Annotated in this window: 211 protein-coding genes and 2 tRNA genes (2 of these 213 only partly in view); 78 read left to right on the top strand and 135 right to left on the bottom strand. The window is 35.6% G+C overall.

Annotated elements, in window-relative coordinates:
• Both P177_RS04635 and P177_RS04630 read right to left on the bottom strand, forming a co-directional pair.
• Positions 1-846: the 5' portion of a SusD/RagB family nutrient-binding outer membrane lipoprotein gene (locus P177_RS04635; protein ID WP_036152312.1), read on the bottom strand. It extends 708 nt beyond the left edge of the window; 846 of the gene's 1,554 nt are visible here — the first part of the coding sequence; it begins with the start codon at positions 844-846; its stop codon lies off the left edge, out of view.
• A 30-nt stretch (positions 847-876) separates the two neighbouring features.
• On the bottom strand, positions 877-4,056 hold the full coding sequence (locus P177_RS04630) for a SusC/RagA family TonB-linked outer membrane protein (RefSeq protein ID WP_036152308.1): 3,180 nt from the start codon (positions 4,054-4,056) through the stop codon (positions 877-879).
• Positions 4,057-4,314: 258 nt separating this feature from the next.
• Here P177_RS04630 and P177_RS04625 point away from each other — a divergent pair, with 258 nt between their 5' ends.
• On the top strand, positions 4,315-4,881 hold the full coding sequence (locus P177_RS04625) for a helix-turn-helix domain-containing protein (protein WP_051941936.1): 567 nt from the start codon (positions 4,315-4,317) through the stop codon (positions 4,879-4,881).
• A gap of 64 nt (positions 4,882-4,945) precedes the next feature.
• On the opposite strand, the gene P177_RS04620 is transcribed toward P177_RS04625, so the two are convergent.
• The 9 genes from P177_RS04620 to P177_RS04580 form a co-directional block, all read right to left on the bottom strand.
• Positions 4,946-5,629 carry a phosphonatase-like hydrolase gene (locus P177_RS04620; protein ID WP_036152305.1) on the bottom strand — a complete coding sequence of 228 codons (684 nt, stop codon included), beginning with the start codon at positions 5,627-5,629 and terminating at the stop codon, positions 4,946-4,948.
• A 1-nt stretch (position 5,630) separates the two neighbouring features.
• Positions 5,631-6,788, bottom strand: coding sequence for a TIGR03364 family FAD-dependent oxidoreductase (locus tag P177_RS04615; protein WP_036152302.1), 1,158 nt, complete (start codon positions 6,786-6,788; stop codon positions 5,631-5,633).
• Complete coding sequence (locus tag P177_RS04610; RefSeq protein WP_051941713.1) at positions 6,775-8,049, bottom strand: DUF5690 family protein; 1,275 nt, start codon at positions 8,047-8,049, stop codon at positions 6,775-6,777. The genes P177_RS04615 and P177_RS04610 overlap by 14 nt, the downstream gene beginning before the upstream one ends.
• A gap of 175 nt (positions 8,050-8,224) precedes the next feature.
• Entirely contained in the window at positions 8,225-10,027 is a 1,803-nt protein-coding gene (locus P177_RS04605) for a metallophosphoesterase (protein WP_051941712.1), read from the bottom strand.
• Positions 10,028-10,119: 92 nt separating this feature from the next.
• Complete coding sequence (locus tag P177_RS04600) at positions 10,120-11,877, bottom strand: RagB/SusD family nutrient uptake outer membrane protein (RefSeq protein WP_036152296.1); 1,758 nt, start codon at positions 11,875-11,877, stop codon at positions 10,120-10,122.
• Between the two features lie 18 nt (positions 11,878-11,895).
• Complete coding sequence (locus P177_RS04595) at positions 11,896-15,117, bottom strand: SusC/RagA family TonB-linked outer membrane protein (RefSeq protein WP_245233002.1); 3,222 nt, start codon at positions 15,115-15,117, stop codon at positions 11,896-11,898.
• Positions 15,118-15,318: 201 nt separating this feature from the next.
• A complete protein-coding gene (locus P177_RS04590; RefSeq protein WP_167333094.1) occupies positions 15,319-16,257 on the bottom strand; it encodes a FecR family protein in 939 nt (312 codons plus the stop codon).
• A gap of 147 nt (positions 16,258-16,404) precedes the next feature.
• Positions 16,405-16,974, bottom strand: a complete 570-nt coding sequence (locus P177_RS04585; protein WP_036152289.1) for an RNA polymerase sigma factor — start codon at positions 16,972-16,974, stop codon at positions 16,405-16,407.
• Between the two features lie 101 nt (positions 16,975-17,075).
• Positions 17,076-18,869, bottom strand: coding sequence for an alkaline phosphatase (locus tag P177_RS04580; protein WP_051941711.1), 1,794 nt, complete (start codon positions 18,867-18,869; stop codon positions 17,076-17,078).
• Between the two features lie 220 nt (positions 18,870-19,089).
• Here P177_RS04580 and P177_RS04575 point away from each other — a divergent pair, with 220 nt between their 5' ends.
• Entirely contained in the window at positions 19,090-19,320 is a 231-nt protein-coding gene (locus P177_RS04575; protein ID WP_036152282.1) for a hypothetical protein, read from the top strand.
• A gap of 3 nt (positions 19,321-19,323) precedes the next feature.
• Here P177_RS04575 and eutC read toward each other — a convergent pair whose 3' ends face one another.
• From eutC to P177_RS04560, 3 genes are read right to left on the bottom strand one after another with little or no spacing between them, the layout of a single operon-like run.
• On the bottom strand, positions 19,324-20,064 hold the full coding sequence (gene eutC / locus P177_RS04570) for an ethanolamine ammonia-lyase subunit EutC (RefSeq protein WP_036152278.1): 741 nt from the start codon (positions 20,062-20,064) through the stop codon (positions 19,324-19,326).
• Positions 20,061-21,431, bottom strand: a complete 1,371-nt coding sequence (locus P177_RS04565) for an ethanolamine ammonia-lyase subunit EutB (RefSeq protein WP_036152275.1) — start codon at positions 21,429-21,431, stop codon at positions 20,061-20,063. The genes eutC and P177_RS04565 overlap by 4 nt, the downstream gene beginning before the upstream one ends.
• A gap of 1 nt (position 21,432) precedes the next feature.
• Positions 21,433-22,752 carry an amino acid permease gene (locus P177_RS04560; protein WP_036152273.1) on the bottom strand — a complete coding sequence of 440 codons (1,320 nt, stop codon included), beginning with the start codon at positions 22,750-22,752 and terminating at the stop codon, positions 21,433-21,435.
• 550 nt (positions 22,753-23,302) lie between these two features.
• Here P177_RS04560 and P177_RS04555 point away from each other — a divergent pair.
• The 3 genes from P177_RS04555 to P177_RS04545 all read left to right on the top strand — a co-directional run bounded on the left by P177_RS04555 (position 23,303) and on the right by P177_RS04545 (position 25,627).
• Entirely contained in the window at positions 23,303-23,479 is a 177-nt protein-coding gene (locus P177_RS04555; protein ID WP_157486449.1) for a hypothetical protein, read from the top strand.
• Positions 23,480-23,763: 284 nt separating this feature from the next.
• Positions 23,764-23,970 (top strand): hypothetical protein, encoded by a 207-nt coding sequence (locus P177_RS04550; protein ID WP_036152268.1) that lies wholly within the window; start codon positions 23,764-23,766, stop codon positions 23,968-23,970.
• A gap of 292 nt (positions 23,971-24,262) precedes the next feature.
• Complete coding sequence (locus P177_RS04545) at positions 24,263-25,627, top strand: exonuclease domain-containing protein (protein WP_036152264.1); 1,365 nt, start codon at positions 24,263-24,265, stop codon at positions 25,625-25,627.
• 10 nt (positions 25,628-25,637) lie between these two features.
• Here P177_RS04545 and P177_RS04540 read toward each other — a convergent pair whose 3' ends face one another.
• From P177_RS04540 to P177_RS04510, 7 genes are all read right to left on the bottom strand, one after another.
• Positions 25,638-27,047 carry an MBL fold metallo-hydrolase gene (locus P177_RS04540; RefSeq protein WP_036152262.1) on the bottom strand — a complete coding sequence of 470 codons (1,410 nt, stop codon included), beginning with the start codon at positions 27,045-27,047 and terminating at the stop codon, positions 25,638-25,640.
• 54 nt (positions 27,048-27,101) lie between these two features.
• Entirely contained in the window at positions 27,102-28,850 is a 1,749-nt protein-coding gene (locus P177_RS04535; RefSeq protein WP_036152258.1) for a SulP family inorganic anion transporter, read from the bottom strand.
• Positions 28,851-28,899: 49 nt separating this feature from the next.
• Entirely contained in the window at positions 28,900-29,244 is a 345-nt protein-coding gene (locus P177_RS04530; protein ID WP_036152256.1) for a TfoX/Sxy family protein, read from the bottom strand.
• Between the two features lie 3 nt (positions 29,245-29,247).
• Positions 29,248-30,021: an SOS response-associated peptidase gene (locus tag P177_RS04525; protein ID WP_036152254.1), complete on the bottom strand. Its 774-nt coding sequence runs from the start codon at positions 30,019-30,021 to the stop codon at positions 29,248-29,250.
• A 27-nt stretch (positions 30,022-30,048) separates the two neighbouring features.
• Positions 30,049-30,834 (bottom strand): aldose epimerase family protein, encoded by a 786-nt coding sequence (locus P177_RS04520; RefSeq protein ID WP_036152251.1) that lies wholly within the window; start codon positions 30,832-30,834, stop codon positions 30,049-30,051.
• Complete coding sequence (locus tag P177_RS04515; RefSeq protein ID WP_036152248.1) at positions 30,827-32,122, bottom strand: M20/M25/M40 family metallo-hydrolase; 1,296 nt, start codon at positions 32,120-32,122, stop codon at positions 30,827-30,829. The genes P177_RS04520 and P177_RS04515 overlap by 8 nt, the downstream gene beginning before the upstream one ends.
• Positions 32,123-32,197: 75 nt before the next feature.
• On the bottom strand, positions 32,198-33,439 hold the full coding sequence (locus P177_RS04510) for an ABC transporter permease (protein WP_036152247.1): 1,242 nt from the start codon (positions 33,437-33,439) through the stop codon (positions 32,198-32,200).
• 3 nt (positions 33,440-33,442) lie between these two features.
• Here P177_RS04510 and P177_RS04505 point away from each other — a divergent pair, with 3 nt between their 5' ends.
• A complete protein-coding gene (locus P177_RS04505) occupies positions 33,443-34,678 on the top strand; it encodes an exo-beta-N-acetylmuramidase NamZ family protein (protein WP_036157794.1) in 1,236 nt (411 codons plus the stop codon).
• Here P177_RS04505 and P177_RS04500 read toward each other — a convergent pair.
• The 7 genes from P177_RS04500 to P177_RS04470 form a co-directional block, all read right to left on the bottom strand.
• Positions 34,667-35,539 (bottom strand): sterol desaturase family protein, encoded by an 873-nt coding sequence (locus tag P177_RS04500; RefSeq protein ID WP_036152244.1) that lies wholly within the window; start codon positions 35,537-35,539, stop codon positions 34,667-34,669. The genes P177_RS04505 and P177_RS04500 overlap by 12 nt on opposite strands.
• A 195-nt stretch (positions 35,540-35,734) precedes the next feature.
• Positions 35,735-36,439 carry an endonuclease/exonuclease/phosphatase family protein gene (locus P177_RS04495; protein ID WP_036152242.1) on the bottom strand — a complete coding sequence of 235 codons (705 nt, stop codon included), beginning with the start codon at positions 36,437-36,439 and terminating at the stop codon, positions 35,735-35,737.
• Between the two features lie 156 nt (positions 36,440-36,595).
• A complete protein-coding gene (locus P177_RS04490; RefSeq protein WP_036152240.1) occupies positions 36,596-37,162 on the bottom strand; it encodes a hypothetical protein in 567 nt (188 codons plus the stop codon).
• Positions 37,163-37,361: 199 nt separating this feature from the next.
• Positions 37,362-38,081 carry a tRNA-uridine aminocarboxypropyltransferase gene (locus P177_RS04485; RefSeq protein ID WP_262493305.1) on the bottom strand — a complete coding sequence of 240 codons (720 nt, stop codon included), beginning with the start codon at positions 38,079-38,081 and terminating at the stop codon, positions 37,362-37,364.
• 85 nt (positions 38,082-38,166) lie between these two features.
• On the bottom strand, positions 38,167-38,580 hold the full coding sequence (locus P177_RS04480; RefSeq protein ID WP_036152237.1) for a type II toxin-antitoxin system VapC family toxin: 414 nt from the start codon (positions 38,578-38,580) through the stop codon (positions 38,167-38,169).
• Positions 38,577-38,822 carry a DUF6364 family protein gene (locus P177_RS04475; protein WP_036152235.1) on the bottom strand — a complete coding sequence of 82 codons (246 nt, stop codon included), beginning with the start codon at positions 38,820-38,822 and terminating at the stop codon, positions 38,577-38,579. The genes P177_RS04480 and P177_RS04475 overlap by 4 nt, the downstream gene beginning before the upstream one ends.
• Positions 38,823-38,951: 129 nt before the next feature.
• Positions 38,952-39,443, bottom strand: a complete 492-nt coding sequence (locus tag P177_RS04470; RefSeq protein WP_036152233.1) for a YkgJ family cysteine cluster protein — start codon at positions 39,441-39,443, stop codon at positions 38,952-38,954.
• 75 nt (positions 39,444-39,518) lie between these two features.
• Here P177_RS04470 and P177_RS04465 point away from each other — a divergent pair, with 75 nt between their 5' ends.
• Positions 39,519-40,232, top strand: a complete 714-nt coding sequence (locus tag P177_RS04465) for a class I SAM-dependent methyltransferase (protein ID WP_036152232.1) — start codon at positions 39,519-39,521, stop codon at positions 40,230-40,232.
• A gap of 45 nt (positions 40,233-40,277) precedes the next feature.
• Complete coding sequence (locus P177_RS04460; RefSeq protein WP_036152229.1) at positions 40,278-41,189, top strand: hypothetical protein; 912 nt, start codon at positions 40,278-40,280, stop codon at positions 41,187-41,189.
• Between the two features lie 5 nt (positions 41,190-41,194).
• Here the strand turns inward: P177_RS04460 and P177_RS04455 are convergent, their stop codons facing one another.
• Positions 41,195-41,827 (bottom strand): 7-carboxy-7-deazaguanine synthase QueE, encoded by a 633-nt coding sequence (locus tag P177_RS04455; protein ID WP_036152228.1) that lies wholly within the window; start codon positions 41,825-41,827, stop codon positions 41,195-41,197.
• Positions 41,828-41,998: 171 nt separating this feature from the next.
• Here P177_RS04455 and P177_RS04450 point away from each other — a divergent pair, with 171 nt between their 5' ends.
• The 5 genes from P177_RS04450 to P177_RS04430 all read left to right on the top strand — a co-directional run bounded on the left by P177_RS04450 (position 41,999) and on the right by P177_RS04430 (position 45,710).
• Complete coding sequence (locus tag P177_RS04450; protein WP_036152226.1) at positions 41,999-43,504, top strand: helicase HerA-like domain-containing protein; 1,506 nt, start codon at positions 41,999-42,001, stop codon at positions 43,502-43,504.
• 3 nt (positions 43,505-43,507) lie between these two features.
• Positions 43,508-44,065 carry a hypothetical protein gene (locus tag P177_RS04445; protein WP_036152225.1) on the top strand — a complete coding sequence of 186 codons (558 nt, stop codon included), beginning with the start codon at positions 43,508-43,510 and terminating at the stop codon, positions 44,063-44,065.
• Positions 44,066-44,133: 68 nt separating this feature from the next.
• Complete coding sequence (locus P177_RS04440; RefSeq protein ID WP_051941709.1) at positions 44,134-44,973, top strand: alpha/beta fold hydrolase; 840 nt, start codon at positions 44,134-44,136, stop codon at positions 44,971-44,973.
• 57 nt (positions 44,974-45,030) lie between these two features.
• Positions 45,031-45,282 carry a DUF7218 family protein gene (locus P177_RS04435; protein WP_036152224.1) on the top strand — a complete coding sequence of 84 codons (252 nt, stop codon included), beginning with the start codon at positions 45,031-45,033 and terminating at the stop codon, positions 45,280-45,282.
• Positions 45,283-45,284: 2 nt separating this feature from the next.
• Entirely contained in the window at positions 45,285-45,710 is a 426-nt protein-coding gene (locus P177_RS04430; RefSeq protein ID WP_036152222.1) for a VOC family protein, read from the top strand.
• An 87-nt stretch (positions 45,711-45,797) separates the two neighbouring features.
• Here P177_RS04430 and P177_RS04425 read toward each other — a convergent pair whose 3' ends face one another.
• Both P177_RS04425 and P177_RS04420 read right to left on the bottom strand, forming a co-directional pair.
• Positions 45,798-46,769, bottom strand: coding sequence for an aldo/keto reductase (locus P177_RS04425; RefSeq protein ID WP_036152220.1), 972 nt, complete (start codon positions 46,767-46,769; stop codon positions 45,798-45,800).
• Between the two features lie 140 nt (positions 46,770-46,909).
• Positions 46,910-48,643 carry an alpha/beta hydrolase-fold protein gene (locus tag P177_RS04420; protein WP_036152218.1) on the bottom strand — a complete coding sequence of 578 codons (1,734 nt, stop codon included), beginning with the start codon at positions 48,641-48,643 and terminating at the stop codon, positions 46,910-46,912.
• A 115-nt stretch (positions 48,644-48,758) separates the two neighbouring features.
• On the opposite strand from P177_RS04420, the gene P177_RS20005 reads away from it, so the two are divergent.
• Positions 48,759-48,905, top strand: coding sequence for a hypothetical protein (locus tag P177_RS20005; protein ID WP_157486446.1), 147 nt, complete (start codon positions 48,759-48,761; stop codon positions 48,903-48,905).
• 51 nt (positions 48,906-48,956) lie between these two features.
• Here the strand turns inward: P177_RS20005 and P177_RS04415 are convergent, their stop codons facing one another.
• The 3 genes from P177_RS04415 to argS all read right to left on the bottom strand — a co-directional run bounded on the left by P177_RS04415 (position 48,957) and on the right by argS (position 53,824).
• A complete protein-coding gene (locus P177_RS04415; protein WP_036152216.1) occupies positions 48,957-49,841 on the bottom strand; it encodes a bifunctional 5,10-methylenetetrahydrofolate dehydrogenase/5,10-methenyltetrahydrofolate cyclohydrolase in 885 nt (294 codons plus the stop codon).
• A gap of 46 nt (positions 49,842-49,887) precedes the next feature.
• The gene (ffh, locus tag P177_RS04410; protein WP_036152213.1) at positions 49,888-51,225 is read right to left on the bottom strand and encodes a signal recognition particle protein; all 1,338 of its coding nucleotides are present in this window, start codon (positions 51,223-51,225) and stop codon (positions 49,888-49,890) included.
• Between the two features lie 487 nt (positions 51,226-51,712).
• Positions 51,713-53,824 (bottom strand): arginine--tRNA ligase, encoded by a 2,112-nt coding sequence (argS, locus tag P177_RS04405; RefSeq protein ID WP_036152211.1) that lies wholly within the window; start codon positions 53,822-53,824, stop codon positions 51,713-51,715.
• 116 nt (positions 53,825-53,940) lie between these two features.
• Between argS and P177_RS04400 the strand changes: the two genes are divergently transcribed.
• From P177_RS04400 to P177_RS04385, 4 genes are all read left to right on the top strand, one after another.
• A complete protein-coding gene (locus P177_RS04400) occupies positions 53,941-54,366 on the top strand; it encodes a hypothetical protein (protein ID WP_036152209.1) in 426 nt (141 codons plus the stop codon).
• Position 54,367: 1 nt separating this feature from the next.
• A complete protein-coding gene (locus P177_RS04395; protein ID WP_036152206.1) occupies positions 54,368-54,880 on the top strand; it encodes a DUF1648 domain-containing protein in 513 nt (170 codons plus the stop codon).
• A complete protein-coding gene (locus tag P177_RS04390) occupies positions 54,880-56,313 on the top strand; it encodes an SDR family oxidoreductase (protein ID WP_036152205.1) in 1,434 nt (477 codons plus the stop codon). The genes P177_RS04395 and P177_RS04390 overlap by 1 nt, the downstream gene beginning before the upstream one ends.
• A 113-nt stretch (positions 56,314-56,426) precedes the next feature.
• The gene (locus P177_RS04385) at positions 56,427-57,293 is read left to right on the top strand and encodes a lysophospholipid acyltransferase family protein (protein ID WP_036152204.1); all 867 of its coding nucleotides are present in this window, start codon (positions 56,427-56,429) and stop codon (positions 57,291-57,293) included.
• Positions 57,294-57,301: 8 nt separating this feature from the next.
• Here the strand turns inward: P177_RS04385 and P177_RS04380 are convergent, their stop codons facing one another.
• The 41 genes from P177_RS04380 to rpsL all read right to left on the bottom strand — a co-directional run bounded on the left by P177_RS04380 (position 57,302) and on the right by rpsL (position 85,424).
• Positions 57,302-59,470 carry a xanthine dehydrogenase family protein molybdopterin-binding subunit gene (locus P177_RS04380; RefSeq protein ID WP_036152195.1) on the bottom strand — a complete coding sequence of 723 codons (2,169 nt, stop codon included), beginning with the start codon at positions 59,468-59,470 and terminating at the stop codon, positions 57,302-57,304.
• Between the two features lie 3 nt (positions 59,471-59,473).
• Complete coding sequence (locus tag P177_RS04375; protein ID WP_036152193.1) at positions 59,474-59,965, bottom strand: (2Fe-2S)-binding protein; 492 nt, start codon at positions 59,963-59,965, stop codon at positions 59,474-59,476.
• A gap of 9 nt (positions 59,966-59,974) precedes the next feature.
• Complete coding sequence (locus tag P177_RS04370; protein ID WP_051941708.1) at positions 59,975-60,577, bottom strand: hypothetical protein; 603 nt, start codon at positions 60,575-60,577, stop codon at positions 59,975-59,977.
• Positions 60,578-60,685: 108 nt separating this feature from the next.
• A complete protein-coding gene (gene ctlX, locus P177_RS04365; RefSeq protein WP_036152192.1) occupies positions 60,686-61,615 on the bottom strand; it encodes a citrulline utilization hydrolase CtlX in 930 nt (309 codons plus the stop codon).
• Positions 61,616-61,653: 38 nt separating this feature from the next.
• On the bottom strand, positions 61,654-62,568 hold the full coding sequence (locus P177_RS04360) for a dimethylarginine dimethylaminohydrolase family protein (protein WP_036152189.1): 915 nt from the start codon (positions 62,566-62,568) through the stop codon (positions 61,654-61,656).
• A 94-nt stretch (positions 62,569-62,662) separates the two neighbouring features.
• Entirely contained in the window at positions 62,663-63,949 is a 1,287-nt protein-coding gene (locus P177_RS04355; protein WP_036152187.1) for a citrate synthase, read from the bottom strand.
• 114 nt (positions 63,950-64,063) lie between these two features.
• Positions 64,064-65,599 carry a glycogen synthase gene (locus P177_RS04350; protein WP_036152185.1) on the bottom strand — a complete coding sequence of 512 codons (1,536 nt, stop codon included), beginning with the start codon at positions 65,597-65,599 and terminating at the stop codon, positions 64,064-64,066.
• Positions 65,600-65,718: 119 nt separating this feature from the next.
• Complete coding sequence (gene eno / locus P177_RS04345; RefSeq protein ID WP_036157781.1) at positions 65,719-67,011, bottom strand: phosphopyruvate hydratase; 1,293 nt, start codon at positions 67,009-67,011, stop codon at positions 65,719-65,721.
• Between the two features lie 100 nt (positions 67,012-67,111).
• The gene (gene carA / locus P177_RS04340) at positions 67,112-68,239 is read right to left on the bottom strand and encodes a glutamine-hydrolyzing carbamoyl-phosphate synthase small subunit (RefSeq protein WP_036152183.1); all 1,128 of its coding nucleotides are present in this window, start codon (positions 68,237-68,239) and stop codon (positions 67,112-67,114) included.
• A gap of 94 nt (positions 68,240-68,333) precedes the next feature.
• Positions 68,334-68,867: a 50S ribosomal protein L17 gene (gene rplQ, locus P177_RS04335; protein ID WP_036152175.1), complete on the bottom strand. Its 534-nt coding sequence runs from the start codon at positions 68,865-68,867 to the stop codon at positions 68,334-68,336.
• A gap of 59 nt (positions 68,868-68,926) precedes the next feature.
• Entirely contained in the window at positions 68,927-69,919 is a 993-nt protein-coding gene (locus tag P177_RS04330) for a DNA-directed RNA polymerase subunit alpha (protein WP_036152173.1), read from the bottom strand.
• Between the two features lie 17 nt (positions 69,920-69,936).
• Entirely contained in the window at positions 69,937-70,542 is a 606-nt protein-coding gene (gene rpsD / locus P177_RS04325) for a 30S ribosomal protein S4 (RefSeq protein ID WP_036152171.1), read from the bottom strand.
• An 89-nt stretch (positions 70,543-70,631) separates the two neighbouring features.
• Positions 70,632-71,024: a 30S ribosomal protein S11 gene (rpsK, locus tag P177_RS04320; protein WP_036152169.1), complete on the bottom strand. Its 393-nt coding sequence runs from the start codon at positions 71,022-71,024 to the stop codon at positions 70,632-70,634.
• Positions 71,025-71,033: 9 nt separating this feature from the next.
• Complete coding sequence (gene rpsM / locus P177_RS04315) at positions 71,034-71,408, bottom strand: 30S ribosomal protein S13 (RefSeq protein WP_036152167.1); 375 nt, start codon at positions 71,406-71,408, stop codon at positions 71,034-71,036.
• Between the two features lie 2 nt (positions 71,409-71,410).
• The gene (gene ykgO, locus P177_RS19620; RefSeq protein ID WP_013305171.1) at positions 71,411-71,527 is read right to left on the bottom strand and encodes a type B 50S ribosomal protein L36; all 117 of its coding nucleotides are present in this window, start codon (positions 71,525-71,527) and stop codon (positions 71,411-71,413) included.
• Between the two features lie 8 nt (positions 71,528-71,535).
• The gene (gene infA, locus P177_RS04310; protein WP_013305172.1) at positions 71,536-71,751 is read right to left on the bottom strand and encodes a translation initiation factor IF-1; all 216 of its coding nucleotides are present in this window, start codon (positions 71,749-71,751) and stop codon (positions 71,536-71,538) included.
• A gap of 3 nt (positions 71,752-71,754) precedes the next feature.
• Positions 71,755-73,098, bottom strand: a complete 1,344-nt coding sequence (secY, locus tag P177_RS04305) for a preprotein translocase subunit SecY (RefSeq protein WP_036152165.1) — start codon at positions 73,096-73,098, stop codon at positions 71,755-71,757.
• Between the two features lie 14 nt (positions 73,099-73,112).
• Positions 73,113-73,565 carry a 50S ribosomal protein L15 gene (gene rplO / locus P177_RS04300; RefSeq protein ID WP_036152163.1) on the bottom strand — a complete coding sequence of 151 codons (453 nt, stop codon included), beginning with the start codon at positions 73,563-73,565 and terminating at the stop codon, positions 73,113-73,115.
• Positions 73,566-73,577: 12 nt separating this feature from the next.
• On the bottom strand, positions 73,578-73,757 hold the full coding sequence (rpmD, locus tag P177_RS04295) for a 50S ribosomal protein L30 (RefSeq protein ID WP_036152161.1): 180 nt from the start codon (positions 73,755-73,757) through the stop codon (positions 73,578-73,580).
• A gap of 10 nt (positions 73,758-73,767) precedes the next feature.
• Positions 73,768-74,292, bottom strand: a complete 525-nt coding sequence (gene rpsE / locus P177_RS04290; protein ID WP_036152159.1) for a 30S ribosomal protein S5 — start codon at positions 74,290-74,292, stop codon at positions 73,768-73,770.
• A gap of 9 nt (positions 74,293-74,301) precedes the next feature.
• A complete protein-coding gene (gene rplR, locus P177_RS04285) occupies positions 74,302-74,658 on the bottom strand; it encodes a 50S ribosomal protein L18 (RefSeq protein ID WP_036152157.1) in 357 nt (118 codons plus the stop codon).
• Between the two features lie 11 nt (positions 74,659-74,669).
• The gene (gene rplF, locus P177_RS04280) at positions 74,670-75,212 is read right to left on the bottom strand and encodes a 50S ribosomal protein L6 (RefSeq protein ID WP_036152156.1); all 543 of its coding nucleotides are present in this window, start codon (positions 75,210-75,212) and stop codon (positions 74,670-74,672) included.
• Positions 75,213-75,231: 19 nt separating this feature from the next.
• Entirely contained in the window at positions 75,232-75,630 is a 399-nt protein-coding gene (gene rpsH / locus P177_RS04275) for a 30S ribosomal protein S8 (protein ID WP_036152154.1), read from the bottom strand.
• A gap of 66 nt (positions 75,631-75,696) precedes the next feature.
• The gene (gene rpsN, locus P177_RS04270) at positions 75,697-75,966 is read right to left on the bottom strand and encodes a 30S ribosomal protein S14 (RefSeq protein ID WP_036152152.1); all 270 of its coding nucleotides are present in this window, start codon (positions 75,964-75,966) and stop codon (positions 75,697-75,699) included.
• Between the two features lies 1 nt (position 75,967).
• Positions 75,968-76,519: a 50S ribosomal protein L5 gene (gene rplE / locus P177_RS04265; RefSeq protein WP_036152150.1), complete on the bottom strand. Its 552-nt coding sequence runs from the start codon at positions 76,517-76,519 to the stop codon at positions 75,968-75,970.
• Between the two features lie 2 nt (positions 76,520-76,521).
• Positions 76,522-76,836: a 50S ribosomal protein L24 gene (rplX, locus tag P177_RS04260; RefSeq protein ID WP_036152148.1), complete on the bottom strand. Its 315-nt coding sequence runs from the start codon at positions 76,834-76,836 to the stop codon at positions 76,522-76,524.
• A gap of 13 nt (positions 76,837-76,849) precedes the next feature.
• Positions 76,850-77,218 carry a 50S ribosomal protein L14 gene (gene rplN / locus P177_RS04255; protein ID WP_027064819.1) on the bottom strand — a complete coding sequence of 123 codons (369 nt, stop codon included), beginning with the start codon at positions 77,216-77,218 and terminating at the stop codon, positions 76,850-76,852.
• A 3-nt stretch (positions 77,219-77,221) separates the two neighbouring features.
• The gene (gene rpsQ / locus P177_RS04250) at positions 77,222-77,479 is read right to left on the bottom strand and encodes a 30S ribosomal protein S17 (protein WP_027064820.1); all 258 of its coding nucleotides are present in this window, start codon (positions 77,477-77,479) and stop codon (positions 77,222-77,224) included.
• 12 nt (positions 77,480-77,491) lie between these two features.
• Positions 77,492-77,683, bottom strand: a complete 192-nt coding sequence (gene rpmC, locus P177_RS04245; RefSeq protein ID WP_036152146.1) for a 50S ribosomal protein L29 — start codon at positions 77,681-77,683, stop codon at positions 77,492-77,494.
• 12 nt (positions 77,684-77,695) lie between these two features.
• On the bottom strand, positions 77,696-78,124 hold the full coding sequence (rplP, locus tag P177_RS04240; protein WP_036152144.1) for a 50S ribosomal protein L16: 429 nt from the start codon (positions 78,122-78,124) through the stop codon (positions 77,696-77,698).
• 20 nt (positions 78,125-78,144) lie between these two features.
• Positions 78,145-78,861, bottom strand: coding sequence for a 30S ribosomal protein S3 (gene rpsC, locus P177_RS04235; protein ID WP_036152143.1), 717 nt, complete (start codon positions 78,859-78,861; stop codon positions 78,145-78,147).
• A gap of 1 nt (position 78,862) precedes the next feature.
• Complete coding sequence (rplV, locus tag P177_RS04230; RefSeq protein WP_036152141.1) at positions 78,863-79,270, bottom strand: 50S ribosomal protein L22; 408 nt, start codon at positions 79,268-79,270, stop codon at positions 78,863-78,865.
• Positions 79,271-79,273: 3 nt separating this feature from the next.
• Entirely contained in the window at positions 79,274-79,552 is a 279-nt protein-coding gene (gene rpsS, locus P177_RS04225; protein ID WP_036152139.1) for a 30S ribosomal protein S19, read from the bottom strand.
• A 14-nt stretch (positions 79,553-79,566) separates the two neighbouring features.
• The gene (gene rplB / locus P177_RS04220; protein ID WP_036152138.1) at positions 79,567-80,391 is read right to left on the bottom strand and encodes a 50S ribosomal protein L2; all 825 of its coding nucleotides are present in this window, start codon (positions 80,389-80,391) and stop codon (positions 79,567-79,569) included.
• A gap of 9 nt (positions 80,392-80,400) precedes the next feature.
• Positions 80,401-80,691, bottom strand: a complete 291-nt coding sequence (gene rplW, locus P177_RS04215; RefSeq protein ID WP_036152136.1) for a 50S ribosomal protein L23 — start codon at positions 80,689-80,691, stop codon at positions 80,401-80,403.
• 4 nt (positions 80,692-80,695) lie between these two features.
• Complete coding sequence (rplD, locus tag P177_RS04210; protein WP_036152134.1) at positions 80,696-81,328, bottom strand: 50S ribosomal protein L4; 633 nt, start codon at positions 81,326-81,328, stop codon at positions 80,696-80,698.
• 4 nt (positions 81,329-81,332) lie between these two features.
• Positions 81,333-81,950, bottom strand: coding sequence for a 50S ribosomal protein L3 (gene rplC, locus P177_RS04205; protein ID WP_036152131.1), 618 nt, complete (start codon positions 81,948-81,950; stop codon positions 81,333-81,335).
• Positions 81,951-82,095: 145 nt separating this feature from the next.
• The gene (gene rpsJ, locus P177_RS04200; RefSeq protein WP_007094989.1) at positions 82,096-82,401 is read right to left on the bottom strand and encodes a 30S ribosomal protein S10; all 306 of its coding nucleotides are present in this window, start codon (positions 82,399-82,401) and stop codon (positions 82,096-82,098) included.
• Between the two features lie 9 nt (positions 82,402-82,410).
• Entirely contained in the window at positions 82,411-84,543 is a 2,133-nt protein-coding gene (fusA, locus tag P177_RS04195; RefSeq protein ID WP_036152129.1) for an elongation factor G, read from the bottom strand.
• 6 nt (positions 84,544-84,549) lie between these two features.
• A complete protein-coding gene (rpsG, locus tag P177_RS04190; RefSeq protein ID WP_027064831.1) occupies positions 84,550-85,026 on the bottom strand; it encodes a 30S ribosomal protein S7 in 477 nt (158 codons plus the stop codon).
• Between the two features lie 23 nt (positions 85,027-85,049).
• Positions 85,050-85,424: a 30S ribosomal protein S12 gene (gene rpsL, locus P177_RS04185; RefSeq protein ID WP_036152127.1), complete on the bottom strand. Its 375-nt coding sequence runs from the start codon at positions 85,422-85,424 to the stop codon at positions 85,050-85,052.
• 402 nt (positions 85,425-85,826) lie between these two features.
• Between rpsL and P177_RS04180 the strand changes: the two genes are divergently transcribed.
• The 6 genes from P177_RS04180 to rlmB all read left to right on the top strand — a co-directional run bounded on the left by P177_RS04180 (position 85,827) and on the right by rlmB (position 96,719).
• Positions 85,827-89,069, top strand: coding sequence for a SusC/RagA family TonB-linked outer membrane protein (locus P177_RS04180; protein ID WP_036152125.1), 3,243 nt, complete (start codon positions 85,827-85,829; stop codon positions 89,067-89,069).
• 30 nt (positions 89,070-89,099) lie between these two features.
• Complete coding sequence (locus P177_RS04175; RefSeq protein WP_036152123.1) at positions 89,100-90,776, top strand: SusD/RagB family nutrient-binding outer membrane lipoprotein; 1,677 nt, start codon at positions 89,100-89,102, stop codon at positions 90,774-90,776.
• Between the two features lie 11 nt (positions 90,777-90,787).
• Positions 90,788-91,654 carry a hypothetical protein gene (locus P177_RS04170; protein WP_051941707.1) on the top strand — a complete coding sequence of 289 codons (867 nt, stop codon included), beginning with the start codon at positions 90,788-90,790 and terminating at the stop codon, positions 91,652-91,654.
• Positions 91,655-91,737: 83 nt separating this feature from the next.
• Complete coding sequence (locus tag P177_RS04165; protein WP_051941706.1) at positions 91,738-95,109, top strand: VCBS repeat-containing protein; 3,372 nt, start codon at positions 91,738-91,740, stop codon at positions 95,107-95,109.
• A 62-nt stretch (positions 95,110-95,171) separates the two neighbouring features.
• Positions 95,172-95,918 (top strand): hypothetical protein, encoded by a 747-nt coding sequence (locus P177_RS04160; RefSeq protein WP_157486444.1) that lies wholly within the window; start codon positions 95,172-95,174, stop codon positions 95,916-95,918.
• A 66-nt stretch (positions 95,919-95,984) separates the two neighbouring features.
• Positions 95,985-96,719 (top strand): 23S rRNA (guanosine(2251)-2'-O)-methyltransferase RlmB, encoded by a 735-nt coding sequence (gene rlmB / locus P177_RS04155; protein WP_036152120.1) that lies wholly within the window; start codon positions 95,985-95,987, stop codon positions 96,717-96,719.
• Between the two features lie 7 nt (positions 96,720-96,726).
• On the opposite strand, the gene P177_RS04150 is transcribed toward rlmB, so the two are convergent.
• Complete coding sequence (locus P177_RS04150; protein WP_036152118.1) at positions 96,727-97,473, bottom strand: rhomboid family intramembrane serine protease; 747 nt, start codon at positions 97,471-97,473, stop codon at positions 96,727-96,729.
• 138 nt (positions 97,474-97,611) lie between these two features.
• On the opposite strand from P177_RS04150, the gene P177_RS04145 reads away from it, so the two are divergent.
• Positions 97,612-98,889, top strand: a complete 1,278-nt coding sequence (locus P177_RS04145; protein WP_036152116.1) for a replication-associated recombination protein A — start codon at positions 97,612-97,614, stop codon at positions 98,887-98,889.
• Here the strand turns inward: P177_RS04145 and P177_RS19325 are convergent.
• The 6 genes from P177_RS19325 to radC all read right to left on the bottom strand — a co-directional run bounded on the left by P177_RS19325 (position 98,886) and on the right by radC (position 104,574).
• Entirely contained in the window at positions 98,886-99,788 is a 903-nt protein-coding gene (locus P177_RS19325) for a hypothetical protein (RefSeq protein WP_051941705.1), read from the bottom strand. The genes P177_RS04145 and P177_RS19325 overlap by 4 nt on opposite strands.
• A 78-nt stretch (positions 99,789-99,866) precedes the next feature.
• A complete protein-coding gene (locus tag P177_RS04135) occupies positions 99,867-101,303 on the bottom strand; it encodes a DUF5723 family protein (protein WP_036152115.1) in 1,437 nt (478 codons plus the stop codon).
• Entirely contained in the window at positions 101,300-101,845 is a 546-nt protein-coding gene (locus tag P177_RS04130; RefSeq protein WP_036152105.1) for a hypothetical protein, read from the bottom strand. Before P177_RS04130 ends, P177_RS04135 begins: the two co-directional genes overlap by 4 nt.
• 52 nt (positions 101,846-101,897) lie before the next feature.
• Entirely contained in the window at positions 101,898-102,587 is a 690-nt protein-coding gene (locus tag P177_RS04125; protein ID WP_036152103.1) for a YjjG family noncanonical pyrimidine nucleotidase, read from the bottom strand.
• Positions 102,580-103,827 (bottom strand): polysaccharide deacetylase family protein, encoded by a 1,248-nt coding sequence (locus tag P177_RS04120; protein WP_245233001.1) that lies wholly within the window; start codon positions 103,825-103,827, stop codon positions 102,580-102,582. Before P177_RS04120 ends, P177_RS04125 begins: the two co-directional genes overlap by 8 nt.
• 48 nt (positions 103,828-103,875) lie before the next feature.
• Positions 103,876-104,574 carry a RadC family protein gene (gene radC / locus P177_RS04115; RefSeq protein ID WP_036152098.1) on the bottom strand — a complete coding sequence of 233 codons (699 nt, stop codon included), beginning with the start codon at positions 104,572-104,574 and terminating at the stop codon, positions 103,876-103,878.
• A 62-nt stretch (positions 104,575-104,636) separates the two neighbouring features.
• Here radC and P177_RS04110 point away from each other — a divergent pair, with 62 nt between their 5' ends.
• Positions 104,637-105,080, top strand: a complete 444-nt coding sequence (locus P177_RS04110) for a DUF1569 domain-containing protein (RefSeq protein WP_036152096.1) — start codon at positions 104,637-104,639, stop codon at positions 105,078-105,080.
• Positions 105,081-105,333: 253 nt separating this feature from the next.
• Here the strand turns inward: P177_RS04110 and P177_RS04105 are convergent, their stop codons facing one another.
• Positions 105,334-106,689, bottom strand: coding sequence for a UDP-N-acetylmuramate--L-alanine ligase (locus P177_RS04105; RefSeq protein ID WP_036152094.1), 1,356 nt, complete (start codon positions 106,687-106,689; stop codon positions 105,334-105,336).
• Between the two features lie 251 nt (positions 106,690-106,940).
• Between P177_RS04105 and P177_RS04100 the strand changes: the two genes are divergently transcribed.
• From P177_RS04100 to P177_RS04075, 6 genes are all read left to right on the top strand, one after another.
• Positions 106,941-109,793, top strand: coding sequence for a gliding motility-associated C-terminal domain-containing protein (locus P177_RS04100; RefSeq protein ID WP_036152093.1), 2,853 nt, complete (start codon positions 106,941-106,943; stop codon positions 109,791-109,793).
• Between the two features lie 3 nt (positions 109,794-109,796).
• A complete protein-coding gene (locus P177_RS04095; protein ID WP_245233000.1) occupies positions 109,797-110,750 on the top strand; it encodes a PorP/SprF family type IX secretion system membrane protein in 954 nt (317 codons plus the stop codon).
• A 1-nt stretch (position 110,751) separates the two neighbouring features.
• Entirely contained in the window at positions 110,752-112,926 is a 2,175-nt protein-coding gene (locus P177_RS04090; protein WP_167333093.1) for an OmpA family protein, read from the top strand.
• Between the two features lie 97 nt (positions 112,927-113,023).
• Positions 113,024-113,341, top strand: coding sequence for a cupin domain-containing protein (locus P177_RS04085; protein WP_036152089.1), 318 nt, complete (start codon positions 113,024-113,026; stop codon positions 113,339-113,341).
• 54 nt (positions 113,342-113,395) lie between these two features.
• Complete coding sequence (locus tag P177_RS04080) at positions 113,396-114,181, top strand: SDR family oxidoreductase (RefSeq protein ID WP_036152088.1); 786 nt, start codon at positions 113,396-113,398, stop codon at positions 114,179-114,181.
• A gap of 187 nt (positions 114,182-114,368) precedes the next feature.
• Positions 114,369-114,977 carry a DUF7151 family protein gene (locus tag P177_RS04075; RefSeq protein WP_036152086.1) on the top strand — a complete coding sequence of 203 codons (609 nt, stop codon included), beginning with the start codon at positions 114,369-114,371 and terminating at the stop codon, positions 114,975-114,977.
• A 226-nt stretch (positions 114,978-115,203) separates the two neighbouring features.
• On the opposite strand, the gene P177_RS04070 is transcribed toward P177_RS04075, so the two are convergent.
• A complete protein-coding gene (locus P177_RS04070; RefSeq protein WP_036152083.1) occupies positions 115,204-116,277 on the bottom strand; it encodes an IS110 family RNA-guided transposase in 1,074 nt (357 codons plus the stop codon).
• 1,139 nt (positions 116,278-117,416) lie between these two features.
• Here P177_RS04070 and P177_RS04065 point away from each other — a divergent pair.
• Positions 117,417-117,872: a hypothetical protein gene (locus P177_RS04065; RefSeq protein WP_036152082.1), complete on the top strand. Its 456-nt coding sequence runs from the start codon at positions 117,417-117,419 to the stop codon at positions 117,870-117,872.
• A 30-nt stretch (positions 117,873-117,902) separates the two neighbouring features.
• Here the strand turns inward: P177_RS04065 and P177_RS04060 are convergent, their stop codons facing one another.
• Positions 117,903-118,868, bottom strand: coding sequence for an IS110 family RNA-guided transposase (locus P177_RS04060; protein WP_036152070.1), 966 nt, complete (start codon positions 118,866-118,868; stop codon positions 117,903-117,905).
• Between the two features lie 455 nt (positions 118,869-119,323).
• Here P177_RS04060 and P177_RS04055 point away from each other — a divergent pair, with 455 nt between their 5' ends.
• The 5 genes from P177_RS04055 to P177_RS04035 all read left to right on the top strand — a co-directional run bounded on the left by P177_RS04055 (position 119,324) and on the right by P177_RS04035 (position 122,835).
• On the top strand, positions 119,324-120,160 hold the full coding sequence (locus P177_RS04055) for a LytR/AlgR family response regulator transcription factor (RefSeq protein ID WP_036152080.1): 837 nt from the start codon (positions 119,324-119,326) through the stop codon (positions 120,158-120,160).
• A 120-nt stretch (positions 120,161-120,280) separates the two neighbouring features.
• Positions 120,281-120,943, top strand: a complete 663-nt coding sequence (locus P177_RS04050) for a CPBP family intramembrane glutamic endopeptidase (RefSeq protein ID WP_036152078.1) — start codon at positions 120,281-120,283, stop codon at positions 120,941-120,943.
• A 333-nt stretch (positions 120,944-121,276) separates the two neighbouring features.
• Positions 121,277-121,516 (top strand): ribbon-helix-helix domain-containing protein, encoded by a 240-nt coding sequence (locus tag P177_RS04045; RefSeq protein WP_036152076.1) that lies wholly within the window; start codon positions 121,277-121,279, stop codon positions 121,514-121,516.
• The gene (locus tag P177_RS04040; RefSeq protein WP_036152074.1) at positions 121,509-121,796 is read left to right on the top strand and encodes a type II toxin-antitoxin system RelE/ParE family toxin; all 288 of its coding nucleotides are present in this window, start codon (positions 121,509-121,511) and stop codon (positions 121,794-121,796) included. The genes P177_RS04045 and P177_RS04040 overlap by 8 nt, the downstream gene beginning before the upstream one ends.
• Positions 121,797-122,016: 220 nt before the next feature.
• On the top strand, positions 122,017-122,835 hold the full coding sequence (locus tag P177_RS04035; protein ID WP_157486442.1) for a hypothetical protein: 819 nt from the start codon (positions 122,017-122,019) through the stop codon (positions 122,833-122,835).
• Positions 122,836-122,890: 55 nt separating this feature from the next.
• Here P177_RS04035 and P177_RS04030 read toward each other — a convergent pair whose 3' ends face one another.
• Positions 122,891-123,856, bottom strand: coding sequence for an IS110 family RNA-guided transposase (locus P177_RS04030; protein WP_036152070.1), 966 nt, complete (start codon positions 123,854-123,856; stop codon positions 122,891-122,893).
• A gap of 329 nt (positions 123,857-124,185) precedes the next feature.
• On the opposite strand from P177_RS04030, the gene P177_RS04025 reads away from it, so the two are divergent.
• From P177_RS04025 to P177_RS04000, 6 genes are all read left to right on the top strand, one after another.
• Complete coding sequence (locus P177_RS04025; protein WP_036152069.1) at positions 124,186-124,692, top strand: hypothetical protein; 507 nt, start codon at positions 124,186-124,188, stop codon at positions 124,690-124,692.
• Between the two features lie 103 nt (positions 124,693-124,795).
• Positions 124,796-125,359: a TetR/AcrR family transcriptional regulator gene (locus P177_RS04020; RefSeq protein WP_036152068.1), complete on the top strand. Its 564-nt coding sequence runs from the start codon at positions 124,796-124,798 to the stop codon at positions 125,357-125,359.
• 51 nt (positions 125,360-125,410) lie between these two features.
• Positions 125,411-125,818 (top strand): nuclear transport factor 2 family protein, encoded by a 408-nt coding sequence (locus tag P177_RS04015; RefSeq protein WP_036152067.1) that lies wholly within the window; start codon positions 125,411-125,413, stop codon positions 125,816-125,818.
• A 115-nt stretch (positions 125,819-125,933) separates the two neighbouring features.
• Entirely contained in the window at positions 125,934-126,797 is an 864-nt protein-coding gene (locus tag P177_RS04010) for an alpha/beta fold hydrolase (protein ID WP_036157766.1), read from the top strand.
• Positions 126,798-127,019: 222 nt separating this feature from the next.
• Positions 127,020-128,216 (top strand): hypothetical protein, encoded by a 1,197-nt coding sequence (locus P177_RS04005; protein WP_036152065.1) that lies wholly within the window; start codon positions 127,020-127,022, stop codon positions 128,214-128,216.
• Positions 128,217-128,263: 47 nt separating this feature from the next.
• Positions 128,264-128,764: a hypothetical protein gene (locus tag P177_RS04000; RefSeq protein WP_036152063.1), complete on the top strand. Its 501-nt coding sequence runs from the start codon at positions 128,264-128,266 to the stop codon at positions 128,762-128,764.
• A gap of 154 nt (positions 128,765-128,918) precedes the next feature.
• Here the strand turns inward: P177_RS04000 and P177_RS03995 are convergent, their stop codons facing one another.
• Positions 128,919-130,523, bottom strand: a complete 1,605-nt coding sequence (locus tag P177_RS03995) for a choice-of-anchor I family protein (protein ID WP_036152061.1) — start codon at positions 130,521-130,523, stop codon at positions 128,919-128,921.
• Between the two features lie 286 nt (positions 130,524-130,809).
• Here P177_RS03995 and P177_RS03990 point away from each other — a divergent pair, with 286 nt between their 5' ends.
• Positions 130,810-136,899: an alpha-2-macroglobulin family protein gene (locus tag P177_RS03990; protein WP_036152059.1), complete on the top strand. Its 6,090-nt coding sequence runs from the start codon at positions 130,810-130,812 to the stop codon at positions 136,897-136,899.
• Between the two features lie 295 nt (positions 136,900-137,194).
• Here the strand turns inward: P177_RS03990 and P177_RS03985 are convergent, their stop codons facing one another.
• Positions 137,195-139,243 (bottom strand): M13 family metallopeptidase, encoded by a 2,049-nt coding sequence (locus tag P177_RS03985; RefSeq protein WP_036152057.1) that lies wholly within the window; start codon positions 139,241-139,243, stop codon positions 137,195-137,197.
• 271 nt (positions 139,244-139,514) lie between these two features.
• Between P177_RS03985 and P177_RS20325 the strand changes: the two genes are divergently transcribed.
• Together P177_RS20325 and P177_RS03975 are read left to right on the top strand one after the other, a co-directional pair.
• Entirely contained in the window at positions 139,515-140,246 is a 732-nt protein-coding gene (locus P177_RS20325) for a carboxypeptidase-like regulatory domain-containing protein (protein WP_036152055.1), read from the top strand.
• Positions 140,246-141,253 (top strand): transglutaminase domain-containing protein, encoded by a 1,008-nt coding sequence (locus tag P177_RS03975; RefSeq protein ID WP_036152053.1) that lies wholly within the window; start codon positions 140,246-140,248, stop codon positions 141,251-141,253. Before P177_RS20325 ends, P177_RS03975 begins: the two co-directional genes overlap by 1 nt.
• Positions 141,254-141,255: 2 nt before the next feature.
• On the opposite strand, the gene P177_RS03970 is transcribed toward P177_RS03975, so the two are convergent.
• The 4 genes from P177_RS03970 to P177_RS19610 form a co-directional block, all read right to left on the bottom strand.
• Entirely contained in the window at positions 141,256-141,774 is a 519-nt protein-coding gene (locus P177_RS03970) for a DUF4136 domain-containing protein (RefSeq protein ID WP_036152051.1), read from the bottom strand.
• 96 nt (positions 141,775-141,870) lie between these two features.
• Positions 141,871-142,575 carry an ion transporter gene (locus P177_RS03965; RefSeq protein WP_036152049.1) on the bottom strand — a complete coding sequence of 235 codons (705 nt, stop codon included), beginning with the start codon at positions 142,573-142,575 and terminating at the stop codon, positions 141,871-141,873.
• An 8-nt stretch (positions 142,576-142,583) separates the two neighbouring features.
• Positions 142,584-143,585, bottom strand: a complete 1,002-nt coding sequence (obgE, locus tag P177_RS03960; protein WP_036152048.1) for a GTPase ObgE — start codon at positions 143,583-143,585, stop codon at positions 142,584-142,586.
• A gap of 57 nt (positions 143,586-143,642) precedes the next feature.
• Positions 143,643-144,752: an adenylate kinase gene (locus tag P177_RS19610; protein WP_084684626.1), complete on the bottom strand. Its 1,110-nt coding sequence runs from the start codon at positions 144,750-144,752 to the stop codon at positions 143,643-143,645.
• A 136-nt stretch (positions 144,753-144,888) separates the two neighbouring features.
• Between P177_RS19610 and P177_RS03950 the strand changes: the two genes are divergently transcribed.
• The 8 genes from P177_RS03950 (at position 144,889) to P177_RS03915 (ending at position 156,144) form a co-directional block, all read left to right on the top strand.
• Positions 144,889-146,043 carry a 5-(carboxyamino)imidazole ribonucleotide synthase gene (locus P177_RS03950; RefSeq protein WP_036152046.1) on the top strand — a complete coding sequence of 385 codons (1,155 nt, stop codon included), beginning with the start codon at positions 144,889-144,891 and terminating at the stop codon, positions 146,041-146,043.
• A gap of 5 nt (positions 146,044-146,048) precedes the next feature.
• Positions 146,049-146,537: a 5-(carboxyamino)imidazole ribonucleotide mutase gene (gene purE / locus P177_RS03945; protein ID WP_036152044.1), complete on the top strand. Its 489-nt coding sequence runs from the start codon at positions 146,049-146,051 to the stop codon at positions 146,535-146,537.
• Between the two features lie 160 nt (positions 146,538-146,697).
• Positions 146,698-148,722, top strand: coding sequence for a M3 family metallopeptidase (locus tag P177_RS03940; protein WP_036152043.1), 2,025 nt, complete (start codon positions 146,698-146,700; stop codon positions 148,720-148,722).
• Between the two features lie 122 nt (positions 148,723-148,844).
• Positions 148,845-149,855, top strand: a complete 1,011-nt coding sequence (locus P177_RS03935) for a cadherin domain-containing protein (RefSeq protein WP_036152042.1) — start codon at positions 148,845-148,847, stop codon at positions 149,853-149,855.
• 114 nt (positions 149,856-149,969) lie between these two features.
• A complete protein-coding gene (locus tag P177_RS03930) occupies positions 149,970-154,517 on the top strand; it encodes a sensor histidine kinase (protein WP_036152041.1) in 4,548 nt (1,515 codons plus the stop codon).
• Positions 154,518-154,524: 7 nt separating this feature from the next.
• Positions 154,525-154,923 carry a response regulator gene (locus tag P177_RS03925; protein ID WP_036152040.1) on the top strand — a complete coding sequence of 133 codons (399 nt, stop codon included), beginning with the start codon at positions 154,525-154,527 and terminating at the stop codon, positions 154,921-154,923.
• A gap of 433 nt (positions 154,924-155,356) precedes the next feature.
• A complete protein-coding gene (locus P177_RS03920; protein WP_036152039.1) occupies positions 155,357-155,911 on the top strand; it encodes a sigma-70 family RNA polymerase sigma factor in 555 nt (184 codons plus the stop codon).
• 2 nt (positions 155,912-155,913) lie between these two features.
• On the top strand, positions 155,914-156,144 hold the full coding sequence (locus P177_RS03915) for a hypothetical protein (RefSeq protein WP_316930775.1): 231 nt from the start codon (positions 155,914-155,916) through the stop codon (positions 156,142-156,144).
• Here P177_RS03915 and P177_RS03910 read toward each other — a convergent pair.
• On the bottom strand, positions 156,137-156,964 hold the full coding sequence (locus tag P177_RS03910) for a UbiA prenyltransferase family protein (RefSeq protein WP_036152030.1): 828 nt from the start codon (positions 156,962-156,964) through the stop codon (positions 156,137-156,139). The two genes, P177_RS03915 and P177_RS03910, sit on opposite strands and share 8 nt — an antisense overlap.
• Positions 156,965-157,093: 129 nt before the next feature.
• Between P177_RS03910 and gcvP the strand changes: the two genes are divergently transcribed.
• The 4 genes from gcvP to P177_RS03890 all read left to right on the top strand — a co-directional run bounded on the left by gcvP (position 157,094) and on the right by P177_RS03890 (position 162,561).
• Positions 157,094-159,946 carry an aminomethyl-transferring glycine dehydrogenase gene (gene gcvP, locus P177_RS03905; protein ID WP_036157754.1) on the top strand — a complete coding sequence of 951 codons (2,853 nt, stop codon included), beginning with the start codon at positions 157,094-157,096 and terminating at the stop codon, positions 159,944-159,946.
• Between the two features lie 162 nt (positions 159,947-160,108).
• Positions 160,109-161,167: a 3-oxoacyl-ACP synthase III family protein gene (locus P177_RS03900; protein ID WP_036152023.1), complete on the top strand. Its 1,059-nt coding sequence runs from the start codon at positions 160,109-160,111 to the stop codon at positions 161,165-161,167.
• 2 nt (positions 161,168-161,169) lie between these two features.
• Positions 161,170-161,691, top strand: coding sequence for a methyltransferase (locus P177_RS03895; protein ID WP_036152021.1), 522 nt, complete (start codon positions 161,170-161,172; stop codon positions 161,689-161,691).
• Between the two features lie 15 nt (positions 161,692-161,706).
• Positions 161,707-162,561 carry a glycosyltransferase family 2 protein gene (locus P177_RS03890; RefSeq protein ID WP_036152019.1) on the top strand — a complete coding sequence of 285 codons (855 nt, stop codon included), beginning with the start codon at positions 161,707-161,709 and terminating at the stop codon, positions 162,559-162,561.
• Positions 162,562-162,609: 48 nt separating this feature from the next.
• On the opposite strand, the gene P177_RS03885 is transcribed toward P177_RS03890, so the two are convergent.
• The 7 genes from P177_RS03885 to P177_RS03855 form a co-directional block, all read right to left on the bottom strand.
• Positions 162,610-163,119 carry an OmpH family outer membrane protein gene (locus P177_RS03885; protein WP_036152017.1) on the bottom strand — a complete coding sequence of 170 codons (510 nt, stop codon included), beginning with the start codon at positions 163,117-163,119 and terminating at the stop codon, positions 162,610-162,612.
• A gap of 52 nt (positions 163,120-163,171) precedes the next feature.
• Entirely contained in the window at positions 163,172-164,023 is an 852-nt protein-coding gene (locus tag P177_RS03880; protein WP_036152016.1) for an OmpH family outer membrane protein, read from the bottom strand.
• Between the two features lie 103 nt (positions 164,024-164,126).
• Entirely contained in the window at positions 164,127-166,724 is a 2,598-nt protein-coding gene (locus P177_RS03875; protein ID WP_036152014.1) for a BamA/OMP85 family outer membrane protein, read from the bottom strand.
• Positions 166,725-166,728: 4 nt separating this feature from the next.
• Complete coding sequence (locus tag P177_RS03870) at positions 166,729-167,469, bottom strand: isoprenyl transferase (protein WP_036152012.1); 741 nt, start codon at positions 167,467-167,469, stop codon at positions 166,729-166,731.
• 8 nt (positions 167,470-167,477) lie between these two features.
• Positions 167,478-168,164, bottom strand: coding sequence for a type IX secretion system protein PorG (gene porG, locus P177_RS03865; protein WP_036152010.1), 687 nt, complete (start codon positions 168,162-168,164; stop codon positions 167,478-167,480).
• A gap of 113 nt (positions 168,165-168,277) precedes the next feature.
• Positions 168,278-169,159, bottom strand: coding sequence for an NAD kinase (locus tag P177_RS03860; protein ID WP_036157752.1), 882 nt, complete (start codon positions 169,157-169,159; stop codon positions 168,278-168,280).
• A 1-nt stretch (position 169,160) separates the two neighbouring features.
• Positions 169,161-169,817: a CBS domain-containing protein gene (locus P177_RS03855; protein ID WP_036152008.1), complete on the bottom strand. Its 657-nt coding sequence runs from the start codon at positions 169,815-169,817 to the stop codon at positions 169,161-169,163.
• A gap of 92 nt (positions 169,818-169,909) precedes the next feature.
• Between P177_RS03855 and P177_RS03850 the strand changes: the two genes are divergently transcribed.
• From P177_RS03850 to clpX, 6 genes are all read left to right on the top strand, one after another.
• Positions 169,910-170,623 (top strand): pyridoxine 5'-phosphate synthase, encoded by a 714-nt coding sequence (locus P177_RS03850; protein ID WP_036152006.1) that lies wholly within the window; start codon positions 169,910-169,912, stop codon positions 170,621-170,623.
• Complete coding sequence (locus P177_RS03845; protein ID WP_036152004.1) at positions 170,620-171,396, top strand: alpha/beta fold hydrolase; 777 nt, start codon at positions 170,620-170,622, stop codon at positions 171,394-171,396. Before P177_RS03850 ends, P177_RS03845 begins: the two co-directional genes overlap by 4 nt.
• A gap of 26 nt (positions 171,397-171,422) precedes the next feature.
• Positions 171,423-171,770: a phage holin family protein gene (locus P177_RS19605; RefSeq protein WP_084684625.1), complete on the top strand. Its 348-nt coding sequence runs from the start codon at positions 171,423-171,425 to the stop codon at positions 171,768-171,770.
• A gap of 100 nt (positions 171,771-171,870) precedes the next feature.
• Positions 171,871-173,193: a trigger factor gene (gene tig, locus P177_RS03835; RefSeq protein ID WP_036152000.1), complete on the top strand. Its 1,323-nt coding sequence runs from the start codon at positions 171,871-171,873 to the stop codon at positions 173,191-173,193.
• A gap of 88 nt (positions 173,194-173,281) precedes the next feature.
• Positions 173,282-173,962 (top strand): ATP-dependent Clp endopeptidase proteolytic subunit ClpP, encoded by a 681-nt coding sequence (gene clpP / locus P177_RS03830; RefSeq protein WP_036151998.1) that lies wholly within the window; start codon positions 173,282-173,284, stop codon positions 173,960-173,962.
• A gap of 87 nt (positions 173,963-174,049) precedes the next feature.
• Positions 174,050-175,285, top strand: a complete 1,236-nt coding sequence (clpX, locus tag P177_RS03825) for an ATP-dependent Clp protease ATP-binding subunit ClpX (RefSeq protein WP_036151996.1) — start codon at positions 174,050-174,052, stop codon at positions 175,283-175,285.
• Positions 175,286-175,364: 79 nt separating this feature from the next.
• Here the strand turns inward: clpX and P177_RS03820 are convergent, their stop codons facing one another.
• Positions 175,365-175,922 (bottom strand): dienelactone hydrolase family protein, encoded by a 558-nt coding sequence (locus tag P177_RS03820; RefSeq protein ID WP_036151994.1) that lies wholly within the window; start codon positions 175,920-175,922, stop codon positions 175,365-175,367.
• A 255-nt stretch (positions 175,923-176,177) separates the two neighbouring features.
• On the bottom strand, positions 176,178-177,692 hold the full coding sequence (locus P177_RS03815; RefSeq protein ID WP_036151993.1) for a GH3 auxin-responsive promoter family protein: 1,515 nt from the start codon (positions 177,690-177,692) through the stop codon (positions 176,178-176,180).
• 79 nt (positions 177,693-177,771) lie between these two features.
• Between P177_RS03815 and P177_RS03810 the strand changes: the two genes are divergently transcribed.
• Positions 177,772-178,566 (top strand): DUF2797 domain-containing protein, encoded by a 795-nt coding sequence (locus tag P177_RS03810; RefSeq protein WP_036151991.1) that lies wholly within the window; start codon positions 177,772-177,774, stop codon positions 178,564-178,566.
• On the opposite strand, the gene P177_RS03805 is transcribed toward P177_RS03810, so the two are convergent.
• From P177_RS03805 to sppA, 3 genes are read right to left on the bottom strand one after another with little or no spacing between them, the layout of a single operon-like run.
• The gene (locus tag P177_RS03805) at positions 178,559-181,300 is read right to left on the bottom strand and encodes an AsmA-like C-terminal region-containing protein (protein ID WP_036151989.1); all 2,742 of its coding nucleotides are present in this window, start codon (positions 181,298-181,300) and stop codon (positions 178,559-178,561) included. The two genes, P177_RS03810 and P177_RS03805, sit on opposite strands and share 8 nt — an antisense overlap.
• Before the next feature lie 38 nt (positions 181,301-181,338).
• Positions 181,339-182,049 (bottom strand): queuosine precursor transporter, encoded by a 711-nt coding sequence (locus P177_RS03800; protein WP_036151987.1) that lies wholly within the window; start codon positions 182,047-182,049, stop codon positions 181,339-181,341.
• Between the two features lie 3 nt (positions 182,050-182,052).
• Positions 182,053-183,813 carry a signal peptide peptidase SppA gene (gene sppA, locus P177_RS03795; RefSeq protein WP_036151985.1) on the bottom strand — a complete coding sequence of 587 codons (1,761 nt, stop codon included), beginning with the start codon at positions 183,811-183,813 and terminating at the stop codon, positions 182,053-182,055.
• Positions 183,814-183,884: 71 nt separating this feature from the next.
• Here sppA and folK point away from each other — a divergent pair, with 71 nt between their 5' ends.
• Complete coding sequence (folK, locus tag P177_RS03790) at positions 183,885-185,027, top strand: 2-amino-4-hydroxy-6-hydroxymethyldihydropteridine diphosphokinase (protein ID WP_036151984.1); 1,143 nt, start codon at positions 183,885-183,887, stop codon at positions 185,025-185,027.
• Between the two features lie 118 nt (positions 185,028-185,145).
• Here the strand turns inward: folK and P177_RS03785 are convergent, their stop codons facing one another.
• Complete coding sequence (locus P177_RS03785) at positions 185,146-185,676, bottom strand: RNA methyltransferase (protein WP_036151981.1); 531 nt, start codon at positions 185,674-185,676, stop codon at positions 185,146-185,148.
• A gap of 167 nt (positions 185,677-185,843) precedes the next feature.
• Between P177_RS03785 and mutS the strand changes: the two genes are divergently transcribed.
• The 5 genes from mutS (at position 185,844) to P177_RS03760 (ending at position 190,761) form a co-directional block, all read left to right on the top strand.
• A complete protein-coding gene (gene mutS / locus P177_RS03780) occupies positions 185,844-188,426 on the top strand; it encodes a DNA mismatch repair protein MutS (protein ID WP_036157750.1) in 2,583 nt (860 codons plus the stop codon).
• Positions 188,427-188,523: 97 nt separating this feature from the next.
• Positions 188,524-188,595, top strand: a tRNA-Gly gene (locus P177_RS03775).
• A gap of 42 nt (positions 188,596-188,637) precedes the next feature.
• Positions 188,638-188,724: transfer RNA gene (locus tag P177_RS03770), tRNA-Leu, on the top strand.
• 101 nt (positions 188,725-188,825) lie between these two features.
• A complete protein-coding gene (locus tag P177_RS03765; protein ID WP_036151979.1) occupies positions 188,826-189,461 on the top strand; it encodes a SanA/YdcF family protein in 636 nt (211 codons plus the stop codon).
• 49 nt (positions 189,462-189,510) lie between these two features.
• Positions 189,511-190,761 (top strand): NRAMP family divalent metal transporter, encoded by a 1,251-nt coding sequence (locus P177_RS03760; RefSeq protein ID WP_036151977.1) that lies wholly within the window; start codon positions 189,511-189,513, stop codon positions 190,759-190,761.
• Between the two features lie 22 nt (positions 190,762-190,783).
• Here the strand turns inward: P177_RS03760 and P177_RS03755 are convergent, their stop codons facing one another.
• The 7 genes from P177_RS03755 to P177_RS03725 form a co-directional block, all read right to left on the bottom strand.
• Positions 190,784-192,694, bottom strand: coding sequence for an OmpA family protein (locus P177_RS03755; RefSeq protein ID WP_036151975.1), 1,911 nt, complete (start codon positions 192,692-192,694; stop codon positions 190,784-190,786).
• Positions 192,695-192,705: 11 nt separating this feature from the next.
• Positions 192,706-193,686 (bottom strand): PorP/SprF family type IX secretion system membrane protein, encoded by a 981-nt coding sequence (locus P177_RS03750; RefSeq protein WP_036151973.1) that lies wholly within the window; start codon positions 193,684-193,686, stop codon positions 192,706-192,708.
• 8 nt (positions 193,687-193,694) lie between these two features.
• Positions 193,695-198,035 carry a Calx-beta domain-containing protein gene (locus P177_RS19320; RefSeq protein WP_051941703.1) on the bottom strand — a complete coding sequence of 1,447 codons (4,341 nt, stop codon included), beginning with the start codon at positions 198,033-198,035 and terminating at the stop codon, positions 193,695-193,697.
• Between the two features lie 246 nt (positions 198,036-198,281).
• On the bottom strand, positions 198,282-199,169 hold the full coding sequence (gene fabD, locus P177_RS03740) for an ACP S-malonyltransferase (RefSeq protein ID WP_036151971.1): 888 nt from the start codon (positions 199,167-199,169) through the stop codon (positions 198,282-198,284).
• A 77-nt stretch (positions 199,170-199,246) separates the two neighbouring features.
• Complete coding sequence (locus P177_RS03735) at positions 199,247-199,756, bottom strand: gamma carbonic anhydrase family protein (RefSeq protein WP_036151969.1); 510 nt, start codon at positions 199,754-199,756, stop codon at positions 199,247-199,249.
• A gap of 10 nt (positions 199,757-199,766) precedes the next feature.
• Positions 199,767-200,498, bottom strand: a complete 732-nt coding sequence (locus tag P177_RS03730; RefSeq protein WP_036151967.1) for a LytR/AlgR family response regulator transcription factor — start codon at positions 200,496-200,498, stop codon at positions 199,767-199,769.
• Positions 200,495-202,660, bottom strand: a complete 2,166-nt coding sequence (locus P177_RS03725) for a histidine kinase (RefSeq protein WP_245232998.1) — start codon at positions 202,658-202,660, stop codon at positions 200,495-200,497. Before P177_RS03725 ends, P177_RS03730 begins: the two co-directional genes overlap by 4 nt.
• A 242-nt stretch (positions 202,661-202,902) precedes the next feature.
• Here P177_RS03725 and P177_RS03720 point away from each other — a divergent pair, with 242 nt between their 5' ends.
• Positions 202,903-204,081, top strand: coding sequence for a vWA domain-containing protein (locus P177_RS03720; protein ID WP_036151963.1), 1,179 nt, complete (start codon positions 202,903-202,905; stop codon positions 204,079-204,081).
• A gap of 34 nt (positions 204,082-204,115) precedes the next feature.
• On the opposite strand, the gene P177_RS03715 is transcribed toward P177_RS03720, so the two are convergent.
• Positions 204,116-205,138: a PorP/SprF family type IX secretion system membrane protein gene (locus P177_RS03715; protein WP_036151962.1), complete on the bottom strand. Its 1,023-nt coding sequence runs from the start codon at positions 205,136-205,138 to the stop codon at positions 204,116-204,118.
• Positions 205,139-205,261: 123 nt separating this feature from the next.
• On the opposite strand from P177_RS03715, the gene P177_RS03710 reads away from it, so the two are divergent.
• From P177_RS03710 to P177_RS03695, 4 genes are all read left to right on the top strand, one after another.
• Positions 205,262-206,173, top strand: a complete 912-nt coding sequence (locus tag P177_RS03710; protein WP_036151960.1) for a NifU family protein — start codon at positions 205,262-205,264, stop codon at positions 206,171-206,173.
• A 71-nt stretch (positions 206,174-206,244) separates the two neighbouring features.
• Complete coding sequence (locus tag P177_RS03705; protein WP_036151958.1) at positions 206,245-206,445, top strand: dodecin family protein; 201 nt, start codon at positions 206,245-206,247, stop codon at positions 206,443-206,445.
• A 68-nt stretch (positions 206,446-206,513) separates the two neighbouring features.
• Positions 206,514-208,565 carry a thioredoxin domain-containing protein gene (locus P177_RS03700; protein ID WP_036151957.1) on the top strand — a complete coding sequence of 684 codons (2,052 nt, stop codon included), beginning with the start codon at positions 206,514-206,516 and terminating at the stop codon, positions 208,563-208,565.
• A gap of 80 nt (positions 208,566-208,645) precedes the next feature.
• Positions 208,646-209,473 carry a mechanosensitive ion channel family protein gene (locus P177_RS03695; RefSeq protein ID WP_036151955.1) on the top strand — a complete coding sequence of 276 codons (828 nt, stop codon included), beginning with the start codon at positions 208,646-208,648 and terminating at the stop codon, positions 209,471-209,473.
• Positions 209,474-209,533: 60 nt separating this feature from the next.
• Here P177_RS03695 and tsaB read toward each other — a convergent pair whose 3' ends face one another.
• From tsaB to cyoE, 17 genes are all read right to left on the bottom strand, one after another.
• The gene (tsaB, locus tag P177_RS03690; RefSeq protein ID WP_036151953.1) at positions 209,534-210,214 is read right to left on the bottom strand and encodes a tRNA (adenosine(37)-N6)-threonylcarbamoyltransferase complex dimerization subunit type 1 TsaB; all 681 of its coding nucleotides are present in this window, start codon (positions 210,212-210,214) and stop codon (positions 209,534-209,536) included.
• Between the two features lie 85 nt (positions 210,215-210,299).
• The gene (locus tag P177_RS03685) at positions 210,300-211,640 is read right to left on the bottom strand and encodes a TolC family protein (RefSeq protein WP_036151951.1); all 1,341 of its coding nucleotides are present in this window, start codon (positions 211,638-211,640) and stop codon (positions 210,300-210,302) included.
• 67 nt (positions 211,641-211,707) lie between these two features.
• Positions 211,708-212,832, bottom strand: coding sequence for an efflux RND transporter periplasmic adaptor subunit (locus P177_RS03680; RefSeq protein ID WP_036151949.1), 1,125 nt, complete (start codon positions 212,830-212,832; stop codon positions 211,708-211,710).
• 44 nt (positions 212,833-212,876) lie between these two features.
• A complete protein-coding gene (locus tag P177_RS03675; RefSeq protein WP_036151946.1) occupies positions 212,877-214,133 on the bottom strand; it encodes an ABC transporter permease in 1,257 nt (418 codons plus the stop codon).
• A 1-nt stretch (position 214,134) separates the two neighbouring features.
• On the bottom strand, positions 214,135-215,364 hold the full coding sequence (locus tag P177_RS03670; RefSeq protein WP_036151944.1) for an ABC transporter permease: 1,230 nt from the start codon (positions 215,362-215,364) through the stop codon (positions 214,135-214,137).
• Complete coding sequence (locus P177_RS03665) at positions 215,357-216,058, bottom strand: ABC transporter ATP-binding protein (protein WP_027064946.1); 702 nt, start codon at positions 216,056-216,058, stop codon at positions 215,357-215,359. The genes P177_RS03670 and P177_RS03665 overlap by 8 nt, the downstream gene beginning before the upstream one ends.
• A gap of 93 nt (positions 216,059-216,151) precedes the next feature.
• On the bottom strand, positions 216,152-217,267 hold the full coding sequence (locus tag P177_RS03660) for an efflux RND transporter periplasmic adaptor subunit (RefSeq protein ID WP_036151942.1): 1,116 nt from the start codon (positions 217,265-217,267) through the stop codon (positions 216,152-216,154).
• A 30-nt stretch (positions 217,268-217,297) separates the two neighbouring features.
• Entirely contained in the window at positions 217,298-218,554 is a 1,257-nt protein-coding gene (locus P177_RS03655) for an ABC transporter permease (protein ID WP_036151940.1), read from the bottom strand.
• A gap of 37 nt (positions 218,555-218,591) precedes the next feature.
• Positions 218,592-219,839: an ABC transporter permease gene (locus tag P177_RS03650; protein ID WP_036151938.1), complete on the bottom strand. Its 1,248-nt coding sequence runs from the start codon at positions 219,837-219,839 to the stop codon at positions 218,592-218,594.
• Between the two features lie 115 nt (positions 219,840-219,954).
• On the bottom strand, positions 219,955-220,173 hold the full coding sequence (locus P177_RS03645; RefSeq protein WP_036151935.1) for a hypothetical protein: 219 nt from the start codon (positions 220,171-220,173) through the stop codon (positions 219,955-219,957).
• Positions 220,163-220,696, bottom strand: coding sequence for a DUF420 domain-containing protein (locus tag P177_RS03640; protein WP_036151933.1), 534 nt, complete (start codon positions 220,694-220,696; stop codon positions 220,163-220,165). The genes P177_RS03645 and P177_RS03640 overlap by 11 nt, the downstream gene beginning before the upstream one ends.
• A 4-nt stretch (positions 220,697-220,700) precedes the next feature.
• The gene (locus P177_RS03635; protein WP_036151931.1) at positions 220,701-221,435 is read right to left on the bottom strand and encodes an SCO family protein; all 735 of its coding nucleotides are present in this window, start codon (positions 221,433-221,435) and stop codon (positions 220,701-220,703) included.
• Between the two features lie 9 nt (positions 221,436-221,444).
• Complete coding sequence (locus P177_RS03630; RefSeq protein WP_036151929.1) at positions 221,445-222,068, bottom strand: hypothetical protein; 624 nt, start codon at positions 222,066-222,068, stop codon at positions 221,445-221,447.
• Positions 222,069-222,193: 125 nt separating this feature from the next.
• Complete coding sequence (locus P177_RS03625) at positions 222,194-222,577, bottom strand: cytochrome C oxidase subunit IV family protein (protein ID WP_036151927.1); 384 nt, start codon at positions 222,575-222,577, stop codon at positions 222,194-222,196.
• A gap of 53 nt (positions 222,578-222,630) precedes the next feature.
• Positions 222,631-223,605: a cytochrome c oxidase subunit 3 gene (locus P177_RS03620; RefSeq protein ID WP_036151924.1), complete on the bottom strand. Its 975-nt coding sequence runs from the start codon at positions 223,603-223,605 to the stop codon at positions 222,631-222,633.
• 96 nt (positions 223,606-223,701) lie between these two features.
• Entirely contained in the window at positions 223,702-224,283 is a 582-nt protein-coding gene (locus tag P177_RS03615) for a cytochrome c oxidase subunit 3 (protein WP_036151921.1), read from the bottom strand.
• Positions 224,284-224,285: 2 nt separating this feature from the next.
• Positions 224,286-225,188: a heme o synthase gene (cyoE, locus tag P177_RS03610; protein ID WP_036151919.1), complete on the bottom strand. Its 903-nt coding sequence runs from the start codon at positions 225,186-225,188 to the stop codon at positions 224,286-224,288.
• A gap of 109 nt (positions 225,189-225,297) precedes the next feature.
• Here cyoE and P177_RS03605 point away from each other — a divergent pair, with 109 nt between their 5' ends.
• The gene (locus tag P177_RS03605; protein WP_036151917.1) at positions 225,298-226,167 is read left to right on the top strand and encodes an MBL fold metallo-hydrolase; all 870 of its coding nucleotides are present in this window, start codon (positions 225,298-225,300) and stop codon (positions 226,165-226,167) included.
• 84 nt (positions 226,168-226,251) lie between these two features.
• Here the strand turns inward: P177_RS03605 and P177_RS03600 are convergent, their stop codons facing one another.
• From P177_RS03600 to sov, 4 genes are all read right to left on the bottom strand, one after another.
• On the bottom strand, positions 226,252-226,956 hold the full coding sequence (locus P177_RS03600; RefSeq protein ID WP_036151915.1) for an energy transducer TonB: 705 nt from the start codon (positions 226,954-226,956) through the stop codon (positions 226,252-226,254).
• Positions 226,957-227,018: 62 nt separating this feature from the next.
• Positions 227,019-227,366 (bottom strand): VanZ family protein, encoded by a 348-nt coding sequence (locus tag P177_RS03595; protein WP_051941702.1) that lies wholly within the window; start codon positions 227,364-227,366, stop codon positions 227,019-227,021.
• Between the two features lie 37 nt (positions 227,367-227,403).
• Positions 227,404-227,784 carry a glycine cleavage system protein GcvH gene (gcvH, locus tag P177_RS03590; protein ID WP_036151913.1) on the bottom strand — a complete coding sequence of 127 codons (381 nt, stop codon included), beginning with the start codon at positions 227,782-227,784 and terminating at the stop codon, positions 227,404-227,406.
• A 133-nt stretch (positions 227,785-227,917) separates the two neighbouring features.
• Positions 227,918-230,686: the 3' portion of a T9SS outer membrane translocon Sov/SprA gene (gene sov / locus P177_RS03585; RefSeq protein WP_036151911.1), read on the bottom strand. It continues 4,416 nt past the right edge of the window; 2,769 of the gene's 7,185 nt are visible here — the last part of the coding sequence; its start codon lies beyond the right edge, outside the window; its stop codon occupies positions 227,918-227,920.

Here is a 230,686-nt window from a genome sequence, read left to right as displayed (position 1 = left end):
AACATACAATCTGTTATCGTTCAAATCTTTTAAGCGAGTTTCTAAGGTTTGGCTTAAACGAACCTCATCAAAACTACCACTACGTGTGTCATATTTTGGCTGAGGATTATCTGAATTCCATGCCACGAAAGTCATGTCCTCATTACTCTCAAAAATAGGGTATGCAGTTGGGTTACTCGTAATTTGAGTCATACCAGCAACTGCGGTTGCATTATCCACATCACTGATTCTCATTAACAAACGCAATCTTAACGAATTGGCAAATTTTCTCCATTTTTCAATATCGCCATCGTAAAAAATATCTCCAGAGATATTATCGGCATCTGTTAAAACCGTATTCGCTGTTTCCAAATCTTCCAAAATACCGGCATATATAGCACTTTGAGCATCAAAAGCAGGAGTAACATTACCATTCTCAATACCCATGGTAGCTTCTGAGTAAGGCACATCTCCGTAAGCATCGGTAACATAAGAATAGATCCAAGATTTCATCACCAAGGCAACACCGTAATAATTCTGGGCATCTTCGTTAGCTTCGGTATCCCTAATAATATTTTCCACATCCCTTAAAGATGCATAAGCGTTATCATAAGGATCACCGGAAGGAGACCAGTTATAGGTATCACCACTGGTAAACTGCAGTCTTGCGCCATATTGTACTACGGTAAAACCTTCTTCCCAACCTTGACCACCCCAGTTATAGGCCATCTCTCTTTGTACACCTGGCAATAATAGACCTGGCTCTGCAGAAGCAGGGTAATTAGGATTAATATTAATCGTTTCAAAATCTTCGGTACAGCTAATTGCCAGTACCAGAGAACATATAAATAATAGTGTTTTTTTCATGATTTCTTTATTTAATAGTTTCTTCTACTCTTAGAAATTAACCTGTAAATTGAAGGTAAACGAACGTGAGCTTGGGTAAGACATATTCTCAATACCCGGTTGTAGCGTACCACCCGACACCCCAACTGTTTCAGGATCGAAATGAGGGTTATCTGTCCATAAAATCAAGTTTCTACCTGTTACAGAAATTCTTGCATTGGTAATTGGCAATTGGTTGATCATTTTCTGTGGGAAAGAATACCCTAAAGAAACCTCACGTAGTTTAGTGTAAGAAGCATCATACTTTGCCGCTTCAACATTATCCCTTTCATAGTATCTATTGTTATATGTTCTAGCATCTACATTTACGGTATTTGGCACATAATTAGGACTCTCGGCTGTACCAGTATTTACTACCCCTTCTGCAACGATTCCTGTTTCTCTACCTTCCAATGTTTCTTGCAATTGACCAGAAGTACTACCAATGGTTTTTGTTCTAGAAACTACGATACCACCTTGTCTGGTATCGATCAAAAATCCTAGGTCAACATTCTTATACTTGAATGTATTCTGCATTCCCAGTGTGAAATCTGGCGCATAATCACCCTGGTATACCAAATCATCGGTACGCTCAGGAATACCTTGATTATTGATGATCATTTGACCAAAGTACTCACTGTTCTCATCTTCTACCCTTTGAAAACCTCTACCGTATATCGCACTGATAGAACCACCTTCACGAGCTTGAATAAATGCCCCGTTCGCTTCGGTCAACGTAAATTGAATATCATCACCTAAATCGGTCACTTCACTTTTATTGCTCGCAAAATTGAAAGTAGAGCTCCATTTAAAGTTATCTGTAAGTACCGGAACAAAGTTCGCAATAGCTTCAAAACCGTAGTTACGAACCTCACCTGCATTGATCAATTGACTACTGTAACCACTAGCGATATCAGTACTAATATTGATAATTTGGTTTTTAGTAGAACTGTCATAATACGTAAGGTCTAAGTTAATTCTGCTTTGTAAAAAGCGTAGATCTAAACCAAATTCATAAGAACCCGTAATCTCAGGTTTCAAATCAGCATTCGGTATCAACGATGATTCCGTCAATATAGGTGTAGAACTATCAAAAGCAGTCTCATTTTGATAGAAGCTACGTAATCTATATGCATCGGTATCATTACCCACTTCAGCATAAGCAGCCCTTACTTTCGCAAACGTTACCCAATCTGGCATATTAAACATATCACTGGCAATACCACTTAATGTTACCGATGGGTAGAAATAAGAGTTGTTCCCCTCTGGCAATGTACTAGACCAGTCATTTCTACCGGTAACATCCATAAACAATACATTGTCATAACTAAAACGTGCATACCCATATAAACTGTTGATGCGCTTTTCGCTATTGTTAGAACTTACCTGTACCGCCTGTCTACTATTGTTAAAAGAATACACCCCAGGATTAATTAATTGTGGTGCAACACTTTTAGTGAAATCTTGCTTTTGGCGCAATTGGTTTCCACCTGCAGAAACATTTAAATTGAATTTTTCACCAAAATCCTTATCATAACTCAATAAGAAATCTGAGTTACTTTCTTCGAAGAAAATATTATCCTCTTGGTATGTACCAAATGGAAAACGCTGTGTGCTAAACGCTCTTTTACGAACTCTAAAATCTCTATAGAAATCGCGACCACTACGTAATAATAATTTCCAGTTTTCGCTGATGTCATAGGTAAGGCTCACATTACCGAACATACGATCCTTGTCTTGCGCATTTGTATTCTCATACATGGTAAAGTAAGGGTTATCGTGGTAGTTGTAGTTATAGTTGAACTGCTGCGTACCCTCTAAACCAGGCTGCCAATAATCTCTCAAATTGTTAGTATTCAATTGACGACCGTACCAGATAAACAAGTACATAATACTTTCTGTACCATAACCAACCGCAGGTCTGTTGTCACTGTCAGTTTTAACATAGTTCATATTGGCATTTACCTTAACCTTATCCGATACGTTCATGGTACCAGAAAAGCTTAAAGTATTTCTCTTTAAATCCGTATTCGGTAATGTACCTTCCTGATCTAAATTCTGAAAAGACAAACGCATGTTCCCCATTTCGCCACTTTTAGAGATAGCGATGCTGTTGGTCTTTGTGATTCCCGTTTCAAAGAAATCTCTAGTATTATCCGGTTGAGAAACCCATGGCGTTGTAATTATATCGGCATCACTAACAAAAGTATCGCCACCACGAGTACCGTCTGTTCTAGGCGAATCAAATTGTGCGATCATGAGTCCGGTATCTAAACGAGGTCCCCAACTTTCATCAACACCATCTGCAATACCAGAACCGCTACCGTCAACAAAAGAGAACTGTTGATTGTTACCTTGGCCATATTCATTTTGCCAATCTGGTAACATCAATACATTTTCAATGGTAATACCGGTATTAAAGGATACCCCCAATTTACTGCTTTGAGATGTTCCTTTCTTGGTCGTAATAATAATTGCACCATTCGCAGCTCTTGACCCGTAAAGTGCGGCAGCAGCCGGACCTTTTAATACGTTGATCGATTCAATATCCTGCGGATTGATTTCTGCAGCACCATTACCATAATCTACACTTTGCGTACCCGATCCGCTAGAACCTACAATTTCATTACTAATAGGTGTACCATCTACAATAAATAATGGCGAGTTACCATTAATGTTCAAAGAAGCATCGCCACGTATAGAAACTCGGGCAGAACCACCCAAACCTGTAGGGCTGTTGGTAATTTGCAAACCGGCAACTTTACCTGACATACTGTTCAAAAGGTTCGGTTCTCTTGCCTGAACAACTTCATCGTTATCCAGTTCTTGTGAAGCATACCCTAAAGACTTCTTTTCCCTTTCAATACCTAATGCCGTTACCACAACCTCATCTAATTGCTGTGAATCTGGCTGTAGGGATATAGTACCCGTAAGCTTGTTCGCAGTTTCAAACTCCTGCTTAATGTACCCGATATAAGATACCACTAAAATGTCATCTGAACTGTTTAGTTCAATACTGAAGTTACCATCAAAATCTGTAGCAACTCCGTTCGTTGTTCCTTTCACTACCACGGTTGCACCAGGTAAAGGAACTTGGTTTTCATCTAACACAGTACCCGTAAATACAGTTTGGGCATGTGCTACAAAACTTGCTAAGAAAACAAGCATTGTAATTAATAATGTTTTTTTCATTTTGTTCGTATTTGTAAACTTTGGTTTGTTAGTTCAGCAAATATCTAAATGAAAATTCAATGTATTGCGTTATACATATTAAGCAATTGCAACCATTGCGAGGCTAAGATTACCTTAAGGTTAGTTAAACATTATTTACAAATATGCAAAATGTAAGATTTATGTTAAGCCCCTTTATCATGGGTGATAACAGCCATACTACCCACCAAAAACCAATACATTTTATTTTTCATTATGTTTGTAGGAGAACACTTATCAATGGATGATTACCTTATTGGAATAGGAAAACGAATAAAGGAAATTCGCAAAAATGGAAATTTGACTATTAGTGAAATTGCCATGCGTGCAGGGGTCACTGCCGGACTCATTTCTAGAATTGAAAACGGAAGAACCATACCATCTTTACCCGTGCTTTTAAAAATTATAAACTCTTTGGATATAGAGGTGACCGATTTTTTTAGCGGGCTACCACAATCTAACGGTGCCAATTTTATTGTTTCCCGAAAAGAGGACAATACTTTTATTGAAAAAGAAGACGATGCCGTAGGATTTTCGTATTCCTTTATTTTCGGAAAACAACTGAATAGCCTGGGGTTTGAAGCCGTATTGCTACACGTGCATCCAAATTCCAAAAGAGATAAGGTGAAAACCGATGCCTACGAATTCAAATACATGCTCTCGGGAGAATGTTATTACATAATAGACGAAGAAGAAGTACTTATAAAAGAAGGGGATTCTATTTTTTTTGATGGCAGAATTGCCCATGTACCCGAGAATAGAAGTAATAGCACGGCAACTATGTTAGTGCTCTATTTTTTTATATAGCTAACCACAGAATTCAAATAAAAAAAGCCACAATCAGTGGCTTTTTTTATTTTCATTTTATTCTTTATGATGGCAATAACAACTGTTTTAATTCGGTCAAACTATCTAAAACATAGGTAGGCTTTGCGCTCAACAATTGTTCACGCGTATGAGCACCTGTCGTTACACCAATAGTTACACCGCAATTGGCATTTTTACCTTCTTCTATATCAATAATGGAATCACCTGCTTTTAACACTAACTCTTCTTGTTGCACGTTAAGTTTCATCATGGCCTCAACAATCATATCTGGATTAGGCCTACCAAGAACTACGTCATCTGCAGTTACTAAAACATCGTATTCTTTTCCAATAGTCCAGTTCATTTTATTTAATAATAACTGTGCGGTATTGGTATCATAACCTGTATTTAGGGCGACTTTAATTCCGTTAGCTTTTAAAGCATACAACATTTCCTCAACTCCCTCATAACTAGTTACGTTCAGGTTGTTATACGCATCAACCAACAGCTTTTTAAAATCTTCAAATATAGATGCGGGCATAGTGGCATCTACATTACCTATATCTGCAGTAATAATATCTTTTATAGCTTGGTGTTTTTCTTTACCGGCACCATGTTCCAAAACAAAATCCAAAGTCACTTGAAATCCTCTTTCATTAATAGCTTTTTGTAATGTTTTGTACACTACATTGTCTTCATTGACAACGGTACCTGCCATATCAAATACGGCCAATTTAATTGTATGCATGCTAAATATTAAAAATTTGTTGAATGTTATGTTTTGAAAAACCGGCACTGCCCGTCATTCCCTTACCGCCAATACCGGTTATGATATGTATATTTCTATCAATGGTACGCTCATAAATATCGGCGTTTTTACATTGAGAATACATACCAAACCAGCGTTGTTCTATTTCATAAGTAGGTAAGCTGAAAATTTCTTTAGCTTTTGACAGCATTAGATTATCAATCTCCATATTAAGGTCAAAACCAAGGTTATCCATATCATCCGCATCGGCATATTCGTGAGAATCCCCCAGAATTACACCGCCATCCATAGCTTGTTTAAACAAAATGTGTATACCCCATTTTTTTTCTAAGCTATCCAATGGTTCTTTGGATTTGATTTTTAAATATGACGGACATTCTGCAAAAGCCTCATATCTTCTAATGGACAGTCCCGTTAAAATAGAACCACTAATTTTATAATCACCCTGTGATTTCGTCTTCATCATTTGCAACTTAGAAATTTCTAAATCGCTGGTAGCGAACATCTCTGGATACAAAGTTTTAAAATCACTGCCATTACAGACAATCACCTTAGAAGACAACAGCATTCTACCATTGGCCAATTGTGTACTTACCTCGTTATTTAGAGTGTTGCATTCAATGACTTTGGCTTTGTAAAAAATACTGACACCCTTTTTCTTTAAATATTTATGTACACGACCGATCATGGTACGGGGTTCTACGGTAATTTCCTCCGGAAAAAATAAGCCCGCTTTTACATATTGTTCGTTTAGTCCGGGATATTTTCTAAGACATTCCGTCTTTGTAAATAGTATAGAGGTGTAATCATTGGCACGATTAATTTCCTTTAACTCTTCTATAAGCTGAACTTCCTCCTCGTTGGAAGCCAAATAAATAGAACCTTCTTGACGTACCGAAATATCGAATTTGGCGTGAATCTTCTTATAAATCTTTAAACTTTTACGCCCGTACTGCTGCCATTTGGTATTCATCCCAGATGGTACTACCTGCCCAAAATTTCGAACGGTTGCCCCTTTGGGCATGGCATCTTTTTCGAGCAAAGCCACTTTTAATCCTTTTTTCATAGCGTGATAGGCATGAAAAGTACCTAATACACCACCACCAACTACAACTAAATCATACTCAATATCTGCCATTAACCATAGGTATTTTAAAATGGAAACTAGAATTATCTTGCTTGTATTTTTTTTGAAAATAGAACATTGACACTACGGAAACACCAACGCCCAAAAATGCAATACAGTAGGTAGCATTTACAAAAAACTGAAGCCATGAACTGTTGGGTTGTCCAAAGTTTTTATAGAGCAACACAGCCATACTACCCAAATAGCCAAAAGAATCAGCAATATAAATAAGGTAGCCAGCGTTTCCTTTAATCTTAAATGTTGCTATCATTCTATCGAAAAATATACAGTTGAAAGGGACATAGCAGGCATACAGCCCAAAACCTATGAGTACCATCCAATATACGGGAGACATAGCTCCGTGCTGAAATAAAAAGGTAGAAACACCCACAAGTATACTTGCCAATATCAACAAGAAATGGAAGCCCATAAATGCCTTAAAATTATTTTTCACCAAACCAAACAACCCCAGTACCAGCAAGACTAAAAATGCAATGGGAAGTTCTGCCAACGTATAGATAGAAGCATCACCGGCATAGCCTACACTGTCCCATAATTCCCTAGAAAAATTATCCCTAAAATCTCGCAATGCCGTAAGCGCGGTATAAAAGACCACCAAAATTATAATTGGAAAAGAAAATCTTTTGAACACTTGCTTGCGGTCTGCCGAACACATTGGTTTTCTCTTTTTCCTAAGACTAATATCTTCGGTAGTTGGCGGTGGTAATTTCTTTAAAAAATACAGGCATATAAAAAACGGAAGTAAAAAGATTGCACCGGTTACAGCCGGCATCCAAAACTCTGAAATGCTGTATGTGGTCATTAACCATAACCCGACGGATTTCACTGCCCCGCTAGAAACAATAAAACTTGAGCATAGAATAATACTTAAAATTTCGGTCATTTTTCTACCTTCTAAATAAGAAAAGGTAATTCCCCAAATCATCCCTAAAGAGAGTCCGTTGAAGAAAAAAAGGATAAAATTATAAGGTTTTGGCAATAGTCCGAATAAAACAAGTGTCAGCTCTGCAAATAATATCATACCCGTAAGGTAGGCTACTCTATGCTGTGCCTTTAAACTTGAAACTACCCGAATACCAATAAATTTTGAAAGCATATACCCCACTACCTGAGCCAGAATGAGAAGTATCTTATAATCGATACCGAATAAAAGTTGACCATCGAATGTTGCTACCGAGAAAGGCTTTCTAAAAGCGTACATACAAAAGTAGAGTCCGAATGAAGCAAAAGCTCCGTTCAGAAGTACGTTCATATTTATTTTAGAAATTTTAAACACGCAACATTTGTTTACTAATAGTAAATATTTACTTCAAAATTCAATATTTATTTACTATTAGTAACTTTTTTAATGTTATTAGATGGTTATAAAAAGTGGTAGAATAAGTTAAACCTCTGATTTATTGAGGAGATTGTTGAAATGTATTCAACTAGTTTAAATCGATTTTGAAGTTCTCAGACTCTTCCCCATTCATCTGTTTTTGAAAAATTCGTGCAAATTGTTGCAGAGGAACTACTGTTTCATGGTTGGGTTGTGAAAGCAATGCATTAAACAAGAAGTGATATGCTTTCAATCTTGTAGCGTCAATATCTTTCAAAGCTATTTTATCGGCGTTTCTAAAACGATAAAAATCTAGGATCAAATCTTCCCCAGTCCAATTTTCAAAATCAGTTATAGCAAGATCCTTATCATTCAGTTTTATTACTATTTCCCTTTCAGATAGTTGCTCAGTATATACTTGCTTTACTAATTGCCATCCTGTTTTGCCAACTAATAACTCTCTAATATGTTCTGGCCAATCTGTGGGTAATAATCGCCAACTTACTAATTCTTGCAAATGTGTATTGGTAAATTCTCTGTAATTGGTAGATGATAAAATGGTATCATCCCATAATCTATCAGGAAAATTATCCGCTAAAAAATTATACTCCACTTTATAGTTCTTAAAAAAAGAATTAAAAGAAGTCACCGAATCCAACACAATCGTTTCCACTTCTAAACTATCTGAATTCCCTACTGTAATAATTTTATAGCCAGGCGCATAAGCAGCCAATGAAGGCGTCTGAATATTCGTTAACGTATTGCCTTTTGGGGTAGTTATGACACCTGTATCGTTTAAATGCATATGCCCACCCACGTGCACTTTTAATCCCATATCGGCAAAAATTTCACCTACCACCTGATCAGGTACACGATGTGCTTGAAAACTTTTGGCACCGAATAACTGTTTCATTTCATCGGTTGCCCCGTCATTGAAATCTACCATAGGGTAATGACTAAATGCAATTAAGGTCTTACCTAAACGATTCGCATTTTCAACTACTTTTTCCGTCCATTTCAGTAAATATCTTTTATATTTCAATACCTCATTATATCCTATTCCAGAACCGTTAAATCCGTCACCGTTTGATTTTGGTGTATACACATTTGCATCTATTGCCAAAAGCCAAATACCTTCGACCGGCTCTACTAAATAGCTTACGTCTGGTATTGTATTTAAGGGCTCATTCTTCATTACAATTCTCTGACCCAATTTAGATGCCATTACTGCTTTTTCATACGTATATTGTTCATAGGTGTACGCAGAAAAAGGTGTTTCCCAATACGTGTAATGTTTTTGTGGAAAAAAGCCATCGTCTTCCAACTCTTCTAAAATCTCTTTATAGCCCCATTCTGAAATTTCTTTAGAAATAACTGTAGGCTTTACCCCATTAGAGCTTGACGTATATAACCCATCGGTACTCATAATAGGCTGTAGTCGACCATCGTTAGCTAGAAAATCGCGCTCACCGCCTTGTTTACCATAGGGTCTTGTAGGGTCATGATTACCATTTACCATAAAGAAAGACACGTTGTACTTGTCAACATAATGGTTCATTATTTTTTTTAACCCCTTAATATGCATTGGCTGACCGTCATCACTAAAATCACCAGGCATTGCAATGATTTTAATTCCTCTTTCAACAGCATCATCTAATGCAGCTTGAAAAGCGAAATAATTTTCATTGAACAATCGGGTAGAATGCAATTGCGATTCCATGGAACGTATGAGTACATTTTTACCATTCACGGTATCGGTATATACATCAGAACTTAAATCTTTCAATTCAGGATATACATCTGCGAAATGAACATCGGCCATGAAGGCAATTTGAACTTCACTCTTTATAGTTTGAGAACTGCATACCAAATGCATCATTAGAACAAATAAAAAGGATATAAAACGCTTCATACTTTGAAATTTAATTATGAGAACAATTATATAGGAAAAGAAAACGGCAAGAACATGAGTTCTTGCCGTATCTAAATAATCATGTTTTCTTTTTAGTACCCTTGGTTCTGATCCAAGAAACCATCTATACCAGAAGCACCATCAACGGCACTTTGTGGTATAGGGAATAATCTATGATTTACATCTGTATCCGTTTTTTCTGTCCAGCTATCTTCATACTTTCCAAAACGTATTTGATCTCCTCGCCTAAACCCTTCCCAATACAGTTCAAAACCACGCTCACGAAATAAGTCATCCGTATCTATAGAAGATAATGGAGCGGGTGTTTGTTCTGGGCGTGCCGTTCTAGATGTCCTTACTATATTCACATCTGCCAAAGCACCAGCGGTATCGCCATTTCTTAATTTAGCTTCCGCTCTCATTAAGTATACCTCAGCTAATCTCATCAACACCAAATCAACACTACTATTACCATTACCGTTTGGTGAGGTGCGGCTAAATTGATATTTAGAAACTCTATATCCTGTATTATGCAATGACCCCTCATTAGTGAAATCAATTTCTAAAGTGTGATCTACATACCCTATATCTCGTGAAGGACCATTTCCTTTTACTTGTCTTACAGGTAATATTTTAACTGTACCGTCTTCACAGGTTAGAAACTGACCATCATCACCTTTTCTTGGTCCCCACTGTATACCGCGAAGAATACCTCTGTCCATTTCAAATGCAACATCTTGCACACAGTAAAAACTATCTTCGTTCTCTGTCTCCAACAGTTTTTCACGACCTTCCAAGTCTGCCAATTGTACCTCTGGCACCAAGGTGTTTTTTTGATAGAAACGAGCATCTGCTTCTGCAGGATCTACATCGCCATAGGCATCTGCCCATGTTTGATAAAAATCTGAAGTAATGGCAGGTCCGTCAGTACCATCGGCACTAGGCCACTCCGGTCTTGGAAACATTGATCCTGCAATAGACCAATATGCCCAACGGCTATGCTCTCTTGTCAATACCCCACGTTGATCTAAGGCAAATATCAACTCAGGATTTGAATGATTTTCATCATTGAACAGTTCAAAATACTCCGGAGATAAAGAGAAACTTCCAGAGTCTATGATATTGCTGGTATATGTTATTACTGCATCCATATCGGCTTGCGTAAAATCAGGTGTGCCATAAGGATCACGGTATACAGCAGCGTTAAGATTTAATCTAGCCAAAAAACCGTAAACGGCAGAACGTGTCATTCTACCAGGTCCTTTGTCATCATTGATTACATCAACAACAGACAACAATTCACTTTCTATATAATCAATGGCATCTTGGGTTCTCAATACCTCAGAAAGTTCTTCAGATGATTCCTTTTTAAGAACGATACCCCAGCTGTCTAACAACAACATGTTCAAATAAGCCCTTAACGCTTTCATTTCATACAAAGCCCCTGCAGCTTCTGCATCTCCTTCATCCGCTAACGGAGTTAGTACTTCAATTGCTGCCAAGGTTCTGGAAATATTGGTAGTAAGCTCATTCCAACCACTGGCAACCAAATCATTTGTAGGGGTAAAATTATGGCTATGTGCCGCCAAGAACTTACCACCATCAAACCAATCTGTTCCTCCTCTATATGGTAGTATTGCCTCATCTGAGGGTATAAGCTGCAGACCATAATAATTGACATGCCTCCAAGTCCAAGAAATATAACCGTAAGCAGGCGCAATAGCTCCGCTGATAACTTCTGCCTGGGCACCGGTCAATGATTCATCTAATAATTCTTCTTCTAGATCCGTACAGCTCCATGTCAACAATGCGACAAAAAACAATGACGATATAATTAGTTTATTTTTCATTTTGATAGTTTTTTTATGTTAAAAGGATACATTTAAACCGAACAAGATGGTTCTTGAGTTAGGGTAAGTATACCGGTCAATACCAAAAGTTTGAATACCATCTATTGCATTACCTGTATTTACCTCTGGGCTGTAGCCCGTATAATCTGTAATGATGAATAAATTCTGACCTGTAAGTGTAAAACGTATATTGTTCACATAATCGCCCAAGCCTATTTTACTTGCCAAAAGGTTGTACCCCAACGTAGCATTATTCAATTTTAGGTAAGCACCGTCTTCCAAATATCTCGTTGAAACCTCATTGGAATTGCTAACATCTTCGTTTGGAAATTGAATAGCAAAATCTGTTGTATTCAAGTTTCTGCTCAATTGCCCTTTTGAGAAAGAGGACATTGCGGTATGGTTATAAATTTTATTACCGGAAACACCATTGAAGTTAAAACCAAGATCAAAATTCTTATAATCGAAATTCAAATAGAACGCATAGGTGAAATCTGGCAAAGCACTACCCGAGGCAATACGGTCATCATCTAAAATTTCACCATCGCCATTAACATCTCTAAATTGATTTAAACCATCATCACCAATACCAATAAACTCTTTCATGTAAAAAGTACCGATAGCTTCATTATTTAAATAACCATTGATCGTAGCACCCGTTTGACCGCCACCTTGCGCAGCACCAGTGGTAATAATGGCAAAAGGAGAATCTGTTACCTCATTGTTTATGAAAGTAGCATTACCACCAACATTTAATGAGAAATCTTCACCGATCATTGTTCTAAAATCCAATGCAAATTCAAGACCTGAGTTATGTATTTCCAAATCTTCAAGATTGGTCCATATTTTCTCGGTTGGCTGAATTGGATCTACTCTATTGGCGAACAAAACTACATCTGTAGTTACCTTATTAAAGTAATCTATTGTACCTGTAATCTTATTGTTCAAGAAACCATAATCAAGACCTATATTGGTTTGTGTAGCTACCTCCCATTTTAAATTGGGATTGGCAGTTCTCGCTGGTACCGTACCAAAAGGGTAACCATCTAAAGTAGTAGCACTATCATCTAAAGGGTAGGTATCATTATCACTTTTACTATCAATATAACTCGCCAAGGAAACTTTATTATCTATACCTTCTTGACTACCCGTTTGCCCCCAGCTAGCTCGTAACTTTAAGTTATTAACAACTGTACTTTCTGCCAAGAAATTCTCTTTGCTAATATTCCAACCTAAGGCAACAGAAGGAAAATATCCATACTTATTGTTCTCTCCAAATTTTGAAGAACCATCTGCACGCATAGTGGCAGTCAATAAATATTTATCTTGATAGTCATAATTTACCCTACCAAAGAAAGACTGTAACTCATTCTTCTCTGCAGTAGAAAATAAACTAGTAGGAAATTCTTGACTACTGATCTGATCTTGATATCTTGGATCAATGTCATTGTCGGCAAAACTTTGTAGCTCGAATCTCTTTTGTTGAAATAACACTTCTTGGTACGAATGACCTACTAAAATCGTTGCCCCATGATCACCTTTTTCAAATGTATAGGTCAAGGTATTATCTACCTGTGTATTTTGGTTAGTAGTAATCCATGTATTTAAATACCCTTGATTTAAATCTTCTAACAAAGCATAAGGCGCACGTTGCTGATCTCTATTCGTAGAAGAATAATCTACACCCAAGCTCAGTTTATATGTTAGCCCCTTTACAAATTCTACAGATGGGGAAATATTGGCTAGAATACGATTGCTGTTAGACTCATCTGCATAAATTTCGTTTCGTATCAACGGGTTTAATCTGTTATCATCCAATATCGTTGGTTCTCCATTCGTGTATAAAGGAATGGTAGGATTCAACTCTAACATATCTGTAACCGTAGCGCTAGCATCTGGTCTATTGTTCAATGTTCTGGTAGCGGAAAGATTAAAATCTACGTTCAACTTACCATTCAATGCTTTTTGATTTAAGTTTAAACGACCAGAGTATCTTTTTAAAGAACTATTTGCAAACGTACCCTCCTGATCATCAACCCCTACCGAAGCATAATAGTTGAATTTATCTGAAGCACCACCGCTCATAGAAAAGTTTACATTTTTAGATATTCCTGTTTGTGTAAGCTCATCTTGCCAATTGGTATTTGCACCTCCATCAACCAAAGTACCACCAACAGTTGGCACCTGCGTTCTAAACTCATCCGCAGAAAAAACATCAATTTTATTTGCCAATGTTGCAAAAGCAGTTGAGACCGAAACATTCATTTCCGTTTTACCGGTTTTTCCTTTTTTGGTCGTGATCACAATTACCCCGTTTGCAGCACGTGCCCCATATATGGCAGCGGCAGAAGCATCTTTCAATACATCCATAGACTCAATATCTTGCGGATTGATGAAATTTAAAGGATTGGAAGCTACACCCGTAGAAGTATTATCAATGACAAAACCATCAATAACGAACAAAGGTGAAGTACCTGATCTAAAACTACCGATACCACGAATAACGATATTTTGGGAGGCACCAGGCTCACCACTTACCGAAGTAATGTTAACACCGGCAACCTTACCTTGTAATAGCTGACCAGGATTGGCAACTACCCCTTTATTAAAGTTTTCGCTCTTTACCGATGCAATAGAACCGGTCACATCCGATCGTTTTTGAGTACCGTAACCAACGACAACAACATCATCTAACTGGGTAGCATCTTCCGCTAACTGAACGGTCAACGTAGTTTGACCCTGTAGCGCTATTTCTTGAGTTGTAAAGCCCAAATACGATACTTCTAATACAGCATCGCTCTTAACATCTATGGTGAAGTTACCATCAAAATCTGTCGTAACTCCGTTCAAAGTTCCTTTTTCAAGTACCGTTGCACCCACCAAAGGAACACCGCCTTGATCTGTTACCGTACCATTTACAGTTAGGAACTCAACTTCTACCACTCTTTTGTAGACCTTAGGTTTTACAGTTATCGAGATGGTTTTGTTAATTCTTCTGAACGTAAGGTTAGCATCTTTGGCCATTAGCTCTAACACCGAACGTAAAGACACGCCGTCATGCGCAATATTATAGGTGTTTTTCAACTTACCCACTTTGCGGTCATAGACAAATTTAAAATTCGTCTGATTTTCGATATCATCTAAAATATCCAAAACCGATGCGCCTTTTACGGCAATATCCACTTTATAATTTTCTAATTTTTGGCCCCTAAGGTCAGCTGCAAGTATGGGATTCAGCATCGCCATGATTATAAGGAGACAAAACGTATTGAATGTCAACTTGATAAATTGTTTAATAGTTAGCAAATTCATAATTTCACATAATGTTTAATGGTTGTTATCAATAATAATTGTTGAATAAATGACAGTCTGTTTTAGCTCGCCAAAGTGTTACAGGCTGTCTCTTTTTTTGTTTCTACATCATAGGTTGTTTTTGGTTAATTAGTTTTTATCTATACAGTTTCCCTTAATCAGAATCTGGTTATTCTTCAAAGGCTGAAATGACAATCCATTTTTCACATAGCTAATACTTTCCAAAACATTGGATAAGGTTTCATTATCAAAGGATGCCGAAATATGACATTCTAAACGTTGTTCATTACTGATTACAAAAGTGACTCCGTACCACTTTTCTAAATGGACCAATGCCTCTTTTAATGTAATATCATCGAACTTCAAGATTCCTTTTTGCCAGTTGAGCAACCCTGTGATATCAACATCTTTCTTTGATATACTATCTAATTTTTTATGGAACACTCCCTGCTCATTTGGCAAGAGGTATACTAAACTGTTTTTAGCACCTATTTGCACTTTTCCCGTAGCCACGGTCACTGAAATATCATCACTTTTTGGGTAGGCATTAATATTGAATGATGTACCGAGTACAGTTGTACACACATCTCCGGATTTAATAATGAAAGGCTTATCAGGATTCTTGGCTACATTAAAAAAAGCTTCTCCTATCAATGTTACCTCCCTTGTATTACCAATAAATTTTTCTGGAAATGAAATGGTGCTTCCCGAATTCAATTTTATCTCAGTTCCGTCAGATAGCACAAAATCTTTTCGTTTACCCCAATCTGTAGTTTCAACTATTTGTGAAACGGTTTCAGGAATTTTATTACCCGCATTCAAACCAAAATAGGCTACAACCCCAAGGTTGATAATAACTGCAATTGCTGCGGCTACTTTTAGCCACGATTTTTTCGACTTCTTATTTTGCTTACTGTCTATTTTATGCAACAGTTTTTTACCCAGTTGTTTTTTATGGTCATCACTTTTAAAAACACGATCTTCATTTTTAATAATTAAAGAAGCATCGAACTTTTCTAATAGCTTTTCCTCATTGGCTGTAATGGTACCATTAAGGAACTTGGTCATGAGTATTTTTACTTCTTTTTCGGTCATTATACTATCGTTACAATGATAAGTACCGAAACCGACGGGGTACGCACACTCAAAAAAGCAGGCTTAATGGTTACTTAACAAAACAACCGTTCACTTAACTTTTAGATAATGAAAAGGAAACTAAAGAAAGGAAAACAACGTTTTTGCCACTGCAAGTTCTTTACGTAATTGTCGTAAAGCATAAGAAATTTGATTCTCAACAGAGCGTTGGGAAATATCTAATTGACTGGCAATCTCCTTATTGTCAATATTGTTGACACGACTGAGCCTAAATATCACCTGGCATCTTTTAGGAAGATGAGAGATAACACTATTTATTCTTGTAGATAGTTCTATTACATCATCATTTTGATCCACTTCTGATGCTACAGAAATCGAACCTGCCATTTCTATTTGAATCTTGTTGAATTTCTGGTCTCTTAAATGATTGTAACACTTATAACGAATCGCCTTATATAAGTAAGACTTCATATGATTCACTTCTAAATCATGCCTTCGTTGCCAAAAATCTACCCAAATATCTTGAGCAATATCTTGAGCGAGGCTGTCGTTCATAAGAATAGAACAGGCATAAGAATACATAGGTTCCCATAATTCGTTGAACAATGTATTGAATGCTTTTTGATCTGATTTCTTAACACGCAAAACCAAATCTTCAATTTCAATAGTATCCATGCCCTTCTTTTTCATAGTTCACAAATCTCCCTTAAATTAATTGAAGTTATATTATAACATTGTAAACATTAGGTAAAATGATCTCTATAGCAAGACCTTTAGATAGTTGCTAAAAACTACTTCCTTGTAGTTACATCCAATACGTTTAATAGCTTCGCGAAAATTTCATTATTCTCGTACACCCCTTGAAATTCTTGTGACATTGGACCGTATGCAAAAACAGGAACCATAACGCCAGTATGGTCATGAGTAGTAAAGTCTGCCTCAATTTCATGTTTAGCAATATTACCTTGCGGTATGGTCAACCCGCCCGTTTCGTGATCTGCGGTTATGACCACCAAGGTATTTTTATCTGTATCGGCAAATTTTAAAGCTTCGGAAATGGCCTTGTCAAAAGAGATACTTTCAGTAATAACACCATTAATATCATTGGCATGCCCATAGCTATCTATTTTAGCGCCTTCTGACATCAAGAAAAAAGGTTTCTTCTTATTATTTAAAAAAGACAATCCATTTTTAGTTGCTAATGCAAGTTTTTCAACATAAACAGTTAAAGGCTTTTCATTAGTAGCATTGAACCATGCCCCAACCTTTTCATCTGTACTCGTCCCAATAGTATTTAGGTCTGTTTTCATAACAAACTCTGTATTTTCAATTTCTTTAACTGCTGAGGTTGGTTGTGAAATGAACAGTTTTAATTGAGAAGTGTACAAGTCTGATGCTATCTCATCGGCCATACCCCGATCAGTACGGTGTGCAAAAAACGAAGAAGGAGTTGCACCAATAATTTCATCAGTAGTAATGACACCTGTATTGAAGCCTTTTTTGGATAAAATTTCGGTTAGATTAGGAATAGCTTCACCACTTACATTGGTCCCTATTGCTCTATTGTTCGTTTTTTGACCAGTAGCAATGGCAGTACCCGCACCTGCAGAATCTGTGGTAAAATCATCTGCAGATTGGGTTTTAATCAACCCAATACTTTTTAATTGCGTTAATGACAAATCGCCATTATTTGCTAAAATAGTAGCCGATATTTGTGTTAATCCATTGCCATCACCAATCAATAAAATAATATTCTTTGGTCTGCGCTGTGCTTTATCCGACTCAAAAGTTGGGTAATAGGCCTCAGAAAAAATAGAATGCTGCACTACCCTTTCATTCAGTGAAGAAATATAGCTTACACATTCATTAGGCATATCGGTATTAATAAAATCGACACCCATGTTTACAAAAGCTTTCCAGGCGGATTTAGAGTCTGGAGTAGCCCAAAAACGAAAAGCCTTATTTAGTTGATGTGCCTGTGCTATGACCTCGGCTACCTTATTATAATCTTTTGAGGTAAGCCTACCTTTACCGTTCCATTCAGAATAGTTCTTAAAACTAACACTAACCAAGGCAATTTTATCAAGTACTTCTGTATCGGTTACCGGTTGTAGACTTTGATAGTCGAAATAAATATAACTTGGATAATCTACATATTCTTCTAATGCCGGGCGGTTACCAGAGATGACAATTTTTACATCCTTATTGCTGGTAATTGACGGATACTTTTTTAGACTAGCTACAATAGCATCTAAAGTTTTATAAGCATCGGTCTTTACATCAATCAATAATTGCAAAGATCTATTGGCTGACAAATTTAAATCTAAAGCTTCTTGCAACGGATTTAAATAGAGCCTCTCTAATGTTTTATTTTCTTCTATTTCACCTTGTTCATGGGCAACCATTAACTTTCCGTTCTTATAAAAAACATCTACTTCAATTGACTGCACCTCTGCACCAAAAGCTTTCCAAAAGGGAATATTCTGCTTATAATCGTTATGGGAATGAACTTTATAATCTTGGGCAACAGCTACAAACATGTTAATAAACAACAAGCAGGCTATTGGTAATTTCAGAAATTTCATATGTCTATTGTATAAGTATGGAAGTTTGGTAATAAATTTAAGGTATGGTTATACCTCAAGAAAATTTAACAGATTGCAAAAGTGAGGTCAAAATTTCATTATTATTTTAATTTAAGGTCAAGTAAACATTAAGATGTTATGAAAATGCTCATATCTATTTTATTTTTTTAGCAAGCTGAAAGACTTTTTTATTTATTTTTGACAACTACCATAACCACCAATGACCGAAAATATAAGACAAATGTTCAGTAAAATGAACGACGAAACTCGCGAGGAAGCTTTACAACTGTTAAAGTCAGAGTTTAATTTGGAAAGCATCAAGTACGTTAAAAAAAACTGGATTATTGGCGGTCGTATTCCTGAAGAAAACCAGGAAAGAATAGTTCGTATTTTTCAAAATCTTCTTAGGACTCAAGCATTTAAAATAAAGGAAATAAAGGTCAAGCTTTAAAAACTAGTTTTTTAATATTTCACCAACTTCAAGCTTTAATGCTACTCCGCTAATTTTTAAAGCGAAAGATTTTTCAATTAAATACTGCAGAAGTTGAGCACCTTGTTTACCACTTAGTCCGTTCGCATGAATATTTGAAATACAATTTCTACGCTCATCCGTAAAGCCTATTTTTGGTTGATACGTGGTGTAAATACCCATACTCTCAGGAGAGGACAAACCTGGTCTTTCACCAATACATACAGCTACAAAATCTGCACGGTACAATTCCGCTACAGCATCACCTATAGCAACTCTCCCTTGTTGAACAATTGCAATTGCTAAAGAATAATCTTCGTTTATATTTGGAAAAAGATGGTTTAAAACTTTAAAAGCATTGGTATTTACTGCTTTTGCTGAAAGTCCGTCAGTAATGACAAAAACAATATCGACCTTTTCAGTCTTTTTTAAATTAGTATTGAACAGTAACTGCCTACCAAGATCGGGTCTTTTTAAATACTCAAGTCTGTCGCTTGCTTCACTATTGAATATTTGATATGGTATTGCTTGTTCTATACATTTTTGGGATAGACCCTCAACATCTAACTTGGTTACAATAGCATCCTTTGCCATTGCATGTGCATGTTTTAACGCCAGAACTTCGCTCAATGGCAAACCTGTACCTACATTACCAAGCGCTACTCTTGCCTTGGTATGTTGCTTTAATTGTTGCCATTTATTGGCTATGGTTATATCCTTGCTCATAAATTTAGCAACAATTTATTCGTATCACCTACACTTCGCTTATTTCCCAATTCATCAACAATACCCATATTCAACAACCAAGCCTCAAACTCCGGTGCTGGCTTTTTACCAAGAACTTTACGTAAATACAATGCATCATGAAAAGAGGTAGATTGGTAGTTTAGCATTATATCATCTGTACCGGGTACACCCATAAAAAAATTACATCCGGCTACGCCTAATAAGGTCAATAAATTATCCATATCATCTTGATCGGCATCTGCATGGTTGGTATAACATACATCCATACCCATAGGTAGCCCCATAACTTTGGCACAAAAGTGATCCTCCAATCCTGCACGGGTAATCTGTTTTCCATCAAACAAATATTCCGGACCAATAAAACCAACCACCGAGTTCACCAAAAAAGGATCAAAGTGTCTAGCGACCGCATAAGCCCTTGCTTCCATTGTTTGCTGGTCAACACCATGATGGGCATTTGCAGATAAAGCAGACCCTTGACCGGTTTCAAAATACATAGATTGATTACCAACCGTACCTCTCGCCAAAGCTAAAGTAGCATCATGAGCTTCCTTTAAAACTTGTAGATCGATACCAAAAGAACTGTTGGCCTTTTGCGAACCGGTAATGGATTGAAATACCAAATCTACCGGAGCTTTATCCATAATCTGTAAAGCCGTAGTTACATGGCACAAAACACAACTCTGGGTAGGAATTTCATATTTTAAACGAACATCATCAAGCATTTTCAAGAGATTAATAGTCACATTAGGACTATCGGTTGCGGGATTAATACCAATAACCGCATCTCCACAACCATACAACAAACCGTCAATCGTACTTGCTAATATCCCTTTCATATCATCCGTTGGATGATTGGGCTGTAAACGCACAGAAACATTACCTTTTAAGCCGACTGTGTTTCTAAAACGGGTAATTACTTGAATTTTGGAAGCAACGGCAATTAAATCTTGATTCCGCATTAGCTTGCATACGGCAGCAACCATTTCTGGAATCAATGCCTTGCTAACCTCTAAAATATTTTGCCCAGATGTAGTATTTTCTAGCAACCAATCCCTAAGGTCACCTACCGTAAAATGAGAAATAAAATCAAAAGCTTTGACATCATGGGTATCGATTATTAACCGAGTAACCTCATCTAATTCATAAGGGACTACAGCTTCATTTAAAAAAACTTTTAGGGGCAATTCACTCAACACATACTGAGCCGCAATTCTTTCGGTATTACTTGCTGCTGCCAAACCCGCCAAAGCATCGCCCGATCTTAACGGACTCGCTTTTGCCAAAACAGATTTCAAATCATCAAAAAGATAATTCTGTTTTCCCAATGTAAATTGATAAGCCATGCTACTTTTTCCGGATTAAAAATACATACACCAAGCTACAAGCAATAAAAATAACAAACGCCGTAAATTGAAGGTATGCAAAAGCCAATACACAAATTAGCGAAATAATTACAGCAGTCATAGCGCTAACGGTAGAGAAAATAGGGTTAAAATCCGAATGTCGATACCAATCGAACTCAGGTAACGATGATAATACCGAGGCTTTCTTTTTTCTTAACACTAATAATGATGCGCTAACCGCCAAATACATACATACCGCCCCAAATACCGACAGTTCAATTAAAAACCCTGTTTGGCTACTCCAAATAGCAACAAGGCTAATAATAAAAACCAACGCAGAAGCAACGGCTCTTTTAGAAACCCCTTTGATTTTTAAATCTGGCAGCAAGGGTTCTAGCTGCGTAGTTGTCGCAAAAGCAATTCCCTGTAAAGAAGCTATGAGCCCAAATAAACCAATAAATGTAAATAGTTGCACTAAAAAATTCTCTTTGCCCAGAATCAATGCCATAGATGCCGGCATTGGGTGATTTTCATTCAGAATATCCAAACTCTCTGGCAATGTCCAATCTATACCTCCAGCGGCAAGAAATAACACCAAAAGCGCCAAAGTCAATAAGGTAAAAAAAGCGAGATTATACCCCTTGGTAATCGTTTTTCTAAACCCCTTTCTATCGATTGATTTGGTCATAAGCGATATTCCTTCAATGGCTAAAAACAACCAAATAGCATATGGAATAGCTAGAACAAAACGCTCAACATCTAATGACCCTACTCCTGAATTCATCAGGTTTTCTATCTGAAAAGAGCCAACGACAGAAGCTTGATACAAAAATAATTCTGCAATGGCCAACAAGGTCAAAATCACTAACAAGCGCACCCCAACGTGTATTTCAAAAAGGTTTATGATAGAGAAAAACAATATAAAAAGTGTGGCTATCCAAGGAGACATTGTTAAATCATCTATTAAAAACCCTAAATATTCACCGAGAGAACTGGCAATTGCAGGAGTGGCAAATAAAAATTCAAACAAAATAGCTAGCCCTACAAAATAGCCCCATTTATTACCAAAAGCTTTTTCTACATAAGAATGCGGACCATTGGCATTAGGATATACACATGCCAATTCAATTAAATTTTGCACTAGCCCAAAGTACATTAAAGCCGCAACAGCCACAGGAACAAAAAACCATAATGGCCCGGTAATGGCCCAACCTAAATTCCAGCCGAAAGATTCACCTGAAATCACCATACCAACGCCAATTGCCCAAATGGCAAAAACTCCAATTTTCTTAGAAATGGCAGGCTTTTCGGTAATCTTCATTAAAATATGCGATACTAACGTTCACCTTAAAGCTAAGATTAATTATGACACCTTGTATGTAATACCTATTTAATAAATTAGAATTGACATAGAAGTATGAAATCAATAAAATTAATAGGTACATTTTTAAAAACCGACAATTTTAAGACTATAGATTTTTAATTTCTGAAGTAAAACGAAGGCACAAAAAAACCGATACACTATGAGGATGTACCGGTTATTCAACTAACTCAAACTTATTCTAAACTCAATGCAAAGATGCATTCATTTATTAAGGTCAAGTTTATCTAAACATCAAGGTAAGTTTAAATTCTTTGTGTTTTTTAAACCTGTTGAAAAAAAAGTTAATTAGAATTCAACTTTTATAGAAATTCAAATACTTAGTATAATTATTTAGAATATCCCCTTTAGTGGGTATTGTTCAGAAAGTTGACTTCCTATAGTTTTATACCAGTATTTAGAACAGTTAATTGAGTTAGTTGTTAGTTGTTAGTTGTTAGTTGTAAAAATCCGTCCTCCCCACAAGAGGGCGGATCTAAACTGGAAAAAAATGCAGAGACAAAAAGAAGAACTTCAAATTTTAGCACTTATAGGAGAGCAAAAAATTAAAACGCTGAAGACAAACTATGAGCTAACCGAATCTGAACTATTACACATTATTAAACTTCATCATAAAAGAAGTCATCAAAAAACTACCGACGTTTTAAAGACATTGAATATTTTTTAGACCAAGCCCTTCATGGAAATTGCCTATCGAAATCGGGGGAAATAGAGAAGCAACGAAAATGAAGGGCTTGGTTTTTATTTTTATGTTTAATAATCAATTATTCTTACATAACATATAAGCTAATACGTTAATAAACATATCGATTGTTGTTATTAACAAGAGGTGTTAATAACATTTATGTGCATTTCATCGAATAAAACAAACTTTTCGTCGTTAATGAATAAAGTTTAAATATTTTCGAAACGCGCTAATAAAATAGCGAGATAATTTTTACCACCAACTACATGAAATTTCACTCTACCAAAGCCTTTTTCGTCCCTGTTGCAGCTATTATTTTTCTATTAAGTTTATCTTCTTGCGGGAAGGACTATGATTTAGTTTCTGAGTTCGTAGTTAGAGAAAACGCTGAAAAAGTAATTACAAAAAATACTTCAGATAATAATAATTTTGAAGTAACGAGCAGTGATAAGATAGTTGCCGTTAGCAATTAATTAATTACACTAGACTAATTATAGATTTTATTTGGTTTTGGCTAACCGATAAATCTTTATTTTACCACATAGACAGTTAGATAAAATCTAACTACACTCATATTTAAAAAGCAATTCTATTGCTTTTATTACTATTTCACAGTAAGGGTACACCTATCTTTTTCTATAACCTTTCAACTTACATAATTAAATAACCTATTATCATTTAAAGGTTATCTTAAACCCTAAGAGGATACACCTATATTATTGCATTTTCTACTAACTTTGCAGTACTAAATACATTCTTCTCTTTTTGTACACGATAATTGACATAGAAACTACCGGAAACGGTATTAAAGGCAATCGCATTACCGAAATCTCCGTATTTAAATATGACGGGCATGAAGTTATAGATGAGTTTACCTCTTTAGTAAATCCGGAATGTAAAATACCTGCTTTTATTACCGGACTTACAGGTATTGACAATGACATGGTACGTAATGCTCCGCTGTTAGAAGAAATAATTCCGCAGATTCTAGATATTACCAAAGACACCATTTTTGTAGCCCACAGCGTCAATTTTGACTACAATGTCATCAAAAACGAGTTTAAACTTTTAGGACATGACTTCTCTAGAAAGAAATTATGTACGGTTCGTTTATCCAGAAAATTATTACCGGGCTATAACTCTTACAGTTTAGGAAAATTAACAGCAGCACTTGGAATACCCCTAACTGATAGGCACCGCGCCAGAGGTGATGCACACGCCACAGTCTTATTGTTTCATAAATTATTGAGGACGGAAAATGCAGACACGGTTTTTAAACAATTCTTGAATTCTAAATCTCAAGAGGCTACTTTACCTCCTGGTTTACCAAAAGAAGAGTATCTTAAGCTACCAACAACCGCAGGTATATATTACTTTAAGGACCAAAAAGGAAAAATTATTTACGTGGGTAAAGCCAAGAACATAAAAAAAAGAGTTCTTGGACATTTCTACGATAAAAAGACAAAGGAAATCACCCTTTGTGCGGAAACCGCATCATTAGATTTTGAGGAAACTGGTAATGAGCTTATTGCTTTATTGAAAGAATCAGCTGAAATTAAACACCACTACCCTAAATATAACAGTGCTCAAAAAAGATCTATTCAACAATACGGCATTTTCACATATGAAGACCGTAATGGCATTATACATCTTGCATTCAATAAAATAAAGATGACTCCTAATCCGGTTGCTATTTGTTATAGTCCCACCGAGGCCAGACAGTATTTAGAAACGCTATGCAGCACTTTTGAGCTTTGCCCTAAGTATTGCCATTTACAAGAAAATGTGGCTGTTTGCTCGCACTATAAAATAAAGCAGTGCATAGGTATTTGTTCTGACTTAGAAATGGTAGAAGAATACAACCAACGCGTTCAAGAGGCTTTACAAAGTATAAAAGACGTTGCTTCCACGCTGGTCATAAAAACCAATGGAAGAACATTGGATGAAAACGGATTTGTGGTCATCAGAGAGAATAATTATGCCGGTTACGGGTTTGCCCCTATCGATGTAGCTATAGAACAAATTGAAGACCTTGAAATGTTCATTACACCACAAAAAAATACGCTGGAGACCCAGCGTATTGTTGAAAGCTATGTACGAAATCATCCCACAGCTGTATTTGCATTATAACCTGAAGTGATTATAAGGTTGTAGGACAAACGTAATCCGTCTTTTCTAAATCTTCATTTTTAAGTGCACCATATCCACCTTTCACATCAATTAGATTGTGAATTCCTCTACTTTTTAAAATAGAGGATGCTATTACAGAACGGTATCCGCCGGCACAATGCACCAAGAATTCTCCCTGATTAGGAAATTCAGATAAATGCTTATTCAGTTCGCTCAACGGTGTATGTACAGCCCCTACCAAATGCTCACTTAGGTATTCCCCATCTTTACGAACATCAAAAATACCGACATTGCCTTTATCAATTAGGCCCTTGGCTTCTGATGAAGTAATCGAGGTTATTTGGTCTATTTCCTTACCTGCCGCTTTCCAAGCTTCAATTCCTCCTTTTAAATATCCAATAGCAGAATCAAAACCTACACGCGATAATCTGGTGATTGCTTCTTCTTCCTTTCCTTCAGGAATCACCAATAACAAAGGTTGTTTGGTATCGGCAATTAAATCGCCCACCCACGGAGCAAAATCACCATTAAGTCCGATAAATATGGATCTTGGTATATGACCTTTTACAAATTCGTCTTGATGTCTTACATCCAACACTAAAGCTTCCGTGTCGTTCGCTGCTTTTTCAAACTCATTGGGTGACAACTCAACATTACCACGATCAAGCACATCACCAATATCCTCATAACCTTCCTTATTCATCTTTACGTTCAAAGGAAAATATTTAGGCGGTGGCAACAACCCGTCGGTTACTTCTTTTACAAATTCTTCTTTGGTCATATCTGCCCTTAAGGCATAATTCATGTTTTTCTGATTGCCCAAGGTGTCCACTGTTTCCTTCATCATATTCTTACCACATGCAGAACCTGCTCCGTGCGCAGGATATACAATAACATCATCTGCCAACGGCATAATTTTAGTTCGTAAACTATCAAACAGCTTACCTGCTAATTGCTCTTGCGTCATGTCTGCAGATTTCTGTGCTAGATCTGGTCTTCCTACATCACCCAAAAATAAAGTGTCTCCAGAAAAAATCGCATGGTCTTTACCGTCTTCATCTCGCAACAAATAGGTAGTACTCTCCATAGTATGCCCTGGTGTATGCAACACCTTGAACGTAATCTTACCCAATTTAAATTCTTGTCCGTCTTCGGCAATAATAGCATCAAAAGAAGGGTTTGCGGTAGGACCGTAAATTATAGGCGCACCAGTTTCTTTGGATAAGGTTACATGACCGCTTACAAAATCTGCATGAAAATGTGTTTCAAAAATATACTTGATTTTTGCATTGTCATTTTCGGCTCTTTTCACATACGGACTCACCTCACGCAATGGATCAATAATAGCTACTTCACCATCACTCTCAATATAATATGCTCCTTGAGCCAAACAACCAGTATATATCTGTTCTATATTCATTCTACACTTTTTTATTTTTAAAATATCCCTTCACCTTTAAGGTACGAGATTTATTTAATTTAGGCTTCTTTTTGCTCTAGCCATTCTGCTATTTTCATAAGCTACTTTTGCAGCCAATAATGAAATTTCATTTGGATTCTCGAAAAAATCAACGGCTTCTTTCGTTTTAACGAATAAAAACTCTCGCTGTAATTCTTTAATGATTCCCGTATTAAAAATGATATCTCGTGTTGGTCCTATTGCTCCTGCAATAAAAAATTGAAGTCCTCTTTCACGAATATCATGTATTAACTTCGATAGCATATCTGCCGCGGTAGCATCTATATAATTTATAGATTCAGCATTCAAAATAATACCTTTTAACTGAGGTCCCTTTGCTTTGATATGCTTTAATAACTGCTTTTTAAAATATGCTGAATTACCAAAGTACAATTGCGAATCGAATCGAACTATTAAAAGATCATTACGTACCACCACCTCATCTGCAAAACGAATCACATTTTTGTAATAGTCGGAATTACCGATATTACCAATCTCTACAAAATGCGGTTTAGATGTTCTATACACCATCAACAATAAAGAACACAAAACGCCGATTAAAATTCCTTGCGTAATCCCCACAAACAGCGTAATCAGAAATGTAATCAACATAACAAAAAACTCATCTTTACGGTTGAGCCATAAATGTTTAAAGTAGGCAATATCTATTAACTTTACTACAGAAACCATGATGATGCTCGCTAAAATAGCATTTGGCAAATATTTAAATAAGGGAGTTAAGAACAGTAAGGTCAATACCACTAATATGACACTAAAAATTGCAGATAAATTGGTTTTTGTACCAGCGTCATAACTTATCGCTGATCTAGAAAAACTTGCCGTTACCGGATAACCTTGAAAAAAAGAACCCACAATATTTGAAGAGCCCAAGGCTATTAATTCTTGATTCGCCTTAATTGTATCTTCACCCGTTTTATCTTGTAAAGCTTTACCAATTGATATCGCCTCTAGGTACCCTACCAATGCCAATGCAATGGCAATAGGCGCCAATTGCTTTATATCTTCAACATCTAAAGTTGGTATTACAAAAGATGGCAATCCGCTAGGTACATTTCCTACCAACTTAATACCATAATTCTGCAATTGAAATACATAAACGACAATAATCCCCACCACTACTATAATTAATATACCGGGAATGTTTCTATTCCATTTTTTAAAACCTAACAACAGCGCTATACCCACAAGACCGATACCAAAATCTACCCAATTAATTGTTCCTAGTGCACTAAATACATTATACATAGTTTCATAGACCACATTACTACCGGGAACAGAAATACCTAATAAATGCTTCAACTGACTGAAAACTATGATAATCGCTGCTGCAGATGTAAAACCGCTAATTACGGGTTTAGATAGAAAATTGACCAAAAAACCCATGCGTAGAACACCAAGCAAGAACTGGATAACACCTACCATAAGGGCAAGTACCACCACCATTTTTATGTAATTCTCTACTCCCGTAATTGCCAATGTCCCTAAACCAACAGCTACAAGTAAAGAATCCATTGCAACGGGACCAACCGCTATTTTTCTTGAAGTTCCTAAAATTGCATACGTAAGTACAGGAAATAATGAGGCATATAGACCGTGAACAGGCGGAAGCCCTGCTATCATAGCATATGCCATACCTTGGGGCACCAATACGATACCCACGGTAAGACCTGCCAACAAATCTTTTATAAAATTGGCTTTCCTATAGGTTGAAACCCATTCCAAAAAAGGGAAAATGTTTTTCACACAGCAAATTTAATCATTTCAAAGCCCCTGAAAGTTTTGTAACACTACTTTATATATTTAAAAGTCTATTAAATTCTAACGCCTTTTCTACCCAAAAATCTAGATCATCTTCAATGTCGAATCCGTCGGGACCAACAAACAAAAAACCACGCAAGGGTTTGCCCGTAAAGTCCATTGGTTTGCTGCCGGGTTTATTGAGGAGTTCTTCATATTTGAGCTTACCAACACGCACCATTAGCTTATCTTCTTCGCTTTTTTTGTCGAACATGATACCAATACACATTTTGCCATTGACCATAAAAATGAGTCCGCCCATCATTTTCTTTTCCTCCAATTCGCCTTTTCCCTTTAGACGTGGTCGTATTCTATCTGCCAAATACTCGCTATATGCCATAACTTAGAATTTGAATTCGTTATCCTCTAGTTCAGGGTATTTGACCTCATCAGCAATTGAAGCTACATTTCCCGCATAGGTCTTACCACGAAGTTTACCCACAGTGCGAGCTTGTAATTCCACATCATTTTCCCTATTCAGCAGTGCAGTCAATTCCTGTTCAAAGTCCGTATTTTGAGATAACCACAGCTCTTCCACATCTTTAGAAAGCATTAAGGGCATACGAGGTTCTTTCAATTTTGGGTTATTGTGAATTTTTGCCATCAGTCCATTACCTAGAGTCGTTACGATAGAAAAAGAATTGACGGTGCCACCATGTTCAGGGTGAATCCATTCAGACCATAAGGCAGCCAATGCTAATGGTTCATTATTTTTTCGGTGGATGAAATACGGGTATGTTTTCTTATTACAATGTTGATGCTCGTAAAATCCGTCGACATAGAGTATGCAACGCTTCTCACTGGCTGCATCCCTAAAAGCAGGTTTCTCAAAAATGGTTTCTACCCGAGCATTCAAGGTGCTGTTCCAAATTTTCTTTTGTTGTTTAACACTATTTACCCAATGCGGAATAAGACCCCAAGTAGCTACCATAGGGTAAAACGGGTCTTCATTAGTATAGATTAAAACCTCAGGATGCGAAAAGCCCGATGCATGATGAAGCGGCAAATTGGTCAACGGTCCCAGTTTTTCAACAATCTCTTCGATTGCCTTTAAATCTTGATTCCGTTTTGCCCTTTTTAATTGCGCCTCTAAGCTTGTTTTTACATCATAACACATACACCCAATTTTCGCTATAAACTTTACCTACAAAGGTTTCAGTGCAACCTTAAACATTGCAGGCTCATTCTTTAATACCATAAAACCTTCCGCCAAATTTTCTTGTGCTACGGCATACGGATAAAAGGTGATTGGTTCTATACAGACCATATTCGGCACTTCTGTCCAAAGCATGAAGTGACTAAAACCTTCGGATGTTATTTGAAGCGATTTTTCATCTTTTAAGATAATGGTATCTGTTTTAGGAACTTGCAATGCTCTGCTACCTACTGCCATTACTTCAGGAATTGTAATATTCTGATTGCCCGTTGATATAATTGCATTTTCAGTATGCAGCATAAATGCAGGGTGATACCCTAGCATAAAAGGCATGCCCTCTTCACCAGAAATTGAAAACGTAACCACCAAGGAATTGTCTTTTAATTCAAACGTTTTTACGAACTCAAAATCGTAAGGCCAGCTCAGCTTCTCTGCGGTAGATTTTTTAGGATACTTTGAATTTAAAACGGCTGTATTTGCCGTATATTTTTTAGAAAATACAGCTTTACTTGCTGAGCTTTCCATTAACTTATATTTCATTTCACGAAGCAAACCGTGCTGATCTTGAGTAGCAAAACCTTTAGGTGTTTTTACTTTAAAATCTGCCTCATTTGTTGGTCCGATCAACGGAAACATTTCAGTATCTACGCTGCGCCACCCAGGATTTCCCTTTTGGTGCATAAATTCATAACCAGAAACTTGGTAGCCTACCAATTCTCCCGCTTCAATTGTCACTTGTTGATCACCTACTTTTAATGTTGTTATATTACTCATTTATCAATCTATAAATTAATAGTGCTGTTCTTTTCGTTAATGCTTTAATAGTATTCAAATTCACTGTTTCTTCGGGAGTGTGAGCTGCATTACCCATAGTACCCAATCCGTCTAAGCAATCTACATACTCCGCCACAAAAGAAGTATCTGCCGCACCTCTTTTACCTGGATCATATGCTAAAACTTCTCCTTGCTTTAAATCTAAACTTACCTTGTTCAATTTTGCCAGTAAAGCCTTGTTCCCTTCTGTTGGTTGCATTGCCGGGTAACTATCTTTGAAAGTTACTGTTGCAGATGTTTGTGGCAAATTATTTGCCACTACGGTTCGCATATTTTCACGAGCACGTTCTTTTTGTTCTTCTGATATAAATCGTAATCCGCCACGGACTTCTGCTTTTTGCGCCACTACATTGGTCTTGCCAAAAACAGTTCCCTTACTGGTCATTTCATCGAATTCTACAAAAGTACCACCCACTAAAGTACCCGGATTAAAAGTCAATAAATCTTCGCCCTTTACATCGGTATAAAATCCGTTTAGTATTCTAGACATTTCAAAAATGGCTCCTGCACCTGTGTCTTCACTAAAAATACCAGATGAGTGCGCTCTCTTGCCCTCTACCTCAACTTTCCATCCTGAAGAACCTCTTCTTGCAACAGTTGCATAATTGAAACCGGTAGAGTTTTCAAAACCTAAACCTATGTCACTTCTTTTGGCAGCTTCAATTAAATCGTGTCTACTTTTTTCTAACGGACTACCTGTACTTTCTTCATCACCCGTAAAGGCTACAATAATTTGAGCATCATTTAGTAATCCGTTTTGTTGTAATGCTTTTAACGCATATAGGACTATAACATCGCCACCCTTCATATCATTACCACCTGGTGCATGTGCGATAGAGTCGTTCACCATTTCAAAAGTTTGAAACGGACTATCTTCTTCAAAAACCGTATCAAGATGACCAATTAGTAATAACTTCTTTCCTTTAGTGCCTTTAATTTCTGCAAATAAATGTCCTGCCCTATTCATTTCTTCGGGCATAGGTATCCAAGTACTTTCAAAACCTATATCAGTGAACGCAGTAGCAAATTCTTGCCCTACCATTTCAACACCTTTAAGATTTAAGGTTCCGCTATTAATGTTTACGACTTTTTCTAAAAATGAAATTGCCTCGGCATTATTTTTCTCGATAGATTTAACAACCTTCTTCTCGTTCTTTGAAAGTTTCTGTGCATTGACACCTGTCAATAAAAACACAGCGATTAGAGTACATAGTAGTTTATGATGCATGTGGTCTGTTTTACATCAAATTTACCAAAAAGGGGTCTAATCGAAGATTAATTACGAAATAAGCTATTGAAAAAATTACTCGAATCGAATTGCTTTCACTGGTGTAATTCTAGTAATAATGTATGATGGGATCAAAAGCATCAATAAACAAAGTAGCAACACTCCCGCATTTAAAAGAAGAATGGTCCAAAGATCTATACTTACAGGTATGTACTCAATGTAGTATTCTTTCGGGTTAGGAAATTTGAACACACGAAACTTATCTTGAATAAAAATAACACCCAGACCTATAAGATTACCCCAGAACAACCCAACTGCAATAAGGTAGGCTGCATTATACAAAAACACCTTTCTAATGCTCCAATTGTTACTGCCCAACGCTTTTAGAATACCGATCATTGGCGTACGTTCTAATATTAAAACCAATAATGCGGTAATCATATTTATACCACCAACAATAATCATGATACCAATGATCAGGGCAATATTAAAATCGAACAAGCCTATCCATTCAAAGATTTTATAGTACTTGTCTTTTATGGTTTTGGTATCTAAACTGGCTACTGTTTCGCCATAGATTTCATTCGCTTTTTGATCAATATCATCAAAACTATTTAGGAAGATTTCAAAATTACCCACTTCGGTGTCTTTCCATTTATTCATGCGCTGTATATGGCGTATGTCTGTAAAAATATAGAGTCCGTCAATTTCCTCAAATCCGCTATCGTAAATTCCGGTAATGGTAAACTTTCTTTGGTTAGGTATTTTATCGGCTGCATCATCCCGCAAGAAAAAGGTAAAGAAAGAATCTCCCACTTTTAAGTTCAACCGATTTGCCATTATTCTCGAAATAAGCACATCAGAATTCAACTCCCCAGAATAATCAGGTAAAACACCATCAATTAAAAATTCATCAAAAGGCTCCCAATTATATTCTTTGCCGACACCTTTAGCAATAATACCTTCAAAGGTTTCTTCAGTACGGATAATACCAGCCTTAGTTGCCACAGCTTGTATATGCACAATACCATCTACCATATTGAAGTCCGGATAAAACTCTTGCTCCGTGCTCACCGGCACGACAGAAACTTCAGAATTATTATTGTCGTAATTATAGATTTGAACGTGACCGTTGAAAGCAGTTACTTTTTCACGTATTTTCTCTTTTAAACCGCCTCCTGTAGCAATGGCGACCAACATCATGATAACCCCTATTGCAATTGCTGCAATGGCTATTTTTATTATTGGTGCAGATATGCTAATTTTATGCTCCTTACCCTTTATAAGCCGTTTGGCGATAAAATATTCTAGATTCAAATGATGTTATTTTTATCCAATTTCAAAAGTACAGTTTTATTATGGTTTTTGGTATTGGCTACCTGCGGAAACGAAACCAAAGAACAAGCCATTACCACATCAGCAACCGATGAACCTCAAATAGAACAAGAAGCAAAAGAAATTGTAGTCGCGGCTAATCGTACAGAGGCATATATTCCCCTTTTAAAAGGAAAAAAAATAGCTGTTGTAGCTAACCAGACCAGTGTTATTTTCAAACCAGATGGACATACACATTTGGTAGATAGTCTTCTTTCTTTAAATGTAGATATTAAACACGTATTTGCCCCAGAACACGGATTTAGAGGGAATTTTGATGCAGGTGAGCATGTGAACAATAGTAAGGACATTAAAACAGGACTAGATTTAATATCATTACATGGTAAAAACAGAAAACCAAGTCAAGAGCAATTAGAAGGTTTAGATTTAGTTGTATTCGATATACAAGATGTGGGCGTTCGCTTTTACACCTATATATCTACAATGCAATTGGTGATGGAAGCTTGTGCCGAAAAAGGAATTCCTGTTTTAGTTTTGGACCGCCCTAACCCGAATGGACATTATGTAGACGGACCAACCATGGAAGCTGCAAATACCTCTTTTCTTGGGATGACTAAAATTCCGTTAGTGTATGGAATGACTATTGGTGAATATGCAAACATGATCAATGAAGAAAATTGGTTAGAAGGTGATAAGAAAGCGGACTTAACTGTAATTCCGTTAGAAAACTGGACACATGAAAGTTTCTATAGCTTACCAATTAGGCCTTCTCCTAATTTACCAAATGACACTTCTATTACGCTATACCCTAGTTTAGGAATGTTTGAAGGCACTAATATTAATGCCGGACGTGGAACGGAGTTTCAATTTCAACGCTACGGAGCTTCATTTTTAGATTCAAAAATGTATAATTTCACCTATACTCCAAAGCCAAATTTCGGTTCTAAATATCCAAAGGAAGATGGAAAATTATGCTACGGTAAAGACTTATCTAAAGCTGAGCGTATGAACGAGTTAACAATGGATTACATTATTGATGCCTATACCAATTGCGTAGATAAAAGTAAATTCTTTCTAACTAGCGGATTCACCAAACACGCTGGTAACGATAGACTTCAAAAACAAATTGAAGCCGGTGCAACCAATGCCGAAATAAAAGTGACTTGGCAAGATGACATTATAAAGTTTAAAAAGATAAGAGCAAAGTATCTACTTTACTAAAGGCTGTTCACTTACAATTTCTGTAAGGTCACTACCATCGGTTGTTGGTTTTCTATAGCCCACAAAAGGATATTTCAACAACGAGCTAATTTGTCCATTTGCAACCTCATCTGGGAAAGTGTCCACACCATAAACGATTTTCTCTCTATCTAAATGCATGTAGGTGCCGAATAAACGATCCCACCAAGAAAATATGTTTCCGTAATTACTATCTGTATATGGCAATACATAGTGATGGTGCACTTTATGCATATCTGGTGAAATCAGCACCCAACTTAAAGCTTTGTCTACACTCTTTGGCAATTTAATGTTGGCATGATTAAATTGAGACAATACTACCGAAAGACTTTGGTACAACATAATTATACCTACAGGAGCACCAACTACAAAAACACCCACCAAAGTAAAAATATATCGAATTAAACTCTCTAAAGGATGATGTCTATTCGCAGTAGTAGTATCTACATTATGATCGGTATGGTGCACCAAATGTACCATCCACAGTGGTTTTACACGATGCTCTACCAGATGGGCCAAATAAGCGCCTATTAAATCTAATAAGGCAACACCTAAAAATACATACGCCCACAAAGGCATTTTTGGTAACCAATTAATAATTCCGAAATCATTGGCAACTGCCCAATCAGAAGTTTTTAATAATAAAAATGCTAGTGGAAAATTGATAACTATTGTAGTAAGTGTAAAAAAGAAATTAGGAACCGAGTGTTTCCATTTATTATAGCGGCCATTAAATAAGGGTACAATACCTTCTAGTATCCAAAAAAAAGTAATTCCTCCAACTAAAATAAGTGATCTGTGCGCTGCAGGGATCGATTCGAAATATGCTATAAGTTGTTCCATGAATTAAATATGTACTTTAAGTTATGAATATGCGACACAGGGCTTTAATACACAATTAAAGTATCAACAATTAAACGTATAAATTCTGACAAATCCGCAAACAAACACTCAATATAATAAACTTTTAGCGATTTTATAACTATGAGATTTACTTTTTAAGAATCCTGTTTTAAAAATACAAGCCTTAAATATTTACTAAAACTCACAGATTATAGGTAGATGATCACTAATTTTCAGCCAATAGGATACCGTACCAATTTTCATTGTTTTAATATTTGTCACGAATTCTTGACTTCCAAAAACATAATCAATATGATACGGTTTTTTTATATTACGTTGAAGATAAAAGGTTGGCTGAGTCTCCTGACCTTGCTCCTCATTAAAAGAATTATGATATAAACTTTCAACTCCAATTTCTTTAAGTTCTTCAACCACATTAGAATGGTTCCACCATCTATCCCATTTATCCCAAATCTTATTGCTATTAAAATCGCCAATAATCAAACATTTATTCAGGTGCGATTTATTAATCTGTAAATATTTCCAAAGTTGACCTATGTAACCGAAAGTGGGAGATTTATTACTATGATTCCATACAGCCAATAATTCAAATTCTCCATTTATTGAACATGGTAAAAATCGTTTTACCTGATGGTCTTGATAATAATTAGACCAATTAAGTCTTTCTAATTTTATATGCTCTTTAGCAAAAACCCCTATCCCTTTATTCTTACTATCTCCTGTCCAAAGATAATTTTTCGCAAATTGACAATAATCTTTATGAGTCGTCTCCGCAGGATTCTCACATTCTTGAACCACAATGATATCTGCATCAAAACTAAGTAAATGCTCAAATTTCCTTCTCAGAGCACCATTACAATTCCAAGTTAAGATTTTCAATACCCTTCTATTTAATTAAAGAAAACAACTGATGTAAATATATTGAATCAATTCACACTTAAGAACTAGACAAAACTTAAATCACCTATAATTCTTGCCTAATCTTTTTCAAAACTACTCATTATTAGGAGTTAATATTTTAAATTTTCTTGACTCTTATGCTATTCTAACTACACGACATTTTTCACATAATGGATACTCATTAAGTAACGGTTTAATTCTACTATGCATTTCGTCAAAACTTTCGCCATATAAGTACAACGAAGTTTCTTCACCTTCCCAGTAACTAGCAATTTGTCCTGTTTTAAAATCACCAAGAAGACGCTCGATTTCTTGATAAATATAATTTACATCACCGTTTTTATAAACATCATCATCCAATTCATTACTAAGATATAAACCTAAACCTTCATGCTTTCCAAAAGGAATAGTTTTAGCTTCTAAATTTTCATCCTCCGGATAAATAATAATTTTCGAACCAACAGGCGCTAACATAGCCTCCATAATCCCTATAATTTGATTAATACTATCATCAGAACTGTCTGAAATATTTAATTCAATATCACATGATGCAATTTCTCCATTAGCCTGCTGAGAGGTACCACCACCCACAGCTTCTGCTTTAAAATCAAGTTTTTCAAAAGTTTCTTGCAATACATCTTCTAAATCATGGCGATGCATGGGTTGTAACTTAGCGTTTAAATTAATGGTAAGGTTTGTCATAGTATTTAATTTATCTAATGAATTATAATTGTATAGCCTTGCTTCTATTTAATCCTATACATTTTAAATTATATATTCATTAACTCTATCTCTTTCAACATATTGTTAAAAAACTAAATACCCTATATCATAAGCTGCTCTGAGCAAAGTAGAACCTGATTAGACACTTAAAAAGCAGCTTTAAAATAATTAGTTACACCTACTCCAACTCAAAAACAACATTTCTCTCTGTATTCGTCTTATACATAGTCTTAGGACCAATTTCTATGTTTGCCGTTGAAATATAGTTTTTATTGTTTGGGTTCAGCATATAGTCGAGTTGATGTTCGATCATCTTTTCAAAAGGAAGTAGAAAATCTGTAGTATCGCATTGCTCTACTCCACCCTTATTCAATAAATTTAAGACTGTATATACCGACTCGATAGTACTAAGGCAAAGTGCTTCGGGTTGCTGCTTGATAATGAATTTGGATGCTATACTATTATCAAAACTCACTCTATTCAACTTTTGTAAATTCATACTTAGCTTGAGCATTTTACGGGCGCAAGGCCATGTTCCGTCGAGAATGAAAACATTAGCATCTTTACCTAGAAAATTGTGCATTTCAGAACCATTTCTTTGAGAAAGGTTAAAACTTTTTTTACCTGGGTAGAGTAAGAAAGAACTACTTTTCTCATCGTTCAATATTTCATTTACACGCGCATTATTACTAAAATCGACACCAACTATAATCTCTGAATTTTCAAGCTGAAGATTCGTCATACACCCAGTTCCATTCTTTTCTTTCTTATACTCTTTTGGATGCATGAGTATAATAAAACGTGTTTTAGTCTTAATAGTACTAATGTGTTTACAAATACAGGTGCTGGATGGCCGCATGCATTTGTAACATTGTACTCTTGGATTTTTTAGTAGCACTGGCAAGTTTCTTATAATATTTTTAACTGCTATGATGAAAATAAGTTACACCCCTAATTATTGTAGTAGTTAATAGCTGAAGGTATTATTTTCGAGCCAAAAATTCTTTTGCAGTTAGAACGGGAATATTCGAATTTTTAAAGTCTTTTTTATTACGTGTGATAATAATATCTATTTGATTTTCAATGGCAGAGTAGTATTGTAGTCCGTCTTCAAAATCAGGAAATTTTTCATCACTCAAAGCCAGTTCAGTTATTTTATCATCTAAACTTAAAACCTCAACAAGCACCTTAAATTTCCTCAAAATTTGTCTCGCATCTTTTGGAGATTTGAGTTTAGACAGAATGTAATTGGTGTTTGCAAAAGTTAACGATGATATAGCAAGTTCTAGTTCTTTTTTATCAGCACGAGAAAATAATTCGGCTGCTTCATCATAGAATTTTTCTCTTCTTGAAAGCAGGTCAATAACGATATTGGTATCAATTAGCAATCTGTTCATTTGTATTTATCAATCAAATAGTCAGAATACGCATCTTTAACATCGAAATCTTTATCTAGAGAAATTACACCACTTAAACTTTCTACAAGAGGTGTTATCTCTATAGATTTATCCTTTTGCTTGGTAAGTGTCATTAAATATGATTCTATAAGTTTAGACAAACTAATATTATTCGATTTAGCATAATACTTAGCACTTTCGATAATTGTTTTATCTAAACTTAATGTCAATTTCTTGTCCATAAATTTTATATTACGTACAAATTTAATAATTTTTTACGTAAAGATAGTTTTGTTCTAGTTTTTTTCTTCTGCCTAACTATTAATTATTATCAATATTTATTTGCTATATAACCCCAAACCATCAACAATTTATTTAATCAACTTCTTCATTTCCTCCACAATATTAAAAGCAGCAGGGCAAATAGCTACATTCTTTAGGGTAAGATTACTTATTTGCTGAAACTTCTTTCTATCGGTATGTGGAAACTCGCGACATGCCTTTGGGCGAACATCATAAATAGAACAATAATTATCGGCTCCTAAAAAAGTACAGGGCGTTTGCTGCAAAACATAATCGTTCTCTTCATCAATGCGTAAATAAGTTTCAATGAATTTCTGTGGTTTCATTCGAAACGATTTAGATATACGCTCCACATCTGCATTGGTAAATAATGGTCCTGTGGTCTTACAACAATTAGCACAGGTAAGACAATCGGTTCGTTCAAATTCCGCCTCATGAAGTTCTTGCATGATATAGTCCAGATTCTTTGGCGGCTTCTTCCGTAGCTTGACAAAGAACTTTTTATTCTCGTTATATTTTTCTTTTGCCTTTTGTGGCAATTCACGTAAAACCTCTTCCATGTTCGAAATTAATTCTTCAAAACTAGCGAAGTAGCACCAAAAATTGAGACTTTTGCAACTAGAAATACAAGAATTTTGAACAAGGACATTTTAGGTACGGCACTTTTAGATTATCAGAACGGTAATTATACCGAAGATATTACCACATATTCATCTCTGCTTGAAGATGATGTTTTACCGTTACCCTATATGTTCAGGGGTTTTAAAGAAATGCCAGAGCTGGAGCAAAAGGCTTTACAATTATGCAAAGGCAAAGTGCTGGATGTTGGCTGTGGTGCCGGTAGCCATGGGCTGTATTTACAAGAAAAAAGTTTTAAGGTCATTGGACTAGATGCATCTAAAGGCGCAATTGAAGTCAGTACACTTCGCGGATTAAAAAACACTACACACTCCGAACTCTTAAAATATGAAGGAGAGCAATTTGATACGATTCTAATCTTAATGAACGGCGTCGGTTTGGCAGGCACGCTAGACGGATTGGAACCTTTCTTCTCTAAATTGAAATCGCTTTTAAAAGAAGACGGACAAATTCTACTAGATTCCAGCGACATTATATACATGTTCGAAGATGATGAAGATGGCGGTTATTGGATTCCCGATAACGTTAATTACTACGGCGAAGTAAGCTTTGAAATGGAATACAAAAAGGAAAAAAGTGAATCTTTCCCTTGGTTATATGTAGACTATAATACCTTACAAAGAGCGGCAAATTATAGTAATTTAACATGTGAACTTGTAATGGAAGGCGAACATTACGACTATTTAGCAAGATTGACACATATGAAGTAATAGCGACCCTTTTTTTTCGTTATCCTATTTGTACAAAACGATTTTATGAATAAGTTCAAAAGTTTACTGCTAGTTGGCATTTTGGCACTTGCCGTTTCTTGCTCTAAAAACTCTTCCAATTCTGACGATGACAGCACTACTGCTCAGGTAGATAAAAGCGCCAATCTTTTGGCTACCGGAGATTCTGCGAACGATATTCTCTCTAATGATAATTTTGATAAGCTCTTAATAGAAATAGCATACGTTACCGGTTTTAAACCAACTGAAGCTGCTATGGCAGATTTCACCGAGTACCTAAAAGAACATACATTTAAAGAAGATATTGAACTGGTGTATAAAGAATTATCCAGTCCGTCAGAAGACGAACTTACTTTACAAGAAATTGCAGATTTAGAAACCTCTAATAGAACAGCCTTTAATACCGGAAGCACATTGGCTATCTATATTTACTTTGCAGATGCTCCTGCAGAAGGTGACGATCTTGATGGAGGTTTGGTAACCCTAGGTGCTGTTTACCGGAATACCTCTATGGTGATACATGAAGCTACCGTAAGAGATTTAGCTAGTTTAAGTTCTTCTATTAGTGAAGCAGATGTAGAGACGACTACTTTGAACCATGAATTTGGACACCTATTCGGTTTAGTTGACCTAGGGACCGAAATGGTCAACGATCACCAGTCTGAATCTGAAAATGAAGACGGACAATTAGTTCCTGATAACCATTGCAACCAAGCTGGTTGTCTTATGCGTGCTGAATTACAATTTGGCGGTTCATCTGGTAAATCTTTACTATCAAATTCCCTTGCTCAATATGAGGACGGTATAAAATCTGGCTGTAGATTATCTGGATCAACAGTTTTAAGTTTACTACAACAGCATACTGCCAAAACTACAAATACAGTTCCTTTAGATGCAGAATGCATATTGGATATTCGCGCAAACGGTGGAAGAAATTAAATACCTTAAGGAATATTCAAGTATTTATGCGTCTGCAATGACACTTTCCATTTTGGGTTGTTCATTACATAATCAACGATCATTGGTACAACCTTATCCCTAACACTCCATTCTGGCTGTAGGTATAAAATGCAATTCGCATTGGTTTTCGCTGCTTGCTCTTCGGCAAAAATCAAATCATGCTTATTATACACAATAACTTTAAGTTCATGAGCTTCGTCGTAAATACGACCTTCAGGAAGTTTATTTTTCTTTGGCGATAGACAGATCCAATCCCATTCGCCAGAAAGCATGTAGGCTCCAGAAGTTTCTATATGGGTTTTTAGACCTTTATCCTTTAATGCTTTTGTGATCGGGTTCATATCCCACATTAAAGGCTCACCGCCGGTAATAACAATAGTATCAGAATACTTTGCTGCATTATCAACAATTTGTTCGATGGCAGTAGGCGGATGCGTTTCTGCATTCCAGCTCTCTTTTACATCGCACCAATGGCAACCAACATCACATCCACCAACACGTATAAAATAAGCCGCAGTTCCTTTATGAAAGCCTTCACCCTGTATAGTGTAGAACTCTTCCATTAAGGGCAAATACACCCCTTTATTCACTTTCTCCAATACCTCCGCATTTTTCATTCGGCAAAGATACGTTTTAGTTGACAAATTCTATTAGAAGCGCACATCTGTAAATTCTGTACTCAGACACGTACAGTTCACACATCAAATGTTAAAAAGTAGTGATATTTAAGACTGGTGTAGTCTTTTGGTTTGCTGAAAAATGCCCTATTTTTATCGAAAATATAAATAATGGCCAGTACCGAAGATTTTTTTGACCATATAGAAAAAGGATATGCAACAAAAGGCGATTACATTAATATGGGCGCCGCTATGCTCAATGGTGAGGCCGTAAAAAATGCTTTTGTAAAAATTCCGTTGAAGACTCTAAACAGACACGGACTTATTGCAGGTGCTACCGGTACAGGTAAAACAAAGACGTTACAGGTATTGGCAGAAAATTTATCTGACAAGGGTATTCCTGTAATGCTAATGGATTTAAAAGGAGATTTGAGCGGATTGGCACAACCTAGTCCCGGTCACGCTAAAATTGACGAACGCCACGAAAAAATCGGCTTCCCTTTTGAAGCAAGTAATTTTCCTGTTGAAATACTTTCATTATCAGAGCAAGATGGAGTAAAATTGAGAGCTACGGTTTCTGAATTCGGACCCGTTTTATTATCACGTATTCTTGACCTTTCAGATACGCAATCCGGTATTGTCTCTGTAGTATTCAAATACTGCGATGACCAGAAAATGCCATTACTAGATTTAAAAGATTTCAAAAAAGTACTGCAATACGCTACCGGAGCTGGGAAAGCGGATTTTACCAAAGAATATGGTAGGATCTCCACAAGCTCTACCGGTGCCATACTTAGAAAAATTATTGAGTTGGAACAGCAAGGTGCCGAGCTGTTCTTTGGAGAAAAATCTTTTGATGTAAACGACCTAACCCGTATTAACGAAGAAGGCAAAGGATATATCAATATTTTAAGATTGACAGATATTCAAGACAGACCAAAGTTGTTCTCTACATTTATGTTGAGTCTTCTGGCAGAAATATACGATACCTTCCCAGAACAGGGAGATAGTGACAAACCAGAATTGATTCTTTTTATAGATGAGGCGCATCTTATTTTCAAAGAAGCTTCAAAAGCATTGTTGGATCAAATAGAAAGTATTGTTAAACTGATACGTTCAAAAGGTATTGGTTTGTATTTTGTAACCCAAAACCCAACAGATGTACCAAATGACGTACTATCCCAGTTAGGTTTAAAAGTACAACATGCTTTAAGGGCATTTACCGCTAGAGATAGAAAAGCGATCAAATTGACCGCAGAAAACTATCCGGAGTCAGCGTATTATGACACCAAAGAGGTACTTACATCTTTAGGTATTGGTGAAGCTTTAATTTCTGCCCTAGATGAAAAAGGTAGACCAACACCACTTGCCGCAACCTTATTGCGAGCACCAATGAGCCGTATGGATGTATTGACTAAAAAAGAATTGGCAGAAGTTATCGATAGTTCTTCATTGGTTAAAAAATATGGTGAGATAATCGATAGAGAAAGTGCTTATGAAATCTTGAACGAAAAGATTGAAAAGGCAGAAAAGTTAGCGGAAAAAGAAAAGAATAAACCGGCTGCTAGAAAAACATCAAGTAGAACAAGCACAAGGCAAAATCCGGTAATAAAAGTATTAACGAGTGCTACTTTTATTAGAGGCGTACTTGGAGTGTTGAAAAAAGTGATGAGATAAGATATGAGATTAAAATATACCCTTTTATTGATTTTATGTTGCGCACTTCTTATTAATTGTGCGGGTGAAACAAATACGGATTTTGTAATTTCTGGTGATAAGGTGGGCAAATTATCCAAAGAGAGTTTAGCCCGTGATGTAGAATTGATTTTTGAAAAAGATTCTGTGGTTCAAGATACCGTGAAACTTAAAATTGGTAGTGGAGCTAGTAAAATTAGAATCTTTGAAAGAGGTGCCGGCGCTTTACTTTTAACCCTTACACCTAATAACGATAGCATTGCCACCATACAGAATGTATTGATCAATGACGAAAGATTTAAGACGGACAAGGGTATTTCAAAACTGAGCACATTTAAGGAGATTAGAGAAAACTATCCAATTAAAAAAATCATTACATCCATTAACAACGTAGTGGTGTTACTAAAGGACAGCGACCTCTATTTTACCATAGACAAAAAAGAATTGCCAGAAAGCCTAAGGTATAATGCCAATAGCAATATTGAAGAAGTTCAAATACCAGATGCAGCAAAAGTGAAATACATGATGGTAGGTTGGGATTGATTTCTCATTAACATTTCAGGTGAATCATCTGAAGAATATTTTCTTTTTACATTTTTAAATTTTAGCAAGTGCCTGTATTTCTTCAAAACCTCATCCCTAAATTAATTGGGTACTATCTTAATTTTCTTGTATGGTTTTCGCCTAAGAAAGCTGCAAAAAAAGCTTTTCTAGTATTTATAAAGGTTAGAAAAGGTCGTGTACTACCTAATCAAAAGACGTTTTTGGATAATGCTAAATTTGAGGTGTTATCAATGGATAAAAATAATATTCAAATATACAACTGGCCCGGAAGCAAAGATACCGTATTACTGGTGCACGGCTGGGAAAGCAATACCTGGCGTTGGCATAAACTTATAGAAAAATTACAAAATGCAGATTATAATATTATAGCATTTGATGCCCCTGCACACGGGTATTCCTCAGGTGGCAACCTTCATGTACCGTTATATGCCGATACCGTGCAACAAGTATTAACCAAATACAGACCAACTACTGTTATTGGGCATTCCATGGGTGGCATGACCGTTTTATACAATGAGTCTTTACACTCAAACAAAACCATTGAAAAAATAGTTACCATTGGTTCTCCTTCAGAGTTTCATGAGATACTAACACATTACAAAAATCTGTTAGGCTTCAACGAAAAGGTTTTAAAAGCATTGAAAAACTTAGTGTACAACAAATTTAAATTTACGGTAGAAGAATTTTCAAGTTCCAAATTTGTTGAAAATAACACTAAAAAAGGGCTACTCTTTCATGACAAGTTAGATATGATTGCTCCTTATCACGCCTCCGTAGATGTTCATAAGCATTGGAAAGGAAGTGAATTGGTAAGTACGGAAGGCTTAGGGCATTCTATGCACCAAGATGGGGTAAACGAAAAGATTGTTTCTTTCTTAGAAGGATAATTTCTGATTGTATAAAGCACACCCAAAAGTCACTTTTTATTTAATTTTAAAATAAAAATGGCAAAATCAAACAACATACCTCAAATAAAAAATGAGGAACAGTATGAAGCTTTAGTAGACAAAGGTTACAGTAAAGAAAAAGCTGCACGTATTGCAAATACTAAGGATGCCGGAAAGAAAGGTGGTAAAGCTTCCATTTATGAAGAAAGAACTAAAAAAGAGCTTTATGACCAAGCTAAAGAAATTGGTATTGACGGACGTTCCAAAATGAGCAAAAAAGAGTTAATTTCAGCCTTAAGAAATAACTGATTATGCAAAACGTAACACCTTTTCACATTGCCATTCCCGTTCATAACTTAGCGGAATGCAGAACTTTTTATAGAGATATCTTGAATTGCGAAGAAGGTCGTAGTAGCGACCATTGGGTTGATTTCAACTTATTCGGACATCAATTAGTGATTCATTACAAACCTAAATCTGAATCAGAAAGTGTACACCACAACCCCGTTGATGGTCATGATGTACCAGTGCCACATTACGGAGTAGTTTTACCTTGGGATACCTTTCAAAGTTTTTCAGAAGAATTAAAATCCAAAGGCGTGAAATTTGTCATTGAGCCTTATGTGCGTTTTGAAGGTAAAGTTGGCGAACAAGTTACCATGTTTTTCTATGACCCGGCAGGTAATGCTTTAGAATTCAAAGCTTTTAAAGATATGGGACAGTTGTTTGCGAAGTGATTAGGCTCTACACTTTAAATGTAAAAACCATCAACAAAAATGTATACTGATGGTTTTTAACTAAGTTAATTTCTATTTAAACTACAATTACTGCGACCAAGAAGTCGGCACTCTATCCCAACGGTGCTTTTTTAATTCTTCATACAGTTCATTAGATAATAAATGACCATCACTTGTAGCGGTATTTGCCAATACATTACGTTGCTTACGCATACCCGGTATGGTAGTACCTACATTATCGTTCATTAGTATAAAACGAAGTGCCATCTCTGCCATGGTCATACCTTCAGGTATTAAAGGGCGTAAAGCATCTGCATGTTCTACCGAAGAAATTAGATTCTCCGGCACAAAATAAGTACCCCTCCAATCGCCTTCAGGGAACGTTGTTTCTTTCGTCATTGTACCGGTCAATGTACCTTCATCAAAAGGTACACGTGCTATGGTTGCAATATCCAGCTCTTTACAAAGCGGAAATAAGGTATCTATTGGTGCTTGATCGAATATGTTGTAAATGACTTGTACAGCATCTAGCATTCCTGTTTTTAGAGCTTTTATTCCATTTTCTGGCTCCCAACGGTTCATACTAATACCCATTGCAACTACTTTACCTGAAGTCTTTAAATCTTCAATAGCGCGTTGCCATTCTTCTCTGCCACTCCAAACATCATCCCAGGTATGAAACTGCATAAGATCTATTTGCTCCAGCCCTAGATTCCTTAAAGTCTTATGGGTGAATTCCATAATATGTTCTGTAGGATAAGAATCCTCAAAAGCATATTCAGGTTTTGCTGGCCATTGGAAGTTTTTTGGTGGAATTTTACTTGCTGTATATATTTTCTTAGAAGGATGTCTCTTTACCAACTCCCCAAGCAACTCCTCACTATGACCTTCTCCGTAACCCCAAGCGGTATCAAAAAAATTAACTCCGTTTTCAACTGCCAAGTCCAACGATTTTGCAGATTGGGCATCGTCACTTGCCGTCCAACCAGCCATTCCCCACATTCCGTATCCTACTTCACTTACTTGCCAATCTGTTCTTCCGAATCTTCTGTATTTCATTAAATCTTTATTCTATAATTATTATGCATATTTTGACAATTGACAAGCATTATTGCATACTAGGATGCTTCTCGATACTAATTTTTCGTGCCTCAAAATTCACTCGAAGTGACACTCATATTTTAAGTGAACAATTAACATTACCTATACCTCCAACTCGTTAAATCTGCCCCTTTGGGTGCACTTTTTTCTATACGTTCCATAATCTTTGGTACATACATGGTATTATATCTTAAACGAGTAATAGCGTTTGGTTGGTCTGGATCTCCGTTCCAACAATGTTCGTCTCTATCTCCATATTTCACCTCTCCCTCATAATAAGGATCTGTAGTACTCTCCAAGAAATCTTCCATTAGGTATACAGCATTGTTGAGGTAGTAGTTATCCATATCTCCACAATAGATATGAATTTTACCTTTTAGATGATCACCTAACTTATCCCAGTCGCGTTCAAGAATATGTCTTAAATCGAAATTCTCTTTCCAGTATTCAGCAACCTCGTGGTCAATATCGCCAGTCTTTTTATCCCAAATTCTCTCTGGGTACCCATCTTCGGCTTGTGGCGAATAAGTAGCTTCCCAAATATCCCATTGTTGACCTGATCTAGATTTATCTCCCAATACTAATTCTAAGTGATTTCCTTGTTTTAGGGTAGATTGAATTTGACCGAGGTAATTACGATGCGATGGCACCTCTAATGTTTTATGTGCGCTCTTATAGAAGTAGGCATTTTCATCTTCATAGATATTCGTTAAGGTATATGCTCTAAAATCTATAGGATCTGGGCATGCCGCAAAGCAACCATTGTACTCATCTGGGTATTTTACCTGAACTGCCAAAGCTTCCCAACCACCGGTTGAACCACCATATAGAAAACGAGACCACCCCTCGCCCATTCCTCTGAATTGTTTTTCTATTTCAGGAATCAATTCATAGGTAATAGCATCGCCATATGGACCTTGACTTGCAGAATTCACCGCATAAGAATCATCATAATATGGGGTTGGATGTTGAATCTGCAGCACTATGAATCTTGGAAAATCTGGCTCGTTCCAACGTTTATAAAAATCATAAGCTTCTTGTTGTTGAATTATATTATAGCCTTCTAAACTAAATCGTTCAGAATATTCTGGTTTCATATTAGGATCTGGAGGCGTAGTTCTGAATCCGCCAAAATCTGAAGGAAAATGACCGTGAAAAACCATCAGCGGATACTTCGCTTCCGGATGTTCTTCAAATCCTTTTGGCAGCAATACATGCGCTCCTAAGAAAATATCACGTCCCCAAAACTCAGAAAGCTTTTCTGACTTCACTTTTACATGCTTAATCCACTTGGTATCTTCTGGTTCTTCAATTGGTGCAATCACCTGATCTAAATCCACCGACACATTTTCAAATCCGTTGCCTGCAACTCTTATTTTAAATGGTTTACTATATAAATTGCCTGGTGATTTATTCCATTGCTGTCCCTCGCCATTATCCATAGGTAGCTTTACCGTATGACCGGTAGACAAATTAAAAGTTTCATAAACATTCAAAAGTGCTTGTACATTATACTCCCCGGGCGGAACATCTTTTAAGCTTTCGTATGGATAACCAAAAACTGTCTCATCAAAAGTTATGACTGAATCCTTAGCCCAGTTCTCCACATTAACACCGAATATTAGTTGCGTATTGAGTCCGTCATTGATCTGAAACCGAGGTTCATTACTATCATCTGTAGAAAGCATAAGCAGCAAACGACCATCTTTAGCCAAGGAATCTACCTCAGCTGAATAACTAACCTTTATTGAAAATTTATGCTCTAATTTAGGAGGTTCCGTACATCCTATTACAAAAGCAACGACCACTAGTATCAAAAGAATTTTTCTCATAAGGATAAATGTTTCACAAAAGGTACAGCATTCTCAATTCACATCAAATACCAAGACGAACATTTCACCGTTTTATATACATGTCCCATTTATTTGATTGCATAAATCCATTATTATGAAAAAACTACTATACACCTTATTAATAGCAATTTCAACAACCGTACTAGCAAGTTGTGATTATGATGACAGTAATGACATAGACATTCTAGTACCAAACGATACTACGGAAACCGGAATAACTATAAAGAAATTACCGGCATAAAAAAAGCCTTACAATACTATTGCAAGGCTCATTTATAAATTTCTATAGAAATTAGTTTCTACTTCTATGTCTCTCACGAGCCAACAATGTATTTTTCAATAGCATTGCAATGGTCATAGGACCAACCCCACCAGGAACGGGAGTAATGTACGATGCTTTTTTACTGACATTTTCAAAGTCAACATCACCCGTGATATAATATCCTTTTTCTTTAGTTTCATCTGGTACTCTAGTAATACCCACATCAATTACAACGGCATCGTCTTTAACCATTTCCGCCTTTAAGAATTTAGGAACTCCTAATGCTGAAATTACAATATCTGCCTGTGAGATAATCTGTGTAATGTTTTTTGTATGACTATGGGTAAGGGTTACGGTAGAGTTACCTGGCCATCCTTTTCTACCCATTAAAATACTCATTGGTCTACCTACAATATGACTACGACCAATAACTACGGTATGTTTACCTTTTGTATCTACCTTATAGCGTTCTAATAATTCAAGAATACCGAACGGCGTAGCAGGTATGAACGTACTCATATCCAAAGCCATTTTACCAAAGTTTGTAGGGTGGAATCCGTCTACATCCTTATCTGGATCTACCGCCATAATTACTTTTTGGGTATCTATCTGCTCAGGTAATGGTAATTGAACAATAAAACCATCAATATCATCATCAACGTTCAATTCTTTGATCTTGTTCAATAATTCTTGCTCAGAAGTAGTACTTGGCATTTGTATTAAGGTAGATTCAAAACCAATACGCTCGCAAGAACGAACTTTACTACCTACGTAGGTTAAACTAGCCCCATCGCTACCAACAATAATTGCTGCTAAATGTGGTACTTTTTCACCTCGTTCTTTCATCTTGGCTACCTCAGCCTTGATTTCCTCTTTAATTTCGTTGGATACTTTTTTACCATCCAATAATTCCATATCCGCTTCTCTTTAAGTTGTGTTGTTAGGTTGTGTATTTCGGTATTTATTTCATTCCTTTCATGGCGCCCATCATCTGCATCATCTTCTTACCGCCACCGCCTTGCATCATTTTCATCATCTTGCTCATTTGATCAAACTGCTTTAAAAGCTGATTGATTTCTTGAACTTCTCTTCCAGAACCTTTTGCAATACGCTTTTTTCTACTTGCATTTAATTTAGATGGTGTAGAACGTTCTTCTGGAGTCATAGAATATATAATAGCTTCTATATGCTTGAAAGCATCATCATCAATATCCAAACCTTTTAAGGCTTTTCCCGCTCCAGGAATCATCCCCATAAGGTCTTTCATATTACCCATCTTCTTGATTTGCTGAATTTGGCTCAGAAAATCATCGAATCCGAATTTATTCTTGGCAATCTTCTTTTGGATCTTTCTAGCCTCCTCTTCATCAAACTGTTCTTGAGCCCTTTCTACAAGTGATATCACATCACCCATACCCAAGATACGATCTGCCATACGTGATGGGTAGAAAATATCAATAGCTTCCATCTTCTCTCCAGTACCAATGAACTTAATTGGCTTATCTACCACAGATTTAATAGAAATAGCTGCACCACCACGGGTATCACCATCTAACTTGGTTAAGATAACACCATCAAAATTCAAGATATCGTTGAAAGCTTTTGCTGTATTCACAGCATCTTGACCGGTCATAGAATCTACCACGAACAAAGTCTCTTGAGGTTGTATAGCTTTATGAATGTCAGATATCTCCGCCATCATTTTCTCATCTACAGCCAAACGACCAGCGGTATCAATAATAACCACATTATGCCCTTCTGCCTTTGCCTTTGCAATACCTGCTTGTGCAATAGCTACTGGATCTGTATTTTCCCTATCTGAATATACAGGCACATCTATCTGCTCACCAACAACGTGCAACTGATCAATTGCCGCCGGACGATATACATCACAAGCAACCAATAACGGCTTTTTAGATTTTTTTGTTTTTAGGAAATTAGCAAGTTTCCCAGAAAAGGTTGTTTTACCAGATCCTTGCAAACCAGACATTAAGATAACCGATGGATTCCCGGACAGATTAATACCTTCTGACTCACCACCCATTAATTGGGTAAGTTCATCTTTTACAATCTTGACCATTAACTGACCAGGTTGTAAGGTGGTCAATACATCTTGCCCCAACGCCTTTTCTTTTACCCTATTGGTAAATTCTTTGGCTATTTTAAAGTTAACATCCGCATCCAATAAGGCTCGGCGTACTTCTTTGGTAGTCTCTGCAACATTAATTTCTGTAATCTGACCATGTCCTTTTAGTACATGTAATGCCTTGTCTAGCTTATCGCTTAAATTATCGAACATTCTTTTCTTTTTTAAGGGGTTACAAATTTAATAATATCAATGTAAAATTCGTAGCAAGTGCCAGAAAATAAACAAAACAAAAGAGCATCCACTATAAATGGATGCTCTAAAGTTGCTTGTGGGGCAAAAAAGGAATTCTATTTTCATAAACCTCCTCACAAAAACATCTAGCAATACCATCAACGAGGCCCAACTCATTACTGTTGATGAAATACTTTTAGATGTTTTTTCTAAAATATCTTGCAAAATTCTTTTCCATAACTGCTTCTGATGAATACCATTTTGGCATTAGCAACAAAATTACTTTCAAGAAATTCTGATCATATAAACGAGTAATAAGTGTTCTTAGACTTTAAGATTAAAAGTATACGACAAAACGCAATATAATTACGCAGCAATAGGTGCTTGCCTAAAGTGTACAATGAAAGATAGCCATGAATACACATGGCATATGAATAGTAAATAATTAAGAAAGATCTTATATAAACTACATGCGTTCTGGAACAGAAACACCTAATAAACCAAAGGCATCTTGTATAACATTTGCCACTTTTTTAGATAATTGAACACGTAATGCCTTTTTAGCATCATCTGCTTCACCTAAAATAGATACCTGCTGATAAAACGAATTAAACTCTTTAACCAAGTCATACGTATAATTTGCAATCAAAGCCGGACTGTAATTATCTGCAGCTAATTGAATGATATCTGGAAATAGTTGAAGTTGTTTGATCAACTCCTTTTCTTTGCTATGAAGTTCCGTAACCTTGGCATCTTTAGAAATATCGATACCCATGCTTTCTGCCTTTCTTAATATAGACTGAATACGTGCGTAGGTATATTGAATAAAGGGACCAGTGTTCCCTTGAAAATCTACCGACTCTTCTGGGTCAAACAAAATTCGTTTTTTAGGGTCTACTTTTAATATGTAATATTTTAAAGCTCCTAAACCAATCATTTTATAAAGCGATTGCTTTTCTTCTTCATTATAATCGTCAAGCTTACCTAACTCCTCTGAAATATTTGCAGCAGTTTGCGTCATATCAGCCATAAGATCATCGGCATCAACAACAGTACCTTCTCTACTTTTCATTTTTCCACTAGGCAAATCTACCATCCCGTAACTTAGGTGGTGTAATTTATTCGACCAAGAAAATCCGAGTTTTTGTAGTATTAAGAATAATACTTTAAAGTGATAATCTTGTTCGTTACCAACAGTGTACACCATACCATTTACATCTGGGTGGTCTTTTACACGTTGTATAGCAGTACCAATATCTTGGGTCATATAAACCGCAGTACCATCTGAACGAAGAACAATTTTCTCATCTAATCCGTCTTCGGTCAAGTCGATCCAAACGCTACCATCTTCTTTTTTAAAGAAAACTCCTTTTTTTAATCCCTCAGCAACAACATCTTTACCTAAAAGATAGGTATCACTTTCATAGTATAGGTTATCAAAATCGACTCCTAAATTCTTGTACGTAACCTCAAAACCTTTATACACCCATCCGTTCATGGTTTTCCAAAGTGCTACTGTTTCGGCATCACCAGCTTCCCATTTCAAAAGCATTTCTTGGGCTTCTTTTAAAATTGGAATATGAGGTGTGAACTTCTCTTCCACCAACTCTTTTACCTTTGCTATATCTTTAACTGAAAACTCTTCTTCCGATTTTGTTTTACCGTATAAATTTGAGAAGATTTTTAAAAACGTTGCTCTACATTTATCTAAAAACTCATAGCCAGATTTTTTAGTTATCAGATAATGTAAATTATCTTTAAATGGCTCAGGTTTTATTTCTTCAGAATTTTCTTTGGAATTTAATTTGGACTCGTAGAAATCCTTAATAGCTGAACCTAATGAACTAAAATATTTATCATCAGATTGAATTTTCTCTAAAGTATCTTTTAAAGATTTGAATTCTCCCGTTTTTATTTCAGCTCCTAATTTTTCAGAAAAACTAATAACTAAGGATAAAAGTTGATTTTTAAACTCCTTATCAAAAGCCACATAGTAATTACCAACTAGCTTATCCCCTTTTAATCCTGTAGATTCCGGTGTTTTTTCTTTTCCAAATTTCTGCCAAGCCACCATACTCTTGCAAATATGGATTCCGCGGTCATTAATAATCTGGGTCTTGTACACTTTTTTACCTGATGCCTTTAAAATTTCAGCAACAGAATATCCTAATAGGTTATTACGAATATGACCTAAGTGCAATGGCTTATTGGTATTCGGAGAAGAATATTCTACCATTACGGCATCATCAGACTCCTTTACAAATCCGAAATTCTCCACTGAAGAAATTGAATTGAAAAAATCTAAATAGAAACCATCATTGATAACAATATTTAAAAAGCCTTTAATAACATTAAAGCCTGCAACGGCGTCTACATGCTCTTCTAAATAAGCCCCAATTTGCTCACCAATTTGAACCGGATTACCCTTTACCACGCGCAACATCGGGAAAACCACAATAGTGATATCGCCCTCAAAATCTTTACGGGTAGGTTGAAATTCTACATTCGGCAATTCTTTGTCAAAAATAGATTCAACCGCTTCTTTTACTTTATCTGATAGTACCTCTTGAATATTCACCAAAACGTTTAATTAAGGCTGCAAAACTAATCATTTTTTAGGCTTTTAAGGTAAACAGATGCTGTATTCATTTGGCATTTCGCTAACTTTAATAAAAACAATGTAATTGAATTCGTATGCTTGTAAATGTATCTTACAACAATAAGGAGGCTACTCGAAAAATAGATGATGCAGTCGGCAAGCCTTTTACCTTAAAACAACGATGGGCAATGGGCGGTATTGGCTCCCCAAAATTGATTATTACAGAAACAAGTGTTGAGATAAGAAACCTGCTAATTCTAGATAATAATAGAGATACCTGTAATATAGAAATGAGACCTGATGGAATCATAGTTGGGTTTAGGTCATTATTAGAATCTTATGCTTTGGTAATACCCTACTACAAACTCTCTATGTATAAAGGTGAAGCATCTGTATATTCAATTTACCGCGACTATCATTTTATTAAAGTGGAATCTGACACCAAAGCGGTACAGAAATTCTTTAAAAAAATACTAGGCTACAAAGCTGACAATGCACCCACCTCAATTGAAGATTTATAATATGTTCACAGATTTACCCAAAATAGATATAAAACTTACTAAAAATCAGCAAAGACAAATTGCTATTGGGTGGATCATGATAGTAATCAATTTTATAATTATTGGCATTTTTTATACTGATCTACCAGATAGCATTCCTGCACATTTTAATTACAAGGGAGATGTAAATGGTTATGGTCATAAAGATTCAATTTGGACTCTTCCTATTATAATGGCATTAACCTATACCCTTTTATTTCTAATTATTAAAAAGGTAAAGCCATGGAATATGAATTACCCTGTTAAAGTAACAGAAAACAATGCTCCAAGAATTTATAAAATGTCATTGCAAATGCTGATATACATGAACTTGTTAATATCGATTATAGCCACTCCAACTATTATGGAAACTATTTTACAAGCTCATGAAATCAACTTAGGTTTTAAAATATCAAGTCTATCCATAATTATTGTAGCTATCGTAACCCTACTACCCCTTTATTACATTTTTAAAATGTTCAAAATACCCAAATAATGAAAATACTACTTACAGGAGCCAATGGTTATATAGGTATGCGCATTCTACCGCAGCTATTAGAAATGGGGCATGAAATAGTTTGTGCTGTACGTGATGAAACCAGACTTTCTGTAGATAAAGAGACTAGGCAACAAATAGATGTCATAGAAATTGACTTTTTAGAAGAACCAAAAGAAAATGTAGTCCCCAAAGATATTGATGCCGCTTATTTTCTAATTCACTCCATGAGTTCGTCAACACAAGATTTTGACGAAATGGAGGCTAAAACTGCTGAAAACTTCAACAAATATGTTGCAAACACACAAATTCAACAAGTAATTTATTTGAGCGGTATTGTGAATGATAATAATCTTTCTAAACATCTACAATCTAGAAAAAATGTAGAAGATATTTTATATCAAGGTAACTTCAAGTTAACGGTTCTAAGAGCAGGTATCATTGTAGGATCAGGAAGTTCCTCTTTTGAAATCATTCGCGATTTGTGTGAAAAATTACCGGTTATGATTACGCCGAAATGGGTATTGACAAAAACGCAACCTATTGCCATACGTGATGTCATTACATTTCTAACAGGTGTATTAGGAAATGAAAAAACATATAATGATTCCTTCGATATTGCCGGACCCAATGTAATGACCTATAAAGAAATGTTACATAAATATGCCGAAGTCAGGGGATTTAAAAATTGGATTTGGACCGTACCTGTGATGACTCCAAAACTGTCTTCTTACTGGTTATATTTTGTAACCTCAACCTCATATAAACTAGCGTTGAATCTAGTGGACAGTATGAAGATCGAAGTAGTGGCAAAAGACACGCGATTACAAGATATTCTCGGTATTACTCCCCACACCTACAAAGAAGCCATTGATTTAGCCTTTAAAAAAATTGAACAGAATTTAGTGATTAGTAGCTGGAAGGATAGTATGATCAGCGGTAGGTTTGTTGATAATCTTGAAAAACATATTCAAGTACCAAAATATGGCGTGTTGAGAGATTACAAACAATTGAAAATTTCCAACCCAGAAGTAGTATTGGAACGTATTTGGAGTATTGGCGGTGAAACCGGATGGTATTACGGAAACTGGCTTTGGAAAATCAGGGGTTTTTTAGATAAGCTTTCTGGTGGTGTTGGTTTAAGACGAGGCAGAACACATCCAGACAAAATATTTGCCGGCGATTCACTTGACTTTTGGCGTGTATTGCTAGCGGACAAAAAAGCGAAAAGATTATTATTATTTGCTGAAATGAAGCTACCTGGCGAAGCATGGTTGGAATTCAAAATTGATGATAATAGCGTACTGCATCAAACCGCAACATTTAGACCACGTGGTTTACGCGGTAGATTATATTGGTATAGCATAGTGCCTTTTCACTATTTTATATTTGGTGGCATGATCAGAAATATTGCTAAAACCGACCACGATTAATTTTAAGCTAAAGAGTTATTTTTTTATTCTTTAGAGTAATATCCATTTCATTTATACGACTAGTATTGTAAGCGTTTTTAGGCAGCACCAATCACTATCGTAATTTTTTAAAGATGAAATACTTACGTTTCTTCCCATTTTATGTTTTATCAATTTTACCTTTTTGGGCAATATATATCATATCTGACATCACCTTTTTTTTAACGTACTACGTACTTGGTTACCGAAAAAAAGTAGTGTGCAAAAACTTACATGTAGCTTTCCCCAATAAGACAGAAAAAGAAATCAACAGCATCGCAAAAAAATTTTACAGGCATTTCTGCGACATGTTCTTTGAGGCAATCAAACTATTGACCATTAAACCAAATGAGATTCAAAACAGGTTTAAAATCAATAACCTATCCCTATTGACCAATCACCTAAAAAACAATGAAAATATTATGCTGTACACCGCACACCAAGGCAATTGGGAATGGCTTACTACAGTACCTCTATTTCTAAATGTAAACTGCAATACTTTATACAAACCATTATCTAATACCTACTTCAACGATTTGTTCATCTTGATGCGAGAACGTTTTAATGTGCATTGTATTCCTAGCAATGAAGGATACCGCCATTTACTTCATTTAAAAAATAACGACATCGTTTCCATGAATTGTGTAATTGGCGATCAAAGTCCGTTAGGGAAATCTGGTAAGCAACAAACCATTTTCTTTAATCAGCAAACCTCTTTTTTTACAGGTGCTGCCAAAATAGCCAAGAAAACAGACTCGGCAATTTTCATTCCTTATCTAAAGAAAATAAAACGCGGCTCTTATGAACTTTTCTTCGAGAACATTGTTAACCAAGCAGCCACTTTAAATGAACAGACCATTATTGATTTATATGCCAATAAGTTGGAAAAGGTCATTGAAAAATACCCTGAATTGTATTTATGGACTCACAAAAGATGGAAGCGTGATGGGATTACCTATTAAAATTATGTTTAGGTAGAAAGTTTAAGTGGCAACTGGGTCAAGCGTTCGCCCGTTAATCTTCTAACAGCATTAGCAATGGCGGCACCAATAGGTCCTAATGGAGGCTCCCCTACAGCACCGGGAGTATCTTTACCTTGCAGCAATACCACATCAATTTCTTTAGGTGCATTCTTCATCAAAGCCATTTGGTATGGTCCATAGATCGTAGGAGTTAATTCCCCATCCTCCACAAACATTTGCTCGTAAAGCACAGCACTCATTCCCATGATTACACAACCTTCACATTGGGCACGTATCTGATCAGGATTTACTGCTAAACCAGGATCCATAGCCACGGTTACCTTATGCACTTTAATTTCATTTTCAACAATAGAAACCTCAGCTACTTGAGCACAAGGTGTATTTGCATCTATGGAAGCGGCGAACCCCATTGCACGACCATTAACAACTTCTTCTTTATAATTTGCTTTTTCGGCTGCAGCCTTAATAACATTTTTTAAACGTATATCTATTGGCTCTTCACCTATTTGATGCAGTCTAAAGTCTACCGCATTCTTATTGGCCTTTAACGCCATTTCATCTATAAAACTTTCCATAGCAAACGTATTAGCTAACAAGCCCAAACTACGCCACCAACTGGTTGCAAATGGTAACACTACATGCCAATACACCGTTTTAAAATTAGGAATAGCTGTATACTGAATGAATCCACCACGAATAGCACCAACATCTGCACCTAAAAAGTTAGTAAGTGCATTAGGTATCAAGGCAGAATCCGTAGCCACATCGCCGCTCACAAATTCGTGTTCAAGCGTATCTAAATATCCTTCACTATTCAATTTACCTTTGATAATATGATGTGTTGGCGGGCGAAACATGTCATGCTGAAATTCTTCCTTTCTACTAAAAAAGTATTTTACCGGTTTACCCACAGCTTTAGACATTACCGCGGCTTGCACTGCATGTGGTGTATGTAACCTTCTACCAAATCCGCCACCTAAATAAGTAGGTACGATATTTACCTTATCGGTATCTAAGTCTAAGCGTTTTGCAACCTCTTTTCTAGTAATGCTTACAACTTGCGTTGAAATTTTAATGGTAGCACTGTCACTTTCAACAAAAGCAACAACTCCATTAGGTTCAATTTGGGCATGTGCTCCAATAGGGCTTCTAAATTCTAGAGTTTCAAATTCATCATCTTCGTCAAAAGCATCACCGTTTTTCTGTATCGTAGTAGAGTTACCGTTACCTACCGTCATCATTTTAGTAATGGCAGCAGTATCTAAATTCTCATAACTTTCCCAAGTTACATTAATGGCATCTTTGGCGTGCTCGGCCTCTATCATAGAATTTGCGACTACTCCTACAAAATCATCTTCAACAATTATCTTCACCACCCCAGGCATATTCTCTGCTGCAGAAGTATCTGCACTTACAAAAGTTGACCCAATTTTAGACGGTCTAACCACAGCGCCATAAAGCATATTTGGCATATCTGCATCCATACCAAAAATTGGATCTCCGTATACTTTCGCATCCAAATCTACCCTAGCAATAGGTTTACCAATATATTTATAGTCTTTAGCGTTTTTTAACGAAGGAACATCTGGCACTTCCCAATTTTCAACTCCTTCAGCAGCCTGCGCATAAGTAAGTGTTTTTCCGTTACCGGATATGACACCGTCCTCAACATTAAGTTCATCAATACCAACATTCATTTTACGGGCAGCCTCTTTAATAAGCATAACTCTAAGCATTGCAGCAAGTTCCCTTAAGGGTTTCCATAGTCCAGAAATTGAAGTACTACCGCCTGTAGCAAAACTATCCACATTACCGGTAGATGAAGCAGCATGAACAACTTTTATCTGGCTCATAGAAACAGAAAGTTCATCAGCGGCCATTTGGGCTATTCCCGTAAATGTTCCTTGCCCCATTTCCATTTTAGGAGAATGCAATAGTATCTCATTGTTATTGGTCACTTCAAACCACACCATAGGTTTATCCGTATTATCGGTATATGGCGCTTCAAGAGAGTTTGCAAATCCTAACAACTCTCTACGGATGGGATTTCTAAAAATGTATGCACCAACTGCAACCACACCAATAGTACCTAATCCACCTTTTACTAGAAACCTACGTCTAGATACTTTCTTTGAACCTTTTTCTTTATCAGCCATGGATTACAATTCTTTAGATTCCTTATTTTCTTTTTCAAACTGCAAATTAGCTGCTTTATGTATTGCCTTTCTCATGCGATAATAGGTACCGCAACGACAAACATTTATAATATTCTTATCTATATCTTCATCTGTAGGCTTAGGCACCTTATTTAAAAGGGCAGCCGTTGCCATCATAAAACCTGGTTGGCAATAGCCACATTGCGGCACAATTTCTTCAATCCAAGCTTGTTGAACAGGATGAGGGTTTTCTCTGTCTCCCAACCCTTCAATAGTAGTAACTTCTTTACCTTCTGCAAATTTTACAGGATAGGAACATGAGCGCACCGCTTCACCATCTACATGTAAGGTACAGGCTCCACAAGCCGCTTTTCCACAGCCAAATTTCGTGCCTTTTAAGTCTAGCGTATCTCTAACTACCCAAAGTAAAGGCGTATTTTCATCTGCTATATCAACAGTTTTTAATTCACCGTTAACAGTTAAGGAAATTTTCATAAAATTTTATTATTTAGAAGGTATTACCGCCCCGTTAGCAAACCAGTTTTCAACAGCTTTTTTAAAATCTTCTTTAGAAACCGGAGGCAAAGTTCTTTGTTCTCCATTTGCATGAACACCTGGCTCCCATGCCCAAAGCACTAAATCATCTTCGGTCATATGTTTAACAAGTTCCTCATGACTTCTGTTTCCATTGGTGTTTTTATCCAATAAACGTTCTGCGATTTCTTTTCTTGTTAATCCTTCCCACGCCATTGAAGCTGGCGCTAATGCCCAATGTGGTGCACCGGGAACTCCAGAATTTAAATTATTTTCAGATTGATGACAGGTATTACAATTAGTAGCCTCAAAGCCATGGTCATCTTTTCCCCTTGCCATACCAAAATAATGCGGATGACTATCATCACCTTGCTTTGGGATGTTATCACTAGGATGACAATTCATACAACGCTGATGGGTAAGTACATCCATCATCATATTATAATCATTATTAGAACTTTGAGATTGCTCTTCTATCATTTCATAAGCTGAAATTTTAGGAGTATTTGCCAATGCAAACAACAAACCCACAACAGTTAATGCTAGAAAAATATAAATTGGCTTTATTTTCATAGTGATTATTAAAATGTAAAAAACATCTAACCTCTTTGAAGATAGCGAATACTTCACAAAAAAGTTACCCCATTATAATATATAATTTTAACAGGGTAAATATTTTATTTAGTTCTTTGGAAGAAAAACTTCTGCCATCATACAGCGAGCACTACCGCCACCACATGTTTCAATAGTATGAAGAGAGCTATGTAAAATAGCACAGTGATTTTCAATTTGAGCAACTTGTTTTGGTGTTAAACTATGGTAAGCCGCAGAACTCATGACCATATATCGCTTATCATCACTACCCAAAACCTGTAGCATATTACCCGCAAATTGATGCATCTGTTGCTCGGTAATAACTATGACTTCCTTTCCATCTTTTTTAAGATGCTCCAATACATTTTTTCTTTCTTTCTTATCATCAATAGAATCTGTACAGATAACGACGAAATTTTCAGCCAGAGCCATCATTACATTCGTATGATAAATAGGCAATCGCTTACCATCAACAGATTGATTAGCCGTAAATATGACCGGAAAGAAATCAAAATCTTCACAAAACTCAATAAACAACTCTTCGTCTGCACGTTCAGATAATGCACAATATGCCTTATTGTTTACTCTATCTATTAATATACTACCGGTACCCTCTAAAAACAATTCTTCTTCTTCAGCAGAAGTATAATCGACGACATCATTGATTTTAAAACCGTTATGTTCTAAAATCTCGAAAATATCATCTCTACGTTCATTTCTTCTATTCTCTGCAAACATAGGATAAACACCTACTGTACCGTTGGCATGAAAAGAAATCCAATTATTTGGAAAAACGCTATCTGGAGTATCAGGTTCTTTGGTATCCTGCACAACGATAACATTTACTCCCTTATTTTTTAATACGGAAACAAATGCATCGAACTCCTCTTGAGCTTTCTGATTTATTTCTTGATTCTTCATATCAATATCTTCCATAAAGTAGTTATTGACAGCGGTCTGCTCATTCATTCTGAACGACACCGGGCGAATCATCAGTATTGTATTTGTTATTTGCATAGGGGTACTTATTAAATTGTTGTTTGTTGATTTATAAATTATGCTCTGATCAAGGGTAATGTACTACAACGCAATAACCCTTCTTGCTTTGATATTTCAGCATACGGAATTTCCTCTACTGTAAAACCTTGTTCCCGTAACCAATTATTTAAACGTGTAAAGCTTTTTTCAGAAACAACCACTTCTGGTGAAATAGAAAATACGTTACTGTACATATGATACATTTCTCTAGCATCAATTTCAAAAACATTTTCCTTTCCAAAAAAATCTACCAACCATTGGTATTCCTCTTCTACTAAAAATCCATTTTTATGAATAATAGCTTTTCCTTTCCCTAAAGGTTGAAAACAGCAATCTAAATGCAATGCGTTTTCTTGAGCAATGGTGTTAGACTTGCGCAATTCAAAAGACTTAATTGTTTTATGTGGAAATTGTTTGGTCAAATATTCAACGGCAGCTTTATTTGTTCTAGCAGTTATGTATGTAGCATAATCAGACGCCGTATAGGTACCTACAAAAATATAATCGTTCCAAGGCATGACATCACCACCTTCAACATGAACATTTTCAGGCGGAGTTAAAATGTTGTCATCATCAATCTTGTCAAGCACATGTAAAATTGCTTCAACCTCTTGCTCACGGTCAGGTAATATATTGGCTTTGATTAATTTATCTTCAATAACAAATGCGATATCTCTAGTAAAAATCTGATTACAATCTTCAAGAATTTCAGGTCTAAAAACCTTAACATCATATTTCTCGAACACTTCTCTAAATGCTTCCATTTCCGCAATCATATCAGATTCAGTTGGGTAGGTACCAGCTTTAATATGTTCTTTTGATTTTGGATCGTAAGCTTCTTCTATAGTAGGAGTTGGTCCAGAACTTTTGGCTATACCTAGAACAACTGCCTTTAAAGTGGAAATTTCATCATTAACATTTAACTGTAGCATATGTATTTATTTAAATCTGAATTAAAATTTGGCACAAAAAAAAAGCTCCTTTACAATTAAAAGAGCTTTTTGTTTTTTTATTAACGGTAGCAATCTACCTCTTGTCCAGTTCGACAAAAGATCTTAAATTTTCACCAACATAAACCTGTCTAGGTCTACCAATTGGTTCACCATTCAATCTCATTTCTCTCCACTGTGCAATCCACCCTGGTAATCTACCTAAGGCGAACATTACTGTAAACATTTCTGTTGGAATTCCTAAAGCTCTATAAATAATACCTGAGTAAAAATCTACATTAGGGTATAATTTTCTATCTACAAAGTACTGATCTTCTAATGCTTCTTTCTCCAAACCTTTTGCAATATCCAAGATAGGATCATCTATACCTAAATCTGCCAAAACTTCATCAGCCGCAACTTTTATAATCTTAGCACGTGGGTCAAAGTTTTTATAAACTCTGTGCCCAAAGCCCATTAATCTAAAAGGGTCTGATTTATCTTTGGCTTTAGCCATATATTTTTTGGTATCACCACCATCAGCTTCTATAGCCTCAAGCATTTCCAATACCGCCTGATTGGCACCACCATGTAATGGTCCCCAAAGTGCAGAAATACCTGCAGATAAGGATGCAAACAAACCAGCATGAGAAGAACCTACTATACGTACGGTACTCGTAGAACAGTTTTGCTCGTGATCCGCATGTAATATCAACAACTTATCCAATGCCTCTATTACAACTTTGTTCTTTTTATAATCTTGATTAGGACGTTTGAACATCATTTTATGAATGTTCTCTACATAACCTAAACTATCATCACCGTAATCTAACGGAAGACCTTTCTTTTTACGTAAAGTCCAAGCTACAAGAACAGGGAATTTTGCAAGAATACGTACAATAGCATGGTACATATCATCATCAGAACTTACATCTACAGTAGAAGGGTTAAATGCAATTAATGCACTTGTCAATGATGACAAAACACCCATTGGATGAGCAGATTTTGGAAAACCATCCAATATCTTTTTCATCTCTTCATCTACATGAGACTCATCTTTTATATCCTTATGAAACTTAGCCAACTCTTCTTCATTTGGCAAGTCTCCAAAAATCAATGCATAAGCTACTTCTAAGAAATCCGCTTTCTCTGCTAATTCTTCAATTGAGTAACCTCTGTAACGTAAAATACCTTTTTCGCCATCCAAAAAAGTAATTGCACTTTCACAAGATCCTGTATTTTTAAAACCTGGATCAATAGTTATAATTCCTTTGGTTGCAGAACGCAATGATTTGATATCGATTGCAAGTTCATCTTCGGTTCCCTTAATTACAGGAAACTCGTATTTTTCACCATTATATTCTAAAATAGCTTTGTCTGACATTTTTATTTTTACGTTTTAAATACTTCTCGTAAAGTTAACAAAACAGGATTGGTCTACCAATTTCAAAAATCTGTTTTGGGTAAAATTAACAATAAGTACTATGAATAGCTTTCATTACAACAGATATAGCGACTCGTAATATGCATCTAAAGATTTTTCCCAAGTAAAACGAGCTTTTTTTGCATTCGCTTTAATCTTCTTCCAAGCGTCTTTATCTTCTTCCCACAGGGTCAATGCCTCATCAAAAACCTTAACCATATTTTCTATTTGCTCATCATAAGTTTCACCACCAAAAGCAAATCCTGTTTTTAAATGGTCCACGGTATCTTTTAATCCGCCAGTATGATGCACCAAACAAGGGTTACCATTTCTCATAGCCAACATTTGACTTATACCACAAGGCTCAAATAGACTAGGCATGAAATACAAATCTGTTTCTAAATACATAGAATCTATCAAATCTTCAGATTGCCCGTTAGTAAACACAAAATTTTTATGATGGTAGCTCATATGACGAAAGAATTCTTCATAATCTGGATCACCGGTCCCCAATAGAATAAATATACCATCTATCTCATTTAACCTGGCAAGCATTTTTTCAAAAGCTTCAGGAGATCGTTTTAAAAAATAGAATTTCTGTTCTGTTAATCTAGCTACGCTAGAAACTATAAATTTAGGTCTATTACCTACGAACTGCATAATCTTCTCACCTGTATGAGCTAGAAAATCAGCTTTATATTTCTTTGAATTTTCTTGAAGCCATCTAAATATAGCTTTAACCGTATTTCTATATAAAAATCCTTTTTCCGCTACTCTTATATTACCATAATTACTAGCATTTAGAATACCAAAAAGACGACCTTCATTATCTGCTTTCAATAAATCGTTCTCCAAACTTTCACCTCCAATAAATTCTGGTCTTCTACTTGGCAATAGCACATCTTCTTTGTAAGATGGTGAAACCGTATGTACCGCATCAGCTAGGCGTATACCTACCGCCATTAGATTGATACAATCTTGATATCTAGAATCCATTAATGCAGTATGATCTAACTGTACTTCTGGAAACCAATTATTCACGGAAGCATAATTATTATAAAAAGGACGAATACCCTGTATTGCCAAATTATGTATGGTATACACATATCTCATCTTTTTTAAATCTTGATAATTTGGATGATATGTTTTTATAAACAAAAGTGCAGCAGAATGCCAATCATGCATGTGTACAATATCCAAATCACCAAAAGCTCCTATTTTAATTGCTTCTGCAGTAGCTGTGCAAAATATGACAAACTTTATAAAATCATTAAAAAATGGTTCTGTTGGATCGTCGTGATAAATATGAGCTATACCGCCTTCTACAATTTCAGGATGATGTATAACATAATGTGTAATGTTCTTATCTACTCTCTTTGGAATAACCTCATACAATTCTGCCGTATATGGCATACCCCTAAGACTAAACTCAAGTTTTGTCTTAAAAATTCCGTTTTTATGTAATCTAGAGTATGAGGGTACAACTACGTGAACTTTATCTTCCCGCTTGGATATTTCTCTAGGGACGTCTCTTACAACGTCACCCATTCCACCAGCTTTACAATCAGGAATGGCATCATTCTCTGCGGAAACAAAAAGAAAATTATTCATACGCTAACAAAGAGGGGTTATTATTGATTTATTCTCAAAAGGTAGTTAAAGTTTTGAAGTACGCCAAAAAAAAAAGCCTTTCTCGAAAGAAAGGCTTAATTATATATTTCAATTAGAAATTAATCTAATTTGAAAGCCTTTTCTTGTGGGTAGTAAGCTGTACTTCCTAATTCTTCTTCTATACGAAGTAATTGGTTGTACTTAGCCATACGATCCGATCTTGAAGCTGAACCAGTTTTTATTTGACCTGTATTCAATGCAACAGCTAAATCAGCAATTGTATTATCTTCTGTTTCTCCAGAACGGTGAGACATTACTGAAGTATAACCAGCGTTTTTAGCCATATTTACAGCAGCAATAGTTTCCGTTAAAGTTCCAATTTGGTTTACTTTAATCAATATTGAATTAGCAATACCTTTTTCAATACCTGTAGATAGACGTTCAACATTAGTAACGAATAAATCATCACCTACTAACTGAACCTTATCGCCAATTTTATCGGTCAAAGATTTCCAACCATCCCAATCATTTTCATCCATACCATCTTCAATAGAGATTATAGGATATTTAGCACTTAAATCCGCTAAGTATTGGGCTTGCTCTTCAGATGTTCTAATTACACCCGATTCTCCTTCAAATTTAGTGTAGTCATATTTTCCATCAACAAAGAATTCTGCTGCAGCACAATCTAAAGCAATCATTACATCGTCACCTAAGTTGTACCCTGCATTTTTCACTGCTTTTGCTATAGTATCCAAAGCATCTTCAGTACCACCTGCAAGGTTTGGCGCAAAACCACCCTCATCACCTACTGCAGTACTAAGACCACGATCGTGTAATACCTTCTTTAGGTTGTGAAAAATCTCTGTCCCCATTTGCATTGCATGTGTAAAGCTTTTTGCTTTAACCGGCATTACCATGAACTCTTGAAACGCGATTGGCGCATCTGAGTGAGAACCACCATTTATAATGTTCATCATTGGTACAGGTAACGTATTAGCGCTAACACCACCAATATATCTAAAAAGAGAAAGACCTAATTCATTTGCAGCAGCTTTCGCAGCAGCTAATGAAACACCTAAAATTGCGTTAGCTCCTAATTTAGATTTATTTGGTGTACCATCTAAATCTATCATAGTTTGATCTAAAAGATTTTGATCAAACACACTCATTCCTAAAATTTCTTCTGCTATAATACTGTTTACGTTATCAACAGCTTTACTTACACCTTTACCCATGAAAGATTTACCACCATCACGTAATTCAACAGCTTCATGCTCACCAGTAGAAGCTCCAGAAGGAACCGCAGCTCTACCCATTACACCATTTTCCGTAACTACATCTACTTCAACAGTTGGATTACCTCTAGAATCTAAAATCTGCCTTGCGTGAACATTTAATATAATACTCATTTTAATCTTTTTATTTGTTGTTTGTAAGAAGTAAAGATACAAAACAGGGAAATCACTGGGTTTGTTTAAACCCAACATTTCCCAATTAATTAATGTTAATTTAAACTATTTCGTTATGTTTTGAACTTTTCTCAATTAATTTGAAAAAATCATCAAAAAGGTAATCAGCATCATGGGGACCCGGACTTGCTTCTGGGTGATATTGCACAGAGAATACATCCTTATCTTTCATACGAATACCAGCAACCGTCTTATCATTAAGATGTGTATGTGTAATTTCTAAATTCTCATTAGCCTCTGTTTCTTCCCTATTAATTGCAAAGCCGTGGTTTTGAGAAGTAATCTCTCCTTTACCTGTAATCAAATTTAGTATTGGATGATTAATACCCCTATGTCCATTATGCATTTTATAAGTTGAAACTCCGTTTGCCAAAGCTAAAACTTGATGACCTAAACAAATACCGAAAAGAGGCTTTTCTGTTTGTATCATTTTCTTCACTGCAGATATGGCATCAACCAAAGGCTCTGGATCACCAGGACCATTAGAGATAAAAAATGCATCAGGATTCCAAGAGGACATTTCTTCAAAACTACTGTTAAAAGGAAACACCTTTACATAAGCTCCACGCTTAACAAGATTTCTTAAAATATTCTTTTTAATACCTATATCAAGTGCTGCAATTTTGAAAGTAGCATTTTCATCACCAACAAAATAGGGTTCTTTCGTAGAAACTTTAGAAGCTAACTCTAGTCCTTCCATACTTGGCACTTCACTTAACTGTTTTTTTAAGTCTTCTATGTTATCTATGTCCGTAGAGATAACAGCATTCATTGCTCCATTATCTCTGATATAACTAACTAAGGCGCGTGTATCTACATCAGAGATTGCAAATAATTCATTTTTATCCAAAAAACCTTGCAAACTATCATCTGCCAATGGTCTAGAATATTCATAGCTAAAATTTCTACAAACTAATCCAGATATCTTAATAGACTCAGATTCAACTTCATCTTTATTTACACCATAATTACCAATATGTGCATTAGTAGTTACCATAATTTGCCCAAAATAAGAAGGATCAGTAAAAATCTCCTGATAACCTGTCATTCCCGTATTGAAGCACACTTCTCCAAAGGCAGTACCTTCTTTATCGCCAACAGATTTTCCATAAAAGATAGTACCATCTGCAAGTAATATAATAGCTTTTCTCTTTGCCTGATATTTCATTTTAGTCTTATAATTTATTCGTTCACAAAAAAACATAAAAAAAGGATAAGCTAGAAAGCTTATCCTTTTTCATTATTAATATTTATCGACAATTTTATTCCTTAGAATCATCTGTCTTAGCTTCTGTTTCTGTTTGAGCTTCTTCAACTTTAGTTTCTTTCTCTGCAGAAACTGCAGCCGCATCACTACCACCTGATCTTCTACTTCTTCTAGTAGATTTCTTCTTAGGCTTACCAGCATTATACAATTCGTTGAAATCAACTAATTCTATCATTGCCATATCAGCGTTATCACCTAAACGATTACCTAATTTGATAATTCTAGTATAACCACCTGGTCTATCTGCAACCTTTTCAGATACTACACTGAACAATTCTGTTACAGCATACTTATCACGTAGATTCTTAAAAACGATACGTCTATTATGAGTACCTTTCTCAGCACTAACATTATTTTCCGCTTTTGATTTTGTAATCAAAGGCTCAATAAACTGCTTTAAAGCTTTAGCTTTAGCAACTGTAGTGTTGATTCTTTTGTGCTCGATCAAAGAACAAGCCATGTTTGCTAACATTGCTTTTCTATGAGCAGTCTTTCTACCTAAGTGGTTAATTTTTTTACCGTGTCTCATGTTTTAATTTTATCATCTTGCTACCAAACTCGACAGAACGAGGAGCAAAATATGATTATTTAATCTTTATCTAATTTGTATTTTGATAAATCCATACCAAAACTTAATCCCTTGTTAATCACAAGTTCTTCAAGTTCAGTTAAAGATTTCTTACCGAAGTTTCTAAACTTCATTAAATCATTCTTATTGAAGGAAACTAAATCTCCTAAAGTATCAACTTCAGCAGCTTTTAAACAGTTTAGAGCACGAACAGAAAGGTCCATATCAACTAATTTAGTTTTCAACAATTGTCTCATGTGTAAAGACTCTTCATCATAAGTCTCAGTCTGAGCAATTTCATCAGCTTCTAATGTAATACGCTCATCAGAGAATAACATGAAGTGATGTATAAGAACTTTTGCTGCTTCAGTTAAAGCATCTTTTGGATGAATTGATCCATCTGAAGATATTTCAAAAACCAACTTTTCATAATCGGTTTTTTGCTCTACACGAAAGTTTTCAATACTATATTTTACATTCTTAATTGGCGTAAAAATAGAATCAACAGCTATTGTACCTAATGGTGCACCAGATTTCTTATTTTCCTCTGCAGGAACATAACCTCTACCTTTTTCAATAGTTATCTCCATATTGATACTAACTTTAGCATCCATATTACAAAGAACTAAATCCGGATTTAAAACTTGATATCCAGAAATAAACTTTTGAAAATCACCAGCAGTTAATTGATTCTTACCACTTACAGAAATTGAAACAACTTCGGCTTCAGAATCTTCTATTTGCTTCTTGAAACGAACTTGTTTCAAGTTTAATATAATCTCTGTTACATCTTCAACAACGCCAGGTATGGTAGAAAACTCATGCTCTACCTTATCAATCCTAACCGAAGTAATTGCATGACCCTCTAAAGAAGAAAGCAATACTCGTCTTAATGCATTCCCAACAGTTAATCCATAACCAGGTTCCAAAGGGCGAAATTCGAACTTCCCTTCGAAATCAGAGGAATCGATCATTATTACTTTATCGGGTTTCTGAAAATTAAATAATGCCATAATTGGATCGGTATTGTTTATTTAGAGTATAACTCCACGATTAATTGTTCTTTGATATTTTCTGGAATCTGTAATCTTTCTGGAATACTAACATAAGTACCTTCCTTCTTCTCACTGTTCCAAGAAATCCACTCATATACTGCACTACTAGCAGCTAATGAATCTTGTATACTTTGTAATGATTTAGATTTTTCTCTAACACCAACAACATCTCCTGCTTTTAATGAGTAAGAAGGTATATTAACCAACTCTCCATTAACTGTAATATGTCTATGAGAAACTAATTGTCTTGCACCACTTCTAGTTGGAGAAATACCCATTCTAAAAACTACGTTATCTAAACGAGACTCACATAATTGAAGTAAAATCTCACCAGCAACACCTTCTTTTCTCTTTGCAGTTTGGAATAAGTTTCTAAATTGCTTTTCTAAAATACCGTAAGTATATTTAGCTTTTTGCTTCTCCATCAACTGAACAGAGTACTCAGACTTCTTTCCTCTTCTTCTGTTGTTTCCGTGTTCTCCTGGAGGGTAATTCTTTTTTTCGAAAGATTTATCATCTCCGAAAATTGCTTCGCCGAATTTACGAGCGATTTTTGATTTTGGTCCTGTATATCTTGCCATTTTCTTTTAATTTGAAAGTGAGATTATGAATTAAGGCTTATCCTTCGATAATCGTAACTACACTTTCGGTGAAATATAATAGTAATTAATTAAACTCTTCTTCTCTTAGGAGGTCTACATCCGTTGTGAGGCATTGGAGTAACATCGATAATCTCAGTTACTTCGATACCAGCATTATGTAAAGACCTGATTGCAGATTCTCTACCATTACCTGGACCTTTTACATATACCTTAACTTTTCTTAAACCTGCTTCATGAGCAACTTTAGAACAATCCTCTGCAGCAACTTGTGCAGCATAAGGTGTGTTTTTCTTAGACCCTCTAAAACCTAATTTACCGGCAGATGACCAAGAAATAACATCTCCCTTTTTATTTGTCAAAGAGATAATGATGTTGTTAAAAGATGCACTTATGTGCGCTTCACCAACAGAATCAACTATAACTTTACGTTTCTTGGTAACTTTAGTATTTGCCTTTGCCATACCTAATTATTATTTAGTTGCTTTCTTCTTGTTAGCAACTGTTTTACGCTTTCCTTTTCTAGTTCTAGAGTTGTTTTTGGTACGTTGACCTCTTAAAGGCAAACCTGACCTGTGACGAATTCCTCTATAACAGCCAATATCCATTAAACGCTTAATGTTCAACTGAGTTTCTGAACGTAACTCACCTTCAATGGTAAATTCAGAAACAGCTTCCCTGATACGACCTATTTCATCATCATTCCAATCAGAAACCTTAGTATCCTCGCTAACTTGGGCTTTACTCAATATTTCTTGTGACCTACTTCTTCCAATTCCGAAAATATAGGTTAAGGCGATAACACCTCTCTTTTGTTTTGGTATATCTATACCTGCGATTCTTGCCATAATTACCCTTGTCTTTGTTTAAATCTAGGATTCTTTTTGTTGATTACGTACAACCTGCCTTTTCTGCGAACAATCTTGCAGTCGGCACTTCTCTTCTTAACTGATGCTCTTACTTTCATCTTGTATCTTAGTATCTATATGTAATTCTTGCTTTAGTAAGGTCATAAGGACTCATCTCCAATTTAACCTTATCTCCAGGTAATAGTTTAATATAGTGCATACGCATCTTACCTGATATATGCGCTGTTACCACATGTCCATTCTCCAATTCTACACGAAACATTGCATTTGATAATGCTTCAATGATAGATCCATCTTGTTCTATTGCTGCCTGCTTAGCCATAAATTATGCTACTTTTCTATTTTTACCAGTTTTCATTAAGCCGTCATAATGTCTATTCAACAAATACGAATTAACTTGTTGTACCGTATCTATAGCAACACCCACCATAATTAAAAGTGAAGTACCACCGTAAAATAACGCCCATCCAGCTTGTACATCCATCAACTTTACCACTATCGCCGGTAAAATAGCCAGCAAAGCTAAGAAAATAGATCCAGGTAACGTTATTAATGACATAATCTTATCTAAATAATCTCCAGTTTCTTTTCCTGGACGAATTCCAGGGATAAAACCACCACTCCTTTTAAGGTCATCTGCCATCTTATTGGTAGGAACCGTAATTGCAGTATAAAAATATGTGAAGATTATAATCAATATTGCGAAAAGCAAATTATAAGCCCAACCAAAGATATCGCTAAACTGTACTTGCATCCATTGTCCAAATGAAGTATCATCAAAAGCCCCACCTATCATACCCGGTACAAACATTATTGCCTGAGCAAAGATTATTGGCATTACTCCTGAAGCATTTAACTTTAATGGAATATACTGTCTAGAACCCATGATGTTTTTCTCATAACCACCAGAAGCGGTTCTTCTTGCATACTGCACAGGAATTTGTCTTGTAGCCATTACTAACAGAATACAAGCCAAAATCACTAAGAACCAAACAATAACTTCAATTAATATGAACATTAATCCACCATTATTATTAGTAGTTCTTGATATAAATTCTTGAACAAACGACTGAGGCATTGTAGCGATTATACCTATCATAATCAAAAGTGAGATACCATTACCAATACCTTTATCAGTAATTTTCTCACCCAACCACATTGCAAAAACAGTACCTGTTACCAATATAATAACAGCTGGAACCATAAAATCTAATCCTTTCCCTAATAAGAAAGCACTATCCCTTACACCGAAAGCCTCAAGACCATACAGGTATGCAGGAGCTTGAACAATACAAATACCGATGGTTAACCACCTAGTAATTTGATTAATAGTCTTACGACCGCTTTCTCCTTCTTTTTGTAATTTCTGAAGATAAGGAATTGCAATACCCATTAATTGAACTACAATAGATGCAGATATGTAAGGCATGATACCTAATGCAAAAACAGAAGCATTAGCAAACGCTCCTCCTGTAAATGCATTTAAAAGACCAAAAATACCTTGATCAGTACTATCCGTTAAACCACCTAATTGTGTTGAATCTATACCTGGAAGTACTATTTGACAACCAAAACGGTAAACCAATAAAAGACCTAATGTTATAAGAATTCTATTTCTTAGCTCTTCTATCTTCCAAATATTGGATATTGTATCAATAAAATTCTTCATGCTCTCGTTTATGCTTACAAACTTATTGCTTCACCACCTGCCGCTTCAATAGCTGCTTTGGCAGATGCTGTAAATTTATGTACTGAAATTTTAAGAGATGCTTTTAATTCACCATTTCCTAAAATTTTCACTAAATCGTTCTTACCAACTAAACCATTCTCAATCAAAAGATCTAAAGAAACTTCATTGGTTATGACTTTGTTATCAACAAGCTCTTGCAACTTTTCTAAATTGATACCTTGGTAGCTCTTACGATTGATATTCGTAAAACCGAACTTAGGCACACGACGTTGCAAAGGCATTTGACCACCTTCAAAACCAATTTTCTTAGAATAACCAGATCTTGATTTTGCTCCTTTATGACCTCTTGCAGCTGTTCCTCCTTTTCCAGAACCCTGACCTCTTCCAAGGCGTTTTCCGTCTCTATTCACTGAACCTTCTGCAGGCTGTAAATTATGTAAACCCATTTTATTCTAAATTTAAGCTTCCTCAGTGGAAACTAAATGTTTAACTTTATTTATCATACCAAGAATGTTAGGTGTATCATCATGTTCTACAACCTGACCAATTCTTTTTAAACCAAGAGCCTCTAAAGTCCTTTTTTGATTTTGAGGTTTCTTAATTCCACTTTTTAACTGTGTAACTTTAATCTTTGCCATAATTTTCCTCTTAACCTTTAAACACTTTTTCTAAAGAAACACCTCTTTGTGTAGCAATGGTTTTTGCATCTCTAAGTTGTAATAAGGCATCAAATGTAGCCTTTACAACGTTATGTGGATTGGATGAACCCTGAGACTTAGATAATACATCATGTACACCTACAGATTCTAATACTGATCTTACAGCACCACCAGCAATAACTCCGGTACCATGAGATGCAGGCTGAATATAAACTCTTGCACCACCAAATTTACCTTTTTGCTCGTGAGGTAAAGTTCCTTTATTTAAAGGAATACGAATTAAATTCTTCTTGCCATCTTCAATTGCCTTTGCAATTGCAGTAGCAACCTCTTTTGATTTACCTAAACCGTGACCTACAACACCATTCTCATCACCTACAACAACAATTGCAGAAAAACCAAATGCTCTACCACCTTTTGTTACCTTAGTTACACGTTGAATACCAACTAATTTATCTTTTAAATCTAAACCACCTGGTTTAACAGTCTCTACGTTTTTATATTTTTGGAACATACTAGTATATTAGAATTTTAGTCCTGCTTCTCTTGCACCATCAGCTAAAGATTTTACTCTTCCATGATACAAATTACCTCCTCTATCAAAAGCAACTTTATCTAAGCCAGCTTTAACAGATTTCTCAGCGATTGTTTTACCAACCAAAGCAGCAATCTCGGTTTTATTTCCTTTTACTTTTGCAATATCCTTATCTCTTGAAGAAGCGGATACTAAAGTGACTCCTTTAACGTCGTCTATAACTTGAGCGTAAATTTCGCTGTTACTTCTAAATACAGATAATCTTGGTTTAGCTGCAGTTCCAGAAGAAACCTTACGTATTCTACGTCGGATTCTTAATTTTCTTTGTGTTTTTGATAATCCCATAATATCCTTTATTAAGCTGATTTACCAGCTTTTCTTCTTAATATTTCACCTACAAACTTAATTCCTTTCCCTTTGTACGGCTCCGGACTACGGAAAGATCTAATCTTTGCTGCTATATGACCAACTAATTGCTTGTCATGAGAAGTAAGCTTTACAATAGGGTTTTTACCTTTTTCAGATATAGTCTCAACCTTTACCTCTGGGGCAAGATCAAAAACAATATTATGAGAAAAACCTAAAGCCAAATCAAGTTTTTGACCTTGATTACTTGCTCTATATCCTACACCTACTAATTCTAATTCTTTGGTCCATCCTTTAGATACACCTTCTACCATATTGGTGATAAGTGATCTATATAAACCGTGCTTTGCTTTATGGTCCTTAGAATCAGATGGCCTTGTAACGAAAGCCTGTCCGTCTTCTACTTTAACCGATACTCCTGAGAACTCTTGAGTCAACTCACCTAACTTTCCTTTAACAGAAATGATATTGTCGTTGATTTCAACTGTAACCCCTTCAGGAATTGCGACTGGATTATTACCTATTCTAGACATTTTCTAAATCTTTTATCAATTAATAAACGTAGCATAAAACTTCACCACCAACTTTCTCTGCCTTAGCCTGCTTGCTAGTCATTACACCATGAGATGTAGAAACGATTGCAATACCCAAACCATTCAATACACGAGGTAAATCTTCGTTACCTGCATATTTTCTAAGACCAGGCTTACTTATACGCTGTATTTTCTTGATAACAGGTTCTTTTGTAAGCTTATCATACTTCAAAGCTATTTTTATAGATCCTTGAACTTTGCTCTCTTCGAACTTGTAACTCAAAATATATCCTTGGTCGAATAATATTTTAGTAATTTCTTTCTTTAGATTCGACGCAGGGATTTCAACAACCCTATGTCCCGCTCTACTCGCGTTTCTAACTCTCGTTAGGTAATCTGCAATAGTATCTGTTACCATATGTATATAATTCGGAAACGGTTTTCAGCACTTAAGCCAAACCTGAATCCATTAATAATTCTTTACCTACCAGCTAGCTTTCTTAACACCTGGTATTAAACCAGCGTTAGCCATCTCTCTGAATTTTACCCTTGAAATACCAAAAGTTCTCATGTAACCTTTAGGTCTTCCAGTTAACTTACATCTGTTATGTAAACGTACCGGAGATGCATTTTTAGGTAATCTTTGTAGCGCTTCGTAATCACCAGCTTCTTTTAAAGCTTTACGTTTCTCAGCATAAACTGCTACAGTTTTTTCCCTTTTTCTCTCACGGGCTTTCATTGATTCCTTAGCCATACTAATTCTTTTTAAAAGGTAAACCTAATTCTGTTAATAATGATTTCGCTTCTTTGTCTGTATCCGCAGAAGTTACAAATGTAATATCCATACCGTTAATTCTATTGATTTTATCAATATTAACTTCAGGAAATATAATTTGCTCCGTTACACCAAGGTTGTAATTTCCACGACCATCAAAACCAGTAGCTTTAATACCTTGAAAATCTCTTACACGTGGTAACGCAGAAGTAACCAAACGGTCTAAAAATTCGTACATACGCTCACCTCTTAAGGTAACTTTTGCACCAATTGGCATACCTTTTCTTAATTTAAAGGCAGCAACATCTTTCTTAGACATAGTAGCAACGGCTTTTTGACCCGTTATCATAGTCATCTCATCTATTGCATGGTCAATAAGTTTCTTATCAGCAACAGCAGCTCCTACACCTCTACTCATTACTATCTTCTCTAACTTAGGAACCTGCATTACATTACTGTAACCAAACTCTTCGGTAAGGGCAGCTACTATTCGCTCCTTATACTCTTTCTTTAATCTTGCAACGTATGCCATAACTAAATTACTTCATTGGATTTTTTGGAAACCCTAACTTTTTTACCATCCTTAATCTCGTAACCTACTCTTGTTACATCGCCAGTTTTACTGTCGATCAACGCTAAATTAGAAATATGGATTAAAGCTTCTTTTTTTACAATACCACCTTGAGGGTTTTTAGCACTAGGCTTCTCATGTTTAGATACCATATTGGCACCTTCAACGATGGCTTTATTTTTCTCAAGATTTACACGCATAACTTTACCTTCGGTACCTTTATGGTCACCAGCAGTAATTCTTACCGTATCTCCTGTTTTGATTTTTAACTTTTTCATCTTGTCCGTTATATTATAATACCTCTGGGGCCAATGATACAATCTTCATGAACTGCTTATCCCTAAGCTCTCTTGCTACAGGTCCAAAAACACGAGTTCCTCTCATTTCTCCGGCAGGATTCAATAACACACAAGCGTTATCATCAAATCTGATATAAGACCCATCAGGTCTTCTAACCTCTTTCTTTGTACGAACTACAACAGCAGTTGAAACCGCACCTTTCTTGATACCTCCGTTTGGAGTTGCTTCCTTAACAGTAACAACAATTTTGTCACCTATTGAAGCATACCTTCTTTTAGTACCACCAAGAACACGGATAGTTAAAACTTCCTTTGCCCCTGTGTTATCCGCTACTTTTAGTCTAGATTCTTGCTGTAACATAACTTATTTAGCTCTTTCTAAGATTTCTACTAATCTCCAACATTTGGTCTTACTCATAGGTCTTGTTTCCATGATCTTTACAGTATCACCAATGTTACAATCGTTCTTTTCGTCATGTGCAACATATTTCTTTGTCTTCAAAACGAATTTACCGTACATAGGATGTTTTACTCTCTTTACTTCAGCAATAACAATAGACTTCTCCATTTTATTACTAGTAACAACTCCTACTCTTTCTTTTCTTAAATTTCTTTTCTCCATAAAGCCCACCAGTTATTGGTTCTCCCTATTAGTTAATTCAGTAGCTAATCTTGCTACCGTTCTCCTTACTTTTCTAATCTGAAGCGGATTTTCTAACGGAGTTACAAAATGTGCCATTTTCAAATCTGCATGCTGCTTCTTGTACTCGGCCAATTTCTCCGTAAGTCCTTCCACAGACATTTCTTTAATCTCTTGTTTTTTCATTATTACTTACGTTTAATTTCCAGCCTCGTAATCACGAGCTACAATGAATTTTGTTTTTACAGGAAGTTTCTGAGCCGCTAATCTTAAAGCTTCTTTTGCTACTTCCATAGGAACTCCGGCCACTTCGAACATAATTCTACCTGGTTTAACCACGGCTACAAAATATTCTGGTGCACCTTTACCTTTACCCATACGTACTTCTAATGGCTTTTTGGTAATCGGCTTGTCTGGAAATATTTTAATCCACAATTGACCTTCTCTCTTCATAAATCTAGTAGCAGCAATACGAGCAGCTTCTATTTGGCGTGAAGTCAAAAATGCAGCATCATCAACATTCTTTATACCGAACATACCATTTGAAAGTTGGTGTCCTCTTCCAGCAAGACCTTTCATACGGCCTTTCTGCATCTTACGGAACTTTGTTCTTTTCGGTTGTAACATTACTTTAGTTCTTTAAAAAATTACTTTCTACGACGTTGTTTTCTTCCACCTTCTTGCTTACCTCCTTTGGAAGAATCTTTTTTCATCCCTACTAATGGAGATAATTCTCTTTTACCATAAACCTCACCTTTCATAATCCAAACTTTAATACCAAGTTTACCATATGTAGTTTGAGCTTCCTGCAAAGCATAATCAATATCAGCTCTAAAAGTAGATAATGGAATTCTACCATCTTTATAAGATTCAGAACGTGCCATTTCAGCACCATTCAATCTACCAGAGATTTGAATCTTTATTCCTTCGGCATTCATACGCATTGCTGCAGCGATTGCCATTTTTATTGCTCTTCTAAAAGAAATTCTACTTTCTATTTGACGAGCAACACTTGCAGCTACTAAATTAGCATCAAGCTCAGGTCTTTTTATTTCAAAAATGTTGATTTGAACCTCCTTATTGGTGATCTTTTTCAACTCCTCTTTTAATTTATCAACTTCCTGACCACCTTTACCGATAATGATACCAGGTCTAGCAGTTGTAACAGTAACCGTGATTAATTTAAGAGTACGTTCAATTATAACTCTTGAAACACTAGCTTTAGAAAGTCTGGCATGAATATACTTACGTATTTTATCATCCTCAGCCAATTTATCTCCGTAATCGTTTCCACCATACCAGTTAGACTCCCAACCTCTTATGATTCCTAGACGATTTCCTATTGGATTTGTTTTCTGTCCCATCCTAGTTTTCTGTTATGTTTTTTGAACCCAAAACCAATGTAACATGGTTTGAACGTTTTCTAATTCTATGTGCTCTACCTTGTGGAGCAGGACGCAATCTTTTCAACATTGCACCACTATCTACTCTAATCTCAGCAACAATTAAATCAGCATCTTCTAAATTTGCCTCTTCATTTTTTGCTTGCCAATTAGCCAAAGCTGAAAGTAATAATTTCTCTAACTTTCTAGAAGCTTCTTTAGGATTAAACCTTAATATAGCTAATGCTTGCTCTACCTTTACACCGCGAATTAAATCTGCAACTAAACGCATTTTTCTAGGTGAAGTAGGACAGTTATTCAACTTAGCGAAAGCTACCATCTTCTTCTCGGCCTTTATTCTTTCGGCCATCTGTTTTTTACGAACTCCCATAGCTTACTTTTTTCCTTTGTTTTTCGCACCCGCATGACCTCTAAAAGATCTAGTTGGTGAAAATTCCCCAAGTTTATGTCCTACCATGTTTTCTGTTACAAAAACAGGTACAAATTGTTTTCCGTTATGAACCGCTATTGTCATCCCAACAAAATCAGGAGTAATCATAGATGCTCTAGACCAAGTTTTGATAACCGATTTTTTACCGGATGATACACTTTGTTGGATTTTTTTCTCCAAACTATAGTGAACGTAAGGTCCTTTTTTTAGTGAACGTGCCATTTCTTTCTACTTTTTTATTTCTTTCTACGTTCTATTATATACTTGTTGGTGCTCTTGGTCTTAGAACGAGTTCTGAATCCTTTAGCAGGTATTCCGTTTCTCGATCTTGGATGACCACCTGAAGCTCTACCTTCACCACCACCCATTGGGTGATCGACAGGGTTCATAGCTACCGGTCTAGTTCTAGGTCTTCTACCCAACCATCTACTTCTACCAGCTTTACCTGATACCAATAATTGATGATCCGAGTTAGATATAGCACCAATAGTTGCCATACAACCAGAAAGAATTAATCTAGTTTCACCAGATGGCATCTTAACAGTAACAAATTTACCGTCCTTCGCCATAAGTTGAGCAAATGTACCAGCACTACGAGCCATAACAGCTCCTTGACCAGGTCTTAACTCAATACATGAAATTATAGTACCTAATGGAATTTCGCTTAACGGCAAAGCATTACCAATCTCAGGAGCTACTGTAGCACCAGCAGAAACCTGCTGATCAACTTGTAAACCATTCTGAGCGATTACATAACGCTTCTCACCATCTGCATATTCCAAAAGAGCAATAAATGCAGTTCTATTTGGATCGTACTCAATAGTCTTAACAGTAGCAGACACATCTTGTTTGTCTCTCTTAAAATCTATTACACGATACCTTCTTTTATGACCTCCACCTTTTTGGCGTATGGTCATCTTTCCTTGACTGTTTCTACCTCCCGACTTTTTTAACGGAGCAAGCAAGCTTTTCTCCGGCTTATCAGCAGTAATGGCGTCAAATCCATTTACTACTCTAAAACGCTGTCCTGGAGTGATTGGTTTTAATTTTCTAACTGACATTTCTTGTCTTTATAGATTACTGTAAAAATCGATAATATCACCTTCTACAACATCAACAATCGCTTTTTTAATAGCATTTGTTTTTCCATGCTGTACACCAGTTTTTGTATATCTGGATTTTCTTGAAGGACCGTAATTCATTGTACGGACCTTCTTCACAGAAACACCATAAGTAGCTTCAACCGCATCTTTAATCTGCAACTTGTTAGCCTTAGGGTCAACTACGAATCCATAACGGTTATTCAACTCGCTATCAGCAGTCATCTTTTCCGTTATAATTGGTTTTATCAACACACTCATGATATTATTGTTTATTTAAATTCGATTCAATTCCTTCTAAAGAGCTTTCTAACAACACCACACTATTAGCATGAAGAATTTTGTAAGTACTTAATTCTGAGTTAGTTATAACTTCTGAGCCTTTAAAATTACGCGAAGACAAATATACACCTTTATTTGAATCACCCAACACTATTAAAGACTTTTTATTCTCAAGACCTAAAGTCTTTAAAACCTGAACAAAATCTTTAGTTTTTGGAGTGTCAAAATCAAAGTCTTCAACTACTAAAATTGCATTCTCTTTAGACTTTAAAGTCAATGCAGATTTTCTTGCCAAACGCTTTAAGTTTTTATTTAACTTTTGACTATAATCTCTAGGTCTAGGGCCAAATATTCTACCACCACCTCTAAAGACTGGAGATTTAATACTACCTGCTCTCGCAGTACCTGTACCTTTTTGTTTCTTAATTTTTCTAGTACTACCAGCAATCTCAGCTCTTTCCTTTGCTTTGTGCGTACCTTGTCTCTGGTGAGCCAAATACTGCTTTACATCTAGGTAAACTGCATGATCATTAGGCTCTATAGCGAAAACATCATCAGAAAGGTTTGCCTTTCTACCTGTGTCTTTTCCTTTAATATCTAAAACTGCTATTTTCATTACTCTACCTTTGTATGGTTACATAAGCATTCTTATGGCCCGGAACACAACCTTTTACTACTAAAAGATTCTTTTCTGGAACTACTTTTAAAACTCTAAGGTTCTGAACCGTTACACGATCAGTACCCATTCTACCGGCCATTTTCATACCTTTAAATACTCTTGCAGGATATGATGCAGCACCAATAGAACCAGGAGCTCTAAGTCTGTTATGCTGACCATGAGTTGCTTGACCAACTCCACCGAATCCGTGACGTTTTACAACACCCTGAAAACCTTTACCCTTAGATGTACCAATAACATCTACGAATTGTCCTTCAGCAAAAACATCAACACCAACAGTGTCACCTAATTTAAATTCACCTTCAAAATCTCGGAACTCAACGACTTTTTTCTTAGGAGAAGCACCTGCTTTTTTAAAATGGCCTAATTCAGCCTTAATAGCACGACTTTCTGCCTTGTCATCGAAACCAAGTTGAAGGGCACTATACCCGTCGACCTCTTCGGTTCTGACTTGGGTAACTACACATGGTCCAGCCTGTATAACGGTACATGGAATGTTTTTTCCATTCTCGTCAAAAATACTGGTCATGCCTACTTTCTTTCCTATTAACCCAGACATACTTATTTATATTAATTATTACTTATTAAATTCTATTCAAAAAAATAGGGTCAAAATAATTTAACCCTAAATTATTTTTTCCGTTTTTCCCTCGCACGCAGCTTAGGACATGTTATCTAACCCATATTAAGGATTAGATTGTCAATTACACCTTAATCTCTACTTCTACACCACTTGGAAGCTCTAACTTCATAAGTGCATCAATAGTTTTAGATGAAGAGCTATAGATATCCAATAATCTCTTATAAGAACTTAATTGGAACTGCTCTCTAGATTTCTTATTTACGTGCGGTGAACGCAATACCGTAAATATCTTTTTATGTGTTGGTAAAGGAATTGGCCCTGTTACAACAGCACCGGTAGTCTTTACCGTTTTTACAATCTTCTCAGCAGACTTATCCACCAAATTGTGATCGTAAGATTTTAGTTTTATTCTAATTTTCTGACTCATGTCCTAAATTTATGCTGTTATACCTTTTGCTGCTTTGATAACTTCTTCTGAAATATTAGAAGGAGTTTCTGCATAGTGTGAAAATTCCATTGTTGAAGTCGCACGACCTGAAGATAATGTTCTAAGAGAAGTAACATATCCAAACATTTCAGATAATGGCACCGTACCCTTAACAACTTTTGCTCCAGCTCTATCGCTCATATCACCAATAGTACCTCTACGTCTATTTAAATCTCCAACGATATCACCCATGTTTTCTTCAGGAGTAATAACTTCTAACTTCATGATTGGCTCCATAACAACGGCACCAGCAGCTTTACCAGCAGCTTTGTAACCCATTTTTGCAGCTAATTCGAAAGAAAGTGCATCAGAATCCACAGGGTGGAAAGATCCATCCTTAAGAACAACTTTCATAGAATCCATTTCATATCCAGCTAAAGGTCCGTTTTGCATTGCAACTTTAAAACCTTTCTCTACAGATGGAATAAATTCTTTTGGAATACGACCACCTTTAATTTCATCAACAAACTGAAGTCCTTCCCCTTCGAAATCCTCATCAGCAGGACCCATTTCAAATACAATATCACCAAACTTACCACGACCACCAGATTGCTTTTTATAAGTTTCTCTGTGTCCAGCCGTTTTAGTTAACGCCTCTTTGTATTCTACTTGAGGTTCACCTTGACTAACTTCAACCTTAAATTCTCTTCTTAAACGATCAACAATAATATCTAAGTGAAGCTCACCCATACCAGATATAATTGTCTGTCCAGAAGCCTCATCAGTTTTCACTTGGAAAGTAGGATCCTCCTCAGCTAATTTAGCTAAAGCCATACCTAACTTATCAACATCCGCTTTCGTTTTAGGCTCTACAGCAATACCAATTACCGGTTCCGGGAAGTCCATGCTTTCCAAAACAATTGGGTGCTTTTCATCAGACATGGTATCACCAGTCTTAATATCCTTAAAACCTACAGCCGCACCAATATCACCTGCTTCGATAAAATCGATAGCATTTTGCTTATTGGAATGCATTTGATAAATACGAGAAATACGTTCTTTTTTACCTGAACGATTGTTCAATATATAAGATCCAGCATCTAAACGACCAGAATATGTTCTAAAGAATGCCAATCTACCTACGAAAGGATCGGTAGCAATCTTAAATGCTAAAGCCGAGAATGGCTCTTTAACATTAGGCTTACGTTTTTCAACAGCACCTGTATCAGGATTTGTTCCTTCGATATCATCCTTGTCTACTGGAGAAGGCAAATACCTACAAACAGCATCCAATAAAAACTGAACACCTTTATTTTTAAATGAAGATCCACAAATCATAGGAATGATTGCACGATCCATAACCGCAGCTCTTAAAGCAGCGTGTACTTCTTCTTCAGTAATAGAATCCTCGTCTTCGAAGAATTTCTCCATTAACTCCTCATCATATTCTGCAACAGCTTCAATTAAGGCAGCTCTATACTCCTTAACTTCAGCTTTCATTTCTTCAGGAATATCGATCACATCAAATGTAGAACCGAATCCTTCATCATGCCAAACAATTGCTCTGTTCTTAGCCAAATCAACAATACCCCTAAAATCAGCTTCATCACCGATAGGAAGTACAATTGGCACAGCATTAGAACCTAACATTTCCTTAACTTGCTTACACACCATAAGGAAATTAGAACCTTGACGGTCCATTTTGTTCACAAAACCTATTCTTGGAACTTTATAATTGTCAGCCAATCTCCAGTTAGTTTCTGATTGAGGCTCAACACCATCAACAGCACTAAACAAAAAGACCAAACCATCCAAAACACGCAAAGAACGATTTACCTCTACGGTAAAATCAACGTGACCTGGAGTATCAATAATATTAAAGTGATAATCTTTTGTATCAGGCAATTCCTTTGCATTTTCCAAAGGAAACTTCCATGTACATGTAGTAGCAGCAGAAGTAATTGTAATACCTCTTTCTTGCTCCTGCTCCATCCAGTCCATAGTTGCAGCACCATCATGCACCTCACCTATCTTATGACTAACACCCGTATAAAAAAGTATACGCTCTGTCGTAGTAGTCTTACCAGCATCAATATGCGCAGCAATACCTATATTTCTTGTAAATTTTAAATCTCTTGCCATGTCTATTTAGAATCTAAAGTGCGAAAATGCTTTGTTTGCCTCAGCCATCTTGTGCGTATCGACTCTTTTCTTAACAGCTGCACCTTCTTCTTTTGCAGCAGCTAAAATCTCTCCAGCCAATTTTTGAGCCATACCCTTTTCGTTACGTTTTCTTGCATAACTAATCAACCACTTCATAGCTGTTGATATTTTACGGTCCGGTCTAATTTGCATTGGAATTTGAAATGTTGCACCACCAACTCTTCTACTTCTAACTTCCACGTGTGGCATTACATTACTTAATGCATCTTTCCAAAGCTCTAAAGCTGTCTTCTCTTCATCAGTCTTCTTTGCATCTACGATATCAATTGCATCGTAAAAAACACCAAAAGCAACTGATTTTTTACCATCCCACATCATCATATTGACGAAACGTGTCACCAACTGATCATTAAATCTTGGATCTGGTAAAAGTGGTCTTTTCTTTGCCTGTCTTTTTCTCATTACTTCCTTTTAAACAAGTTTAATTACTTCTTAGGGCGTTTTGCACCATATTTAGATCTACGTTGTGTTCTACCGGCCACACCTGCTGTGTCCAATGCACCACGTACAATATGATACCTAACTCCTGGTAAATCTTTAACTCTTCCGCCTCTTACTAATACTATCGAGTGCTCTTGAAGATTGTGACCCTCTCCTGGAATGTAAGCATTCACTTCCTTACCATTAGTCAACCTTACCCTTGCTACTTTTCTCATAGCTGAATTTGGTTTCTTAGGCGTGGTAGTATAAACACGTGTACAAACACCCCTTCTTTGAGGACACGAATCCAAAGCAGCCGATTTACTCTTCTTAGTAATCGTCTCTCTTCCTATTCGTACTAATTGTGATATTGTTGGCATACTATTAAATAATATATAAAAATTACCCCTACTTTAAGGGTCGGCAAATGTAGTAATATTTCAGTAAAATTCAAACCAAGTTCAATTTATTTTTATTTTTTTTTGATTACCTCATTTTTACACCAAGTAAACTATAGTTAATATGTTCTTAATTCCTGAGAATTAATCACCAAATCTCATACAATTTTCGATCTGAATAAAACGCAAGTTTTTCTGTATTTTTTTGAAGAATTGCGAATATGACAAAAAAAACCATGTTGAATTATATAACTTTAAATCTGGTTCGTGTTTAATCTGTAACTCCTAATTTTACCACAAGTTCTTAAAGTTTTATTAAAATTATCTTGCATTATTAACACATTATTGTGAAGTTTGTCGCTAGCTAATTCAAATAATTTAAAAATGAGAACAAAACTAAATGGATTGTTAACGCTACTTTTAGCGTTAGTTGTGCATATTTCTTTTGCACAGCAAAAAACAGTTTCCGGTACGGTTACTGATCAGGGAGGGCTACCTTTGCCCGGGGTTAACATTGTAGTTGAAGGTACCACCACTGGTACACAAACAGATTTTGATGGTAACTACTCTATTATGGCCTCTCAAGGCGAAACATTATTATTTACTTACATCGGTCAAAAAGCTGTGAGAAAATCGGTTGGTGCCGGTAGCACAGTAAGCGTTCAGATGGAAGAAGATGCTCAAGCCCTTGAAGAAGTGGTTGTTACCGCTCAAGGTATTAAGCGTGAGAAAAAAGCTTTAGGTTTTGCAGTTTCATCTGTAGACGAAGAAGATTTAGAATCCCGTTCAGAAGGAGATGTTGCGCGTGTTTTATCAGGTAAAGCATCTGGTGTACAGATTACTGCTGCAGGTGGTATGTCTGGTTCTGCAACTAACGTTGTGGTAAGGGGTTTAAGTTCCTTTAGTGGAAGTAACCAAGCCCTTTTTGTTGTTGATGGTGTACCTTTTAGTAGTGATACTAATGCCCAAGACACTAATGGTAGTGGTTCTAACTTCTTAACTGGTAACACTGGTTCTTCTAGATTCTTAGATTTAGATCCAAACAACATCGCAAAAATTGAAGTATTGAAAGGTCTTGCTGCGGCAACTCTTTATGGTTCTCAAGGTAAAAACGGTGTAATCCTTATTACTACTAAAGCAGGTTCTGCAGTTGGTGGCAAAAAGAAAACAGAGATTACTGTTAATCAATCTTACTTTGTTAATGAATTTGCATCATTACCAGATTATCAAGACGAATACGGTAATGGTTTTGATCAAGCATTTGGATGGTTCTTTAGTAATTGGGGACCTAGTTTTGAAGAAAGTGGTCTTTCTGGATGGGGAAGACAATCAGCTATAGATGCAAACGGAACTTTAGAGCACCCTTATAGCACTACTGCGGTAGCTTCGACAAGAGAAGCTTTTCCTGAATTCCAAGGCGCAAGATATGATTGGAAACCTTATGATTCTGTAGAAGATTACTTCAAACCGGGATCAGTAAGCTCTACTTCTGTTAACATTAACGGTGCTTCTGAAGACGGAAACACAACTTTCAATGCAAACTTTGGTTATTTAGACGATGAGTCTTTTATACCTGGTAACGGTTTAACCAGAGCTAACGTATCACTTGGTGGTAGGTCTAAGCTATCAAATAAATTTACTGTTTCTGGTGCTATGAATTATTCTAGAACAGACTACAATTCACCTCCAATTGCGGCGAGTGAAGGTAATGGTACTACAGGTCTTTCCATTTTCGGTAATATTTATTTTACACCTCGTAGTGTTGACTTATTAGGTTTACCATACCAAAACCCAATTGACGGCTCTAGTGTTTACTATAGAAATGGTAACGATATCATTAACCCTCGTTGGACCGCGAACAATGCAAAATATTCTCAATTAACAACTCGTGTTTTCTGGAATGCATCTGTACAATATGACATCAATGATAATCTTAACATGACCTATAGAGCAGGTTTAGATTATTATAACGAAAGAAATGAGCAATACTCAAACAAGGGTGGTGTTGAATTTACAAGTGCTATTTTTGGTTTCTTAAATACATATGATAACAACAATACTATTTGGGACCATTATTTAGCATTAAATGGTAACTACGATTTATCAGAAAAATTAGGTATGTCCTTTAACGTTGGTGCTACCACAAGGTCTACTACTTTTGATCAGTCTGGTGTTGCAAGTACCGGACAAATAGTTTTTGACATCCAAAGACATTTCAATTATGCTAACCAGTCTCCTATTCAGTATACTGAAAAAAGAAACATTGCAGGTCTTTTAGGTCAAGTAACCTTAGACTATGACAACATGTTGTTCTTTACAGCTTCAACAAGAACTGACTGGGTATCTAACCTTACTACTGAAAACAACAGCCAAACGTATCCTAGTGCAAGTGCTTCTTTCTTGCCTACTGCTGCATGGCCTGGCATTAAGTCTGAAAAAGGTCTTAATTTCTTAAAGCTGAGAGCTGGTTTAGGTCAGTCCGCAACTTTCCCAACTGCTTACCCAACCATTAGTGTTGTTGAGCAAAACACACAAGTTTATGGTGAAGGTGGTGAAGTTACAACTAACCAAGTTGCTGGTTTTAAAGCAAATCCTGATTTGAAGCCAGAGCTTCTTTCTGAATTTGAAGTTGGTTTTGAATCTAAATTCTTTAGTAATAGAGTTTCCTTAGATTTCACTTATTTCGACAGAACTACAAAAGATCTTATTGTAAGAGAGCCTCTTTCTCCATCAACAGGATTTACTTTTACACAGAGTAATGTTGGTAAAATTGAAGGTGATGGTATTGAAATTGATTTAGGTGTTGATTGGATCAGAAGTGATGAAGCAAGCGGTTTTAACTGGAATACTAGAGCAAACTTTACTAAAAATAAATTTATTGTAACAGAGCAAGAGCAAGACATTATTATTTATGCTGGTAGTTCAACCTTATCCGTTGGTGGTAATGCGGCAATAAAAGGTGAGCAATTAGGTGTTATTGTAGGCGATGCAATCGCAAGAGATGCTGATGGTAATTTCTTAGTAGATGATGGTGGTGATTATGTAACTACTGAAGTTGATGCTAATGGAAATGTTCCTATTATCGGTAATCCAAACCCTGACTATATCATGAACATTATAAACTCTCTTTCTTACAAGAATTGGAATTTAGGTTTTCAAATTAGTCATACAAAAGGTGGTGACATCGTTTCTAACACAATTGGTACGTTATTAGGTAGAGGTTTAATTACTGAAACTTTAGATAGAGAAAACACTTATATTTTACCTGGTGTTTCTCAAAGTACTGGTGAAGTAAACAACAAGCAGATAAACAATTCTACATACTACTTCAACAATATCTTATTCGGTCCAACTGAATTAAAGGTATATGATGCATCTGTAGTACGTTTACAAGAGCTTTCATTAGGATACACTTTCCCTGCAAAAGCATTAGAGAGAACACCTTTTGGATCTCTAACTATCACTGCTCAAGGATTCAACTTGTGGTATGATGCTTATAACACTCCAGAGGGTGCTAATTTTGATCCTAACATTCAAGGTGCTGGTGTTGGTAACTCTCAAGGTTTTGACTTTATTAACGGTCCAAGTTCTAGAAGATATGGTGTTAGTATTAAAGCATCCTTTTAAAAATTGCTAATCTTAATTAATAGAAATATTATGAAAAAAATAATTAAATATATAACCGTTGTTTTTACCGCAGGAGTGCTATTAAACTCTTGTGAAACAACAGATCTAGATCTTAGGACTAGCCCTAACGATCTTGCAGAAGATCAAGCAGACCCAAATTTATTGTTGAATTCAATTCAACTTGCTTACGTAGCAAATATGTACACCATAAATGATATCGGATCTGAACTGACTAGAATCGATTATATGCTAGGTCGTAATTACTTTAACACATACCCAGGTAATACTTTTGATGATATTTGGGAACGTCTTTATAGTAGTACAGATGGTAATAATGATGTATTTACATCTGATGTAGACTTAGGTATTTTTCCTAATGTTGCCAACCTAAAGACTATTGACGCTGGAAGTGATACCGACTATACATTCCACATTGCTGTTGGACAAACTTTAAAAGCTCACATGCTTTTATTGTTGGTTGATTATCTTGGAAAAGCTACTTTAAGTGAAGCTGGTAATCCAGTTGACTTCCCGGCTCCGTTATTAGATGACGGACAAGATGTTTACGCAGGGGCCTTAGCTTTATTGACTGAAGCAGAAGCGTTATTCGCTGCCGATCCAGCTACTCAAGGTGCTGATGATTTTTTCTACGGTGGCGATACAGAAAATTGGATCAAGCTTATAAACACCATAAGATTAAAAGCTGCTGTTACTACAGGTGACGCTAGTTCTTTTAATTCAATTATTGCAGGTGGTGATTATATCACTGAAACAGCTGATGATTTTCAATGGCAATATGGTACAAGGGAATTACAACCAGACACGCGTCACCCTGATTACCAAGATGATTACACTACAAGTGGTGCTAATCTTTACCAGAACAACTGGTTGATGAATAACATGTTGGTTAAAAATGACCCTAGAATTAGGTATTACTTCTATCGTCAAGAAAGTGCAACACCAGGTGCTGCAGGCGAACCTGCGAACGAAGAGTTACTTGCATGCTCATTGGCAATACCGCCTGCTCATTATGCTGGTTACATTTATTGTTCTGTACCAAATGGCTATTGGGGTAGATCTCATGGTAATAATGAAGGAACACCACCAGATGGTTTCCAAAAAACGGCAGTAGGTGTTTATCCGGCAGGTGGACGTTTTGATGATAGTAGTTTTGATGTTGTTGGTCTTGGCCTAGGTGGCGGAGGCGGTGGTATTGAACCAATCTTCCTGGCTTCTTATGTAGATTTCTGGCAAGCTGAAATGGCTGCTACACCAGCAGCAAAAGCAATATTCTTAGAATCTGCTATGATTAAGTCAATCGAGAAGGTTCAAGGCTTTGGTTCTTTAGATTCTGGTGCAGATTTATCTGTAGCTCCATCTGAAACGGAAGTAACTTCTTATATTGATGGTATAGTTGCTGATTACTTAGCGGCTTCAGGAGATGATCAAACAAATATCTTATCTGAACAATACTGGATCGCTCTTTATGGTGGTGGCGTTGAAGCTTTCAACTATTATAGAAGAACAGGCTTCCCTACAACTTTAGCTCCTAACTGGGAATTAAATCCAGGTTCATTTCCAAGATCATTTTTATACCCTCAGACAGAGGTTATTACAAACCCGAATGTTTCGCAGAAATCTGATTTATCAACACAAGTATTTTGGGATACTAATCCAGCTGGACCAGCTTTCCCATCTGCTAACTAAAAATTAAGAAAATGAAAATAAACAATAAAATATTAGGCGCTATTATAGGTGTTTCTTCGCTAGTATTAACATCATGTGATGACGGCGATAAAGTTATTGATGAAGTCTTTGCAGAAACCACTAGAGGTGCTGTTTTAAGAACAATTGAATCTGGTGGAGTTTTTGACCGATTCGATACCTCTACTAGTTTTGGATTTACTTTTGAAGAGCAAGACTATGAAGATGGTGATTTATTGGAAAAAGTTGATTTATATATCAGCTTTGATGACAACACTGAAGCTAATGGCGATTCTACTGTAGATGAAATCTTAATTCAGACATATTTACCAACAGATTTTACTGACGGAGAATTTGGTTTACCCAGAGCAAGTTATGAAACCACTTTAGCAAATGCCTTATCTCAATTAGGTTTAGTTGAAGGTGATTTTGATGGCGGCGATGCTATACAATTTCGTTTAATCCTTACCTTAACCGATGGTAGAACTTTTACAAATGATGATAGTACAGGTACTATTACAGGTTCTTTCTTTAACGCGCCATATTTCTATGGTCCAGTTATAAAATGTATTCCACCATCACCAGTTGCGGGTGAGTACACTATTGATTTAGTTGATAGTTATGGAGATGGATGGAACGGTGCATCTATAGATGTTGTTATCGATGGCGTAGCCTCTTCTTATACTATTGAAGATGGTGGTGCAGGTACTGCAGCGTTTACAGTTCCTGAAGGAACAACAGAATTTACATTAGAATTTGTTTCTGGTGCATTTGATTCTGAAGTTACTTATGAAATCATTGCTCCAACAGGCGAGACGGCTATTTCAGATGGACCAAGTCCAGCAATAGGAGCTATTACTTTAAATATCTGTAACGGGTAGTCTACGTAATTCTTAATTTATATTATAGCTGCCCTATTCACTTAGGGCAGCTATTTTTTTTCAATAAAGTTAAATAATCTCCTATGTCATATTCGTCTAAGACCAAAAGCGAAACTATAATCATTCAAACATTATTAAGTTTATGTCTATTAATGATATTGTCTTGCGCTGAAAACAAAAAAGACACTATAGCAGAATTCCCTAACAATGAATCAAAGAATATTAAGATATTTGAAAGTATCGTTAGTGAGTATAGCCATATCAATTTCAGTAATGATTTAGTTGAAAATATAGAAACTTATGATAATGTTTTTAATTTCGATTACTTCTACAATGGTGCAGGTGTAGGTGTTGAAGACATAAATAATGATGGATTATTAGACATTTTCTTTTCTGGTAATCAAGTAGACAACAAACTATATCTAAACAAAGGCAATTTTATATTTGAAGATATTTCTACAACAGCTGGTATTAACATCAACAAAAAATGGTGTAATGGTGTAACCTTTGTAGATATCAATAACGATGGTTGGCATGATATTTATGTTTCACAAGGAGGTCCTAACAATAGGAGTAACAGAAACAACCTTCTATACATTAACAATCATGACAATACCTTTACAGAAAAGGCGAAAGAATATGGAATTGACGATCCGGGCATCTCCACTCAAACAGCATTTTTTGATTTCGATAAAGATGGCGATCTTGATTGCATCGTAATGAACGAAAATGAATTATATGGTCTAGACCCCATATCTCTTCTTAAAGCGGTTAATAGTTCAACGGAAACCAAATACTTTAACAGTAGTCACTTTTACGAAAATGTAAACGGACAATATTTAGATGTAACGAAAGAAGTAGGATTGGAAAATCCAATATTTGGCTTGGGTTTATGTGTTTCTGACATTAATAAAGATGGATATTTAGACATATATATTTCTAGCGACTATTACTTACCTGACGCGCTATATCTAAATACCAAGAATGGTGGTTTCAAAAACTCGGTAAAAGAACTCACCCAACATATTTCATTTTATGGTATGGGCTTGGATATTGCCGATATAAACAATGATAAATTACAAGACATATTTGTTTTAGACATGGCTTCTAACGACCATTTTAGAGCCAAAACACTTATGGCTTCAATGAGTACAGAGAAATTTAATTACCTCACTAATACTGCTGGTTTTCAATACCAATACATGTTCAATTCACTTCAATTGAATTTAGGAAAGAATCACTACTCCAATATCTCTCAACTTACATCAATGGCAAGCTCTGATTGGAGCTGGTCCGTATTAATGTCAGATTATGACAACGATGGATTAAAAGATGTTTTCATTACTAATGGGTACCGTAAATATGCATTAGATAATGATTTTCAAAATAAAGTATACCAAAACAAGGTTAAATACAAAGGCAATATCCCAAATAGCATAAAACAACAATTGTATGACGAAATGCCTTCTGAAAGTCTAAGTAATCTTATATACAAGAATTACGGCAATTTAGACTTTAAAGAAATTAGCAGGAATTGGGGCTTAGAAGAACTAACATTTAGTAATGGGGCGGCACAAGCAGATTTTGACAATGATGGCGATTTAGATTTGATTCTAAACAATATTGATCAGACAGCTCTACTATATAAAAACAATACAGTTGAAAATGATTTAGGAAACTTTTTAAAAGTTAAGACCAATGATCAAAATAAAGAGTCATTTGCCAAGGTTACCATCTCACATGACAACAAAAATCAATTTGAAGAAATAAAAAGGGTAAGGGGTTACATGTCTTCTCAAGAAAATTCTGCACATTTTGGCATCGGAAAATCAACGAACATAGACACTGTTAAAATTGAATGGCCAAGTGGAAAAATAGCCTACCAATTTAATGTTAAACCAAATTCAATACTAACTTTTTCAGAAACAGATGCGAAATCTATTTCCAGCAAACCATCTTTTGATAAAAACTCCTTTTTTATTGCAAAGAACGATCAGGAATTCAAATTAGATTTCAGACACAAAGAAACAAGCTATGATGACTTTGCACAAGAAATTTTACTGCCCTACAAACAATCTAATACCGGACCGTTTATGGCCAAAGGAGATGTTAATAGTGACGGAAAAGAAGATCTGTATGTAGGTGGTGGGTCAGGACAGTCAGGATCAATTTATCTGCAGACTCAAAATGGCTTCATCAAAAAAACTCCAAAATCTTTTAAACTAGATAAAGGTAAAGAGGATGCTGAATCAGTATTCTTTGATTTCGACAATGATAATGACCTAGACCTTTATGTTGTAAGTGGAGGAAATGAGTACGGAGAAAGCTCATCTTATTATGCAGATAGATTATACCTAAATGATGGCAATGGTAATTTTCAAAAATTAGATACCCCAATATTGCAATCTCTTCCCAAAAGCGGTAAATCTGTTACCATCATAGATTTTGATAAAGATGGTGATAATGATGTTTTAGTTGGTAATAGAATTATACCACACAATTACCCATTGCACAGTGCATCTATTCTCTATGAAAATGATAACGGAATATTAAAGAATGTAACTAAAGCTATTGTTCCTGGGCTAGAAGATTTTGGATTAATCAACAGTATTATTACCACGGATTTTAATAATGATGGTTGGCAAGATTTTATTGCCGTAGGTGAATGGACCCCTATTGGTATGTTTGAAAATAAAAATGGAAAATTTGAACGCCTAACCACCAGTGACTCATCTTTACATACCAAAGGCTGGTGGTTCAAAATAAAAGAAACGGATATAAATAATGACGGAAATAAGGATTACATAGTAGGTAATGTTGGTAGAAACATCAAATTTACCGCTAGTGAAGAAAAACCTTTTAAAATTTTCGCCAATGATTTTGATAATGATGGCGTAAATGACGTGGTATTAAGCAAAAAATATCATGAAACATATGTACCTGTAAGAGGAAGAGAATGTTCTTCCCAACAAATGCCATTTATTAAGGATAAATTTTCTACTTATAATGATTTTGCTCAAGCAACCATGGAAGATATTTATGGTGAGAAATTAAAGGAAGCATATTCAAACGAAGCAACAGAATTTAATTCTATACTACTTTTAAATAAAGGGAATAATAAATTTGAAAAAATCAACCTACCCAATGAGTCTCAATTATTTCCAACTTTAGCCATATCATTGTTTGATTTAAATAATGACGGATTTGAAGATTGCGTAGTTTCAGGAAATATATATGAAACTGAAGTTGAAACACCAAGGTTAGACGCTATTTCTGGATTGGCTTTAATTTCTAATGGTAAAGATGGCTACATACCATCTACCATGGAGAAAACGGGTCTTTATCTACGTGGAAATGTTAAAAGTATGGAATCAATAAAATTTAATGACCAGACTTTGTTAGTCACTGGTTTTAATAACGAGAAACTAAGAACTTTCGAATTAACAAAAAATTAAACATGCTGAATATAAGAGGTTTAAAAATTATTTTTAAATTAAGCATCTTAAACAACCAAACCATGAAAAAAATCTTAATGTTAGCTATTACTGCAATAGCAAGTACAACTTTACAAGCTCAATATTCTGGGCAAGTGCCAACTAATATGGGAGGAGCTAGTCAAAATGCAGCCGCAGGTGCCGCAATAGCAAACTTCTTAGGTCCTGTAAACGAGGCTTATCAAAAAAGACGAGAAATAGATTTAGACAAATTTCAAGGTTCCCCATACACTTCCAATACTTTTGCCCCAACAATCCTAAAATACAATGACGAAGTTGTTGGCAATATTTATTATAGATACAATGCCTTGAACGAGGAGATTGAAATTAAAAAAACAGCTTCTGAGGAAGAAGCGTACCAAGCTTTAGTAAAAGATAAAGAGATTAGCCTTCTTATTAATGCTAAACCTCTAAGTTTTAAAACTTTTGTGACAGAGAAAAACGCTACTCTAAATGGGTATTTATCTCTTATTCAAAAAGGAAGCAAGTATGATCTGTACGAGAGAACCCTTGTTAAGTTTACAGAAGGGCAACCAGCACAAAATTCATTTGTAGCAGCTGTACCAAGTAGGTTTACAAAATTTACAGAATTCTATTTCCAAAAAAATGGTGTAAATAGGATTGATCAGGTTCCGCTAAAAAACAAAAAACTAATTAAGTTAGTAGATGAATCTAAAAGAGAAGAGCTCAAACTTTTCTTAAAAGAAAACAATCTAAACATTAAAGATGAATCAGATTTAATTAAAGTATTTGACTATTTAAATAGCTAAAACTTTTAATCTTAATATTTAAAACAGCCCAACAATAGTTGGGCGGTTTTTATTTACCTTTGCCCCATGCAAAAAACCACTCAAATTTATGGCTTAAGAGCCATTATAGAAGCTGTCAACTCAAATGAAGAGATAGACAAGGTATTTCTTCAAAAAGGTCTTAAAGGAGACCTTATGAAAGAATTGGAGGGTTTATTGCGCAGAAATGAAATCAATATGGTCTATGTGCCTATTGAAAAATTGAACAGACTTACAAAAAACAATCACCAAGGTGCCGTTGCCAACATCTCCCCTATCGCATTTCATACTCTTGAAGATTTAGTGGAAAAGGCGAACGAGAAAGAAGGTCCTGCTTTATTTCTATTATTAGATCAACTTTCTGATGTACGTAATTTTGGAGCAATCATTAGAACTGCAGAATGTACCGGAGTTGATGGGATCATTGTTCAAAAGAAAGGTGCCGCACCTGTAACCGCAGACACCATTAAAACCTCTGCCGGTGCTGCATATAGAGTGCCAATAGCAAAAGTAGATCACTTAAAAGATGCTGTTTTCTATTTACAGGCATCAGATATTAAAATAGTATCGGCTACCGAAAAAACAGATGATTCTGTTTATGATGTTCCTTTTACAGATTCTATAGCAATTGTTATGGGTGCTGAAGATCGTGGTATTACGCCTTCTATTTTAAAAGCTTCAGATTATAGAGCTAAACTTCCATTATTAGGTGAGATTGAATCGTTAAATGTTTCTGTTGCATGTGCCGTTTTCTTATACGAAGCCGTTCGTCAACGTTTGTAACTACAATTCACCTATCTGAATCACTTTTAGAGCTTTTCTTGAAGATGTAGTTATATTTAAAACTTTCTTCTTCCTCGAATTCCTCTTCAATGTGTAGTTCCCTGAAGTTACCGTTTTCATCAAAATGCTGTAAAAACAAATCATCTTCTTCTTTAAAATCTTCCTTTTCCCATTCATACTTTTTGGTTGGCGGAATGCGTGCTTTCACCATTTTTGCAAGGAACAATCCCGTGAGAAAACCGGCTAAATGTCCTTCCCAAGACATTCCTTCCTTAACCGGAAATATATACCAAAGCATACTCCCATATATAAAAACAACAATTAAAGAAAGTGCTACCAGTCTAAAGTGAGAACTAAATATTCCTTTGAAAAAGATAAAACTAGCCAGCACATAAATAAGTCCGCTTGCACCTATATGATAGGATGTTCTACCAATTAGCCAAGTTATTAAACCGGATAATAAAATGCCATATACAACAACTTTCCACGCAACATCTTTATAAAAATACCAAAGCGCAGTAAGTAAAATGGCTAAAGGAATTGTATTGTTATATAGGTGCTCCAAAGAACCATGAATAAACGGACTAAAAACCACTCCGCGTAATCCCAATAGTGTTCTTGGCATTACCCCCATTTCATTAAAGTTCACGCCCAAAATCAATTCTACCCAATACACGCACCAGATGACTATCATAGCAAAAAGCGGAATAGCCAGCACTTTATTAGAAAACTTAAAATGTCCCATTTCTGACATGAGCTTGTTTTAATTTATAGCTTACAATTATACTACCAACGTTTGCAAATTGGTCATATTGTCACTTCAATCCTTACTTAACAATCAATTGGCAACATACTTTTCTCTTCTCATTTAAGAATATTATATTTTTGTATTATGAACGAACCTTTAGCAGAACGCGTACGTCCAAAAACATTAGACGAATATATTAGTCAGCATCATTTAGTAGGTGAAAAGGGCTCGCTAACGAATCAAATAAAGAAAGGTATTATTCCTTCATTAATTCTTTGGGGACCTCCAGGTACAGGAAAGACAACTTTAGCAAATATTATAGCAGAACAAAGCAAAAGACCTTTTTATGTTTTAAGTGCCATAAATAGTGGTGTTAAAGATATTCGCGAGGTCATTGACAAGGCTAAACAAGCCGGCGGATTGTTCACCGCTAAAAACCCTATTCTATTCATAGATGAGATACATCGTTTTAGCAAATCTCAACAAGATTCGCTCTTGGCAGCGGTTGAAAAAGGTTGGGTAACTTTAATTGGGGCTACTACTGAAAATCCAAGTTTTGAGGTAATACCAGCATTACTCTCCCGTTGTCAGGTCTATATTTTAAATGCCTTTGGAAAAACGGATTTAGAAAATTTGATCAAAAGGGCAATGGAAAAAGACGCGTTGCTAAAATCAAAAAAAATAGAACTAAAAGAAACTGAAGCCTTATTACGTATATCTGGAGGTGATGGTAGAAAATTATTGAACGTTTTTGAATTGGTCGTTAATTCTGAAGAAAGTGACACCATTGTCATTACTGATGAATTGGTACTGTCTAAAGTTCAAAAAAACACGGTTCTTTATGACAAAACGGGGGAACAGCATTACGATATTGTATCGGCCTTTATAAAATCTATTCGTGGTAGTGACCCTAACGGTGCGGTATATTGGTTAGCGAGAATGATAGAAGGCGGTGAAGACGTAAAGTTCATTGCACGTAGAATGCTTATATCTGCTTCTGAAGATATTGGTTTGGCGAATCCTACCGCTTTGGTAATGGCGAATACAACTTTTCAAGCCGTGACTTCCATTGGTTATCCAGAAGCACGAATTGTATTAAGTCAATGTGCAATTTACTTGGCAACCTCTGCAAAGAGCAATGCAAGTTATATGGCGATAGGAAAAGCACAACAGGCAGTAAAACAAACAGGTAATTTGACCGTTCCACTTCCGTTAAGAAATGCACCTACCAAATTAATGAAAGACCTGGGCTACGGGCAAGAATATAAATATGCCCATGATTACCAAAATAACTTTGTGGATGCTGAGTTTCTACCTGATGAAATAACTGGAACTACCTTCTACAAACCTGGCAACAATGCCAGGGAAAAAGCGCTTAGCGATTTTATAAAGAACAGATGGAAAACGAAATATGACTTTTAGAATTTGATATTCAATTCTTCTTGAACCAATTTATCGTTCTCATAATATTCAAAAATCCAATCACCATCCTTTTGGTAGACCATGCCGTTTTTGGTATCTGTCTTTGCCATAAAAACATTATCAGCAGAGCTCTTCATTAAGTTCATTCTAACCTTTGGAGAACTATCTACCAATTGGTACCCGGTTTCTGTAGCCTGTGCATACCAAATATCTTTTACAGCTGTTTTTTTAACTTCCACGTTTTTTAAAACAGATGTTTTTGGCTCTGCTTTCTTAATATTGGATGCTACGGGAGTTTGATCTTTATAGTATTGTGTTTTCTCGGTTTCATCAGAAATCACCGCAGTACTTTTGGTAACTTTCTCCTTTTCTTTTGCTTTTTCTCCTTCTAAAATCTTAACAGCTTTAGACTCATCTAATTTTTTAACGTCATTTTTAAAACTAACGGTCACCGGCTCCTCTTTTTCTTTTTTATCACTATAAGTATAGTTGATGCCATTAAAAGAACGCATAGATTCTCTAATTGCTTCATTATATGCTTCTTTATACTGCTTTATCTTACTTATACCCTGCATGGTGCTAAAAACAATCTTATCATTACAGTCTATTAAATTAATGATGGTCTTGGTAGAAAACATACTACTATCATCTTGTAAATCTGCAACAACCCCCAAACATCTATTAAACTTTAAATCTTCTGGCAATTGATCTTCATATACCGTAGTAAATCCTTTACCTGTAAATAGAAATTTTATTAACGTACTTGTTTGATGTTCATTCATATTCTTAAAAGCATCAAACTTCTTTGGAACAATGATGTACTTGTAATCATCTAAGTTCTCTTGGGCATACGAAGAAAGTCCTATAAATGTGAATAGTATTGCGATAACTGTTTTCAAAACGACATAATTTTAAATTCATCGTAATATATGAAAAAAGCATGCCAAAAAAATAAAAGAAGCTTAGAAGATGTGCTACTATTTACGACCCCATGATATAATATTCAACCCAAGTTGAAACGATGCGTAGTTAGTTGCCGCTATATTATTATAAGATAGCAGGTTATCTGCCATAACATAAAAATTAACAGGTCCGGCTTGTAAATTCATTCCCAATCCTATATTGGTTTTACTAAATTTATCTACAGTATAAGTTCCTTTAAATGCCAAAGCATTACCTATTCTACGGGTATAAAAACCTGTTAATGCCATTTGTGGACCTCTAGGCCTATTAATCATATATAATTGTCCACCAAATGAATTTCTGTATGTAGTGCGCAACTCGCCACCAGAAGAGCCAGCTGTACAATCACAATTTTGCGAACCACCATTACCCACAGGTTCGCCAAAATCATTTCTAATAGATGCATATAATTTTGTAGGTCTAAACGAAACATAGCCTTTAGTGTCGGTTTCAAAAGGCACTACATCCTCAATTTCATCTACCAATTCTTGCCAAAAATCTCTATCTAAGCTTGCAAAATTTTCAAGTACATCTATTTCTATACCTTCTACAGATGTATTTCCTTTTAAATTATAACTTTTAGAGTCTCCAGAATGATAAATAAAACCTATGTCCAATAAACTGCCGGTAAGCGTTGTACGTTCAGATAAATGATATGTAAACCCCAGGTCTACACCTAAACCTAGATCCCCACCAAATAGGGCTCTACTTATAATTTCATTTCCAAGGGCATCATCGTTATTTGCATCTCTTAAACTTCGTAGTCCAGATGTACGCAGCAGCAAATCTGCATTCAAATTCGTTGCAATTAAATTGTTCTGCCCCTCTACATTACTTAAATGTCCATTATTTGTTGAAGAACTATAGTCCGCAATAGCCGAGTATAATTTTCCCCTTGCACCTACGGTTAAATTACGATCTATTCTTTTATTGATACCAAAATGAAAAACATTGACCAAAGAACCACGAACCTTTAAATCTCCCAAATCATATCTTCTACCCAACTGATCTGCATTACCGTCAAATAACAGATAAGCATAATCTTGAGGCCAGTAGCCTATATTGTCAAACTCAAGATATCCGCCAAACGAGTAAAATATATTCGGATTCTCACTTCTGAATCCGCCACTCAAATATTCCATTTGTATCGTGGTACTTAACTCATCTTTTGGAGTAAGTACATCTAAAGCCCGCTCCCTGAATTTTATATTGATATCTATACCATCATTGGCAAAAATATCATTGACGGAAATAGCATTAGAACCAGCATACCCAGAAATACCAGATAACATAGGCACACCTGCATACCATTTAAAATCAGATTCTACACCGGGGTTTACAGATAGTGATTGCGGTATTTCATTAAAATCATATAGAATTTGCTTATTCTGAGCTTTTAAACTCAAAGTAAGCAAAACGCCTGCTATAAAAAAGCAATGGCATAATCTCATCGTATATCTAAAGTAAATTGTGCACTAGAACGAAGCACGATTGCAGGATCTTGTAAAGTGGACTCGCTACTATTATCACCTAAATTAATAGCAGTCAATCTTATTTCTGAAGTAGCTTTGATAATATCTAGACTTTTACCGGTTGCCCCATATGCCACATCTCTTTGCAGAATTGCCGTTGGTGCCGCATCCATACTAAAAACTTCGGTATCCAATACATTTTCGGCTTCATCTAAAAACTCTAGTCTAATTTCTATAGGTTTACTGGTAGTGTTCTCTAACTCATAAGTAAGCACTCCAGCTAGCACTCTTTCAGCAAAAAACGGCTCTTCAAAAGCATCAAAATTAAAATCCTGAGTAAAAAAATCTAGACCTTCCACCCTGTTGATCAAGGTCTCTTGGGCCTTTACGTAGAAAATACTGGTTTCATAATCTGGAGTAATGGTTAAATCGTCTAACTGATCAAAATCTTGCTCTTCAGAACAAGACGTTACCAGCAGTAGACCTACCATTATCAATGCCAGAATACGTACCATTTTCATCACCTCAAACAAGTTTTATACTTATAGACAAGCGTCTATAGTAGTAGTAACTCTACAAAAGGGATTTTATTTCTTGCAAATCGTAAATAATAGGAGCAATATTGTGACTTTCTTCTTTATGAGCGTTAAAGTGTAGGGTATAAAACCCTAATGATTTAGCGCCCATAATATCCGCTTCTAAGCTATCACCGATCATCAATGATTTCTCTGGCAAGACACCAGCGCTATCTAGAGCCAAATTAAAGATAACCGGGTTAGGCTTTTTAGCTCCTGCCATTTCAGAGTCTATAATCTGATCAAAATAGCCATGAATACCAGCGTTTCTAAGCTTCTTTTCTTGAACTTCTTGAAAACCGTTGGTTATAATATGTAATTTATACTTCGGCTTTAAATACTCTAACACCTCTATCGCATTAGGAAATAGAGTATTAAATGAAGATAAATGGTTTATGTATTCTTCGGATAACATATGAATAACATCATCTGTAACCGGATAACCCATTGTATCAAAAACCGATTTTAAACGTTGATACCGCAATTCTGATTTTGTTATTTTATCTTCTCTAAACAATCTCCAAAACTTCAAATTTGCAGGTACATAAACCTCTAGAAAAGCTTCTAATTCCACTTCAACTTTTTGCTCGTTGAATATTTTCTTAAATGTAAGTGCCGAGTTCTGATCAAAATCCCACAAGGTATGATCCAAATCAAAAAAAATATCTGTTACTTTACCTTCAAACATGCTGTTGTTTTATTACCTCAGAATAAACGGTCATCCAATCTCTATCTTCCTTATTTCCTAAAACTTCATTAGAAAACATAGCTATCAGTGTACCATTAACTTTTTTTACCTCATTCGTCAACAATTCTATTTGACGATAAATCTCTTCATCCTTCTTAATCTTAGATAGGGAAATATCATGAATAGCGAACGGATGCACTTTTATAGGCTGATTTACCTCTAACGGAATATCGTAAAATTGAAACGGAGTACAAGTACCTGCTCTAAAACCAAGCTCAAAAGTATACCCCATAGTAAAGTCGTTCGTAAATTCCGCTGCGATCAAATTCCTATAAGTTTGCGGTACATCTACCCTATTATATCGCATTTTACAATTGTTAACAGGTCTGTTAATGACCTCTTCCAAATTTGCTTTCTCCTTTTTTAAAAGTTCAAGATCAGAAAATGAACTATAACTAGCCGCCAATGAAACCGGCATATAATCTGCCACATGTTTAATGAGCGACTTAAATTTTATGCTATTTGTTGATACGTTTTTATCGTACTTCGAATAATCCGCAAACTGAAAAAAGAAATTACATTTTATTTTATTCTTTTTGTGCAAAGCGATGAGCTCATTGTAATTATCATAAGGATCTTTTTGCCTATTTAATCCCACAGCAATACGTTCTACCACCCTCTTTAGCTTGAAGGTACCTAAGTCCATCAGCATCCCTACAACACCACGCATGAGACCACGGTTGGCATAGCAATGAGAAGTGGCCACATCTATAACAGAAATAAAATCATACGTTTTGTTTTTATATTCCAAATCCGCAAAACGTTCTTTCAGTGCATTTAACAGTTTGAAAGCCCAAATATCAACAACAGGTTTTTTAAGGAATCCGTTTTGAAAAGCGATACTGTCTTTAGGAGAAAACCTACCATGTATATCCTTTACATGAGGTAAATACTCTTCATATCTAGAGAGCATAAAGAAACTAGCGGCAAAAATATCAAAAGGTAACGTGCTTCTTTCCCCTGCCTGAAAAAAACAAGGCGTACCATCATAATCCCCAATATTCAACTGAATATCATTAATTCCCTGTTCAAACAACAAATCATTGCTACGAATAAAGAATTCGTTCTGCAGGGGTTGTTTTGTATAGGTGATCTTTGGTCCCGTATGTTTTATAAACTCTTCTACCTTGGTAGTGAAATCTAGGTCAATACCCAATATGTTCACGAAGATATGCCTCATGATATAGGTAAGACGCGGAGTGATTTTATGTGTATAAATCAATAACATTTATAGAATATTTTCATCTGCAAAGCTATAGTAACTTTTTTGGGTAATGATTAAATGATCCAACACTTTAATATCTAAAGTTTCACTGGCAATTTTCAACTTCTGGGTAATCTGCTTATCGGCAGCACTGGGTCTTAAGGTACCTGAAGGGTGATTGTGGGCAAGAATAATGGCAACCGACCCAAGCTCTAAAGCTTGTTTCATCACAATACGCACATCTACCAAAGTACCGGTAATACCACCTTTGCTTAATTGTGCCTTATGTAATACTTTGTTGGAGTTGTTGAGAAAGAGAATCCAGAATTCTTCATGTTCCAAATCGCCCAACAGCGGTTGTAGAATTTCATATACATCTTTACTGCTTCCTATTTTTTCAATTTTGGCGGCATCTTCTCCCCTTCTTCTTCTACCTACTTCTAAAGCGGCTGCTATGCTTACTGCTTTTGCTTCACCAATACCTTTAAAGGTCATCAGCTGTTTTATAGAAAGCCGACCTAATTCGTTCAGGTTGTTATCTACAGATGCCAAAATACGTTTAGACAATTCAACCGCACTTTCTGATCTACTACCCGAACCTATTAAAATGGCAATCAGTTCAGCATCAGATAATACCGAACGACCCTTCTGTACTAGCTTTTCTCTTGGCTTATCATCATCTGACCAATTTTTTATAGATAACGAGGTTGGTTTATCGTGCATTGGCTAAAGATACAGAACAAATTATTTTATGGTAAATTTATACATCAATTAAAAAACCAACCATGAAATCGATATTAAACGAAGAGGCATACCAAGAAATTAAAGGTAGAATTGAGCAACTCTCAGAAACCTCTGAGAAAGGTTGGGGTAAAATGACCGTTGGGCAAATGGTGTGGCATTGTCAGTATCCATTAAAATTAGCAATTAAGAATACACCCAATACTTCTAAAGGCAATTGGTTCGTAAAAACGTTCTTTAAAAAGTCTTTATATAATGATAAACCATGGCGTAAAAATTTACCGACTGCACCTCAACTAAAAACAAAAGAAGATAAGGTATTCAGTACCGAACATGAAACTCTTAAAACTTTAGTGAATGATTTTTATGAAGTTCGTGATCGCAAAGAATGGTATCCGCACCCTGCATTCGGACCATTTACAAAAGAGCAATGGGGACAAATGCAATACAAACATTTAGACCATCATTTGAAACAATTTGGAGTGTAATTTAGTTGTTGGTTGTTGGTTGTTAATTGTTGGTTGTTAATTGTTGGAAAAAAACAAATTCAAGCTCAAAAGTCAAGTTCAAGTTCAAAAAAATTCAAAGGACAAACTCAAATTCAAGCTCAAAAAGACTTAGTACTTTGTACTTAATACTCTTTACTCTATTTTCTCTATTCCAACTTTGTACCTAGTACTTTTTACTTAATACTTAATACTTATTACTTTGAACCTCGTACTTATTACTTCGTAATTCCCCTTAACCCATCAACTCTTGAAATCTCTTCAAATCGAATCCGCCATAATTACCTGAACTCATAAGTAACAATGTGGTATTATCGTACGCCTGACTCTCTAGGTATTCATGAAACGAAGCTGCATCGGTAAAAATCTTTAGGTCTTTTCTTTGAAAAGCTTCTGAAATTTGTTCTGGAGTAACGGCTTCTAACTTCTTAATAGCTACAGATTCTGGCAAGAAGAAAATAACTGCTTCATCAGCGGCATCTAATGCACCTTTGTATTCCTTTAAGAACTCAGGGTTAAAACTGCTGTACGTGTGCAACTCTAAACAAGCTATCAGTTTTCTATTTGGGTATTGCTCTTTCACCGCTTTTGTAGTAGCAGCTACTTTACTTGGGGAGTGTGCAAAATCTTTATAGGCGATACTTGAATTACCTTCTGCTATTTTTTCTAAACGTTTAGACGCACCTTTAAAAGTGGCAATAGCTTCGTAAAAATCATCCTCGTCAACTCCCATGTTTTGGCAAATCCACTTTGCTCCTGCCAAATTGCTTAGGTTATGTTTCCCAAAAACCTCAATGGGCATTGGTCCTTCATTTGTTTCCAACAGCGTTTCCCCTTCTTCTACACTATATTCAGGTGTGGTATACGGTAATTTTCTAATGGCATTTTCAGATGCTTCAACAATCTCTTTTACTGTTTCGTCTTCTATATTATAAGTTATAGAACCACCATTAACGATACTATCAACGAATATTTTAAACTGCTCTACGTAATTCTCAAAAGTGGGAAAAACATTAATATGATCCCAAGCGATACCACTTAACAAAGCAATATTAGGTTTGTATAAATGAAATTTAGGTCTGCGGTCTATTGGGGACGATAAGTACTCATCACCTTCTAGCACGATAAAATCATTATCCTCGGTAAGGTGCACCATTCTATCAAAACCATCTAATTGTGCCCCTACCATATAATCTACCTCAATATCATTAAAGTTAAGTACATGAAGGATCATTGAGGTAATGGTTGTTTTACCATGGCTACCACCAATAACTACTCGGGTTTTATTTTTAGATTGCTCGTATAAAAATTCTGGGTAAGAGTAAATAGTGATTCCCAATTCTTGGGCTTTTAGCAATTCTGGGTTATCTGCTTTGGCATGCATACCCAATACAATAGCATCTACATTACTTGTTACTTTTTCAGGAAACCAGCCAAACTCTTCGGGTAGTAATCCTTTTGCCGCTAATCTAGATTTAGAAGGTTCAAAAATAACGTCGTCACTACCTGTAATAACATATCCTTTATGTTCTAGAGCCAACGCTAAATTGTGCATGGCACTTCCTCCTATTGCAATAAAATGTATTCGCATTACTAAATTTTAGGTGGCAAAGATACGTATTGTGCATTTACTATTTTCCAATTCCAACAAAACTAGAGCTTAGCAAATCCCTTAAAAAGCGGCATTATCATCGACGAAATACGTTAATTTTTAACACTTTTTATCATGTTTAGTAGTATTCACCTTACATTATGGTGTTTTCACAACATATAATTTCCTACAAATACAACCGGAAATACCTTTAACATCTATTAAGGTATTCAACAACCAACCCCCTATTAATGAATAAATTAAAAATTAGGTTCTTAGCCATTGTGTTTTTTACGCTTGGTTTCTCAAACTTGGTCAAAGCACAATGCGCAGGAAATGATGCTAGCGTTGTAGTCTGTGAAAAAGATGCAGATGACACCAACCGTAACTTTGCCTTATTTCCAAGACTAGGTGGCTCACCTACCGCTGGCGGAACATGGTCAACCACAAATCCAGAAAACTTCTATGCTTTAAACCAAAGTACGGGAATCGTTGATTTATGGCGTATTAATAACTATGGAACACACTCCTTTGTATATACCAATACAGATTGTAATGAAACTGCTACCGTAAACATAACTTTAGGTGGTTACCCTGGCGAAGATAATATTGATGGTAGCGCCAATGCCTGTGGTGATGACCCTAGTGTAAACTTACACGGATTTTTAGGAAGTAATGTAGACGGAAAAGTTCAAGATTTCAATGGCCTTTGGGAAGAAGACCCTAGTACATTTACAGGTCAGTTAGAAGATAATATCTTCAATGCCCAAATGGCAGGACCCGGAATATATAATTTTACGTATACCGTACCAGATGTTGATAGTTGCTTAGAAAGAACATCAACAGTAATTTTAGAAGTGCATCCACCACCAAATGCAGGTAATGCTTTTGGTCTTACCTTCTGTGCAGATGATGATTTATCCGCTTATACCGCATTTGATCTTAGCGACCAATTGGTAGGTGAAGACCCAAATGGAACTTGGACGGAAAATGGCACCAATCAATTAAGTGACCTCAACGATTCAGTCATTAACATTCAAGAAATGTATGATAATTTTGGTTATGCAGATTTCACGTTCATTTATACAGTTTTCCCTAGTCACCCAGTGTGCGAAAAAAGAGAGACCGAAATAAGCATTAGTATTTTACCTGTGCTACACGGTACTATTACCGCAGATGATATATGTGCTGGCGAAGACTATGTTGTTGATCTAGTTTACGATGATACGCTATTGCACAATGGTGATTTTTTAATTCAGTATACCATAGATGGTTCCATTGGCGATTCACCCGCAACATTAGCTAACGGAAATGGAGATTTTATTGTCAATCCTTCTTTAGTACCCTTAAATCAAGAAGTAACTCTTGAAATTATTGGCATAACCAGTGTTACTCCCCCACGAGCTGTTTGTGATAGAGTTGTTGTGCCACCAACTACGTTCTTGGTTACAAGCTCATCTGTTAGCGCAGAAGATATCTGTGTTGATAATGACAATACCATTCAGGTGATTGAAATTCTTGACACCAATGGTAATTTAGCTAATGGAAACTTTACTACAGCATATACGATTACTAATCCTGATGGATCTACAATTACTTCAGATGCGTTTGAACTTGAGTTTACCAATGGTGCAGCTACGTTCATTGTTCCCGGAAGTAATTTTACGGAAGGTGGAGATTATGGAATTAGACCTACAATAAGCGATATCTACGCCACTAGTTGTCCAATTACAGATACCATTACGGTAACTCCGTTACCAGATGCTATTCAACTAGATTTGATCATAGATAATAATTGCGATGCCACACAAATAGATGTGCTTGTTGATGCACCAATTCTACCAGATGGCACCTACACCATTACTTATGATGTTACTGAGTTAGGTTCCAATACGGTGTTGACGACCAACACCATTAATTTCACAGGTGGTACTGCAGCATACCAAATAGATGTAGATGCGTTGCCAATTGGTAATTATACCGCTAGTGTACGAAGCATTCAAAATGATACTACGCCCTGCCGATTAGATTTTGAGTTCGAGGAGAGTGAAAATTTCTCAAGAGGCGGAGTGCCAGAAGCTCCCACAGCTGATGCCAGTCAGACTTTTTGTCTGAGTGATTTTGATGGAACCCCAACACTAATGGATATTAATGTTACCGCAACTGGCGATATCTTATTTTACGATACTGATACGGATACCAATATTCTACCTATCTCTACTGAGCTTATTGATGGTGAAAATTATTTTGTAACCAATAGCGATCCACTTACCAATTGCGAAGGCACTGAACGGGTTCAGATAACTGTTAATTTTAGCAATCCTGATGCGCCAACAACCATAGATGATAACCCATTATTCTGCGCAGAAACTAGCCCGACTCTGGCAAATATCGAAATATCGGTCGTTTCTGGTAACTCTGTTACTTGGTTTGACGCTCTCTCCGGCGGTAGTGAATTAGACAATGCTACAATTCTTGTTGATGGTCAAACCTATTTTGCATCTACCAACAGCGGTGGTTGTACGAGTACAGAGCGATTAGAAATTACCCCAACCGTAATAACCGTGGCACCAACAGCTATTTCTTCAGATATATTATCTGTTTGTGGTTTAGATGACCCTACGGTTATAGCCTTAAGAGCATTAGAAAACGAAACGGAAAATGAAGTATTTTGGTTTATAACCGAAAGCGGTGGTACGGCACTTACAGATGATATCCCTTTAGTACCAGATACTACGTACTACGCCGAGAATTATAATTCCGTTACCGGATGTTCTTCTGCAACACGTGTTCCTATCACTATAGATTTCAGTGATTGTGATCCCGAAAATTATGACTTTTTTATACCTGACGGATTTTCACCAAATGCCGATGGCAGAAACGATACTTTTTTCATTCCGAATATAGAAACCATATTCCCCAATTTTACATTGGAAATATTGAACAGATACGGAACCAGTTTATTCAAAGGTGATATAAACAACCCAGCGTGGAATGGAAGAAATGGTTCTTCAACAGCACCCAACGGAGTCTATTTCTATATCATCAATTACAACAAAGGCAATTCAGAACCTATTCAAGGTCGCTTATACTTAAACAGATAACCCATGCACAAGAAATTAATAAACACACCTTGGGGTATTTGCATCCTTATGCTTTTGTTCCTTTTAAAAACGCAGGCACAGCAAGACCCGCAGTATACACAATATATGTATAACATGAATGTGGTCAACCCTGCTTACACGACCAATGAACCAGGCATGCTCAATTTTGGTACGCTATACAGAACCCAATGGGAAAATGCTATTGGCTCACCAAAAACGCTGACCTTTTTTGCACATACTCCGTTATCGGAAAAAATTGAAATGGGTGCATCTATTATATCAGATGATATTGGCGACGGTTCGTTGAAAGAAAATAATATCTATGTTGATTTTGCTTATATCCTTAAGCTAGATGAGCAAAGTAATTTAAGTTTAGGATTAAAAGGAGGTATCACTACTTTCGAGACCAATTTTAACGGATTCAGGCTACCAGAAGTTCAAGATGATCCTGCCTTTAATGAAAATATGAACAATACCTTCCCAAATGTGGGTATAGGTGCATTTTATAACAGAGATAAGTTCTACGCAGGTCTGTCTATTCCAAATTTACTGACCTCCAAACATTTAGAAAATAGAGATGGTTTAAACCGCATTGGCTCAGAAGCCATTCACCTTTTTGGTATGGCAGGTTATGTATTTGACATCAATCCAAAATTAAAACTAAAGCCGTCTGTATTGACCAAAATAGTATCGGGCGCACCTATTACGGCAGATGTATCTTTCAACGCACTGTTCAATAATCGTTTTGAAGGAGGTGTATCTTACAGAATAGATGACTCTGTTAATGCCATGTTCAATATTGCTGTCATACCTTCTGTTAGAATAGGCTATGCTTATGATTACACCTTGTCTAATTTAGGCGCATTCAATAATGGATCACACGAAATTTTTGTGCTGTTCAACCTAGACCTTTGGGGACTCAAAAAAGGCTATGATAAATCTCCTAGATTCTACTAAAATGAAAAACTTACATATTTACATCATCCTATTTCTAGGAATATTTCAAACGACCTGGTCACAAGACTTAAAACGTGCAAACGACCTATTTGAAAAGAAATACTATGCAGATGCCATTGCCTTGTACGAAGCGGCGTTACCTAGCAACAAGAGCAGCTTGGTCGTGAAAAATTTGGCAGATAGCTATTACCATACTTTTGATTTAAAAGCATCGGCACGTTGGTACCGCTACCTTATTTCCAATTATGGCGATACGGTAAATGAGCAGTATTATTTTAAGCTGAACCAGTCTTTGAAAGCTATTGGCGAATATGACGAAGCCGCGCAGGTATTTTTTGATTATTACACCAAAGAAGGTAGTACGGAAAGGTTGCAGCAACTAAAAGAAGAGAATATATACCTAGAAAATGTAAAAGCGATCGGTAATCGTTTCGCTATTGCAAACAGTAATCTAAATACGACCACATCAGAATTTGGGGCAATGCAGGTAGGTGATGCTATTTGGTACACCGCAGCACATAAAAAAACAGCTTCAAAAACATACCGGTGGAACAATCAGCAGTATCTTGATATTTATACACACCCAAAAGATCAAGAACAACTGGGCGATAGTATTAGTACAAGCCTATCAAATACGATCAATACAAAATTACACGAAGGTTCTTTTACGATTTCACCCGACGGAAACACCATGTATTTCACTCGTAACAACTATAACCATGGTAAGCGTAAAACCGATGACAAAAAGGTGTCTAATTTAAAGATATACAGCGCTAGTTTAATTGATGACGAATGGAAGAATATTACCGAGCTCTCATTCAATAGTGACGATTATTCTAATGAGCACCCAGCTTTAAGTGCTGATGGCACAAAATTATATTTTTCTTCGGATAGACCAGGCGGATTCGGTTCTTTCGATATTTATGAAACAAGCCTGCAAGCCGATAATACATTTAGCACTCCCGTTAATTTAGGCAGTGAGATCAATACGGACAAGAAGGAACAATTCCCATTTATAGCTTCAGATAATTCACTTTACTTTTCATCGAACGGTCACCCAGGTTTCGGACTTCTAGATGTCTTTGTTTCAAAAAACGAGAAGGGAACATTTCAGCATCCGGATAATTTAGGATTACCAGTGAACAGTGGTTATGATGATTTCTCATATGTATTGAATACTGATAATGCATCCGGCTATTTTGCAAGTAACAGACCATCTGGTAAGGGTAGCGATGACATCTACAGTTTTAGCGTAACTAAAGAATTATCAATTGAAGATTGTGAACAATTTATTACCGGTATTATTACGGATCGCACCACTACCCTACCGTTAGCCAATGCAACGGTAACTTTAGCAAATGCAGAAAACGAGGTCATAGCCACATGCATTACCATAGAAAATGGTGCGTTTGATTTTAATATTGTCTGTGAAGCATCCTACGAAGTAAAAGCAGAGAAAAACGGATATGAGGGTAATGCCAAGAACATCCGCAGTACAAAAGAAAGAAATGCCGAACATGATGCTTCCATGAGCTTATATTCCATCCTAGAAAAACAAAAAACAGAAGCACTGGCATTACAAGAAAAACAAGAAGCCGAAAAGCTACGTGCAACACAGTTAGCCGCTAAAAAGCTAGAGGCAGAGAAAAAAGCGGCATTAATAGCAGAAAAACAAAGCATTGAAGAAGCAGCACGTTTAACACAAGAACGTACAGCTGAAAAAGCAAGAGCAAAGAAAGCTTTGGCGAAGAAAATAGCAGATGCCATAGAAACAGAAGAAGCTTTAGTAAAAGAGAGCGATCGCACAGTTATACAGACCGAAGAAATACATTTTGATTATAGCCTTTGGTACCTAAGAAGAGAGTCCAGAGAACGTTTACAGACCGTTATCGATATTATGAAGAAAAACCCGGGCATAATCATTGAAATTGGCACGCATACCGATATTAGGGGTAATAGCGGTTATAATAAAGGCCTCTCGCAAAAAAGAGCCGATTCTGCCAAAGAATTTTTAATGAAGAACGGCATAGCACCGGGTAGAATTGTATCTAAAGGTTATGGAGAATCTCAACCAATTGTAGTTTGCCCTACTGTAGATGCATGTTCAGAAGAAGACCATGAGTGGAACAGACGTTGCGAATTTGTAGTTGTAGGGTGGGATTATGAAGGCAAATAATAAAAAATCTTAAAAGCTACACTCTAATAAATTTTAAAAAAGCTTTTTTAAAATTGAACGTGTTTCTAGTATCTTTAGTTCTTAAACCGAAGGTAATATGAAATTGAATCTTGCTACAATTCCCTCAAAAGAAATAATGCCAGGGCTACATGGCAAATTGGTACACTCTGAAAACATGAGTATGGCATTTTGGGATGTTGAAAAAGGCGCCACAGTACCTGAACATGCGCACATGAACGAGCAGATCATGCATGTAATGGAAGGTGAATTTGAATTTACCTTAGATGGCGACACCCAAATATACTACCCGGGCGACATTGTGGTCATTGCCCCGCATTTAAAACATAGTGGCGTTGCCTTGACCCCTTGTAAATTATTAGATGTATTTAGCCCAACAAGAGAAGAGTACCGTTAGAATTTAGTTATTAACTTCGGCTACGCTCAGTTACCTGATTTAAAAATATTAGAAATGAATATATCTTTAAAAAATAGAAAAGCATTAGTTGGTGGTAGTAGCGGTGGTATAGGTAAAGCAATTGCGCAACAATTAGCAGAAAGTGGTGCCAGTGTCACCTTAATGTCTCATAGTGAAGAAAAATTACACCATATAGTTAATGACTTACCTACAGACCAAGGGCAGCAACACCAATACCTAGCCGTAGATTTCAATAATTTCAAAGATTACAAACAGGTAATAAGCACCTACTTTGAAAACAACACGGTAGATATATTGGTAAATAATACCCAAGGTCCGGCAGCAGGTAGTGCTTTAGAGAAAAAAGTTGATGACTACCAAACCGCATTTGATTTGCTATTTAAAACCGTGGTCTTTACCACGGAATTGGCTTTGCATTCAATGACAGAAAATAATTGGGGACGTATTATCAATGTAGCTTCGGTCTCTGTAAAAGAACCATTATCATACTTGGCACTATCTAACTCTATTAGAGCTGCTGTAGTCACTTGGGCAAAATCTTTAGCTACCGATGTTGGCAAATATAATATTACAGTAAATAACGTGCTCACCGGTTATTTTGATACAGACCGTATTGCGCAGCTTAATGCCAAAAAAGCGGAACAATTAGGTATTGAACAAAGCCAGGTAAGAAAAGAAATGGAATCTAGAGTAGCGGTGCAGCGAATTGGCGACCCAAAAGAATATGGGTATTTAGCTGCATTTTTAGCATCTGATAACGCCGCTTATATTACAGGAACGAATATTCCTATTGATGGTGGATTATTGAAGTCGCTTTAGTTAAATTAATTTTTACGTTAACAAACAAATTAAAACGTTTACAAACGCATATTATACGGTTAATATTCGACTATTTCACCGTATTCATTGACGTTATAAAACATTTAATTAAATTACGGGTAAATAATAAATAAACGTACCTAGGTACGTTTATACAATTGTTGTGCAACATTAAAACTATTTTAATATGAAAGAAACAAAAAGAGTAATTTATCTATTAGTTATTTCTCTAATCATAGGCTGTTCAGCGGAAGATGGAAGCGACGGTTTAGATGGAATTGACGGTGTAAACGGTACGGATGGTATTGATGGATTGAATAGTTTGGTAATTACTTTAATTGAACAACCAGGGGAAAATTGTCCTAATGGTGGATTTCAAATTCAAAGTGGTATTGATACGAACTCTAATGGTCAACTTGATGAGTCAGAGTTTGATAATATTGAGTTTATCTGTAATGGACAAAATGCCGAGTTAGGATTCACGAGATATGTTTCTCTGATAAGTCAATCCGGAACCGACGACCCTACATCGAATGTTTTGGAGAACACTTTGGGTTTAGAAATCGATTGGGTAAGAGAATCGGAAGGTAGATATTTAGGTACGTTAAGTTCAACTATAGACTTGAATAATACAGTTATTTTTCATAGTACACCATCTTCGCAGGTCCAGAATCATACAGGTGTCCGAGGAGTAATCGAAAGCGATACCGAAATAAGTTTAGAATTACAATTTGGAATTGGAGCCCTTAGAGATAATTTCAATAACCTATCTTTTGAACTAAGGCAATATGAATAAAAACGTTGCACAACAATACCTATGAACAATACTGGCTTCGGGCTTAATCACAGGGTTTGCGTATTTTTGTGAAGTCCGCAAAATCTTTGGGATTTTGCTTTTTAGCGGGACAAAGAAAAAACAAAACACAAAGATTTCGCTATGTGCAAGGCGGAAAGCAAACGCTAGTTTGCTCCCGTACTGTTCATAGGTACTGTGTTGAAAAACAAGTTTTTTCTTTAATAATTTAGGAAACAGGTTGATTTATCAAACTGTTATCCCGCGCAGCAAGAGCTTCATGCTTTTGCTGCTTTTTTATTTCATATCCCGCATCATAGTTTTCTTCGTTCTTCCATAAGGTATACATCAATATCAATAGTTTTCTCTGCACCGCTACAAGTGCCACCAACGGCTTTGCCTTGTTCGGCTTTAGTCTATTATAGAACTGTTTCAATGTCGGGTTACAGCGTACACAGGTCATCGAGGGCATGTGCAGTACCGCCCTTATATGGCTGTTCCCTTTTTTACTGATCCGGGTCTTTCCCTTGAAGTTTCCCGATTCCCGTAATACTACATCATAACCGGCATAGCTCGCCAACTGCTTGGCATTGACTATAGATTCGAAGCCTAACGTTTCTCCGATTACCGTAGCCGCAGATATAAAGGATATACCTGGGATGCTTGTCAAATAATCGAGCTTCCTTTTCAATACTTCATTTTTAGAGATCAGAAGTTGCATATCTTCTTCGACCGCCGCTATCTGGGTATTCAGAAGCTTTAATCTGATCTTGTGCCTTTTCAATGCCCTCGCATTGTTATGTACGCTCGATGCGATAGCTCCTTGTCGATTGGTCTCCATCGTTCTATCGTTCAACAATGAACTACGTTCCCTGCTCAGTCCTTTTAGCTCCTGCAATTCCTCACTGGGCGGGTGCCATAGTCGAATGTTCCTTTCCAGACCTAACATACTTAGCATTCTACTGTCGAGTGCATCCGTTTTGGAACGTTGGTCCAAACTCTGCGCATAGCGCTTTACACGACCCGATTGCATTACACAAACGCTATAGCCCTGCTCGTACAGAAAATGCGCAATACCTTGATGGTAAACGCCCGTGGCTTCCATCACCACCAACAATTCCACATCGAGATCGACAGATGCCTTCAGCCATTTCAAGAGTACCTTATAACCCATTATATCATTGGATACATCGGGATGGGACTCAAATTCTTTAACTAAATTTTCATTTAGGGAACCTAGTGATAATGATAAGTTCAATTTTGAAACATCGATGCCCAGACTCTGTTTTAAACGCTTTTCCATTTCTTCGGTTTTTAAGCTGTAATTCTCTTTATCATCTTTGCTCGCACTTGATTCGATCTCTATCCAAAGGACCTAGGTACTGTTCAGATTCCAAGAAAATTATAGAAGGGCGGGATTTCTAAGAAACGATATCACCCTAAAGTGTATCTAGCCGAGAACTCTCTGTCCCTCCTATTTTAGCTTTTGTTAGTATCCAAGCTACTACTTTTATAAAAGTAGTAGCTAAAAGAGTAGTTAATCTATGCAACGATATCAATAAAATTGTATCTAGCTAAACCCCTAAATCTCTCTCCTTTATTGTCTCTTTGATTTATATAATTATAGTATCTTCAAACTAAGAACCAAACATACGAGCCGAGACGTTCCAAGAAAATTATAAAATGGCGGGATTTCTAAGAAACGATATCACCCTAAAGTGTATCTAGCCGAGACCTCTCTTTCCCTTCTAATTTTAGCTATTGTTCAATATCTAAGCTACTACTTTTATAAAAGTAGTAGCTAAAGAAGAATTGTTCATCTATGAAACGACATCATTGAAAATGTATCTAGCTCAACCGCTTAATCAACCTCCTTTATTTATATAATTATAGTATCTTCAAACTAAGAACCAAACATACGAGCTCAACCGTTAGCAAACATATTGCCATAAAAATTAAATCGTTGCGCAATTAGCCTGAATATTTAAAAAAGAAGAGTTTGGTTCGGGTAAACCAGCATTTTTAAAATGGTTTCTTTAGGCTTGTTACTTTCTCAAACTTCAGATGTTTAATTAATAAATTACCTTGCCAAAGTTCTCGCTCGGACGGACTTTACTCAGACGCAACTGTTGCGCGGACAGACTTTTCAATTTCTTGAATTGGTCTGCATAAAAACGATATAGACAAATCCCTTTATATTTGGTTTCGACGGACTTAAAAAAAGAAACCATTCTAAAAGAGTTTGGGAAAAAAATCAGTGATCTGCGACCAGAAAAAGGTTTGCGCTGCAACACGTTTGCTAACAATATGTATAATCTATACTGTCCGATTTTCCGTCGGAAAATCTACGTATATTTAGAATCTTATCGTACGGTGGGAAATCCTACGGATTTCTAACCCGTACAGATCATACATTAGACGTTATCTGCAAGCTAAAAAAACATGCTTAAACGAATTATCATTGGAGTCGGAACATTTTTAATAATAACAATTGGAATAACATTTCTTTCTGCCTACGTTAGTTCAAATCCGACCTTTATTGACCAACCGATTAAATTGAATACGCAAATGGACACTATTCATGTCGGATACGTAAACTGGGCATGTGATTGCGCTAATTTCTATGAAACTAAATTGTATTCAAAAGATATAAACTTCAAGTTAAAAGCTGAAGATTGCATTTTTATAGAAGCCGCAAATGGAATAAATAAAATTCTTAAAGTGTTCTTTGATACGATTTATCGTAATAAGGATTTGAAACTAATTGGACAGTTTTATTTAGAAAAAGGTATTCCGAAATCGTACGAAATGAAGACACGTGAAAAGCCTGATTACGCAAAAGTCTTTCGCTATAAATCGTTTGAAATAATCAACAAACTGGAAAAAGCCAGCAGATAACAAAGAACTGAGCTGAAAAACAAATAATATTTAGCTCAATCCACCCACATGATTTCTATCGTAATCCAAACCTGATTTAGCTATTCCGTAAGCTTGTTTAATAAGTTTATTACAGACTGCGATCAAAGCCAATTTTTTGCTTTTACCTTTTAAGACTATCCTATCATATAATGCCTTGCATTGAGGGTTATGGATACATGCTGTAAAACTGCACAGAAAAAGATGGTTCCTCACTAGAGGATCTCCGGTTTTACTTATTCGGGACTTTCCTCGGATACTACTGCCCGAACTTCGCTCGTTAGGGGCAAGACCGAAATAGGAAGACAACTGCCGTGAACTTTCAAAATCCCGAAAACCGTTCGTGGAAACAATCAAGAGCATAGCGGTCTTTCTACCAACACCCGGTATAGTGTTCAATCTTGTATAAAGCTCCTGTTCGTTCGCACGTATCAATTTTTCGATCTCTGCCTCTAGCAAACCGATCTCTTTGTCCAGGCTCTTCAACTGACGGACGACGGAACGCATTAGCTTGCCCTTGCCACGTTTACTCGTGGACATGGCGTGAAGCGTATTTTTCAAAGCCGTGCGTTGCTTGAAATAAAGACGCACGACTCCTTGAAGGGTCTTGCTCTCCACAATATAATCAGGCTCTGGTGACCATAGCTCCATTGCCTGTTCTTCGCCATAGCGACAGATCATCTTGGCATCGCTCTTATCCGTTTTGACCTGGTTCAGTTTCATCTGTATAAAACGCTTGATGATCAAGGGGTTTATCACCGAAACACGTAAACCGTTATTGAAAAGGTCAATGGCAAGTTGGTGGTGATAGCATCCCGTAGCTTCCATTACGCACCAATGATCGGCGGTTATGCTCTTTCGGAACAACTTGAAACCATTTTCATCATTACAGTATTGGATATGGCCTCTCTTGGTATCATATACATCGAAAACATCTTTCGAGATGTCTATCCCCACAAAAATTGTACTTTTATTCATATCATTAAATTTTCAAAGAACAAACACTAATGCTATACATCATCCTAGAAACAGGTTCTTATGACCTAATGAACTGATCGTATTTGAATAGTAAAAGAGCAGGGATTTTCTTTGTTGACGGAATCTGAAGTTCCTAAACCTAAAATAACCTTACTCTGCTCTTTTGTTCTTTTGTTAAACTATAAAAGATAACAGATTACTAACTTAGGATGCCTATAATTAATGCGGGCTTAGGTTTAAACGCCAAGGTCTGTGTATATTTATGATGTCGCAAAATCTTATGGACTTTGCATTTGAACAAAAAAAGAAAAACACAAAACCATAAGATTATGCTTTGTGCGTAGCTGGAAATCTCATTGGATTTCCGCCCCGCACTAATCATAGCCGAACCGTTAGCTGCAATGGTAAAAAAACCATCGTTCTTCAAGATTAACTCAAACAAAAGTTTCTAATTAATGAGTGCTACAAAACCAACCAAAACTGCGTTAAAAACAGTATCGCTAAAGTTTGACCATAGTTCTCTATGGAGTTGGTTTCAGAAATTAATTGTCTTCATAATTTTCTCTTTAGTCGTAAATCATTTATCAACTCCGGAGAGTTTCCCAGATGGCAAATCATATAGATTCCCTGTAGAAGGTTTTCTATCCACCATTGTTTTGTGTATTCTTATTGGAATCATAGCAGAGCTTAATTTTAAACATTACAAAAAAAAGTATTTCTCTAAAAAAATAGAAATCACTTCTATCTCATGGTATATGGTCTCTACTCTTGGGTATATTACCATCATGTATATTCCATTAGGTATTGTCTTAAACAAAATTGCTGGTGGAGAAACTAAATTCTATTACTTATTAATTGGACTGCTTGTTACCTTATTATTAAGTTTCATTCTCATAGGATTAGCATATTCCCTAGATATCTATAATTTATATAAGCTATCTATTAAAGATAATGAAATTACTATTGAAAGTGGTACGAAAATAACTAAGCTTACTTACGAAAATATTGCGTGTTTCTATAGCGAAAACAAAATTGTCTATACCGTTCAAAATAATGGCGCCTCAATCACCACCGATTTTACATTGAATGAACTCGAAGAAAAAATAAACGACCAATTGTTTTTTAGAGTTAATCGTAAAATTATCATTCATAAAGATGCGGTAGACCAAATTGAAAAGATTGAAAATGGCAAGTTGCGGATTAGGTTAAAAACTTCTATTGAAAATGATGCGATTACCGAAATCAACATCAGTCGATATAAGCGAAAAGAATTTATGAATTGGTTTCAATAAATTAAAAGCTATCGACCATCCAGTTATCAATTTACTACCATTCAGTAAAAACTTTAATATTTAAAGGGGTTTTTGGGCATTCAGTTCATTTCTTCGTCTTAGAATTTAAAATCAAAAAAGATGAAAAAAATGACCTTACGACAAATAGTAATTCCATTAGTGACCCTTGCCATTATCTGTTTCATGTACTTTGGGTCAATCACAAGAACACCTTTTGAAAATATAATTATCTCTATTATTATCATTATTGCTAATTATATAGAATTCAAGGGAAAACCATTTTCAGCGCTTGGGTTTAAACGAGCAAAATTCAATGCAAAAAATCTCCTTGTACATGCTACATTAGTTGCTCTGGGACTCTTTATTTTTTATGTCTTTGTTGTGGTACCTGGAATCGAGATGTTAACAGGAGTTCCTATTGACTATTCAAGCATGAGTCAATTGGAAGGAAACCTTGAGACCACCATCGTATGGTTATTGATAGTTTGGGCTACTGCGGGATTTGGAGAAGAAATCATTTTTCGAGGTTATCTTATGCGACAGTTCGTCAAATTCTTTGGAGACAGTAAAATCAGTCTTGCTATTAATATTCTAATAATTTGCGGTTTTTTCGGATATATGCACATGCAGCAAGGAATCACGGGGCAACTTGTTGTGGTAATTATCGGAGCACTTTTATCAATAATATTCTACATGCGCAAATACGATTTGTGGTTTATGATTATGATACATGGCATTTTCAACACTCTAGGTATTTTGAGTTTTTACTTTGGTTTCGCATAACTACACCAAGAAAGAACATTAAACAAATAGACTTTTAGCTTGTTTGAATAAATGGATTTGACTCTTGCGCAATCGTAGCGCAAATGGACTTAACTCGGACGGAATAAATACAGTAACGGAATCGCAACGTGCTTACTCAAACGTGTCGCTACAGATTACAACAAAACCTATAAACAATACGGGCTTTGGGCTTAATCAACCTCCTTTTATTTATATAATTATAGTATCTTCAAACTAAGAGCCAAACATACGAGCCGAGACGTTGGCAACAATATTACAAAAATTTGGATTTGGTTCGAATTTGGTGTAAATTAGCATCAAAATAGATTTCTCATGGCAAGACAAAGTATATCGTTTACGCGACCAAATGATGAATGGTTAAAGACACAAGTTGATAATCAGGAATACTCAAGTAAAAGCGAACTTGTTAATGACTTAATTCGTCAGGCAAGAAACCAGCAAATCGAAATCGACTGGATTAGAGCTAAATTAGAAAAGTCTGAAAATAGTGGATTTACCAATGATAGTAAAGAGCAAATTTTAGCGCAATCTAAGTCTGAGCTTAATGACTAAATATAGATTAAGCAACGAAGCCAAGAACGACTTAATACGAATTCATCGTTACGGAGTTAAAAAATTCGGAATGCAACAAGCGGACAAATATTTCGAAACCTTTTTCGAATATTTTGACATTATCGCTAAAAGACCGTATTCATTTGAATCTATAGAATACATAAAAACAGGGTATCGAAGATGCGTTTGCGGTTCGGACAGTATTTACTACAAAATAAATAATGATATTGTTGACATAATGGCGATTGTTGGAAAACAGGATTTGAAAAATATGCTCTAAACTGTGTGCAAAAATACTGTTGCCAACACAACCTATAAACAATACGGGTTTCGGGCTTAATCGCTGGGTTTGCGTATTTTTATAAGGTCGCTAAATCTTTAGGATTTCGCTTTGACACAAAAAAAGAAAAACAAAACCAAAAGATTTCGCTATGTGCGTGGCGGAAAGTAAACGCTAGTTTGCTCCCGTACTGTTCATAGCTAAAACGTTGGCATTCATTATGAAAAAAATACCATTCTCACTTATAATTGGACTTTTTTTGGGATGTCTTTCGGTCGAAAAAGAAACTTGTAAAAAAGGACTTCCCGAAAAAAAATATGAGTTCCTAAACGATATTAAAAGACAATGGAATCAGGATTATTTGGAAACTATAGTTGATTTTCGGCAATTCGGTTCTTACTCGGAAAATGAATGGCTCAGGGATTCTGAAAACTTGAGTACATTTTATGGCTCAGTAAAAACGGTTGGACTTGAAAAATTCCTTTCTAAAGATGAATTCAACAAACCTTTATTTACTGACCATTGGACAGAAACTAGTTGGGCGAACAAATCACTAAATCAAATATTAAAGAATTTTATTTCTTCATTTTCAGATACAACTGGAGTGGACAAATATTACGTGGAATTTTGGAATCGGAGAAAAACGGAAAATAACCAAAACGTAGTTTACGAAATTTTCCAAGACATCGATAAGCAGTACAACTCTGAATCAAAAATTACAGAGAACAAATGGTCAAACGAACCTAAAATTGTTGGACTTTTGGATTTTGAAACAAAACTAAAGCATAGTGATTCAACCAGCGTAAAACGAATCAACATTGAATACTTTGACTTTCTTAGGAAACTCGGACTTTATAGTTCTGCGAACAATTTAATTCGGTATGCTAGAGAAGAACATTTTGGCACAACTGAAATTTGGGACAAGGATTACTTGGAATTAATTGAAATGGTTGAAACCGATTCTGTGGATTGCGAAATTTATTGGCATTGGAGGCAAGATGCGAAGTGGTTTCCAGAAATTTATGACTACGGTCCTTAATCCGCGCGGAAATAACGAATGCCAACAAAGAACTGAGCTGAAAAACAAATAATATTTAGCTCAATCCACCCACATGATTTCTATCGTAATCCAAACCTGATTTAGCTATTCCGTAAGCTTGTTTAATAAGTTTATTACAGACTGCGATCAAAGCCAATTTTTTGCTTTTACCTTTTAAGACTATCCTATCATATAATGCCTTGCATTGAGGGTTATGGATACATGCTGTAAAACTGCACAGAAAAAGATGGTTCCTCACTAGAGGATCTCCGGTTTTACTTATTCGGGACTTTCCTCGGATACTACTGCCCGAACTTCGCTCGTTAGGGGCAAGACCGAAATAGGAAGACAACTGCCGTGAACTTTCAAAATCCCGAAAACCGTTCGTGGAAACAATCAAGAGCATAGCGGTCTTTCTACCAACACCCGGTATAGTGTTCAATCTTGTATAAAGCTCCTGTTCGTTCGCACGTATCAATTTTTCGATCTCTGCCTCTAGCAAACCGATCTCTTTGTCCAGGCTCTTCAACTGACGGACGACGGAACGCATTAGCTTGCCCTTGCCACGTTTACTCGTGGACATGGCGTGAAGCGTATTTTTCAAAGCCGTGCGTTGCTTGAAATAAAGACGCACGACTCCTTGAAGGGTCTTGCTCTCCACAATATAATCAGGCTCTGGTGACCATAGCTCCATTGCCTGTTCTTCGCCATAGCGACAGATCATCTTGGCATCGCTCTTATCCGTTTTGACCTGGTTCAGTTTCATCTGTATAAAACGCTTGATGATCAAGGGGTTTATCACCGAAACACGTAAACCGTTATTGAAAAGGTCAATGGCAAGTTGGTGGTGATAGCATCCCGTAGCTTCCATTACGCACCAATGATCGGCGGTTATGCTCTTTCGGAACAACTTGAAACCATTTTCATCATTACAGTATTGGATATGGCCTCTCTTGGTATCATATACATCGAAAACATCTTTCGAGATGTCTATCCCCACAAAAATTGTACTTTTATTCATATCATTAAATTTTCAAAGAACAAACACTAATGCTATACATCATCCTAGAAACAGGTTCTTATGACCTAATGAACTGATCGTATTTGAATAGTAAAAGAGCAGGGATTTTCTTTGTTGACGGAATCTGAAGTTCCTAAACCTAAAATAACCTTACTCTGCTCTTTTGTTCTTTTGTTAAACTATAAAAGATAACAGATTACTAACTTAGGATGCCTATAATTAATGCGGGCTTAGGTTTAAACGCCAAGGTCTGTGTATATTTATGATGTCGCAAAATCTTATGGACTTTGCATTTGAACAAAAAAATTCGGCTAAGAACGCAGACGGAAATGAAAAAAATAGCAATTGGTTGCGGAATATTTTTAGTACTGGTCATTGGTACAGTTGCCCTATTGTTCTATATACTTACCAGACCTAAATACAGAGATATATCTCGTGAAAAACCGTTTACAGAGATCATAAATCAAAAATTAACTACGAAAAGACCAACGATAATTTTAAATTATGACATGCCTAGATATGAAGACTATAGTTATTATTTAGAAGATGGAAATGGTTTTGGAATGGACTCTGATTTAGAGACAATTGCAGAAATACCTACAGGTACAGAAGTAGTCTTAGATAAAATTGAAATACACTCCAATTGGGTAAGTGGTTCATCTACCATATATTTATTCGGTAATATTTATAGTGAAGAGAAACAAAAAAACTATGCTTTTCAGTATACTTGGGGCTATCACCATATGCTATATGAAGACAAACCATACTGGACGTTTGAGCTTGCTTTTTGGCAAGATGAACCATTGACTGAAAAATATTTTATCGATGTGCCATAATCGTTAGAGTTCTCCTTCACTATTTTATCGCACCAAATAGCAAGCAAAATTAAATTATTTTACCAATCGTTCGGTAATTAAAAAATATTCCTATATTTGCCTCATGAGACCGCAAAAAGTATTAGACGTAGAAATTTTAACAGGCTTGACTAAAGTATTTAGATCAAAAGGATATGAAGGTGCTAGCCTAAAAGATTTATCTGATGCAACGGGACTTAAAAAAGCTAGTCTATATCATCGTTTTCCTAACGGTAAGCAGGAAATGGCAGATGCCGTATTAAATCACCTAAATAGTTGGGTGACCGATAATGTATATCAGGCATTGCTTGATACCAATTTAAAACCCGAGACCAGATTAAAAAAAGGTTTATCCGAAATTGCAACACTCTACAATGGCGGTAATGAAACCTGCATTTTTAGGGCACTATCAATGCAAGCAGGTATTGAGCTATTTGAAGAACAAATTAAAAACGGTATGCAAGAATGGATTGCAACCTTTGTCAATATTGGTAAGGCATTAAATTTTAGTACCAAAGATGCAGAAGCAAAAGCCATTCAAGTATTAATAGAAATACAAGGCAGCTTAATTGTATCTAAAGGCATGGGTGATATCAAAATCTTTGAAACAGCGCTACTGCACATTGAAAACAAATATTTAAACACATAAAAAAATTTAATTAATCTATTTACCGAATGTTCGGTAATAAACACTTTCACTATGAAAAAATATCCATTACCTCCTTTTAATGAAGAAACTGCACTACAAAAAGTGCAAATGGCAGAAGATGCCTGGAACAGTCAAGATCCTGTAACCGTATCTATGGCATACACTGAAAATACAGAGTGGCGTAATAGAACCAGCTTTCTCAACGGTAGAAAAGAGGTTCAAAATTTTCTAGCCGATAAATGGAAAAACGAATTACACTACAAGCTCAAAAAAGAACTTTGGGGTTTTAGAAATAACAGAATAGCGGTTAGGTTTGAATATGAATTTCAAAATAAAAATGGACAATGGTTTAGAGCCTATGGTAACGAAAATTGGGAATTTGATGAGGACGGATTAATGCAAAAACGTTTTGCAAGTATTAATGATTTAGAAATAAAAGAGTCTGATAGAAAACTATAATAAAATGAATATGCGAACTCTTATATGCCTATTTGTAATGGCAACCTTGACTACATTTCAAACCAAATCACACACAAAAATCAATACAAAATATCACATAAAAAATAACTCTAAAATGACACAGATCACCTATAAAAAAATAGATATCAACGGCGTCAATATCGCCTATAGAGAAGCTGGTGACAACAACAATCCTACAATTGTTCTTTTACATGGTTTTCCATCCTCTTCTCATCAATACAGAAAAGTACTCGACCAATTATCAGATGAATATCATTTAATTGCTCCAGATTATCCAGGTTTTGGAAATAGCGATTTTCCAACTTCAACAGCCTACACGTACACTTTTGACAATATAGCAGCAACAATTGGTGCTTTTTTAATTGCTAAAGGAATAACTAAATACGCGTTGATGATGCAAGATTATGGAGCACCTATAGGTTTTAGAATTGCCACAGCCCACCCAGAAAGAGTAACGGCTATTATAAATCAAAATGGAAATGCTTATGAAGAAGGATTAGGAGATGCCTGGGGTGGTATAAGAGCTTTTTGGAAGAACAGAAACCCAGAAACCGAAAAAACAATTATACCGGCGTTTTCACTTGATGCCCTAAAATGGCAATATACACATGGAACTAGAAATCCTGAAAATGTAAATCCGGATACCTGGCATCTAGATTATCTTAGACTCTCTAGACCTAATGCCCATAAAGTAAATATGGATCTATTTTATGATTATCAAAATAATCTAAAACTTTACCCAAAGTGGCAACAATATCTAAGGGATAATCAACCACCTCTTTTAATTGTATGGGGAAAGAACGACGCTTACTTTCCTGAAAGCGGAGCTAATGCCTTTAAAAAAGATGTAAAGAACATTGACTACAATATTTATGATACTGGTCATTTTGCCTTAGAGGAAGATGGTAACGATATCATTTCAAAAATGAGATCCTTTATGATGAAAATTAAAAAGTAGAGGACTTCTATATACATTGAAGTATAAAGGGCGATTAATTTCTAACGTGAAATTAATCGCCCTTTATGCGTAATACAATACCAGCACACGCTAATACCTTTAATTGCTATTGCCTATTCACACTTCCAAATATTGTTAGAAGAAAATACCAAAAATGTAGCTATAATATTCATTTTCAACTACTTTTAAGCACTATTAACTTGTTAACATTTTCCACTAACCATGAAAACTATAAAACTATTTATCTACTGTATCTCACTAATCTATTGTAGTGAAATTTCCGCCCAATCTAAATGGGATATAAGTAATCAAGAAGACATAAAGGTATATACCCCTAGCGATTTAAAGAGTAATAAAATATTTAACGTGTACGCATATGGTCCCATAGAAGCTCCCAATGAAGATTTAAAAAATTGGGTTTTAGAAACAGCAAAAGACCAACAAAAAGAAATAGGTGCGCCTCTTAAAAAATGGATTGTAAAACCTGAAAAAGAGGATTACGGTATTACCAATAGTTACAAAGACAACAAAGGTGTTACCATGCAAGTCGCCTACCAGGGTGGTAAACTAAAAGATGGCCGTAATTTCTTTCTTAGACTTATAACATCGAACGATCTTATTACCGTTCTTAAATATGGCGCTAGGTTAGACGACCTATTGGTAGACATAAAAGCCGATATGGTAACTAGACAAACTACGGCAACCGGTAAAAAAAGTATTGCTTCTAACAACGTAAATACTGCACCTACCCAAACTACTACTAAAGAAGCTGTTATAAATGAAATATCCGAAACCTCATTATCACCAGGTAAAGCTCCCGATGGGTTGGTAGAACTAAGAGGTCTACTGGGAACAGGCATGCAATCTACTGGCATGGTGGGTACCACAAGTAATGTCATAGCCCTATTTAAAGATGGAACGTTTACAAGTGATATAGGGTACACCTTTTCTGCAGGTGTTGCGGCATCTAAAAGAAAAAACCCTAAAAACTGGGGTCAATGGAGAATGCGCAATAACGAGTTAGAATTAAAAGAATATGACCAAGCGCAATTTGAAGAAGCTAGCGATTGGCTCACCGAACCCGCTTCTAAAGACTTAAAACTTAATGGTTGCTATGGGAATATCACCTCTTCCAGCTACAGTGGTTATGGCGGTGGTAGTACTGTTGGTAATGCTAGCTCTTGGTGTTTTAAATCTAATGGTCGCTTTTCACATTCCAAAACAGGTTTTGCGAATGCAACTGGTGATGTCAGAGGTTCTACATCTTCCAATAAAAAATCGGGCGGTAAATATTACCTATCAGATTATACAGCTAGGTTTATTTACGACGACGGTACTGAAGTCACTACTTCTTTTTGTTTTTTAAATAAGAAAAAAACACATATTGCAATTAATGGAAAGCGATTAATGGGTAAATAAAAGACGAACATTATAATGCCATTATTCAAACAAACCATAGAATTATAATGAAACTTATTCCCTCAGCAAAATTAGATATGACCACCTCTCTTTCTATAGAAGAATTAGAAGAATACTTGAGAGAAAACATTCAACAAAACAGAAATTATAGAATTGGATCAATAAACAAATTGAACAAGTATTTTGTAGGTACCGTCTTCCCTGACCATTTTAAATGCAAAAAATTTACATACCAGCAAAATTCATTTTTACCTCAGGTAACGGGTATATTTCTAGAAGCACCCCAAGGGACCAAAGTAAAGATCAATCTAAAGGTAGATTCATTTGTAACTATATTTTTATACCTGTTCATTGCAGTAATTTTCTGTGTATTTCTTGTTACACTTTTTATGGTAACCACCCAAGATAGTGCGCTATATATTGCATTGATTCCCTTAGCTATTTTAATCATATTTATGGCATTGCCCCATATAGGATTCCATCTAGAAAAAGAACACACCATTTCAGAACTTAAGAAAATATTGTCCGCATACCCACATGGACAATGACATTAGAACCAATAATTAAAGTAAGACTTCTTAATAATTTAATTGGGAACTGATGACGACATAAAACCAAAGTAGTTTGCCTTAAACTAAAAAACGCCAAATAAATACTATTTGGCGTTTCTTGATTTTTACTACTAATAATTTGTAGCTACGGTTATTTCATCTCGTAAATAGCAATAGTACTAGATACTTCATGAGTTGCGATCATTAAATAATTTCCTGTAGGACTATCATCCTTATCCACAACAATTAACCCTTCTGGTGAAATATCTTCGGCATCATAGATCCAAGTAACAAAAACAGGGTTATAAGGATTGGTTACATTGTAAGCTAAAATTCCACTAGTTCTTTCCAAACTAACGAACAACAACGTTTCTTCTCCTACTTTTAAGGTTTTTACAGATTCTGGCTCGGCACCTTTATCATCTGACCTGCCATCTACTTCACCTTCATCCTGGTTGAATATAGATGGTGCCAAAGCCAATATTCTTCGTGCTATCTCAGAACCGGAATCAAACACTAATTGTCCGTTCCTATCCCAAATTGAAAAAGAGCGCGCACCGTATGAATAGATTTGCTCATATAATCCGTCATTATCTTCGTCTCCGTTTGCAGTTGTCGTTTTTAATCGACCTAAATGTTCATCTGCTTGCAATACTTCAAAATCAGGATAAAAAGCAGGGTCTAAATCCAAATCCTTAACCCGTACCTCTTCAGAATAACCGTCATAGTCTCTTGAATCACCTTCATTGGCAGAAACAATAAAACCGTTTCCATTAGCTGTGAAGTAATCTATTGCATCTGGCATATAAAAACCTAAAACATTCCAGTTTGCCAAATTTCCAGCAATACCGTCTCTATTAGAGGCGTCTATCTCATTACCAGATACATTATGATTCTTTGTTCCCAAACCTACCAGACCGGTGATGGTTTTAGACGTAAGATCAACTATTGCCATACCATTATTTTCTTGCAAGCCAATATAAGCGGTGCTAGAATCGTCCGATATTGTAACATATTCCGGCTCCACATCTTGTACAAATGAAGAAGCACCGTCATTACCAAATACTCTAAATCCGTTACCAGGATTCATCTGTCCGGCAAAAGAAATTTGCGTTGCAGTTTCCGTAGCCACTTCAATTACCGTTATTGAACCTTCTGGATCAACCGTATAATCATCGTTTGGCTCACCTTCATTGGCAGCAACGATATATTCCCCATCAGGAGAGAAAGCAACCATATCTGGCAACGCTCCTGCTACATAAGACTTGATTAAAATTTGCGAGTCAGTGTCATAGGTATCAACAGTACCCTCTAATTGTTTATCGCTATTTTCAACGGCAATTGCCAAAATACCATTATGAACAGCAACAGAATTAGGACTACCCGTTAATGCGATAGAAGCACCTTTTACAGGGTTTGTAGCATCTGTTAAATCTAGTACCGAAATTTCATCCTCTTCAGGATTTACTATGAACAATTTGTTGGTAACGGCATCAAAAGCAGATATTTCTGCAAAAGCTTCGTCATTACCATTGGTGAACGTTCCTATTTTAGAGAAACTAAGTTGATCAATGGTTATTGGAAATTCAACATCCATACCATCGGCTCCGTCAGCACCGTCAACACCATCGGCGCCATCTACCCCGTCCACTCCATCAACACCGTCCATTCCATCAATACCATCATCGGCACAAGAGGTACATAAAATAGAAATTCCAAGAATTGCTACACAAAAAGGTCGTAATACATTTTTCATTTTAATACAGTTTGGTTTTAAATATCAAAACAAAAAGATCAATGTAAAGTTGGGGTTAATTGCATTGTAAATAATTATTATAAAGATGTTAAATTAAAAATACAGATTTGTAAATATCTATATAACAGAAACATAAACCTTCTGTAATTCAAAAAAACAATACACAACAAAAATGATACGATTAAAGTGAAACAAACCTATGAGCCTAACCCAAAAGTATATTACACTCATTTATCATTGCATATAAAATTACCTTGGCACAGTTTTGTATTGTAATTTTACTATGATGGAAAAACTATATTTAATTCTAATCCTATTTATGTCCGTACAATTTGGTAGCGCCCAACAGAACAATTCTTACAATCAACTTTGGAAACAAGTTGAGAATTTTGAAGATGGGAACCTTTCCAAATCGGCATTAAAGCAAACGGAAGCCATATTTAAAAAGGCAAAAAATGAAAATAATGAGGTACAGACTATAAAAGCCCTTCTTTATAAATCTGGCTTTATCAACAGGCTTGAAGAAGATTCTAAATTAAAGATCGTTAATGATTTCAGACATGAAATAGCAACTGCAGATGGTGCCACAAAAAACATTCTCCATAGTCATTTAGCAAATTTATACTGGCAATACTACCAGCAAAATAGGTATCGATTCAACAATAGAACCAAGACAGCCGTTAAGGTTGATTCGTTAGATTTTAGAACCTGGGATCTAGATACGTTATTTAAAGAAATAAATCATCATTTTACCGCCTCTTTAGAAAGCGCTGGCATTACACAACAACTTCCTATTTCAGATTTTGATGCAATTCTAGAAAAGAATGAAGAAAACAGAAAGTACAGACCTACGTTGTTTGACGTTCTTGCACATAACGCTTTACAATTTTACACGACCAGCGAAAATAGCATTAACAAACCCGCAGATTCTTTTGAGATTGACAACGAAGCTATTTTATGCGAGGCATATACTGCCAGTTTCTTAAATTTTGATGATAGACAAAACCTATCATTACAATCTAGAGCACTTGAAATTTATCAAAAATTAGTAGCATTTCATTTTGGCAACCCAGATATGAGTCCGTTAGTATTGGTAGATATAGAGCGTCTACGCTTTATTCACCAAAACGCGACATTTGACAATAAGGACGATTTATACTTAGAAGTACTTAAAAATTCATCTGAAAACATAAAACATAGTCCGTTATCCGGTTTATACACCTTTGAAATTGCACTACAGCACCAAAAATTGGGACTCACCTATTCCCCTAAAAAGAATGAAGAACACCAATGGAAGTTAAAAGAAGCCATTGCACTTTGTGATGATGTAATTGCGAGATTCCCTAAAAGTTTAGGGGCGCAAAAAAGCGAGGTTTTGAAAGCAAAGATTCAAGACCACAGCGTGCAGTTAACTACTGAACAGCACATTCCCAAAAATACGATCAGTAAACTTTTGGTTCAATACAAGAACGTTGAAAGTTTACATCTACACGCCTATAAAATCACTCAAAATCAACTATCAAAACTAGAAGAAATTTATCCCGATAGTAAAAAGAAATCGTTTATTAAAAATCTTCCTATTGCTAAAACTTGGTCTGCACAGTTAAAGACCGAGAATGATTATCAATCGCACAGCACAGAAATTATAGTGCCATCACTAGAAAACGGAAGTTATATTTTAACCGCTGAATCTAATGATGAAAAAATAGATGTATTCAATTATACTACCATTCAAGCAACAGATGTGGCTGTTATTGAATCTCAAACCAACACACTGCAACAATACCAGATCATAGACCGAAACAGCGGCAAACCAATTACTGGTGCAGAGGTTATTTTAAGTTATAGAAAAAACTATAAAGATGCACTAAAACGAGCATCTTACACTACAGACAAAAAAGGTTTTATAACCATTGAAAAAAGTAAAGAAAACTGGAACAACATTAACATTACGGTTAAGACTAAAAGTGACAAAGCCCATTTTGGCGAATACTACGTGAACCGAAATTATGCTCAAAACAATGAACAAATCAACTACTCATGCTTTTTGTTTACGGACAGAAGTATTTACAGACCAGGTCAGCCGGTATATTTTAAAGGTATTGCTATTAGCCAAGATAAAGGTGTTTCTAAAGTTTTAGAAAACGCTAAAATTAAAGTTACGCTCGCAGATGTTAACGGACAAGAATTAGAGACCCTTTCATTGACAACTAATGATTATGGTTCTATTTCGGGTGAATTTATACTACCAAACTCCGGACTCACAGGGCAATTTTCCATTCGAACTTCTTCAACTAAATATCGTTTGAACGGGTATACCGGTATTTCAGTTGAGGAGTATAAACGACCTAAATTCGAAACTAATTTTGAACCTGTATCAGACACTTTTAAAGTAAACGATAGTATAACCGTAACCGGTAAAGCAACAGCCTATGCAGGCAGTTCCATCTCAGATGCAAAAGTAGTTTACCGTGTAAAAAGAGTGGTGAATTTACCAAGATGGTATTATTGGTTCAGACCTCATTTTAATGGCTCTTCTCAAGAAATTGTACAGGGAGAAACTATTACGGATGCAGCAGGAAACTATAAAATCACCTTTAAGGCTATTCCAGACAATAGTGTTGAAAAAGAGAACTTGCCCACGTTTAATTATGAAGTTACGGCAGATGTAACTGATATAAATGGAGAAACACGCAGTACTACAACCACTGTCAACGTTGGCTATCACGCAATGGACGTAAGATTGCTAGTACCCAATGCTGTAGACAAGACCCAGAAAAACGCAAGCTTTAATATTACGAGCAAAAATTTAAACGGACAATCTGTTTTTGCCACCGGTGAAGTAAAATTGTACAAACTACAAGCACCTGATCATGTTCTTAGACCAAGACCTTGGCCAGCACCTGACTATTCCGGTTTTTCAAAAGAAGAATTTAAAAAGTTATATCCGCATGACGCTTTTGAAGACGAAGATAATTCTGCCAATTGGCAGAAAGGCAAAATGGTTTGGCAATCTAAATTTGACACTGAAAATTCTAATGAAATCAGTTTTGGGAAAATCAAAAATTGGGAGTCTGGAAAATATAGAATGGAACTCTTCTCAAAAGATAAATTTGGGCAAGCAGTAAAGGATATTGCCGTTTTTTCCATTACGGACGATGAGCAAACCCTAGCCGATAACCAATTACTTTATGTAAAAACGGATAAGGAACAGTATACAATTGGTGACAAGGCACAAATCACCTTTTTTTCTAGCGCAAAAAATCTGAACGTCACAGTAATTGTTGAAAAAGACCAGAAGATTTTTGAAGAAAAGGTACTAACGCTAAACGACAATTCTAAAACAATAACAGTACCTGTTACCAAAGATGATTTGGGTGGCTTTGCTATCACCTACAGCTATGCGTTTGCCAATCATTTTGATGAAAATACCGTGAACCTGCTTGTTCCCTACCCTTCTAGCGATTTGCAAATAGAAACTATAAGCTTTAGAGACAAAATAGCGCCTGGTGTTGATGAAACTTGGTCTTTCAAAATCAAAGGTCCTAAAGGTGAAAAAGTCAGCGCAGAACTATTGGCGAGCATGTATGATGCTTCTCTAGATCAATTTAGAGCTCATTCCTGGAACTTTAACCCTATAAGCCAGCCTCATTATTATTCTCGAAGAAGAACTAACGCTCATTACAGTTTTTCCACCAGCAGCTTCTATACATTTTCGAATTATATAGACATGAGTTATCCAAGTTTAAATTTTGATTCTTTCGATTCGTTCGGGTTAGATTTTCATACATATGGAAATTTCTATGAATCGCCCTCTATGTATACAAGATCTTCAGCACCCTTGAGAAAATCTATGATGGCTGATGGTGCAGAATTAGAAGAAGCAGTAATGCTTGAAGATTCTGATGCAAGTATAGAAAGTAAATTAGAAGGCAGAGCTGCAGGTATTGAAATTACCGAAACTGCAACAGAACCAGAGACAGACAATGAAGATTTTGGTTCGGTTAGCATTCGTAAAAACCTTCAAGAGACCGCTTTTTTCTTTCCGAAATTACAGACCGATAAAGAAGGAAATGTAAGTTTCAATTTCACTACTCCCGAAGCATTGACCCGTTGGAATTTACAACTCTTGGCACATACCAAAAATTTGAAAAGCACGATAACCAACCTATCTACGGTAACCCAAAAAGAATTGATGGTAATCCCAAATGCACCACGGTTTTTACGTGAGGGTGATGAGATTATAATTAGCACTAAAATTTCTAACCTTACTGAAAAGCTACTTTCCGGTCAGGCTAAATTAGAATTGACAGATGCGGTAACTGGCATAGATATTTCAAAACAATTGTTAGCTGTTTCCAATGCACTAGATACATCATCTTTTGAAGTTAATGCTATGGGGAATACCCAATTATCATGGAAATTGAATATTCCTGAAGATTTACAATCCGTTCAATATAAAATCATTGCAAAAGCAGGTGATTTCTCTGATGGCGAACAAAACATGCTGCCTGTATTATCAAACAGAACTTTGGTAACGGAAACATTACCTATGTGGATTCGTAGCAATCAGACCAAGACGTTTACCCTAGACAAGTTAAGGAACACCTCATCGACTACGCTGAAACACCATAAGCTGACTTTAGAAATGACATCTAACCCAGCTTGGTATGCAGTACAGGCATTACCCTACTTAATGGAGTACCCATACGATTGTAACGAGCAGACATTCTCAAGATATTACGCAAACACCTTGGCTAGTCATATTGCGAACAGTAACCCAAGAATTCGTGAAGTGTTTGATCAATGGGCAAATTCAGATGCGTTATTAAACAACCTAGAAAAGAACGAGGAATTAAAATCGCTGTTAATTCAAGAAACACCATGGTTACGCGATGCACAATCTGAAACCGAGCAAAAGAAAAGAATCGGTTTGTTGTTCAATTTGAATAAGATGAAAAACGAGCAACAATCAGCCATGAACAAGCTGGCTCAAAATCAGAATTCAAGTGGAGCTTGGTCATGGTTCAATGGTGGTCCAGATAATAGATACATTACCCAACATATTATTTCGGGTATGGGGCATTTGAATCATTTAATCACTTCAGCCACGCTCAACAACCAAAATTCATCAACTTCGTTCAACTCTCAATCTGATATGATTGAAGAAGCAATTTCATATTTAGATGCTGAGTTTGTGAAAGAGTACGAGCAAATGAAGAAATACACATCGAATATAAACGATGATCATTTAAGTGCAAACCAGGTGCATTATTTATATATGCGCAGTTTTTTTCCAGAAATTAAAACCTCTAAAAAAGTAGATGAGATAACCGCGTATTATTTAAAGCAATCTCAGAAATATTGGAAAAAAAGAGGTTTATATACACAAGGAATGTTAGCCTTGGTTTTACACCGAAAAGACGATGTAAAAACATCTGTCAAAATTCTACGCGCTTTAGAAGAAAATAGTATCACTAGCGATGAATTGGGTATGTATTGGAAAAGCAATACCAGCTCATGGTTTTGGTATCAAGCACCTATAGAAACACAAGCTTTGTTAATTGAAGCTTTCTCTGAAATCCGCCCTGCGGATATTGAGACGGTGGATAATCTTAAAATATGGTTACTAAAAAATAAGCAGACCAATCAATGGAGCACTACTAAAGCAACAACCGAAGCGGTTTACGCTTTATTATTACAAGGTAGCGAGTGGTTATCAGTTACAGACGCAGTCGAAGTTTTAATTGGCGATAAAAAGATTGATCCTTCTACCTTAGAAGATGTAAAAGTCGAAGCAGGAACAGGCTACTTTAAAACTTCTTGGAATACTGCTGAGATTCAACCAAAAATGGGTGAAGTACAAATCAGTAAAAAAGGCGACGGTATTGCTTGGGGAGCTTTGTACTGGCAATATTTTGAAGATTTGGACAAAATTACAAGTGCCGAGACTCCGTTGAAATTAAAGAAAAAAATCTTTTTGAAAAAGAATACGGATTCCGGCGAAGTGATTTCTGAAGTGACCGATAATACCAATTTAAAAGTGGGTGACTTGGTTAAGATAAGAATTGAATTGAGATCCGATAGAGATATGGAATTCATACACATGAAAGATATGCGTGCTGCCGGTTTTGAACCTGTAAACGTAATTTCAAGATACAAGTGGCAAGACGGCTTAGGATATTACGAAAGCACTAAAGATGCTAGCACCAATTTCTTCTTCGACTATTTACCAAAAGGAGTTTATGTATTTGAATATGATGTACGTGTAAATAACGCTGGTGATTTCAGTAATGGCATTACTACCATACAAAGTATGTATGCACCAGAATTTAGTAGTCATAGTGAAGGAGTTCGAGTTTCTGTAGAGAATTAACGTCATTACAAACAAAGTGAAGTAATCTGTTTATGGGCTGACCAAAAACTCACTCATAACCAATAACAGACAGATTGCTTCGTCGCGAAAAAGCTCTTCGCAAAGACGTTTTAAAATAGACTGAACGTCATTACGAACGCAGTGACGTAATCTGCTTGTGGGCTGACCAAAAACTCACCCACAACTAATGATAAACATATTGCCACGTCGGGAAAATGCTCCTCGCAAGGACGAAATAGCACAAAAAAAGGGCGCTACAATGTAGCGCCCTTTTCGTCTTTTATTAAAAAATAATCTACCAAATATGTACTCTTTTTTCAGGAGCTAAATACATGTCATCACCTTCTTTGATATCAAAAGCATCGTAAAACGCTTGAATGTTCAATAAAGGTTGTGTTGCTCTAACCATACCTGGAGAGTGTGGATCAGTTTTGATCTGTGTTCTTAAAGCCTCATCTCTACTTTTAGTTCTCCAAACTGTAGCCCAAGACATAAAGAAACGTTGCTCAGCAGTAAAACCATCAATATCTTCAGGACGACCGTTTTCAGCGTAGTATTTCTGAAGTCCGTCATAAGCACCTAACAATCCGCCTAAGTCACCTATATTCTCCCCTAATGTGAATTTACCGTTTACATAAACTTCGGGCAATACCATTACGCTATCATACTGTACAGCTAAAGCATCAGCTCTTTCAGTAAAAGCAGCTAAATCAGCATCTGTCCACCAGTTTTTAAGATTTCCATCAGCATCGAAACGAGAACCGCTATCATCAAAAGCATGAGAGATTTCATGACCTATTACAGCACCAATTCCACCATAATTTACAGCTTCATCAGCAGTATAGTTATAGAAAGGAGGTTGTAAGATTGCAGCAGGAAAAACAATCTCATTGTTCAACGGATTAAAATAGGCATTTACGGTCTGTGGAGACATTCCCCATTCCGTTTTATCAACAGGCTCACCAATTTCAGAGTAGTTCTTTAACTCTCCCCATTTGTTAACAGCAGTCATATTTTCAAAGTAAGACTTGTCTGCAGAAACTTCCATAGTAGAATAATCTTCCCACTTATCTGGGTAAGCAATCTTAACAGTGAATTTATCTAACTTTTCAATTGCTTTGGTTTTTGTAGAATCGCTCATCCAATCCAAAACAGAAATACGTTCCTTAAAAGCGTCGATTACATTCGCAATCATTAACTCAGCTTTAGCCTTTGCTTCTGGCGGAAACTTAGCGTCTACATACAATTGACCTAAAGCCTCACCAACAGTACCGTTTACTGTTGCCAATGCACGCTCATCTGCAGCACGTTGTTCTTTTGCTCCTCTAAGGTATTTACTATAAAATTCCCAATCTGCAGTTTCAATTTCAGTTGTTAATTTTCCTGCAGCACTATTAAAGGTATCCCATCTTACCAAAGTTTTGATATCTTCAATCGGTGTTGTTTTTAAGAACTTGTCCAACGTTTCGGTATATCTTAATTGAGTAACCAAAAGTGTATCAAATTTTTTAGCTATCCCTAAATCAGAGATAAGTTTTTTCATGTCAATAGTAGACATCATTTTATCTACCTCAGCAATTGTTCTTGGGTTATTGTAGTTTCTAGCATCTCTACGCTCTACTTTATTTAAACGAGGTTCTGCCAATTGCGTTTCTAGCGCTAGAATTTTATCTGCAGCTTTAGTTGCATCAGCTTCAGAATCACCTAATTTCTGCAACATTTTAGATACGTGTTTTTTATACTCTTCACGTATTTCAACAGACTTCTCATCTTCTTCTAAATAGAAATCACGATCAGGTAAACCTAATCCGTTAGCACCTAAATACACAGCGTTCATACTACTGTTATTTAAATCTGCACCAGCACCAATATTTAAGAAAGGAGAAGATACAGCAGCATTGGTTGCCAATACGGTTTGCAAATCTTTTAAATTCTTTACCGAAGCAATTGCTTCAAATGCCGAATTCAACGGAGTAATACCCGCTTTGTTTCTAGCAGCAGTATCTAACTTAGTATCAAAAATTGCCAAAGCCTTCGCCTGATCGGTATCTGCAGCGTAGTTACCACTTTCTTTTGCAGTAGCTAATATTTTTAAAACATCGTCGTCAGTAGATTTACGAAGTACACTGAAACCACCCCAGCTAGTTCTATCATCAGGAATTTCGGTAAACTTCATCCAGTTTCCGTTCACGTAGTTATAAAAATCTGACTTTGGGTTTTGAGTAGTATCCATGTTCGATAGAACGATACCTGGTATTGTTTCTACTTCTGCAGTAGGTTTCGCTTCCTCCTTACAAGAAGCTAAGGCTACCAAACCGGCAGCTAGAAAATAAATCTTTTTCATTTTGTGTGAGTTAGTTTTTAACGTGTCAGACTATATGACGCTCGTTTTGAGTTTTGTTACAAAAATAACAGGATTTTATTTTAAGCAGGTTTATTTCACTATCAATTTAGAACATTAACATTTGAAATAGAGTTGGTTACTCACTAAATACCGGTTAAAAAACTTAAGAATACCATGTTAACTCATTGAAAGTACCGCTTCACTCATTATCTATTTTAAAAGACCCCGTTCCATTTTACTTTAGGGGGTATAGATATAAAACCAAAATAATATGAAAAGCACATTAACAATTGACGTAAAAGAACCTTGCAAAGAAAAATTCAGTAATTTTAGTAAAACCGAAAAAGGAGGTTTTTGCCAAAGCTGTGAAAAAGAGGTTATTGATTTCACCAATTTTTCTGATAACGAACTTATAAATTATTTGAGCCAAGGAAATAAGAAAGCTTGCGGAATGTTCAAGGCATCACAATTAAAAACATATGAAACCAACTCTTTACATACTATGAATAATTCTATGTTACATAAAGGAATTGCAATGATGAGTTTTTCTCTGCTAGCCCTATGCGCTACTGAAGTTAAAGGTCAAGAAACCGCCAGTATAGAACCACCTATTGAAGTAGTTTCTACAGATATTATAGGCGATATTTCATATGTTGAAATTGTACAAGAAAAACACACCGTAACCGGCACTATAGTAGACGAAAACAATGAGCCATTACCTGGGGTAAATGTTGTATTAAAAGGAACTACAGTAGGTACACAGACAGATTTTGATGGTAAATTTGAATTTCCTCAACAGCTAGAAGAGAATGACATTCTAGTACTTAGTTTTATAGGATATGAAACCAAAACGTACAAAGTTGCAGCAAACGGCAGTGCTAAAATAGATATCAATATTACATTCGACACCTACGATGTTGAGCTTATGGGCGAGGTTATAATTGGCGGAGCTTATACGAGCAAAAGAAATATTTTTCAGAAGATCGGGGATATTTTTAAATAATGAGAAACCTTGTTCTACTATTTACGCTCTTATTTTCAATAACGAGCTTTGCTCAACGTGCAGATTTTCAAGAAATTGATTTTACAAAAGCGGACAGCATTGCTCATTATTATAAGGATGCGAGCCTTAAAAACCTACCGGTACTAACCCATAATTTAACCGCCTCATTAAAAACCGATGTTGAAAAATTTAGGGCAATATACACCTGGGTCAGTTCTAACATTGCCAATGATTATTCTTCCTATCTAAAAATAAGCTCAAAGAGAAAAAGACTTGCCAAAGACCGAGAAGCCTTTTTAGAATGGAACACAAGTATTACACCTAAAATCTTTAAAAGTTTATTAGAAGACCGAAAAACTGCCTGTACGGGTTATGCGTATCTGGTAAAGGAAATGGCAAATTTGACAGGATTTAATTGTGATATTATCGATGGCTATGGACGTACACCTACCTTACTTTTAAAAGAGGATAGCGCACCCAATCATTCTTGGAATAGGGTTCAGATAAATGATAAGTGGTATCTGTGCGATGCTACTTGGTCTGCCGGAGAAACTATAGTTGTTAATGGCACTCCGTTTTTTCAGCAAGACTATTTCGACGGCTATTTTTTAGCTGATCCAAAATTATTTGCAAAAAATCATTTCCCGATCAACAACGATGAAAATCAAGATTTGAAAACGGATGCATTCAAAGACTACGTTGCAGGACCTGTTATTTACAAAGAAGCGTTTTTAGCACCGCTAATTCCTATTGCTCCGGCAGTAATGCATAACAACATTAAAAAAGGCGCATCTGTAACTTTTACATTACAAGTGCCAAAAGAATATAATGAAGACATTCAACTTTTATTGAATAAAGGAGGTAGTCAAAAGAAAGGTAATCCAATTATCAATAGAGAAGAAAATGAAGTTCATCTAGAACAAAAATTTGATAAGAAAGGACTTTATGACGTTCATATTTCAGTCGAAAATCAACTAATTGCTACTTACGTAATTAAGGTAAAATAGTATTATTCTGGTGGATACTTACTAAAGATCTTATCAATCACAGCTTGAATCTTTTCTGATTTTTCTTGTGGCGTATCGCCCTCACGAAATGGACTTTCGCTAATGGCTTGCCAAATAAGCATGTCTTTGTTAGAATCTACAAAATCTATTTGAAGCTCTCTTGTCATTTTTGGTCCTCCAACGGGAATACCTATTGACACTCCACCACCAATACCTCTGTTACCACCACCAAGACCTACACCTACATTATTACCGGACTGTGATTTAAATACTGCACTTTTAATATTTATAAACATGTCAGGCTCTTCAGCGAACATAAATCCTTTTTCGCCCAAAGTAGCATCTAAGGCATCCATCAACCTTTTCTCGTCTAATTCACTTAGACCAGTTTCCATATCACCAAAATAGTTATAGGTAGAATAGGCTGTAAAATCGGTCTGATCATCGTAATCATAATTGACCCTCGCTGATCCGCAAGAAGTTAAAACTAGTAGTACAACACTAAAAAAAAGGATTCTCATGATATTGCATTTTCTTAAATTTAAAGAAAATAAAAGAGTAATATATGTTTTTGAGAAGGTATTCGACTAAGCGTTATACTTAAACTTCCTATACTCCTATTCTTTCTTATCAACAGACGTGGTAAGCGCTGAAGAAATTATTCCTGTAGGAATAGCTACGACTCCTAAACCAATCATTAAAATAAAAAAAGTAAAAACTTTACCGCCAACTGTAATGGGATAAACATCTCCATAGCCAACAGTAGTTAGTGTAATAATTGCCCACCAAAGACTATCAAAAATAGATGCAAAATGCTCAGGCTGAGCTTCATTTTCAAAATAGTAAATACCTACAGAAGCAAAATAAATTAATATTAAAGTAACAAATAAGAACAGAAGTATTTCTTCTTTTGCCGTACTAATTGCTGCTGTAAAACGCTTAATAGCTTTATTATATCGCATTAGTTTAAGAATACGGAATAATCTTAAAAAGCGTAACGCCCTAAGAGATCTTAAATCAACCCCTAGTGCTAAATAAAAAGGTAGTATTGCTAAAAAATCAATTATTCCGAAAAAACTAAATATAAATTTATGTTTGGTATCTGCAACATAAATACGAAGCAAGTATTCTATGGTAAAGACTACCACACAGAATATTTCAATTACTCTTAAAAGTTTTCTGGTATTGGGCTCTAAATCTGGTACTGTTTCAAATGAAAAAGCAACAATAGAAATGAAGATTAAAATCTGAATGAAATAAGCAAAAATTCTGCTTTTTCTATTATCATTTATTTCAACAATATTTTTAAGGTATTGTTTCATAATTCGTATTAAGAATTAAGCATTGCCCAAAGTTTATCTTTCAATTCTACAATACCCATTTGCGCTACAGACGATATAAACATGAAAGGTGTACCGTTTAAATCTTTTTCTAGCTCAGCTCTCATTTCATCCATCAACTCATCATCTAGCATATCGCTTTTAGAAATACAAATAAGACGCTCTTTGTCTAATAACTCGGGATTATAACGTCTTAACTCATCCAATAAAATCTCATACTCCTTGCTGATATCTTTACTATCTGCAGGTATTAAGAACAACAAATTCGCATTACGTTCTATATGTCTTAAAAAGTAGTGACCTAAGCCTTTGCCTTCTGCAGCACCTTCAATAATACCAGGAATATCTGCCATTACGAAACTCTTGAAATCGCGATACTCTACAATACCCAAGTTCGGTTTTAAGGTCGTGAACTCGTAATCAGCAATTTTTGGCTTTGCTGATGTTATAACTGATAACAAAGTAGACTTCCCTGCATTTGGAAAACCCACTAGACCAACATCTGCCAAAACTTTAAGCTCTAAAAGAAACTCCCCTTCTAGACCGTCCATACCGGGTTGTGCATATCTAGGCGTTTGGTTTGTAGAAGTTCTAAAGTGCCAGTTACCGCGCCCCCCCATACCACCTTTGAGAAGAATTCTCTCTTCACCATGCTCGGTTATTTCAAAAAGCACTTCTTTGGTTTCAAAGTCTTTAACTACCGTACCCAATGGCACATCTAAATATACATCTTCACCATCAGCACCAGTACTACGGCTTTTACTACCGTGTGCACCATGACCTGCCTTAAAATGTTTGGTGTATTTGAAATTGATCAAGGTCCAAAGGTTTTCGTTACCTCTAACAATTATATGTCCGCCACGACCACCATCACCACCATCAGGACCACCTTTGGTAATAAATTTTTCACGGTGCAAATGCACAGATCCCTTGCCTCCTTTACCAGAAGTCAAACCCACTTTTACGTAGTCTACAAAATTACCTTCGGTCATTGTTATTCGTTCAATTCAAAATCTCTCATCAATATCTTCAATGCGAGAATTTCTATATTATTTTAAGCCTTCTATTACTTCTGTAAGGCGTTCCGTAATTTCGGAAATGGTACCAATACCGTTTACACTATGGAACTTACCCTGTGCCTCATAAAATTCTTTTACAGGAGTAGTTTTTGCATTGTACTCATCAAAACGATTTCTGATCTTGGCTACATCTTGATCATCTGTTCTACCACTAACCTTACCTCTCTCTAAAAGACGTTCAATTAAAACTTCATCATTTGCCTCTAGCGCTATAGTAGCATTTATGCCCATATCTTTAGATTCTAGGAAATTATCTAAAGCTTCGGCTTGTGCAGCGGTTCTAGGGAAACCGTCAAAAATGAATCCGTCTGCATCAGCGTTCTTCTCCACTTCTTCTTGCAACATTTTAATAGTTACCTCATCTGGCACTAGCTCTCCTTTATCAATATATGACTTGGCCAAAGTACCTAACTCCGTTCCGTTTTTGATATTGAATCTAAAAACATCTCCCGTAGAAATATGTTTTAAATTATATTTCTCTTTTAAGAATTGTGCTTGTGTGCCCTTGCCGGCTCCTGGCTTACCAAAGAGTACAAGATTAATCATATGTTTCTGGTTTAATTGGTATACTTCTTTTAAATTTCTTCCTTGTTCCTTATAATCTAGACCGTAACCTACAATAAAATTATCTGGTATGGCCAAACCAAAATAGTCAATGGCATATTCGCCTTTGTACACATCTGGCTTATAAAAAAGACTAGCTATTTTAAATTCTTTGACCTTGGTCTTGGAAAACAAATGCACTAATTTCTGCAAGGTACGCCCGGTATCAATAATATCCTCTAATATAATGACACTGCGCCCTTCTATATTCTCTGGTACATCTAACAAGGTCTCTACAATACCCGTAGATGTTAAGCCTTGGTAAGAACTCAATCTTACAAAAGAAACTTCGCAGGGGTGTTGGTAAGCTTTCATTAAATCTGAAACGAACATAAAAGATCCGTTTAACACGCCAACAAAAATGGGTGTTTCATCTTTATAATCTACAGCAATTTTATCGGCAACCGTTTTTACCGCCTGCAAAATTTCAGATTCGCTGAGATAAGGTTTAAAAAACTTGTCGTGAATTTGTATCAATTTTCATAAATTATCAAGGTCAGCAAAGATAAGCTATTGCCTTGTGTTTTTAATTAGAAAGGAATTGGTTTCTAAGATTTAACCGTATTTTTGTAGTACTTAAGGCGTTTTTTCAACTGCCAAAAGCAACAATTATATGGATTATTTTTCTTCAGATTTTAAATTAGGCATTTTAGGTGGTGGTCAACTAGGTAAAATGATGTTGTATGAAACGCGAAAATGGGATATTTATACCAAAGTATTAGATGGTTCTGCTGAAGCGCCAAGTAGAATGTCATGTAACGAGTTTGTTCAAGGCAGTCTTTTAGATTTTGATACGGTTTACAATTTTGGCAAAGATGTAGATGTGTTGACCATTGAAATTGAAAATGTAAATTTAGATGCTTTAGAGAAATTAGAGGATGAAGGCGTTAAAGTATATCCACAACCAAAGGCGTTACGCATTATTCAAAATAAAGCCAGGCAGAAATTATTTTATGTTGATAATGACATACCTACTGCAGATTTTCAGCGATTTGCTTACCTAAGTGAAATTGAAGATAGTATTGAAAATGAAGCATTACAGTTTCCTTTTGTATGGAAAGTTGCGCAATTTGGATATGACGGACAAGGCGTAAAAGTCGTTCGTAGTTTAGCCGATTTAGAAGGATTACCTACTGGAGAGTGCATAGCAGAAACTATGATTCCATTCAAGAACGAATTAGCGGTAATCGTATCAAGAAATGCGGAAGGAGAAATTAAGACCTACCCAGTTGTGGAAATGGAATTTCATCCAGAAGCCAACCAAGTGGAATACGTGATTTGTCCTGCCCGTATAGATGAAAAAGTGGCTAAAAATGCAAGAGCACTCGCATTAAAAGTAGCGGATAAAATAGGTCTTACAGGATTGTTAGCGGTTGAAATGTTCCAAACCGAAGATGACCAGATATTGGTTAATGAAGTAGCACCAAGACCACATAATAGCGGGCACTATAGTATTGAAGCCAGTTACACCAACCAGTTTGAGCAACATATACGTAGTATTCTAGGGCTACCATTAGGAATAACCGATAGTAAAGTAGCAGGTGTAATGGTGAATTTGGTAGGTGCGGAAAACCATACGGGAAATGTGGTTTACAAAAACATCGAGGAAATTTTAGGGATGGAAGGTGTTACTCCACATATATATGGTAAAGCACAAACAAGACCATTTCGTAAAATGGGACATGTAACCATAGTTAACGATGACTTAGGCAAGGCAAGAGCCATAGCCGAAAAAGTAAAAGAAACAATACAAGTGATTTCAAAATAAAAAACATGAGTAAAGTAGCCGTAGTAATGGGTAGTACAAGTGACATGCCCGTAATGCAAGACGCCATAGATATTTTAAAAGGTTTTGATATAGAAGTAGATGTAGACATTGTATCTGCCCATAGAACACCTGAAAAATTGTTCGATTTCAGTAAAAATGCACATACTAGCGGATATTCGGTTATTATAGCCGGTGCTGGTGGTGCAGCGCATTTACCAGGTATGGTAGCGTCCATGTCTCCTTTACCTGTAATCGGAGTTCCTGTAAAAAGCAGCAATTCTATAGATGGATGGGATTCTGTACTATCCATTCTACAAATGCCAGGTGGTGTACCAGTAGCAACTGTAGCATTGAACGGTGCAAAAAATGCAGGAATTTTGGCTGCTCAAATTATAGGTAGCTCAGATAAATGTGTTTTAGACAAGGTGATTTTGTATAAAGAAGGTCTAAAGCAAAAAGTTATCGATGGCGCTAAAGCTGTAAATGGCAAATAGTTAGTAAAAAACCTCGGAATAAGCCGTGAAGCATTGAATTGAAAATTTTATTTAGATTTCGACTGAAACGTCGGAGCATTTAAATCTCGATTATCGAGTAAAACTAATTTTAATTTATTTGGGTGGTCTTGAATTTGACACTTGAACTTGAACTTGAAATATGAATCCATTATTATCCCCTTTTGATACTGCTCCATTTTCACAAATTAAAAACGAGCATTTTAAACCCGCTTTTTTACAATCTATAGAAGATGCAAGAGCGGAAATAGATGCAATTACCAATAATACGGAAGCTTCTACTTTTGAAAACACGATTGAAGCATTGGAATTTTCAGGTCAGCAATTAGACCGAATTTCAAGTGTGTTTTTCAACTTGAATTCCGCTGAAACCAATGAGGAAATTCAGAAAATTGCACAAGAAATTTCTCCATTACTTTCAGAATTTGGTAATGACATTACCCTAAACGAAGATTTATTCAAAAGAGTAAAAGCAGTTTATGACCAAAAGGATGATTTAGACCTTACCGTAGAGCAAAACACCCTTTTAGATAAGAAATATAAGAGCTTTAGCAGAAACGGCGCTAATTTATCCGAAGACAAAAAAAATCGTTTACGTGAGATCGATGCTAAACTGGCAAAGCTGAAACTAACATTTGGCGAAAACGTACTTGCCGAAACCAATAGATTTCAACTACACCTTACGGATGAAGCCGACCTTGACGGATTACCAGAAGGTGAAAAAGAAGCAGCCGCACAATTGGCGATTTCAAAAGGCAAGGAAGATGGCTGGATGATCACATTAGATTACCCTAGCTATATACCTTTCATGAAATATGCTAAAAACCGTACATTACGTAAAGAACTTTCATTGGCATTTGGCAGCAAGGCTTTTCATAATGATGAATTGGACAATCAAGAAAATGTGCTAGAAATAACGAAATTACGTTTTGAGAGAGCCAACTTACTAGGCTATAAAACCCATGCCGATTTTGTATTAGAAGAGCGCATGGCAGAAACTCCTGAAAAAGTACATTCCTTCTTAAACGAGTTACTTGAAAAAGCGAAGCCGGCTGCAGAACGCGAGTTTAAACAATTAGAAGATTTCGCTAAAAAACTAGATAATATTGACCGTTTAGAAAAATGGGACAGTAGTTACTATTCTGAAAAATTAAAGCAAGAGTTATTTAATTTAGATGATGAGAAACTGAAGCCATATTTCAAGCTTGAAAATGTAATTAATGGAGTTTTTAAAGTAGCAGAAAACTTATTCGATTTACAGTTTGAAGAGGTTCATGACATTGAAAAATATCATGACGAGGTAAAAACCTATAAAGTTTACGATGCCGACAAGAATTTTATATCTCTCTTTTATGCTGATTTTCACCCAAGAGCAGGCAAGCGTGGTGGCGCGTGGATGACCTCTTTTAAAAGCCAATGGAAAAGAAACGGCAAAAATGTGCGTCCGCATATATCGAACGTTTGCAACTTTACTCCTTCAACAAAGAGCAAGCCTTCATTATTGACTTTTAATGAGGTAACGACCCTATTCCATGAATTTGGACACGGTTTGCATGGCATGCTGGCAAACACCACCTACCCTAGCCTATCTGGAACATCTGTATTTTGGGACTTTGTAGAATTACCTAGTCAGGTTTTAGAAAACTGGTGTTATGAAAAAGAAGCATTAGAGTTGTTTGCAAAGCATTACGAAACCGGAGAAACCATACCAATGGAACTGGTTGAAAAAATAAAGGAATCGGCAACCTTTCAAGAAGGTATGCAAACGCTACGTCAATTAAGTTTTGGACTTTTAGATATGTCTTGGCACGGTATAGACCCAACAGGCATTACCAATGTAAAAGCACATGAAGATGAAGCTTTTAAAGACACCAGTCTTTACCCTGCAACACCAGAAACTTGTATGAGTACAGCATTCTCACATATTTTTCAAGGAGGATATTCTTCTGGGTACTACAGCTACAAATGGGCAGAAGTGTTGGATGCAGATGCCTTTGCTTATTTTAAAGAAAAAGGAATTTTCAATAAAGAAGTAGCAACTAAATTTAAAGACAATGTACTGTCACAAGGTGGTACTGAAAACCCAATGGTTTTGTATAAAAGATTTAGAGGTGCTGAACCTAAAGTAGAGGCTTTATTGGAACGTGCCGGTTTGGTTACGAGCTAAAAGAAAAGAGTTCAAGACAACTATAAAATACACGTAGACAGCAGTTAATGCAAAAGTGACAACAATTTATTTTCATGGAAGTGTCATAACGATATATTGCGCTTATTTCAATATACCATTCCATGAAAAAACTTGTTTTTCCATTTATTGCTATACTTCTATTCTCATGTAGCAAAGACTCAGAGGTACTAACTTCAGAGATATCCGAAGAAAATAAAAATAGCCAACCAATATTAAACGCCCAAGCTTTTAGTATAGATGAGCATGCCGCTATAAATACTATAATAGGTACGGTAACGGCTACTACTAGTGACAACGACAGCCTAACTTTTAGTATTGACTCTGAAAGTGGAATAGAAATCAATGAAAATAACGGAGAATTATCTGTTGGCGCTAATTTAATTTTAGATTTTGAAAGTCAAAATATTATTCCTTTCACCATTTCGGTTTTTGACGGTGCATCAATTGTTGATCAAGATTACAACTTAACGGTAAACGATGTCAATGAATATGATTTACTAAACGAGGATCAAATGGAAATCATAGATTATTTCAATCACCTTACACTATGGCAATCACCCACACATACAGCGTTAAATCACAATAGTAGATGGCAAGAACCTATGAACATCTTTTTAGATGGTTCAACCCCAGAACTAGAAGCTATAGTTTCAGAAGTCGTAGAAGAATACAATGTGCTTTTTGAAAATAGTGATTTTAACATTACTATCGTTGATAGTGAACAAGAAGGCAATGCACATTTATTTTTAGGCGAAACAGCCGATGTAGAAAACATTTGGGAAGACATGTTCCAAATAATAAATGGTAAAACATTTAATGGTTATGCCATGACTGCCAACAACAATTCTATCTTAAATGAAAGTAGAATTTGGCTATCGGTATCGTCTTCTATATTATTTAAGCATGAACTGGGTCATGCTCTAGGTTTTGGACATTCGGACAAATGCGATACTGAAAACAGTTTTATGTGCTCTAACATAAGTAATAATCACGACTTTTTGGAGATTGAAAAAGAAATTATTAGGCTAGCATATTCCAATGAATTATCTGCCGGTTTGAACGAAGAAGAAATTATGTGGTTTTTAGCAAACAAATTAATTTTGAAAAACTAACTGTAAATCAAATATTTAAACATTATATTGTAGTAATATAACTACAGCACAATCCTTTACAACAAGTAGTTTATTCTTTATGCCTTTGGCGCCAAACTTAAAACACACTTTGTAATGGAAAAAGGAAATACTCCTTTACATAATGATCAACTATTGAAAACGACCAATAGCCCTACAAGTATCGGCATTTTTCAATTTGACATCAACTCCAACGAAATATACTGGAATGATGACTTAAAAGAAATTCACCAAGCACCCTTAAATTTCACACCGCAGGCGGAAGATTTATATGGAAACTGTTACTACCCAGACCAAAAAGAATTACTGACCAAAGCCCATAAAAAAGCAATTAACAAGGGCTTTCCATTTGAGCTAACTTACGAGATCCTAACCCAAAAAGGTAAAAAACGTTTAGTAAGAACTACGGTGCAATCTGTTTTAAAAAATGGATGTTGCACTTGTCTTCATGGCACCACTATAGATATTTCGCATTTTAACAATTCACAAGTTGAAACAGTACAGCATCTAGAGCAGTTAAATGCCGCAGAAATTTTGGCAAACTCCGGATCATGGAAATGGAATATTATTACGGGCGAATTAAAATGGCCCGATAATTTCTACAACATTTTTAACCACGATAAAAATTGCCCAATATCATACAACGTATATCTAAGCTATATTCACGAAGACGATAGAGATGCCATAGAAGCAAAATTTGAGCTTGCGTTAAAGACTAAAAAATTCCCCAAATCTAGTTATAGGATTCAATTGAAGGATGGAACTATAAAAACGTTATCCGCGGATGGCAAAGTGATATCTAACGAAAAAGGAAAAGTGGTGACCATGATTGGAACATGCCAAGATATTACCGATAGCATTGCCATAAAACATGAACTTACACAAACCAATCAACAATTAAAACTAACTGAAAATGTAAATAAATCAGGCTCTTGGCAGTTAGACTTATCTAAGGATGTATTTAGATGGACAGATAATCTCTATAGAATATTTGAAATAAAGATTGGCACAAAAATGAGTTTTGAAGTGCTTCAGAAATATATTCATCCAGATGATTTAGAACATCTTAAGGAAAAATTCAATGAAATATTAGTCAAAAAGCAATCTCACACATTTTCACATCGTATAATTTCAAAAAATGGGGCTGTAAAAACCGTACAAGTTGTGTCAGATGCCGTTACAGATACTAACGGAAATGTCAAATTACTCATAGGTACTACTCAAGACATTTCCTCTAAGATAAATAGAGAATTAGAGCTTACACAAACGCATCAACAGCTAAGTTTAACCGAAAACAATAACGAAGCAGGTACATGGTCATGGAACCCTATTACAGGTATGTTTAAATGGTCAGAGAATCTATACCAAATTATGGATTTTGACAAAAACACTCCCATGAATTTTGAGGTATTGTATACTCGCATACACCCCGATGACAAACACATTGTTGACAATTCAATGCAATTTGTACAAGACACAAACTCTAAATGCACGTTCATTCATAGAATTATAATTAGCGACGGTAGCATAAGAACTTTAGAAATTGTTGCAGATATAGTATCTAACGAAATAAATAACGAAAAAGAATTAATTGGAACCGCTCGAAACATTACGAGCACATTACATTTAGAACAAGAATTACAAGAAAAAGAAGAACTACTTAATTTCGCAGAACATCTTACTAATATGGGCTATTGGAGGTACAAACCTGCCACAGATGATGTATTTTGGTCAGATAACGTTTATGTCATATTTGATCATCCAAAAAATAAAAAAATAACTTTTGACTCTTACTTCAATAAAATTCACCCAGAAGATCAAGAAGCTACCAAATTAAAAATCGATAAATCAATTAACGATCATAAGTTCTACAGTTATACTCATAGAATTATTACGGACGACAATATTATTAAAATCATTCAAATTATAGGAAAGGTCACGTATAACAATGAGGATGGTCTACAAGAACTTTTAGGAACTTGTTTAGACATTACCGAAAACCAAACAAAAGAGTTAGAACTAGCGCAAAAAAACCATCAATTAAACAGTGCCGAAAAAATGGCAATGATTGGTTATTGGCAGTGGAATACCGCAACCAATGAAGTTTTTTGGTCAGACAATTTACATGCCATTTACGGTCATGACAAAAACAAACCGTTAACTTTTGAGACTTACATAAATTATATTCACGAAGACGACCGACAGGGAATTGCTATAAAACTCACTAATGCAATGCAAGAGGGAGATTTTCCAAGTTCCACTTATAAAATTCAATTAGATGATGGCACAATTAAGATAATTAAATCTATAGGCAAAATTGTTAGAAACAGTAAAGGGGAGGTTCTTGAAATGTCTGGCACTTGCCAAGATATCACAGAAGCCAGACATAGGGAACTAGAGCTATTACACAAAAACCACCAATTAAGTTTAGCCGAAAAAATGGCCAATTTAGGTTCTTTTCAATGGCAGCCCAAGAAAGAAATTTTTAAATGGTCTGATAACCATTATAGAATATATGGCTATGAACCCGGTGAACATATTGATTTAGAAAAATCTTTGGCAAAGATCTATCCTCCAGATTTAGAAAAAGTAAAACAAGTTTCAACTGAAATAGTAGAAGGAATAGAACACAAACATGTAAATTATCGCATTCAATTAGATAAAGATACTATTAAGACATTAGAGGTCAGAGGAGTTACCAGTATTGATGAAGATGGCAATTTAGAAATTACAGGGACAACTCAAGATATTACCAGCCGTGTTAAAGCCGAGCAAGAAATAAACGAGAAAAACCACTTACTTTCCGTATCCGAGAAAATGGCGATGATGGGATCCTGGAAGTGGAATCCCGGAACTGGAGTATCAACTTGGTCAGATAACCTTTACAAGATATTTGGGATTGAATTACACACTCCTATTACTGTAGAGGTGTTTTTATCTAAAGTATACCCTGAGGATGTCGATAATGTAAATAATCAAATTAAAAATATATTAGACTCCCACCAAAGTGATAAAACACTTGGATTTCGCATTTTAAGAGATGACGGCTGCATAAGGTCATTAGAATTACTGGCTGAAGTTATTGAAGATCAAAATGGAAATATTCTAGAATTAATTGGAACAACACAAGACGTAACGGCTAAAATAAAAGCAGAAGAAAAAATTAAAGAAAAAAATGAACTACTCTCTTTTTCAGAAAAAATAGCCAAGATGGGCTCATGGCATTACGACACCCATACCGATAAATTAAAATGGTCAGATAATCTATTTAAGATTTATGGATTAAAAGTAAATACCCCCATGAATATGAGTATATTCTACTCTAAAATACACCCAGAAGATATTGAAAATGTAAAAAACCAAGTTAAAAAATGCATAGATGGAGACGAAAGTTATAAATCTATAAATTTTCGAATAATCTTAAATGATGGCAATATTCTTTTCATAGAATCAATAGCAGGCATCACTAAAAACCACATTGGCGAAGTAATAGAAGTAGCCGGTACTGCTCAAGACATTACTGAACGGTTAAGGATAGAAAAAGATATAGCTGAGAAGAACCATAAACTATCTCTTGCAGAAGAACTCGCCATGATCGGTTATTGGCAATTAAATATTTTTAACGACTCATTTATTTGGTCAGATAACATGTATAGAATTTTTGGTTTTGAAGTTGGTATTGCTATGAATTTTGAACTACTTCTTTCTCATACCCACCCAGAAGACCAAGAATTATTAATAAACAAGAAGAATAAAGCAATTACCACTAAAGAATTCAAAAAATTTACACAACGCGCAATTTTAGACAATGGAGACCAAAGATTTATTGAAATTGTAGGCAAGGTAATCACCAATGAAAGTGGAACAATTACAGAAATTATTGGTTCATGTAGAGATATTACAGATGAAATACTATCACAACAGAAGATTCTAGAAACCAACAAACATTTGGAAAAATCAACGAAAACATTAATTTCAAAAAACAAACAACTTGCAGAATTCAATCATATTACATCACACAATTTACGCTCTCCCGTCAGCAATTTAAACGCCCTTTTAAATCTTTACAACAAAACCGATAATAAAGATAAGAAACTAGAAATTTTTGGCAAATTTGAAACTGTAATAGAACACTTATCAGATACACTTAATGCTCTAATAGAGACGATAACCATAAAGCATAACGCTGTTATTATTAAACAAGAACTTTCTTTAGAGCAAATCTTACATAAAATCAAAGAAATTTTAGCTGCAGAACTAATAGAAACAGGAGGGGTTGTTACCTGCAATTTCACAAAAGCTAAAAATGTAAAATATAATCCTATCTATTTAGAAAGTATTTTTCTTAATTTAGTTAGTAATTCTTTAAAATACAAATCACCAGATAGAGTACCTAAAATTTTTATATCATCTGAAATAGTAAATGGAAAAGTACTTTTAAAATTCAAGGATAATGGATTGGGTATCGATATGAAAATTCACGGAAACAAAATATTTGGTCTCAACAAAGTTTTCCATAAACATCCGGAAGCTAGAGGACTAGGGCTATTTTTGACTAAGGCACAAATAGTTTCAATGGGTGGCTCAATATCTGTTGATAGTGAAGTTAACAAAGGAACAACATTTAATATTTCTTTTAATTAACAATAAGATGGACAATAATATCAAAGTTTGCGTAATTGATGATGACGAGGTTTTTCAATACACCATATTCCACACCTTAGAAGCACACAAATCTGTTGGAAAGATTATTCCATTTACAGATGGAGCCGAAGCGATGAGTTTTTTTAATGAAAATATAAGTGAGAGATATGAGCTACCTGATATTGTTTTTCTAGACATAAACATGCCTGTAATGGATGGCTATAGATTTATGGACGAATATATAAAGTTATTACCCAAATTTTCTAAAAAAATTACCATTTACATCTTGTCCTCTTCTGTAGACTTAGTAGATTTTGAAAAGGCAAAAATGATAAAAGAGGTAACTGATTACATTGTTAAACCAATAAAAGACAATCAATTAACTAAAATTCTAGCTGAATTATAAATATATTTATAGATGTTTTAGCACGAAAAAAGCTTCGAAATCAACTTGTAAATCCCCAACATTATTAAAGCCATGTTCTGCTAACTTAGTTTGAGATTTTAAACTCCCCCTCTTTTTTACAGTAAACTTATTTTTTTATTCTTATCTAAAACTAGTACTTAGTCATTAAATTGACTGAAAAACCAATAGATGTTCAAAGCTCTTTCATATACCTCTTTTCTTAGAGTCATGTAGAGTTCTTACAATTATTAAAACTTCCTTGGAGGCTTCATCACCCAAAAAATTTAACATAAATTCCAATTCCATTGGAGCAAATTTCACCTAGACGATAAAAGACAAAGTAAAAAGTAGTATTTTTCTTATTATTTTAACATTTACGTTAAAAATAAAAAATATAACTAAAATTAATTTACTTTTGAATCGCAGAAAAACAATGGAAACAAAAAACCTAAATCCTGACAAATGGGTAGATCTCTATGCAGATTACCTATTTAATTACGCCATTACAAGGGTAAGTGATGCAGAAATAGCAAAAGATCTTGTTCAAGATACTTTTATAGCAGGTCTAAAATCTGCTAAAAATTTTAAAGGGGACGCAGCAGAACGCACTTGGCTAATTGCAATTCTAAAACGTAAAGTCATTGATCATTATCGTAAAATAAATTCGAAAAAAGGTAAGGCAGAAGTTCGCATGAGTTACAGCTCACAGACCGATGCAGAGGGTGACTGGATGGAAGAACGCATTGCAGACCCTAATAGCAATTTCGAAAACGATGAAATCGAGAATGAAGAATTAGGTCTTGCCATTCAAAAATGCATCTCTAAATTACCTAAAAAACAAGCTCAAGTTTTCACCATGAAAACAATAGAAGGAATGGAAACTGAAGATATTTGTAATGCTTTAGGGATTAATGCGTCTAACCTTTGGGTAATGATACATAGAGCCAGAACAGGCTTAATGGGTTGTTTAAATCAAAATTGGTTTTAGTTATGATGATTTCATGTGAAAAGGCGGCAGTTATTTGCAACAAAACTCAATACGAAGAAGCTTCTAATTGGGATAAAATAAAATTAAAGTTTCATTTACTTATGTGCAAAACCTGTGCAAAGCATAGTAAGGACAATACTAAATTAACATCTCTTTGCAATCAAGCAAGATTGGCTGTTTTGACAGATGATGAAAAAAAGAAGATGAAAGAAAATTTTAAAAAAGCTAAATAGTACACTTTTTACTAATTATAAAAAGTAACCACCAAAACAATGGTATTGCTTCTACCCAAAAAGACGAGAAGTATTTCTTTTGACTAGTTCCCGTTTTAAGCAGCATTAGCAATAACACGATAAACAAAATGGTTTTTACAGCAATATGAACCAGGTTTAAATCCGTTTTCAAGAAAGTAATAGCGTAGAAAAGAATTGTCCAACCGTACCCTATCATTTTGGTTCCATTTACGCCCACCCTTTGTGGCAAAGTCTTAAGTGCTGCACTATCATATTTTAAGTCTCTTATCTCAAACGGTACCAAAAGTATCAATACAAAAAGAAATCGCTGTATCGTCTCAATTTTTACATTCCAAGAAATTTCATCTAAGACAGAAATAGCTGGTAATAGCACTGTAGCACCGGCCCAGACCGCAGCGACAATTAAAATTTTCAATCCGCTGAAACTTCTAAAATTTTTATGCCTTGGTAATACCGGCAAAGCATAGAGTCCAGTAACTGCCGCTAAAATAAATAGCCACACAAATACCCTTTCAGATAGAAAAAACAATTGATACCCTGCAACCAACAGGCATCCAAAACTAAAAAACTGAATGTTTTTTTGATATGTATTAACCACGAGAATATACTTCTCTGCTTCTACCCCAAATTTTACAAAATTATAGCAGCCAACAGACCCGAAAAAAATAAAAAAATAGAGTTCTATCTGTACGGTTATGTTTAATGTTAGTGCGGTAACATGAACCAAGCTAAATATTGCCAAAGCAACATGAATACTAGCATCTAGGTAAAAATCAAAAATCTTTTTGATCATGGTCATTAAACAAAAGTAGTTAAAGTGTTTATAACCTTTTGTTTTGGTTAAAAACTTTCAAGTTATGAGCATCTTATGGCACTAATTAAAACACATAAAAGTGGTAATTTTACACTTTATATAACAATAGTATCTATGAAGACTGACGTGTTTGCTTTACGCCATATCGGCATTAGGGAAGAAGATTTAAATACCATGTTCAACACGGTAGGTGTTGAACATCTGGAACAGCTTATTTTTGAGACCATACCAGATCATATTCGTTTAAAAGAGCCTCTACAACTTGATCCTGCTATGAGTGAGCATAAGTTTCTTGCCCACACGGAGGAGTTATCAAAAAAGAACAAGGTTTTCAGAACCTATATCGGTTTAGGATATCATGAAAGTTTGATTCCGTCAGTAATCAAAAGAAACATACTAGAAAATCCGGGATGGTATACGGCATATACTCCGTACCAAGCGGAAATTGCCCAAGGTAGATTAGAAGCATTATTAAACTTCCAAACCATTGTATCGGATTTAACAGGTATGAAATTGGCCAACGCTTCCCTACTAGATGAAAGTACGGCAGCAGCAGAAGCCATGACCATGCTTTTTGATGTTAGAAGTCGTGAACAGAAAAAGAATGCCATTGTAAAATTCTTTGTATCCGAAGAAATATTACCGCAAACATTATCACTTTTAAAAACACGTTCCATTCCATTAGGAATTGAATTGGTTATAGGCAACCACGAAGAGTTCGACTTCAGTTCTGATTTTTATGGTGCCTTATTACAATACCCTGGTAAATATGGACAAGTGTATGATTATGCTGGTTTTGTAGCCAAAGCAAAAGAAAATGATATAAAAGTAGCCGTAGCTGCAGATATCATGAGCTTAGTATTATTGACTTCTCCAGGAGATTTTGGTGTAGACGTAGTTGTAGGTACCACGCAACGATTTGGCATTCCGCTTGGTTATGGTGGTCCTCACGCAGCATTCTTTGCCACTAAAGAAGAATTTAAAAGAAATATTCCAGGGAGAATAATCGGTGTAACAAAAGATACTGATGGTAAGCCAGCTTTAAGAATGGCTTTGCAAACCAGAGAACAGCATATAAAGAGAGATAAAGCAACTTCCAACATTTGTACCGCACAGGTTTTGCTTGCCGTAATGGCGGGTATGTACGGTGTATACCACGGCCCAAAAGGACTTAAATATATAGCCTCAAAAATTCATGCTACGGCGGTTACTTTGGTAGATGCTTTGGAAAACTTGGGTATTTATCAAATAAATTCTGCTTATTTTGATACTATAACGGTAAAGGCAGATGCTAAAAAAATACGCACAATAGCCGAAGCTAATGAAGTAAACTTCTACTATGTAGATAATGATACTATTTCCATTGCGGTCAATGAAGCTACTTCTTTAAAAGACCTTAATCAGATTATATCTATTTTCGCGGAGGCTCTTGGCAAGTCAGCACCAGAAGTCACAAACTTACTAGACTCAACTTCAATACCAAATAATATTCAGCGCAGCAGTTCTTTCATGGAGAACAAGGTGTTTAATTCTTATCACTCAGAGACTGAATTAATGCGTTACATTAAAAAACTAGAACGCAAAGATCTAGCCCTTAACCATAGCATGATTTCTTTAGGAAGCTGTACCATGAAGTTAAACGCAGCTAGTGAAATGCTACCTTTAAGTTCATCTAACTGGGGAAATATTCACCCATTTGTACCGGTAGACCAAGCGGAAGGATACCAAACCATATTAAGAGAACTTGCAAAAGATCTTTCAGTTATTACAGGTTTTGCAGATACATCATTACAACCAAACTCTGGCGCACAAGGAGAATATGCAGGATTAATGGTTATTAGAGCTTATCACGAATCTAGAGGAGAATCTGAAAGAAATATTTGCTTGATTCCTTCATCTGCACATGGTACCAACCCGGCTTCTGCGGTAATGGCAGGCATGAAAGTTGTGGTAACCAAAACGGATGAAAAAGGAAATATCGATGTTGCCGACCTAGAAGAGAAAGCAAAATTACACTCAGACAAATTAGCTGCCTTGATGGTAACCTACCCTTCTACGCATGGTGTATTTGAATCATCGATTAAACAGATTACAAAATTAATTCATGATCATGGCGGACAAGTTTATATGGATGGTGCCAACATGAATGCCCAAGTAGGCTTAACTAATCCTGCAACTATTGGTGCAGATGTTTGTCACCTGAACCTTCACAAGACTTTTGCCATACCACATGGTGGTGGTGGTCCTGGTGTTGGTCCAATATGTGTAGCTCCACAATTAGTACCATTTTTACCAAGTAACCCGGTAATAACAACTGGTGGTGAAGATGCTATTACGGCTATTTCCGCAGCACCATGGGGAAGCTCATTGGTTTGCCTTATTTCCTACGGATATATTAAAATGTTAGGAGAGCAAGGTCTAACTCAATCTACAAAAATTGCAATTCTTAACGCCAACTATATTAAGCATAAACTTGAAGGTAAGTTCGATGTACTTTATACAGGTGAAAAAGGAAGAGCTGCCCATGAAATGATCTTGGACTGTAGACCATTCAAAAAAAATGGCATAGAAGTTACGGATATTGCAAAACGACTTATGGATTATGGTTTTCACGCACCAACAGTTTCTTTTCCTGTAGCAGGAACGGTGATGATAGAACCTACCGAAAGCGAAAATTTAGCTGAATTAGACCGCTTTTGTGATGCCATGTCATCTATCCGTGCAGAAATTGACGAATCAAATATTGACGAGCCAAATAATGTACTTAAAAATGCACCGCACACTTTAGAAATGGCTACCACGGATGATTGGCAATTTCCATATTCCAGACAAAAAGCAACTTTTCCTCTACCCTACATTGCCGATAATAAATTTTGGCCATTTGTACGTAGAGTTGACGATGCATATGGAGACCGTAATTTAATTTGTACTTGCGCACCCATAGAAGCGTATATGGAAACTGAATAATAGCTACAAACCCATACTACAAAGCCTTTTCACCATTTTGAAAAGGCTTTTTTTATACTCCGTATTTAAAATAAAATGGCTTGACCATCGTAAAATTTATTATGCATGCATATAATATTTTTACAATTTGATTAAATTTCGGTTACAAATCAAAATTTAAAAATGAGCATATCAATTACGGGAACGGGAAGTTATATTCCTGATTTAAAAGTTTCTAATACAGATTTTAATAACCATAATTTTTTAAATTTAGACGGTAGTTCTTTTAAACACGACAACGAGGTTATTATTGAGAAGTTCAAAGCCATAACCGGTATTGAAGAAAGGCGATATGCTCCCAAAAAATACACTACTTCCAACCTAGCTTTTTTCGCCGCGGAAAAGGCTATAGAAAATGCCAAAGTAGACAAAGAAACGATAGACTATATTATAGTTGCCCACAATTTTGGAGACCTTAAAGACGGGTATATACAAGGTGACACCCTACCAAGTTTAGCTACTAGGGTAAAACACCAATTACAGATAAAAAATCCTAAATGTGTTGCTTATGACTTAATATTTGGTTGTCCAGGTTGGTTAGAAGGTATGATCCAAGCCAATGCATTCATCAAAAGTGGTATAGCAAAAAAATGCCTGGTTATTGGAGCGGAAACTTTATCAAGAATTGTAGATGACAATGATCGTGATTCTATGATTTATTCGGACGGAGCAGGTGCGGCTATTGTAGAAGAATCTATTGATGGCGGTGAAATCATTGCTCATGAGTCGGCAACCTTTGCAATTGACGAAGCCAACTATCTATTTTTTGGAGAATCTTATAACAAAGAAGATGAAAAGAAAGCCTATTATATAAAAATGTTCGGCAGAAAGATTTACGAATTTGCTGTCACCAACGTACCACCCGCAATGGCTTCGTGCTTAGATAACAGCGGTATTAAAATTGAAGAGGTAAAGAAGATTTTTATTCATCAGGCAAACGAAAAAATGGATGAAGCTATAGTAAAACGCTTCTACAAAATATATGGCAAAGAAATGCCCGAAGGCGTTATGCCCATGAGTATTTCTAAATTAGGAAACAGTTCAGTTGCTACCATACCTACATTATTTGATCTAGTAAAAGACGGTAAATTAGAAAATCAGGAAATTAAAAAGGGAGATGTTGTTATCTTTGCTAGTGTTGGCGCCGGAATGAACGTCAATGCAATGGTATATAGAATCTAAACATGTACGAGAACACTTTTCCGAACAAACGCTACAAGCATACATTACAATTTTTACGTAAACACATCAACACCAATGAGTCTATACTAGATTTAGGGGTAGAGAATCCGTTTACCAAAATAATGCAACAAGACGGTTACCAAGTAACCAATACTAGCGGAGAGGATTTAGATATTGACTTTAGTTCCGTAACCAATACAGATGCCGAGGTAATGACAGCATTTGAAATATTTGAGCATTTGTTAGCGCCGTTACACCTTTTATCCAATTCTAAATCTAAAAAACTTGTAGCAAGTATTCCATTGAAGCTTTGGTTTTCACCCGCATATAGAAGTAAAACGGATAAATGGGATAGACATTATCATGAGTTTGAGGATTGGCAATTTGATTGGTTATTGGAAAAAGCCGGTTGGGAAATACAAGATTCAATGAAATGGACCAATCCTGTAAAAAAGCTAGGCTTTAGACCTTTTCTAAGGTTATTTACACCTAGGTACTATATTGTTTACGCTACCAGAAAATAAGAGACTATATCAAATATGGATTACTACATAGTTATTCCTATACACAACGAAGAAGCTTTTTTAAAAAGCACACTAGACTCAATTTTACAGCAGACGCTTTTACCCAAAGAAGTCATTTTAATCAATGACAACTCTACCGACAATACAGAATCTATAATAGACCAATACTGTTCTGGGAACACCTTGTTTAAAAAACTTAATTCTACTTCTTCTACACAACACATGCCTGGTAGCAAAGTAATAAATGCTTTCAACAAGGGGCTTAATTTATTAGATAACAATTACGATTTCATTGTAAAATTAGATGCCGATGTAATTTTACCCTCTAATTACTTTGAAGTGATAAGCGCACATTTTAAAACAAATAAAAATTTGGGTATTGCGGGTGGCTTTATTTATGAGCAAAATAGCACAGGTAAATGGGTTTTAAATCACCCAATGGATAAAGATCATGTTAGAGGCGCAATCAAAGCCTATTCTAAAGCTTGTTTTAAGGCGATAGATGGATTGAAAAACGCAATGGGATGGGATACAGTAGATGAGCTCTTAGCAAGGTTTCACGAGTTTTCTATACTTACCGACTCCCAACTTAAGGTAAAGCATTTAAGACCCACCGGAAAAGCATATAACGCCAAAGCTAAAAGGTTACAGGGAAAAGCAATGTACAGTATGCGTTATGGATTTATAATCACAACTATTGCTTCTTTGAAAATGGCCTTGAAAAATAAATCTATAAAGTCATTTTGGAACAATATGCTGGGATACATCCAAGCTACACGAAATAATACTGCTTATTTAGTAACTGAAGAAGAAGGCAAATTCATCAAAGACCTGCGGTGGAAGAATATTAGGAGAAAAATTAAATCATAAAAAAAGCCATCTAAATAGATGGCTTTTTTATATTCTATGAGGTTCTAATTAGAAACCTAATTGTTTTTTAACATCAGCTAAAAGGTCTTTACCCTTTGCAACGATTAAACCACCACCTGCTTGCGCATCAATAACATAATCAAAGCCCTGTGCAGCTGCAACTTGCTCTATAGCAGCTTTTGCTTTTTCAGATATAGGAGCAAATAACTCAGCTTGTTTCTTTTGGAATTCTTGTTGAGCTCTTTGTTGAGCTTCACCAATATTCTTTTCGTAACCCTGTAATTCTACCGCTCTTTTTTCGTTTTCTTCTTTAGACTTCGCAGCAGCTTCGTTTTGGTATTGCGTGTACTTGTTACGCAATTCTGTCATTGAACCTTCAATATCTGCATTGTAAGTTTCTTGTAATTTCTTAAGCTCTGCTTCTGCAGCTTTCATTTCTGGCATTGCCGATAATAATTGAGTAACATCTATATGAGCTACTTTACTTTGGGCATTTACAAAACTTGTCGTTGCTACGAACAACAATAAGGCTACCACAATTTGTTTTACTTGTTTCATGAGTGTAATTTTAATTCAATTTTGAGTGTTAATGTACGGTCGTTAAACCTATTTAAATAGTACCGTTATCATCTTTTTCGGTATCGCTATTTTCTTCTTCTTTATTGTCACTTCTTTCTTTCAACTTTTCTTGCCTTTTAGCCTCGCGCTCCTCTAACAACTTCTTTCTTCTTTCTTCGTACGCTTTCTTTCTTTCTTCTCGTAATTTTAGTTGCTCCGCTTTCGCATCTGCTGCACTTTTCTCTCTTGTTTCGGCTGCTTGTGTTGCTTTATCCAAGCGTTCTTGTAATGCCTCACTTACTTCCTCTTCCTCTTCTCCTTCAAAATCATCTAATCTACTACGATCATTTGATTTTTTCGTTGGTTTGCTAATTTTTCTTGTTCTAGCAATGCCTCTCAGTACCAAATCACTGATATCATGCCTTTTTTCGGAATACAACATTACAACATCCGCAGATTTATCAAAAATAAAATCATACTTTTTATTCGTGCCAATTTTCTGTACTTCATTGAACACTTGATCTTGTATAGGCTGTATCAACCTTCTTTTTTGCAATACTAAATCTCCTTGTGGTCCAAAACGATCTTGTTGGTACTCGATCATCTCACGTTCCAAAATTTGAATTTCCTCTTCACGTTCTTCAATAAGCTCTGGAGTTAACAGCACTTTCTCTGCCATTAAATCTTTCTTCATCTGCTCCACAACACTTTGCTTCTGCTCAACTTCAATCTTCCAACGTTGTACTTTGGTTTCTAACTGCTCGGTCGCTTCTCTATACTCATCTACATTCTGTAGTATGTACTCCATATCTACATAAGCCATTCTTACCCCTCTTTGGGCAAAACCCTGCATAGTCATAAAGATGACCGAAACCACTAATAGAACTCTTGTCTTTGTACTCATTGTTAATGTCGTTTAATCCTATAGAAAATATCGTGCCAAAATTACTAAATCTTTTAAAATTAAAGGATTAGCATAAAGCACGAATATAATAATTCAATGAAAATTAAAACTGTTGACCAATAATGAAGTGAGTTTGCCATCCGCTTGGCCCTTGACCTGAAGACGCTGGATTTAGATCTTCATCGAACCCATAACCAAAATCAATACCCAACAAACCAAATGCTGGCATAAAGATACGCAGCCCCACACCGGCCGATCGTTTTAATTCAAACGGATTAAAGTTCTGAAAATTGTTGAAAGAATTACCTCCTTCTAAAAATGCAAGTCCATATATAGATGCAGAAGGTTTCAATGTTAGTGGATATCTTAACTCTAGCGAGAATTTATTATAAAGTAAAGCCCCTTCTACAGACCCATCATCAGAATAAGGGGTAATAGCTTGCTCATCATAACCTCTAAGCTGAACTACATCTCTACCATCTAGTGTAAAATTACCTAAACCATCACCACCTACGTAAAATCTTTCAAAAGGCACATCACCAACGGCACTATTATAGTTCCCTAAAAAGCCAAATTCCGCATTACTACGAAGTACTAGTTTATCAACAAGAGTAGTATACCAATCACCTTTAAACTTCACCTTATAATACTCTAACCATCTAAAACGTTCTTGATCAATTTCTTCTAGTTCTGCTTGTTCAGCAGCTGTTCTATTTACCGATGCGATGTCTTCAATCTCATCAGATCGATCCTGCAAAGACCTATAATCTTTATTACTAAACAAAGACCAAGGAGGAGTGAATTTTGCAGACATTTCAAATGTTGATCCTGACATAGGGAATATTCTACTTGGTCCCTGTGAACTTCTAGAGATACCAAAAGTGTACGCCAATGAGTTAGCCTTACCATCACCAAAATTAAACAGCCCTATGTTGTAATTTCTAAAATCATATAACTGGTAACTTAGTGAGTGTGAAATGGTAAAGAAATCATCCGGCCATTGTACACGTTTTGCCAAACCTGCAGTTATACCCGTAATAGAAAACTGTTGATCTTTATCAATATCAATATCTCCACTAGTATCAAAAGAAGCTGCAAATTGTTGTGTTCTAGACATACTTAAATTAAAACGTACCGGCTTTTTACCACCTAACCATGGTTCAGCAAAGTTTAAGCTATAAACCCTGTATGTTTGACTTGCCTGCAAACGAAGTGCAAAAGTTTGTCCATCACCCATTGGTACTGGTTTGTACTTTTCACCATTAAATAAATTCTGAATAGAGAAGTTACTAAACGATAGTCCTAAAGTACCAATGAAACCACCGCCACCATAACCACCTTGTAATTCAATTTGGCTAGAACCAGATTCAACAAGGTTCCATGCCAAATCTACCGTACCTTCATTTGGGTTGGCATTCAAAACATCTGGTGTAATCTGCTCCGCATCAAAAAAGCCAAGTTGACCTAATTCACGAATAGTTCTAATAATATCTGCCTTATTGTATTTTTGACCAGGTCTTGTACGTAATTCACGATAGATTACATGATCATTGGTTTTATCATTACCTGAAACCGTAACGTGATCTAGGAAAGTCTCTTTACCTTCTATAATTCTTATTTCAAAATCTATAGTATCGTTAGCAGCAGACATTTCTACCGGATTAATAGTAGAAAACAAGTACCCATTGTTTTGATACAAACTAGTTACGTCACTTGGGTCTGGCTTAGAATTATCCGCAATTCTTTCACGTAATAATACACCATTATAAGTATCGCCTTTTTGAATTCCCAAAACTCGATTTAATTGACGATCCGTATATACTGTATTACCTACAAAGTCGATATTACCAAAATAGTACTTATCTCCCTCTTCTACCTTTATCTTTAAATCAATGTTATTTTCATCGACTTTAATAATAGAATCAGACAAAACACGGGCATCACGATATCCATTCTCTGCAAATTTATCTACAAGTAGACCAAGATCTTCTTCATAGTCTTCTTGAATATATTTTGATTTTTTCCAGAAACGACCAAATTTTTTCTTCTTAGTATTTTTTAAAGCTTTACGTAATTTCTTGTCAGACAACTGTTCATTACCTTCAAATATGATATCACGAATCTTAACTTTATCTCCTTTATTAACGTTTACTACCATATACTGTGTATTGGTATCAGTAGTATCTTTAGAAGTAGCAATATTAACATCGGCATTTAAATAGCCTTGCTTTTTGTACTTATTGGTGATATAGTTTTTAGAATTGGAAATTAAACTTTCAGTAATTTTCTTCCCTTTTTTAAGGTCAGTATCCTTAATAAGGCTTTCAACTTTACCTTTTTTAACACCATAAAACTTAACATTAGTCAATGTTGGACGTTCAATTATGTTCAATTCCAAGAAAACGGTGTTCTCCTCTATATTAGTAATAAAGATGTCAATTTCACTGAAAAGCTCTAGACCCCATAATTTTTTTATGACTTCGCTAATTTGTTCTCCTGGCAATGTAATAGGCTGACCTACTCTTAACCCAGTATAAGTTTTCACCGTTTGCTCATTATAACTTTGCAGTCCGGTAACGTCTAAACCTCCTAAAATATAGCTTTTGCCGTCCTCATAGGAAGCATCCTGTGCGGCGGCAATAAAGGTGGTCAAAAATAAAAGGGTAGTTAAAAAGTGGTTCAATGATATGAACCTGGTCATATCTTTAAGTGAGTTGTTCGCTTGTTTTTCCAAATCTTCGTTCTCTGTTCTGGTAGTTTTTTATGGCCTCAACTAAGTGATGCTCTCTAAAATCAGGCCAATATACGTCAATAAAATATAACTCTGCATATGCTATTTGCCATAATAAAAAATTGCTGATCCGATGTTCTCCACTAGTACGGATTAGCAAGTCTACGTCTGGCAAATCATGCGTGTAAAGATGGCTATTTATAATTTCTTGGTCAATGTTTTCAATTGAAATTATATTATTTTTAACTTTGGTACTTATCTCTTTCACCATAGATTGCAACTCCTCACGAGCACCATAGCTCAAAGCCAAAGTTAACGTCATGCCTGTGTTTTGCTTTGTTTGATCCATTACTTCGACCAACTCTTTATATGCCTTAGCAGGAAGCGCATCTATGTTACCTATAGTATTTAGGCGTACGTTATTTTTGTTAAAAGTTTTAAGTTCTTTCTTTAAAGAAGACACCAATAAGCGCATAAGTGTCTGCACTTCTATCTTAGGTCTATTCCAATTTTCCGTAGAAAAAGTATATAATGTTAAGTATTCAACTTTCAATTGAACACATTGCTCAACAACAATTCTGACAGTTTTTACACCGTGTTCGTGACCAAAAACTCTTAGTTTACCGCGTTCTTTAGCCCACCTACCATTACCGTCCATAATAATAGCAAGGTGCTTTGGAACATTCAGTTTATCAATATCGTTTATATCACTCATCTTAAAATTTACTCAAAACAATCCATACAAGGCTTTCTTCCAAAAGTGTACGTTAAGGTTAGACCGGAAAATACATACCAGTCATCGCTAAATATATTACCAAATTGGAACTCTTCAAAGTTAGAACCTTCAGGATTACTACCATCTAAGTTATCCGTAAAAGTATACCTAGCCCCTATTTCGCCCCCAAAAATAAGAAACTGATTGATACGATACTTAAAACCAACAGTCATTGGCACTGCAAAACTTCCTTCTTTTTGATTTATATCTTGTAGAACACCACCATTAAAATACTGATAATCATACCTAAAATAGGTAAGACCTGTATATAAATAGGGCGTAAATGCCGGACCAAGTTTATGTAAATTATATTCTACGAAGTTAAATTCCAAGCCCACAGAACCTTCAAAGATTGAATTATCTATAACATAACCTCTCTGCTGCCTTGCCGTAGAACTAGATTTATTATCATCTGCGGTAAACTTACCGTAAGTTAAACTACCACGCCATGCATATCTCTTACTAATGTTCCACTTAAACAAACCACCAAAGGCAATATTGGAAGGCAACAGATAATCTGTTCTACCAACATCACTAATTGTATTGGCACCACCGGCAAAAATACCCACCTCATACGTCTGCGCTTGCAAACCTGACAGTGAAAAAAGCAATACTAATAACGTTATGTAACGCATAAAATAGATTTTACAATTATTGCGGATATCTAATGTAAAACTGAAAATGCAATAATTTTAATGTTCTCAAAAGATAAACAGTGATTAAGGACAATTATTGTTTAAATGTTGGCTCAATTTCGCCTATCCTCACCCCAAAGAAGCTTATTTCTTAAGGTCTTTAAAAAACTTTCTGAAGTATATTCTATCATTTTAATGGTATAAGGCGCCTTACTTATAGTTATCTCCTCTCCATTTTCTAATGATGCAATTCTAGAATCTAAAGAAACCAAGTGGTTTTCTTCTCTACCAGACACTTTCAAACGAATTACAGTATCATCGGAAATAACCAGTGGTCTCGCATTTAAGTTATGAGGGGCAATTGGGGTCAGCACCAATGATTTAGCAGTAGGCACAATTACAGGACCTCCACAACTTAAGGAATACCCAGTAGATCCAGTTGGAGTTGAAATAATTAATCCATCTGCCCAATATGATGTTAAGTATTCGTTATTTAAATATGTCTCTACCGTAATCATAGAAGTAGTTTCTTTTCTACTCACGGTAATTTCATTCAATGCAAAATTTAAGTCCCCAAACTCGGCATCCAATTTTTCCGTATTCAATTGCACCAAACTACGCTCCACTACAGTATATGCACCTTGCTTGAATTCTTGAACTACTTTTCTAACATCTTCTTTTTTAAAGGTTGAAAGAAATCCTAACCTACCGGTATTAACACCCACAATAGGAATACCAAGGTCTTTCACAAAAGTTGTTGCCCTTAATATGGTACCATCGCCACCAAAACTAACAAACATATCAAAAGAAGCATTTAACCCTTCTTCCATTGTAAAAACGGAAAAGGTTTGACTATTACCTTTAGATCTATATAATTCGTAAAAATCTTTTTCAATATGAACTTCTGCAGATACCGTTTGCAACTCATCTAACAGTTCAATGAGGTATTCAATGGCATTATCTTGATAAGTTTGACCGTAAACAGCTACTTTCATATTATACATTAAGATATTTATCTAAATAATCTGATCTGTTTTTTAGGTCTTCTAAAAATTGGTCATCGCTGTTACCAAATATAATATGGTAATTGTAACGTCTAAAAGTCTGCACTACCTTATTATAGTTATTTGCTGTAATTTTTAAGGTCACCTGAATTACATCATTTTGGGTATCGGTAATAAAACCACCAAAAAGTTTGGCATTATTACTTTCCACTATCTGCGAAATCTCACTAAATGAATAATCCTTAACACCTTTTGCTACGACCAAAATACTACCTGGATCGGTAAAAAACGGCGTGTCAATAAATTCCGCAACAACATCGGTTAAACAATAGTAACCCGTAACTTCTTCTTTTTCATTAAGAACCGGAATTAAATTAGCTTCATTTCTAGCAAAAACTTCCAACACATCTAGCCAATTGGTATCTCTACGAGCAAAAAAACTTTGAAGTTCGTATCTAAACTCCTCAATTTTAGACTCCGGTAGCAATCCGTCAGCATCTATTTCAGAGAAAAGCCCTAAAAACCTTCCATCCTCCAAAATAGCAATATGGGAATAGGTGGTATCATGAAAAAACGCTAATACTTTTTCAGCAGTATCGTTGATATCGAATACCGGTAAGCTCGTAATGATATGTTCTTGAATATTCATAGACCTTTATATAACGCAAAATAACAATTAATAATATCAAAAGGCGTGCCTTATTTGTATTTTTGATGCTCCTAAAAGGTAAATAAGACATAATGACAAAACTTAGCGTTAACGTAAACAAAATTGCAACTCTTAGAAATGCCCGTGGCGGCAATGTTCCAGATTTACTTAAGGTTTCTAAAGATTTAGAAAGTTTTGGAGCGCAAGGAATCACTATTCACCCTAGACCAGATGAACGTCATATTAGATACCAGGATGCGAGAGATTTAAAAAACACGGTAAATACAGAATTTAATATTGAAGGTAATCCGGTTCCAAAATTTATTGAATTGGTTCTAGAAGTGAAACCAGAACAAGTTACACTGGTACCAGATGCTGTAGATGCCATCACATCAAACGCAGGCTGGGATACTATAAAGCACAAAGAATTCTTAACCGATGTCATCAAAACCTTCAAAGAAGCCGGCATCCGTACTTCAATATTTGTTGACCCCAATCCAAAAATGATCGAGGGTGCAAAAGCGGTTGGTACAGATAGAATAGAATTATACACTGAAAGTTACGCTACGGACTACGAAAAAAATAAAGAAGAAGCTATAAGACCATTCATTGAAGCTGCCAAACGTGCCAACGAATTAGAAATTGGAATTAATGCCGGTCATGATCTAAGTTTGGACAACATTGAATATTTCGCTAAAAATATCCCTAACTTACTAGAAGTATCTATTGGTCATGCACTTATTAGTGAAGCATTATACTTAGGACTGGACAATGTGGTGAACATGTATTTACATAGATTAAAATGAAACAGCTATTACATTCGGTAATTTTAGGAGAAGGTAAGCCTTTATGCATTCTACACGGATTTCTGGGCATGCTTGACAATTGGAAAACGCTAGGTGCACAATACGCAGAAAACGGATTCTGTGTTCACCTCATTGACCAAAGAAATCATGGTAAAAGTTTTCATTCGCCAGATTTCAACTATGACATACTTGCTGATGATTTTCTAAATTATCTAGATGCACACGATATAGAAAATACTGCATTAATAGGTCATTCCATGGGAGGCAAAACCGCCATGCAATTCGCATGCACTTACCCTGAACGGGTCAATAAATTAATTATAGCGGACATAGCCCCAAAATATTACCCACCACATCACCAAGAAATCATTGATGGTTTAAATGCCATTGACACCACCAATTTAAAATCTAGAAAAGATGCCGACGAACAATTAAAGAAACATCTATCTAACCCAGGGATCAGACAATTTTTATTGAAAAACCTACAAAGAAACGATGACAAAAAGCTTTGCTTTAAATTTAATTTAGAAGTATTGAGCGATAAGATGGAAGAAATTGGTGACAATATCAATAGCTCAGACAGTTTTAATGGTCAGACCCTATTTCTAAGAGGCGATAAATCTGAATATGTAACCAACAATGATTTTGATATCATACAACGTCATTTCCCTAAAGCTACAGTTGAAACTATTGATAATGCAGGGCACTGGTTACATGCAGAAAACCCTAAACAGTTCTTTGAAAAATCAATTACCTTTTTAAACCAAGAATAAACTATAATCGTATAATACCATAAGCCATGAAACTAATTTTAAGAATTCTATTAAGTGCAGTTGCTGTTGTAATTCTAGCCAATGTATTACCCAATGTATCTGTAGACAGTTTTATTACCGCAGTAATCGTAGCAGTTGTTTTAAGCATTTTAAACCTACTAGTGAAACCTATTTTAGTGATTTTAACGCTACCGGTAACCGTTATTACCTTTGGTCTTTTCCTGTTGATCATTAATGCAATAATTATTTTATTGGCGGATAAACTTATTGACGGATTTGCGGTTGGAAATATTTGGTGGGCATTGATTTTTAGTCTCTTGCTATCATTTTTACAATCAATCTTTTTTACACTGTTAAAAGATGACAAGTCATAGTTGCTTGTGATTTGAAATTCAATACTTTAAAAAATTGGTTGACTTTGCAAAATGTAGTATTTTTGCATCCCATTTTACACATGCAAATAGATATTAAGGAATGAATATTACGAAAGAGCAGATAGACGATTTAAATGCAGTAGTTAAAGTTGCTATCACAAAAGAAGATTACCAAGATAAGGTTGACACCATTTTAAAGGATTATAAGAAGCAAGCTAATATTCCTGGTTTTAGAAAAGGCCAAGTTCCTATGGGTCTTATTAAAAAGCAGTATGGTAAAGCCGTATTGGTAGATGAAGTAAATAAATTGTTGCAAGACAATCTCAACAAATACCTAACAGAAGAAAAGTTAGACGTTTTAGGTAATCCTTTACCAAAACAACAAGACAATTTTGATTGGGACCAAGATGAATTGGCTTTTGAATTTGAATTAGGATTAGCTCCTGATTTTGAAGTTTCTTTGAAAACCAAAAAAGCGATCACTCAATATAAAATTGTTGCCGACAAGAAAATGATCGACGAGCAAGTTGAACGTATTCAAAAGCAATACGGTAAACTTGTAAGCAAAGATGTTGTTAGCAAGAATGATGAAGTAAGTGGAACTTTCGCTAATGTAGCAGAAGAAATCGACAACAAAACATTGATTGAGACTGACAAATTGAAGAGCAAAAAAGCTTTAGACGCTTTAAAAGGCAAAAAAGTTGGTGATGTTGTTACATTGAAAACAAAGGGTCTTTTCAATGAAGATCATATGTTATCAAGCGCTTTAGGCATTGATAAACAGAAAGCTGAGGCATTGGATACTGAAGTTACTTTCACCATTTCTGAAATTAACGAAAGAGAAGCTGCTGAATTAAATCAAGAATTATTTGATAAACTTTTTGGCCCAGACAGCGTTAAGACCGAAAAGGAATTAAAAGAGCGCATCAAAGAGGATTCTGAAAAACAATTTGAGCAACAATCGGATCAAAAGTTATTGAACGATGTTACCGAATATTTTATTGACAATACAAAATTTGAATTACCAACTGGTTTCTTGACAAAATGGATTCAAATGACTGGTGAAGAGCCATTATCTGAGGAACAAGCTGTTGAAGAATATGCTAAATCTGAAAAAGGCTTACGTTACCAACTTATTGAAGGAAAAATAATAAAGGATAATGAACTACAAGTTCAGTTTGATGAATTGAAAGGATTCTCTAAAGGATTTATTCGTTCTCAAATGGCACAATTTGGTCAATTAGATCCTAAAGAAGAAGAATTAGATTCTATTGCTGCAAGAGTTCTTGGCAACCAAGATGAAGTAAAAAGACTATCAGAACAATTGATGAGTCAGAAACTATTGAATCTTTACAAAGAAAAAGCGAATCTTAAGACAAAGGAAGTTACCTATGAAAATTTCGTGAAAGAAGTTTATGGATAAATTCCAAACAATAAATTAAGTATCTTTACGGTGCCGGAAATGAAATTTTCGGCACCTTTTTTTACTCTAAAATATAGACATACAATTTATGGATTACGGAAAAGAATTCAAGAATTTCGCTATAAACGACCAAGGTATTAGTAGCACATATTACGATTCTATCATGAGCAGCATGTACCCAACGAACATGACGCCAAACATTATAGAAGAGCGTTCTATGAACATTGTTGCTATGGATGTTTATTCGCGTTTAATGATGGATCGCATTATTTTTATGGGTACTGGTATTAACGACCAAGTAGCTAATATTATACAAGCACAATTATTGTTTTTAGCAAGTGTTGACGCTAAGAAAGATATCCAAATTTACATTAACTCACCAGGTGGTAGCGTATATGCTGGTTTAGGTATTTATGATACTATGCAGTTTATCACTCCTGATGTTGCCACTATCTGTACAGGTATGGCAGCTTCAATGGGCGCTGTTCTTTTATGTGCAGGTGAAAAAGGAAAACGTAGTGGTTTACAACACTCTCGTGTTATGATTCACCAACCACTTGGAGGTGCACAAGGTCAAGCTAGTGATATTGAAATTACCGCTAGAGAGATATTGAAATTGAAAGACGAACTATATCAAATCATTGCTGAACACTCGGGCACTGATATTGAAAAAGTACGTGATGATAGTGACCGTGATTACTGGATGAAAGCTGATGAAGCTCTTAAATACGGTATGATTGATGAAATATTGGTAAGGGAGAAGAAATAATTTCGACCAATTGAATCAAATAAATTAATGATTTTTAAACCAAAAACGATTTTTGATCGTTAAGGAATAGAATAGAGAAGATAGATAATGGCAAAGGAAAATTTAGAATGTTCATTTTGCGGTAGAAAAAAGCCTGAAACAAATTTGTTGATTGCCGGTCTCGACGCACATATATGCGACCGTTGTATTGAACAAGCTCATGGCATTGTTGCAGAAGAGTCAAAACAGACAAAGACCAATGATCTTTCTTCTGAACTTGTTCTAAAGAAGCCTCAAGAAATCAAGGAATTTTTAGACACTTTCATTATTGGACAAGAGCGTACCAAAAAGGTAATGTCCGTTGCAGTTTACAATCACTATAAAAGATTACTACAACCATCTTCACAAGAAGATGATATAGAAATTCAAAAAAGTAACATTGTAATGGTAGGGCAAACCGGTACAGGTAAGACCTTAATGGCAAAAACCATTGCCAAGTTACTTAATGTACCATTGGCAATCGTTGATGCAACTGTATTGACAGAAGCTGGTTATGTTGGTGAAGATGTAGAAAGTATTTTAACCCGCCTTTTACAAGCGGCAGATTACAATCTTGAAAAAGCAGAAAGAGGTATCGTTTTTATTGATGAAATTGATAAAATTGCTCGCAAAAGCGATAACCCTTCTATAACAAGAGATGTTTCTGGGGAAGGAGTTCAACAAGGTTTATTGAAGTTGTTAGAAGGAACAACCGTAAATGTACCGCCAAAGGGAGGCAGAAAACACCCCGACCAAAAATTCATTGAAGTAAATACAGAAAATATTTTATTTATTGCAGGTGGAGCGTTTGATGGTATAGAACGCGCCATTACCAAAAGATTAAATATGCAAGCGGTAGGTTATAGCGCTTCAAAATCTGACAGCACTTTAGATGATGATAATTTATTACAATACATCATCCCAAAAGATTTAAAAGATTTTGGTCTTATACCAGAAATTATTGGTAGACTTCCGGTACTTACGCACATGAATCCGTTAGACAAGAAAACCCTAAGGGCAATTTTAACGGAACCAAAAAATGCAATTATCAAACAATACGAAAAATTGTTTGCGATGGACGATATAACGTTTACCATTACAGATCAAGCATTGGACTATATTGTAGAAAAAGCCATAGAATACAAACTTGGAGCCAGAGGTCTACGTTCATTGTGCGAAGCTATTTTTACAGATGCCATGTTTGAAATGCCTAGTTCTGGAGAAACGAACTTTAAGGTTACAAAACCTTACGCCGAAGAAATGCTATCTTATGATACCATTAAAAAACTGAAAGCAGTTTCTTAAAGTTACATTTGATTAAAGAATATAAAAAAAGCGAAGATTTAAATCTTCGCTTTTTTTATGCTTTACTATTATCTTATTTTCAAACCACTTTCTTTACCTGTGGTGTAATTTGTGTAACTTCTTGCAATAAGTCCATACATACTTTTTGAATAATTTTCTCATCTGTATATAATGTATGGCCATAGTTAGGTAAAACTTCCATTTCTACACCTAATTTATCTGCCCACTCCTCACTTGGTCTAAACTCATCGTTAGCTCCGTAAACTAATTGAAATGGAACATTGGGTCTATCGTTCTTTTTACGAATTCTCGTAGGAGAAACACCATATAATGATTTTACAGGCAAACCTTTTTTAGCAGCTTCCCAAATAATTGAGGCACCTGTACTAAACGCAAGATAATAACAAGGCTCAGTTTCTTTTTTTATTATATGAGATACTGCAGTGTCTATACCACCTTCTAAAAAGGCATTATGTACATTTTCTTCAGTTTGTATTAGAATATCTAGATTGGCAAGTTGTTGACTATCATAAAAAGTAATATCAAAATATTGTTGAAGATACCCTAAGTATGAAGTAATCCATAATCCTTTCTTAGCGCCCCACATATCGGAAACAATTACTAATTTCTCTGCCATAATAATAGTATTTATAGTATTGGTTAAGTTTTACTCTAGCAAGTTGGAATAATAACTCCACTTACACCTATTTAATTGTTTACGCGTTTAAAATTATCGATGTAGTCCATTTTATCGGACATTACTTCAAAGTAAATCGACTAGAATAAACATGTAATACAAAAGCTACCTTTATGAAAACAAATGTATGGCAAGCATTGAAAAAATATAAAAGATTGTTGTGATTAGGTTAAAATCTAGTGTGTATGGAGCACATTACTTATTCATTAGTAAAAGTTCTTCTATATAATCCCTTTTGTTAGAAAGTCTTGGAATTTTATGTTGACCACCAAGCTTGTCATTTTTCTTTAACCAATCATAGAATAGGTTTTTACGTGCGCTATGTACTATTGGCATATTCAAGGTAATATTATTAAGCCTTTTTGCTTCGTAATCAGAATTAAGAGATTTCAGGGCATTGTCGAATATCTCTACAAAAGCATCAAAATCTTTTGGCAAAGTTCTAAATTCCATAATCCACTCGTGTGCTCCTTTTTCCTTGCCAACCATAAAAACAGGTCCGGCCGTGTAGTCCATTATTTCAGCCTCAGTTTTTGCGCTAGCGATTTTCAATGCCTCCTCTGCATTCTCTATTATTAACTCTTCACCAAAAACATTAATATGGTGTTTAGTACGACCAGTAACTTTAATTCTATATGGGCTTTTAGAAGTAAAACGTACGGTATCCCCTATTTTATATCGCCATAATCCTGAATTGGTAGTAATTACTATAGCGTAGTTCTTGTTCAATTCAGTTTCCCACAAGGGTATTGCTTCTTCCTCAAAAGAGCCATAAACATCCATTGGAATAAACTCATAGAAAATTCCATAGTCTAACATCAACAACAGATCATCGGCACCATTTCTATCTTGAATAGCAAAAAACCCTTCAGAAGCATTATAGATTTCATAGTATCTAAAATCACTCTTCGGTAATATTTTTTTATACTGCTCTTTATAAGGGTTAAAGTTTACACCACCATGAAAGTAGACTTCAAGATTTTCCCAAACTTGAAAAAGATTTTCTTTACCGGTTTCTTCAAGTACCTTGTTCATTAAAACCAGCATCCAAGAAGGCACACCTGCCAAACTGGTTACATTCTCTTGCACACTTTCATGAATAATGGCCATAAGCTTACTCTCCCACTCACTCATTAGAGAAACCTTATTACTGGGCGTGCTACTGTACTCTGCCCATAATGGCATATTATCTATCAAAATAGCCGATAGGTCGCCAAACAAGGACCCATTATCCTCATAAAGCTCTTTACTACCACCCAGGCGTAAACTCTTACCCGTAAAGAGTTGAGAATTTTCATTATTGTTCAAATAAAGACATAACAAATCTTTACTTGATTTATAATGACAATCTTCCAATGCCTCTCCACTAACAGGTATAAATTTACTCTTGGCATCTGTAGTTCCGCTACTTTTAGCAAACAACTTTACTTTGGTAGGCCAGAATAGATTCTGCTCCCCTCTTCTGGTGCGTTCAATAATAGGCTGAACTTCTTCATAAGATACTATAGGTAATCTCTCCTTAAACACTTTATAAGACTCAATAGACTCAAAATCATAAGTTCTACCAACCTCTGTATCCTCTGCAAATTCAAGCAATTGCAATAAAACCTCTTCTTGGACCTCATCAGGATACTTTAAAAAAAGTTCTATCTGGTGATATCGTTTTTTAAGTAACCAAGAGGCGATTGAATTAAATAGGGTAATTGGCATTTATAGGTATCTTTGTATTGTTAAAAATAGCGTATCTCACTATCATTTTCAAATTGATAATTCAATAAGCCAAATTTAAATGCAATACGAGGGAGTACTTAGAAAAATGCAAACAGAAATAGGAAGTCCTATTCAATATTATATGTTATTTGAATCTGATTTTCTAAATGTAAATCAAGTTCTGGACAAAACTTTGAAAATAGAATTCATTAAGCATCAATGTTTAAATTGCGGTAATGACCGACCTATTTACAGACAAGGATTTTGCCGAACATGTTTTTTTGAAATACCATCTGCGGGAGATTGGATTATGAGACCCGAGCTAAGTAAAGCACATTTAGATCAAGAAGACAGAGATTTGGCTTATGAAAAGAAAGTGCAACTACAACCTCACATTGTTTACCTGGCCAATTCCAGTAATGTAAAAGTGGGAGTTACCAGAAAAGGGCAAATACCAACCCGTTGGATTGACCAAGGAGCTCATGAAGCTATAGAAATTGTAGAGGTGCCGAACAGATATTTAGCCGGCGTTACCGAAGTTGCCCTAAAAGATCATGTTGGTGATAAAACCAACTGGCGTACTATGCTTACGAATACCGTTGTCGATGAAAATCTTCAAGAATGGCGAGATAAACTAAAGCAATATATACCAGAAGAGGCACTACCCTATTTTTTAGATGCTAATGCAGAAACTGAATTAGAATTTCCGGTACTACAATACCCAACTAAAGTTAAAAGCCTAAACCTTACTAAAACACCAACTTTTGAAGGTAAATTAAAAGGTATTAAAGGTCAATACCTCATCTTTGAAGACAACACCGTTTTCAATGTAAGAGGTAGCGAAGGTTATTACGTAGGCTTAACTATTAGTTAGTACTATCTTTTTTCTTTTTACCGAATAAGCCACCTAAAATATCTTTTGCCTTCTCTTTTACAGCTTCTTCTGTTTTAACAGGAGTAGAATCTTTCTTAACAGATGTGGTAGCGGCAGTATCTTTTTTGGTAGATAAGATACCCCCTAAAATATCTTTAGCAGCTGTCTTAGTGTCCGTCGATTTTTGACTGGTAGAATCTGTCGTTGTTTTATTTCCACTAATTAAACCACCTATCAAATCTTTAGCCTTATCTGTACCCTTAGTTATTAGTTTTTGCTTTTCCACTTCTATCAACTTAGTGGTTAATTGCTTAACGCCAGTGGTCATATCAGTAGTCACCTTTGGGCTATTATAAAGTCCGCCAATATTAGCAACTACAGGTATGGTCAAATCAGCTAAAGAAGGATCGTCAATTTTTGCAATTAAATTAGTAATATCAGACCCTAAATACTTTGCAGGCACTTGTAACGTGGCTTTATAATCCAGTTTTTGATCAAATGAGTGGCTACCGTCAACATTAATGGCAATATCCTTATAATTTAATGTGAAGGGTTTTACAACAACAATACCGTCATTAAAAGTTAACGATGTTTTTAAATCTTTTAAGTTGAGCTGTTGCAAATCGATAAAATTCAAATTAGAAACTAATGAATTTAACACTGGTGCTTCTTCCGTATTTATATCCTCGGTCATTAAGTCAGCAAATAAATTTCCGCTTAATGATAATAAATTAGGCATTAAATCATCTGTTAAATTACCTGACAGAGAAATATCCGAGGTTAATTTTCCATTCAACATTTTAGCGATAGGTGCAATTGTTTGAAACAAATCCACCGAAGCAAAAGTTTCTTGAATACCCAACTGATTTAAATCTAACTTCATGTTAAAAGTCGGAGTTTCATTTTTTGTGGACACATCACCATTAAAAGCAATTTTACCACCAAACATACCTGCCGTCATATTACTAAGGGTAGCAGTTTCATCCTTAATCTTTAAAACCCCTTTAACATCACTTAAAACAATATCATCGTAAATTACCTTCTTGGCATCTGCATTTATAGTGGCATCTAAGAAAGAAGGTATCTTTATCTTCTCTTCTTGAACGGTTCCTACTTCTGATGTACTAGCCTCACCAGTAGTTGATGTAGTCTCAGTATCGGCAACCATAAAATCACTTAAAGCAAAAGAGTTTGATTTTAAATTGAAGTTACCCTCCACCTTTTCATCGTTAAACATAAATCCTAACAGGTTGTTGATTGTCCCAGTAGCATCAAAATCTGTAGTACCCGTGGTACCGTTCAGATTATTCAAAGTAACTGTTTTAGGATTAAAAGTTAAACTCGCCGCTTTAAACTTAACAGGATTGGCAAGCTCTTCTGAGTTATATTCAAAATCAGATAAACTTAGATCTCCAGTAGTATTTGTTTTTTCATACTGCTCATTTTCTACGGATTGCATATCAAAAGCAGTAGTAATATCCGCTTTCAACATCCCTTTTAAATTGTATTCTTCTGGTACCGGATAAGCTTTAGAGATATTTGCTAAGTTCATATCACCGTCCATATGTGCATTAACCTTAGTATTACCCATTAACTCCGTAATATTGGAAGTAAGATTGAACTTATCTTCATCTATCTTAAATGAAGCCTTATTGATGTTCACATAAGTATCTTCCGCAATACCGGTTTTATTATCTAATTGAATATCAAAAAATACATTACTTACCGCTTTTGGTAAATCTGGATACTTAAACGATGCATTATCAGATTTTAACGCTATATGAAAAGTTGGGATATGTGTTTCATCTACAACACCTTTAAAATTACCATTAACGGCAAAATTACCAGTAGTAATAACATCCTCTATATTCTTAGAATAAACTTCTGGAATAACGCCTAAGAAGTTTTTGAAATCTGAAGAAGGCGTTTTAAAGGTTAGATCTACTTCTTGATTGGTTTCATTTAATTTAATAAAACCATCAAAAACCAAAGGCAACTGATTTAGTAATGCCTCGTTTTTTAAAAAGGAATATTTATTCTCATTTAAATCAATACCAATAAGGGCATCTAACTTAATTTTATTCTTGTTTAAATAGTTCACACTATCCATTTCCAATGAAATAAAAGCATCGGTATGTGTATCTAACTCAGAAGTAGCTAAAGACAAATCGCCAGTTCCTGTATGTTGAAAATCATCTAATTTAAAAGCAATACCCGTTGAATTATCAGTATAATATATTCGTGTATTCGTAATTTCATACGACTGTAAATCTAGATTAAAACCATCTGTAGTACCAGCCTCCTCTTCTACCGTAGCAGAAGCATCAGACGGCAAAGCTATGTCATAGTTAGCGTTCTCCTCTTTATCTACGACTACATTAATGAATGCACCGTCTAAATTGATATTATTTATTGCTATGGCGTCTCCCTCGCTTTTAAACAATTGCATGATACCCATGGTTAAGTCCAAATTTTCAGCCTTAAACAATGTATCACCTTCAAAAGGAGCTTTATTTAATAATACAACATTTTTAAAATCTACTTCCGCATTAGGAAAACTACTGACCAAACTTAAATTTGCTTCAGAAAAATCTAATGTGGCATTTACATTCTGATTAACATTGTTTTTTATGATTTCTCCTATTTTAGCTTCTAAGAAGAAGGGTGCTGCAATTAACACTGCAATAATCAACACTAATAATACTCCAACAATTTTTAAAATTTTCTTACTCATAGTATACTGTTATACTGTTTTTCTTTGATGTTCTTATTCTAAATATCTAAATCCAATTCTTCATTTGGCTCTAGATTAAAACGCTTTCTCATAATATATACGAAGAAATAGAGAAAAGGGGTGTCTAGAAATGCTATAAAAATCTTAAAAATAAACCCGCTTACTACAAGACCGAAAAAAAGATCCCACGGCAGTACTCTGAAGACACATAACAACCCCACAACGGTAAACGTATCAAGAAATTGTGAGAGGAATGTTGAAAAATTGTTACGAATCCATAAATATTTCCCTTTGGTCAATCTTTTCCAGAAATGATATATAGCCACATCAACGTATTGCGCTAATAAATAAGCTATCATTGAAGCCAAGACCGCAATAGGCGAAAGCGCAAAAACTTGAGTAAAAGTTTCATCATTTATGGGTGAAGAAGGAATTGCAGGTGCTACTTCTGCCAATAAAATAATACCCATAGAAAAGAAGGAAGCGAATATACCAGCGGTGACAATCTGGTTAGCCATTTTTCTTCCATATATCTCTGATATTAGATCTGTAATTAAAAAGGTTATGGGATAAGGTAAAATACCCACGGAAACCTCAAAAAGAGAAACCCCATAAACAGTGAAATCCCCGAAGGGATTCCAATAAAAAAACTTTTGAAATATAAGGTTTGAAACCACTAGAGAAGTGATAAACAAAGCCCCTAAATACAGATAAATACGCTGTGCTAATTTTCTATCCTTTAAGGTCATATATTATTTAATATCTAATGCAAACGGCATTCTAGCCTGTATCCCTTTTTGCTCTTTAAAAGACTGCAGCTCTTTCAACACTTTATATGCCTCATCACCTATTTCATCTTTTAACACGTTCTCTTTTATTTGTAGACTAGCTCCTTCTAAATCTTCCATAAAGCGTTCAAATCCGCTTTTGTACTTAGGGAATTTCTTAATACCGTAAGCACTCAGTTCAGCCATCTCTGCGGCAGCATTGATTGCATCATCTAAATTACCTAGTTCATCAACCAGACCAACCTCTAAAGCTTCAGTACCACTCCAAACCCTACCTTGGGCAACACTATCCACTTGTGCAATTGTCATATTTCTACCTTCTGACACTCTTCCTAGAAATGTTTGGTAAGTTTCCTCTATACTTTCTTGAATTTGATTTTTAAAGCTTTCTTGCATTGGCTCAAAAAGCGAATAATCTACAGCATTTTTATTGGTACCTACCTGTTCAGCATTAATACCAACATTATCTGCCAACTCGGTCATATTAGGCACTGTACCAAATACACCTATTGATCCCGTTATTGTCGTTGGCTCTGCAAAAATCTTGTCTGCACCGGCAGCAATATAATAACCACCAGATGCGGCAACGTTACCCATAGATACAATTACAGGTTTCACTTTCCTGGCAAGCGCAACCTCTCTCCAAATAATATCTGAAGTTAAAGCACTACCACCTGGAGAGTTTACCCGCAATACAATTGCCTTTACATCTTCGTCTTCACGAGCTTTAATCAATGCTTCATTTATAATCCCTTGACCTATTATATTAGGACCACCTTCACCATATAAAATTTCACCTTGTGCAAATACAATTGCGATTTTATCATCACCAGATTTCAATTTCTTTTTATTCGAATACTTTACATAGTCATCTAACTTGGTATAATTGATGTCTTCATCTTTCTTGATCTTAAGCGCACTTGCAATTTTACCCTCATACTCATCATAAAAAACCACATCATCAATTAAACCTGAACGCTTGGCATATTCCGGATTTCTGCCGCCTAAGGTATCCGCTATGATATTTAAATCAGACTCAGAAATAGAACGTGTTTTTGAAATATCTACAATCATAGAATTCCAAAGAGATTGAAGCAATGAAGTCAATTGGCTTCTGTTGGCTTCACTCATGTTATTCTCAAGATATGGTTCAACAGCACTTTTATACTTACCATGACGTATAACCTCCATCTTAATTCCAGATTTCTCTTGAAGCTCTTTGTAATAAAGCACCTCTGTTGACAAACCTTTAAAATCTAAAACCCCTACTGGATTAATAAAAATAGAATCGGCAACACTGGCCAAATAATAATCGCGCTGCATAAAAAAGTCTGCATACGCGTATATGAATTTTCCCTCAGCCTTAAAATCCTCCAATGATTTTCTAATAGCTTGAGTTTGAGCTAAACCAGCAATAATGAAATTATTATTGATACTGATACCTTTAATACGATCATCATTTTTTGCTACTTCAATAGCCTGTATTATTTCATCTAACCCTTGCGACTCCTCAAAAATACCTGCAAATGGATCCAACTCATTACTACCCGTATAATCTGAAATCTGTCTTTGCAATTGTAATTCCAGTACAGAGTTATCCTCAACAGCAACAGTGTCTTCACCACTACTGACAAGGCTTACAAAAATTAAAAACATGACAAACATGATCCCAAATGCAAACAAGGAACCTAAAATGGAAGCAAGAAAATTTCTTAAAAAATTCATTTAAATCTTTATTATAATAGTAAACAAAGATAACTAATGTGGATATGTTTTAGTTATTTTGCCCTAATATTATGGGAGTATACAAAACAGCATTCTTATCTATAGGCAGTAATTTAGGCAATCGTCAATTGTTATTACAAAAAGCCATTTTCGAAATCGGAAAAATAGCCGGTGAAATCAGGCAAGTTTCCGCTGTCTATGAAACTCCGTCATGGGGTTTTGAAGGGGAAGATTTCTTGAATGCCTGTTTAGAATTGCAAACATTACTTGCTCCAGAAGATTTATTGGAAAAGCTATTAGCCATAGAGACTCATTTTGGAAGAGAAAGAAACGAAAGTGACAATTACCAAAGTAGAACTTTAGACATTGATATTATCTATTATGAAAAAGATATTATCAAGACAGAGAACTTAACGGTTCCACACCCTAAAATGCAAGATAGAAAGTTTATTCTAAAACCTCTTGCAGATATTACTCCGCAATTCTATCACCCCATATTCAACAAAGACACTAGAAATTTACTGCAAGAATGTAAAGACAAGAGCACTATAACCAAACAAATAAAAAGACTTTTTAAAAGTAGACATACATTTTTTGCTAGCCTACAATATGTTGCTATAGAAGGTAATATTGGTGCAGGTAAAACAACATTGGCCACTAAGATTTCAGAAGATTTCAATGCAAAATTGATTTTAGAACGATTTGCCGAAAATCCGTTTTTACCTAATTTTTATGAAGACCAGGCCAGGTATGCCTTTCCGTTAGAAATGTCGTTTTTAGCAGATCGATATCAACAATTTACAGAAGACACCAATCAATTAGATTTATTTAAAAGTTTTATGGTAAGCGATTATGATATTTTTAAATCGCTGATTTTTGCCAAGGTGACACTACAACAAAACGAATTTGATTTATACAGAAAGGTATTCAATTTCATGTACAAGGAGGTTAAAAAGCCAAAAGTCTACGTTTATCTGTACCAAACCACAGAAAGATTACTACAACAAATAAGGCAACGTGGCAGAGATTACGAGCAAAATATAGAGCTTACCTATCTAGAAAAAATTAACCGGGGTTATTTCGACTTCCTAAAGACATACCCTAAAGAAAATCAATTGATTATAGATGTTAGCGAGCTAGATTTCGTAAGACACTCAAAAGATTATGAAGCCATTTTAACCAAGATAGAAAACTTTGCCTTAGCCAACTTATAACAATTATAAATTAGATTATTTCTTGCGTAAATGAAAAGAAAATCTTTTCTTGTGAAGGCATACGTGCAACTAACTAACTCAAACTATACTAAAAAACCTGGTCTACGATCAGGTTTTTTTATGCGTTTAACTTACTCCAACAATCCCAAACTACAACGCCAACACTCACTGATATATTCAAAGAATGTTTGGTGCCGAATTGCGGAATTTCCAAAACCTCATCACTAGCAGAAACTACGTTCTGAGCTACACCCTTAACCTCATTTCCAAAAATAAGCACTTGCTTTTTATCTTTTGCTGGTGCATAGTCATTTAGCTGCGTTGCATTTTCTGCCTGTTCAACAGAAATAATATGACATCCATCTTCTTTAAGCCTAGTTACCAATTCAACAGTATCTGCCACATGTTCACAGTCAACACTATCCGTTGCTCCTAAAGCGGTTTTATGAATATCTTTATGAGGTGGCGTAGCGGTAATTCCGCACAAGTATATTTTTTCGACCAAAAAAGCGTCGGCGGTTCTAAAAACAGAACCAATATTATTTAAACTCCTTATATTATCAAGAACAATTATTATAGGAGATTTTCCTGCAAGCTTATACCCTTCCACATCAATTCTATCCAACTCCTCATTTCTTAATTTTCTCATACTTTACAATTCAATTTTCATTAGTTTGAAAAGGTTATAAACTTATCCTGAAATATCAACAATGATTTAATTTCCAGAGATTAAATTATACTTTCGTGAAGGAGCAAAATTAATGAGATAAAGATAAAGTGGCGGATAAAAGCAAGACAAAAAAGGTAACTCCTTTAATGAAGCAATATAACACCATCAAGACCAAGTATCCTGATGCATTATTACTGTTTCGAGTAGGTGATTTCTATGAAACTTTTGGTGAAGATGCAGTAAAGGCTTCACGCATATTAGGTATTATTTTAACCAACAGAAATAATGGTGGCGAAAGAACCGAGTTAGCTGGTTTTCCGCATCATTCTTTAAATACCTATTTACCAAAATTGGTAAAAGCAGGTCAGCGAGTTGCTATTTGTGATCAGTTAGAGGACCCTAAGCAGACCAAAACCATTGTCAAAAGAGGTGTTACCGAATTGGTTACCCCAGGAGTGGCAATGAACGATGACATCTTAAACTCTAAAACAAATAATTTTCTTTGTGCCGTTCACTTTGGAAGAAAGAAAATAGGAATTTCGTTCGTAGATATTTCTACAGGTGAGTTTTTAACCTCAGAAGGTAGTGAAGAACAGATTGATAAATTACTTCAGAATTTCTCACCTAACGAAGTATTAATATCCAAAGCGCATAAAAAAGAATTCTTAGAGGTCTTCGGTAAAAATCATCATCTATTTTATCTAGAAGATTGGGTCTTTCAAGAAGATTATGCTTTAGAAAATCTTACATCACATTTTAACACCAATACCCTGAAAGGTTTTGGTGTTGACCATTTAACCTGTGGCATCATAGCATCCGGGGTAGTTTTACATTACTTAGGTGAAACCCAACATCGCCAATTGCAGCATATATCTAAACTGCAACGTATTGCGGAAGATGATTATATATGGATGGATAGATTCACCATTAAAAACTTGGAACTTTACCATTCCACCAATGTCAATGCAGTAACACTTTTAGATGTTATTGACAAAACCATCTCTCCCATGGGTGGGCGTATGATCAAAAGATGGCTTGCCTTACCCCTTAAAAATTTAGAAAAAATTAAAAGGAGGCAACAGATTGTTTCCTTTCTATATGATGAAGAAGTTATACTAGAAAAATTTCAACATCATATTAAACAAATGGGCGATTTAGAACGATTGATTTCTAAAGTCGCTACAGGCAAAGTCAACCCGAAAGAAGTAGTTCAATTAAAAAATTCTTTAGAAGCTTTAATTCCTATTAAGCAATTAGCCACCTCTTCTAAAAACGAATCGTTGGCCTTAACGGGAGACCAAATACAATCGTGCGATTTATTACGAGCCAAAATAAAAGAGATGCTTAGTGAAGAGGCACCCGTTAACATTTTAAAAGGTAACACTATTGCCGAAGGTTTTTCAGAAGAGCTAGACGAATTAAGAGGCTTGGCGACATCGGGTAAAAATTACCTGAACAATATGTTAGAAAGGGAAACTGCCGCAACAGGTATTACCTCCCTAAAAATAGCATCTAATAATGTATTTGGCTATTATATAGAAGTTAGAAACACCCATAAAGACAAAGTTCCAGAAACCTGGACCCGTAAACAAACCTTGGTCAATGCCGAGCGTTACATTACCGATGAGCTTAAAGAATATGAAGCAAAAATTCTAGGTGCGGAGGACCGTATCTCAACCTTGGAGCAACAACTATTTTCACAACTGGTGGTATGGATGCAAGAATACATTGCCCCGGTTCAAAATAACGCATACTTAATAGCTCAGCTAGATTGCCTTTGCGGTTTTGCTCAATTGGCAAAAGAAAACGCATACAATTGTCCGTCTTTAAACGATTCCACAGATTTAGAAATAACAGATGGAAGACACCCCGTTATAGAAAAGCAATTACCGTTAGGTGAGCAATATATTGCAAACGACTTACAATTAGACCGTTCCAATCAACAATTTATAATGATTACCGGCCCTAATATGAGTGGTAAATCTGCCTTATTAAGACAAACGGCATTAATAGTTTTACTTGCGCAAATGGGTAGTTTTGTACCCGCTGAAACGGCTAAAATTGGTGTTGTAGATAAAATATTTACACGTGTAGGCGCCAGTGATAATATTTCAATGGGAGAATCTACTTTTATGGTAGAAATGAATGAAACAGCATCTATTCTAAATAACCTATCTGAACGCAGTCTGGTGCTCTTAGATGAAATCGGTAGAGGTACAAGTACCTATGATGGCATTTCCATTGCATGGGCAATTTCAGAATACCTTCACGAACACCCTGCAAGAGCAAAGACCATGTTTGCCACACATTATCATGAGCTCAATGAAATGACCAACACCTTTAATCGCATCAAAAACTATAATGTAGCTATTAAAGAATTAAAAGATACCGTTTTGTTCCTAAGAAAATTAGTTCCTGGTGGTAGTGAACACAGTTTTGGTATACATGTGGCTAAAATGGCGGGTATGCCCCAACAAGTAATTCAAAAGGCAAACAAGATTTTGAAAAAGTTGGAAAATAAACACGTTAGTGAAGATGTAGGTGATAAACTTAAAAGTGATTCTGACGAAATGCAACTCAGCTTTTTTAACCTAGACGACCCTTTATTGGAAGAAATTAAGGAAGAAATCACACATTTAGACATAGATACGCTAACTCCGGTAGAAGCTTTGATGAAATTAAATGAGATTAAAAGGCTGTTAACCAAGGACAAAAAAGCGACTTCGTAAATTTTTTAATTCTTTTGCGCATTTTTACTTTGGTTTTTACAGAATTGTATTAAATTTGCACCCGCATCTTTTAAGAGATGCACGTTCTTTAAAATTTGCGAAAGTAGCTCAGGGGTAGAGCATCACCTTGCCAAGGTGGAGGTCGCGGGTTCGAATCCCGTTTTTCGCTCAGAAAATGTTGCCGGTCAACATTTTTTTAAATGCCAAGTATGCTCGAGTGGTGGAATTGGTAGACACGCCGGACTTAAAATCCTGTGCTCTTTGGGGCGTGCGGGTTCAAGTCCCGCCTCGAGTACCACAAACCCCTGAAATCAATTGATTTCAGGGGTTTTTTATTTTATATACATTTCAAATCGAAATCTTCAGTTATTCATTAACTTTAGTTTTCATTATAAGTGCATGCTGAAAAAAATATTAAAAATATCTGGCTTATTACTATTAGCATTAATTCTAATGATATTTGTCTGCAATAGTATTATTTCTAGCACTGCAGAAGAAAAAACTTATTCCAATATATCCTCAATTCCAAGTAATCGTGTCGGTCTTGTATTAGGGACCTCCAACAGATTAACAGACGGTTCTCCCAACCCATATTACACATACCGTATAAATGCAACCAAAGCACTTTACAATGCCGGTAAGATTAAATTTATATTGGTTAGCGGGGACAATGGAAGCATCTATTATAACGAACCAGATACCTTTAAAAAGGATTTGATAAAAGCGGGTATACCTGAAAAAGTTATATTCTTGGACTATGCAGGTTTCAGAACCCTAGATTCCATGTTTAGGGCAAAGTTTATATTCGGCTTAGACAATGTTACCGTAATCTCGCAAAAGTTCCATAATGAAAGAGCTATATATATTGCCAAACAAAAAGGATTAAATGCTATAGGGTTTAATGCAAAAGACGTTTCTACAAGCCAAGGTCTAAAAGTTCAAATAAGAGAATACCTTGCCCGTGTAAAAGTATTTATAGACATGATTCTTAATACACAGCCTAAATTTTACGGTACCACAATTGAGATAAAATAAGTAGCATTAAATAGATTACATTTAACAGGACCAACCAAACCGGATTATAATGCTCCATTTTAAAACAATTCTAAAAAATTTAGGACCCGGACTTTTGTTCGCTAGCATGGCGATAGGTACATCTCATCTTGTACTATCTACTAAAGCAGGAGCACAATATGGTTGGCTAATAGTCATTCCTATCATTTTAGCAAACGTTTTAAAATACCCTTTTTTTGAATTTGGAGTTCGCTATACGAACGTTACGAACAAAACCTTAATAGAAGGCTATTTAAACCGTGGTAAAGGCTATCTCTGGTTTTATGCCATAATTACCTTTATAACCACTTTCACCATCTTAGCAGCTTTGTATACGGTTACGGCAGGTCTCTTTATTAATTTGTTCGATATTGGTCATAGCTCTATAGCAATGGTCGCATTAAGTCTATTTTTAATTATAAGCGCACTACTGATTTTTGGAAAATACAAGCTTTTGGAAATTAGCTTAAAATTCGTTGTTAGTGTACTATTTGTTGCTTTACTGGTTACAACCATTTTAGTTGTAGCAAAAGGACCTGTAAGCCATGTTCCAGACTTTAAACCATTACCCATTTTCAACGAAGTAGGAATATTGTTTTTAATAGGATTAATAGGATGGATGCCTACTAGTGTAGAAGCTTCTAGTTGGATCAGTTTATGGAGTATTGAAAAATGGAAAACTCAAGACAAGCCTAGCCTAAAAGAATCGTTACAAGAATTTAATATCGGATATACCATTACTGCTGTACTAGCTATCTTCTTTATGATTATAGGATGGTACACCTTATACGGCACCAACATACAGCTTAGCAATAATGCCGTGAGTTTTGCCGATCAAGTAGTACGCTTGTTTACCCAACACATAGGGTCATGGGCATATCTATTTATTGCCATTTCTGCATTCGCCACTATGTTCAGTACTTGTATGACGGCACATGATGCTTTAGCTAGAGTAAGTTTAGATATAATTTCTTTATTGAAACCAAAAAACAAATGGTACACTACCAAAGCAGCTTTCGCAGTTGGGGTATTGATTTTGACCCTAATCAATTTTGTTGTGATAGCAGCATTTAGTGCCAATATGGGTAATTTGGTAGCTCTAGCAACATTTGTTTCTTTTGTTGTTGCACCTGTTATCGGATACATGAATTTAAAAAATGTGACCAGTACCGAATTAGAACCTAGATTTCAACCAGGTAAGAAATTGAGAATCCTTACCTATGCTGGAATTTTATTCTTGTCATGTTTTGCGCTGTACTATTTCTATATCATTATTATCTAATAGCATAGAAACAAAACTCTGTTTATTCAACAACGAACAAGGTACGTTCATTTTGTTTATGAAGAAAATCTAAACAGTAAGCACCATTAACACAATTATTTACAATGTTTTTTTCACCATAACCAGTTGCCTCAATAATGTTATTTGAATTTAATCCATTACTTAAAAGATAATTCTTAATTACGTCAGCTCTTGCCTGTGATAACCTTTTGTTAGACGACGTACTACCTCTTGTATCTGTATAGGACTGTATTCTCAACCTCATCTGTGGAAAACGCACAACAGCATCTACCACTTTATTCAATTCAGTTTCAACCTGAGCGTTTATAATCGATTTGCCTTTATCGAAATAGAACTTATTAAGTTTTATTACCGTTTTATCCTCTCTTTGAGTAACCAAGTCTTCCATTCTTGCAAGCCCCATGTTATAGGACGTGTTTTGAATTTCCTCCATCCCTTCTTCAGAGTATGTAGTTGAGAAAATAGAATACCCATCACTCATCGCTTGTATAGTCACTTGAGACATCCATGGAACTTCTACTCTAAAGCTACCGTCATTACCAGCAATAACTTCTTTCAAAACATCTCCCTGTTGATTTAACAATCTCACCTGAGCTCCTTTTAAACCAACCTTATTTCTAAGGTTAACCACTTTTCCACCTAAAGCAAATGTTTTTAATCCTGGTGCATTTTTTAGCTGAAAACCATAAAGGTCGTCTCCGCCTTTGCCTCCGGTTCTATTTGATGCAAAAAAACCTGACAACCCTTTGTTCTCAACATTCCTAATTATGAATCCGAAATCATCTGCTTTTGAATTAATTCCCTCACCAAGGTTTACCGGTATAGTGTAAGCATCATTTGGTAACATATTAGATTTATAAATATCCATTCCTCCAAGACCATAGAAAATATCCGAAGAAAAGTACAGACTTCCGTCAAAAACGTATGGAGCAATCTCGTTTCCTGGTGAGTTTATTCTAGGTCCTAAATTAATAGGCGCAGACATTATCTGTCCGTTATTAGTGTATACATAATATAAATCCGTACCACCGTAACTATCATCAAAATTTGCAGCGAAATATAAACGCTCCGTAGCATCATCAAAGAAAGGATAGTAAAATGATGTGCTTAAATCTTTTAATATAAATCTAAACCTGTTATTTTTTGTAAGTGTCCCTATTGCCAATGCATTTTTACCATTTTCATCATATCTAAGCTCACCATCTTCTTCATTGGAAAGGATGTAAAAAAACGTTTCAAGTTTTTCAGAATAATATGGTGTAGATTTATGAAAGTCCGTCGCAGGAATCTCCTTAAAAGTTTCCACATCTACCAAGTTGTTATTTGAACTTAGTCTTGCAAAATAGATATCTAAATAAGATTCACCTGTAGGCTCGTATACATTTTTACTATTTCGTCCTCTACTACTACTAAACAATATTCCGTTCTTATAAAACGCAGGTGAAAAATCTCCCTGAGCGCTATTGACACCTAAATCACGTATTACGCTGTTATCTGTATTTGACGGAATTTCTAACAAACTGTAATTAAATTCCGCATTCTCCAAAAGTTCAGGAGATAATTTGTCGGCTTTTGACTTTAAGAACATTTTTACCCTATCCCTCTCAGAGTTTTTAGAAAGGCTCTGCAACATTTTATTAAACCTATTGACAGACATAATGGTATCATTCTTATTGACCTTTAAATAAAGCTCAGATGCACTATCATAACTGCCTGTACTAAAATATGAATCCGCAAGGTTCAGCAACTGATGATTGGTCAAAGAATCTTTAAGCATTTCACTTTTGTACGCTGCAATTGCTTTTTCATATTGATAACCATAAAAAAGGTTATCAGCTTTAGACTTCTTGTCTTGAGCCGTAACTAAAAATGGCACAAAAACCAGTAATACTATGATTAATTTAAATCTCATTTTCGTTCACTTTAAAAGAATCGAGGCGAATCTATTTGTTTAGGTTTACCTTTTGCATTCTTATCACTACTACCTTTAGTTCTCGAAGGTCCTTTTCTACCAAGATAGAATTTAAGAATAATCTCATGAGACCCGTTATTGAATTCTCCAAGTAAGTTTGTATTATAGTCATATGAATACCCCGCAAACAAGGTATTGGATATTTGAAAACCTGCTAAACCACTAAAGGCATTATCAATACGATATGATACACCTGCGGTCACTACCTCAGAAATCAAGAAATTACTTGACAAGTTTACATTTACCGGTGAGCCAGAAATAGTATTCACTAAAAATGCAGGTTTAAACTTCAGATTATCTGAAAGTTCAAAAACGTAACCACCAATAAAGTTAAATTGAATCTTATCTTCTACGACAGATGCTATCTCGTCATTATATATACCCTCGGTCAAAAAATTAGGAACCGAAGCACCTAAATACCAATCTTCTGAATATAAGAATGCACCTGCACCTACCGTTGGGTAAAATTTAGTAAGCATTTCATCACTAAGGTTTTCACCAGGATTCTCAAACGTACCTTTAGAAAAATCAACATTTAAAAAAGAACCACCGGCATCAATACCAAATGATAACTTAGTCTCATCTGAAACCATTATTTGGTAAGAATAAGAAACATCTGCATAAGTCTGTGTAGCAGGCCCTAGTTCATCATTTACGATATTAATACCCAAACCCACTTTTTCATTTTGAAAAGGCAGATTGGCACCAAAACGAAAAGTTCTAGGGGCACCGGGAATATCGATCCATTGGGCTCTATACAAGCCAGAAAACTCTGGGTTCTCTACCGTACCAACATAAGCCGGGTTAAAACTACCGATATTATACATATACTGCGTGTACTGCGGTTCTTTCTGTGAAAATGCATTAAAGCTTAACAGAGAAAATAGTACCAACGCAATAGTATAACTCAATTTATTAAAGTTATAATCCATAATTTATTTTATCTAATAAGCTGTATCCAACCCTTGTCCAATACTGCAGGTTGATTATTAATACTATAATTCATGATATAAAAATAAGTTCCCTTTGGCGATTCTTTACCTTCATAAGTACCGTCCCAAACATCACCATCATTTACTTTTTCAGTTTCAAAAACAAGGTTCCCATAACGGTCGTAAATTTTTATTTTGTACTGCAAATTAACATCTACCTGCGCACCAGTTTCTGGATCAGTCATAGTTCTATTAATACGAAGAACTTCATTCTGATTATTACCGTTTGGCGAGAATTGATTAAAAAGGAATCCTGGATCAGCTGGGCTTTTCTGAATCACTTCAACTTCTACAGTTGCTTCGTTGTTTTCAGTATTACCATCTCTTGGTGTTGACCTTACAATATTTGCTGTATTGGTATACATACCTACTGCAGGAACTCTAGCTCTAATTACCAACGTAGCGGTCTCTTCTCTGTTTAAAGTAGGTATATTCCAATTACCAGTAGCTTCATCATAGATACCATTAAAATCTGACTCCGCAGAGACAAATTCAAATCCGTTCTCTATCGATATTAAATCATTTACAATAATATCCGTTACCACATCAGACTCGGAAATATTGGTAACACGAATAATGAATTCTACCTCATCGCCTACCAATGCTTTATCTGGGCGAGCTTCTTTCTCAATCCTTAGATCAACGCCTTCTGGGGCCTCTGTACTCAATTCTACTGTAGCTTCATCATTCTCAGGGTTATTATCTGAAGGAATAGATTCAAGCAGAACGGCAGTGTTCGTATAAGGTCCTTGCTCTGCAACCACTACGGTAATAGATAGTTCCAAAGAAATCCCTGCTGCAAGTTCTGAAATAGTCCAGTTACCGGATACCTCATCATAATCAGTAGCCTCAGGAGCATCTGCAGCAACAAAATCAAAACCTAATTCTAAAAGATCACCAACAACAATAGCTCTTGCAGTTCTGTCAGATAAATTGGTGATTAAAATTTTAAAAATAATGGTATCACCAATTAAAGCATCAATATTATCAACAGATTTCAAGACTTCTAAATCAATAGGATCATCGCAATTAGGCGTAGCTACTGGATCACAAGGATCATCAGGGTCAGAACCATTTGTTTGTTCGTCTAAATCTGAAATACCATCCCCATCGGTATCACAATTCCCATTAAAACGGTTAGGAATACATGGATTATTATTAGCAGGATCTTGTTGATCATTTACTCCGTCATTATCAGCATCCGCAGTATTCGAATCTAGCGCATCTATTATTCCGTCACCATCTTCATCTAAAGGGTTATTGATATCATCACCTACTTCATCGCCATCTTCAATACCATCCCCGTCAGTATCTGGGTTATTAGCATCAGTACCCAACGTCACCTCTTCTCCTCCTAATAAACCATCATCATCATCATCAGTTTCACAATCACTCACATTTATAGTTACTTCTACAGTTAGATTTTCACATGGTGCGGTTGAATTTGTAGTAGTATAACTAAATATATAATCTCCAGAGGCAGCTCCTTCAAAATCGACGACATTTGTGGAACTAATATCAGCGGTAGTTTCAGGTCCTGATACAAAAATCCATACCCCTGGATCCGCACCGGAAAGCCTTGTATCCAAATCAATAGATGTAAGACCGTTCGCAGCCACATTACAAATAGAACCGTTTGTTGCCGTTCCAGTAGAAGCTTGAGAACCTATTCTTGCTACAACCGGTTCTCTTTCGGTTGTACATTCATTTTCGGTTGCCTCTACATAATACGTAGCGGTAGCATTCAAAGATGGTGTAGTGAATGTTTCACCCATTGCAATTGGGGTAACCGCATCTAAGGAATCATACCAATTTACAGAAGCACCATCAGTTGGCTCAACACTTAATAATAAAGTACCGGGACCACAACGTTCGTTATCATTAATAACGACTAACTGAGGTAGCACATTACGCACTATTTGAACTTCTATAGTACCACTAGCACAATCATTGGCTTCATCATAGAAAAAACCATAATAAGAAGCTGGCAAATCTACATCTTGAGCTTCTGCAACTGTTAAATGAGAATTCGTGTTTAAAGGATTGGAAACCCTGCTCCAAGTTAAAACCGTACCCGCAGGTGCTGTACTATCTGTAAAATCGAATAAGTTTGCAGAAAAATCATCTCCTGGCTCTTCTACGCAATAAATATTAGAAACCGAAGTGTCTAATGTTGGTGCCGCCACACAATTATCGTCATCTTGTATGGTACCAATAGCTGTACCACCGCTTGCACGCTGCACGTTATTAGTGGGTATACCTAATTGCAAAATAAATGTTTCGGTATTTTCTAAAATAGCGTCATTGGTAATGGATACGATAATCTGCTGAATTTCACCAGCATCACCATCAAAAACAAGCGATCCATCACTCTCAGTATAATCTTCACCTTCAGTTGCAGTATCGTTAGAAGTGGCATAGGATACGGTAGTACCGCCAACAACTTCCAAATCTAGAACCACATCAAAAACCATTTCGCCAACTGCGTCATCTTCATTCAACGATCTATCTGTAATGGTTAATATTGCCTGATCATTATCGTTAATTTCAACTGTAGCAGATTGTGTATTTGCTGCACCAAGCACATAACCAGTTCCTGTAGCTAATGTAATAATTACATCTTCAGCACCTTCTTGAATGGCGTCATTTATCGGTAAAATTTCTATTTCAGCCTCTTGTTGACCATTAGGTATACTTACAGCGTTAGAACTTATAGCGGTATAATCTGTACCATTAACAGCTGTTCCGCTAACATCATAATTCACTATAATTGCACTTCCGGTATTATTAGGAGCACTTAAACTAACAGTGAACTCCCCTGAAGAAACAGCCCCATTACTTTCGGCGGCAGTACCATCTGAAGCTATAATTTGAGCTACATTAGTATCATCACTTGCAATGAAAACTGTTGCATTATTTAGCGAATCAACAGTATAGCCTGTGCCTGCCGTAAGTGTTAAAATTACGGTTTCATTATCTTCAATAGCAGTATCATTTATTGGAACCACATTAACAATACCTGAATTTGCATTAATCGGAATTGAAACTGAACCACTTAGTGCCGTGAAATCTACACCAGATGTTGCAGTACCGGTTACATTATAATTTACGACTACCGGTGCGCCAGTTGTATTAGTCTCATCTAAACTGACGGTAAAAACACCATTAGAAACCGGATTCTCATTTGCTGTAGCAGTAGTTGAAACAACAGAAACCTCAAAAATAATATCATTGTCGATATTTACCACAGTAACATCATCTATATCATCATCATCTATGTCATCATAATTATCATCATCAGAACTTATGTTTCCTGTAATTATGGTATATGTAACATCGCCATCTACATCAGAATCATCTACACCTGTAACCGTAACCAAAACTCCTGTATTCCAGTCTTCAGCAGGTATTATAACCGAGGAAGGCACTATACCTTCATTAGTATTATCACTTGATAAATTTATTTCAACATCATCTGTAGGCTCAGTTTGCAAAGTAATACTAAAAGTTGCTTGGGTACCATCCTCACCTGTATCACCACTAATTGCGCTTACGCTTACACCTGGAAAATCATCATTAACAATAGTACCTTTTGACGCAGCTCCCACAATAACATTCTCATTATTAACACCTGATATTTCAGCTCCAAACGTCTCATCATCTTCTATAACATTATCATTACCGGTTGGTACTGAAAAAGTTTGCAAGGTAGAACCTGCTGGAAAAGTAATAGGTTGAGCATTACTATTATAATCTTGTGGATGATTTATACCTGCGCCCCCACCCTCTGCATCTCCTCCAGAAAACTCGACCTCTACTTCATAGTCATATTGAACAGGTTCATCTGAGGTAATGGTAAAAACTAAGCCCTCACCTTCATCGGCAATAGCATCACTAATACTTAAGGTTGCAAAGTCATCGTCAAGAATAGTAATTGATTGTGTTCTCCCTGCAAGAAATGGACTTAACGAATAGTTATCTCCAGGCTCAATGGTTAAAAATAGAATTTCATCCCCTTCAACTAAGGAATCATCTATAATATTAAGATCTATAAACCCAACAGTCTCACCCTCAGGAATCACCAAAGTATTTGCAATCGGTTCTCTATCTAGATTTGCTAAAGCTGTAGTTGTTCCTGTTTCAACAATAACATTGATTGTACGTTCCATATTAGAAACGCCAAATAATCCACCAGTAAGTCTCACTTGAAATTGACCAGGATTCGGCACTCCATCACTTTCAGAAGCATCGGCATCAGAAACAGACAATGTAGCTGTTTGCGAAAACATTAGTGTTGAAAAAAAGAAAAGACAAATCAGCATACTATATCTACTGAACATACATTTCAAACTCAATTCAATTACTGTTATAATTTTCATAGCATTCTTTATCATACCCTACAGTGTGATTGGGAAAGTTCTAAATCCACAACCAAAAAAGAGGGTTCCAATATTACAAAAAAAACAAGGTAAACCGCTCAGAAACAGTTGAAAAAAGGATTTATGGGTTAAATGGTAATATTAAGTAAACAAAGGCTACTCCGTTAGCTCTGGAGCTTGTGTAGTAACACTAGGTTCAATTTTTCTAACTAACCCCTGTAAGACCTTGCCAGGACCTATTTCAGTAAAGACGGTAGCTCCATCTTTTACCATTTGCTGTACACTCTGAGTCCATTTTACAGGAGCTGTCAACTGCAGCATCAAATTCTTTTTGATCTCATCTGCACTATTCACTGCAGTTGTTGGTACATTTTGATAGATTGGACAGCTAGGTGTAGAGAAAGTAGTATTTGCTATTGCCGCAGCTAATTCTTCTCTAGCAGGTTCCATTAACGGTGAGTGAAAAGCTCCACCCACAGGAAGCATCAAGGCACGTCTTGCTCCTGCTTCTTTTAATTTTTCACAAGCTTCTTCTACTGCAGGTACTTCACCTGAAATCACCAATTGACCCGGACAGTTATAATTCGCAGCAACCACAATTCCTGAAATTTCTGCACATACTTTTTCTACCACAGCGTCTTCCAAACCTAAAACGGCAGCCATTGTCGATGGTTTAAGTTCACATGCCTTCTGCATTGCCAAAGCACGTTGCGAAACTAATTTTAATCCGTCTTCAAAACTTAAGGTATTATTCGCCACCAATGCAGAAAACTCTCCTAAAGAATGACCCGCAACCATATCTGGTTTAAATGCATCACCCATTACTTTACTCAAAATAACAGAATGTAGGAAAATAGCAGGTTGGGTAACCTTGGTCTCTTTTAAACCTTCTGCAGTACCTCTAAACATTACCTCAGTAATCTCAAAGCCTAATATATCGTTTGCCTTAAGAAATAACTCTTTTGCAATAGGGTATTTTTCATATAAATCTAATCCCATTCCAACAAATTGAGCACCTTGCCCAGGAAAAACATACGCGTTCATAACTTTTAGTTTTGGTGGCTCAAAAATACGTATTTTAGATAGATTGCAGCAAGCAATTGGTTTTTTTGAGTTAACCTTTACTCCTTAAACCAACCGGAATACATTGTATATGCTTCTGCAATTCTATTGATTTCCCCAGAACTTAGTTCAGGACTTATATCCTTGATTTTTTTAGCAGGCATACCGGCAAAAATACTCCCAGATGGTACATGTGTCCCTTTGGTAAGAACAGCACCTGCTGCTATAATACTATTACTTTCTACTACACAATCATCCATAATTATACTACCCATACCTACTAACACATTATCATGTATAGTACAACCATGCACAAGCGCATTATGCCCAATAGAAACATTATTGCCAATTGTAGTAGGGTATTTTAAATATGTACAATGTACTACGGCTCCGTCCTGTACATTTACCTTATCGCCCATTTTTATAAAATGAACATCGCCACGTAATACTGCATTGAACCAGACACTACATTGCTTACCCATACTTACTTCACCAACTATGGTTGCGTTTTCTGCAATAAAACAATCTTCGCCTATAACAGGTTCTTTACCTCTAACTGCTTTTATCATTGTAATTCTTTTAATTAAAATAGGATAGAAAATCTTTTTTCTTTGATGCGGAAACCATCACTTCTTTACCGTTAGACATTACCACACTTCCTCCTTTACCTTTTCTGTACTTCACCACCTCATTTACGTTTACCAAAAAAGACTTATGTACTCGTGCAAACGGATAGTCGGTTAAAGCATCTTCAAAATACTTTAATGTTTTACTGACCAAAATCTTCTTATTCAATAAGTAAATTTCAGTATAATTATCATCGGCCTTGCAATATAGTATTTCGGCAATATTCAAAACTTGAAATCCGTCTTGCTGTGGCAATGTCAACTTCCCTTCCACTCCGTTAGATTTTGTACTTAACACCTCTCCCTCTAAACTAGCTTCTTTCTCACGAACACCTTCTACATACTCCACCGCATTTACCAACTCATCTATATTGATAGGTTTCGTCAAATAATAAGCAGCATGATTGTTTAAAGCATCTTTTGCATAATGATCATAAGCCGTAACAAAAACGGTTTCAAAGGTTCTGTCCGGTAATTGATCAAGCAAATCGAACGCATTACCAAAAGGCATCTCTACATCTAAAAACACTAAATCTAATTCGTTTTCACCAATTAAGATCAAGGCTTCTTTAATTGATGAAGCCTCACCCAACAAATTTACACTTGGACAATATTTAGCAATATAATTTCTTAATATTTCTCTACTATTTGCCTCATCTTCTACTAAAATTGCGTTTAAGCTCATTTTTCTCTTTTTAAAATGAACAGGACTTTAGTTCCTGAACCATCTGACTGTAAATCTGAAATTTTGATATCTACTTTATCCGTATACATATCGTTTAAAATAGCTACACGTTTTTTAATGATGCCCATTCCTTTCGACTTTTGTTTTCGTTGATTTTGGGTTTTAATCTCGGCAGATTTCTTTCTTCCAATACCATTATCCGTAATAGAAATAATGATTGAATCTGCAGTATTCTCCTTTATGGTTACCAACAGCTCCCCCTTTTCATCCCTATATCGTAATCCGTGCCAAATAGCGTTTTCTATATATGGTTGCAATAACATTGGCGGTATTTGAAATTTAGAAACCTGTACATTCTCATCAATAGTTATTTGATAATCAAACTTATCTTCAAATCTAGAATGCTCAAGTTTTATATAAAGCTCTAGCTGTTGCAATTCTTTTTCTAAGGGAATAAAATCTTCTTCAGAATTTTCAAGAACAGAGCGCATTAACTTTGAGAAATCGCTTAGGTATCTATTAGCGCTACGTTCATCACTTTTAGAAATGAAATTATTTACCGAATTCAACGCATTGAAAATAAAATGAGGATTCATCTGCGACCTCAACGACTTCAACGCCAATAAATTGTTTGCCAGTTTTTGTTGTTGATTGCTACGGTAAAAGAAAAAAGCTGCCAATAAGGTTAATAGGAGCCCGAATATGAGGGAATAAATCACCAATTGCTGCCGCTTATTACTCTCTTTCACCAACTCCTGCTCCGTAAGTGCTAAATCATACTTGCTTTGAGAAAGTTCTCTTTCTTGCTCTAAACCTGTAAGTCGGTTTTCTGCATTTGCAATTTCACGATTAAATCTGGTTGCTCTAGAAATTTCTTGTTCTTTACGTACATATAGCGAATCTACTAAAGCCACATAACTTTGGTAGGTATCTAATGCCTTGGTAAAATCACCTTTTACCTTGTACACTTCAGACAACTTTCTAGTAGCATCTTTTTGCACTACCAAATCATCATCTGAATCTGCCTCAACAATACTTTTCTCTAAAAAAGGTATAGCCTCATTGTACCTGTCTTGAGAGATATATGCGTTTGCAATTTTATAGTTTATACGCTGTGATGTTATGGTATCGCCTAATTCTAATTTCTTAACACCTGCGTTGGGCGAATTCAGTTTCTTTAATTCTTGAAGACTACTTTTACGCATATTTATCTCTTCATTGAACCTACTTTTTGTATTGTAGAAATCTGCGACCTTTTCTTTTTCTTGTAATGCTCTTTTTGGTGCTGATTGAGTTGCTAATTCCAATGAACTATCATAATAAGCCTCAGCCTCCATGTTTTGGTTTCCCAAGGAGTATGTATCTGCTATTTTAGAATTCAAATCGATCATCTTTGATGTAATCTGATTCTTATCGGCAATTAACAACCCTCTATTATACAAGTCCAAAGCTTCTTGAGTGCTACCATTTCCTTTTTTCGCATCACCTAACAGTTCATAAAGTTGTACACTTTGGCGCGATGGCATGGACTTAATCTCCAATAACGGATTCAATAGCTCTAAGCTTTCATCAAATCTGTTGGTTAAGTTATACGCCCTAGCCAAAAGCAAAGAAGTTGAAATCGTCTTATTGTTTTCTAAAGCATCTTCATAATTATCAATAGCTAAATCCAATTGCTTATGATATTGATAGATCTCGCCAAGTTTAGAAAGTGACCTTGCCAGTTCTTTCTTTCGTCCTCGCTTACCTAAAATTGATATAGATTGCGCAACCAAATCAATACTTCTTTCAATATCCTGGGCTTTATACTCTTCTGCAGAATCTAGTAACTGCTGATGCTTGACAGATATATCTGGCAATGATTTTGAACGACTACTAATTGGTGAAGATTCAAAATCCTCTACTAAGATTAAAACATCGTCATTCTTCTGTACATCGTACCGTAAAGTTTCAATATCATCATGCTCTATAACTAACTGATCACCAATTCTAGTTCTAATTTTAAATTCTCCTAATGCATTAGTAATTACAAAGTCTCCCAAATTATTATAAACGGAAACACCAGATATTGGTTTTCCGGTATTTCTAACTTCTACCCTACCCTCTAAAGTAAATCTTAGGGCATCATTTTGCCCCTGGGAATAAAGCGTACTCCATCCCAAAAGAAAACATATTATTATATATATACTATAATTTTTCATCTGCTATTACTACGGTAAACTTAGCTGATTATTGTGGCACTAAAAAATACGAAATACTCAAAACACCTAATATTAAGGGATCATTTCATTGGTTAACAAACTCCGCACAACCCTTTACTAAGTGAAACGGACAGTTCGCTCATTATCGTTATTCAGAGAAATACTTTGATTTTAGTTTAGCATTGAATTTAAAACAAAAAACGATGAAAACGATTAAACAACTTGGATCATTCTGCATAGCAATTCTTACTTTAACTACAGTGTTTGCATGTAATACTAGCGATAAGAAAAAGCCCATTGAATTAATTGCGCAAGCTTCTGAAACTATTGAACCTAAGGAAACAAACACGGTTCAAATAGCCCTGTTATTAGATACTAGCAATAGTATGGACGGATTGATAAACCAAGCAAAATCTCAGCTTTGGGATATTGTAAATGAGTTCAGTTATGCAAAATGTGGAAATGACAGCAGACCAAATTTACAAATTGCACTATACCAATATGGTAATGACAACCTTTCTGCAAACGAAGGGTATATTCAACAAGTATTGGGTTTTAGCAGTGATTTAGACGAAATTTCAGAAAAGTTGTTTTCTTTGACCACCAATGGTGGCGAAGAGTATTGCGGAAAGGTACTACAAACCTCTTTACACCAATTACCATGGAATAAGAACCCAGATTTACTGCGAATGATTTTTATTGCAGGCAATGAACCTTTTACTCAAGGTAGATATAACTACAGAACTGCACTAGCTAATGCCAATGAAAAAGATGTAGTGGTAAACACCATCTTCTGTGGAAATTATGAATTAGGAATAAATACCGATTGGAAAAATGGTGCTTCATTAACAGGTGGGGAATATATGGCTATTGATCACAACAAAAAAGTTGTACAAATTAACACTCCTTATGACGATATCATCATAAAACTGAATTCAAAATTAAATACCACGTATGTCTCTTATGGGTCGATGGGTAAATCAAAAATTATCGCACAAGAAGTACAAGACAGTAATGCATTAGAGATGGAAGAAGCCGTTGCCGTTAAAAGAGCGGTCAGCAAAAGTTCTAGACTTTATAATAATAAAAAATGGGATTTGGTCGATGCTTACGACGATACTGAATTTGAAATTAGTTCAGTAGAAAATGATGAATTACCAGAAGAACTTCAAGGTAAAAATGAAAAAGAAATAAAAATGTTTATTGAATCTAAAAAGTCTGAAAGGGAAGAGATTCAAAAAGAGATCCAAGAATATAACTCAAAAAGATTAGCTTATATTTCTGAACATCAAAAGGATGAAAATTCAGGAGAACTGGAAAATGCTATGATCAAAGCAATAAAAAAACAAGCCAAAACAAAAAACTACAGTTGGGAACAATAAAATACTAGGTCTGCTCAACTATGAGCAGGCCTTTTTAATTCGCAGCCGGGCAGTAACAATCGTACTTACGTTCTGTTTGTCCAAAATCATACCCTAAAGTAATTTGATGAAAACCTCCGTTATCAAAACGGTAATCGTTCATTTGGTATGAGTAGTTATATGAAACCATAAAGTTTTTGAAGTTAGCTCCAACTATTGGGGTTACCAACTGTAAACGTTGTTCTCCAAAAGAAACACCATCTTGAAACTGTGCTCCATCAAAACTTCTTCTATACGAGAGTCCACCCCAAATACGTCCAAAATCTACATCTTTGTATACTTTGGCATTGATATCCAAACTTTTCTCTTTAGTAAATTCTGTTAATTGAAAAAGTACAGAAGGCTCAAACTGCCATTCACTTCTACCAAAAATATAACCTGCAGATACTAAAAATCTTCTAATATTATCAATAACCAACTCATCTGGGTTATCATCTCTATCTCTGTAATACAAATTCCTTTTACTACCAGTTAGCGCATTTGTCACTGCAAAATGCGTATAAAACTCTCCATAATTGTATGAAAGACCTATATCTACATTAGAATAAGACGAGCTTAGCTTAATACCAGAAACTGCTGGGTCAGGTGTAGCCGACCTAAATTCTGTTTCATCTAAACTACTCTGTAAAATAGTTGCACTTATACCAAAAGAAAGTTGATTTAGCTGTCTAAGGTCTCCTCCTCCCATTCTTAAATGATGTGCATAAGTCAATTTTAAACCTGTTTGAGAATGGTAACCGTTAGCATCATTAAATATGATTGCACCTATACCACTAGGAGAATCGCCCAATCGAAAATGAGCATTTATAGTTTGTAAACTAGGGGCATCATCAACATCAAACCATTGTTTTCTAGCAGTTGCCCTAATCTTTCCTCCCTCACCAATACCTGCCATAGATGGAAAAACTAAATAATAATTATCAGACAAATAATCAAAATATACAGGTATACCTTCTTGTGCGATTGATTTTGACCCGATCATAAGCACGGTAAACAATAGAAGTATGTGGTATTTCATATAGGGACTTTAAAACTAAGGTTTAGTTTCACTAATATAAAGTTAATAACGGGTTAACCTCAACATTATTATGTTGGTACAAACTAAGATTTCCTTTGTATTTTTGCTTAAAATTTTTGAGAAATGAAAGAGTATTCAATTACAGTCGTTAAGACCAATAATCCAAATATATTAAAGTTCGAAACTAATCATATTTTAGTTCAACGAAAAAATTACGAATTCAAGAATATTGATGATGCTAAAAACTCTCCTCTAGCACAGCAGTTATTTCATTTGCCATTTATTAAAACGGTATACATTTCCGGTGATTTCATTGGGTTGGAACGTTATGACATTGTTCAATGGGAAGATGTGAAAGATGAAGTAGCACAACAACTAGTGGAGTATTTAAATGCAGGGGAGCCCATTGTAATAGAAGAGGATATGGACAAACCGGTACCGGTTACTGTTTATGCCGAGGTTACACCTAACCCTTCTACTATGAAATTTGTAGCGAGCAAGAAAATAGTAGCTTCTGCTTTCGAATTCAAAAATATTGATGAAGCTAGAGATTCTAAATTGGCTATGGAACTATTTCAATTTCCTTTCGTAAAGCAAGTATTTATTGATGAAAACTACGTTTCTGTTTCTAAATTTGAAGTTGCAGAATGGGACGATATTACTATTGAATTACGTGAAGTTATTAGAAATTTCATTGCCGATGGTAAAGAAATTGTCGCAGACAATGCAAAAGCAATTGGTGAAGAAGCACAGGTATCAGAAACAGTTTCTGCTGAAAACACTATTGAACTTGATGAAACATCTCAAGAAATCGTTGATATTTTAGAAGAATATGTAAAACCTGCCGTAGCTAGTGACGGTGGTAATATCATGTTTAAATCATACGATGTAGAGAGCAAAACAGTAAATGTTATTTTACAAGGCGCCTGTAGTGGTTGCCCTTCGTCAACTTTCACATTAAAAAATGGTATTGAAACCATGTTAAAAAATATGATGGGCGATAAGGTGAATGAAGTAGTTGCGCTTAACGGTTAATTATTCATTTAATTGAATTAAACATTGCCTCTACTTTTTGTAACTTACGGTAAATCTAAAAATCATTAATTATGGCAGTTTTAAAAGTAATTGAAATATTAGCAAATTCTGATAACGGTTGGGAAGACGCAGCTAAAAAAGCAGTGGCAGAAGCATCGAAATCAGTAAAAAACATTAAGTCAGTTTACATCAACGAGCAAAGTGCCACTGTTGAAGACGGTAAAATCAAAAATTATAGAGTGAATGTAAAAATCACTTTCGAAGTGAAATAACAATCACCAAACAGGATTAAAAGCGCCAAAAAGGCGCTTTTTTTTGCTTTAAAAATAAAATATACGCAATGCCCACCCCACAAAAGCACACAAACAATCTAATCAAAGAAAGTAGTCCGTATTTACTGCAGCACGCACATAACCCAGTTAATTGGGAAGGATGGAATGATGAAGTCTTAAAACAAGCAAAAGAAGAGCAAAAACTAATACTAATAAGTATTGGTTATGCCGCTTGCCATTGGTGCCATGTTATGGAGCATGAATGCTTTGAAGATGAAGAAGTAGCCGAAACTATGAACGCTCACTTTATTAACATTAAAGTGGACAGGGAAGAAAGACCGGATATTGACCACATTTATATGGATGCCTTGCAAATGATGACTGGCAGCGGTGGGTGGCCATTAAATATTCTTGCCTTGCCTGACGGCAGACCTTTCTGGGGCGCAACCTTCGTTAAAAAACAAGAATGGATACAAGTATTGAATCAACTTCAACAGCTCTATGTTAATGATCCCAATAAAATTATTGGATATGCCGAAAACATGGCAACCGGACTTAAAGAAATAAATACCATAGCCACAGGCGAAAACCAAGATTTAATTCAAGATTCGGAAATTCATGCAATGGTTGCAGATTGGTCAAAATACTTTGACACCTTTTTAGGAGGATACAAACGGGCACCAAAATTCATGATGCCTACCAATCTTAACTTTTTACAATACTATTCTCACGCAAATCAAGATAATGCAGTAAATGAATATGTAAACACTACCCTAACAAGAATGGCCTGGGGCGGTATATTTGACCATGTAGGCGGAGGATTCTCAAGATATTCCGTTGACACGAAATGGCATGTACCCCATTTCGAAAAAATGCTCTATGATAATGGATTATTGATTAGTCTTTACGCAAATGCATATGCGGCTACGAAAAATGAACTATATAAAAGAGTCGTAGAAAAGAGTATCATTTTCCTAGAAGAAGAACTGTTAGATAAAAGCAACGGATTTTATTCTTCTTTAGATGCTGACAGCTTAACTAATGACAATAAATTAGTAGAGGGTGCATTTTATGTTTGGCAGGAAGAACAACTTAAAAAACTTTTAAAAGACGACTACCCTATTTTCAGTGAATACTTCAGCATTAACTCTTATGGATATTGGGAAGAAGAAAACTATGTACTTATTAGAGATTCAGAAGCATTGGCTATTGCAATGAATCATTCTATCACAAAAGTAGAGTTGCACCAAATCATATCTAAATGTCTTTCTTTATTGAAAGTGGATAGAGCCAAGAGAAATAAACCAAGATTAGATGATAAAATCCTAACCTCTTGGAATGGCCTGACATTAAAAGGACTCACGGATGCATATAGATATTTAAAAAATGAAAAGTATTTAAACCTTGCTATTCATAATGCTAATTTTATTCTAGAACATATGACCACCAAAGATGGTGGCTTATACCGCAACTTCAAAAATGGAAAAAGTACTATTCCTGGTTTTCTGGAAGATTACGCATCTGTTATAGATGGATTATTAGGTTTATATGAAGTTTCATTTGATGAGAAATGGCTTAATCACAGTTTGGAGTTAACAAAATATGCTATTGAAAATTTCTCAGACTCAGATACAGGTCTATTCTTTTTCACATCTAACAATGACAATGATTTAATTAGAAGAACTTTAGAAGTTTCAGATAATGTAATTCCATCTTCCAACTCCATGATGGCTCATAATTTACATAAGCTTTCAAAATATTTTCCAGAAGATAATTTTGATGTTCGTTTGCATCAAATGATGAAAAGTATGAAACCATCTATTACTCAGAATCCACAAAATCATGCCAATTGGCTTCACTTGGCACAGCTAATGAGTGAGAATTTCTATGAAATGGTCGTTATCGGTGAAAACTTTGAACTCATATGCAAATCCCTATTAAAGAACTATATGCCAAACGCTATATTTGCTGCTTCAAATGCTAAAACCAGCAACTTACCCTTATTAATGAACAGGTATGTAATGAACAAGACGCTAATCTATGTTTGTAATCACGGTAGCTGTCAAATGCCCGTTGAAGAACCTAGCAAAGCCTTAGATCTTGTAACTACTATCATTTAACAATTGTTTAGCCTCTAGTTTTTCATTTGATTTATGTTATAGGATTAAGTTAGCAGCTTAAAATAAAATTAAAGATTATGATGGATAAAATTACGAATCTGCAAGAACATGCAGATAAAGCAATAGAATGGATATGGGCAGCTTTACCCAGTTTGTTATGGGCTCTTTTTCTTTTAATTGCCGGCACATATGTTATACGTTTCATAAACAAAATGATTCGTAAATTCTTCTTAAAGAAAGATTATGACCTTGCTCTTGAAACTTTTCTTCAAAGCTTCATAAATATTGCTTTAAAAATAATACTTTTCATATTGGTGATAACCCAATTAGGAGTTCAAACAAGTTCTTTAGTTGCCATTTTAGCTTCTGCAGGTTTGGCTATTGGTTTAGCGTTACAGGGTTCTCTAGCTAATTTCGCAGGCGGAGTTTTAATATTATTATTCAAGCCTTTTAAAATAGGAGATTTCATCTCTGCCCAGGGTGTAGATGGTACGGTAAAAGAAATTTCGATCTTCACCACCAAAGTGAGCACATTTGGAAATCAGATTGCCATTATACCAAATGGACAACTATCTAATAACACCATTACCAATTATAACGCACAAAATACAAGGAGAGACAAAATTGATGTGGGTATTGGCTATACATCTAACATTAAAGAAGCCAAAGAAATTCTTTTAGCCATATGTAATGAACGTGAAACTATTCATAAGACGCCAGCACCTGAAGTTTATGTAGGTGAGTTAGGAGATAGTTCGGTTAACCTAACATTACGTTTTTGGGCTAATAATGGTGATTTTTGGGCAGCACATTTTTATGTGATGGAAGAAATAAAATACCGTTTTGATGCTGCCGGAATTGAAATTCCGTTCCCACAACGTGTGGTTACTCAAATGAAAACGGATTAAGAGATAATACACATTTAAAAAGCCCTTGATTACTCAAGGGCTTTTCTATTATTTAAACTTTTACGATTTTACTTTCTTGGTTTGAAGCACAAAATCTTTTAGATAATACGGCTCAAAATAGGCAACATCTTCAAAATCAGAAGCATTAAACTTATCTGATGAAATAGAAGCCATTTCTTTAGCAGAAGGAACTACTTCACAATGGTAGGTTATAGATTCTAATGCAAACAATTCTTTTATCTTCTCTGCTCCACTACCTAAAAAGTGAATATGTTTTTCATTGATATATTCATGAAAGGAATTTTCATCTATAACTTCAGCTTTCGTTTCTCTTATTTCATTACCATGCCCATCAAAAACCGAAGAATACACCTCCATACGCCTTGCATCTAATACAGGAATCAGCACTTCACCCTCTTTGATTTCTACTTGTGATGCCATGCTTTTTAAAGTAGAAACAGATATTAACGGAATGCCTAAAGCATAACTAAGCCCTTTTGCCGCCGAAACTCCAATTCGGAGTCCCGTATAAGAACCCGGACCTTTACTGACCGCTATAGCTTCTAAATCTTCCATTTTCAAAGAAGCTTTCTGCATTACCTCTTCAATAAAAATATGTAGTTTCTCTGCATGTGAATAGTTTGCAGAATTCAATTCCCTAATTGCAAGAATTTCTCCGTCTTTTGCAACACAGACCGAACAATTTGTTGATGAAGTTTCTAGATTTAATAGTATGCCCATATTGCAAAGGTATTACATACTATAAAATGAAAAAGCCTGTATACATTAAAATGTTACAGGCTCATCAATTATAGTTTCGTTTATTCTACTCTAACGAAATAGGAATACCAAAATAGAATTCTAATATTTTTAATCTGAAAATGTAATCGTATTTTGTTCTAATAACATCAGCTTCTGCATTATCAACTCTAGATTGCGCCTGACTAAAATCGAACGAATTCATTAATCCCACATCAAATTTCTCCTTTGAATATTGATACGCAAGACTTCTTGCTTCCAATGTTTTTTGAGCAGCTTCATATGCCTTGTAAAAACTAGTAACATCTACATACGCCTGGTTTACATCTGTTTCCAATTGCAGTTTAGTTCTTTCAAATTCAATCTGAGCCATATCAACACTTATTTGCGACCTTTTGATATTATTTCTAACGCTCCAACCATTAAATATTGGAATGTTCATTTGCGCGCCATAAGAAATACCGTCATTGATATATAACTGATCTTTAAAAGGTATTTTTTCGCCAGTAAAAGGGTCATTATTCTGATCAGAATATCTGGTATTATAATTAATAAAAGCCGCAACTGTGGGATACTTGGTCCCCTTGGCTATCTCTAAATCTTTTTGGGCCAATTCAACTCCAGACAAAGCAAACTTAATATCGTTTCTAAATGTCAATGCAGTATCAAAAATAATCTTTGCAGAATTATCCAAAATTTTTGAAGGAGGAATATCGAATTCTTCTTCAGCTACTTCAAAATTCTCGTAATCAGTGATACTAAGTAATTGTGCCAAATTAAGCTTAGAAATCAATATTAAATTTTGAGAATTTATAATTTGTTGTTCTTGACCTGCAGCTGTAGCTTCTATTTCCAATAAATCACCACGTGCTACCACCCCTGACTCTACGAGCTCTTTAGTTCTTCCTAAATCCTGTTCGGTTACTGCTAATTGAGCCTTAAAAACTTTTAGAGACTCTTTATTCGATAATACTTGCAAATAAGCATTCGCTACATTCAGTTTTATATCATCTTTTATATCATCTAAACGATATTGATTTGATATTGCACTTAATTTAGCCCTTTCAATACGGTTATAATTTTGTAAACCATCAAATAGGGTCACCGAAGATGTCATACTACCAGATGCTGAAAATATAGTTGCAGAAACTAAATTATTGGTCGTTGGATCTAACGCAAGACCTGTGTTAGCTGAAGCACTTATAGTACTGTTTAAACTAGGCAACAATGCACCAACAGCATCAGATTTATCAATTTTAGCGTTCTCTAAATCCAATTCATATTGCTCAACGGTAAGGTTATTTTCTACTGCATATGCAACGCACTCTTCTAAAGTCCATTTCTTTTGCTGCGCCATGCCCATTACAACAGAACATAATAGTAGTAATCCTGTGATTTTTACTTTCATTTTATTCTTTTTTAAACCAACCTATACATAGGTTGCTCGATTCGTTTTTTGATTTGATTGATTATTTTTAATCCTCATTAGGACCATTATCTTCACTCTTAGCTTCTAACTTGTTCCAGATTTTTATTTTAGAATCTTCATCGATACCAGAAACAATTTCTACGTCGATACCATCACTTACACCAAGCTCAAGTTCTCTTTTTTCAAATTCGTTATCACCTGTCTCTACCTCAACGTATGGCTTATTGGTTTCTTTATCAAACTGCAACAATGCTTCTTTAATAGAAAGCACATCTTTCTTTTCTTCTAAGACAATTGCAGCGTTTGCGCTATAACCAGCTCTAATATTAGTACTATCAGACACTACCAAATCACCTTCAATCTTAAACTGAACGGCACCTTCTTCTTCCACGCCTTTAGGAGCAATGAACTTTAATTTAGCATTGAATTTTTCATCTTGTAAAGCACCCATGCTAATTTCTAATGGCATGCCTACTTTAAGTTTCCCCACTTCAGCTTCATCAACTTCGCCTTCAAAAATCATTTTAGACATATCTGCAATAAATGCGATCGTAGTACCGTCATTGAAATTATTACTTTCAATAACCTGATCACCTACCTCTACTGGGATTTCTAATAAAGTACCAGTTACCGTAGCCCTAATATTGGTATTTGCACTAGATGAGCCACCTGCCGAACCTACTCTAATTATCTGATAGTCTGCCTGAGCATTTTGCAGTTCTTGCGTAGCCTGATCAAAACGTAATTGTAACGCATTGAAATCTTGACTAGAAATCACCCCTTTATCAAATAGTGTTTTATTTCGGTCGTATTCAATCTTCGTATTACTTAAAGAAATTTTGGCATTGTTTACTCTACCACGAGCCTGATTTAAAGACTGTTCATTAGGTACAACTTTTATCGTAGCAATTAGATCACCAGCTTTAACTTGAACACCTTCTTCTAAATATACTTTTTGAATGATACCAGAAATTTGAGGTTTGATCTCAATTTCATCTTGTGGTATTACCTTACCGGTAACAACAACCTTGTTGGTAATATCTCTTTTTTCAACGGTCTCCGTTTCATATGTTTTTAAAGGAGTGCTGTTCTTTTTCATGAAATAGACTACTGCAGCCAGTATTCCAAAAACTACTAATCCTATTAATACGTACTTTACATACTTGTTCATGCTCAACTATTTGATTGTTATTTATTCTTTTGTTGTTTGGTCTGTTACTCTTCTCTTAAAGCGTCTATTGGTTTTATTCTAATGGCTCTATTCGCAGGTATCAATCCTATTAAAACACTAAGACCTACCATTAAAATAAAGGAACCTAAAAATTGTGGTATGCTGATCATAAGGTTATAAAAGGGAACATCACTATTCTCGCCGATCATATTATTCGCAATCGCTAGAAACCCGATTGCGATTGCAAAACCGACAAAGCCCGCAAATACCGTAATTACGATAGACTCCAGTACAATTTGTCTTTTTACTACTTTGGGGGTTGCACCCAAGGCGCGTCTAATTCCTATTTCCTTGGTACGCTCTTTTACGGTAATTAAAAGAATATTACTAATAGCAATGACACCTGCCAGTAAGGTCAAAATTCCTACGAAGAAAGAGACGCCTTGTAAAACACCTGTAAATGCCGATACATTATTAAACACTTCAGACATGTCGAAACTACCAATGGCGCGTTCGTCTGTTGGGTTGATATCATATTTATTCTTCAACAAACGTTTTATCTGACTTTCCACTACAGGTACTTTGGTATCTGACTGGACCGAGATTGCCATCCATCCCATTCTATCTCCAGAACCAAATGCTTTTTGGAATGTTGAAAACGGTATATACACTGAATTCTCTCCGTCAATATTTATGTTTTGATTTGGCTTATATATTCCAACGATATTAAAGAACACTCCGTTAATACGAACATCTTCCCCTATCGCAGTTTCGCCTTTTTCAAATAGAAGTTTATACGTTTCTTCTCCAATAACACACACCTTTTTAGACTCGGTCATGTCATTTTCATTTAGAAATCTACCTTCTACTAGTTTCTTCTTCATGATTTCATCCACATTCGGATAATCACCATAAACTGCCGATCCACTGGTTAAACCATTTCTATATACGGTAACCACGCCCCTATGACTACCAAGTTCTATTCTTGGGGCAAGAACTTCTATTTCTGGAATCTGTTCTTTTAAAATGGTAGCATCTTCCAATTTAAATTGAATTCTACGTCCTCTTTCAAATCCTTTATAAGGCTCTGATGTACTTTGACTCCAAACAAATAGACTGTTAGATGCGGTACCTGCAAATATTTTTTGAAAACCATTACTCATTCCGTTTGCACCACCTAAAAGCAATACAAGAATTATCATAGCGATGATAACCCCTAACATGGTTAAGAATGTGCGAAACAAGTTCTTACCTAATGTGGCAAAAATCTCTGACCATAAATCTCTATCAAATATCCACATATTATTTATCGCTTAATGCTACAATTGGTTTTACTCTTGCCGCTTTCATTGCAGGAATCAATCCTGCTAAAACTCCTGCAACTATCAATATTATAGTTGCGGTCACAACCATTGACATACTAACGGACGGATTGGCAAATGCACCTGTTTTAATACTTGGGCCAATGGCCGCCAATAATCCGGTTGCAATTCCTAATCCTATAAATCCGGATAAGGCCGTTATAAAAACAGATTCGAACAACACTAATTTTATGATTGACCACGGCTCGGCACCCAAGGCTTTACGTACACCAATTTCTTTAGTACGCTCTTTTATGATAAACACCATAATATTACCGATACCTACAATACCAGATAGTAATATTAGGAGTCCCACTATAATTACCGCGATATCCAAACCACCTGTAAAGTTGCTGATGTCTTCAAAAACCTCTGCGTAGTTAAAGATTCTAATTCCCGATTGGTCTTTTGGAGCAATTTTAAAACGTCTTCTAAAAACATTTTCCAATCGATCTGAAAAAGCAAGCGCCTCTGTTAAATCGTAATTAGGATTATAGGTTAAAGCAATCTGGTCAATATGATCCGTTTGCCCATACATTTTTTGATATGTAGTGGTAGGTGCATAAATGTTTCGCTCTGCATTATCATCACCATCATCGGTAAACGTACCAATGACCCTAAAAGGTAACCCGTTGAACTCAACGAACTTGCCAATAGCATCTTCGTTCTTAAATAAATCTTCCTCTACTTTTCTGCCGATAACAGCAACTTTAGAGGCATTCATTAAATCGTTGGTATTGATGAACCTACCCTTATTTACAATGGTCTTTTCAATAGCCTGGTGATTCGGATGAACAGCCTGTATATTGTAACTACCCGTTTCGCTCTTATAACGTGCCGATGTATTTTGATATACCCTAGGACTTATATATTCTACATCATTAGGAAAACTTCTTTTAATGTATTCAACATCGTCATTCGTCATTTGAATTCTGCGTCCAGCTTCAAATCCGCCATAAGCCAAAGAAGTTGTACCTGTTCTTACAAAAATGGAGTTGGTAGCGTCATCACTAAATTGAAGCGTGAATCCGTTTTGCATTCCCTTTACAGAAGCCAAAAGCAATACCAAAATGAAAATACCCCAACCTACCGAAAACCCGGTAAGGAAAGTTCTAAGCTTGTTGTTGCTTATACTATGGTATATTTCTTGCCAAATGTCTCTATCAAACATATTGCTCGGCTCTTACTTGTTCTATTTTCTTGTCCTCTATGATAACCCCATCCTTCAAATGCACAATACGCTTACACATATCTGCAATATCAGGCTCGTGTGTAACGATCAATATGGTATTCCCCGCATCGTTAATTTTCTGTATCAAGTCCATCACCTCGTAAGATGTTTTACTATCCAATGCACCTGTAGGCTCATCGGCAAGCAATACTTTAGGTTCAGCAGCTAAGGCTCTTGCAATAGCAACACGTTGTTTTTGACCACCAGAAAGTTCACTAGGTAAATGACCGGCCCATTCTTTAAGACCAACTTGTTCTAAATATTTTAAGGCTTTTTCTTGACGTTCTTTTCTTGGTACTTTTTGATAGTATAACGGTAAGGCCACATTCTCTGCTGCACTCTTATAATTGATAAGATTGAACGATTGAAAAACAAAACCTAAAAACTTGTTTCTATATCTAGCAGCTTTAGTTTCGTTTAAATCCTTTATAGGAACATTATCTAATATATATTCTCCGGAATCAGAGCTATCCAACATTCCTAAAATATTCAATAAGGTAGATTTACCAGAACCAGAAGAACCCATGATAGCTACTAGCTCACCTTCTTCAACATTAAAATTTATTCCTTTAAGAACGTGAAGTGAATTCTTGCCCATTTTATAGGACTTGTGAAGATCTTTAATTTGAATCATGTTGGTTGTTGTTTTGAACAATTTTACACTGTCTATTCATTAGACTATGTTGTGTAATATTTGTTACATCAATTGAATTATTTTTTTTGATTTTTAGTTTTCAGCAAGCTCATCTGGCACTACCTCGTTCCAAACCTTTATTTTTTCTCCTTCTTCTATACCTGAATTGATCTGTACATGAATGCCATCACTAATACCCAACTCAATATCTCTTCTTTCAAATTCTTGATCGCCCGTAGCGATTTCCACGAAAGGTTTTTTGGTTTTATCATCAAACTGAACCAAAGCTTCTTTTACTGCTAAAACGCTATCAGCACGCGCTAAAATAATAGAGGCATTAGCACTTAAGCCTGCTCTAATGAATACGGAATCTTGTTTTTTAAGTGTTCCTTTTATTTCAAATTGAATAGCGCCATTTTCTTCATTTCCTTTCGGAGCTATATAATCCAATACGGCATCGAATACTTTATCTTCTATGGCACCAACGGTAATTTCCAACGGAAGGTTCTCCTTAATTTTCCCCACCTCAGATTCATCTACCTTACCTTCAAAAATCATTTTGTCCACATCTGCAATAGCTGCTATGGTAGTACCTTCATTAAAGTTATTACTTTCAATTACTTGGTTACCTACTTCTACAGGCACTTCTAGTACCATACCACTAACAGTTGCCCTTATTTGTGTATTTGCAGCATTCCCAAAACCAGAAGTAGTACCCGTTTTTACAATGTCATACCTTTTATTGGCGGCTGCGTAAGATTGCTTAGACTGGTCATAACTCAACTGAGCGCGCTCTAAGTCTACCTTAGAAATCACCCCTTTGGTAAACAATCCTTTTTGACGATCAAGATTTCTTAACTGATCATCTAAATTGATTTTGGCTTCATTGATATTATTTCTAGCATCGTTCAATGAACTCAAATTAGGTACTACTTTAATGGTACATAATAAATCGCCAGATTTTACATAGTCGCCCCCCTCCACGAAAATCTTCTCTATTACTCCTGAAATATTCGGCTTAATAAGCACTTCTTCTAACGGAAGAATACTACCCGTAGCCATTGTCTTTTTTATTATGGTCTGCCTAGAAGGTTCTTCTGTTTGATATACTACGGGATCTTCTGCATTTTTAGAATACAAATAGAACATAGAGCCGCCAAAGGCTAGTACGATAATTAGCAGGATTACAATTGTTGTTGACTTTTTCATTTTTTGATTGGTTATATTTTGATGATAATTTTATTCTGTTCTCAAAGCTTCAATTGGTCTTATTTTAATAGCACTCTGTGCTGGTATGAAGCCTGCTAACAATCCTGAAAATATTAAAATGACCAGTGCACTGACTACCACACCCAAACTTACACTTGGGTTCACAAACATATCTACCGGACCTACCGAATCAAGAACCGCATTAACGCCATATATAAATGCAGCACCGAAAACGATACCGATCATACCAGATATGATCGTTAGGAATATAGATTCCATTAAAATTTGTTTTTTGATGGACCAAGGAGCTTCGCCCAAAGCCCTACGAATCCCGATTTCTTTGGTTCGTTCTTTAATTACAATGAGCATAATATTACTTACTCCAATAATTCCGGATAATAGAACCAATACCCCTACAAAGTAAGCTACCCAGCGTAATGCACCGAACAAACTTTCTACTCGATTAAACTGTTCATACAAGTCAAAATACCCGACGGCACGTTTATCATCTGGGTGAATTTTTCTTTTCTCTTTGACCACACCTACTATCTTCTCTTTCAAATTAGATATGGAACTACCGTCATGAGCGGTAATAGCCATCCACCCAACATCATTACCCATATTAAAAGCTTGTGAGAATGCCGTGAAAGGAACATAAATCTCTTTCTGACCTTCTTCACCACCACCATCATCTTTCTTTTGATAGGTCCCCACTACCATGAAATTGACCCCTTGAATTTTAATATACGTCCCCAATACTGTTTCACCTTGATCATAAAGTTCATTTCTTACACCAACACCAATGACGGCCACCTTTCGTTTATCCTGAATATCGTTGTGGTTCACAAACCTACCAGATGTTATGGTCATAGGTTCTTGCCTAATAATTTCAGGATAGTCACCATAGACATTGAAAGCACCTGTTTTCAAACCTCTTACTACATTATTACCACTGCCAAAACCGCCTAATTGGTTACGGGGAGAAATAAATCTTAAGTTGGGAACATTATCATTTATAGCCTGTACATCTTCAATTTTAAAACTAAAGCGTCTTCCTTTTGGCAGTCCTTTATATGACATGGTCGTATTACGAGACCACATGAACATTGTATTGGTAGCTATATCGCCAAAATCGGCACGAATACCATTTTCCAATCCTTTGCCTGCAGCAAGTAGTATAATCAAAATGAATATACCCCAACCCACGCCAAAAGAAGTAGCCAATGTTCTAAACACATTGCTAGACAATACCTCTAAGATTTCTTTCCACCGGTCTCTATTGAACATGGTTACATCTTAATTATTTAAACTTTTCATTTTAGAACTACTCATCTCTCAATGCTTCTATAACATGAATTTTAGCTGCTCTCCATGCAGGGAAAAATCCCGCTATCGCTCCTGCAAAAATTAGTACAAATACAGTGGTTAAGGCAACATTGAAGTTCACTGAGGGATTTAGCACATAATCTACCTCTATATGCGGACCCACAATCTCCAAAAGCCCCATGCTTAAAATAAGTCCTGTAAAACCTGCAATTGCAGTAATAAAAATTGCTTCGTGCAAAATCATCCCAACAATTGACCATGGCTTAGCACCAAGAGCTTTTCGAATTCCAATTTCTCTTGTACGCTCTTTAACTACAATCAACATGATATTACTAACACCTACAATACCAGCGATGATAGTACACACACCTACAAACCAAAAGAAGAATTTAATACCACCCATTAATGCATAAAAGCGCTTAGCCTCTTCCATAGGGTTATATACTTGAATTGCGCTTGTATCTTCTGGAGCTACGGTATGTGCTTTTTGTAAGAACGATTTTAATTCGTTCTTAAATTTGATAGATTGTGCAACGGCAGTTTCAAAATCATCTACCTTAGGCAAAGTATAGGATAGATTATTTAAATGATCAGCGCCATTGAAAACCTGTTGCGCGGTACTTACAGGAATATAAATACGGTCTTCTTCTCGTTCACCTCCAATATCACCGTATACCCCAACTATTTTAAACGGGATACCAGATAGGTCTAAAAACGCCCCTATAGGACTTTCTAATTCTGAAAATACTTCTCGATTGATCTTATTACTGATGATGGCAACTTTAGCCTTAGAAACTCCATCTTGTTGATTAAGGAATCTACCTAAGGTCATATACTCATTTTCGATAAATTGAAATTGATCAGAAACACCCTGTACATTATAAGCTAAAGACTCGCTACCATAGTTTACAAAAACATCTCTTACAAATAACCTTGGCGATTTATTCTCAATTTGGTCATCAAACAAAGCACCTGCCATGTCATAGTTCTCGTTTCGGAACTGTATCGGTCTACCAGGGTTCATACCCTTATAACCAATAGTGGTTACTCCTGGCCAGACCCAAACACTTGTAGCAGCATCTTGCTCAAATTCCTTGGCTATACCATTTTGCATGCCTTGACCAAAACCTAATAAAATAACTAGAATGAAAATTCCTGAAGCAACGGAAAGTCCTGTGAGAAAAGTGCGTAACTTATTCTTGCGAATAGTATCGAAAATTTCTTGCCAACGTTCTAAGTCGAACATAAGATGGATTGATTAGTTTGATTGATTGATGAGCGCGATACAAGTACCACACAATCATAAGACTAACCAAAAGGAAAATTGTTACACTTTTTGTGAAAAAAAATAAAAAAAAGGTTTATGCCCTCATTTTTCTGTAGATAAAATAGAAAAGACCAGCCACTAAAACATAAGGTACCGCCATTAAATAAACAATACCGTTATTTATACCTTCAGCTGCTTTACCAGAAGATTCACTTTCTAAAACCGCTCTACACATAGCACATTGCGCCTCGGCATCTATAGGAATCAACAGAAGCATTACCACCACAAATAAGATAAATTGTTTAGTATGCATAGTAAGGAGATATCATTAAATAAACCACCACACCGGTTACGGCAACATACAACCAAACAGGAAATGTATATTTTGCCAAAGCCCTGTGGTCTTCAAATTTCTTTAAATACGCCATAGCATACGTTCTTAACACTAACGGTATTAATGCAATAGACAGTACGATATGGGTTATTAGGATAAAATAATACACGTATTTAATTGCACCCTCACCACCGTAACTGGTAGAATCTGAAGTCATGTGATATGCTATATACATTATAAGGAACATTAAAGACAGAGCAATATTGGTCGTCATTAAATTCTGATGCAGTTTTTCATTTCCATTTTTAATTGCCCATACCGCAACCAACAACAAAACAGCCGTTAGCCCATTTATAGTAGCATAGATCGGCGGCAAAAAAGAAAGCGGCTCAACATTAGGCAATTTAACACCGAAAAGAATAGCTACCACTATTGGTATAACTATTGAAACAATCGCTATTAATCTATTAAACTTTTTCTCGTTCTTAACGCTCCCTTGCATATTCCTATTCTTCTAACAATTTTTGAATATCAACTTTAAGAATACCAATTTCTTCGGTTTCACCGTGGTCATTAACTCCTTTTTCTTCCAAAATAGCACCTCGATAATACACTATAGGATTACCAAACTCATCTATTCTAGATCTTAAAAAACCCTCTTTATCTACTAAAGCAAAGAGACCTGAATGCTCAAATCCGCCAGGTGAATCTGCCATTTCTGCAGCAAAAATATTAAAACCTGCGTTGGCAAGTTCATATATACCCTCGTGATTGCCTGTCATTAAATTCCAATTGGCATCATTAATACCATATTTTTCCCCATAAGCACTCAAAACCTGTGGTGTATCAAAATCTGGAGTAATACTAAAAGAAGCTATTGCAAAGTCTTTAGCATCCTTAAAATGCTTTTGAACATTTACAAGATTGGTTGTCATAACAGGACATATACTTGGACATCTGGTAAAGAAAAAATCTACCACATACACTTTACCCAGATAATCCTTATCTGACACCAGAACACTATCCTGATTTATAAATTCAAAAGAAGGCACTCTACGTCGTTTACCATCTAACAAGATATAACCTAACTTTTCTTCACTAGTATCTTTACTATCTGAATTTAGACGGTCATTTTCAACGACAGAACCAGAAGATAATCTATCAACTATTCTTGGTATTACAATGATTCCAAAAATCAGAACAATTAACGAAACCCAAACGTATGTATATTTTTTATTCATGATATAGCTTTATCTATCGGCATTATTCTTTTTTAATGCAAGACGATACTCTGCCAAAATAATCTTGACATCATCTACCATTTTATTATTTAAATCTGCAACAGAATTTGAATTGAATCCATACTTTGTACCATCATCTTCATCATCAGACCTACCTCTAAGGGTTAAATCTTTATCAATAATAAAAACATAAGGGGTACTATTGTTAGCATCCAACTTGGTATCTGTACTCAAACTACCGAATAATGACTCAATTTGATCATCTTCAGCATAAACAAATTTCCACTTATCGTTATCAGCCAATGTAGCCAGCTCTTTTTGAAGCTCTACAACTTCCCCTTTGGTTTCCGGAGACACTATCATGATAAATTGAAAGTCGTTAAACTCATAGAAACGCTTGTATATTTTTTGATTTAAATTAAATGCATTACCCTTTCTACCTTCAACATCAGTACCTAAAAAACCAAGAACAGTAATTTTATCTTTGAATTGAGCTTGACTTGAAAAATCTAATTCTTGTATATTTTCGGTGAGTTGAGATAATTTTCCAAAATTTGTTACTCCAGAAGCAAAAAACAGATATGCCACTATTGGAAGTACAAATAACACGACAAGAACAAATGTTTTTTTCATAAATTAGGAAGACTAGTTATTGAAACAGTTCAAAATACTTCAATAGAGAAAATCATTAAAATACAAACTATACAAAAATAAAAAAGACGGTTATAAAACCGTCTTTTAATATTGTTAATTATAACTTAGAAGTTCCAACTTATAAAACCATCTTTATAAACGTTATAAATATAATCGGCTTCTACTAGAAGAATAAATGTCAAATAAATAACCAAGAATATTGGTGTCCACACTATCGCTCTTCTTAACGCAGACTTCTCATCACGTAAGTGCATAAAGTCCCAAGCAATATAGTACGCTTTAACTAAGGTCAAAATAATGAAGACCCAGTTAATCAATTTCATTCCCAATACGTAAGTATCTGTTAAAGATGCTGGCTTAATAATACCCAATACTACCTCTACCGCAGTTATTAAGGTTAAAAAAGCTAATACTCCCCAGATTTTCTGTGTGTTAGATTTGAACTTTACAAGTCCTCTAAAAATCTCTAATTTATGTCCGTCTGCCATGTTACTTTAATCTAAAATTCTTTATACAGTAATGCTGTTTATTGCTATAAGGGTTATACTAGGTAGAAGAATGTAAATACGAATACCCAAACTAAATCTACAAAGTGCCAGTATAAACCAACTTTCTCTACCATTTCATAGTGACCTCTTCTCTCATAAGTACCTAGAATAACATTAAAGAAAATGATAATGTTAATTACTACACCTGAGAATACGTGGAAACCGTGAAAACCAGTGATAAAGAAAAAGAAGTCAGCAAAAAGCCTACTTCCATATTCGTTATGAATTAAATTAGCACCTTCTACAACTTGGGTTGCATCTGCTAATTTAGCTAATGAAGCTTTTCTATCTAAAAGAGTCTTTTCACCTTCTTCATTAATTAATTCAGTTCTTATCAAAATATTAGAATCGGCTTTAAAACCTTTCACAACTTCTTCAAGGGAAAAACTTGTTAATGTAGGTTCTTGAAAAAACCAAATACCGTTCTTTCTTTCATGTGCAACCCTTGAGTCTGGTATTGATGCGGCAAAATCAGATAATGACGCTCTCTCTCCAGAATCTGCTTTAACGAATTGTAAAATTCTGCCACCTTTAGTTTCTAAAGCACCATGATCACCTTTAATGAAGGTGCCCCATTCCCAAGCTTGAGAACCTACGAATATGATACCACCTATTACCGTAGCGAACATATACCAGATAACTGCATTCTTTTTCATTTTATGACCAGCATCTACCGCCAATACCATCGTTACAGACGACATAATCAAAATAAAGGTCATAAAGGCAACATATATCATGGGATAATTTCCATGAAATAAAGGAACGTGTGTAAACACTTCGTCCGCTATTGGCCATGTTTCAATAAATTTAAATCTTGAAAAGCCGTATGCTGCTAAAAATCCAGAGAAAGTTAACGCATCCGATACAAGGAAAAACCACATCATCATTTTTCCATAGCTTGCTCCTAAAGGCTGATTGCCACCACCCCATACGCTTGTTTCCGTTCCCGTAGTCACCGTAGAATTCATATACTATTTATCGTTTTAATAAAACTTTAGCAAATTTACATTTTTTTGAACTATTTAAAAACGCAATTTGACCCAAAACTAACTTTGATTTGTTTTTTATTTCACAAAGAACATAAATAACACCAAATAGACCCATAAAAAATCTAAGAAATGCCAAAATGTTGCCCCTAAGGTAACACCTAAATAGTTCTCTTTACTATAATTTCCTTTGTTTTGATTATACAGCACCACCAACAAAGAAATCATACCCGCAACAACATGCACCACATGCACCATTGCTATTAAAAAGATGTATGATACTTTTATACTACTGGTAGGTCCTGTAAAGTAATACCCTTGCGCAACCATTTGAGAAAAACCCGAAAATTGCAAAAAGATAAACAGAACTCCTAAACCTAACGTAATCCACAACCATTTAGTACCGCTAGCATTATCACCATCCTTTATAGCTTTTTTTGCCAACATATAACTAATGCTACTTATGATAATGGCAATAGTACTATACAGAAAAGAGACTGGCAACCCTACATCACTAGACCAATCCTCTCTAGAGCTACTTACAATGTAGGCACTTGTCCAACCTGCAAAACCCATTAACAAGCTAATAATACCAAACCAAAGCATCATCTTCTTTGCCCTAGCATTCTTCTCTGCCTCCGTTCCCTGTGTTAAATCCATAATTAAGCTAAAAATTTATCTATTACGTATACAATCTGCATTAGTGTAATATAACTAACACTTGCCAACATTAATTTTCTTGCAGAAACATTATCCCTCTTTCTATACAACTGAAAAGCGAAACCTAACATTACCGCTCCCATTAAAAAGATAATTACGGCCGATACAACTGATAATTGCAATCTACCCGTAATTCCAAATACTGGAATTATGGACACTGCCATCATCCAAATAGTATACATTATTATTTGCAACACTGTTGCCGCATCTTTCTTTCCTGTTGGTAGCATTTTAAACCCGCCGCTTCTATAATCATCATCTAACATCCACCCTAATGCCCAAAAATGCGGGAACTGCCAGAAAAACTGAATCATAAACAAAGTGCCCGGTTCTATTCCAAAATCATCAGTAGCGGCTACCCAACCCAGCATAAAGGGAATCGCTCCAGGTATTGCGCCTACAAATACAGCAAGTGGCGTAATTGTTTTTAAAGGAGTATAAACACTGGTATATAGAAATATAGAAATTGCCCCAAACATTGCTGTTTTGGGGTTTAAAAGATATAGTGATAAAACACCTAGTATTGTTAAAACAATAGCAAGACTCATAGCCGTATTTACCGTCATACGACCTGCAGGAATGGGTCTATTTTTAGTACGCTTCATTAAAACGTCCAAATCCTTCTCAATAACCTGATTATAAGCATTACTGGCACCTACCATACAATAACCTCCAAATGCCAATAATAACACTTGCACCCATTGTATCTCGTACGCACCAAGAAAGTAACCTGCAATAGAAGAAAAAACGACACTAACAGCTAATCTAGCTTTGGTAATCTCCTTAAAATCGGCAAAAAGCAATGCAAAAGCACTTTCTTTTTCCGAACCAACTGCCATTTTCATATTTTTTAATAGGTCTGCAAAGATAACGCCCCTACCATATTTCTGCAACCTTAAACCTTTATTTCTAGTATATTTGAAAGCTAACGAGTTAACACTTTAACACTTAAAAATGAAACATTTAAACTTACTTATTTTACTATTTCTAATTCACTCCATTTGCCGGAGCCAGGAGAAAGAAGTTATTATCAAGGTTGACACGCTAACTAGTGAAGTATATATGCTTACTGGACAAGGAGGAAATATTGGTCTATATGTCAATGCAACCAATTCTTTTATGATAGATGATCAATTTGCACGGTTAAGCCCAAAAATTAAACTGGCTATATCTAGCATTACGGACAAACCGTTAAAGTATTTAATAAATACACACATGCATGGTGATCACACTGGTGGTAATGCAGAGTTCAATTCCGAATCAACCATCCTAATAGCTCAAAATAATGTTAGAACTAGTCTTGAGAAAAAGCTAGAAGAGAAACCTGAATTAGGTAAAGATATTTTACCCGAAATTACTTTTTCAGAAGAATTACAATTGTTTGAAAACGATGAAACCATAATGGCTTTTCATGTACACAATGCCCATACCGATAGCGATGCCATGATTTATTTTATGAAAAACAATGTACTACACATGGGTGATACCTATTTTTCTGAGCGTTATCCTTATATGGACTTAAAGAATGGCGGTAGTGTTGAAGGTTATATATCCGCTATAGAAAAAGCGATAATGGTCATTGATGACAATACTATAATTATACCTGGTCACGGAAGACCTTCTAACAAACAAAAACTTATTGACTACCTTGATATGCTAGAAACTATTAAAGAGAATATTCTTAAAGCTATAGCGTCTGGAGACACTCTAGAACAAGTAGAAAAAAATTCATCCATCTCTTCTAAATACGATGATGACTTTGGAACTGGATTTATAAGTCCGGAACGAATGAGAACTATTTTCTATACCAGTTTAAAAAAATAATTTTTTTACAAAAAGTAAACGTAAAAAAAATCCCGAGCATTTAGCTCAGGATTTTTTTTATATGATTAAAACAGTAAATAAATACTATTGTAATTTAAAGTTAATTGGAATACTAAAAGGAACACGTACTGCTCTACCTCTTTGCTTACCAGGAGTCATTTTCGGTAATTTACCGATAATTCTCGCAGCTTCTTTCTCTAAGTTCTTATCTGGACCACGCATTCTAACGTTACCGATACTACCATCTTTCTGAATTACGAACATTACACTAACTCTACCTTGAACACCCATTTCTTGAGCAATTTCTGGGTAACGGAAGTTTTTACCAATATGCTTTTGAATCATTTTATTGAAACAAGCTCTTTTATCGCTTTCATTTTCACAACCTGGGAAAACAGGCACATCTTCAATAACTGCGAAAGGTACATCAACGTCTTCTTCAATCTCGTCAACAACAACATCTTCAACCTCAACGATTTCTTCTTCTTGACTAGTTTCAGTAGACTCGATTACAGTTTCCTCAACCTCTTCTTCATCTTCTACAACTTCAATAATTTCCGGTGCAGCTGGTGGCGGTGGAGGTGGTGGAGTCTTGATCTGTTCTGTCATTGGAACTTCTTCATCTAAAAGATCATCCACATTCATAGAAATATCATAATCATTCACCTCATCATACGTTTTCCACTCAAATGCTACATAAGTAAATAGCATTACTGCAAACAAACCGATAACGAAATAAAGACTGCTGTTCTTTGTTAAATCCGCTTTTGGATTCTTTTTAGGTTCCATATATTTTCAATTTAGTGATTGCTAATTTAACTAATTAATCCATAAATATGCAACTAAAATTTTCATTTTAACGAGGGCACCCGAAAAAACAGAAATCTTACGGCTAACATTCCTACAATAGCTCCAGTAGAATTTGCAAGTGCATCTAGTGGATCTCCGTGTCTATCAGCAGTAGCTACATGCTGTATTACTTCAATAATTATACCGTACAGCACAGCGAATAAAACAATGTACCACAATAACTTAGACTTGCCTATAACTTGTTCTTTACTTTTAGGTGTTGCCAAATAACCCAACACCACCATAACGGAATAGAACGTAAAATGAACGGCCTTATCCATATGCGGAATATTGAACCTTGAGGTACCAATTCCCGAAAAAGAAAATAAGCTGGAAAATGTTACAAACATCATCCAGCTTATGAAAAGTACTTTATAAATAGTGTTTTTAACCACCTATTATCTCTTTATATGCAGCATCGCTCAACAAATCTTCCAATTGGCTAGCATCGCTAAACTTAATTTTTACCATCCAACCATCACCGTAAGGATCAGAATTTACTTTTTCCGGCTCATCTTCTAACGCTTCGTTGAATTCTACAATTTCACCAGATAAAGGAGAAAATAAATCAGAAACAGTTTTTACAGCTTCAACCGTACCAAAAATCGCTTCGCGATCTAAAGTCTCATCAAGAGTGTCTACTTCAACATAAACAATATCACCTAATTCACCTTGAGCGAAATCTGTAATACCTACAATGGCAACATCACCTTCTATCTTTACCCACTCGTGATCTTTCGTATATTTTAATTCAGCTGGTATATTCATTATAATCGTTTATTATTTTTTTACTTCGGCAAATGTAAAGTTTTCAACTTAGGTTATCAAAATAATTACAAATGTTATGATTTGATCAAAAGTGTAGCTAATTCTTATGCTTAACCCTTATTAAACAGCCCTATTAATTACCAAAATTGTAACGAATTGTAAATCCGGTGTTAATGGTTGTTTGTGGAAAAGCGGTAGAGACAGCAAATTGAGAGAACGAATGATCGTAAAAGAACAATGCATTTAAGTTCTTACTTAAGGCATAATCTGCCGTAAATTTCAATGACATTAGATTTTGACCAGAGGTTATTTGGTTATTATTGATATCTAAATTTCTAATAATAGTAATGTTATCACGTAAAGTTAAATCAGCTTTTAAGTTTAAATCGCCCTTTAACCTTGTTTTGTTTCCTCCTATATTGGTTACAAATTTTACATCTTTAAAACGATATCCTAAACCAACCGTATATTCCTTACCATTGATTTCGGTCATTAAATCATTATCGAAACTTAATGATAATGCTCTATCTGTTCTTACTTCTGCCAATACACTAACAGAATTTTTCATTTCAAAATCTACTCGAATTAACGGGTTAAATTGATCTGTAAGCACCACATTATTTAAAATCAAATCTGGCAATATATCTAGGTTCTCTGCATTAATAGCATCTTGGCCATCGCTAATTAACTGTACCTTTTCTAAGTTTGTTTGGTACGAGTTTATACTATATGATGCACGATACCCATGACTTAAAGAAAAACGCTTAAATTTCTTTTTAAACCACTTGCTCTTCATAAGCCCTGTATATTTAATACTCCAGTTTGGTATTGGAATATCTCTAAACGTATCTAGATTTACACGTTCAGCATCTTGTCCCGTATATGCAGCAAAAAACGCCGGCAACAATACATCTTGTTGAGTTTTACCATATAACTGAGGAAAACCATCTTCATCCAAATCACCTACCGGTTGTGATCTATCAGAAATCAATCTATTCGCTATGGTAATTCTGTTATCCTTAAACTGCTGAAAAGTACTTGAATCAAATTCATCACTCTTTCCAAATGCAGTACCGATCATCATAGTAGAAATACTAAAACTACCATAATTGTTACCCAACTGAAGGTTATATTCTTGATCTACAACATTAAAATTCTCCTGATAACTATCTGAATATTGCCTGTCTGCCACCAAATCAATAGTTATATCTTTTGTTGGTTGAGCCGTGGCGGTAATATTCAACTGTTTATTTGTTCTTTGGATGAATTGCTCGTTAAATTCCTGAAAACCTGTTAACCAACCATTTCTAGCGGCTTCATAACGCACATCTGACTGACTACCAAATAGGAAACCAATAGTTGGTTTGGTAGTACCAACGAAACCAACAGATTGCGTATAACCCGGAAGCACCGTACCATTGTTTTCGCTATAGTTGAAATTCACTCGTTTTACCATGGTAACAATATCCACAACGGTATTGAACAAATCACTTGTCTTACCTTTAATCTTTTCTTGATCTTCGGATAATGCTCCAGATTTATCTCTTCGTATTGGTCCGGTGGTAGATGCCCTAGGAGCCTCACGTTTTTTGAGTCCGATTAAATCATAAAACTTCTGCATGGTCAAAGACGATGTCAACGTATGTGTATTTGCATTTTGCACCGTGTTTATATATTCACCTGCTACTTCAAAAAGTGCATCGCCCCCTCTTTGCCAATCAAAATTACTAGTATATGAATATTGAGTACTTATAAAGTCTAACGCAGGTATTTTAGAAAAAGGAACTTCATAATTCAGCTGCATTTGTTGAGAATGTCTGTTTGGTTCACCCACATCAAAAAAGCCGTCCCATAAACCTAATTCATTCCTAATCCTATCTATTGATTCTACAGGCTCATCCTCATTTAAATAATTTCTAACAATATTATTATTGGAACCTGTTAAATTTAATCGCAACGATTTTGTCAAATTATAGTTGATCGCGTACTGCCAATTAAATAAATAATTACGTTGTTGAAGCTCTGGTAATTCTATTCTGTCTTCACCATCAGTATACACATCTCTAAAACGTTGAGCGTTAAACTGCCTATTAATATTAGATGTAACCCCAATGTTTGAAGGCAACAAATTCAGATTCAAATCTTTTAACCACTGCCAGTACTTACCATTAAAAAGTGAATCCTTTTTAGCAAACGGAGCAACCTCTAGCGGTTCAAAACTGTGATTATACACAAAACCTGTATTTACATTTTGTTCTTTTAATTCGGCAATTTCAAAATCTCTATGATCAGTTTCGTTGTAACTATAATTAAAGGTGAAGTTTTCTATATCGTAGAAATTGGCATCTGCTTCTTCTCCACGATCTTTACGAACACCTATTAAATTAATGCTTGTTCGTTTAGTATAATCTTCAGCTTGTTCCAATACATCATCCTTACCTTCTTGGGTATCTTCAGCCGCAATTCTATCTTCCAGTTTTAAATCATCATACACAGGATCAAACTCCGGAGTAATTAATTGCTCAGAAATTCCGTAATTGAACGGTAATTGAATTCCCCACTTTTTAGGAAGTAGTTGCCCAACATTAACATTGGTAACTACATCATAAGAAACCGCATCTTCACGTGCACGTTCATTTGGCATTTGATCTATGGATCCAAAACCAGAAGTGCTCTTACTACCTGTTGCACTAAAATTGGCAAAATCTGCAATATTACCATCTACTGCGGCAATTGCCGCCCAACCGCCATTATTATCCAATCCTGCAAGACGAAGTTCATTGAACCAAACTTCACCTCTTGCCGGTAAGATATCTTGGTTTTTAACACCCACCATCATGGTACGTATACTACCTAAAGACGGATTACCTTTTATACCGATACGAATTCTACCAGGAGTACG

Source organism: Maribacter forsetii DSM 18668, from assembly GCF_000744105.1.
GTDB classification, from domain to species: domain Bacteria; phylum Bacteroidota; class Bacteroidia; order Flavobacteriales; family Flavobacteriaceae; genus Maribacter; species Maribacter forsetii.
Note: the sequence above shows the minus strand (reverse complement) of the source record. Positions and strands in the feature narration are given on the sequence as shown.

Bases quoted from the DNA above. Each gene is read 5' to 3' on its own strand.
- P177_RS04630 (WP_036152308.1), bottom strand. From the start codon at position 4,056: ATGAAAAAAACATTATTAATTACAATGCTTGTTTTCTTAGCAAGTTTT.
- P177_RS04625 (WP_051941936.1), top strand. From the start codon at position 4,315: ATGGATGATTACCTTATTGGAATAGGAAAACGAATAAAGGAAATTCGC.
- P177_RS04620 (WP_036152305.1), bottom strand. From the start codon at position 5,629: ATGCATACAATTAAATTGGCCGTATTTGATATGGCAGGTACCGTTGTC.
- P177_RS04615 (WP_036152302.1), bottom strand. From the start codon at position 6,788: ATGGCAGATATTGAGTATGATTTAGTTGTAGTTGGTGGTGGTGTATTA.
- P177_RS04610 (WP_051941713.1), bottom strand. From the start codon at position 8,049: ATGAACGTACTTCTGAACGGAGCTTTTGCTTCATTCGGACTCTACTTT.
- P177_RS04605 (WP_051941712.1), bottom strand. From the start codon at position 10,027: ATGAAGCGTTTTATATCCTTTTTATTTGTTCTAATGATGCATTTGGTA.
- P177_RS04600 (WP_036152296.1), bottom strand. From the start codon at position 11,877: ATGAAAAATAAACTAATTATATCGTCATTGTTTTTTGTCGCATTGTTG.
- P177_RS04595 (WP_245233002.1), bottom strand. From the start codon at position 15,117: ATGCTGAATCCCATACTTGCAGCTGACCTTAGGGGCCAAAAATTAGAA.
- P177_RS04590 (WP_167333094.1), bottom strand. From the start codon at position 16,257: ATGACCAAGTTCCTTAATGGTACCATTACAGCCAATGAGGAAAAGCTA.
- P177_RS04585 (WP_036152289.1), bottom strand. From the start codon at position 16,974: ATGAAAAAGAAGGGCATGGATACTATTGAAATTGAAGATTTGGTTTTG.
- P177_RS04580 (WP_051941711.1), bottom strand. From the start codon at position 18,869: ATGAAATTTCTGAAATTACCAATAGCCTGCTTGTTGTTTATTAACATG.
- P177_RS04575 (WP_036152282.1), top strand. From the start codon at position 19,090: ATGACCGAAAATATAAGACAAATGTTCAGTAAAATGAACGACGAAACT.
- eutC (WP_036152278.1), bottom strand. From the start codon at position 20,064: ATGAGCAAGGATATAACCATAGCCAATAAATGGCAACAATTAAAGCAA.
- P177_RS04565 (WP_036152275.1), bottom strand. From the start codon at position 21,431: ATGGCTTATCAATTTACATTGGGAAAACAGAATTATCTTTTTGATGAT.
- P177_RS04560 (WP_036152273.1), bottom strand. From the start codon at position 22,752: ATGAAGATTACCGAAAAGCCTGCCATTTCTAAGAAAATTGGAGTTTTT.
- P177_RS04555 (WP_157486449.1), top strand. From the start codon at position 23,303: ATGCAGAGACAAAAAGAAGAACTTCAAATTTTAGCACTTATAGGAGAG.
- P177_RS04550 (WP_036152268.1), top strand. From the start codon at position 23,764: ATGAAATTTCACTCTACCAAAGCCTTTTTCGTCCCTGTTGCAGCTATT.
- P177_RS04540 (WP_036152262.1), bottom strand. From the start codon at position 27,047: ATGAATATAGAACAGATATATACTGGTTGTTTGGCTCAAGGAGCATAT.
- P177_RS04530 (WP_036152256.1), bottom strand. From the start codon at position 29,244: ATGGCATATAGCGAGTATTTGGCAGATAGAATACGACCACGTCTAAAG.
- P177_RS04525 (WP_036152254.1), bottom strand. From the start codon at position 30,021: ATGTGTTATGATGTAAAAACAAGCTTAGAGGCGCAATTAAAAAGGGCA.
- P177_RS04520 (WP_036152251.1), bottom strand. From the start codon at position 30,834: ATGAGTAATATAACAACATTAAAAGTAGGTGATCAACAAGTGACAATT.
- P177_RS04515 (WP_036152248.1), bottom strand. From the start codon at position 32,122: ATGCATCATAAACTACTATGTACTCTAATCGCTGTGTTTTTATTGACA.
- P177_RS04505 (WP_036157794.1), top strand. From the start codon at position 33,443: ATGTTATTTTTATCCAATTTCAAAAGTACAGTTTTATTATGGTTTTTG.
- P177_RS04500 (WP_036152244.1), bottom strand. From the start codon at position 35,539: ATGGAACAACTTATAGCATATTTCGAATCGATCCCTGCAGCGCACAGA.
- P177_RS04490 (WP_036152240.1), bottom strand. From the start codon at position 37,162: ATGACAAACCTTACCATTAATTTAAACGCTAAGTTACAACCCATGCAT.
- P177_RS04480 (WP_036152237.1), bottom strand. From the start codon at position 38,580: ATGAACAGATTGCTAATTGATACCAATATCGTTATTGACCTGCTTTCA.
- P177_RS04475 (WP_036152235.1), bottom strand. From the start codon at position 38,822: ATGGACAAGAAATTGACATTAAGTTTAGATAAAACAATTATCGAAAGT.
- P177_RS04470 (WP_036152233.1), bottom strand. From the start codon at position 39,443: ATGGAAGAGGTTTTACGTGAATTGCCACAAAAGGCAAAAGAAAAATAT.
- P177_RS04460 (WP_036152229.1), top strand. From the start codon at position 40,278: ATGAATAAGTTCAAAAGTTTACTGCTAGTTGGCATTTTGGCACTTGCC.
- P177_RS04455 (WP_036152228.1), bottom strand. From the start codon at position 41,827: ATGAAAAATGCGGAGGTATTGGAGAAAGTGAATAAAGGGGTGTATTTG.
- P177_RS04450 (WP_036152226.1), top strand. From the start codon at position 41,999: ATGGCCAGTACCGAAGATTTTTTTGACCATATAGAAAAAGGATATGCA.
- P177_RS04445 (WP_036152225.1), top strand. From the start codon at position 43,508: ATGAGATTAAAATATACCCTTTTATTGATTTTATGTTGCGCACTTCTT.
- P177_RS04435 (WP_036152224.1), top strand. From the start codon at position 45,031: ATGGCAAAATCAAACAACATACCTCAAATAAAAAATGAGGAACAGTAT.
- P177_RS04430 (WP_036152222.1), top strand. From the start codon at position 45,285: ATGCAAAACGTAACACCTTTTCACATTGCCATTCCCGTTCATAACTTA.
- P177_RS04425 (WP_036152220.1), bottom strand. From the start codon at position 46,769: ATGAAATACAGAAGATTCGGAAGAACAGATTGGCAAGTAAGTGAAGTA.
- P177_RS04420 (WP_036152218.1), bottom strand. From the start codon at position 48,643: ATGAGAAAAATTCTTTTGATACTAGTGGTCGTTGCTTTTGTAATAGGA.
- P177_RS20005 (WP_157486446.1), top strand. From the start codon at position 48,759: ATGAAAAAACTACTATACACCTTATTAATAGCAATTTCAACAACCGTA.
- P177_RS04415 (WP_036152216.1), bottom strand. From the start codon at position 49,841: ATGGAATTATTGGATGGTAAAAAAGTATCCAACGAAATTAAAGAGGAA.
- ffh (WP_036152213.1), bottom strand. From the start codon at position 51,225: ATGTTCGATAATTTAAGCGATAAGCTAGACAAGGCATTACATGTACTA.
- P177_RS04400 (WP_036152209.1), top strand. From the start codon at position 53,941: ATGCTTGTAAATGTATCTTACAACAATAAGGAGGCTACTCGAAAAATA.
- P177_RS04395 (WP_036152206.1), top strand. From the start codon at position 54,368: ATGTTCACAGATTTACCCAAAATAGATATAAAACTTACTAAAAATCAG.
- P177_RS04390 (WP_036152205.1), top strand. From the start codon at position 54,880: ATGAAAATACTACTTACAGGAGCCAATGGTTATATAGGTATGCGCATT.
- P177_RS04385 (WP_036152204.1), top strand. From the start codon at position 56,427: ATGAAATACTTACGTTTCTTCCCATTTTATGTTTTATCAATTTTACCT.
- P177_RS04380 (WP_036152195.1), bottom strand. From the start codon at position 59,470: ATGGCTGATAAAGAAAAAGGTTCAAAGAAAGTATCTAGACGTAGGTTT.
- P177_RS04375 (WP_036152193.1), bottom strand. From the start codon at position 59,965: ATGAAAATTTCCTTAACTGTTAACGGTGAATTAAAAACTGTTGATATA.
- P177_RS04370 (WP_051941708.1), bottom strand. From the start codon at position 60,577: ATGAAAATAAAGCCAATTTATATTTTTCTAGCATTAACTGTTGTGGGT.
- ctlX (WP_036152192.1), bottom strand. From the start codon at position 61,615: ATGCAAATAACAAATACAATACTGATGATTCGCCCGGTGTCGTTCAGA.
- P177_RS04360 (WP_036152189.1), bottom strand. From the start codon at position 62,568: ATGCTACAGTTAAATGTTAATGATGAAATTTCCACTTTAAAGGCAGTT.
- P177_RS04355 (WP_036152187.1), bottom strand. From the start codon at position 63,949: ATGTCAGACAAAGCTATTTTAGAATATAATGGTGAAAAATACGAGTTT.
- P177_RS04350 (WP_036152185.1), bottom strand. From the start codon at position 65,599: ATGAATAATTTTCTTTTTGTTTCCGCAGAGAATGATGCCATTCCTGAT.
- eno (WP_036157781.1), bottom strand. From the start codon at position 67,011: ATGAGTATTATATTAAATGTTCACGCAAGGCAGATTTTAGATTCTAGA.
- carA (WP_036152183.1), bottom strand. From the start codon at position 68,239: ATGAAATATCAGGCAAAGAGAAAAGCTATTATATTACTTGCAGATGGT.
- rplQ (WP_036152175.1), bottom strand. From the start codon at position 68,867: ATGAGACACGGTAAAAAAATTAACCACTTAGGTAGAAAGACTGCTCAT.
- P177_RS04330 (WP_036152173.1), bottom strand. From the start codon at position 69,919: ATGGCATTATTTAATTTTCAGAAACCCGATAAAGTAATAATGATCGAT.
- rpsD (WP_036152171.1), bottom strand. From the start codon at position 70,542: ATGGCAAGATATACAGGACCAAAATCAAAAATCGCTCGTAAATTCGGC.
- rpsK (WP_036152169.1), bottom strand. From the start codon at position 71,024: ATGGCAAAGGCAAATACTAAAGTTACCAAGAAACGTAAAGTTATAGTT.
- rpsM (WP_036152167.1), bottom strand. From the start codon at position 71,408: ATGGCAAGAATCGCAGGTATAGATATACCAAAACAAAAGAGAGGTGTT.
- ykgO (WP_013305171.1), bottom strand. From the start codon at position 71,527: ATGAAAGTAAGAGCATCAGTTAAGAAGAGAAGTGCCGACTGCAAGATT.
- infA (WP_013305172.1), bottom strand. From the start codon at position 71,751: ATGGCTAAGCAGGCAGCAATAGAACAAGATGGATCTATCATTGAAGCA.
- secY (WP_036152165.1), bottom strand. From the start codon at position 73,098: ATGAAGAATTTTATTGATACAATATCCAATATTTGGAAGATAGAAGAG.
- rplO (WP_036152163.1), bottom strand. From the start codon at position 73,565: ATGGGTTTACATAATTTACAGCCTGCAGAAGGTTCAGTGAATAGAGAC.
- rpmD (WP_036152161.1), bottom strand. From the start codon at position 73,757: ATGGCAAAGATTAAAGTTACACAGTTAAAAAGTGGAATTAAGAAACCT.
- rpsE (WP_036152159.1), bottom strand. From the start codon at position 74,292: ATGTTCCAAAAATATAAAAACGTAGAGACTGTTAAACCAGGTGGTTTA.
- rplR (WP_036152157.1), bottom strand. From the start codon at position 74,658: ATGGGATTATCAAAAACACAAAGAAAATTAAGAATCCGACGTAGAATA.
- rplF (WP_036152156.1), bottom strand. From the start codon at position 75,212: ATGTCTAGAATAGGTAATAATCCAGTCGCAATTCCTGAAGGGGTTACA.
- rpsH (WP_036152154.1), bottom strand. From the start codon at position 75,630: ATGGTAACAGATACTATTGCAGATTACCTAACGAGAGTTAGAAACGCG.
- rpsN (WP_036152152.1), bottom strand. From the start codon at position 75,966: ATGGCTAAGGAATCAATGAAAGCCCGTGAGAGAAAAAGGGAAAAAACT.
- rplE (WP_036152150.1), bottom strand. From the start codon at position 76,519: ATGGCATACGTTGCAAGATTAAAGAAAGAGTATAAGGAGCGAATAGTA.
- rplX (WP_036152148.1), bottom strand. From the start codon at position 76,836: ATGAAAAAGTTAAAAATCAAAACAGGAGATACGGTAAGAATTACTGCT.
- rplN (WP_027064819.1), bottom strand. From the start codon at position 77,218: ATGTTACAGCAAGAATCTAGACTAAAAGTAGCGGATAACACAGGGGCA.
- rpsQ (WP_027064820.1), bottom strand. From the start codon at position 77,479: ATGGAGAAAAGAAATTTAAGAAAAGAAAGAGTAGGAGTTGTTACTAGT.
- rpmC (WP_036152146.1), bottom strand. From the start codon at position 77,683: ATGAAAAAACAAGAGATTAAAGAAATGTCTGTGGAAGGACTTACGGAG.
- rplP (WP_036152144.1), bottom strand. From the start codon at position 78,124: ATGTTACAACCGAAAAGAACAAAGTTCCGTAAGATGCAGAAAGGCCGT.
- rpsC (WP_036152143.1), bottom strand. From the start codon at position 78,861: ATGGGACAGAAAACAAATCCAATAGGAAATCGTCTAGGAATCATAAGA.
- rplV (WP_036152141.1), bottom strand. From the start codon at position 79,270: ATGGGAGTTCGTAAAAAACAGATGGCCGAAAGAATAAAGGCCGAGAAG.
- rpsS (WP_036152139.1), bottom strand. From the start codon at position 79,552: ATGGCACGTTCACTAAAAAAAGGACCTTACGTTCACTATAGTTTGGAG.
- rplB (WP_036152138.1), bottom strand. From the start codon at position 80,391: ATGTCAGTTAGAAAATTAAAACCAATCACTCCAGGACAGCGTTTTAGA.
- rplW (WP_036152136.1), bottom strand. From the start codon at position 80,691: ATGAGTGTGTTGATAAAACCAATTATAACGGAAAAGATGACTGCTGAT.
- rplD (WP_036152134.1), bottom strand. From the start codon at position 81,328: ATGAAAATAGCAGTTTTAGATATTAAAGGAAAAGACACAGGTAGAAAG.
- rplC (WP_036152131.1), bottom strand. From the start codon at position 81,950: ATGTCTGGGTTAATAGGAAAGAAAGTAGGCATGACCAGTATTTTTGAC.
- rpsJ (WP_007094989.1), bottom strand. From the start codon at position 82,401: ATGAGTCAGAAAATTAGAATAAAACTAAAATCTTACGATCACAATTTG.
- fusA (WP_036152129.1), bottom strand. From the start codon at position 84,543: ATGGCAAGAGATTTAAAATTTACAAGAAATATAGGTATTGCTGCGCAT.
- rpsG (WP_027064831.1), bottom strand. From the start codon at position 85,026: ATGAGAAAAAGACAGGCAAAGAAAAGACCACTTTTACCAGATCCAAGA.
- rpsL (WP_036152127.1), bottom strand. From the start codon at position 85,424: ATGCCAACAATATCACAATTAGTACGAATAGGAAGAGAGACGATTACT.
- P177_RS04180 (WP_036152125.1), top strand. From the start codon at position 85,827: ATGAGAACAAAACTAAATGGATTGTTAACGCTACTTTTAGCGTTAGTT.
- P177_RS04175 (WP_036152123.1), top strand. From the start codon at position 89,100: ATGAAAAAAATAATTAAATATATAACCGTTGTTTTTACCGCAGGAGTG.
- P177_RS04170 (WP_051941707.1), top strand. From the start codon at position 90,788: ATGAAAATAAACAATAAAATATTAGGCGCTATTATAGGTGTTTCTTCG.
- P177_RS04165 (WP_051941706.1), top strand. From the start codon at position 91,738: ATGTCATATTCGTCTAAGACCAAAAGCGAAACTATAATCATTCAAACA.
- P177_RS04160 (WP_157486444.1), top strand. From the start codon at position 95,172: ATGAAAAAAATCTTAATGTTAGCTATTACTGCAATAGCAAGTACAACT.
- rlmB (WP_036152120.1), top strand. From the start codon at position 95,985: ATGCAAAAAACCACTCAAATTTATGGCTTAAGAGCCATTATAGAAGCT.
- P177_RS04150 (WP_036152118.1), bottom strand. From the start codon at position 97,473: ATGTCAGAAATGGGACATTTTAAGTTTTCTAATAAAGTGCTGGCTATT.
- P177_RS04145 (WP_036152116.1), top strand. From the start codon at position 97,612: ATGAACGAACCTTTAGCAGAACGCGTACGTCCAAAAACATTAGACGAA.
- P177_RS04135 (WP_036152115.1), bottom strand. From the start codon at position 101,303: ATGAGATTATGCCATTGCTTTTTTATAGCAGGCGTTTTGCTTACTTTG.
- P177_RS04130 (WP_036152105.1), bottom strand. From the start codon at position 101,845: ATGAAAATGGTACGTATTCTGGCATTGATAATGGTAGGTCTACTGCTG.
- P177_RS04125 (WP_036152103.1), bottom strand. From the start codon at position 102,587: ATGTTTGAAGGTAAAGTAACAGATATTTTTTTTGATTTGGATCATACC.
- P177_RS04120 (WP_245233001.1), bottom strand. From the start codon at position 103,827: ATGAGGCATATCTTCGTGAACATATTGGGTATTGACCTAGATTTCACT.
- radC (WP_036152098.1), bottom strand. From the start codon at position 104,574: ATGCACGATAAACCAACCTCGTTATCTATAAAAAATTGGTCAGATGAT.
- P177_RS04110 (WP_036152096.1), top strand. From the start codon at position 104,637: ATGAAATCGATATTAAACGAAGAGGCATACCAAGAAATTAAAGGTAGA.
- P177_RS04105 (WP_036152094.1), bottom strand. From the start codon at position 106,689: ATGCGAATACATTTTATTGCAATAGGAGGAAGTGCCATGCACAATTTA.
- P177_RS04100 (WP_036152093.1), top strand. From the start codon at position 106,941: ATGAATAAATTAAAAATTAGGTTCTTAGCCATTGTGTTTTTTACGCTT.
- P177_RS04095 (WP_245233000.1), top strand. From the start codon at position 109,797: ATGCACAAGAAATTAATAAACACACCTTGGGGTATTTGCATCCTTATG.
- P177_RS04090 (WP_167333093.1), top strand. From the start codon at position 110,752: ATGAAAAACTTACATATTTACATCATCCTATTTCTAGGAATATTTCAA.
- P177_RS04085 (WP_036152089.1), top strand. From the start codon at position 113,024: ATGAAATTGAATCTTGCTACAATTCCCTCAAAAGAAATAATGCCAGGG.
- P177_RS04080 (WP_036152088.1), top strand. From the start codon at position 113,396: ATGAATATATCTTTAAAAAATAGAAAAGCATTAGTTGGTGGTAGTAGC.
- P177_RS04075 (WP_036152086.1), top strand. From the start codon at position 114,369: ATGAAAGAAACAAAAAGAGTAATTTATCTATTAGTTATTTCTCTAATC.
- P177_RS04070 (WP_036152083.1), bottom strand. From the start codon at position 116,277: ATGGAAAAGCGTTTAAAACAGAGTCTGGGCATCGATGTTTCAAAATTG.
- P177_RS04065 (WP_036152082.1), top strand. From the start codon at position 117,417: ATGCTTAAACGAATTATCATTGGAGTCGGAACATTTTTAATAATAACA.
- P177_RS04060 (WP_036152070.1), bottom strand. From the start codon at position 118,868: ATGAATAAAAGTACAATTTTTGTGGGGATAGACATCTCGAAAGATGTT.
- P177_RS04055 (WP_036152080.1), top strand. From the start codon at position 119,324: ATGAGTGCTACAAAACCAACCAAAACTGCGTTAAAAACAGTATCGCTA.
- P177_RS04050 (WP_036152078.1), top strand. From the start codon at position 120,281: ATGAAAAAAATGACCTTACGACAAATAGTAATTCCATTAGTGACCCTT.
- P177_RS04045 (WP_036152076.1), top strand. From the start codon at position 121,277: ATGGCAAGACAAAGTATATCGTTTACGCGACCAAATGATGAATGGTTA.
- P177_RS04040 (WP_036152074.1), top strand. From the start codon at position 121,509: ATGACTAAATATAGATTAAGCAACGAAGCCAAGAACGACTTAATACGA.
- P177_RS04035 (WP_157486442.1), top strand. From the start codon at position 122,017: ATGAAAAAAATACCATTCTCACTTATAATTGGACTTTTTTTGGGATGT.
- P177_RS04030 (WP_036152070.1), bottom strand. From the start codon at position 123,856: ATGAATAAAAGTACAATTTTTGTGGGGATAGACATCTCGAAAGATGTT.
- P177_RS04025 (WP_036152069.1), top strand. From the start codon at position 124,186: ATGAAAAAAATAGCAATTGGTTGCGGAATATTTTTAGTACTGGTCATT.
- P177_RS04020 (WP_036152068.1), top strand. From the start codon at position 124,796: ATGAGACCGCAAAAAGTATTAGACGTAGAAATTTTAACAGGCTTGACT.
- P177_RS04015 (WP_036152067.1), top strand. From the start codon at position 125,411: ATGAAAAAATATCCATTACCTCCTTTTAATGAAGAAACTGCACTACAA.
- P177_RS04010 (WP_036157766.1), top strand. From the start codon at position 125,934: ATGACACAGATCACCTATAAAAAAATAGATATCAACGGCGTCAATATC.
- P177_RS04005 (WP_036152065.1), top strand. From the start codon at position 127,020: ATGAAAACTATAAAACTATTTATCTACTGTATCTCACTAATCTATTGT.
- P177_RS04000 (WP_036152063.1), top strand. From the start codon at position 128,264: ATGAAACTTATTCCCTCAGCAAAATTAGATATGACCACCTCTCTTTCT.
- P177_RS03995 (WP_036152061.1), bottom strand. From the start codon at position 130,523: ATGAAAAATGTATTACGACCTTTTTGTGTAGCAATTCTTGGAATTTCT.
- P177_RS03990 (WP_036152059.1), top strand. From the start codon at position 130,810: ATGGAAAAACTATATTTAATTCTAATCCTATTTATGTCCGTACAATTT.
- P177_RS03985 (WP_036152057.1), bottom strand. From the start codon at position 139,243: ATGAAAAAGATTTATTTTCTAGCTGCCGGTTTGGTAGCCTTAGCTTCT.
- P177_RS20325 (WP_036152055.1), top strand. From the start codon at position 139,515: ATGAAAAGCACATTAACAATTGACGTAAAAGAACCTTGCAAAGAAAAA.
- P177_RS03975 (WP_036152053.1), top strand. From the start codon at position 140,246: ATGAGAAACCTTGTTCTACTATTTACGCTCTTATTTTCAATAACGAGC.
- P177_RS03970 (WP_036152051.1), bottom strand. From the start codon at position 141,774: ATGAGAATCCTTTTTTTTAGTGTTGTACTACTAGTTTTAACTTCTTGC.
- P177_RS03965 (WP_036152049.1), bottom strand. From the start codon at position 142,575: ATGAAACAATACCTTAAAAATATTGTTGAAATAAATGATAATAGAAAA.
- obgE (WP_036152048.1), bottom strand. From the start codon at position 143,585: ATGACCGAAGGTAATTTTGTAGACTACGTAAAAGTGGGTTTGACTTCT.
- P177_RS03950 (WP_036152046.1), top strand. From the start codon at position 144,889: ATGGATTATTTTTCTTCAGATTTTAAATTAGGCATTTTAGGTGGTGGT.
- purE (WP_036152044.1), top strand. From the start codon at position 146,049: ATGAGTAAAGTAGCCGTAGTAATGGGTAGTACAAGTGACATGCCCGTA.
- P177_RS03940 (WP_036152043.1), top strand. From the start codon at position 146,698: ATGAATCCATTATTATCCCCTTTTGATACTGCTCCATTTTCACAAATT.
- P177_RS03935 (WP_036152042.1), top strand. From the start codon at position 148,845: ATGAAAAAACTTGTTTTTCCATTTATTGCTATACTTCTATTCTCATGT.
- P177_RS03930 (WP_036152041.1), top strand. From the start codon at position 149,970: ATGGAAAAAGGAAATACTCCTTTACATAATGATCAACTATTGAAAACG.
- P177_RS03925 (WP_036152040.1), top strand. From the start codon at position 154,525: ATGGACAATAATATCAAAGTTTGCGTAATTGATGATGACGAGGTTTTT.
- P177_RS03920 (WP_036152039.1), top strand. From the start codon at position 155,357: ATGGAAACAAAAAACCTAAATCCTGACAAATGGGTAGATCTCTATGCA.
- P177_RS03915 (WP_316930775.1), top strand. From the start codon at position 155,914: ATGATGATTTCATGTGAAAAGGCGGCAGTTATTTGCAACAAAACTCAA.
- P177_RS03910 (WP_036152030.1), bottom strand. From the start codon at position 156,964: ATGACCATGATCAAAAAGATTTTTGATTTTTACCTAGATGCTAGTATT.
- gcvP (WP_036157754.1), top strand. From the start codon at position 157,094: ATGAAGACTGACGTGTTTGCTTTACGCCATATCGGCATTAGGGAAGAA.
- P177_RS03900 (WP_036152023.1), top strand. From the start codon at position 160,109: ATGAGCATATCAATTACGGGAACGGGAAGTTATATTCCTGATTTAAAA.
- P177_RS03895 (WP_036152021.1), top strand. From the start codon at position 161,170: ATGTACGAGAACACTTTTCCGAACAAACGCTACAAGCATACATTACAA.
- P177_RS03890 (WP_036152019.1), top strand. From the start codon at position 161,707: ATGGATTACTACATAGTTATTCCTATACACAACGAAGAAGCTTTTTTA.
- P177_RS03885 (WP_036152017.1), bottom strand. From the start codon at position 163,119: ATGAAACAAGTAAAACAAATTGTGGTAGCCTTATTGTTGTTCGTAGCA.
- P177_RS03880 (WP_036152016.1), bottom strand. From the start codon at position 164,023: ATGAGTACAAAGACAAGAGTTCTATTAGTGGTTTCGGTCATCTTTATG.
- P177_RS03875 (WP_036152014.1), bottom strand. From the start codon at position 166,724: ATGACCAGGTTCATATCATTGAACCACTTTTTAACTACCCTTTTATTT.
- P177_RS03870 (WP_036152012.1), bottom strand. From the start codon at position 167,469: ATGAGTGATATAAACGATATTGATAAACTGAATGTTCCAAAGCACCTT.
- porG (WP_036152010.1), bottom strand. From the start codon at position 168,164: ATGCGTTACATAACGTTATTAGTATTGCTTTTTTCACTGTCAGGTTTG.
- P177_RS03860 (WP_036157752.1), bottom strand. From the start codon at position 169,159: ATGAAAGTAGCTGTTTACGGTCAAACTTATCAAGATAATGCCATTGAA.
- P177_RS03855 (WP_036152008.1), bottom strand. From the start codon at position 169,817: ATGAATATTCAAGAACATATCATTACGAGCTTACCGGTATTCGATATC.
- P177_RS03850 (WP_036152006.1), top strand. From the start codon at position 169,910: ATGACAAAACTTAGCGTTAACGTAAACAAAATTGCAACTCTTAGAAAT.
- P177_RS03845 (WP_036152004.1), top strand. From the start codon at position 170,620: ATGAAACAGCTATTACATTCGGTAATTTTAGGAGAAGGTAAGCCTTTA.
- P177_RS19605 (WP_084684625.1), top strand. From the start codon at position 171,423: ATGAAACTAATTTTAAGAATTCTATTAAGTGCAGTTGCTGTTGTAATT.
- tig (WP_036152000.1), top strand. From the start codon at position 171,871: ATGAATATTACGAAAGAGCAGATAGACGATTTAAATGCAGTAGTTAAA.
- clpP (WP_036151998.1), top strand. From the start codon at position 173,282: ATGGATTACGGAAAAGAATTCAAGAATTTCGCTATAAACGACCAAGGT.
- clpX (WP_036151996.1), top strand. From the start codon at position 174,050: ATGGCAAAGGAAAATTTAGAATGTTCATTTTGCGGTAGAAAAAAGCCT.
- P177_RS03820 (WP_036151994.1), bottom strand. From the start codon at position 175,922: ATGGCAGAGAAATTAGTAATTGTTTCCGATATGTGGGGCGCTAAGAAA.
- P177_RS03815 (WP_036151993.1), bottom strand. From the start codon at position 177,692: ATGCCAATTACCCTATTTAATTCAATCGCCTCTTGGTTACTTAAAAAA.
- P177_RS03810 (WP_036151991.1), top strand. From the start codon at position 177,772: ATGCAATACGAGGGAGTACTTAGAAAAATGCAAACAGAAATAGGAAGT.
- P177_RS03805 (WP_036151989.1), bottom strand. From the start codon at position 181,300: ATGAGTAAGAAAATTTTAAAAATTGTTGGAGTATTATTAGTGTTGATT.
- P177_RS03800 (WP_036151987.1), bottom strand. From the start codon at position 182,049: ATGACCTTAAAGGATAGAAAATTAGCACAGCGTATTTATCTGTATTTA.
- sppA (WP_036151985.1), bottom strand. From the start codon at position 183,813: ATGAATTTTTTAAGAAATTTTCTTGCTTCCATTTTAGGTTCCTTGTTT.
- folK (WP_036151984.1), top strand. From the start codon at position 183,885: ATGGGAGTATACAAAACAGCATTCTTATCTATAGGCAGTAATTTAGGC.
- P177_RS03785 (WP_036151981.1), bottom strand. From the start codon at position 185,676: ATGAGAAAATTAAGAAATGAGGAGTTGGATAGAATTGATGTGGAAGGG.
- mutS (WP_036157750.1), top strand. From the start codon at position 185,844: ATGAAGCAATATAACACCATCAAGACCAAGTATCCTGATGCATTATTA.
- P177_RS03765 (WP_036151979.1), top strand. From the start codon at position 188,826: ATGCTGAAAAAAATATTAAAAATATCTGGCTTATTACTATTAGCATTA.
- P177_RS03760 (WP_036151977.1), top strand. From the start codon at position 189,511: ATGCTCCATTTTAAAACAATTCTAAAAAATTTAGGACCCGGACTTTTG.
- P177_RS03755 (WP_036151975.1), bottom strand. From the start codon at position 192,694: ATGAGATTTAAATTAATCATAGTATTACTGGTTTTTGTGCCATTTTTA.
- P177_RS03750 (WP_036151973.1), bottom strand. From the start codon at position 193,686: ATGGATTATAACTTTAATAAATTGAGTTATACTATTGCGTTGGTACTA.
- P177_RS19320 (WP_051941703.1), bottom strand. From the start codon at position 198,035: ATGTTTTCGCAAACAGCTACATTGTCTGTTTCTGATGCCGATGCTTCT.
- fabD (WP_036151971.1), bottom strand. From the start codon at position 199,169: ATGAACGCGTATGTTTTTCCTGGGCAAGGTGCTCAATTTGTTGGAATG.
- P177_RS03735 (WP_036151969.1), bottom strand. From the start codon at position 199,756: ATGATAAAAGCAGTTAGAGGTAAAGAACCTGTTATAGGCGAAGATTGT.
- P177_RS03730 (WP_036151967.1), bottom strand. From the start codon at position 200,498: ATGAGCTTAAACGCAATTTTAGTAGAAGATGAGGCAAATAGTAGAGAA.
- P177_RS03720 (WP_036151963.1), top strand. From the start codon at position 202,903: ATGAAAACGATTAAACAACTTGGATCATTCTGCATAGCAATTCTTACT.
- P177_RS03715 (WP_036151962.1), bottom strand. From the start codon at position 205,138: ATGAAATACCACATACTTCTATTGTTTACCGTGCTTATGATCGGGTCA.
- P177_RS03710 (WP_036151960.1), top strand. From the start codon at position 205,262: ATGAAAGAGTATTCAATTACAGTCGTTAAGACCAATAATCCAAATATA.
- P177_RS03705 (WP_036151958.1), top strand. From the start codon at position 206,245: ATGGCAGTTTTAAAAGTAATTGAAATATTAGCAAATTCTGATAACGGT.
- P177_RS03700 (WP_036151957.1), top strand. From the start codon at position 206,514: ATGCCCACCCCACAAAAGCACACAAACAATCTAATCAAAGAAAGTAGT.
- P177_RS03695 (WP_036151955.1), top strand. From the start codon at position 208,646: ATGGATAAAATTACGAATCTGCAAGAACATGCAGATAAAGCAATAGAA.
- tsaB (WP_036151953.1), bottom strand. From the start codon at position 210,214: ATGGGCATACTATTAAATCTAGAAACTTCATCAACAAATTGTTCGGTC.
- P177_RS03685 (WP_036151951.1), bottom strand. From the start codon at position 211,640: ATGAAAGTAAAAATCACAGGATTACTACTATTATGTTCTGTTGTAATG.
- P177_RS03680 (WP_036151949.1), bottom strand. From the start codon at position 212,832: ATGAACAAGTATGTAAAGTACGTATTAATAGGATTAGTAGTTTTTGGA.
- P177_RS03675 (WP_036151946.1), bottom strand. From the start codon at position 214,133: ATGTGGATATTTGATAGAGATTTATGGTCAGAGATTTTTGCCACATTA.
- P177_RS03670 (WP_036151944.1), bottom strand. From the start codon at position 215,364: ATGTTTGATAGAGACATTTGGCAAGAAATATACCATAGTATAAGCAAC.
- P177_RS03665 (WP_027064946.1), bottom strand. From the start codon at position 216,058: ATGATTCAAATTAAAGATCTTCACAAGTCCTATAAAATGGGCAAGAAT.
- P177_RS03660 (WP_036151942.1), bottom strand. From the start codon at position 217,267: ATGAAAAAGTCAACAACAATTGTAATCCTGCTAATTATCGTACTAGCC.
- P177_RS03655 (WP_036151940.1), bottom strand. From the start codon at position 218,554: ATGTTCAATAGAGACCGGTGGAAAGAAATCTTAGAGGTATTGTCTAGC.
- P177_RS03650 (WP_036151938.1), bottom strand. From the start codon at position 219,839: ATGTTCGACTTAGAACGTTGGCAAGAAATTTTCGATACTATTCGCAAG.
- P177_RS03645 (WP_036151935.1), bottom strand. From the start codon at position 220,173: ATGCATACTAAACAATTTATCTTATTTGTGGTGGTAATGCTTCTGTTG.
- P177_RS03640 (WP_036151933.1), bottom strand. From the start codon at position 220,696: ATGCAAGGGAGCGTTAAGAACGAGAAAAAGTTTAATAGATTAATAGCG.
- P177_RS03635 (WP_036151931.1), bottom strand. From the start codon at position 221,435: ATGAATAAAAAATATACATACGTTTGGGTTTCGTTAATTGTTCTGATT.
- P177_RS03630 (WP_036151929.1), bottom strand. From the start codon at position 222,068: ATGAAAAAAACATTTGTTCTTGTCGTGTTATTTGTACTTCCAATAGTG.
- P177_RS03625 (WP_036151927.1), bottom strand. From the start codon at position 222,577: ATGGCAGACGGACATAAATTAGAGATTTTTAGAGGACTTGTAAAGTTC.
- P177_RS03620 (WP_036151924.1), bottom strand. From the start codon at position 223,605: ATGAATTCTACGGTGACTACGGGAACGGAAACAAGCGTATGGGGTGGT.
- P177_RS03615 (WP_036151921.1), bottom strand. From the start codon at position 224,283: ATGGATTTAACACAGGGAACGGAGGCAGAGAAGAATGCTAGGGCAAAG.
- cyoE (WP_036151919.1), bottom strand. From the start codon at position 225,188: ATGAAAATGGCAGTTGGTTCGGAAAAAGAAAGTGCTTTTGCATTGCTT.
- P177_RS03605 (WP_036151917.1), top strand. From the start codon at position 225,298: ATGAAACATTTAAACTTACTTATTTTACTATTTCTAATTCACTCCATT.
- P177_RS03600 (WP_036151915.1), bottom strand. From the start codon at position 226,956: ATGGAACCTAAAAAGAATCCAAAAGCGGATTTAACAAAGAACAGCAGT.
- P177_RS03595 (WP_051941702.1), bottom strand. From the start codon at position 227,366: ATGTTTGTAACATTTTCCAGCTTATTTTCTTTTTCGGGAATTGGTACC.
- gcvH (WP_036151913.1), bottom strand. From the start codon at position 227,784: ATGAATATACCAGCTGAATTAAAATATACGAAAGATCACGAGTGGGTA.